At 30.5% G+C, this 230,686-nt stretch carries 203 protein-coding genes (2 of these 203 running past the window's edge); 93 read left to right on the top strand and 110 right to left on the bottom strand.

Translation table 11 applies throughout. From position 1 onward, the window contains the following. Both AQ1685_RS18985 and tsaB read left to right on the top strand, forming a co-directional pair. Positions 1–45, top strand: the end of a protein-coding gene (locus tag AQ1685_RS18985; RefSeq protein WP_095074683.1) for a TolC family protein. The gene continues 1,290 nt to the left of window position 1, outside the view; the window shows 45 of its 1,335 coding nt (coding positions 1,291–1,335); its start codon lies beyond the left edge, outside the window; it ends in the stop codon at positions 43–45. A 90-nt stretch (positions 46–135) separates the two neighbouring features. Further along, positions 136–807 (top strand): tRNA (adenosine(37)-N6)-threonylcarbamoyltransferase complex dimerization subunit type 1 TsaB, encoded by a 672-nt coding sequence (tsaB, locus tag AQ1685_RS18980; protein WP_095074681.1) that lies wholly within the window; start codon positions 136–138, stop codon positions 805–807. On the opposite strand, the gene AQ1685_RS18975 is transcribed toward tsaB, so the two are convergent. From AQ1685_RS18975 to AQ1685_RS18965, 3 genes are all read right to left on the bottom strand, one after another. Continuing rightward, positions 808–1,488 carry a hypothetical protein gene (locus tag AQ1685_RS18975; RefSeq protein WP_095074679.1) on the bottom strand — a complete coding sequence of 227 codons (681 nt, stop codon included), beginning with the start codon at positions 1,486–1,488 and terminating at the stop codon, positions 808–810. Between the two features lie 17 nt (positions 1,489–1,505). Continuing rightward, positions 1,506–2,306, bottom strand: a complete 801-nt coding sequence (locus AQ1685_RS18970) for a mechanosensitive ion channel family protein (RefSeq protein WP_095074677.1) — start codon at positions 2,304–2,306, stop codon at positions 1,506–1,508. Between the two features lie 233 nt (positions 2,307–2,539). Continuing rightward, positions 2,540–2,740 carry a dodecin family protein gene (locus AQ1685_RS18965; RefSeq protein WP_095074675.1) on the bottom strand — a complete coding sequence of 67 codons (201 nt, stop codon included), beginning with the start codon at positions 2,738–2,740 and terminating at the stop codon, positions 2,540–2,542. 160 nt (positions 2,741–2,900) lie between these two features. On the opposite strand from AQ1685_RS18965, the gene AQ1685_RS18960 reads away from it, so the two are divergent. Further along, positions 2,901–3,251, top strand: a complete 351-nt coding sequence (locus tag AQ1685_RS18960) for a toxin-antitoxin system YwqK family antitoxin (RefSeq protein WP_095074673.1) — start codon at positions 2,901–2,903, stop codon at positions 3,249–3,251. Between the two features lie 93 nt (positions 3,252–3,344). On the opposite strand, the gene AQ1685_RS20425 is transcribed toward AQ1685_RS18960, so the two are convergent. From AQ1685_RS20425 to AQ1685_RS18940, 4 genes are all read right to left on the bottom strand, one after another. Next, a complete protein-coding gene (locus AQ1685_RS20425; protein ID WP_175577904.1) occupies positions 3,345–5,561 on the bottom strand; it encodes a hypothetical protein in 2,217 nt (738 codons plus the stop codon). A 123-nt stretch (positions 5,562–5,684) separates the two neighbouring features. Continuing rightward, positions 5,685–8,471, bottom strand: coding sequence for a TonB-dependent receptor (locus AQ1685_RS18950; RefSeq protein ID WP_095074671.1), 2,787 nt, complete (start codon positions 8,469–8,471; stop codon positions 5,685–5,687). 374 nt (positions 8,472–8,845) lie between these two features. Beyond that, positions 8,846–9,364, bottom strand: coding sequence for a thioredoxin family protein (locus tag AQ1685_RS18945; RefSeq protein WP_231970214.1), 519 nt, complete (start codon positions 9,362–9,364; stop codon positions 8,846–8,848). A gap of 118 nt (positions 9,365–9,482) precedes the next feature. Further along, positions 9,483–11,834, bottom strand: coding sequence for a TonB-dependent receptor (locus AQ1685_RS18940; RefSeq protein WP_095074667.1), 2,352 nt, complete (start codon positions 11,832–11,834; stop codon positions 9,483–9,485). A gap of 112 nt (positions 11,835–11,946) precedes the next feature. Here AQ1685_RS18940 and AQ1685_RS18935 point away from each other — a divergent pair, with 112 nt between their 5' ends. Both AQ1685_RS18935 and AQ1685_RS18930 read left to right on the top strand, forming a co-directional pair. Further along, positions 11,947–12,603: a metal-dependent transcriptional regulator gene (locus AQ1685_RS18935; protein WP_095075124.1), complete on the top strand. Its 657-nt coding sequence runs from the start codon at positions 11,947–11,949 to the stop codon at positions 12,601–12,603. Further along, positions 12,600–13,436 (top strand): ZIP family metal transporter, encoded by an 837-nt coding sequence (locus tag AQ1685_RS18930; protein ID WP_095074666.1) that lies wholly within the window; start codon positions 12,600–12,602, stop codon positions 13,434–13,436. The genes AQ1685_RS18935 and AQ1685_RS18930 overlap by 4 nt, the downstream gene beginning before the upstream one ends. A 245-nt stretch (positions 13,437–13,681) precedes the next feature. Here AQ1685_RS18930 and AQ1685_RS18925 read toward each other — a convergent pair whose 3' ends face one another. Further along, the gene (locus AQ1685_RS18925; protein ID WP_095074664.1) at positions 13,682–14,248 is read right to left on the bottom strand and encodes a cysteine hydrolase family protein; all 567 of its coding nucleotides are present in this window, start codon (positions 14,246–14,248) and stop codon (positions 13,682–13,684) included. A 6-nt stretch (positions 14,249–14,254) separates the two neighbouring features. Continuing rightward, the gene (locus tag AQ1685_RS18920) at positions 14,255–15,205 is read right to left on the bottom strand and encodes a carbon-nitrogen hydrolase family protein (RefSeq protein WP_095074662.1); all 951 of its coding nucleotides are present in this window, start codon (positions 15,203–15,205) and stop codon (positions 14,255–14,257) included. Positions 15,206–15,414: 209 nt separating this feature from the next. Between AQ1685_RS18920 and AQ1685_RS18915 the strand changes: the two genes are divergently transcribed. The 8 genes from AQ1685_RS18915 to AQ1685_RS18880 all read left to right on the top strand — a co-directional run bounded on the left by AQ1685_RS18915 (position 15,415) and on the right by AQ1685_RS18880 (position 25,998). Continuing rightward, the gene (locus AQ1685_RS18915) at positions 15,415–16,104 is read left to right on the top strand and encodes a hypothetical protein (protein ID WP_157730288.1); all 690 of its coding nucleotides are present in this window, start codon (positions 15,415–15,417) and stop codon (positions 16,102–16,104) included. A gap of 124 nt (positions 16,105–16,228) precedes the next feature. Then, on the top strand, positions 16,229–17,227 hold the full coding sequence (locus AQ1685_RS18910) for an AraC family transcriptional regulator (RefSeq protein ID WP_231970213.1): 999 nt from the start codon (positions 16,229–16,231) through the stop codon (positions 17,225–17,227). Positions 17,228–17,230: 3 nt separating this feature from the next. Beyond that, complete coding sequence (locus AQ1685_RS18905; protein ID WP_095074658.1) at positions 17,231–18,058, top strand: DUF2911 domain-containing protein; 828 nt, start codon at positions 17,231–17,233, stop codon at positions 18,056–18,058. Positions 18,059–18,124: 66 nt separating this feature from the next. Next, positions 18,125–21,250: a UvrD-helicase domain-containing protein gene (locus AQ1685_RS18900; protein WP_095074656.1), complete on the top strand. Its 3,126-nt coding sequence runs from the start codon at positions 18,125–18,127 to the stop codon at positions 21,248–21,250. Positions 21,251–21,274: 24 nt separating this feature from the next. After that, on the top strand, positions 21,275–22,471 hold the full coding sequence (gene kbl, locus AQ1685_RS18895; RefSeq protein ID WP_095074654.1) for a glycine C-acetyltransferase: 1,197 nt from the start codon (positions 21,275–21,277) through the stop codon (positions 22,469–22,471). A gap of 117 nt (positions 22,472–22,588) precedes the next feature. Then, entirely contained in the window at positions 22,589–23,986 is a 1,398-nt protein-coding gene (locus tag AQ1685_RS18890; protein ID WP_095074652.1) for an OmpA family protein, read from the top strand. Between the two features lie 184 nt (positions 23,987–24,170). Then, the gene (gene atpD, locus AQ1685_RS18885) at positions 24,171–25,682 is read left to right on the top strand and encodes a F0F1 ATP synthase subunit beta (protein WP_095074651.1); all 1,512 of its coding nucleotides are present in this window, start codon (positions 24,171–24,173) and stop codon (positions 25,680–25,682) included. 22 nt (positions 25,683–25,704) lie between these two features. Continuing rightward, a complete protein-coding gene (locus AQ1685_RS18880) occupies positions 25,705–25,998 on the top strand; it encodes a FoF1 ATP synthase subunit delta/epsilon (RefSeq protein ID WP_095074649.1) in 294 nt (97 codons plus the stop codon). 76 nt (positions 25,999–26,074) lie between these two features. Here the strand turns inward: AQ1685_RS18880 and pyk are convergent, their stop codons facing one another. From pyk to AQ1685_RS18855, 5 genes are all read right to left on the bottom strand, one after another. Further along, the gene (gene pyk, locus AQ1685_RS18875; protein WP_095074648.1) at positions 26,075–27,502 is read right to left on the bottom strand and encodes a pyruvate kinase; all 1,428 of its coding nucleotides are present in this window, start codon (positions 27,500–27,502) and stop codon (positions 26,075–26,077) included. Between the two features lie 3 nt (positions 27,503–27,505). Continuing rightward, entirely contained in the window at positions 27,506–27,976 is a 471-nt protein-coding gene (locus AQ1685_RS18870) for an IPExxxVDY family protein (RefSeq protein WP_095074646.1), read from the bottom strand. 77 nt (positions 27,977–28,053) lie between these two features. Beyond that, positions 28,054–28,791, bottom strand: a complete 738-nt coding sequence (gene rnc / locus AQ1685_RS18865) for a ribonuclease III (RefSeq protein WP_095074644.1) — start codon at positions 28,789–28,791, stop codon at positions 28,054–28,056. A 16-nt stretch (positions 28,792–28,807) separates the two neighbouring features. Continuing rightward, positions 28,808–30,061: a beta-ketoacyl-ACP synthase II gene (gene fabF, locus AQ1685_RS18860; protein WP_095074643.1), complete on the bottom strand. Its 1,254-nt coding sequence runs from the start codon at positions 30,059–30,061 to the stop codon at positions 28,808–28,810. A gap of 11 nt (positions 30,062–30,072) precedes the next feature. Then, complete coding sequence (locus tag AQ1685_RS18855) at positions 30,073–30,309, bottom strand: acyl carrier protein (RefSeq protein WP_075340350.1); 237 nt, start codon at positions 30,307–30,309, stop codon at positions 30,073–30,075. 171 nt (positions 30,310–30,480) lie between these two features. Here AQ1685_RS18855 and purN point away from each other — a divergent pair, with 171 nt between their 5' ends. Then, entirely contained in the window at positions 30,481–31,047 is a 567-nt protein-coding gene (gene purN / locus AQ1685_RS18850; protein ID WP_095074641.1) for a phosphoribosylglycinamide formyltransferase, read from the top strand. Further along, positions 31,047–31,685, top strand: a complete 639-nt coding sequence (locus AQ1685_RS18845; RefSeq protein WP_095074640.1) for a ribonuclease H1 domain-containing protein — start codon at positions 31,047–31,049, stop codon at positions 31,683–31,685. The genes purN and AQ1685_RS18845 overlap by 1 nt, the downstream gene beginning before the upstream one ends. 6 nt (positions 31,686–31,691) lie before the next feature. Here AQ1685_RS18845 and AQ1685_RS18840 read toward each other — a convergent pair whose 3' ends face one another. Both AQ1685_RS18840 and AQ1685_RS18835 read right to left on the bottom strand, forming a co-directional pair. After that, on the bottom strand, positions 31,692–32,108 hold the full coding sequence (locus AQ1685_RS18840; RefSeq protein WP_095074638.1) for a hypothetical protein: 417 nt from the start codon (positions 32,106–32,108) through the stop codon (positions 31,692–31,694). Between the two features lie 55 nt (positions 32,109–32,163). Further along, positions 32,164–33,375: an aminotransferase class V-fold PLP-dependent enzyme gene (locus AQ1685_RS18835; protein WP_095074636.1), complete on the bottom strand. Its 1,212-nt coding sequence runs from the start codon at positions 33,373–33,375 to the stop codon at positions 32,164–32,166. A gap of 88 nt (positions 33,376–33,463) precedes the next feature. On the opposite strand from AQ1685_RS18835, the gene AQ1685_RS18830 reads away from it, so the two are divergent. Then, positions 33,464–34,786, top strand: a complete 1,323-nt coding sequence (locus tag AQ1685_RS18830) for a serine hydrolase domain-containing protein (RefSeq protein ID WP_095074634.1) — start codon at positions 33,464–33,466, stop codon at positions 34,784–34,786. A gap of 54 nt (positions 34,787–34,840) precedes the next feature. Here the strand turns inward: AQ1685_RS18830 and AQ1685_RS18825 are convergent, their stop codons facing one another. The 4 genes from AQ1685_RS18825 to AQ1685_RS18810 form a co-directional block, all read right to left on the bottom strand. Then, positions 34,841–37,099, bottom strand: coding sequence for an inorganic phosphate transporter (locus tag AQ1685_RS18825; RefSeq protein WP_095074632.1), 2,259 nt, complete (start codon positions 37,097–37,099; stop codon positions 34,841–34,843). Positions 37,100–37,156: 57 nt separating this feature from the next. Next, positions 37,157–38,068, bottom strand: a complete 912-nt coding sequence (locus AQ1685_RS18820) for a metallophosphoesterase (RefSeq protein ID WP_095074631.1) — start codon at positions 38,066–38,068, stop codon at positions 37,157–37,159. Between the two features lie 84 nt (positions 38,069–38,152). Then, the gene (locus tag AQ1685_RS18815) at positions 38,153–39,553 is read right to left on the bottom strand and encodes a DUF5689 domain-containing protein (RefSeq protein ID WP_095074629.1); all 1,401 of its coding nucleotides are present in this window, start codon (positions 39,551–39,553) and stop codon (positions 38,153–38,155) included. Between the two features lie 24 nt (positions 39,554–39,577). Then, entirely contained in the window at positions 39,578–42,346 is a 2,769-nt protein-coding gene (locus AQ1685_RS18810; RefSeq protein WP_095074628.1) for a carboxypeptidase-like regulatory domain-containing protein, read from the bottom strand. 153 nt (positions 42,347–42,499) lie between these two features. Between AQ1685_RS18810 and AQ1685_RS18805 the strand changes: the two genes are divergently transcribed. The 3 genes from AQ1685_RS18805 to AQ1685_RS18795 all read left to right on the top strand — a co-directional run bounded on the left by AQ1685_RS18805 (position 42,500) and on the right by AQ1685_RS18795 (position 45,498). Further along, positions 42,500–43,543, top strand: a complete 1,044-nt coding sequence (locus tag AQ1685_RS18805) for an endonuclease/exonuclease/phosphatase family protein (RefSeq protein WP_095075122.1) — start codon at positions 42,500–42,502, stop codon at positions 43,541–43,543. Positions 43,544–43,837: 294 nt separating this feature from the next. Beyond that, positions 43,838–44,953: a M23 family metallopeptidase gene (locus tag AQ1685_RS18800; RefSeq protein WP_157730287.1), complete on the top strand. Its 1,116-nt coding sequence runs from the start codon at positions 43,838–43,840 to the stop codon at positions 44,951–44,953. Positions 44,954–44,970: 17 nt separating this feature from the next. Next, positions 44,971–45,498: a hypothetical protein gene (locus AQ1685_RS18795; protein WP_157730286.1), complete on the top strand. Its 528-nt coding sequence runs from the start codon at positions 44,971–44,973 to the stop codon at positions 45,496–45,498. Between the two features lie 63 nt (positions 45,499–45,561). On the opposite strand, the gene AQ1685_RS18790 is transcribed toward AQ1685_RS18795, so the two are convergent. Genes AQ1685_RS18790 through AQ1685_RS18780 form a run of 3 tightly spaced genes read right to left on the bottom strand, consistent with a single transcriptional unit; the run spans position 45,562 to position 48,085 of the window. After that, on the bottom strand, positions 45,562–45,906 hold the full coding sequence (locus AQ1685_RS18790) for a hypothetical protein (RefSeq protein ID WP_095074625.1): 345 nt from the start codon (positions 45,904–45,906) through the stop codon (positions 45,562–45,564). Between the two features lie 52 nt (positions 45,907–45,958). Further along, entirely contained in the window at positions 45,959–47,644 is a 1,686-nt protein-coding gene (gene recJ / locus AQ1685_RS18785; protein ID WP_095074624.1) for a single-stranded-DNA-specific exonuclease RecJ, read from the bottom strand. Positions 47,645–47,662: 18 nt separating this feature from the next. Continuing rightward, positions 47,663–48,085, bottom strand: coding sequence for an OsmC family protein (locus tag AQ1685_RS18780; protein WP_095074623.1), 423 nt, complete (start codon positions 48,083–48,085; stop codon positions 47,663–47,665). Positions 48,086–48,144: 59 nt separating this feature from the next. Between AQ1685_RS18780 and AQ1685_RS18775 the strand changes: the two genes are divergently transcribed. Then, positions 48,145–48,735 (top strand): carboxymuconolactone decarboxylase family protein, encoded by a 591-nt coding sequence (locus AQ1685_RS18775; RefSeq protein WP_095074622.1) that lies wholly within the window; start codon positions 48,145–48,147, stop codon positions 48,733–48,735. Positions 48,736–48,988: 253 nt separating this feature from the next. Continuing rightward, a complete protein-coding gene (locus tag AQ1685_RS18770; protein WP_231970212.1) occupies positions 48,989–52,759 on the top strand; it encodes an Ig-like domain-containing protein in 3,771 nt (1,256 codons plus the stop codon). Positions 52,760–52,833: 74 nt separating this feature from the next. Here the strand turns inward: AQ1685_RS18770 and AQ1685_RS18765 are convergent, their stop codons facing one another. Continuing rightward, entirely contained in the window at positions 52,834–54,510 is a 1,677-nt protein-coding gene (locus tag AQ1685_RS18765; protein WP_095074620.1) for a tetratricopeptide repeat protein, read from the bottom strand. Between the two features lie 359 nt (positions 54,511–54,869). On the opposite strand from AQ1685_RS18765, the gene AQ1685_RS18760 reads away from it, so the two are divergent. The 3 genes from AQ1685_RS18760 (at position 54,870) to AQ1685_RS18750 (ending at position 64,224) form a co-directional block, all read left to right on the top strand. Continuing rightward, positions 54,870–56,729, top strand: a complete 1,860-nt coding sequence (locus tag AQ1685_RS18760) for an RICIN domain-containing protein (protein WP_157730285.1) — start codon at positions 54,870–54,872, stop codon at positions 56,727–56,729. Positions 56,730–56,766: 37 nt separating this feature from the next. Next, positions 56,767–59,943: a T9SS type A sorting domain-containing protein gene (locus AQ1685_RS18755; RefSeq protein ID WP_095074618.1), complete on the top strand. Its 3,177-nt coding sequence runs from the start codon at positions 56,767–56,769 to the stop codon at positions 59,941–59,943. Positions 59,944–60,339: 396 nt separating this feature from the next. Next, a complete protein-coding gene (locus tag AQ1685_RS18750; protein ID WP_095074617.1) occupies positions 60,340–64,224 on the top strand; it encodes a carbohydrate-binding protein in 3,885 nt (1,294 codons plus the stop codon). A 57-nt stretch (positions 64,225–64,281) separates the two neighbouring features. Here the strand turns inward: AQ1685_RS18750 and mscL are convergent, their stop codons facing one another. Genes mscL through AQ1685_RS18735 form a run of 3 tightly spaced genes read right to left on the bottom strand, consistent with a single transcriptional unit; the run spans position 64,282 to position 66,453 of the window. Beyond that, complete coding sequence (mscL, locus tag AQ1685_RS18745) at positions 64,282–64,692, bottom strand: large-conductance mechanosensitive channel protein MscL (RefSeq protein ID WP_197697488.1); 411 nt, start codon at positions 64,690–64,692, stop codon at positions 64,282–64,284. A gap of 55 nt (positions 64,693–64,747) precedes the next feature. Further along, a complete protein-coding gene (gene alr / locus AQ1685_RS18740; protein WP_095074616.1) occupies positions 64,748–65,848 on the bottom strand; it encodes an alanine racemase in 1,101 nt (366 codons plus the stop codon). Then, a complete protein-coding gene (locus tag AQ1685_RS18735) occupies positions 65,845–66,453 on the bottom strand; it encodes a thymidine kinase (protein ID WP_095074615.1) in 609 nt (202 codons plus the stop codon). The genes alr and AQ1685_RS18735 overlap by 4 nt, the downstream gene beginning before the upstream one ends. A 102-nt stretch (positions 66,454–66,555) precedes the next feature. On the opposite strand from AQ1685_RS18735, the gene AQ1685_RS18730 reads away from it, so the two are divergent. From AQ1685_RS18730 to AQ1685_RS18710, 5 genes are all read left to right on the top strand, one after another. After that, positions 66,556–67,686: a hypothetical protein gene (locus tag AQ1685_RS18730; RefSeq protein ID WP_095074614.1), complete on the top strand. Its 1,131-nt coding sequence runs from the start codon at positions 66,556–66,558 to the stop codon at positions 67,684–67,686. 21 nt (positions 67,687–67,707) lie between these two features. Further along, complete coding sequence (locus AQ1685_RS18725) at positions 67,708–68,100, top strand: DUF6165 family protein (protein WP_095074613.1); 393 nt, start codon at positions 67,708–67,710, stop codon at positions 68,098–68,100. 13 nt (positions 68,101–68,113) lie between these two features. Next, positions 68,114–68,956, top strand: coding sequence for a tetratricopeptide repeat protein (locus tag AQ1685_RS18720; protein WP_157730284.1), 843 nt, complete (start codon positions 68,114–68,116; stop codon positions 68,954–68,956). A gap of 1 nt (position 68,957) precedes the next feature. Then, entirely contained in the window at positions 68,958–69,977 is a 1,020-nt protein-coding gene (locus tag AQ1685_RS18715; RefSeq protein WP_095074612.1) for a DUF3089 domain-containing protein, read from the top strand. 62 nt (positions 69,978–70,039) lie between these two features. Continuing rightward, positions 70,040–70,507 carry a DUF4252 domain-containing protein gene (locus AQ1685_RS18710; protein ID WP_095074611.1) on the top strand — a complete coding sequence of 156 codons (468 nt, stop codon included), beginning with the start codon at positions 70,040–70,042 and terminating at the stop codon, positions 70,505–70,507. A 117-nt stretch (positions 70,508–70,624) separates the two neighbouring features. On the opposite strand, the gene AQ1685_RS18705 is transcribed toward AQ1685_RS18710, so the two are convergent. Then, entirely contained in the window at positions 70,625–70,972 is a 348-nt protein-coding gene (locus AQ1685_RS18705) for an arsenate reductase family protein (protein ID WP_095074610.1), read from the bottom strand. A gap of 42 nt (positions 70,973–71,014) precedes the next feature. Between AQ1685_RS18705 and AQ1685_RS18700 the strand changes: the two genes are divergently transcribed. From AQ1685_RS18700 to AQ1685_RS18690, 3 genes are all read left to right on the top strand, one after another. After that, the gene (locus tag AQ1685_RS18700; RefSeq protein WP_095074609.1) at positions 71,015–71,470 is read left to right on the top strand and encodes a DinB family protein; all 456 of its coding nucleotides are present in this window, start codon (positions 71,015–71,017) and stop codon (positions 71,468–71,470) included. 15 nt (positions 71,471–71,485) lie between these two features. Beyond that, entirely contained in the window at positions 71,486–72,634 is a 1,149-nt protein-coding gene (locus AQ1685_RS18695; protein ID WP_095074608.1) for a cystathionine gamma-synthase, read from the top strand. Positions 72,635–72,711: 77 nt separating this feature from the next. Next, positions 72,712–73,305 (top strand): TetR/AcrR family transcriptional regulator, encoded by a 594-nt coding sequence (locus tag AQ1685_RS18690; protein ID WP_095074607.1) that lies wholly within the window; start codon positions 72,712–72,714, stop codon positions 73,303–73,305. A gap of 313 nt (positions 73,306–73,618) precedes the next feature. On the opposite strand, the gene AQ1685_RS18685 is transcribed toward AQ1685_RS18690, so the two are convergent. Further along, positions 73,619–74,227 (bottom strand): superoxide dismutase, encoded by a 609-nt coding sequence (locus AQ1685_RS18685; RefSeq protein WP_095074606.1) that lies wholly within the window; start codon positions 74,225–74,227, stop codon positions 73,619–73,621. Positions 74,228–74,354: 127 nt separating this feature from the next. Then, on the bottom strand, positions 74,355–75,365 hold the full coding sequence (gene fbp / locus AQ1685_RS18680; protein WP_095074605.1) for a class 1 fructose-bisphosphatase: 1,011 nt from the start codon (positions 75,363–75,365) through the stop codon (positions 74,355–74,357). 183 nt (positions 75,366–75,548) lie between these two features. Between fbp and AQ1685_RS18675 the strand changes: the two genes are divergently transcribed. From AQ1685_RS18675 to AQ1685_RS18660, 4 genes are all read left to right on the top strand, one after another. Further along, positions 75,549–76,034, top strand: a complete 486-nt coding sequence (locus tag AQ1685_RS18675) for a GNAT family N-acetyltransferase (RefSeq protein ID WP_095074604.1) — start codon at positions 75,549–75,551, stop codon at positions 76,032–76,034. Then, entirely contained in the window at positions 76,021–77,274 is a 1,254-nt protein-coding gene (locus AQ1685_RS18670) for an aspartate kinase (protein ID WP_095074603.1), read from the top strand. Before AQ1685_RS18675 ends, AQ1685_RS18670 begins: the two co-directional genes overlap by 14 nt. A 49-nt stretch (positions 77,275–77,323) precedes the next feature. After that, a complete protein-coding gene (locus AQ1685_RS18665; protein WP_095074602.1) occupies positions 77,324–79,129 on the top strand; it encodes a GNAT family N-acyltransferase in 1,806 nt (601 codons plus the stop codon). A gap of 124 nt (positions 79,130–79,253) precedes the next feature. Next, positions 79,254–79,784 (top strand): LytR/AlgR family response regulator transcription factor, encoded by a 531-nt coding sequence (locus AQ1685_RS18660; RefSeq protein ID WP_157730283.1) that lies wholly within the window; start codon positions 79,254–79,256, stop codon positions 79,782–79,784. A 3-nt stretch (positions 79,785–79,787) separates the two neighbouring features. Here the strand turns inward: AQ1685_RS18660 and AQ1685_RS18655 are convergent, their stop codons facing one another. Further along, positions 79,788–81,659 (bottom strand): tetratricopeptide repeat-containing sensor histidine kinase, encoded by a 1,872-nt coding sequence (locus AQ1685_RS18655; protein WP_157730282.1) that lies wholly within the window; start codon positions 81,657–81,659, stop codon positions 79,788–79,790. Positions 81,660–81,708: 49 nt separating this feature from the next. Between AQ1685_RS18655 and AQ1685_RS18650 the strand changes: the two genes are divergently transcribed. The 3 genes from AQ1685_RS18650 to AQ1685_RS18640 all read left to right on the top strand — a co-directional run bounded on the left by AQ1685_RS18650 (position 81,709) and on the right by AQ1685_RS18640 (position 83,996). Beyond that, the gene (locus AQ1685_RS18650; RefSeq protein ID WP_095074599.1) at positions 81,709–82,452 is read left to right on the top strand and encodes a LytR/AlgR family response regulator transcription factor; all 744 of its coding nucleotides are present in this window, start codon (positions 81,709–81,711) and stop codon (positions 82,450–82,452) included. A 211-nt stretch (positions 82,453–82,663) separates the two neighbouring features. Beyond that, positions 82,664–83,014, top strand: a complete 351-nt coding sequence (locus tag AQ1685_RS18645) for a hypothetical protein (protein ID WP_157730281.1) — start codon at positions 82,664–82,666, stop codon at positions 83,012–83,014. 112 nt (positions 83,015–83,126) lie between these two features. Next, complete coding sequence (locus tag AQ1685_RS18640) at positions 83,127–83,996, top strand: OmpA/MotB family protein (protein WP_095074597.1); 870 nt, start codon at positions 83,127–83,129, stop codon at positions 83,994–83,996. 71 nt (positions 83,997–84,067) lie between these two features. Here the strand turns inward: AQ1685_RS18640 and AQ1685_RS18635 are convergent, their stop codons facing one another. Both AQ1685_RS18635 and yiaA read right to left on the bottom strand, forming a co-directional pair. Continuing rightward, positions 84,068–84,565 carry a hypothetical protein gene (locus AQ1685_RS18635; RefSeq protein ID WP_095074596.1) on the bottom strand — a complete coding sequence of 166 codons (498 nt, stop codon included), beginning with the start codon at positions 84,563–84,565 and terminating at the stop codon, positions 84,068–84,070. A gap of 109 nt (positions 84,566–84,674) precedes the next feature. Then, on the bottom strand, positions 84,675–85,169 hold the full coding sequence (gene yiaA, locus AQ1685_RS18630; RefSeq protein ID WP_095074595.1) for an inner membrane protein YiaA: 495 nt from the start codon (positions 85,167–85,169) through the stop codon (positions 84,675–84,677). A 154-nt stretch (positions 85,170–85,323) separates the two neighbouring features. Here yiaA and AQ1685_RS18625 point away from each other — a divergent pair, with 154 nt between their 5' ends. Next, entirely contained in the window at positions 85,324–86,829 is a 1,506-nt protein-coding gene (locus tag AQ1685_RS18625; protein ID WP_095074594.1) for a hypothetical protein, read from the top strand. Here AQ1685_RS18625 and AQ1685_RS18620 read toward each other — a convergent pair. The 7 genes from AQ1685_RS18620 to panB form a co-directional block, all read right to left on the bottom strand. Beyond that, the gene (locus tag AQ1685_RS18620; protein ID WP_095074593.1) at positions 86,824–87,213 is read right to left on the bottom strand and encodes a VOC family protein; all 390 of its coding nucleotides are present in this window, start codon (positions 87,211–87,213) and stop codon (positions 86,824–86,826) included. The genes AQ1685_RS18625 and AQ1685_RS18620 overlap by 6 nt on opposite strands. Then, positions 87,210–87,665, bottom strand: coding sequence for a DUF1801 domain-containing protein (locus AQ1685_RS18615; RefSeq protein WP_095074592.1), 456 nt, complete (start codon positions 87,663–87,665; stop codon positions 87,210–87,212). The genes AQ1685_RS18620 and AQ1685_RS18615 overlap by 4 nt, the downstream gene beginning before the upstream one ends. 59 nt (positions 87,666–87,724) lie before the next feature. Beyond that, positions 87,725–89,110 (bottom strand): right-handed parallel beta-helix repeat-containing protein, encoded by a 1,386-nt coding sequence (locus AQ1685_RS18610; protein WP_095074591.1) that lies wholly within the window; start codon positions 89,108–89,110, stop codon positions 87,725–87,727. Between the two features lie 60 nt (positions 89,111–89,170). After that, entirely contained in the window at positions 89,171–91,060 is a 1,890-nt protein-coding gene (locus tag AQ1685_RS18605; protein WP_095074590.1) for an RICIN domain-containing protein, read from the bottom strand. A gap of 210 nt (positions 91,061–91,270) precedes the next feature. Then, complete coding sequence (locus tag AQ1685_RS18600) at positions 91,271–92,209, bottom strand: 2-hydroxyacid dehydrogenase (RefSeq protein ID WP_095074589.1); 939 nt, start codon at positions 92,207–92,209, stop codon at positions 91,271–91,273. Next, positions 92,209–92,430: a hypothetical protein gene (locus AQ1685_RS18595; RefSeq protein WP_157730280.1), complete on the bottom strand. Its 222-nt coding sequence runs from the start codon at positions 92,428–92,430 to the stop codon at positions 92,209–92,211. The genes AQ1685_RS18600 and AQ1685_RS18595 overlap by 1 nt, the downstream gene beginning before the upstream one ends. Before the next feature lie 9 nt (positions 92,431–92,439). Continuing rightward, on the bottom strand, positions 92,440–93,258 hold the full coding sequence (panB, locus tag AQ1685_RS18590; protein WP_095074588.1) for a 3-methyl-2-oxobutanoate hydroxymethyltransferase: 819 nt from the start codon (positions 93,256–93,258) through the stop codon (positions 92,440–92,442). A 115-nt stretch (positions 93,259–93,373) separates the two neighbouring features. Between panB and AQ1685_RS18585 the strand changes: the two genes are divergently transcribed. The 4 genes from AQ1685_RS18585 to AQ1685_RS18570 all read left to right on the top strand — a co-directional run bounded on the left by AQ1685_RS18585 (position 93,374) and on the right by AQ1685_RS18570 (position 95,455). Further along, a complete protein-coding gene (locus tag AQ1685_RS18585) occupies positions 93,374–93,853 on the top strand; it encodes a nuclear transport factor 2 family protein (RefSeq protein WP_095074587.1) in 480 nt (159 codons plus the stop codon). A gap of 33 nt (positions 93,854–93,886) precedes the next feature. Beyond that, positions 93,887–94,441 carry a sigma-70 family RNA polymerase sigma factor gene (locus AQ1685_RS18580; RefSeq protein WP_095074586.1) on the top strand — a complete coding sequence of 185 codons (555 nt, stop codon included), beginning with the start codon at positions 93,887–93,889 and terminating at the stop codon, positions 94,439–94,441. A 4-nt stretch (positions 94,442–94,445) separates the two neighbouring features. Further along, complete coding sequence (locus AQ1685_RS18575) at positions 94,446–94,712, top strand: hypothetical protein (RefSeq protein WP_095074585.1); 267 nt, start codon at positions 94,446–94,448, stop codon at positions 94,710–94,712. Positions 94,713–94,813: 101 nt separating this feature from the next. Then, complete coding sequence (locus AQ1685_RS18570; RefSeq protein ID WP_095075120.1) at positions 94,814–95,455, top strand: O-methyltransferase; 642 nt, start codon at positions 94,814–94,816, stop codon at positions 95,453–95,455. Here the strand turns inward: AQ1685_RS18570 and AQ1685_RS18565 are convergent, their stop codons facing one another. Then, a complete protein-coding gene (locus AQ1685_RS18565; protein ID WP_173862383.1) occupies positions 95,456–95,737 on the bottom strand; it encodes a Sec-independent protein translocase subunit TatA/TatB in 282 nt (93 codons plus the stop codon). A gap of 219 nt (positions 95,738–95,956) precedes the next feature. Between AQ1685_RS18565 and AQ1685_RS18560 the strand changes: the two genes are divergently transcribed. Beyond that, complete coding sequence (locus AQ1685_RS18560) at positions 95,957–96,424, top strand: CBS domain-containing protein (RefSeq protein WP_095074584.1); 468 nt, start codon at positions 95,957–95,959, stop codon at positions 96,422–96,424. A 6-nt stretch (positions 96,425–96,430) separates the two neighbouring features. On the opposite strand, the gene AQ1685_RS18555 is transcribed toward AQ1685_RS18560, so the two are convergent. Then, on the bottom strand, positions 96,431–97,105 hold the full coding sequence (locus tag AQ1685_RS18555) for a hypothetical protein (RefSeq protein WP_095074583.1): 675 nt from the start codon (positions 97,103–97,105) through the stop codon (positions 96,431–96,433). Positions 97,106–97,206: 101 nt separating this feature from the next. On the opposite strand from AQ1685_RS18555, the gene AQ1685_RS18550 reads away from it, so the two are divergent. Then, on the top strand, positions 97,207–99,594 hold the full coding sequence (locus AQ1685_RS18550) for a hypothetical protein (protein ID WP_095074582.1): 2,388 nt from the start codon (positions 97,207–97,209) through the stop codon (positions 99,592–99,594). Here AQ1685_RS18550 and AQ1685_RS18545 read toward each other — a convergent pair whose 3' ends face one another. Next, positions 99,595–99,948, bottom strand: coding sequence for a hypothetical protein (locus AQ1685_RS18545; protein ID WP_095074581.1), 354 nt, complete (start codon positions 99,946–99,948; stop codon positions 99,595–99,597). 169 nt (positions 99,949–100,117) lie between these two features. On the opposite strand from AQ1685_RS18545, the gene AQ1685_RS18540 reads away from it, so the two are divergent. The 3 genes from AQ1685_RS18540 (at position 100,118) to AQ1685_RS18530 (ending at position 101,397) form a co-directional block, all read left to right on the top strand. After that, on the top strand, positions 100,118–100,453 hold the full coding sequence (locus AQ1685_RS18540) for a single-stranded DNA-binding protein (RefSeq protein WP_095074580.1): 336 nt from the start codon (positions 100,118–100,120) through the stop codon (positions 100,451–100,453). A gap of 75 nt (positions 100,454–100,528) precedes the next feature. After that, the gene (locus tag AQ1685_RS18535; RefSeq protein WP_317042148.1) at positions 100,529–101,095 is read left to right on the top strand and encodes an endonuclease V; all 567 of its coding nucleotides are present in this window, start codon (positions 100,529–100,531) and stop codon (positions 101,093–101,095) included. A 77-nt stretch (positions 101,096–101,172) separates the two neighbouring features. Next, on the top strand, positions 101,173–101,397 hold the full coding sequence (locus tag AQ1685_RS18530) for a hypothetical protein (RefSeq protein WP_095074578.1): 225 nt from the start codon (positions 101,173–101,175) through the stop codon (positions 101,395–101,397). A gap of 141 nt (positions 101,398–101,538) precedes the next feature. Here the strand turns inward: AQ1685_RS18530 and AQ1685_RS18525 are convergent, their stop codons facing one another. Genes AQ1685_RS18525 through AQ1685_RS18515 form a run of 3 tightly spaced genes read right to left on the bottom strand, consistent with a single transcriptional unit; the run spans position 101,539 to position 106,559 of the window. Beyond that, a complete protein-coding gene (locus tag AQ1685_RS18525; protein WP_095074577.1) occupies positions 101,539–102,795 on the bottom strand; it encodes an HlyD family efflux transporter periplasmic adaptor subunit in 1,257 nt (418 codons plus the stop codon). Beyond that, complete coding sequence (locus AQ1685_RS18520; protein ID WP_095074576.1) at positions 102,788–104,983, bottom strand: peptidase domain-containing ABC transporter; 2,196 nt, start codon at positions 104,981–104,983, stop codon at positions 102,788–102,790. Before AQ1685_RS18520 ends, AQ1685_RS18525 begins: the two co-directional genes overlap by 8 nt. Next, positions 104,976–106,559: a nucleotidyltransferase domain-containing protein gene (locus AQ1685_RS18515; protein WP_095074575.1), complete on the bottom strand. Its 1,584-nt coding sequence runs from the start codon at positions 106,557–106,559 to the stop codon at positions 104,976–104,978. Before AQ1685_RS18515 ends, AQ1685_RS18520 begins: the two co-directional genes overlap by 8 nt. A 128-nt stretch (positions 106,560–106,687) precedes the next feature. Here AQ1685_RS18515 and AQ1685_RS18510 point away from each other — a divergent pair, with 128 nt between their 5' ends. Further along, positions 106,688–106,978 carry a hypothetical protein gene (locus tag AQ1685_RS18510; RefSeq protein WP_095074574.1) on the top strand — a complete coding sequence of 97 codons (291 nt, stop codon included), beginning with the start codon at positions 106,688–106,690 and terminating at the stop codon, positions 106,976–106,978. A 79-nt stretch (positions 106,979–107,057) separates the two neighbouring features. Here the strand turns inward: AQ1685_RS18510 and AQ1685_RS18505 are convergent, their stop codons facing one another. The 8 genes from AQ1685_RS18505 to AQ1685_RS18470 form a co-directional block, all read right to left on the bottom strand. Next, positions 107,058–108,080, bottom strand: a complete 1,023-nt coding sequence (locus AQ1685_RS18505) for a cytochrome d ubiquinol oxidase subunit II (protein WP_095074573.1) — start codon at positions 108,078–108,080, stop codon at positions 107,058–107,060. Continuing rightward, positions 108,077–109,390 carry a cytochrome ubiquinol oxidase subunit I gene (locus tag AQ1685_RS18500; RefSeq protein WP_095074572.1) on the bottom strand — a complete coding sequence of 438 codons (1,314 nt, stop codon included), beginning with the start codon at positions 109,388–109,390 and terminating at the stop codon, positions 108,077–108,079. The genes AQ1685_RS18505 and AQ1685_RS18500 overlap by 4 nt, the downstream gene beginning before the upstream one ends. A gap of 126 nt (positions 109,391–109,516) precedes the next feature. Further along, complete coding sequence (locus AQ1685_RS18495) at positions 109,517–110,539, bottom strand: serine hydrolase domain-containing protein (protein WP_095074571.1); 1,023 nt, start codon at positions 110,537–110,539, stop codon at positions 109,517–109,519. 61 nt (positions 110,540–110,600) lie between these two features. Next, positions 110,601–111,188, bottom strand: coding sequence for a hypothetical protein (locus AQ1685_RS18490; protein ID WP_095074570.1), 588 nt, complete (start codon positions 111,186–111,188; stop codon positions 110,601–110,603). A gap of 151 nt (positions 111,189–111,339) precedes the next feature. Then, positions 111,340–112,764 carry a zinc ribbon domain-containing protein gene (locus tag AQ1685_RS18485; RefSeq protein ID WP_095074569.1) on the bottom strand — a complete coding sequence of 475 codons (1,425 nt, stop codon included), beginning with the start codon at positions 112,762–112,764 and terminating at the stop codon, positions 111,340–111,342. A 15-nt stretch (positions 112,765–112,779) separates the two neighbouring features. Beyond that, the gene (locus AQ1685_RS18480) at positions 112,780–114,903 is read right to left on the bottom strand and encodes a Tex family protein (RefSeq protein WP_095074568.1); all 2,124 of its coding nucleotides are present in this window, start codon (positions 114,901–114,903) and stop codon (positions 112,780–112,782) included. Positions 114,904–114,946: 43 nt separating this feature from the next. Beyond that, positions 114,947–115,849: a histone deacetylase family protein gene (locus AQ1685_RS18475; protein ID WP_095074567.1), complete on the bottom strand. Its 903-nt coding sequence runs from the start codon at positions 115,847–115,849 to the stop codon at positions 114,947–114,949. Further along, positions 115,850–117,316 carry a hypothetical protein gene (locus tag AQ1685_RS18470; protein WP_095074566.1) on the bottom strand — a complete coding sequence of 489 codons (1,467 nt, stop codon included), beginning with the start codon at positions 117,314–117,316 and terminating at the stop codon, positions 115,850–115,852. Between the two features lie 106 nt (positions 117,317–117,422). Between AQ1685_RS18470 and AQ1685_RS18465 the strand changes: the two genes are divergently transcribed. From AQ1685_RS18465 to AQ1685_RS18455, 3 genes are all read left to right on the top strand, one after another. Beyond that, complete coding sequence (locus AQ1685_RS18465) at positions 117,423–118,610, top strand: helix-turn-helix domain-containing protein (protein ID WP_095074565.1); 1,188 nt, start codon at positions 117,423–117,425, stop codon at positions 118,608–118,610. A 227-nt stretch (positions 118,611–118,837) separates the two neighbouring features. Then, positions 118,838–119,323, top strand: a complete 486-nt coding sequence (locus tag AQ1685_RS18460; RefSeq protein WP_095074564.1) for a DoxX family protein — start codon at positions 118,838–118,840, stop codon at positions 119,321–119,323. Continuing rightward, entirely contained in the window at positions 119,323–119,700 is a 378-nt protein-coding gene (locus AQ1685_RS18455; protein WP_095074563.1) for a hypothetical protein, read from the top strand. The genes AQ1685_RS18460 and AQ1685_RS18455 overlap by 1 nt, the downstream gene beginning before the upstream one ends. A gap of 106 nt (positions 119,701–119,806) precedes the next feature. Here the strand turns inward: AQ1685_RS18455 and metG are convergent, their stop codons facing one another. Further along, entirely contained in the window at positions 119,807–121,867 is a 2,061-nt protein-coding gene (gene metG / locus AQ1685_RS18450) for a methionine--tRNA ligase (RefSeq protein WP_095074562.1), read from the bottom strand. Between the two features lie 158 nt (positions 121,868–122,025). Here metG and AQ1685_RS18445 point away from each other — a divergent pair, with 158 nt between their 5' ends. The 6 genes from AQ1685_RS18445 (at position 122,026) to AQ1685_RS18420 (ending at position 128,887) form a co-directional block, all read left to right on the top strand. After that, on the top strand, positions 122,026–123,519 hold the full coding sequence (locus AQ1685_RS18445; protein WP_095074561.1) for an ankyrin repeat domain-containing protein: 1,494 nt from the start codon (positions 122,026–122,028) through the stop codon (positions 123,517–123,519). Between the two features lie 7 nt (positions 123,520–123,526). Continuing rightward, on the top strand, positions 123,527–124,012 hold the full coding sequence (locus AQ1685_RS18440) for a DUF2271 domain-containing protein (protein ID WP_095074560.1): 486 nt from the start codon (positions 123,527–123,529) through the stop codon (positions 124,010–124,012). A 50-nt stretch (positions 124,013–124,062) separates the two neighbouring features. Continuing rightward, entirely contained in the window at positions 124,063–126,237 is a 2,175-nt protein-coding gene (locus tag AQ1685_RS18435) for a PepSY domain-containing protein (RefSeq protein WP_095074558.1), read from the top strand. Between the two features lie 18 nt (positions 126,238–126,255). Continuing rightward, positions 126,256–127,179, top strand: a complete 924-nt coding sequence (locus AQ1685_RS18430; RefSeq protein WP_095074557.1) for a S66 peptidase family protein — start codon at positions 126,256–126,258, stop codon at positions 127,177–127,179. Between the two features lie 38 nt (positions 127,180–127,217). Then, the gene (locus AQ1685_RS18425) at positions 127,218–127,577 is read left to right on the top strand and encodes a YraN family protein (RefSeq protein WP_095074555.1); all 360 of its coding nucleotides are present in this window, start codon (positions 127,218–127,220) and stop codon (positions 127,575–127,577) included. A gap of 149 nt (positions 127,578–127,726) precedes the next feature. Then, the gene (locus AQ1685_RS18420; RefSeq protein ID WP_095074553.1) at positions 127,727–128,887 is read left to right on the top strand and encodes an iron-containing alcohol dehydrogenase; all 1,161 of its coding nucleotides are present in this window, start codon (positions 127,727–127,729) and stop codon (positions 128,885–128,887) included. Between the two features lie 77 nt (positions 128,888–128,964). Here AQ1685_RS18420 and AQ1685_RS18415 read toward each other — a convergent pair whose 3' ends face one another. After that, the gene (locus tag AQ1685_RS18415; protein WP_095074552.1) at positions 128,965–130,359 is read right to left on the bottom strand and encodes a TlpA family protein disulfide reductase; all 1,395 of its coding nucleotides are present in this window, start codon (positions 130,357–130,359) and stop codon (positions 128,965–128,967) included. A gap of 119 nt (positions 130,360–130,478) precedes the next feature. Between AQ1685_RS18415 and AQ1685_RS18410 the strand changes: the two genes are divergently transcribed. Then, positions 130,479–131,273 (top strand): SDR family oxidoreductase, encoded by a 795-nt coding sequence (locus tag AQ1685_RS18410; protein ID WP_095074551.1) that lies wholly within the window; start codon positions 130,479–130,481, stop codon positions 131,271–131,273. Here the strand turns inward: AQ1685_RS18410 and AQ1685_RS18405 are convergent, their stop codons facing one another. Continuing rightward, entirely contained in the window at positions 131,274–132,482 is a 1,209-nt protein-coding gene (locus AQ1685_RS18405) for an NADase-type glycan-binding domain-containing protein (protein ID WP_095074549.1), read from the bottom strand. Between the two features lie 9 nt (positions 132,483–132,491). Further along, positions 132,492–132,848, bottom strand: coding sequence for a hypothetical protein (locus AQ1685_RS18400; RefSeq protein ID WP_095074548.1), 357 nt, complete (start codon positions 132,846–132,848; stop codon positions 132,492–132,494). A 66-nt stretch (positions 132,849–132,914) separates the two neighbouring features. Between AQ1685_RS18400 and AQ1685_RS18395 the strand changes: the two genes are divergently transcribed. After that, on the top strand, positions 132,915–133,436 hold the full coding sequence (locus tag AQ1685_RS18395; RefSeq protein WP_095074547.1) for a CvpA family protein: 522 nt from the start codon (positions 132,915–132,917) through the stop codon (positions 133,434–133,436). On the opposite strand, the gene AQ1685_RS18390 is transcribed toward AQ1685_RS18395, so the two are convergent. From AQ1685_RS18390 to AQ1685_RS18315, 16 genes are all read right to left on the bottom strand, one after another. Continuing rightward, the gene (locus tag AQ1685_RS18390) at positions 133,426–133,866 is read right to left on the bottom strand and encodes a hypothetical protein (RefSeq protein WP_095074546.1); all 441 of its coding nucleotides are present in this window, start codon (positions 133,864–133,866) and stop codon (positions 133,426–133,428) included. The two genes, AQ1685_RS18395 and AQ1685_RS18390, sit on opposite strands and share 11 nt — an antisense overlap. A gap of 57 nt (positions 133,867–133,923) precedes the next feature. After that, on the bottom strand, positions 133,924–137,583 hold the full coding sequence (locus tag AQ1685_RS18385) for a T9SS type A sorting domain-containing protein (protein ID WP_095074544.1): 3,660 nt from the start codon (positions 137,581–137,583) through the stop codon (positions 133,924–133,926). 221 nt (positions 137,584–137,804) lie between these two features. After that, a complete protein-coding gene (locus tag AQ1685_RS18380) occupies positions 137,805–138,434 on the bottom strand; it encodes a carbonic anhydrase family protein (RefSeq protein ID WP_095074541.1) in 630 nt (209 codons plus the stop codon). Between the two features lie 19 nt (positions 138,435–138,453). Further along, positions 138,454–140,310: a SulP family inorganic anion transporter gene (locus tag AQ1685_RS18375; RefSeq protein WP_095074539.1), complete on the bottom strand. Its 1,857-nt coding sequence runs from the start codon at positions 140,308–140,310 to the stop codon at positions 138,454–138,456. Between the two features lie 68 nt (positions 140,311–140,378). Then, complete coding sequence (locus AQ1685_RS18370) at positions 140,379–141,950, bottom strand: SulP family inorganic anion transporter (protein ID WP_095074537.1); 1,572 nt, start codon at positions 141,948–141,950, stop codon at positions 140,379–140,381. A 201-nt stretch (positions 141,951–142,151) separates the two neighbouring features. Then, positions 142,152–142,448 (bottom strand): hypothetical protein, encoded by a 297-nt coding sequence (locus AQ1685_RS18365; RefSeq protein WP_157730279.1) that lies wholly within the window; start codon positions 142,446–142,448, stop codon positions 142,152–142,154. A gap of 54 nt (positions 142,449–142,502) precedes the next feature. After that, complete coding sequence (locus AQ1685_RS18360) at positions 142,503–143,270, bottom strand: SH3 domain-containing protein (protein WP_231970211.1); 768 nt, start codon at positions 143,268–143,270, stop codon at positions 142,503–142,505. Then, entirely contained in the window at positions 143,267–145,024 is a 1,758-nt protein-coding gene (locus tag AQ1685_RS18355; RefSeq protein ID WP_095074530.1) for a BatD family protein, read from the bottom strand. The genes AQ1685_RS18360 and AQ1685_RS18355 overlap by 4 nt, the downstream gene beginning before the upstream one ends. Positions 145,025–145,115: 91 nt before the next feature. Beyond that, positions 145,116–145,919: a tetratricopeptide repeat protein gene (locus AQ1685_RS18350; protein ID WP_095074529.1), complete on the bottom strand. Its 804-nt coding sequence runs from the start codon at positions 145,917–145,919 to the stop codon at positions 145,116–145,118. Positions 145,920–145,921: 2 nt separating this feature from the next. Then, positions 145,922–146,962 carry a VWA domain-containing protein gene (locus tag AQ1685_RS18345; protein WP_173862374.1) on the bottom strand — a complete coding sequence of 347 codons (1,041 nt, stop codon included), beginning with the start codon at positions 146,960–146,962 and terminating at the stop codon, positions 145,922–145,924. Between the two features lies 1 nt (position 146,963). Further along, positions 146,964–147,968: a vWA domain-containing protein gene (locus tag AQ1685_RS18340; protein WP_095074526.1), complete on the bottom strand. Its 1,005-nt coding sequence runs from the start codon at positions 147,966–147,968 to the stop codon at positions 146,964–146,966. Beyond that, entirely contained in the window at positions 147,958–149,040 is a 1,083-nt protein-coding gene (locus tag AQ1685_RS18335) for a hypothetical protein (RefSeq protein ID WP_175577903.1), read from the bottom strand. The genes AQ1685_RS18340 and AQ1685_RS18335 overlap by 11 nt, the downstream gene beginning before the upstream one ends. A 1-nt stretch (position 149,041) precedes the next feature. Continuing rightward, positions 149,042–149,908 (bottom strand): DUF58 domain-containing protein, encoded by an 867-nt coding sequence (locus tag AQ1685_RS18330; RefSeq protein ID WP_095074524.1) that lies wholly within the window; start codon positions 149,906–149,908, stop codon positions 149,042–149,044. 1 nt (position 149,909) lies between these two features. Continuing rightward, positions 149,910–150,239 (bottom strand): hypothetical protein, encoded by a 330-nt coding sequence (locus AQ1685_RS18325; RefSeq protein WP_095074523.1) that lies wholly within the window; start codon positions 150,237–150,239, stop codon positions 149,910–149,912. A 70-nt stretch (positions 150,240–150,309) separates the two neighbouring features. Next, entirely contained in the window at positions 150,310–151,299 is a 990-nt protein-coding gene (locus tag AQ1685_RS18320) for an AAA family ATPase (protein ID WP_095074521.1), read from the bottom strand. 226 nt (positions 151,300–151,525) lie between these two features. Then, the gene (locus tag AQ1685_RS18315) at positions 151,526–152,293 is read right to left on the bottom strand and encodes a UDP-2,3-diacylglucosamine diphosphatase (RefSeq protein ID WP_162288586.1); all 768 of its coding nucleotides are present in this window, start codon (positions 152,291–152,293) and stop codon (positions 151,526–151,528) included. A 60-nt stretch (positions 152,294–152,353) separates the two neighbouring features. Between AQ1685_RS18315 and AQ1685_RS18310 the strand changes: the two genes are divergently transcribed. Genes AQ1685_RS18310 through AQ1685_RS18300 form a run of 3 tightly spaced genes read left to right on the top strand, consistent with a single transcriptional unit; the run spans position 152,354 to position 153,914 of the window. Continuing rightward, positions 152,354–152,911 (top strand): MOSC domain-containing protein, encoded by a 558-nt coding sequence (locus AQ1685_RS18310; RefSeq protein WP_095074519.1) that lies wholly within the window; start codon positions 152,354–152,356, stop codon positions 152,909–152,911. Continuing rightward, positions 152,908–153,354 (top strand): nucleoside deaminase, encoded by a 447-nt coding sequence (locus tag AQ1685_RS18305; RefSeq protein WP_095074517.1) that lies wholly within the window; start codon positions 152,908–152,910, stop codon positions 153,352–153,354. Before AQ1685_RS18310 ends, AQ1685_RS18305 begins: the two co-directional genes overlap by 4 nt. Before the next feature lie 11 nt (positions 153,355–153,365). Further along, the gene (locus AQ1685_RS18300) at positions 153,366–153,914 is read left to right on the top strand and encodes a GNAT family N-acetyltransferase (protein ID WP_095074515.1); all 549 of its coding nucleotides are present in this window, start codon (positions 153,366–153,368) and stop codon (positions 153,912–153,914) included. Between the two features lie 15 nt (positions 153,915–153,929). On the opposite strand, the gene AQ1685_RS18295 is transcribed toward AQ1685_RS18300, so the two are convergent. The 3 genes from AQ1685_RS18295 to AQ1685_RS18285 are packed head-to-tail and all read right to left on the bottom strand — an operon-like array spanning position 153,930 to position 155,586. Next, positions 153,930–154,412 (bottom strand): methylated-DNA--[protein]-cysteine S-methyltransferase, encoded by a 483-nt coding sequence (locus tag AQ1685_RS18295; protein ID WP_394341868.1) that lies wholly within the window; start codon positions 154,410–154,412, stop codon positions 153,930–153,932. 9 nt (positions 154,413–154,421) lie between these two features. Further along, positions 154,422–154,820, bottom strand: a complete 399-nt coding sequence (locus AQ1685_RS18290; protein WP_095074514.1) for an NUDIX hydrolase — start codon at positions 154,818–154,820, stop codon at positions 154,422–154,424. A gap of 1 nt (position 154,821) precedes the next feature. After that, positions 154,822–155,586, bottom strand: coding sequence for a TatD family hydrolase (locus tag AQ1685_RS18285; protein ID WP_095074512.1), 765 nt, complete (start codon positions 155,584–155,586; stop codon positions 154,822–154,824). A 41-nt stretch (positions 155,587–155,627) separates the two neighbouring features. Between AQ1685_RS18285 and AQ1685_RS18280 the strand changes: the two genes are divergently transcribed. Further along, on the top strand, positions 155,628–156,107 hold the full coding sequence (locus tag AQ1685_RS18280) for a retropepsin-like aspartic protease (protein WP_095074510.1): 480 nt from the start codon (positions 155,628–155,630) through the stop codon (positions 156,105–156,107). 4 nt (positions 156,108–156,111) lie between these two features. Here the strand turns inward: AQ1685_RS18280 and AQ1685_RS18275 are convergent, their stop codons facing one another. Genes AQ1685_RS18275 through AQ1685_RS18265 form a run of 3 tightly spaced genes read right to left on the bottom strand, consistent with a single transcriptional unit; the run spans position 156,112 to position 158,907 of the window. Next, positions 156,112–156,576, bottom strand: a complete 465-nt coding sequence (locus AQ1685_RS18275) for a hypothetical protein (RefSeq protein ID WP_157730278.1) — start codon at positions 156,574–156,576, stop codon at positions 156,112–156,114. A gap of 39 nt (positions 156,577–156,615) precedes the next feature. After that, the gene (locus AQ1685_RS18270) at positions 156,616–157,803 is read right to left on the bottom strand and encodes a pyridoxal phosphate-dependent aminotransferase (RefSeq protein ID WP_173862373.1); all 1,188 of its coding nucleotides are present in this window, start codon (positions 157,801–157,803) and stop codon (positions 156,616–156,618) included. Positions 157,804–157,815: 12 nt separating this feature from the next. Continuing rightward, positions 157,816–158,907 carry a fatty acid desaturase family protein gene (locus AQ1685_RS18265; protein ID WP_095074506.1) on the bottom strand — a complete coding sequence of 364 codons (1,092 nt, stop codon included), beginning with the start codon at positions 158,905–158,907 and terminating at the stop codon, positions 157,816–157,818. Positions 158,908–159,048: 141 nt separating this feature from the next. Between AQ1685_RS18265 and rsmG the strand changes: the two genes are divergently transcribed. Beyond that, positions 159,049–159,678, top strand: a complete 630-nt coding sequence (rsmG, locus tag AQ1685_RS18260; RefSeq protein WP_095074505.1) for a 16S rRNA (guanine(527)-N(7))-methyltransferase RsmG — start codon at positions 159,049–159,051, stop codon at positions 159,676–159,678. Between the two features lie 21 nt (positions 159,679–159,699). Here the strand turns inward: rsmG and AQ1685_RS18255 are convergent, their stop codons facing one another. The 5 genes from AQ1685_RS18255 to pruA form a co-directional block, all read right to left on the bottom strand. Then, positions 159,700–160,413, bottom strand: coding sequence for a LytR/AlgR family response regulator transcription factor (locus tag AQ1685_RS18255; RefSeq protein ID WP_095074503.1), 714 nt, complete (start codon positions 160,411–160,413; stop codon positions 159,700–159,702). A gap of 186 nt (positions 160,414–160,599) precedes the next feature. Then, positions 160,600–163,824, bottom strand: coding sequence for a S41 family peptidase (locus tag AQ1685_RS18250; RefSeq protein ID WP_095074501.1), 3,225 nt, complete (start codon positions 163,822–163,824; stop codon positions 160,600–160,602). Between the two features lie 165 nt (positions 163,825–163,989). Beyond that, positions 163,990–165,633, bottom strand: a complete 1,644-nt coding sequence (locus AQ1685_RS18245) for a DUF1501 domain-containing protein (protein ID WP_095074500.1) — start codon at positions 165,631–165,633, stop codon at positions 163,990–163,992. 24 nt (positions 165,634–165,657) lie between these two features. Beyond that, complete coding sequence (locus AQ1685_RS18240; RefSeq protein ID WP_095074498.1) at positions 165,658–167,292, bottom strand: DUF1800 family protein; 1,635 nt, start codon at positions 167,290–167,292, stop codon at positions 165,658–165,660. A gap of 137 nt (positions 167,293–167,429) precedes the next feature. After that, the gene (gene pruA / locus AQ1685_RS18235; RefSeq protein WP_095074497.1) at positions 167,430–169,055 is read right to left on the bottom strand and encodes an L-glutamate gamma-semialdehyde dehydrogenase; all 1,626 of its coding nucleotides are present in this window, start codon (positions 169,053–169,055) and stop codon (positions 167,430–167,432) included. Between the two features lie 131 nt (positions 169,056–169,186). On the opposite strand from pruA, the gene AQ1685_RS18230 reads away from it, so the two are divergent. After that, positions 169,187–169,891, top strand: coding sequence for an NRDE family protein (locus tag AQ1685_RS18230; protein WP_095074495.1), 705 nt, complete (start codon positions 169,187–169,189; stop codon positions 169,889–169,891). On the opposite strand, the gene AQ1685_RS18225 is transcribed toward AQ1685_RS18230, so the two are convergent. Genes AQ1685_RS18225 through AQ1685_RS18215 form a run of 3 tightly spaced genes read right to left on the bottom strand, consistent with a single transcriptional unit; the run spans position 169,883 to position 172,643 of the window. Further along, positions 169,883–170,998 carry a DUF3667 domain-containing protein gene (locus tag AQ1685_RS18225; RefSeq protein WP_095074493.1) on the bottom strand — a complete coding sequence of 372 codons (1,116 nt, stop codon included), beginning with the start codon at positions 170,996–170,998 and terminating at the stop codon, positions 169,883–169,885. The genes AQ1685_RS18230 and AQ1685_RS18225 overlap by 9 nt on opposite strands. Beyond that, on the bottom strand, positions 170,998–171,384 hold the full coding sequence (apaG, locus tag AQ1685_RS18220) for a Co2+/Mg2+ efflux protein ApaG (RefSeq protein ID WP_095074491.1): 387 nt from the start codon (positions 171,382–171,384) through the stop codon (positions 170,998–171,000). Before apaG ends, AQ1685_RS18225 begins: the two co-directional genes overlap by 1 nt. A gap of 47 nt (positions 171,385–171,431) precedes the next feature. After that, positions 171,432–172,643, bottom strand: coding sequence for a type IX secretion system plug protein (locus tag AQ1685_RS18215; RefSeq protein ID WP_095074489.1), 1,212 nt, complete (start codon positions 172,641–172,643; stop codon positions 171,432–171,434). A 161-nt stretch (positions 172,644–172,804) separates the two neighbouring features. Here AQ1685_RS18215 and AQ1685_RS18210 point away from each other — a divergent pair, with 161 nt between their 5' ends. From AQ1685_RS18210 to dnaG, 13 genes are all read left to right on the top strand, one after another. Continuing rightward, on the top strand, positions 172,805–174,151 hold the full coding sequence (locus AQ1685_RS18210; protein ID WP_095074488.1) for a Na(+)-translocating NADH-quinone reductase subunit A: 1,347 nt from the start codon (positions 172,805–172,807) through the stop codon (positions 174,149–174,151). 4 nt (positions 174,152–174,155) lie between these two features. Then, entirely contained in the window at positions 174,156–175,361 is a 1,206-nt protein-coding gene (locus AQ1685_RS18205) for an NADH:ubiquinone reductase (Na(+)-transporting) subunit B (protein WP_095074486.1), read from the top strand. Positions 175,362–175,363: 2 nt separating this feature from the next. After that, a complete protein-coding gene (locus tag AQ1685_RS18200) occupies positions 175,364–176,104 on the top strand; it encodes a Na(+)-translocating NADH-quinone reductase subunit C (protein ID WP_095074485.1) in 741 nt (246 codons plus the stop codon). Positions 176,105–176,106: 2 nt separating this feature from the next. After that, complete coding sequence (locus AQ1685_RS18195) at positions 176,107–176,751, top strand: NADH:ubiquinone reductase (Na(+)-transporting) subunit D (protein ID WP_095074484.1); 645 nt, start codon at positions 176,107–176,109, stop codon at positions 176,749–176,751. Positions 176,752–176,778: 27 nt separating this feature from the next. Beyond that, positions 176,779–177,519, top strand: coding sequence for an NADH:ubiquinone reductase (Na(+)-transporting) subunit E (gene nqrE / locus AQ1685_RS18190; protein ID WP_095074482.1), 741 nt, complete (start codon positions 176,779–176,781; stop codon positions 177,517–177,519). 2 nt (positions 177,520–177,521) lie between these two features. Further along, positions 177,522–178,835 carry an NADH:ubiquinone reductase (Na(+)-transporting) subunit F gene (gene nqrF, locus AQ1685_RS18185; protein ID WP_095075115.1) on the top strand — a complete coding sequence of 438 codons (1,314 nt, stop codon included), beginning with the start codon at positions 177,522–177,524 and terminating at the stop codon, positions 178,833–178,835. A 277-nt stretch (positions 178,836–179,112) separates the two neighbouring features. Beyond that, a complete protein-coding gene (locus AQ1685_RS18180) occupies positions 179,113–180,750 on the top strand; it encodes a tetratricopeptide repeat protein (RefSeq protein WP_095074481.1) in 1,638 nt (545 codons plus the stop codon). Between the two features lie 334 nt (positions 180,751–181,084). Then, positions 181,085–182,578, top strand: coding sequence for a tetratricopeptide repeat protein (locus AQ1685_RS18175; protein WP_157730277.1), 1,494 nt, complete (start codon positions 181,085–181,087; stop codon positions 182,576–182,578). A 283-nt stretch (positions 182,579–182,861) separates the two neighbouring features. Further along, complete coding sequence (locus AQ1685_RS18170) at positions 182,862–183,503, top strand: response regulator transcription factor (RefSeq protein ID WP_095074478.1); 642 nt, start codon at positions 182,862–182,864, stop codon at positions 183,501–183,503. Between the two features lie 422 nt (positions 183,504–183,925). Beyond that, positions 183,926–185,872: a tetratricopeptide repeat-containing sensor histidine kinase gene (locus AQ1685_RS18165; RefSeq protein ID WP_095074476.1), complete on the top strand. Its 1,947-nt coding sequence runs from the start codon at positions 183,926–183,928 to the stop codon at positions 185,870–185,872. Positions 185,873–185,975: 103 nt separating this feature from the next. Then, positions 185,976–186,635, top strand: coding sequence for an ATP-dependent Clp endopeptidase proteolytic subunit ClpP (gene clpP, locus AQ1685_RS18160; RefSeq protein WP_095074475.1), 660 nt, complete (start codon positions 185,976–185,978; stop codon positions 186,633–186,635). Positions 186,636–186,660: 25 nt separating this feature from the next. After that, the gene (gene clpX, locus AQ1685_RS18155; RefSeq protein WP_095074473.1) at positions 186,661–187,899 is read left to right on the top strand and encodes an ATP-dependent Clp protease ATP-binding subunit ClpX; all 1,239 of its coding nucleotides are present in this window, start codon (positions 186,661–186,663) and stop codon (positions 187,897–187,899) included. A gap of 191 nt (positions 187,900–188,090) precedes the next feature. Continuing rightward, entirely contained in the window at positions 188,091–190,115 is a 2,025-nt protein-coding gene (gene dnaG, locus AQ1685_RS18150) for a DNA primase (RefSeq protein WP_095074472.1), read from the top strand. Between the two features lie 316 nt (positions 190,116–190,431). On the opposite strand, the gene nadE is transcribed toward dnaG, so the two are convergent. Beyond that, positions 190,432–191,220, bottom strand: a complete 789-nt coding sequence (gene nadE / locus AQ1685_RS18145) for an NAD(+) synthase (RefSeq protein WP_095074471.1) — start codon at positions 191,218–191,220, stop codon at positions 190,432–190,434. A 58-nt stretch (positions 191,221–191,278) separates the two neighbouring features. Here nadE and gldB point away from each other — a divergent pair, with 58 nt between their 5' ends. The 4 genes from gldB (at position 191,279) to AQ1685_RS18125 (ending at position 193,731) form a co-directional block, all read left to right on the top strand. Next, the gene (gldB, locus tag AQ1685_RS18140; RefSeq protein WP_095074469.1) at positions 191,279–192,238 is read left to right on the top strand and encodes a gliding motility lipoprotein GldB; all 960 of its coding nucleotides are present in this window, start codon (positions 191,279–191,281) and stop codon (positions 192,236–192,238) included. Next, entirely contained in the window at positions 192,239–192,577 is a 339-nt protein-coding gene (gene gldC, locus AQ1685_RS18135; protein ID WP_095074468.1) for a gliding motility protein GldC, read from the top strand. 332 nt (positions 192,578–192,909) lie between these two features. Beyond that, positions 192,910–193,371 carry a hypothetical protein gene (locus AQ1685_RS18130; RefSeq protein ID WP_095074466.1) on the top strand — a complete coding sequence of 154 codons (462 nt, stop codon included), beginning with the start codon at positions 192,910–192,912 and terminating at the stop codon, positions 193,369–193,371. Positions 193,372–193,383: 12 nt separating this feature from the next. Beyond that, positions 193,384–193,731, top strand: coding sequence for a hypothetical protein (locus AQ1685_RS18125; protein WP_095074465.1), 348 nt, complete (start codon positions 193,384–193,386; stop codon positions 193,729–193,731). Positions 193,732–193,741: 10 nt separating this feature from the next. Here AQ1685_RS18125 and folK read toward each other — a convergent pair whose 3' ends face one another. Beyond that, a complete protein-coding gene (gene folK, locus AQ1685_RS18120) occupies positions 193,742–194,872 on the bottom strand; it encodes a 2-amino-4-hydroxy-6-hydroxymethyldihydropteridine diphosphokinase (protein WP_095075114.1) in 1,131 nt (376 codons plus the stop codon). A gap of 129 nt (positions 194,873–195,001) precedes the next feature. Between folK and AQ1685_RS18115 the strand changes: the two genes are divergently transcribed. Beyond that, complete coding sequence (locus AQ1685_RS18115; protein ID WP_095074463.1) at positions 195,002–197,140, top strand: T9SS type A sorting domain-containing protein; 2,139 nt, start codon at positions 195,002–195,004, stop codon at positions 197,138–197,140. Between the two features lie 57 nt (positions 197,141–197,197). Here AQ1685_RS18115 and AQ1685_RS18110 read toward each other — a convergent pair whose 3' ends face one another. Both AQ1685_RS18110 and rpsO read right to left on the bottom strand, forming a co-directional pair. Then, positions 197,198–199,426: a polyribonucleotide nucleotidyltransferase gene (locus AQ1685_RS18110; protein WP_095074462.1), complete on the bottom strand. Its 2,229-nt coding sequence runs from the start codon at positions 199,424–199,426 to the stop codon at positions 197,198–197,200. Positions 199,427–199,584: 158 nt separating this feature from the next. Beyond that, positions 199,585–199,854, bottom strand: a complete 270-nt coding sequence (rpsO, locus tag AQ1685_RS18105) for a 30S ribosomal protein S15 (protein WP_095074460.1) — start codon at positions 199,852–199,854, stop codon at positions 199,585–199,587. Between the two features lie 152 nt (positions 199,855–200,006). Between rpsO and AQ1685_RS18100 the strand changes: the two genes are divergently transcribed. Continuing rightward, positions 200,007–200,852: a hypothetical protein gene (locus tag AQ1685_RS18100; RefSeq protein ID WP_095074459.1), complete on the top strand. Its 846-nt coding sequence runs from the start codon at positions 200,007–200,009 to the stop codon at positions 200,850–200,852. Between the two features lie 55 nt (positions 200,853–200,907). Here AQ1685_RS18100 and accD read toward each other — a convergent pair whose 3' ends face one another. The 3 genes from accD to tamL all read right to left on the bottom strand — a co-directional run bounded on the left by accD (position 200,908) and on the right by tamL (position 205,633). Then, positions 200,908–201,765 (bottom strand): acetyl-CoA carboxylase, carboxyltransferase subunit beta, encoded by an 858-nt coding sequence (gene accD, locus AQ1685_RS18095; RefSeq protein ID WP_095074458.1) that lies wholly within the window; start codon positions 201,763–201,765, stop codon positions 200,908–200,910. A 212-nt stretch (positions 201,766–201,977) separates the two neighbouring features. Continuing rightward, a complete protein-coding gene (gene fbaA / locus AQ1685_RS18090) occupies positions 201,978–203,036 on the bottom strand; it encodes a class II fructose-bisphosphate aldolase (RefSeq protein WP_095074457.1) in 1,059 nt (352 codons plus the stop codon). 116 nt (positions 203,037–203,152) lie between these two features. After that, positions 203,153–205,633 (bottom strand): translocation and assembly module lipoprotein TamL, encoded by a 2,481-nt coding sequence (gene tamL / locus AQ1685_RS18085; RefSeq protein WP_095075113.1) that lies wholly within the window; start codon positions 205,631–205,633, stop codon positions 203,153–203,155. Between the two features lie 70 nt (positions 205,634–205,703). Between tamL and AQ1685_RS18080 the strand changes: the two genes are divergently transcribed. Continuing rightward, the gene (locus tag AQ1685_RS18080; protein WP_095074455.1) at positions 205,704–206,441 is read left to right on the top strand and encodes a TrmH family RNA methyltransferase; all 738 of its coding nucleotides are present in this window, start codon (positions 205,704–205,706) and stop codon (positions 206,439–206,441) included. Here AQ1685_RS18080 and AQ1685_RS18075 read toward each other — a convergent pair. Genes AQ1685_RS18075 through AQ1685_RS18065 form a run of 3 tightly spaced genes read right to left on the bottom strand, consistent with a single transcriptional unit; the run spans position 206,433 to position 209,389 of the window. Next, on the bottom strand, positions 206,433–207,047 hold the full coding sequence (locus tag AQ1685_RS18075) for a deoxynucleoside kinase (RefSeq protein ID WP_095074454.1): 615 nt from the start codon (positions 207,045–207,047) through the stop codon (positions 206,433–206,435). The two genes, AQ1685_RS18080 and AQ1685_RS18075, sit on opposite strands and share 9 nt — an antisense overlap. A 58-nt stretch (positions 207,048–207,105) precedes the next feature. After that, positions 207,106–207,786 (bottom strand): response regulator transcription factor, encoded by a 681-nt coding sequence (locus AQ1685_RS18070; RefSeq protein WP_095074452.1) that lies wholly within the window; start codon positions 207,784–207,786, stop codon positions 207,106–207,108. Next, complete coding sequence (locus AQ1685_RS18065; protein WP_095074451.1) at positions 207,779–209,389, bottom strand: sensor histidine kinase; 1,611 nt, start codon at positions 209,387–209,389, stop codon at positions 207,779–207,781. The genes AQ1685_RS18070 and AQ1685_RS18065 overlap by 8 nt, the downstream gene beginning before the upstream one ends. 125 nt (positions 209,390–209,514) lie before the next feature. On the opposite strand from AQ1685_RS18065, the gene AQ1685_RS18060 reads away from it, so the two are divergent. The 4 genes from AQ1685_RS18060 to AQ1685_RS18045 all read left to right on the top strand — a co-directional run bounded on the left by AQ1685_RS18060 (position 209,515) and on the right by AQ1685_RS18045 (position 214,716). After that, the gene (locus tag AQ1685_RS18060; RefSeq protein ID WP_095074449.1) at positions 209,515–210,093 is read left to right on the top strand and encodes a hypothetical protein; all 579 of its coding nucleotides are present in this window, start codon (positions 209,515–209,517) and stop codon (positions 210,091–210,093) included. A gap of 34 nt (positions 210,094–210,127) precedes the next feature. Further along, the gene (locus AQ1685_RS18055) at positions 210,128–210,955 is read left to right on the top strand and encodes a GLPGLI family protein (RefSeq protein ID WP_095074448.1); all 828 of its coding nucleotides are present in this window, start codon (positions 210,128–210,130) and stop codon (positions 210,953–210,955) included. A gap of 101 nt (positions 210,956–211,056) precedes the next feature. Continuing rightward, positions 211,057–211,914 carry a GLPGLI family protein gene (locus AQ1685_RS18050; RefSeq protein WP_095074447.1) on the top strand — a complete coding sequence of 286 codons (858 nt, stop codon included), beginning with the start codon at positions 211,057–211,059 and terminating at the stop codon, positions 211,912–211,914. Positions 211,915–211,944: 30 nt separating this feature from the next. Beyond that, entirely contained in the window at positions 211,945–214,716 is a 2,772-nt protein-coding gene (locus AQ1685_RS18045) for a TonB-dependent receptor (RefSeq protein WP_173862372.1), read from the top strand. Positions 214,717–214,787: 71 nt separating this feature from the next. On the opposite strand, the gene AQ1685_RS18040 is transcribed toward AQ1685_RS18045, so the two are convergent. Together AQ1685_RS18040 and AQ1685_RS18035 are read right to left on the bottom strand one after the other, a co-directional pair. Then, a complete protein-coding gene (locus tag AQ1685_RS18040) occupies positions 214,788–217,031 on the bottom strand; it encodes a reprolysin-like metallopeptidase (protein ID WP_095074444.1) in 2,244 nt (747 codons plus the stop codon). Between the two features lie 172 nt (positions 217,032–217,203). Beyond that, a complete protein-coding gene (locus AQ1685_RS18035; protein ID WP_095074443.1) occupies positions 217,204–219,444 on the bottom strand; it encodes a reprolysin-like metallopeptidase in 2,241 nt (746 codons plus the stop codon). Positions 219,445–219,719: 275 nt separating this feature from the next. Between AQ1685_RS18035 and lipB the strand changes: the two genes are divergently transcribed. Next, a complete protein-coding gene (gene lipB, locus AQ1685_RS18030; protein ID WP_095074441.1) occupies positions 219,720–220,433 on the top strand; it encodes a lipoyl(octanoyl) transferase LipB in 714 nt (237 codons plus the stop codon). 33 nt (positions 220,434–220,466) lie between these two features. Here lipB and AQ1685_RS18025 read toward each other — a convergent pair whose 3' ends face one another. From AQ1685_RS18025 to AQ1685_RS17980, 10 genes are all read right to left on the bottom strand, one after another. Next, a complete protein-coding gene (locus AQ1685_RS18025; RefSeq protein ID WP_095074439.1) occupies positions 220,467–221,108 on the bottom strand; it encodes a YceI family protein in 642 nt (213 codons plus the stop codon). 73 nt (positions 221,109–221,181) lie between these two features. Beyond that, entirely contained in the window at positions 221,182–221,634 is a 453-nt protein-coding gene (dtd, locus tag AQ1685_RS18020; protein ID WP_095074437.1) for a D-aminoacyl-tRNA deacylase, read from the bottom strand. 7 nt (positions 221,635–221,641) lie between these two features. Then, positions 221,642–222,592 (bottom strand): ribosome small subunit-dependent GTPase A, encoded by a 951-nt coding sequence (rsgA, locus tag AQ1685_RS18015; protein ID WP_095074435.1) that lies wholly within the window; start codon positions 222,590–222,592, stop codon positions 221,642–221,644. A gap of 42 nt (positions 222,593–222,634) precedes the next feature. Then, a complete protein-coding gene (locus AQ1685_RS18010; RefSeq protein WP_095074434.1) occupies positions 222,635–223,387 on the bottom strand; it encodes a DUF5995 family protein in 753 nt (250 codons plus the stop codon). A 64-nt stretch (positions 223,388–223,451) separates the two neighbouring features. Beyond that, the gene (locus tag AQ1685_RS18005; RefSeq protein ID WP_157730276.1) at positions 223,452–225,101 is read right to left on the bottom strand and encodes a hypothetical protein; all 1,650 of its coding nucleotides are present in this window, start codon (positions 225,099–225,101) and stop codon (positions 223,452–223,454) included. A gap of 38 nt (positions 225,102–225,139) precedes the next feature. Then, entirely contained in the window at positions 225,140–226,222 is a 1,083-nt protein-coding gene (locus AQ1685_RS18000; RefSeq protein ID WP_095074431.1) for a bifunctional 3-deoxy-7-phosphoheptulonate synthase/chorismate mutase type II, read from the bottom strand. 12 nt (positions 226,223–226,234) lie between these two features. Further along, complete coding sequence (locus tag AQ1685_RS17995; RefSeq protein WP_173862371.1) at positions 226,235–227,098, bottom strand: prephenate dehydrogenase; 864 nt, start codon at positions 227,096–227,098, stop codon at positions 226,235–226,237. 7 nt (positions 227,099–227,105) lie between these two features. Beyond that, on the bottom strand, positions 227,106–228,263 hold the full coding sequence (locus AQ1685_RS17990) for a pyridoxal phosphate-dependent aminotransferase (protein ID WP_095074428.1): 1,158 nt from the start codon (positions 228,261–228,263) through the stop codon (positions 227,106–227,108). Then, positions 228,260–229,084 carry a prephenate dehydratase gene (locus tag AQ1685_RS17985; RefSeq protein WP_095074427.1) on the bottom strand — a complete coding sequence of 275 codons (825 nt, stop codon included), beginning with the start codon at positions 229,082–229,084 and terminating at the stop codon, positions 228,260–228,262. The genes AQ1685_RS17990 and AQ1685_RS17985 overlap by 4 nt, the downstream gene beginning before the upstream one ends. Before the next feature lie 482 nt (positions 229,085–229,566). Further along, complete coding sequence (locus AQ1685_RS17980) at positions 229,567–230,247, bottom strand: hypothetical protein (RefSeq protein ID WP_095074426.1); 681 nt, start codon at positions 230,245–230,247, stop codon at positions 229,567–229,569. A 161-nt stretch (positions 230,248–230,408) separates the two neighbouring features. Between AQ1685_RS17980 and AQ1685_RS17975 the strand changes: the two genes are divergently transcribed. Then, a protein-coding gene (locus tag AQ1685_RS17975; RefSeq protein ID WP_095074424.1) for a response regulator transcription factor crosses the window boundary here: on the top strand, positions 230,409–230,686 show its 5' portion. The gene runs 481 nt beyond the window's last position; 278 of the gene's 759 nt are visible here — the first part of the coding sequence; its start codon is at positions 230,409–230,411; its stop codon lies beyond the right edge, outside the window.

Genomic DNA, 230,686 nt, shown 5'->3' with positions numbered 1-230,686 from the left:
ACAAAAGTCTTAAAATTCTATTACGGTGAAAATATTTTAGATTAAAAGTAACTAACTATACTTAATCTCAGACCTCGCAAATTAATTTGCGGGGTTTTGTTTTATCTGTAATATATTTGCATACAAATTATATTTATGGCTTTAATTTTAAATATAGAAACATCAACTAAGAATTGTTCAGTATGTATTGCTAATCAAGGAAAAGTAATTTATCATAAAGAACTTCATGATATCAACTATTCTCACGCAGAAAAACTGCATCCATTTATTTTAGATGTTGTAGAAAAGTCTGGCGTTTCTATAAATGATTTAGATGCTGTAGCCGTAAGCAAAGGTCCTGGTTCTTATACTGGTTTGCGAATTGGAGTTTCAGCAGCTAAAGGACTTTGTTTTGCTTTAAATAAGCCATTAATAAGTATTGGAACTTTAAATGCCTTGGCACATTCTATAGATGTAAAAGAAGACGCTCATATCATTCCAATGCTAGATGCTAGACGTATGGAAGTATATTCTGCTGTTTATACCAATGAAAATTTAGAAATTAGAGAAGTAAAGGCTGAAATTATAGATGAAAACTCTTTTGAAGAGTATACAGACAAAAAAGTTTATTTGATAGGAGACGGAAGTGAAAAGTGTAAAGAGGTGTTAAAACACGCTAATTTTATCTTTATTGAGGATAAGCATCCGTCATCTATACAAATGGCAGAATTAAGTTACATAAAGTATAAAAAAAACGACATCGAAGATGTCGCTTATTTTGAGCCTTTTTATTTAAAAGATTTTATGGTAACACCACAAAAGAAATAATTATAATGAACTATAATATCTTAAGATTCTAAATAAATCTTCTTTTCTTTTATGTTTTAATCCATTTTCTTTAGCAAACTTTTTAACCTGATCTTTCTTATCTCCCATTAATTTAAAGAAAGCTTTCTTTTTCTTAGGTAACTCTTTAAATTTTCCATCTTTATAACGTAAATAGTATACGTCTTTTAACCTTTTAAATCTTGCAGGTTTAGCTATATCGTAACTAGAAACGGCTTGTTTTGCTTTTAAGAACTTAACTTTTTGCTTAGATAATAAAGTAAAGTTATCTAAAACTAATTCTTCTTTGTAATAACCAATCGTTTCAGTTTTTGGATTTTTTAATACAGTATACGCTAATTTTAAGCTGCTGTTATAAACTTTATTACCTTCTTTTCTTGGTAATTCATAAGTTTTAGAATTAGCTTTAATTTCTACTACATCTCTATAAGCATTATATCTAAAAAGTACTTCGTTTGGGTATTCATTAATTTTCCCTTGGAAAAATTCTTTAACAATGTATGGTGATCCATCTACCCCAGTGTAATCTACACTTTTTCCTTCTTTGTTAATTAGGTCACTAAAGAATCTCCCCCTAGATCCTACATTAGATGAACCTATGCTTTGTGCAAAAGTGCTAGTAGTGATTAAAAATACTAAAAGCTTAAGAACGTTTTTTTTCATGATTTTTATATTTAACTCTATTTTTGAATTTCGACCGAATGTGGATAAGGTATTTCGATCCCCGCCTTATCTAATTCAATCTTTGTGTTTTCTATAATGTGAAAATGTGCATTCCAATAATCTGAAGATTTCACCCAAGTTCTAGTGATAAAATTCACCGAACTATCTGCTAATTCTCCAACCAATACTACAGGAGCTGGATCTTTTAGTGTGAATGGAGTGTTTTCAGTAACAGATAAAAGTACTTCTTTTGTTTGCTTTATATCAGCATCATAAGAAACACCAAAAGTTAAATCAACACGTCTTTTTTCCTCAGATGAGTAATTAATTATATTTCCATTAGATAATACACCATTAGGAATAATTACTTCTTTATTGTCTACAGTATTTAATTTAGTAGTGAAAATTTGAATGTCCTTTACAACTCCTTGTTCACCTTGAGCCTCAATATAATCACCAACTTTAAAAGGTCTAAAAATCATGATAAGTGCACCACCAGCAAAATTTGATAATGAACCCTGTAGAGCCATACCTATTGCTAAACCTGCTGCAGCAATTATAGCAGCAAAAGATGTAGTTTCCACACCAAGTTGTCCTGCAACAGTAACTAATAAAAAGATTTTCAATGTCCAGTTTACTAGACTTCCTAAAAATCCTCTCAAAGAAGTATCAATACCTCTTTTTTCCATTAGTTTACGAACTGCCTTAGTAACAATGCTTATTATCCATAATCCAATAATTAATAATAATAAAGCTGCAACTACTTTTGGGGCATATTCTACAAGTATACCCTTTAACTTGTCTATGTTTTTTTCCATGTTTAAATTGATTGTTAACTGAGGTTTTCAAATTAACAGTCTACATAATCTAAAAAGATTGAATACTTGATCTATCTTAATAAAGATTACGTAGTATAACAGTTAAAAATAAATAACCCCTACCTGTTTAATAAATTTTTTGAATGTTTTGTGTTATAATTAACATTTTGTCAATTAAATAAATAAAAAAAGCGGCATTTTATACCGCATTTTATAATAGTAGTAGTTTTTTCTTAGTTTACTTCAAAGGTTACCTTTAAGTTTACTCTAAATTCAGATACTTCGTCATCTTTAACAACAACACTTTGTGATTGTACAAATGCCGATCTGATGTTTTTTACAGATTTTGATGCTTGACTCACTGCTTTTTTAGTCGCATCTTCCCAGCTTTTTTCTGAATTAGCTAGAATTTCAATTACTTTCATTACTGCCATAATAGATTTTTTTAATTAATTATTAGTTACAAATATAAAACTATTTGATATTCAAATAGGAAAAACACTCAATGTTAATTTAATGTAAACAAAAGTTTGTTTAAAAGTAAACTTATTGTTATATTTGTAATGCAAATGTTAATGATTAAATGTTTTAGATATGAAAAAATTAGTAGTTTTAATTTGTTTCTTAGTTGTAGGAAGCATGTATGCGCAAAATGAAACAAAACCTTTATACGAAAAAGAAGGTGATTTAATAAAAGTAACTCACTTCCATGATAATGGTAATATCAAAGAACAAGGTTTTTATAAAGATAAATTACTCCATGGAAAATGGGTCATTTATGATGCGCAAGGAGATAAAAAAGTTATGGCATTTTATAACCAAGGAAAAAAAGTAGGTAAATGGTTTATCTGGGAAAAAGATGAATTGAAAGAGATAAACTACGAAAACAATGCTGTTGCAAGCATACAATCTTGGAAAGAAAGCACTAAGATTGCAGTTAAATAAAAAAGGCTACTACAAAATATAACAAAACCCAGTGAACACTTTCACCGGGTTTTATTTTTTTTAGCAAAAATTATGCTTGCTTAATCGAAATTACTATAAACCTCTGGTCCAACCAGCTGTCCATGAAGGAGCGTCAGCTCCATTACCTGCACCAGTAGCAGTTCCTTCAGTTAGGAAAGAAGAACCAGCAGCACCAGTGTAATCAGTAATTTGGAAACTAGTAGCGTTGTTAGCAAACTGAACATTAGTCATAACTAAATCTCCATTTTCAATTCTAACAGCAGCTTCAGCATCAGTTGACTTAACTTTAACTCCTAAGTCAACTGCAGAGATATAGAAGTTATCAATAGTAAAGTTTCCACCACCTTCTTTGTAGAATAATGCACCTTCAGTTACAGTTCCCACAACAGTGATGTTTCTTAATGTTAGGTTTGTTACAGGCATAACATCACCGTTATCTCCATTATTTGAAGCCTCAACACCAGCTTTAGCACTTCCTGAAATGTATACGTTTTCAATTGTACCGTTATATCCGTCAGCAACGTCTAATGAATCATCACCAGAATTTGTACAAACTAAGTAGCTTCCGTTAACAGTACCTCCAAAAAACTCGATACCATCATCTCCACCTTCAAAAGACTGAACGTATTCTACAGTAGTTCCGTTACCAACACCGAATAAAGAAAGTCCGTTGAACTCTTTTGAAGAGTTAAAAGTAGCACCCGTATATTCAATTCTTAAATAACGAATAGATCCTGAATTATCTGTAGTTTCAGTACCACCATATGTTAAACCAGCAACTTCAGAAGTAGCAACAGCACCTACGTTAGTTGGAGCTTTACCACAAACTACTAATCCACCCCAATCTTTAGGACCTGGAGTTGCAGCACCCGAAGTCATGATTACTGGATCATTAGCAGTTCCTTCTACAAATATTTGACCTCCTTGAGCTACAGCAATATAAGAAGAAGTACCTCCAGTTGCTTTTATAGTAGTTCCTGCAGGAATAGTTAATTTACCACCGTCTTTTACTACAAATGCACTAGTTAATAAATATTCAACATCAGCATTTAAAGTAATATTTCCAGTTATTTCACCAGCTAAGTTTTCAGAAGTAACTCCACTGTTACTTAAACCTCTTGTCCAGCCAGCAGCCCATTGTGGAGCAGCAGCACCACTACCGGCACCAGAAGTTACACCTTGAGAAATGAATGATTGGTTTGTACCAGCATAATCAGTCATATTAAATCCTGAAGCGTTAGAAGCAAACTGAACATTAGTCATTACTAAGTCTCCGTTTTCGATTCTTGTAGCAGCTTCAGCATCTGTATCTTTTACTTTAACACCTAAATCAACCCCTGAAATGAAAAAGTTGTCGATAGTAAAGTTTCCTCCACCTTCTTTGTAGAATAAAGCACCTTCAGTAACAGGGCCTACAACAGAAATATTTTTTAACGTAGCGTTAGTTACAGGAGTAACATCACCATTATCACCATTATTAGAACCTTCAATACCAGCTTTAGCACTTCCAGAAATATACCAGTATTCACCAGTACCAGCCCATCCGTCAGCGAAGTCAATTGAATCATCACCAGAATTTGTAGCAATTAAATATTTACCATTAACAGTACCTCCGAAAAATTCAATACCGTCATCACCACCTTCATAAGATTGTACGTACTCTACAGTAGTTCCGTTACCAACACCAAATAAAGAAAGTCCGTTAAATTCTTTAGAAGAATTAAAAGTAGCACCAGTATATTCAATTCTTAAGTAACGGATAGATCCTGAATTATCTGCAGCATCTGTACCACCATAAGTTAAACCAGCAACTTCAGAAGTAGCTGTAGATCCTACGTTAGTTGGAGCTTTACCACAAACAACTAATCCACCCCAATCTTTTGGAGCTGGGTTAGCAGCACCTGAAGTCATAACAACTGGATTGTCTTGGTTACCATTAATAAATATTTTACCACCTTGAGCTACTGCAATGTAAGCAGAAGTTCCACCTGTAGCTTCAATTTTTGTTCCAGCAGGAATGTTTAAAGTTCCTCCGTCTTGTACAACGTAAGCTCCAGTTAACTTATAAGTTACATCTGCTTCTAATGTAACTTCTGTAGTTACATCACCAGATAAATTAGCACTAGTACAAGGTTGGCATGAAGACCCCCCACAGTCTACTCCAGTTTCATCTCCGTTTTGAATTCCATCAGAACAAGAAGAAGTTCTAACTGGATCGTCGTCTCCACATGATACAACGAAAGCTAGCGTAGCAACCATGACTATCAAGCTAAAAATTTGTTTTTTCATTTTAATAAAAATTTGTGTTCTTATATATTTTCAATGCTACAAAAGAAACAACCCAAGATTAATTCAATGTTTTATGAAAATTAATCTTGGGTTATTGGATTGTAAATAAAATGTTACGTGTATCTAGAATTTATATGATAAAGAGAAATTAAGATTAACACCTCTTCTAAAAGATAAAATAGTAACATCTTGGTTGTCTTGAAATCTTTCGATACTAGGATTTAATAAGTTTTTAGCAGAAAGACCAACACTAATATTTTCGTTTATGTTAGACTTTAAAATTAAATCTAAAGTTCCATATCCTTTGTCTACTAAATTCCCTTTACCTTCAGTTCCTAAAGCAAAAATTCTATCTGAAAAATAGTTGAAAACTATAGTAGATTGGATATTCATACCATTTCTAAAATCTTTTAAATATGTGAAATCTGTATTTAATAAGAAGTCAGAAGCTCCAGCAAAACCATCTTCTTCATTAGAAAAATCTACACTAGTTCCAGGGTTTTCTCTAATGATTTTTTCTTTATTTAACTCTTGGTTATGCATCATGTACGATCCATTAAATCCAAAAGTTAATTTGTTGTTTAATGTTTTGTCTTCTGTTTCAGTTTCAAAATTGAAAAGATTTTTTCTTAGTTCTAATTCAATTCCATAAGCAATACCCCAATCACCAGTATTGGCATAGCTAATATCATTAGAAGCAGAATTGATTTGCACTTCATTAATAGGGTTTTCAATATACTTACCAAATAAACCTGCTGAAATAATTTCTTCTTTTTCTGGGTAAAATTCCCATTTGAAATCAACATTATAGTTGTCTGAAGAATATAAGTTAGGGTTACCTAAAGAGTTGTTTACAATATCTTCGAATAAGAAAGGAGCTCTTTCTTTAAATTGAGGTAAAGTATATGTTTTACTAGCTGCAAACTTTAAATTGTTCTTGTCATTTAAAGTATATTTTAAAGAAGCTGAAGGTAAGATTTGAGTTTCGTCTAATTCACTTTCTCCAGTTAAGATAGAGGTATTGTAGAATAAAGATTGATTGATTTTTTCTCCTCTTACACCAAAAATACCAGTGAATTTATCTGAAAACTTATATTCAAGTTGTGCATAGGCAGCATTAATGTTTTGTGTACCTCCATAAGTTTGTGGTAAAAGAACATCTATCGTGCTACTTAGTCCTCCTCTAAATGTTCTAATTGCAAATAGGCCGGCATTAAAATTTTCTTGATTGAAATAGCTATCTAAATTATAAACATCATCAACAATAGGTTGAGTTACGGTTCTTAAAGTAATGGCAAAGTTAAATTGAGTAGCATCAAACTCTACATCTTTAAACCTTCCGCTGTAACCTAATTTTAATTTAGCTCTATTAATATCGTCTGCATCTTTAGCAAATTTGTATGTGATACTAGAATTCGCAGCAATTTCTTCTTCTTCTAGATCAGAGAAAAATCTATGATTATCAGAGTCATTACTAATTAATAAAAAAGACTTAGGTCCATTTGGCTCGTCATTTCTATTTGGTAAAACAGTACTTTGCTTTCTATCTGGAACGTTATTTTTATTAAAGTTATATGAAGCTCCCCAGTCGAATTCAATATTTTCACCAAATTTATGATCTCCTAATAATTGGTGAACAAACAATGTGTTTTGAATATAAGTTTGTCTTTGAATAACAGCACCACCTTCTGGAGCATTATCAAAAATATCATAAATACCTTGATAATCGTCATGAGTATCGCTAGAATTGTTAACCATTAAACCATTATACTTAAATTCATGAGATTTATATTTTAAACGTAAATTACCCATTGCAGTAGTATTCGTATTATACGTGTAAGATTCTCTTACTAAATCTCTTCGAGCAACTGCTGAAACGTTTACGTCTGCTCTTGTAACTCCTTGTTGATACGTGTAATCATTGTTAAAAGAACCAACAGCAAAGAAACTTAATCTAGTATTTTCAGATAAATTAAAAGAATCTCCACCTTTAATGGCAATTGAAGTATTTACTGGAGCATTACCTTCTTGTCTGTCCCAGCTAGTTGTAAAATTATAATTGTTTAATGGAAATGCAGGATAATTAGTTTTGTAAAAACCAAAACTATTAGGTCCATCTGAACCGTAAAAAGTTTTATTATTCGCTACTGTATTAAGTCCTGTACCCAAGCTAATCTCAGCAAATCCTTTTCCTTTATAAACTTTTGAAGAAATATCAACATTAGCACCTGCAAAGTCCCCATAGTTATTAAGTGCATAAGTTTTGTCAATTCCAATGTACTCAACGATATCAGTAGAAAAAATACTTAAATCGATATTTTTCTTAGAAGGATCGTTAGATGGTAAAGGTAATCCATTAAGAGTAGTTACATTGTATCGATCTCCTAGACCTCTTACAAATACAGAACCAGAACCTTCCTCTTTTGATACTCCAGTTGTTTTTGTAACTGCTGTAGCAACATCTCCAACACCTTTTCTAGCAAGTTCTTGATTTCCTATTTTTTGTTGTATTACAACAGCCTTTTTTTGCTCTAATAAAAGAGCACTTTCTTTCTCTCTATTGACAGTAGTATTAATCTGAACTTCTTCTAATTGTTCACCACCACTAGCACCAAGTTCTTGGTTTATAACTAAAGTCTTACCAGCTACAACTGTAATTGGCTTTTCTATAGTTTGGTACCCCACAAAACTAAAAACTAAAGTGTGATTTCCTGCAGGAACAGAAATGGTATACTTTCCATCTAAATCTGTATTACCACCGATAGAAGTACCTTTGATAAATACATTAGCAAATGGTAAGCTATCACCATTCATTTCTTTATCAGTAACAGTCCCCGTAACTGTACCTTTGTCTTGTGCACCGACCATTTGACACAGACAAACTAAAGCAATCAATAAAATTTTTTTCATTTTTACGTATTCTAAAATCAATTGCAAAAGTCAACTGATTGTGTAAACAAAAGGTTACTTTTAAATTATGCTTAGTTTATTAGAATGTTTATTTTATGTTAAGTAAAAGGGTTTTAAAAGTTAAGCCAAATAAAATAGCTACTTCAGTCTAGATAAAGTAGCTATTTGTTTATTAGTTGATTATGTGTATTAATTAGCAAGTCATTAATGAATTTTCTTTTCTAAAGAGTGTTTTTGGCCTTTATAATCTGTAGATCTAATTTTAATCTCGATCAGAATTTTTGTTTAATCTTAATGGTAACTATCAAAAAATGTTTTTGAGTTCCATTATTGATTTCTATTTTAGTTCTGAAAGAGCTAGTGGTTTATTTATTTTAATCTATGGCTTTTAACATTTTCTTACTGTCTAAATATTCAAAGTATCGTGCTGAAATTTTAAACTTCTCATCTAAAATTATTATTGCAGGGAGTGAGAAGTCTTTATTGTTTCTTGAAGCTAACAGTAAAGGAATATCATGAGTAGGATTTCTTTTTTTTCCAATTTGTTTATTAATAAAAGTATCACCTCCAAAGAAAATGGTATCGGTACTTTCAGCATTCATTTTAACAGCATAATAACTAGTGTTTAATTTTGAAATAACTTTAGGGTTTTTAAAAGCTACCTTTTCCATTTTTTTACAATAAATACACCAGTCTGCATAAAAGTCAATAAATACTTTTTTAGGCTTTACAGAAAGAGAGTCTTCTAGTTGCTCAAATGTAATCCAGTTAATGCTACTATCTTTTTGAGCTATTATAGAATGAGATAAGAAGTAAAATAATAGTATGTATGTTACCTTTTTTATATGCATAATTGTATAAAATAGAGATTGTAACCAGTTGCGCTTTTGCATTAAAATTATGTCAATTCGAGTGATTTTTAAGAGTAAGAATTTTAACTTTTAAACAGTTCTCGATACATCCCGATTTCACATCGAGTTACTCGAACTGACATCTTTTAGCTATATTATATTAATGAAATTTCCCAAATTTTATACCTACAAAAAATGTTCTTGGTAGATTAGGACCATAAACATAGTCTGAATCACGACCCGCACCTGTATCAAAATCATCTTGATAACTATTAAATAGATTATTAATTCCACCCGATAAGGTAATCATAAAGTTGTCGTTAAAATCTATGTGTTTTTCAAGTTTTAAGTTTAAATCAAAAAAAGGATCCACTTCGTTTAAAGCTAAAAAACCTGTGTCACTTATAACTAACGGTACTATCATTTTGCCAGTATATGTACCTGTAAGGTCTATATTGAATTTTTTACTAGGTAGCCAAGTAGCATTAAGATACCCATAAAAATTAGGAACTCTAACAAATTCTTCGATAATAATATCGTTTTCTCCAGGAGTTCCATCGCTTTCAAAAAGTATTTGTGGTTCATCATACTCAGTACGTTGTAAAGTTCCACCCAATTGAAAACGCCATTTAGAATTTGGCGAAATTCCTAACTCAAAATTAGAACCAAACACACTAGCATCAGAACCATTACGAACTTCTTCAAGTATAGAGCCGTTTGCTAAAGTAGCACCTGTACTTACTAAAGTAAAAGGATCTTGTAAACCAGTAAAAAATGTTTCTAAGAGTAAATCGACTTGTAGTAAATTAATCGTTTTTGAATAATTAAAAGACCATGTAAATGCATTGGAAAATTCAGCATTTAAATCATCTGATAAAATAACAAACTGTTGTTCGCCTCCTACACTAGAAATATGTAAATCTTCATTAAATGCTTGAGGTGCTCTAAAGCCACGTGCATATCCGCCTCGCAGTTTTATTTCTTTAGAAAGTTGGTAAGATAGTGTCAACCTAGGAGAGATTGCTGTTTGATTAATATCAGCTTCCCTAGATATTCCACCGATAGTATATTTACCATCAACAGCTATATGATCTAATCGAGTGCCAAATAAAGCCGTAAACTTTTCAGAAGGTTTCCATTCGTATTGTGCATAAACACCTAATGAATTTACACTTTGATCAATCAATCTATTATAACCAGGAATTATATCTTCTGTATTACTAATGTTATACTCAGCACCAGCTGTAAACACATCATTATTTTTCAGGTATTTCGTGAACTGAGCACCATTAATCCAAGCTAAATCTTTAGTAGTTCCAAACGCATTATTAGCTGTGATACTATCTTGTCTTGTACGAGCACCACCTAAACCACCATAATAACTATCTCTATTAGTATATGAAGCGGATGTGTATAATTGAAACTTGTTCGTGTTATCTTTGCTACTTATTTCATAGTCTGCTCCACCGATAAAAGTATCGTGATCAAGTTCTTCTGTAATATCTGTAAATTGAGGAGCTAATTCTAAGCGATCACCACCACGTCTGTATTCACGTATAGCGTTTAGATTTACTGAAATTCTACTACGATCATTAGGTTTTATAAAAGCTTTTGCTCCTACAGTTGTATTGCGTAATTCTACAATTTCAGTAAAACCGTCATTATTTGCATCATAAGATTCTCTGTTACGATAAGTTCCATATAAAGTAACACCACTGTTCAAATCATCTGCAACATTAGAAGTGTTGAAAGTAACATTTTTGTCCCAAGCATCTCCGTCAATAATAGCTAGATTGCTACCAACTTCCCATGTGTTTAAAACAGGGTCTTTCGTGATGATATTTATTGTACCTGCAATAGCATTAGAACCAAATAATGCAGAACCACCACTACGAACCACTTCAACGCGATCTATAATATTTGTAGGAATTTGCTCTAAACCATATACGCCTAATAATGAGCTGAAAACAGGACGACTATTTAAAAGTATCTGTGTATATCCGCCATCTAAACCGTTAAGTCTAACTTGTGTAAATCCACAGTTTTGACAATTGGTTTCCACTCTTACACCAGGTGCATAATTTAATCCGTCTGCTACAGTAAGAGATTGAGTAGCGTTTAATAAGCGTGGTTTTATAGAAGAAACTATAACAGGAGTATTTTTTCGTTCAACACGATTTCTGGTTGCGCTTACAACCACTTCATCTAGTCCTAATACATCTTCTATTAGTTTAAAGTTTACTTTCTTGCTCTCCCCTTTTGTTATCGTAATTTCCCTTTCTACACTACGAAACCCTTGTGAACTTACAACTAAAATGATTGTTCCTGTTGGTGTTTCAAAGCTGTAGTTTCCATATTTATCTGTTGTGGTGTTTAAGTTACTATTCTTAATTAAAACAGTGGCAAATGGTATAGGTTCTTCTTCCGATGTTATGGTACCACTTACTGTAGCAGTTTGTGCTTGAATTGTAATTCCAAACAATAAGAATATGATTGAATAAATGGGTTTCATTTTGTTTTTCTAAAATTTATTTCAGTACAAATATAAACTAATTTTTAGACTTATCTAAAAATTGAATTTCACTAATGTAAATTTTTGTATGTTTGCACAAGAAAAATCAGTTATGTTTTCACAATCTGAAGAAAATTATATTAAAACAATTTATCATCTAAGTATAGATTTTGATGGAGGTATAAGTACAAATGCTATAGCCAAACAGTTAAGTACTAAAGCTTCTTCTGTTACAGATATGGTTAAGAAATTATCTGAAAAAGAAGTTGTGGTATATAAAAAATATCAAGGTGTTACTTTAACTGATTTGGGAAAGAAAGTAGCAGCAAGCATTATTAGGAAGCATAGATTGTGGGAAGTTTTTCTAGTAGAGAAGCTCAATTTTTCTTGGGATGAAGTTCATGAAGTTGCAGAACAGTTAGAACATATAAAGTCTCCAAAGCTTATTTCTGAATTAGATGCATTTCTTGGGCATCCAAAGCAAGATCCGCATGGAGATCCCATTCCAGATGCAGATGGAAATATTCACCAAATAGAAAAAAAACTATTATCGTTGTTAACAGTAGATGAAGAAGGTGTTTGTGTTGGTGTTGACGACACTTCATCTGAGTTTTTAAAATTTCTAGATAAGCAAGGAATAGGTTTAGGAAATCGTATTAAAATAGTAGAAATTGAACCTTTTGATGGTTCTCTAGTAATAAAAGTAAATGAGAAGGTTCTTACCATCTCAAATAAAATAGCAAGTAATTTATACATACAAAAAAGATGAGTTTTTTTGATCAACTAGTTAATTTCGCCAAGGAACATCCAATTCAAGGAGCATTATATGCTTCGTTGTTTACTTGGGGATTAACAGCATTAGGTGCTGCGTTAGTTTTCTTTTTTAAGAAGTTGAATAGGGCAGTTTTAGATGGAATGTTAGGTTTTACAGGTGGGGTGATGGTAGCTGCAAGTTTTTGGAGTTTATTATCACCAGCTATTGATAACAGTCCGGGTGAAGGTTTTGTAAAAGTTATTCCTTCAGCAATTGGTTTCGCATTAGGAGCATTAGCTTTATTCGGAATGGATAAATGGCTACCACACTTACATATCAATTTTAAAGAAGATGAAGCGGAAGGTGTAAAAACGAATTGGCATAAAACAACATTATTAGTTTTAGCAATTACATTACATAACATACCTGAAGGTTTAGCAGTGGGAGTTTTATTTGGAGCTGCATCTACATTAGTAGGAGTAGAGCAAACGGAAATGATTATTGCTGCTATTTCTTTAGCAATTGGTATTGGTATTCAAAATTTTCCAGAAGGATTTGCAGTAGCAATGCCTTTAAGAAGACAAGGTGTAAGTCGTAGAAAAAGTTTTTGGTACGGACAGTTATCTGCCATAGTAGAACCTTTTGCAGCTGTATTAGGAGCATTAGCAGTTTCTTTCTTTACACCAATTTTACCTTATGCTTTAGCTTTTGCAGCAGGAGCGATGATTTTCGTTGTGGTAGAAGAAGTTATTCCAGAAACACAAAGAGATAAATACACAGATATAGCTACACTAGGTTTTATAGGTGGATTTATCGTAATGATGTCTTTAGATGTTGGTTTAGGGTAAAAAAGAATATACTTATCCATAATGTGCAATAATAAATAAACGTCAACCTGAACTTGTTTCAGGTTCTCATCATAAATCTTTGTTTCTTAATATTATGTGATTCCGAAATAAATTCGGAATGACGCTAAAACATCAAAAATGATTTTTAACGGATATTCAAAAAAAGAATAACACTTTATATAAAAAACGAAAAGAGACGCTAATTTTTTAGTGTCTCTTTTGATTTATACAGTAAGTTTTAAATGTTATAATCGTTTTAATAATTCCTCTGTAGAAATTACTTCAGCAAATTCTTCATTCAAATTCGCTAGTGTAGTTTGATGAATAGTTTCAGCAGAGAAAACTTCTCCGTTAATTCCTTTTCTATCAAATGTTGCTGTGGCATCAGAAATTAAAAAGGTGTTAAAACCTAAATTTCCAGACATTCTTGTCGTTGTAGAAATACAATGATTTGTAGTTAATCCAACAATTACAACGGTGTTGATATTTTTCTCTTCTAAAGTCTCTTTTAGATTTGTTCCTATAAAAGCACTATTTACATTTTTAACAATTACAGGTTCGTTTGGTAAAGGTTTAATTTCATCACAAAGTTCGAAACCAGGATGTGATTCATGTAATAAAGATTTCGGATCTTGAGAACTATGCATAATGTGATACACAGGTAATTCAGCAGCTCTCCATTTTGCTAAAATCTCTTCACATTTTTTTTCAGCATCTTTATTGTTTCTATTTCCACCCCAATAATCTTCGTCTTCAAATCCTTTTTGAATATCAACAAGTAATAAAGCGGTATTTAAATCTTTTAAGCTCATAAGTAATTAGTTAGAAAAATCAATAATAGATTGTCTTTCTGTATTTAAAGTAAGTTTTGTAATATCTGGTCGAGAATAATGTCCGACACAATCAAAATTATGACGTTCTTCTAATACTTTCTGAAAATCAATTTCTCCAGTAAAAAGTCCTTCTTTTCCTGTAGCTGGCGGAATTATCCATTCTCCATCTGGGCCAGCAATACAAGATCCTCCGTTTGCTAAAACTTCTGGAGCATTTTTTACAATAACATCGTAGTTAGGTGTGTCTTTAGGAAAATCTTTAATACTCATAAATCCGCTAACAGAAACTACAAACGATCTGCTTTCTTTAGCGATAAATTTCGTGATATCAAAAGTGTTTCTTTCTGCACCAGGCCAAACAGCAACATGTAAATTTTCACCTTGAGCATATAAAGCAGTTCTTGGTAATGGCATCCAATTTTCCCAACAATTTAAGCCGCCAACTGTAAAGTCTTTTAATGGGTGAACTTGTAGTCCATGTCCATCTCCAGGAGACCAAGTGAGTCGTTCTTCGTATGTAGGTTGTAATTTTCTGTGAACAGATTTAATTTCTCCTAATTCATTAATGTAAACTAGTGAGCAATATAAACTATGATTTCCTCTGTTAGCTGCTCTTTCAATAATACCTAAATAAATAGCGATTGATTTTTCTTTAGCGATTTTGCAGATATCATCTAAATCGCCTTTTTCAATCTGAACAGAATTCTTGATATAATGAGCATGTATCTCTTTTTGGATTTGTGAATTGAATTCAGAACCATTAGTTATCGATAACCAAAACGGATATCCAGGTAATAATCCTTCACCAAATATCACAAGATCACAATTTTCATCTGCTGCCTGAAGAATATAAGATTTCACTTTATCAATGGTCTTTTCTTTGTTCAGCCAAACAGGAGAGATTTGCGCCATTCCAATTTTTAAGATACTGCTCATTATAGTTATTTAGGTTTGTTTGTTACACGAATATATTCAAAAATGAGATGAGAATTTTAAAATGAAAACGGATTTAACAAATTGTTATAAAATGTAGAGTTTGCAACAAAACTCGTGTGTTATAAGTACATATACCGTATGCGTACATCAAAAAATTGTTTTTAAAAGCAGCTTGTTTTTGTTTTGATGAAAATTTTAAAACAGAAAAAATGAAATTAAAATTGATGGTTGTATTGTTGTTGCTTTTGACTAGTAATTTCTATGCGCAAAAAAGTGTTCAACAATACGAATTTAAAAAAGGAGAGGTATTAGATATACTTTTAATTAGTAATACCAAGAAAGATTTTAACAAACTGTTCGATCGCTATAAGAAAACTATTTTTCCTGTGGGAGTTAAATATTCCTTCACTCCGCAGAAAGGATTTAAAACAGGTGAACTAATTTTAGGAAGTTATCTTCCGAAGAGTTTGATCTTTGGAAAGTGGGAAAATATTGTGAAGAGAGAGCAGTTTTTAAATGTTATTGAAAAAGAAGTTCCAGATTTTCATGAACAAAGAAGAAGGTTGTTTACACATTTTGAATTAGCATATTATGAAATACAAAGTGATATAAAATTTGAGATTAATCGAAATAAATATAATGTAGTCACCTCATTTTGGAAGAATAATAAGAAGAGTGAAAAATTTATAAAAGATTGGATTCAAGAAGTTGAAAAATCAGGAGGAAAGATTATTATAAAACTAGCAAACGGAAAATCTCCTTTAGGCTATTATTATAATCCAACTTTAGTTACGATTGTAACTTGGGAAACTAAGCAAGCGTTTCAGTCTTTTTTAAAGCGACATCCATTATCAACGTATAAAGATTTAAAACATGTACATCAATTTGTAATTGATTAAATTCACCACAAAAAATATGCAGACAATACTTAATCAACTTATTTATTTTGGCTTTTTCCAAAGCCTGTTTATCATTAGTATTTATTTTATTTCTTTAAAAAAGAGGGAGTATATTAATAGTTTCATGTTGATTTTAATTGCTGTTCTCTCTGTAGGTTTTCTAGGTAAAGTTTTGCATAGTGGTGGTTTTTTCAATAAGAATTTTAGACTAATTGCTATGTCGGAGTTTTCTGCCTTGCTATTTGGTCCAACTATTTTCCTTTTTGTAAGATCTGTATTGCATAAACAAAAGTTTGTGAAGAAAGATATAGTGCATTATGTGCCTGGTTTCTTCTATTCAATATTCATTTTAAGTTATTTTATTTTACCATCTAGAGAAACCCAATTGGCTAGAAATAAAGTTGTTCCGTTAATGCATGTAATTTATATGTGTCATGCTGTGGGATTAATCGTAAACATTTGGTATTGGTTTTTGGGTGTTAAAGTTTTTCGATCTTTTTCTGAAGTATATCGAAAAGAGATTTCTTATGTTCCGCATACAAAGTTCTTAAAGAATTTTCTTTTAATAACAGGATTGTGTTTGCTGGTTTGGTTGATTTTATTTTTAACCAGTTTCTTAGGTTTCCCAATGTTAGAAAGAAATGCAAGACCATACATCTGGCTGATTTTCACATTCATCATTTTCTTTATTACCTACTACTTAATGTTGAATCCAAAAGTGTTACAATCAATTCCAGAGTTAAAAGAGAAAAAGTATCAGCAATCAAAATTAGATGTTCAAGATTTAGAACGATTAAAAGTAGATTTAGAACAATTAATGCTAGAGAAGAAACCGTATTTAAATAATAAACTTTTAAAAAAGGAATTAGCTGAAATGTTAGGAGTTCATAGTCCAGAGTTATCAAGATTATTGAATGAAAACATAGGAATGAATTTCTTTGAATATGTCAACTACTATCGAATAAAAGAATTTGTACAATTAGCAGAATCAGAAAAAGGAAAACAACTCACATTTTTTGGATTAGCCCAAGAAGCTGGATTCAATTCAAAAACAACATTTAATAAATCATTTAAAAATTTGATGGGAGTATCCCCATCAGCATATTTCAATAAAAATCAGTAAAAAATGAAACATAAAATTATCATTCTATTTCTTTTAGTCAATGCAGTAGTGTTTGGACAAATAAAAACTCCAAGTCTAAGTCCAAAATCTGTAAGTACACAAAGTGTCGGACTTTCAGAAATTACTATTGAATATTCAAGGCCAAGTAAAAGAGAGAGAAAAATCTTTGGCGAATTATTGCCGTTTTCTCAAGTATGGAGAACAGGAGCAAATGCAGCTACCAAAATATCGTTTTCAAAACCAGTAAAAGTAAACGGTCAATTATTAAAAAAGGGAAGTTATACGTTGTTGAGTTATCCAAATAAAAACAATTGGGAAATTAAATGGTTTAACTATTCGAGTTCTAGATGGACAAATTATGTAAAGGAACAGCCATTGATTACGATACAAGTTCCGGTAAATAAAATGGTATCTAATGTAGAAACTTTAGATATCCGTTTACAAGATATTACGTTAAACAGCGCTAAGCTTTTTATTGAATGGGAAACGACAAGAGTTGTAATTCCTCTAGAATTAGATGAGCAGAAAGAAATATTAAAATCAATAGATAAGACCTTATCTGGTCCTAGTAACAACGATTATTTTAGAGCGGCAGTTTATTTGCACGAAACAAAAACAGATTTAGACAAAGCTTTAAATTATGTTCAAAAAGTTACGAGTTCGAATAAAGCTTTGTTCTTTCAAGTAACAAGAGAAGCTTTAATACTTAAAGATTTAAATAGAAAATCAGAAGCTTTAGATTCAGCAAAACGAGCTTTAGCGTTATCAGAAAAAGCGAAAAACGACGATTTTATAAGAATCAATGCTAAACTTATTAAAGAGTTACAGTAACTCAAATATTAAAATTACCCTATTTATTTAGGGTAATTTTTATTTACCTTGCATAAAATTTAGTACGTGCAAGATACATCTGTTTTTCAAATATATAATGCTTCAGCAGGTAGCGGAAAAACGTTTACACTTGTTAAAGAATATCTTAAGATTTTGCTACAGTCGAAAGATATCTTTTACTTTCAAAAAGTTTTAGCAGTTACATTTACCAACAAGGCAGCAGGAGAAATGAAAGAAAGAGTGTTAAAAAACTTAAACGCTTTTTCTAATGGAGAGTCTACAGATATGCTAGAATTGATCTTGCAGGAAACTCCAATAGATGTAACTATAATTAAAGAAAGAAGTCAGAAAGTTTTAAATGCGATTCTTCAAAACTATTCTGCATTTTCAATTACAACTATCGATAGTTTTACGCATAAGATTATTAAGAATTTCGCTTATGATCTTGGACTAACTTTAAATTTTGAAGTTGAAATGGATGCGGTTTCATTACTGAATGAAGCTGTTGATATTTTAGTCTCTAAAATTGGTATTCGAAACGATATTACTAAGCTTTTAATTGAATATTCTGCATCTAAAATAGATGAAGATAAATCTTGGGATGTTTCTTTTGAATTGAAAGAGTTTTCTAAGGTTTTACTGAGAGAAGATGATGTAAAACATTTCAGGAAATTAAGTCAGAAAACCGTTGGAGATTTTAATGCTTTACAGGATAAGCTGAAGAAAAGTAAAAAGGAAGCAGTAAAAAGATTAAAAGAAATTGGGGCAAGAGGATTAGAAGTAATAGCAACTATGAATCTCGATCATAAAGATTTCTATTATTCTTTAATTCCTAAACATTTTATTGCCTTACAAAAAGATCCTTTACAAGCTAAGTTTTTTGATCAAAGTAAACTGAAAGAAAGAATAGAAGAAAATATGTTCTATTCGAAATCAAAGTCTGAAGATATTAAATCTGCAATCGATGGAATTCTTCCAGAACTTTTGAATCTCTATTTTGAATCAGAAAAGATTTTTCAAGATGTATTATTGCAACAGTTAGCTTTAAAAAGTTTGGTTCCATTAGCGGTGTTAAATAATGTCAATAAGGAATTAAATACCATTAAAGAAGAAAATAATATTCGATTAAATGCCGAATTTAATCAACTGATTTCAGATCATATTAAAGATCAACCTACACCATATATATATGAAAGAATTGGTCAGCGTTTCATGCATTATTTTATTGATGAAATGCAAGATACTTCAATCTTACAATGGCAAAATTTAATTCCTTTAATAGATAATGCGTTAGCACAAGAAAGTAGTAGTTTGTTGTTAGTAGGAGATGCAAAGCAAGCGATTTATAGATGGCGTGGAGGAAAAGCAGAACAGTTAATTAATTTGAGTTCTTCTGAAAATGTAACTTTCAATATTGAAAAAGAGTTAAAACTTTTAGGAAGAAACTTTAGAAGTTATTCTGAAGTTATCAATTTCAATAATGATTTTTTCCAGCATGTAGCCACCTTATTTTCTAATCCGAATTATAAAGAGTTATTCATAGAAGGAAATCAGCAACAAGAAAACAGTAAAACAGGAGGTTGTGTTAGTATTTCGTTTTTAGAAAAGAAAGAAGATAAAGAAGAAGAGAAAAATAAATATCCAGAAAAAGTTTATCATCAAATTGTAGAGTTGCAGAAGGAATACGCTTTAAGTGAAATTTCTGTTTTAGTTCGCAAAAAAAAAGAAGGAATTGCTGTTGCGAATTATTTATCGGAAAAAGGAATTCCGATAGTTTCTTCAGAAACATTATTGTTAGCAAATAGTAATAAGGTATTATTCATCATTAATTTTTTGAAATTAATTTTATATCCTAATGACGAGCAAAACCGATTCGAGTTACTATGTTTTCTTCATAAGCATTTACAAACAAAAAGTGATCTACATACATTTCTAACAGATAAGGTAAAGTGTAGTTTGCCAACTTTCATAGAGTTGTTAAATGGTTTAGGAACGAATTTTAAATTAGAGCTTTTTAATACGTTGCCTTTCTACGAAAAGATAGAATATATCATCCGTGGATTTTCGCTATTAGAAACATCAGATGCATACGTGCAGTTTTTTCTTGATTTGGTTTTAGATCAACAGGGAAGAGGTGTTACGATTCAAGATTTCTTAGACTTTTGGAGTTCTAAAAAAGATAATTTAAGTATAGCAACACCAGATGAATCTGAAGCGGTTAAAATAATGACGATTCATAAGTCTAAAGGTTTAGAGTTTCCTGTGGTTATTTTTCCTTTCGATTTAGATATTTATCGACAAGTAAAACCTAAAGTTTGGTTTCATAATTTGTCAAACGACTTTTTAGGTTTTGAAGAGTTGCTTATCGATTACAGTAAAAGTCTCGAATATATTAATGATTTAGGGAAGGAAATTTATCATCAACAACGACAAGAATTAGAATTAGATAATTTCAACCTATTATATGTTGCATTAACAAGATCGGTAGAGCAATTACATATTATCACGGAGAAAAGATTGACTAAATCTGGTGAAAATATGAATTATTATTCCGGAGCTTTTATTTCTTATTTGAAAAAAGTAGGAAGATGGGAAGAAGATGTAAATGAATACGTTTTTGGAGAATCAAAAAGAAATAGTGAGAAAGTTGTTGTTGATACTAATAAACTGAAATTACAAGATCAATTTATTTCTACTTCTTGGCAAGATCACAATATTGTTTTGTTGTCAAGTGCATCGAAAGTTTGGAATACCGATGCAGAAGAAGCTGTTGCTTATGGAAATATTACGCACGATATTTTGTCTAAGATAAAAACGAACGAAGATGTAGATGAAATTTTAAATTTTTATAAGAGTAAAGGAGATTTAGATGTAGAGGTTTTAGATAATCTTGCTGTTCGAATTCGAAATATTATAAATCACCCTAAGCTTACTTACTTTTATTCCAATCAGGTAACGGTTGTTAACGAAAGAGAAATACGAAACGGTATGGATGAAATTATTATTCCAGATCGTTTAGTGTTCTATAATAATATGGTAACTGTTATCGATTATAAAACAGGAAAACCAGACCGTTCACATATACATCAAATTAATAAATACGCCAACGATTTAGGTCTGTTGAATTTTAAGGTAGATAAAAAAATATTGATATATATAAATGATGAAATTTTAGTGGAAGAAATTGCATAATTTTACCACACAAACAAACAAGCCATGTACGGAAAAATAAAAGAACATTTACAAAAAGAAATTCAGGATATTAAAGATGCTGGATTATATAAAACAGAGCGTATCATTACATCTTCACAAGATGCTGTAATTAAGATTTCTACAGGTGAAGAAGTAATTAACTTTTGTGCAAATAACTATTTAGGTTTATCAAATCACCCAGAAGTAATTCAGGCGGCTAAAGATACTATGGATACGCATGGTTTTGGAATGTCTTCTGTGCGTTTCATTTGTGGAACTCAAGATATTCATAAAGCTTTAGAAGCTAAAATTGCTGAGTTTTATCAAACTGAAGATACCATTTTATATGCAGCAGCTTTTGACGCAAACGGGGGTGTTTTTGAACCATTATTAACAAAAGAAGACGCTATTATTTCTGATAGTTTAAATCATGCTTCTATCATCGATGGTGTTCGTTTATGTAAAGCGGCACGTTATCGTTATAATAATAATGATATGGCTTCATTAGAAGAGCAATTAATTGAAGCAAATAAACAAAACCATAGATTTAAAATCATTGTTACTGATGGAGTATTCTCTATGGATGGTATCGTTGCTGAATTAGACAAGATCTGTGATTTAGCTGATAAATACGATGCTATGGTTATGATAGATGAATGCCATGCTGCAGGTTTTATTGGTGAAACTGGTAGAGGTACCTTAGAGTTAAAGAGAGTAATGGGTAGAATAGATATCATTACGGGAACTTTAGGGAAAGCTTTAGGTGGAGCAATGGGAGGTTACACTACTGGTAAAAAAGAAATTATAGAAATTTTACGTCAAAGGTCAAGACCATATTTGTTCTCTAACTCACTTGCACCAGCAATTGTTGGAGCTTCATTAAAGGTTTTTGATCTGCTATCTAATGATACTTCTTTAAGAGATAAATTGGAATGGAATACAAATTACTTCAGGTCAGAAATGGAAAAAGCTGGTTTTGATTTGGTGGGTGCAGATGCAGCTATAGTACCAGTTATGTTGTACGATGCAAAGCTTTCTCAAGTAATGGCAAATGAACTTTTAAAAGAAGGAATTTATGTAATAGGATTCTTTTATCCAGTAGTTCCAAAAGAGCAAGCAAGAATAAGAGTGCAATTGTCTGCTGCACACGAAAAAGAACATTTAGATAAGGCAATAAATGCATTTGTAAAAGTAGGAAAAGCGTTAAGCGTTATTTCGTAAAAGACGAACAAAAACTTGTTTTTTTTATAAGTTTTTGTAGATTTGCTTTTGTAAATAAGTTTTTTGAACTTACATTTGCGTTATATATAAACGAACTTTTAATTTAAATTTTTGATAATGAAACAATTAAATTTAGCTATGATTTTTATAGCTGTGTTAACATTACTTCCTTTTAGTAAAGTTAATGCGCAAGATGAAAACAATCCTTGGGTTGTTGGTTTCGGTGTTAATGTTGTAGACGTTAGAATTCCTAGTGAATTTGGAGACTATTTACAAGACTACGTTGGAACTTCAGAATGGTCTGATAACTTATTACCATCTATTTCAAGAGTAAGCGTTGAAAAGTATTTAGCTGACGGATTTACTTTACAGTTAGCTGGGTCTATCAATAAAGTTAAGACTTACGCAACAGAAAGAGATATTAATGAATTATATTGGGCTATTGACTTAAACGCTAAGTGGGATGTAAATCACTTAATCGGAGATACAGCTTGGTGGGATCCTTACGTATACGTAGGGGGTGGATACACTGATTTTGGTAGAGTTGTAAACGGAGTTTTCGTTGACGGTGGAGAAGGTACTTTAAATGTAGGTGCTGGTTTCAACGTTTGGTTTAACGAAAATATTGGTTTAAACTTCCAAACTGGAGCAAAGAAAGAATTTGCTGATAAAATACAAGATCATTTCCAACATACTTTAGGTGTAGTTTTCCGTTTCGGAGGAAAAGATACTGATGGTGATGGTGTTTACGATAAAGATGATGCTTGTCCAGAAGTTGCAGGTTTAAAAGAATTTAACGGATGTCCAGATGCTGATGGTGATGGTATCAAAGATTCTGATGATGCTTGTCCAAACGAAGCTGGTAAAGCTGAGTTAAACGGATGTCCAGATGCTGATAACGATGGTATCGCTGATAAAGATGACGCATGTCCAACTGAAGCTGGTACAAAAGCAATGAACGGTTGTCCTGATTCTGATGGTGACGGTATTGCTGATAAGAATGATAAGTGTCCAAACGAGGCTGGTCCTGCTGAAAACAAAGGATGTCCTTGGGGAGATAAAGATAAAGATGGAGTTAAAGATAATGTAGACAAGTGTCCAGATGTACCTGGTGTAGCTTCAAGACAAGGATGTCCAGAGCCTAAGCCAGTTATCGAGGAAGTGAAGTTAAAAGAATTACAAAACTTCGCAAGAGCTATCTACTTTAACTCAGGAAGATCTACTTTTAGACCAGGTGTAACTGGAAAATTAGATTTAATCGCTGCTATCATGAAGGAGTATCCTAAAGCTAACTTCAACATTGAAGGTCACACTGATAGCCAAGGAGCAAATGCAGCTAACCAAAGATTATCTGAAAGAAGAGCTAAAGCTGTATTAGATTACTTAGCTTCTCACGGAATCGATGGTGCTAGATTATCATCTGTAGGTTTAGGTGAAGATTATCCAATCGCATCTAACAAAACTAGAGCTGGTAGAGCGCAAAACAGACGTGTAGAAATTAACTTAAAGAAATAATTTATTTCTAAATTAAGTTGAAATAATATAAAGCCTCGCATTTGCGAGGCTTTTTTTATTAAATAACCATAAGTAAAATTTATCTATAAAGGTTTTTTATATTGTTATAAAAAAATTACCTTTGCGCACTGAAAAGTGACATAAGAAACACTTAATAAATACAATAACTTAATTACAGAAAGTAATGTCTACAATAAAAGGTAAAGTTTCTCAGATTATTGGTCCGGTTATCGATGTTGAGTTTAACACTGAAAATTCAGAGTTACCAAAAATTTATGATTCATTAGAAATTAAAAAAACTGATGGTACTACATTAGTTTTAGAAGTTCAACAACACATAGGTGAGGATACTGTCCGTACAATATCAATGGATGCTACAGATGGTTTACAAAGAGGTCAAGAAGTAGTAGCTACTGGAAATCCAATCCAAATGCCAATAGGGGATGATATCTATGGACGTTTATTTAATGTAACTGGAGAAGCTATCGATGGATTAGGTGATTTAGCTAAAACTGGTAAAAATGGTTTGCCAATTCACCGTCAAGCACCTAAGTTTGAAGAGTTATCGACTTCTACAGAAGTTTTATTTACTGGTATTAAAGTTATCGATTTAATTGAGCCTTATGCTAAAGGAGGTAAAATTGGATTATTTGGAGGTGCAGGTGTAGGTAAAACTGTATTGATTCAAGAATTAATTAATAATATTGCTAAAGGTCACGGTGGTTTATCAGTATTCGCAGGTGTAGGTGAAAGAACACGTGAAGGAAACGATTTATTAAGAGAGATGTTAGAGTCTGGAATTATCAAATATGGTGATGATTTTATGCATTCTATGGAAGAAGGTGGATGGGATTTATCTAAAGTAGATAAAGCTACAATGAGAGATTCTAAAGCTACTTTCGTATTTGGACAAATGAATGAGCCACCAGGTGCACGTGCACGTGTTGCATTATCTGGATTAACTATAGCTGAATATTTCCGTGATGGAGCAGGAGAAGATCAAGGAAAAGACGTATTATTTTTCGTAGATAATATCTTCCGTTTTACACAAGCAGGATCTGAGGTATCAGCATTATTAGGACGTATGCCTTCTGCCGTAGGTTACCAACCAACATTAGCTACAGAGATGGGAGCTATGCAAGAACGTATTACTTCTACAAAGAAAGGATCGATTACTTCTGTACAGGCAGTATATGTACCAGCAGATGATTTAACGGATCCGGCACCAGCAACTACTTTTGCTCACTTAGATGCTACTACTGTATTATCTCGTAAGATTGCTGAGTTAGGTATTTATCCAGCGGTAGACCCATTAGATTCTACTTCGAGAATTTTAACTCCTGAAATCTTAGGAGATGAGCACTATGGTTGTGCACAAAGAGTTAAAGAGTTATTACAACGTTATAAAGAGTTACAAGATATTATTGCGATCTTAGGTATGGAAGAATTATCTGAAGAAGATAAGTTAGTAGTACACAGAGCTCGTCGTGTTCAACGTTTCTTATCTCAACCATTCCACGTAGCAGAGCAATTTACTGGTATTCCTGGAGTATTAGTAGATATTAAGGATACTATCAAAGGTTTCAACATGATTATGGATGGAGAGTTAGATAAATATCCTGAAGCAGCATTCAACTTAAGAGGTTCAATTGATGATGCAATTGAAGCTGGTGAGAAAATGTTAGCTGAAGCTTAATATTAATATATAGAAGTTAATTATGTTTTTAGAAATTGTTACTCCAGAAGCAGTAGTATTCTCATCAGAAATAGATTCTGTTGTTGTGCCAGGTGTTAACGGAGAGTTCCAAGTTTTAAACAATCACGCACCTATTGTGTCTGTTTTAAATGGAGGGGTAGTTAAAGTACATGTTCATAGTCAGAATCATTTAGTTTTTGATGATTTACACGGTAGCATTGAGAAATTACCAGCTGATGATAAAGTACTAACTTTAGCGATCAATTCTGGAACAATAGAGATTAAAGATAATAAAGCAATTATACTAGCAGACTAGTTCTTGTTTTACTATAATATTAAAAACCCCGTAATTTATTTTACGGGGTTTTATATTTATAAAAATTCTATCTTATTTAATCTATTTGCGAAACACGAAGTGTGTTTACCATACCTCTTTCTTCAACAGGCATAGAAGTTAAGTTAATCACGAAATCACCTGTTTTTACAAAGTTTTTCTCTTTAATAATTTCATTAATATCTTTTACGGTGTCATCGGTATTTAAATCTCTGTCATAATAATAAGCTCTAACTCCCCACAAGAGATTTAGTTTCCCTAATATTCTCTTTTCTGAAGAAAATGCGATTACGTGAGATTTTGGCCTCCATGCAGAAATTTGAAAAGCAGTATACCCACTATTAGTTAATGTAGAGATAGCAGAAGCTTTTATATCGTCAGCCATTAAAGCAGCATGATGACATACAGATTTTGTTATAAACCTGTTTGTTCTCACATGTGGTGGTTCAACAGGTACTTTGATTAAAGGAGAAAATTCAACACTACCAATAATTTCGGTCATCTTTTGAATAACCTTTACAGGATGTTTTCCTACAGATGTTTCTCCAGATAACATTACCGCATCAGCACCGTCCATAATAGAGTTGGCTACATCATTAACTTCAGCACGAGTTGGAACACTATTCTCAATCATAGTCTCCATCATTTGAGTTGCTATAATTACTGGAATTCTAGCTTTTTTAGCTCTTCGCACTAAGCTTTTTTGTATCAATGGAACATCTTGCATTGGAACTTCTACACCTAAGTCACCTCTTGCTACCATTAAACCATCACAATATGGAATTAAGGCATCTATATTTTCAACAGCTTCTGGTTTTTCAATTTTTGCAATTACTGGTACACGATATCTTGATTTTTGCTTTATTAAATCACGAAGCATTCTTAAATCCTCAGGATTTCTAACAAAAGATAGAGCAATCCAGTCTACTTCTTGTTCTAGTGCAAAAACAACATCTTTCTTGTCTTTTTCTGTAAGTGCAGGTAAAGAAATATCTGTATTAGGTAAGTTTACACCTTTTTTTGATTTTAAAGATCCTCCGTTAATTACTTCAGTAACAACTTCTTTTTCTTTATCTGTAGAAATTACCTTAAAAAGTAACTTTCCATCATCTACAAGAATATTTTCACCAGGTTTAACATCTTTAGGAAAACGCTGATATGTCATAAAAGCTTTTTCTTTTGTACCAGTACATTTTTCAGTGGTAAAAATAAAACGATCTCCAGCCTTAACTTCTACACCTTCCTCCATTACTCCAACTCTAAGCTTTGGACCTTGTAAATCGGCTAATATGGCTACATTATATCCGTTTTCTTCGTTTATCTCACGTATCTGACTTACTCGTTCTTTCACAATATCATAATCTGCATGAGAAAAGTTTATTCTGAAAACATTAACTCCAGCTTCAGCCATTTTTGTAAGAACTTCTTTTGTACTCGTTGCAGGTCCTAGTGTGGCAACAATTTTTGTTTTTTTGTTGTGTGGCATAGGTTAAAAAATTAAAGACTCTTTAGATTTTAGTTTGTTTGTATCTATGGAATAAGAAGTGATTACCTGAGAAATTTTATTTATTTTTTCTATAGTTTGGTTAATAATTACAGAATTAAAATCCCCTTCTAATTTTAAAAAGTAATCAACTTTTTTCCTTTCAGGAAGCAAATATGTTACTGTTTGACTTTCTGAAAATAAACTTAAATTATTTCCTACAACCTTATTTTTATGATAATTTGAAATTAGATACCATGAATTTTCTGTTGTATTGTGAGTAAATTCATAAAGTGAGAAAAAAGCATCTATGCCTTTTCTTTTTAGATCTATATCTAACTTTGATCGTTTTAAATTTAGTTGCAAGTGTAAATTCAAAAAATACGCTAAACGGTAATCTTCAACTGTGCTATGAATACCTATTAAGCTATAATTAGAAGATGAAAAATCATCTAACGTAAGTGAATGAATTTGCATAAAATAATTTATGCTAATTTACAGAATGTAATGTGAAAATAATATGAAATTAACGAAAACGATTTCTTGTAAGCTTATTATGAATTAGTTATTTGATTCTGAAAAGCATAGTAAACTCTTTTAGCAGCCATCTCTTCTGCTTTCTTTTTTGAAGTAGCTCTTCCTTTAGCAATTTTCTGTCCGTCAATAATTACTCGAACACTAAAATGTTTTTGATTTTGATTGCCTGAATCTTCATAGCTTTCAAAAGCATATTTTCTTTTTGTTTTTTGACACCATTCGATAATAAAACCTTTATAACTTGTGATTTTATTTTCTAATTGTTGAAGATCGATGTAAGGAAAAATAACTTGATCATATATAAATTGATGACAATAATTATAACCTCTATCTAAATAAATAGCACCAATTAAAGCTTCAAAAATGTTACCGTGAATATTTTCTCCTACTTGATTTTGATTGATGTTGCTTTTTACAAATCGAATCAAGTCAAGCTCTTTTCCTAGTTTATTAAGATTTTCCCTACTAACAACTTTTGAACGCATTTGAGTTAAATAACCTTCATTTCCTCTGGGAGCTTCTTTATATAAAAATGAAGCTATTACAGAGCCTAAAATAGCATCTCCTAAGAATTCTAAGCGTTCGTAGTTTATAGGTTTCCCTTTATTATCGGTCATTTTTAAAGACCTATGTATAAAAGCTTTTTTGTAGTGATTAAGAACAATCGGTTTAAAGTTAAGCAATGTTTTCAGTTCATAATAAAATTCTTCGTCCTCTTTAGTTTTAGGTCTAACTATTTTGCGAAGAAAATTCATATATGTAACTAATTAATTATTGCTTGTATTTTTTAAAAGCGATACACGCATTATGACCACCAAACCCAAACGTATTACTTAACGCAACATTTATATCTTTTTCTTGTGCTTTATTAAGTGTAAGATTCAAGTCTGGATTAATATTATCATCTACAGTACTATGATTAATAGTAGGAGGAACAATTCCATGCTTCATAGCTAATAATGAAGCAATAGCTTCAATAGCACCCGCAGCACCAAGTAAATGTCCTGTCATAGATTTTGTAGAATTAATATTGATATTTTTTGCATGATCTCCAAAAACTTCTGAAATAGCTTTAAGCTCAGCTACATCACCAAGAGGTGTAGAAGTTCCATGTGTATTGATATGATCAACGTCTTCTGGATTTATACCAGCATTTTCAAGACAGTTTTTCATAACTGCGATAACACCTAATCCTTCTGGATGTGGTGCTGTCATGTGATGTGCATCTGAAGACATTCCACCACCAACTACTTCGGCATAAATTTTAGCCCCACGAGCTTTTGCGTGCTCATATTCCTCTAGAATTAATGCTCCAGCTCCTTCACCTAAAACAAATCCATCTCTTTCTGCATCAAAAGGTCTAGATGCAGTTTCAGGGCTTTCATTTCTTTTAGATAAAGCGTGCATTGCATTAAAACCACCCATACCAGCTATAGTAACGGCAGCTTCGCTACCTCCAGTAACAATAACATCACAGTGTCCTAAGCGAATATAGTTTAATGCATCAATCATTGCATTAGCAGATGACGCACAAGCAGATACTGTAGTATAGTTTGGTCCCATAAATCCATTTTTAATGGAAATGTTTCCAGGAGCTATATCAGCAATCATTTTAGGAATAAAGAAAGGATTAAATTTAGGAGTACCATCACCAGCAGCAAAATTGATAACTTCATTTTGAAAAGTTTCTAATCCACCGATACCAGCTCCCCAAATTACACCTACTTTATATTTGTTAAGTTGATCTAAATTTAATTCAGCATCTTTAATAGCTTCATCGGAAGCAATCATTGCGTACTGAGTAAATCGATCCATTCTTCGAGCTTCTTTTCTGTCAATGTAGTCTTTGACATCGAAGTTTTTCAGCTCGCATGCGAAACGAGTTTTGAACTTGGCAGCATCAAAATATGTAATAGGTGCAGCACCGCTAACTCCGTTAACTAAGCCATTCCAGTATTCTTCAATATTGTTTCCTATTGGCGTTAATGCGCCAAGTCCAGTTACGACAACTCGTTTTAATTGCATATGTAATTAATTTACTTCTTTGCTTCTTCTATATAGCTAATTGCTTGACCAACTGTGGCAATGTTCTCAGCTTGATCGTCTGGGATTTGAATATCAAATTCCTTTTCAAACTCCATGATTAACTCAACAGTATCTAACGAATCAGCTCCTAAGTCGTTAGTAAAACTTGCTTCGTTAGTTACTTCGTTATCGTCTACTCCTAATTTATCAACGATAATTGCCTTTACTCTAGATGCAATGTCTGACATAATTTTTTAATTTTTAAATTTAAAATCGAGGCAAAAATACGAATCCTGTGATTTTATTCTAATTTTTGCTCAAAAATGTGGGGTCTAAAATAAAAAATCTTTTGTTTAGGACCACATTCATATTAATAATTATTGTTTTTTTGCAGTAACAACACAGCTATATTTAAGATTATGAAACGAATAGTAATTTTTGCTTCGGGGTCCGGAAGTAATGCCGAGAATATTATAGGGTTTTTTCAAACTAAAGAGACTGCTAAGGTTACTCATGTGCTAACTAACAACGAACGTGCCAAAGTTTTGGAAAGGTGTAAAAGACTGGAAGTTAATAGTTTGGTTTTTGATAGAGAAACTTTCTTTAAGACAGATGAGATACTTAATTTCTTGAAAAAAGAAGCAGATTTAATTATTCTTGCAGGCTTTTTATGGAAAGTTCCAGAAAATATTGTGGCTAATTTTCCAAATAAAATAGTAAATATTCATCCTGCATTATTACCAAAATATGGTGGAAAAGGAATGTATGGAAATCATGTTCATAAAGCAGTAAAAAATAATAATGAAGTTGAAACAGGTATAACAATTCACTATGTAAATGAGCATTATGATGAAGGAGCAATCGTTTTTCAGGCAAAAACAACCTTAAATGAAGAAGATTCTGTTGAAGATATTGCAAAAAAAGTACATGAATTGGAATATAAGCATTACCCAAAAGTGATTGAGGATATCATTTTATCTGAATAATGAGTAAAAAAAAGAAATTCTACGTTGTCTGGAAAGGGAAAAAAACAGGCGTTTTTAATAAATGGGAGACTTGTAAAAAACAAATATCAGGCTTCGAAGGAGCACAATACAAAGCTTTTTTAAGTGAAGAAGAAGCAAAAGTTGCTTTTACTAAGAGTTATAATGATTATAAAGGTAAAGACACAAGCAAGAAAAAATTATCTGCATCTGAAAGGGCACAATATGGTACTCCTATTTTAGAAAGTTTATCTGTAGATGCAGCGTGTTCAGGAAATCCTGGTATACTTGAATATAGAGGTGTAGATACTAAAACAAAAAAACAAATTTTTATTCAGGGGCCTTTTAAAGAAGGAACAAATAATATTGGAGAGTTTTTAGCTTTAGTTCACGGTTTAGCGTTACTTAAAAAACAAAAACTACCTAATTATCCTTTGTATTCTGATTCAAAGATTGCGATATCTTGGGTGAAGAAAAAGCAGTGTAGAACAAATGTTGTTTTTTCAGAAGTTAATCAAGATTTACTCGATCTTATAAAAAGAGCAGAAAAATGGCTTAAAGAGAATCAAGTAACTAATCCTATTTTAAAATGGGAAACAAAAGCTTGGGGAGAAATACCTGCCGATTTCGGAAGAAAATAAAAGATTTTATTTTACAAAATCATGTAATAAATCTACAATAGATTTTAGTTCATCAGGTGGATTGTCATGATCAAATTCACTTGAGGTAAAAACTTCATTAGTAGTTTTTATAATCAAAGATGCATGCAATGCTGCGTCTGATGCTCTATTATTTGATGGAGCTTGCAATTCAGAAATAAATTTCAAATCTAATTTTTGAATTAAATTTAAGAGGTGTTCTTTTTGATTTTGTTCTAATGTGAATGTTTTAGTGGTGCTGTAATTTTTGTACGTTACAGCATTGTCAATAACAGAAATATTTTCTATCGCTCCTCTTGTATGTGCATCAAAAACAACTTCTAATATTTCAGAAGTTTGGTTTTCTTTCTGAGAAACACAACTGAAGGAAGTTATAATAATAATTAACAGTATGACTTTTTTCATGATATAAAAATAGCAAAGATGTTTGTTTAGAACATCTTTGCTGGATATTTTAGTTTTAACTAAGCATCATTTTAGCTTTTTGAACAGCTTCTATCATGATATCAATTTCTTCTTTGGTATTATAAAAACTCAAAGAAGCTCTCACGGTTCCAGGAATTCTATAAAAATCCATTATGGGTTGGGCGCAATGATGACCTGTTCTTACTGCTATTCCCAATTTATCTAAAATAGAACCAATATCATAAGGATGTATTCCTTCTATATTGAATGAAATCACTGAGGTCTTAGTAGAAGTACCATATATCTTTAAACCATCAATAGTTAAAAGTTTTTCGGTAGCATAATTCAAAAGTTCATGTTCTGTCTTTTGAATATTTTCAAACCCTATAGAATTCATATAATCTACAGCTACTCCAAAAGCAATTCCTCCACAGATGTTTGGAGTTCCTGCTTCAAATTTATGAGGCAAACCAGCATAAGTAGTTTTCTCAAAAGTTACGGTGTCTATCATCTCTCCTCCACCTTGGTAAGGAGGTAGTTTTTCTAATAGTTCTTGTTTTCCATATAAAATTCCAACACCAGTAGGTCCGCACATTTTATGAGCAGAAACCACATAAAAATCAACATCTAATGCTTGTACATCTGGTTTAATGTGAGGACAAGCTTGTGCTCCATCTATTAAAACGTAAGCACCAAATTTATGAGCTTTGTCAATAATAGTTTCAATAGGATTTATTGTACCTAAAGCATTCGATACATGATTACAGAAGACCAATTTGGTTTTGTTACTTAACATTTCATCATAAAGGTCGATTCGTAAAGAACCGTCTTCATCCATGGGTATTACTCGTAAAATTGCACCAGCTTTTTCACACATCATTTGCCAAGGAACAATATTAGAATGATGTTCTAATGCTGAAACAATTACTTCATCACCTTCTTGTAATAGTGAAGAAAATCCTGAAGCTACAATGTTTACACTTTCTGTAGTTCCAGCTGTTAAAATGATTTCGTAAGCATGTTTAGCATTAAAATGTTTTTGAATTTTAATTCTAGCTTCTTCATATTTATCAGTGGCTTCTTGACTTAAAGTATGAACACCACGGTGAATGTTTGCGTTGTAATTAGAGTAGTAATCAATAATAGCATCAATTACTACAGTTGGAGTTTGTGATGTAGCTCCGTTATCGAAATATATTAATGGTTTTCCATGCACTTTTCTTTTAAGAATAGGAAAATCTGCACGGATTTTTTTGATATCTAGCATGAAATTAATTTTATACAAAAATACGGCTATGTTATTAAAAGAACAATCAAACAGATAAATTCTTACATTTGTGAAAACGACCCAAATTATGAGAATTTTTAAAAGAGTATTGCTGCTCTTAATAGCTATTCTGCTAGTAGCTGTCTTCTATAATTATCCGAAATTAAATATTATTGCTGGTTACACCGCTAAAAATACAGCTTCGTCAGTTTTTTTAGCGAAGCGAACTTTGCAATTTACAGATAGCACAGATACTAATTTCTCACCAATTGATCTGGCTTCTAATAGCGTTAATGAAAATGAAAAAGAAGCTTATGCTTCTGCTTTCGGTTTGTTAACTAGAAAAGCGATTTATAGAGAAGGTTTAGGAAGTGTTTTGGTTGTTGATGGTGTAGATTTAGAAGAGAAACCTTTGATTCCTAAAAGAGCAACTTCAGATAATAATACTCCTTTTCCATATGGGAATTTAGATCCGATAGATTCTGTTTTTACTGAAGTTAATTATGATAAATTAAACAAAGCTGTAGGGGATATGTTTAATGATGACTATAAAACTAGAGCGTTTTTAGTCGTGTATAAGGATAAGATTATTGCTGAAAAATATGCTGATGGTTTTGATAAAAACTCATTATTGTTAGGTTGGTCTATGACTAAAAGTCTTACGAGTACGGTAATGGGAATTTTGCAATGTGATGGTAGGTTAAATGTATATGATAAAGCTCCTTTTTCGGAGTGGGCTAACGATGAAAGGAAGAATATTACAATTCATAATTTATTACAAATGAATAGTGGTTTAGAGTGGGTTGAAGATTACAATTCAATTTCTGATGTAACTAAAATGCTGTTCTTAGCAGAAGATGTAACAGAATTGCAGATTAATAAGCCTTTAGTAGGAAAACCAAATGAAGCTTGGAATTATTCTTCAGGGACCACAAATGTATTATCTGCAATTATTAGAAAACAGTTCGATTCTCACCAAGCCTATTTAGATTTTTGGTACGAAGAGTTGATAGATAAGATTGGAATGAATTCGATGGTTGTTGAAACAGATATGAAAGGAAATTATGTAGGATCTTCATATTCTTGGGCTACAGCTAGAGATTGGGCGAAATTTGGTTTGTTGTATTTAAAAAATGGACAATGGAATGGTGAATCTCTTTTTGATAAAGATTGGGTAGAATATGCAACAACACCAACTCCTACTTCAAATGGTTGGTATGGAGCACAGATTTGGTTAAATGCAGGAGGGAGATATCCAGATGTACCTAAAAATATGTATTCTTTTAATGGTTATCAGGGGCAGAATGTATTTGTTTTACCAGATCAAGAAATGGTAATTGTTCGTTTAGGATTAACCAAAAATGCAGATGTTAACCATTTTCTTAGTGAGATATTAAACTCTTTTAAATAAATAAGAAAGCCTTCAAAATACTTGAAGGCTTTCTTGTTTATTATATGTGTTTCTTTACATTCTCACAGAAGTAGATTTTGTTGAGATGTAAAATTCATTACAGTTTTCTAAAAGGCTAACTAAAGCTCCAACTAAATCTTGAGTTTCTAATAAAATACTAAAGTATAATGTAGTGTTTTTAGGACTCGTTTCATCTGTACGAATTCGATCTACTTGATTTTCGATTGAGTTGTATAAGTCTGAAGTTAAATCCTTCTGATCATCTAGGATATAAGTAAGGTTGTCAAATGTTTTTCGATCAAACGTAGCACTTACCTTTGTTAGTAACTCTCCTAATTTATTGTCAATATTTTTAAGGTCTTTTAATTGAGATTTCTTAAGGTTTTTATGATTATTGTTTACATGATTAAATGTAATCTTTGAAATGTAGCTAATCGATTGAGTAACGTCTTGTAAATAACTTAAAATTAATATATAAAACTTACTAGCTTTTACAGAAGTATCATCTAGCGATTTAATAAAATAAAACACACCGTTTTTTAAATTCTCTATTTCCTCATTTAATTTTAAAACGTGTTTTTCTGTTTTTCTTAATTTATTTAAATCATGAGTAGCAAGATCATTAACAACGTTCGAATATAGTTTATTCACACGTTGAGCTACGTTTGCAATGTGTTCAGAACTTTCATCAATAATTTCATTGATAGATAATAATTCTGCACGCTCTACAAACTGTTGTTGTTTTTCTTCTTTATTCTTTTTAGAATATTGGATAGTTGTTCTAACTAACATTGCAATTACAACTAATAATAATACAGGGATCATAGCTTGGTGCCATGAAATTAAAGAAGCAACTATAGCAGCTGCTGTAAAAGCTATGATAGCTGTTAAAAACCATCCGCCTATAACATTTAATACTCCAGCAACTCTGTATACAGCACTTTCTCGTCCCCAAGCTCTATCTGCTAAAGATGTTCCCATGGCAACCATAAATGTAACATAAGTAGTAGAAAGAGGTAATTTCATAGACGTAGCAATAGAAATTAAAATACTGGCCATAATTAAATTTACAGCTGCTCTTACTAAATCGAAAGCTGGTAATTCGTAAGTTTTATCTTTTGGTAACTTTATTACAGGTTTTTCAAATTTTGAATTGATGTAATTTCTTGTTTTTTCAGGTATAATAGCGTTAAGACCTAAGTTAGCAAACATGGCAGCTCTAACAACTATTCTAGATAAATTGTTTGGTCTAAATTTTTCGTGTCCATCACCTTGTCTAGATAAATTAATTCCAGTTTCAATAACAGCTCTAGCTTTTTTAGATGTCCATAAAGTAATGACCATAATAGCTCCGGCTACTAATAATAAAGCAACATTAGAAGGAACTTTCTTAGCTAAAATACCCATTGAAAATTCATTAGCAGCTTCACCAGAAAGTTGCCAAGCATCATAAGAATTTAAAGCGGCAATTGGTACTCCAATAAAGTTTACTAAATCATTTCCAGCAAAAGCCATTGCTAAAGAAAAAGTACCAATAGCTATAATTGCTGTTAGGATATTAATTTTTAAGAATTTAATTAAAGCAAGTGAAATAGCAGACCATAAAATAAAGCTTCCGGCTATAATAGCAACTGAATTTCCTTCAATTAAGCCTTTCATACTTCCGTAAAAAGGAGTTCCTTTTAAACCTTTAATGATAATAAAATATGTAATCGCAGTGATTGCAAATCCTCCAAATAAGGCGTTGATATATAGAGGTCTCTTTTCAAAATCAAAAGAATAAATAATTCTAGAGAAGTACTGTACGATGGCCCCAACACTAAAAGCAACAACAACAGATAAAATAATTCCAAGAATGATTCTACTTGCTGTTTCATAATTAATATAGTTCCAGATTTCTGTAATAGATTGATCTGTTCCGGATATTTTAATCAAAGCTATGGCTACAGCAGCTCCTAGTAATTCAAATACGATAGATACTGTAGTTGATGTGGGCATTCCTAAAGAGTTAAAAATATCAAGCAGTAATATATCTGTAATCATAACTGCCATAAAGATGTACATGATTTCTTCAAACATGAACATATTTGGGTTAAAAATACCCTTCCTTGCAACCTCCATCATTCCGCTAGAAGACACAGCACCAAAAAATACGCCGACACTAGCGATGATCATTATGGTTTTAATAGGAATAGCTTTAGAACCTATAGCCGAGTTTAAAAAGTTAACAGCATCGTTACTTACACCTACAACTAAATCTAAAATTGCTAGTGCTCCCAGTGCAACTAGCATTAAAATAAAAGGATCTCCCATCTCTTATATTAAGATAATTAAACTCGACAAAAGTAAACACCTACGATTTGCGGTATGTTACGTAATTGTTATGAAATGCTGCAAATCTACATAATTACTTAAGTTTTCAGGTCCTTCTAGGATAGTTTTAACAATTTGCATTGTACCATTTTCGTGGGTAATTATATGCCACTTTATCAGGGTGATTTGATAGTCTTCTATTTCGATGCCCGTAATGCATCTAGGATGAACACAGCTTCCGTCATTAAAGTACGGTAATTCATTAGGTTGAGGGAATCTAGGTCGATGTGTATGACCAGTAACAACAACTTGATTATTGTTGTTTCTAATCCATTTTTCTATATGTTTCTCTACTTTAATTAATTCTTTAAAGTTTTGAGCAGGACTTGTAGGATCTTTAATTCCAACGATTTGTAAAGGTTTCCATAAGTATTTGACTAAAAATCGACTGAATTTCCAAAAAGAGTAATTAAACCAATCTGCTTGATGTCCGTGAAGTAAAAAGATAGATTTTCCGTTGTCGTTTTCTAGTTTTATTGCTTCACAGAAAGAAGCATTGGGCATTAATTCTATATGTTCTTCTGTAGCAGATTCATAATAATGACTTAGGTTTTTTTTAATGTGTTTCGGATTTTTATAATCCATGTCGTGATTTCCCCAGATAAAATGAATCCTATTTTTATCGTAGAACTTTTTTAATAGTAGAAAAGTGTCTTTGTTAGCATTAAAAATAGCATCAAACTTATTTTCCCAGAGTTCATCACCATCTCCAAGTTCTATATAAGTAAATCCGTTATTGAAATATTGAGAAATAGCATAGTTGTATACTTTTCTATTATGAGAAAAATCGTCTGCAAAACTATTATCACCACGATGACAATCTGAGAAAAGTATATATTTTGAATCTTGATTAAGCGGAAGTTTTTTTGCGTTTTTAAAAGCTCTCGATAATCGACTATTAGCAGACATGGTTTGTTTTTGATAAATTTCAATAAAAAAACCGAGTTTTCAAAACTCGGTTTTTTAGCTTAAGTATAAACTGTAAGACTTTTATTAGTTACCAACAATAGTTAAATTGTCAATTTGAAAAGTAGTAGTAACATCACCGTCACCTCCTAAATATTTGAAAGCGATATAAACATCTCCACTAAAACTTGATAAATCGATTGCTCCAGATTCTGTAAAATCAAACTGGAAACCACTACTTGGTCCGTTAGCTAAAGTAGCATTTAACGTTTGCCAAGTTGCAGTAGTTACATCGCCTGTAAAATCTGTAGAAATTAAAACTGATAAAGCTGCTCCATTATTAAATCCTGTTTTAGTGCCAAAAGATAATTCCTCATCAGTATTGCTATCTAAATTGATTGCTGGAGATACAAACCACATTTCTAATGGATTTTCACCAGTTCTAAAAGCTGATGCTTGCATGAATTGATTTCCTCCAAAATTTCTTAAAGTAAAAGTTGTAGATCCTCCGTTAACATTTACATTAGTCCATCCAGCAGCTTCAACATCTGAAGTAGAACCAAATGATTCAAAATCTTGACTGTAAAAAGGAGTTAAAGGTTGGCATAATGTATCTTCAAATTTAATGTCTTCTATATCGTTAATTACTAAAACGAAATTATCACCTCTAAAATCTTTTGTAACTACAGCATCAATAAAACCACCTGTTTGAGATTGCATTTTAACAGAACTAAAGTTTGCAAACGAGCTTGTTTCTAAAATAAAATTAGAAAAACCAGCACCGCTACAAGAAGATAATGTTCTTTGAGTGTCAAAATCTTCGTTTGGATCAACAATAGGTTCACCATCTAAAGCTGGAGGGAAAAATGCATTTTCAATTCTTACAAAAGTACCCACAGCATTATCATTGATTTCTCCTACACTGATAGTTTTTGGAACTATAGTTTCTGTAACTGCAGAACGGAAAATATGATCTTTTAATTGGTTTTCACTAATAACATCAACTTCATTATTATCTGCTGCATCTATTTTTCCTCCTATAGTAATAATACCATCTCTAGAATTTGTTTCTCCTAAGTATAAACCATTTAAATAAATATAAACCTCTCTACCTACATTGTATTTAGTATAATTGTTTCTTAAGTTTAAAACTACTTTAATACCTGTAGTTGGGTTTTCGGCAGCATCTTGAATATAAATCTCTTGAAAGAAGTTTCCGTTACGATCAGAAGAAACAACATAACCCTTCACAACGTCATTTTCGTTAATTAATAGTGGAGCGTCTCCAGAGTTAAATCTTGCTTTAAGATCAGCAATTGTTACTAAATTCCAGTCAGCTTCACTCGCGATATTACCTAATATAATGCTTAACTCACTGTTTTCCTCGTTGCCAGATGGCGTTGGTACTTCAAAGTTATCATCAACACAAGATGATAGTAATAATGTAATTAAGATTACAGTTATTAATTTAATTGAATTAATTTTCATAATTGAAATGTATTTTTTTATGTTTTAGAATCTGTAATAAACGTTAAAGAAGTAATTTGTACCTCTACCAAACCAATATCTTGGACCAAATAATCGCTTAGATCTGTTGAAATCTTCACTTAATTGATTGAAACCACCAGTTCTTGCTTGTTCAAAACCACCAGTTCTGAACTGTTGATTAAAGATATTGCTAATTCCTAAAGTAAAACCAATGTATTTGTTGTCTTTACTTACTTTCCATGATTTTCCACCAATAGCATTTGCTATAAAATATCCACCAAATTCTTCTTGTTCTAATAATCTTTTAGCTTCGATTGGATCGTAATTATTAATAGGTAAACCATCGTTATCAGTAAAGAAAGCACTACTTCTTAATACTGGACTTACACCAATGTAAGTATCGTCGAAATAGTTACCAGTTAAACTAACCCACCAATAATCTGGGTCACGATACTCGATACCTAACGAGTATGCTTTTTGTGGACCAGAGTTTAATCTATAATTCTTTAAGTATGTTGTTCCAAAACTTTGTACTCCATTAACAAAACCTTGAGCTCTAGCTGTTTCTGTGTCTTCAGCAGAAAACTGAACATTATCAGGGTTATTGCTATAATAGTACTCTCCAATATTAGCGGCACCTTTTAAGTTTAATGTAGAAGTTAATTTGTATTCAAAACCTAATTCAACTCCCATGTGTCTTTTGTCTGCTCCAGTAACAGTTTCTTGTACGAAACTATCAAATAAATCAGATTGGAAAAAGAAGAAGTTAGAGTCGATATCATCAGTAATTTGAGAAAAATATCCAGTAACTCTAGATGTAAATCTTGGAGATCTGATGATGTAACTAGCATCAAATGATAAAATCTTTTCAGTATCTAATCCTTCTGTAATTAAGTTACTTTCTCTAATTTGAGTAAATGTATTTCTTATGGTTGGTGCTTTTTCTAAATATCCAGCATTGAAATCTAAGATATGTCTACCAGATAATTTATAAGTAATACCTCCTTTTACACCAAAAGTTGTGAATTCTTGTTTTTCAGATTTTCCAAATGAATTATTTTCAAAACGTCCACTTTGGTACAATCCTTCTCTTTGGTGAGAAGTTCTAGTAATATCCCCAGCGATATAAAAATCTACTTTGTTGTATTTAAACTGTGCTTGTAAGAAACCATTCATCACTTCAGAGTTGATGATGTAGTTATACTTAAAACGGTCTCCTTCTTGTACAATTCTATTTGGGTTTAATAAGTCACTTTGTCTTTCAGGATCTCCAATAGAACCAAATCTATTAATATCCAAATAACCAGTAGTACTTCCTAAAAGATCTAAAACATTAGCAAAACGTTCAGACTCTAATTTTGTATACTGTAATTTACCATTAAGTGTAATGTTATCTGTAAGATCTGCGTTTAAAATCGTGTTTACATTAAAAATATCATCATCGACTCTATCTTCGTTTAAAACATATGCTGCATCTATACCTTGCTGAGAGTTGTTAATATTAGCACTGTAAATTTCTTCCCAATCGATTTGCCCATCATTTAAAAAACGTTGTTCAGCTTCAAAAGCTTCTGCTAAATCACCCTCATCTATCCAAAAGCTTGGTAAGTTTCTAAAGTCAGTTGGGTTAGGATTTTGACCTCCGTTAAAATCAATTCTACTTCTACCTATCTTTCCAAATTGATAAGAAACGTTCGTATTTAAGTTTACTCTGTCGTTTATTTTCCAGTAATGACTTAACATTGTAAAAGGTTCTTCAACGTCTTTAATTCTAGAATTTCTGATTTCTCCATTTTGGAATCCCCAGTTTGAATTATAACGAATACCTCTTAAATCTGTAACTTCTTGAGTGTTTGGAGAACCAACTCCTCTTTTATTAGAAGCAAAAATCGAAGTCAAGTTTAAGCTATGACTATCATTAAAAACTTTTTCTACAGATGCAAATAATGAAGTAGCATCGTAAGAAGTTCCATCAACAAAACCTTCGCTTCCAGCTCTTCTGGTACCAGAAACAGAAAAAGCCCATCCGTCTTTCAATAATCCAGATGAATATGTTCCCATTACTCTATGTCTGTAACTTCTGTTAGAAGAAGCATAAGAAATTCTCGCTCCTTTTCTATATTGAGAAGCTCTAGTGCTAATATGTGTAGAACCTAAAATACCACCAAATGTATAATTTGATGGAGCTAAACCATTTGTGAATTCTTGATTTCTTAAAACATCATTTAATCCACCCCAGTTAGCCCACTCAGGACGACCAGTTTCTAATTTGTTCATTTCGATTCCGTTAATCAATAACTTTGCATTATCAGAATCTAAACCACGAATTCTAAAGAAAGCCGCACTAAATTCGAAAGCTGCAGCACGTAAGTATACATCTCTAGATGATTGTAATAAACTAGAAATATTGTCTGCAGCACTACTATCATCGTTTAATTCATCATCGGCAATAATAATAGTACTTAAATCTTGGTTGTCAGAAAACTCGTCTACGTACATAAAAATGTCTCCTAGATTAATTACACTGCCTGATAATGTAACAGGGTAATTCTGAGTTTCATAACCTACTTTTTTTAAGGTAACAATAAATTTTCCGTCAGGTAAATTTTGTAAAGCAAATGTCCCATCAATGTTAGTAACCTGACTTTCATCTCTGCCCTCAATACTGACTGAAACACCTTGTAGTACCTTTTCTGAGTCGCTATCTTTAACAACTCCTTTTACAGTATTTTGTGCTAGTGCTCCATAAGATATTGTAAAGCAAAACAATACTGTTAAGATAATTTGTTTCATAAAAGTTTATATTTTTTAAAAAAAATGCCTGCAAACTTAGTTTTTTTTAAAAGTGTTAATGTTAAGTTAATATTAACAAATAAGAATATTATACACAATCAGGGAATTGGCTTGAAATTTGTTTTTACTTTTGTGCCGTTAAAAAATAATTTCATGAGAAAATTAATAGTACTATTAGTTTCTGTATTGAGTGTGTTTTCTGTAAGCGCTCAAAAAGAGTACAAGATTAGAACTGTAGCATTTTATAATGTTGAAAATTTATTTGACACTATTAATGATACAACTAAAAATGATGAGTTTAGTCCAATGATGGAACTAAAAGCAGGAAGATCTAAAGTATACTGGGACAAGATTGATAAATTAGGTAAGGTAATTAGTGAGTTAGGAGCAGAGAAAGCTAAAACTAGTCCAGCTATTTTAGGAGTAGCAGAGATTGAAAATAAACAAGTTTTAGAGGACTTAGTGAAAAACAAACACTTAAAAAAGAAGCGTTATGGAATTATTCATTTCGACTCTCCCGATAAAAGAGGAATTGATGTAGCTTTATTGTATCAACAAAGGTATTTTAAACCTGTACATTTTGAAGCAGTAAATCCTAATATCTATTCAAATAATAAGAAAATATACACAAGAGACATTCTTTGGGTATCTGGATATTTAGATGACGAGTTAGTACATATTCTTGTTAATCACTGGCCTTCAAGAAGAGGAGGAGAAGCTAAAAGTAGTCCATTAAGAGAAAAAGCAGCTTATAAAGTGACTCAAATTATGGAAAAGATCAGAGAGAATGATAAAGATGCGAAAATCATTATCATGGGAGATTTTAATGATGATCCTATGAATAAGTCTTTCAAAGAGGTTATAAAGACAAAATCTGACAAAGAAGATGTTACTAAAAATGATGTATTTAATCCTTACGAAAACATGTTTGAGAAGGGATTAAATACAACTGCATATAGAGATAATTTAAGCCTTTTTGATCAGATTATGTTTACAGCTCCATTATTAAATAAGAAAGGGAGAAAAGATTTTTCAACTTATAAAATGTTTAAGTCAGGTATTTTTAATAAGCGTTTTTTAATGCAAAAGCAAGGTAGATATAAAGGGTATCCTTTTAGAAGTTTTTCTAACGGACAGTACTCTGGGGGTTATAGTGATCACTACCCAGTCTACTTATATTTGATAAAAGAGAAATAAAAAGTTCGGTTTTCCCACACCAAAAGTGTGGGTAACCCGAACTCATGTTTTTTTTAGCATAACTATTTTTGTCTTGAAAAAGTAAAAAATAAAAAAATGCTAAAAGAAAAGTTAAATTATATAAAACTGTTCCTTTGTTTTTTAGGAACAGTTTTATTTTTTTCGAGCTGTAATGAAGAAGAGCTCGAGTTGGAATCAATCAATGAACTCAATTTCAAAACAGTCTCCATTTCAAGGGCTAAACAAATTTTTGATCTAAATTCTGATCAAAACAATAAAACGGACCATTTGTTTTTGAGAAAAGGAGAAAAACGATTTACTATTACACCTAATTGGAGTACTTTAAGTCAATTAGATGTAGACTTTACAGATGCTTTGTTAACCAATGTACAAGTAGCATTAAATGTCAATATTCCTTTTAAAAGTCGATTGATTTTTATTGAAGTAAATGGTAAAGAAATTTCATTAATAGAAACTACAGAAGAGCATAGTAGTAATAATGGAAATTTAAATGACGGAAACATTTATTATCATACTTATGATGGGACATTTTTTGATGCTTATAAAATTAGTGACGGTAAGGTATCTCATAGATTAATAGTACAAGAGAAAATTCAAAAAGCAAGTTTATTTTCTTTCATTAGTTTTTTTCAGGATGACGATGATGATTGTGATGAAAAGCTAAATCCTAACTCTAAGTTTTGTAACAATCATTTAGAAGAAGTTGTGATTGGCGGTCATTCTAGTTCGTCTAGCCCAATACCAATATTATCACTTTTTGGTCATGGAGCTTCTATTACAGACGTAACTTCTAACGCAAGTGGAGGTGGAGGAGGGAATAATTCAGCTTTTACTCCTTGCGTGAATGGAAAAGTTAAAGATAAGTCTGGAAATTGTGTGGAAAAACCTTGTGATGGTGATCCTGTTGTAAATCCTGAAATTGCGCCACAGAAAAATTCTGGAACAAAAGGAGGGATGTATGGAAATACTAGGAAAAAGAAAAACCCTAATGGAAGAGGGTTGTTACCTAAATTTCATGGCGGAGTAGATTTAAAGAATAATTACGGAAGTCCGGTTTTTGCACTTTACGACGGAACAGTTACACAACATTGGTTTCCTAAGGCTGGATATATAGTGGCAATTTCATCTGTAGTTGATGGTAAAGAAGTACTGGTTCAATATTTTCATTTGCAAGAAAAGAATAGAGCTTTAGGTAAAGTTAAAAAAGGAGCGATAGTAGGTTATCAAGGAGATTCAGGTAATTTAAAAGGAGCGATACAAAGTGGATTTGCAGTATCTCATGTACACTTAAAAATCAAAGAAAATGGAAAAATAGTTGATCCTTTAAACCATTTAAAAACAAAGATTAATAAAAATACAGGAAAAGTAGAAGAACCGTGTTCAAATTAAATATAAAGAGAGAAAATATGAAAGCTATAAAAATTTTAATAACCGTTTTGGTACTTAGTTGTTTAGGTGATGTTCATGCTCAAATAACTAGTAGTGTGAAGAATAATATAGAAATTCAAGATTATGAATCTATTCTGATTAAAGGTAATAAGTTTAATGAAGTATTAAAAACAAATGGAAGTAAAGAAAAGATAGAAGATCTTTTAAATGAGGAATTTAATGTTGAACAGTCTAGTTTAGGATATGGTCTTAAAAGATTTGAAAATGATTTTTATAAGTTTTATTTCAGTGATGAGGATGAAGATGGTGAATATGACTTAGAATCTTTTGAGATAAAAAAATCAAGTATAGTTTTTAAGTCAATTGTTTTTAACATTGGTGATAGTTTAACAAGCTCAAAATTTGAAGGTTTTATTGTAACGAAAGAAAATGACGGAAGTAAGGTAATTGTACTAAAAGATCATGAAGTTGGGGCAACTATTTTTGTAAAATTTGATGCTTTAACTAATAGAATTAAAACAATTTCCTACAGTTCTAATAACTAAAGGAAGTGTTTTTTGTTTTTATATCGTGAATAGGCTAGCTAATGAATAGTTAGCCTATTTTATTCAATTTTTACAAATTTCTTCGATATAATCATTGAATTTTAATTGAAATAACGTTCCTTTTAGTAAATCTTCGATTTGACCTAAATCAACCATAGAAACTGCTAAACTTACTTTGTTAGATGGAGTTCGAAGTAATAAAGATCTACAGTTTCTACTTTCCATACATTCACTACATTTCTTTTGTCTTTTAGCATCAATAGTTTGCTCTAAAAAAAGCTCAATTTCATTTGTTGTTAAGTGAAACCCAGTATCTCTAAATATAACTTGTGTTAATTGTTTACATGAATTTACCCATTGGAATGAAATACCAATATCATTCGTGTATACAGTTTTTATTTGTTCCATAGTGTTTGTTTTTTATAGAACAAATATATTATTTTTATTTAATCTAAATAAGTTATTTTAAATCTTTCAATTGAAGTTGTATGAATGTATTTCCATTCCATGTATTTTCATCAAGTTGATAAACAATATCAAACTCTTGTTGTACATGTGCTATTTTATTTCCTAAACTAAAGCCGATTGCTCCAATACAGTTTTTAGGATTTCCTTGAAAAACAGTAAGTTTTAGATGAGTTTTATCTTGTCCAACTTGTTTCCCATAACCATTATCTCTAACTGAGTTAGACTGAAAAATAGGTCTCCTATTTAATGGGCCGAAAGGAGCCATCTGATTTATAATTCTGTAAAATTTAGGAGAAATATTACTAAGATGTAATTCTGCGTCAATTTCAATTTCAGGTTCTAATAATTCTTTTTGAATCGTATTTTTTACAACTTCTTCAAATTTTGCTTTAAAAGCATTATAATTTTCTGGTTTTATAGATAATCCAGCAGCATATTTATGCCCACCAAACTGTTCAATATATTCTGAACAAGCATCTAAAGCATTATAAACATCAAAACCTTTAACAGATCTTGCAGAAGCAGCTAAAAATTCACAGCTTTTAGTAAAAACTACTGTAGGGCGATAGTATGTTTCAGTTAGTCTAGAAGCAACAATTCCAATAACACCTTTATGCCAATTTTCATCGTAAACAGTTGTGGTGTAATTATGTTCTTCATTATTTGTTTCTATTTGAAGTAAAGCTTCTTTTGTAATTTCCTTATCTAACTCTTTTCTATGTGCATTAAATTCCTCAATTTCTTTTGCAATATTTTTTGCTAAATCCAGATCTTCAGAGATTAACAAATCAACAGCGTAGCTAGCGTGTTTAATTCTTCCAGCAGCATTAATTCTAGGAGCTATAATAAAAACAACATCAGTTATAGAAAGTTCTTTTTTATTTATGTGTTGCGTTAAAGCTTGTATACCAATACGAGGAGTGGTATTTATCACTTTTAAACCATAATATGCTAAAACTCTATTTTCACCAGTCATAGGAACAATATCCGCTCCAATAGCAGTAACAACTAGATCTAAAAAGGGAAGTAAATCGTTTATAGTTTGCTTTTTGTTTTGTGCTATTGCCTGAATTAATTTAAATCCAACACCACATCCACAAAGTTCTTTGTAAGGATATTCACAATCTATTCGTTTCGGATTTAATACAGCAACGGCATCAGGTATTTTTTCTCCTGGTTTGTGATGATCACAAATAATAAAATCTATTCCTTTCTCTTCAGCATAAGCTACTTTTTCAATAGCTTTAATTCCACAATCGAGAGCAATGATTAAAGAAAATTCATTATCATGAGCAAAATCTATTCCTGCAAATGAAACACCATAACCTTCTTTATATCTATCAGGAATATAAGTTGCTAAATACGGATGAATATTCTTCAAATACGAATACATTAATGAAACAGATGTAGTTCCATCAACATCATAATCACCGTAAATTAAAACCTTCTCCCCATTTTCTATTGCTTTTTCAACTCTAGAAACAGCCTCATGCATGTCTTTCATCAAAAAGGGATCATGAAGATCTTCTAATGAAGGTCTAAAAAAATGTTTAGCTTCATTAAAAGTTTTAATTCCTCTTTGGACTAAGATTTCAGCCAGTTTTATATCTACATTTAATTCGTTAGCTAAAGTATTTACAGTATTTAAATCAGGTTTGGGCTTTAAAGTCCATTTCATAGCGAAAAAATCACGTTGTTAGTCATTGAAGACGATTTCTGTAGTTACTTTTGAAAATTGACGAAACATTTCCATAACTCCGCAATATTTATCAATAGATAGGTTTACTACTTTAGTTAGTTTCTCAGAATCTAAATTGTTACCCTCAAAAATATACTTTACATGAACTTTATCATAGTATTTAGGATGTTCGTCGGTCAAGTTAGCTTCAACAATAATTTTTAAATCTTCAAAAGGAGCACGCATTTTCTCAGCAATCATAACTACGTCTAATCCAGAGCATCCGGCCAAAGAAGATAACATTAAAGCTTTAGGAGAAGCTCCAACCGCATTTCCACCGTTAGCATATGAAGTGTCCATCAAAACTTGAGCGCCATTTGGATTATCACTTTTGAATAATAAATTTTTCTTCCACTCTGTTGTTATAATATTAGATGCCATATGAGATTTTTTTTGTTACTTGTATTAAATTACAAAATTACTTAAATAAAAAATAAATTATGCCATTAGTAAGCCCCTTAGATCCTAATCACGACGAGGAGACAAAAAGGTTATCAGATTTCTATAATGAAACGTTAGGATTTTGTCCTAATTCGATACTTACAATGCAAAGAAGACCAGAGATTTCTAAAGCATTTATTAACTTAAACAAAGCAGTGATGGCTAATCACGGTCGCGTAACTTCTGCCTTAAAAAGAATGATCGCATGGGTTAGCAGTAATGCTACAGGTTGTAGATATTGCCAAGCACATGCAATTAGAGCAGCTGAGCGTTACGGAGCAGAACAAGAAAAGTTAGATAATATTTGGGAATATAAAACGCATCCTGCATTTTCTGATGCAGAAAGAGCAGCATTAGACTTTTCTTTAGCAGCTTCTGGAGTACCAAATAATGTGGATGAAGCCGTAAAAACAGAATTATATAAATATTGGGATGAAGGAGAAATTGTAGAGATGTTAGGTGTGATTTCTTTATTCGGATATTTAAATAGATGGAATGATTCAATGGGAACAAGTATTGAAGATGGAGCTGTAGAAAGTGGAGAACAATACTTAGGTAAGCATGGATGGAATAAAGGGAAGCATGTTTAAGATTACATTTTAAACTAAAATACTTAAGTTCTAAAAACCTTTGTTTATTTACAATAAACAAAGGTTTTTTTATGGTAAAAGAATTCCCTGAAAACAGGGTAGTACACTAGTTGGTAATACTTTATTCTTGTACCATTAAAATTATAAAATAATTGTAGCTATAAGTTTACTAATGAAATAAGAAACAGTAGTTTACATGTTAATAATAATCCCTATGAAACTTTTATCGAAAATTAGCTATTTAATACTATTTATGAATAGCTTTCATCTTTTTTCACAAACTATAGACAGTAATGGTTGGACAAAATTAAATGCCGAGAACGCTTCTAAAATTATATATGTTAGTAGCGAAGAAGGAGACGATGATACCGCCGAAGTATATGCTCATACAGATGGAGCAGTGGGTGCTGATCCTTTTTTGCCTAGCGGATCAATAAAAGCGTTTAAAACAATAAAAGAAGCGCTAACCAATGTTACTGACGGAGAAGCAGCGTGGATTCTTTTAAAGAGAGGAGATACTTTTACAGAAACATTAGAACCTAAAAGTGGAGCATCAGCAACTGCACCTTTTGTATATGCAACCTACGGAACTTCAAAAGAATTGCCTTTAATTTTATTAGATGGAAAAATAGGATTTAGAAGTTTAGGTGAATTGAATCACTTTTATGTAATAGGAATTGAATTTTATGCAAAGAAAAGTGATCCGAACGATGTTGAGTTTACTTCGTTTAAAGGAAATATACCAGGATTTTTTATTTACGCAGCTTCTGCAGGAACTGTAAATGATGTGTTGGTAGAAGGTTGTGCTTTTCGTTTTACCGAAGGATGTAATATTTCTTCAAAAGAATTAGGTGGAGTAACCAATATTAGATTAAGAAGAAATTTGTTTTTTGATAGTTATGCTGCTGATAGTCATTCATCGGGGATTTTTACAGAGCAGGTGAACGATATAACATTAGAAGAAAATATCTTTGACCATAACGGATGGTATCAAAAATCGTTAGCTGGTAATAACGATCAAAATGGAGGTCAGGCTACTATTTTTAATCACAATTTATACTTTAGTTCCGTAAAAAATACGGTGTTTGACGGTAACTCTTTTTACAGACCAAGTAGTATTGGAGCAAAATTTACAGCGAATAAAGGAGAAGGAAGTAGTACAGATATTACCATTACAAACAACTTTTATTACGATTGTGAAATAGGAATTTCGTTAGGAGGTAATGTGCGTACAGGTGCTTATCGATTTAAAAACTTATTGGTAAATGACAACGTATTTAATTCGTTAGGAGAATCTAAACAAACAAATAGAACTTTAGGTTGGGCTATTGAAATTGATGATTGGGAAAATGGAATTTTTAAATACAACTTTATTGTACACCAAAATGTAAATGAAGCTTCTCATTTTGGAATTGGAATGTATTTAAGAGGAGAGAATAAAGATGTGCAAATTGAAAACAACATACTTTACAATTTAAAATCGACCAATTATATTTATTTAGATAGAAGTGAATTTACAAACAGTACTTTAAGCAATAACATTGTGCACAATACCCACGATGGTTCGAAGCATGTTTTTGTAAATAGAACTTTTGCATCCGAAGATTTAGTTTTTTCAGAAAACACTTATTCTGGACAAGGAACAACTCCATCTTTATATATTCAAAGAGATTTACAAAGTATTGCTGATTGGAAAGACAAGACATCAGAAGAGATAACGAATACAACATTACCAAATTATGTAGATCCTGATAGATCTTTTGAACGATACATTACTGAAGTGTTAGGATTGGATTCTTTAGAAACTTTTTATAAGAATCTTCGTAAGTTAAATATGCATAACTGGAAAAATGAATATACAGCTATTGAAATTAATAGATGGATTAAAGAAGGATTTGAAATTAATACTGGTGCAACTGTAGCTGTGACTTCGGTAGCTTTTAATGAAGATCAAGAGAATATATCCATAGAAAAAAATAAAGAGTTACAATTATTTCCAATTATTCAACCAACAAACGCAACCAATACAAATGTTACTTGGACTTCTAGTGATGAAGCAGTAGCAACAGTAGATGCAACGGGGAAGTTAACTTTTTTAACCACAGGAAATGTTACGATTAAAGCAATTACTGAAGATGGAGGATTTGAAGCTGAAAGTAATATTGTTGTGTTAGCAGAAGCAGATAATACAGTAGCGGTAACGGGTGTTTTTGTTGCTGAAGAACAAAAGTTTTTAACTATAGATCAAGGAAATGAATTATTGTTATTGCCACCAATTATCAGACCGTACAATGCTACTAATACAAATTATACATGGGCATCTAGTGATGAAAGTATCGCTACTATTGATGCTAGCGGATTGGTAAAAGCATTGAATGTAGGCGAAGTGATACTTAGTGCAACTACTGAAGATGGTGGTTTTACGGCAACAGTTAAAATGATTATAACGCCTACAGTGAACGATGCTACTTATCAGGAGTTTGTGTATAAGCAAACGGGTGGTGAAGATGTAAGTTTACGAGTATATTATCCTGAATCGTGGACAAATGCTGACAATAGAAAAGCAATTGTTATGTTTCATGGAGGTAGTTGGGTGTCTGGATCGTATTTTCAAATGTTTCCGTGGTGTAATTATTTAGCGTCTCAAGGAATGGTTGCAATATCTGTTTCTTATACCTACGGAAGTGTGGAGAGTTGTGTTTTAGATGCTAGAAGTGCTATGCGTTGGGTACGATCTAATAGTGCTATGTTAGGAATTAATCCGAATGAAATTTCAGCGGCAGGTGCCTCGGCAGGTTCGCATATTGCAATGTCTACTTTTTTATCTGAAGGTTTAGATGATACTAACGATGATTTAAGTGTATCTCCTAAACCAAATGCTTTCTTTTTAATAGATCCGGCTATAAAAATACCAACAGATGATTATAACGAGATAAAAGAAGATTGGGGAGAAGAGATTGCTAAGTTAACAGATCCTATTACTCACAAAGTGTATGGGGCAGATTTTCCTCCAGTAATATGCTTTTCAGGAACCAATGATGGAAGAGTGTCAGAAGCACACCAAATGGTACAATATTTACATTACAAAGGTGTACCAGCCAGTTTATGGTTAGGTAGTGAGCAAGTTCATGGTTTTGCGGATAAGTCTGAGTGGTTTGCGAGTATTATGAATAGAATTCATGACTTTTTTAACGATCAAGGTATTTTACCAAATGCATATCCGATAGAAATTAAAAATCCGAAGTTAACATTCCATGATTTTGCAGGAGATAAAGAAGGTTTATTTTCACCTGCTTCAATAGTAAGTTTCCCAACAGAAAGAAATCCATCTGTAGCAGAGAATTTAATTAATGATTCTGGTTTTTCAGAAGGAGTTATAACACCAGGAACTGTGCACGATGAAGATGAAAGTAGTATGTGGTTTACAGAAAGAGGTTATACTTCTGGTGAAATTATTTTTGATTTAGGCGAAGCTAAAGACATTGATCAAGTTCATTTATGGAATTGGAATAGCGCTACACAATCGGTTAAAACAGGATTAAGGGATATAGAAATTTATACAGCTACAACAGATGATATTGATGACTTAACCTACGCAACCAAAATAGCTATCTATCCTGGAGGGAACTTTGCTCAAAACTTCAATGTTAAAAAGGAAGGAGTAAAATTGGTAAAGTTTACTATTTTAAATCCTTTCAACAGTGCTTTTCAATCTATGGGCTTAGCAGAAGTTAAATTTTCTGGAACAACAAGTACATTAAGCGTAGCTGAAGAAACGTTGGAAGAAGGTGATGTTACTATTTTAAAATACAACATTGGTAATGGTAGATTTGCAGTAAACAATACTCATCTTTTAAAACTACATTTTGTTGATGTTATCAACTTAAGCGGAGCTTTAATTCGTACAATTAAATTGGTAGATGGTTATGGTAGTATTGAAGGTTTATCAAACGGAATGTATTATTTAAAGTTTAAAAACGACGCTAAAGAAACAGTAGCGGTAGAAAAATATATTAAAAAATAAAGTATTGTAATTCAGTAAATTGAACCCATATTTTAGGCTGAGTTTTAACAAGTGTTGTATTTGAGAGAGGTTATTTAGAATTGAGAAATAAAACCAACTAAATTAACCTCTCTTGATAATTTAAGCTTTTTTCTAACTCTGTACCTTCCCATTTTTACACTATCATAAGAGATTCCCATTAAATTGGAAATATCTTTTGTGCTTAAATTTAGTTTTAATAAAGAACAAAGTTTTAATTCCGATGGAGTTAAATCTGGATAGCTTTCTTTTAGTTTAGAATAAAAATTTTGATTTACTTGTTCGAATGTAGCTTTAAATTCCTTCCATTTACACTTTGAGTTATTTTGAATAGTAAAGTTTAATTTTTCTAGTATCGAATGGTATTTTTTAGGTATTTCAGTTTTAATTTGAACTAGATTTGTGTTGATTTTTTTTACAAATTCTTCATTTTCTAGAGCTTGAAGTAGTAATGTGGTAAGTTCTTTATTTTTTAATTCTAAAACATCTTTAGTTTCAGATAGCTTTAATTTCATGTCTTCTTCTCTATTTTCTATGCGCTTTTTTTCTAATTTATGTTTAGATTTTTGCTTATTGAAATACAGAAGTACAATACCTAATACCAATACAGATGAGATATAATATATCCAGTTAAGAATTGAAGTAATCTTTAATTCTTTTTCATTAATAACAAGTTGTTTTTGGTTTAATTTCGTCTTAAAATTACTATTAAGCTGAGAAATTTCCCAAGAGTTTTTAGTGCCAAAAATACTGTCTTTAAGTTTTATGCCTTTTTTAAAATATTTGAAAGCCATACCACTTTCTTGATTGCTTTCACATAATTCAGCTAAATTCAATAAAATTTTAGATTTTAATCTTATATCCTTAATTTGATCGGATAATTCTATGGCTTTTATGAAGTATGATTTCGATTTATCATATTCGTGTAGAGCTTGGTATAATAATCCCACGAAATAATACGCTTCACAAGTGATAAATGAATCATCATATTCCTCAATAAAAATGAGATTATCTAAAAGTAGTTTTTTTGCTGTTTTTAACTTGTTAATACCTAAATAAATAGCTCCTTCCTGAATAGAAATGAGGCTTTCTACAAAGATTTTCTCTCGTTGATTAATACTAGATTTTCTTAAAAAAGTAAGTGCTTTTTTTAAGTATTGAAAAGCCTTTTTATCATCTTCATTTTTATATGTAATTGCTAAATTTATATATCTAAGACTTAATTTATGATATCTGGCATTTATAGATTGAGGATATTGATCTAAAATATCAATAGATTTTAAATAAAAACTTCGAGCAATTTTAGGTTTATCAAAATAAGAATATATAGCAGCAATGTTATTATAAATGTTAAGTGTAGCTTTTGGGTCATTCTTGTTCTTCAGTAAATTAAGTGCTTTTTGATATGTGTCTAACGAATTCACATAATCTGATTTAATCGTATAATTTATTCCGAGAGCATTCAGTTCTTTTGCAGTTCTCTTATAATCATTTATTGAGGTACTAATTTTTATAGCTTCCTTAAAAAGATGTATAGAAGAGTCTATATTAGTTTTCCGTAGAGCCTTTGCCTTAAAGTCAATTGAATCTATAACAATAGTATCAGAAAGTTTCGAAGTACTAATGCGATTAATCTGTGAAAAAAGGCGTATTGAACCACAGAAAAAAAGGGTGAGAAAAGATGTAAATACAATAACTACTTTAATACTAAAGTAGTAGTTTGGGGAATTCATGGTTTTTCATTTTAAAGGGGTATGATCATCAACGTATTAAAGTTTAAAAAAGTGTAAAGGCAATTGTGTATTTAATCCGGAAACATCTAAACACCTGAAAATTAGTTATTTATTTTTTGTATGTATACCTTTTATTTGCTTTTTTTGATGATCAATTGTTTAGAAATATACTTTATTACAGTTTTTTATAAGACTGTAAAAAGAGGAAAAATGATTTTGCCACTTTTTATCACCTAGTATTTACTTTAGGTAGTATGTGTTTTTACTTTATGTAATCTTGTATTTTTCTGTGACACAGATGTTCACTATTAATTTTGAGCTGGAAAAAATTAAACATAAACCCCTAATTGAAATTAGTAATGAAAAAAATAATACTATTTTTTGTGTGTACAATTTTACCCGCAGTATTATTGTCGCAAACCCCAACTGCACCTTCAGGTAAAAGGTGGCAAAAAGTTAATATACTTTCTGATGAGTTTAACGGAGATAAATTAGATGAAACAAAATGGGATGATTATCATCCACATTGGTCAGGAAGACCTCCAAGTGCATTCAAGAAAGGGAATGCTTTTGTAGAAGGAGGTTACTTGAAATTAAGATCTACACTCAAAAGAGATCCGTCTACCGTTAATAATCCTTTAAAGAATGTCTGGGTGAATTCTGCAGCTTGTGTTTCAAAAGGTTGGGACGCAAAGCCTGGGTATTACTATGAAGCTAAGTTTAAAGCATCGTCGCTGTCAATGACGTCTTCATTTTGGTTTAGAGTAGGAGATTTTTCTGAAATAGATGTAATTGAGCATATTGGAAATCCTTCAATAGAAAAGAGACAAAAGGATTTACCATTTGAATATGCTGCTAATACTCATTATTACGGTAAGCATAAAGGATTAAAAAATAAAAAAGCAAAATGGAAAATGCCAACAAGAGGTCGTGATGGTTTTCATACCTATGGTTTCTGGTGGAAAAGTGCTAACGAATTATTGTTCTATTATGACGGTAAAGAAGTAATGAAAATAGTACCTCGTGTACCTTTCAATGAAAATTTAAAAATGATTTTTGATACTGAAGTCTTTCCTTTTGCTCAAGCTGGAGTTCCTAGTATCGGTTTGCCTAAAGTAGAAAATCTTAATGATAATTCTAAAAATACCATGATGGTTGATTGGGTAAGAGTATATGAACTAAAAGATGAAGAAAAAGTCAACGATAAAATTTCTTTTAAAAATACTCCTACAGACTTAAGTCAAGAAACAGAATATACTTTCGATATTGAGTATACGGCTGCTACAGATAGAGAGATTGTAGTAGGATTTTATAAAGATGATAATTGGGTAGCATCTGGAAAGGTAAATGTAGGAAAAGGCAGAGGTGTAGCATCTGTAAAGGTAATATTACCAGAGTTACCTGTAGCTGGAAATGGTTATAGTCTTAAATCTCATATTCGTCCTTTAGATACAACATGGAGAAATGCGATAGACAATGATGAGATAAATAATGTTAGTATCTCTAAGAAATTTTCACAGATAATACCTAATGGAACTTACTATATAACTTCAGCTTCAAATAGTCAACGTTTATTATCAAGAGCTTTAGAAAACCATAGTGCTAGAATGCATGATTCAGGTAATTTTAATGATCAAAGATGGATTTTTACTCACATAAACAATAACGTTTATACTATTCAAAATAAATTAACGCTAAGATATTTAGAAGTTCCTTTTGCAAAGTGTGAAAACGGTACTGATGTTGCAACTTGGAAGCAAGCTATAGCTAGTCATCAACAATGGCAAATTGTAGAAAATTCTAAAGGATCTTATTCATTTAAACCAATGCATTGTCCAGATTTAGCTTTAGATAGAGCGGCAGGAGTCTTAAATGCTAATGTTCAAATTTGGAATTATAATAAAACCAATGCAAATCAACAATGGAAAATAATAGAAGACACGAATATTAATAATAGAAACTTGTTAAGTCCATCTATATTATCAAAAAAAATAGAAACTGATAAATTTCTAGTATATCCTAATCCATCTAAAGAGGTTTTATACATGTCAGGGTTAAATGTTGGGGATGAAATTGCCATACTAAACATACAAGGTCAAGAAATCTTAACATTTACAACAAAAAACAAAAAAGAAGTAGTTTCTATAGGTGGACTTTCTAAAGGGATTTATTTAATTAGAAAAAACAATAAATCACTTTACAGATTTATTAAAGAATAGAACTTCATAAAAATCAACCCTTCAAAAAACTTCCAAAATGAATTTTAAAAAAATAATACTACTTATTTGTATATGTCTTGTGCAGCAAATATGTGCAAAAGATTACTATGTAGCAAAGAACGGAAAAGACACCAATAACGGTTCTTACAATCAACCCTTCAAAACTTTTAGTAAGGCTGTTTCTGTTATGAAAGCAGGTGATGTTTGCATCATTAGAGGCGGAGTATACACCGAGCCTTTAATTGTTAATAAAAAAGGAACAAAAGCTAATTATTTAACTTTTAAAGCTGCTGATGGAGAAAATGTAAAAATTAAAGCAACAAAGTTTATCAATGGATGGCAATTACATTCAGGTAACATCTACAAAACTTCTGTTGATATGGCTATTGAAGAAAGATTTAGAAATGTGTACCACAATCAAAAACACATGGACTTGGCAAGGTGGCCAAATAATACCGACAATAATAGGTTTACAGTAGACTGTAAGTTTATTGACAATGGAGGTAGTAACTTTTTCAGTCTATCTGGTGTGCCAAACTTTGATTGGAAAGGTGGATTAGTATATTACATAGGAGGTCATTCTGGTACCAGCTGGACAAGAAGGATTACTAAAAGTACCGCTAATAGAATTGAGCATGCCGGAGTAAACATTAATAAATGGCCTTTTAATCCGCACAATCCAACTATTTTAAGAAATGGACACAGAGGTCAATTGTATTTATTTAACAAGTTACAAGCGTTAGATTATGCAAGAGAATGGTATTATGATAAATCTAGCAAAACACTTTATTTTCAGCCTGCGAATGGTAAAAAACCTGCCAATAATACTGTAGAATATGCAACTCGTAAGTTTATTGCAGAATTAAAAGGTGATTTTATAAAAGTTCAAGGAATTGAGTTTTTTGGAGGTAGTGTAAAAATTAACGGTCGTGCTACTATTTTTGAAAATAATAAAGTAATTCATGGTAGTGAAGGTTTTGATAATATTAGAAGTGTAAGTGCAGGTGTTGGAGAATCATCTATTGAGGTACTTGCGCCAGATGTTGTAATTAGAGGTTGTGTAATTAATCACAGTTCAGCAAACGGAATTTCAGTGCAAAACTGGGCTGGAGCTCACAATGCCATTATCGAAAAGAACACAATTTCAAATATAGATTACCTAGGTATTCATGCAACGCCTATTAGAACTAGAGCAAATAATGTAAAAGTTTTTAAGAATAAAATTACAAACTCTGGTAGAGATGGAATGTATGTAAGTGGTGATAATTGCGAAGTTGCTTATAACGACGTGTCTAGAGCTCAGTTAATTAATGCTGATTCAGGAGTGTTTTACACTGTTGGTGATGATAGAAGAAAAGGAACTGAAATTCACCATAACTGGTTTCACGATTCTAAACCACCAGCTTATGCAGGTAATAAAGCAGCAGGAATTTATTTAGATAACAATAGTAAAGGTTATGTAGTACATCATAATGTGGTATGGAATGTGTCATGGACTGGTTATCAGGTAAACTGGAATAACGAGCATTTAGATTTTTTCCATAATACAATTTGGAATGCAGGTGAAGCTATGGACTCTTGGGTAAACGGATATCCACAGAGTGATAACAGAGTGTACAACAACTATTCAAATAACCCAGGTTGGCATATTGCTCCAGGTTTTGAGTATAAAAATAACATCATTAATAGTACTTCTCCTTTTGAAGATGCAAATGGGTTAAATTTTATGCCTTTAGCAAATGGATCTGTTGTAGATGCTGGTATTGTAATAGCTGGATTCGATAAGAAATTTAATGGAAATAAACCAGATATAGGAGCTTATGAACTTGGAGGAACTAGATGGACGGCAGGAGTAAATGCTGTTGAAGATACAGGTGAAGGAGATGCTACAGTAGATACAATTCAATTGAGTAATGTTCCAACAGTATTAAGTCCTTCTGATACTTATACTTTTGAAATTGTGTATAGTGCATCAACTAATAGAGAAGTTGTAGTTAGTTTTTGGAATAACGGAACTTGGATTGCAGCAGAAGTTGCTCAAGTACGAGCAGGTGAAGCTAAAAAGCAAAGTGTTACCGTAACATTACCTTCTATTGCAGCAGCAGGAAATGGATATATGGTAAAATCACATATAAGACCAATTGGAACAGATCATCAATCAGCTATAGCTAATGATCAAGTTGATGGTATTGCAGTAGTAGCTATTAAAGATGAAATAAAACTTGCAAATGTTACTACTACATTAAGTCCTGCAGATAGTTATACTTTTGAAGTTGTGTATAGTGCATCAACCAATAGAGAAGTTGTAGTTAGTTTTTGGAACAACGGAACTTGGGTAGCAGCACAAGTAGAGGAAGTTACTTCAGGAGAAAACAAAAGCAAAAGTGTTACTATATCACTTCCTTCGGTTACAACTTCAGGAAATGGTTACAGTTTAAAAGCTCATATAAGACCAGTTGGAACAAATCATCAGTCTGCATTAGCTACTGATGAAGTAACAGACATCAATGTATTTAATCAGTTAATTTCTAATGGAACTTATTTTATCAAGTCACCGTTTGGTACTCAGCGATTGTTAGCAAGAGGATTAGAAAATCATAGTGCAAGAATGCATGATGCAGGGAATTTTGATGATCAAAAGTGGATTTTCACACATTTAGGAGATAATGTATACTCTATTCAAAACAAAGGAACTCAAAGATATTTAGAGGTACCTAATGCAGATTGTAGTAACGGTGTAAATGTAGCTACATGGACAAAGGCAATTGCGAATCACCAAAAGTGGAAAGTAGTAGCTAACGGAAGTGTAGTGTATGGTTTAAAGCCTATGCATTGTCAAGATTTAGGACTAGATAGAGCGCAAGGAGCTGTAGATGCAAATGCTATTATTTGGAATTATAATGCAAATAATAATAACCAAAAATGGGAAATTATTCATGAATCTAAAAAAGAGAAGGAAACTGTCTTATCTAGATCAGTCAATAACAAAATACATAACAAGTTTATGTTCTTTCCAAACCCAACGAAAGACGTATTATTTATTTCAGGAACAAAAATAGGAGATCGTATTTCAATATTAAATCTTCAAGGTCAAAAAATTAATGAGATTCAAGCGGAAAATATTCAGCAAAAAATTTCAGTATCAAGTTTGTCTAAAGGAATGTATCTAGTTAAAATAAATGATACATTCATTTACAAGTTAGTAAAAGAATAACGAGTCAAATTCTAAAGGAGTATTGGTATATACCAATACTCCTTTATATAAATAAACATAAATGACTTTTTAATATATATAAATGATAAAATCATCTTATCTAAAGTATATAAATAGTGTTAAATTACTGTTTGTTAGTTGTTTATGATTGTCTAATAAACTTTGTAATAATTTAATCTTTCTGCCTATGTAAAACTAAAGAATAACCCCTATAACCAAATTATTTATTGTAAAAAGATCCCCTAAAATATGATAAACGATTAGCTGTTGATGTTACGCTAAACATTCAACATATAACTACATAAAGCTATTCGTATTCACTTCATTTTTTTGATACCCCCTATTTATTGTAGGTTACTAAAAACCAAATGAATTCATAAAAAAAAATAGAATATTATGAAATTAAATCAATTAAAAAACATATTGTTTTTTATGTTTTGTTATGCCATAACTTATGGTCAAACCACTTCTGGTGAACTTAAAAGATGGCATAAAATATCACTAACATTTAACGGACCCAATACTTCTGAAACCGCAAATCCTAATCCGTTTTCAGATTATAGATTAGAAGTAACTTTTACTCACAATTCTAGTAATAGATCTTATACTATTCCTGGCTTTTTTGCTGCATGTGGAAATGCTGAAAATAACAGTTGCGCTTCTGGAAATAAATGGAGAGTTCACTTTGCACCTGATCAAACAGGACAGTGGAGTTGGAAAGCTTCCTTTAAAAAAGGTGCAGACGTAGCTATTAATGGTGGAGGAACTAGTGCAGGGTTTATGGATGGAACTTCAGGAAACTTAACTATTACTGAATCTAATAAAAGCGGAAGAGATTTTCGAAATAAAAATTTAGGAAGGTTACAATATATTGGTGAACATTACTTGAAGCATACAGGAACAAATCCTCAAAATCCAAACGGAAAATGGTTTGTAAAGGCAGGTGCAGATTCACCAGAAAATGCTTTCAATTATGTCGATTTTGATGCTACACCTAGTTATAAAAATAACTTAAATAAAATCGGAAGTAAAACTTGGCAGCCACACCAGCAAGATTATGTAGCTACTGATGCAAGTAGTTATACATGGGCTAATGGTAAAGGATCTGAAATTTTAGGAATGGTAAACTATTTGCATAACCAAGGAGCAAACGTAATGTCGTTTTTAACTTGGAATACTAGTGGAGATTGTGGTGCAGTTTTTCCTCATATTTTAAAAGTATCATTACAAGAGTACGGTAATACAGCTAGAGGTCAGCAGTGGAATAAAGTACACAAAGATCGTTTTGATGTTTCTAAAATGGCACAATGGGAAAAAGTGATGGAATATGCCGATAAGAAAGGAATTTATCTTCACTTTAAAACCATGGAAACTGAGAATGATAATAAAATGGATGGAAATACTTTTGGTAAGCAAAGAAAGTTGTATTACAGAGAGTTAATTGCTAGATTTTCTCATCACTTAGCTTTAAACTGGAATATCACTGAAGAAACTACATTACCAAATAATGTGGTAAAAGCTACATCTACGTATATAAAGCAGTTAGATCCATATAATCATAATATTGTTATTCATACGTATCCAGGTGAAAAAGATCAGCGTTATACACCACTTTTAGGAAATGCATCAGATTTAACAGGAGCATCTTTACAGTCAAACCAAAATTCTATACACAAAGATGTAATCAATTGGTTAACAAAGTCTAGAAACTCAGGTAAAAAATGGGTAGTTGCTAATGATGAACAAGGTTCTGCTTCACAAGGGATTCGAGTATCGGATAAAGATGTAAGAAAGAAAGTACTTTGGGGTACTTTATTAGCTGGTGGAGCTGGAGTTGAATACTACAGTGGTTATTTAAATGATGATGGAGATATTAATGGTAACGATCATAGAAAAAGAGGTAAAAAATATAAAGAAGGTAGTTATGCGCTAGATTTCTTTAATAAGAATTTACAACCTCATCTTATTGATATGATTAGTGCAGATGGTGTCACTAATGATAATGGAGATTTTGTATTTGCAAAAGCAGGTGAAGTTTATGCAGTTTATAGACCTAACGGAGGTTCAACAGGTTTAAGTTTACCAAATGGTAATGGTAAGTACAATGTGCAATGGTTTAATCCTAGGACTGGAGGAAACTTGTCAGGAAAAAATACTTTAGGTGGAAGTTTAGTAGCTCCTGATAATAATGATTGGGTAGCATTAATTACAAAGAAAGACAGCACAGGTGGAGGTAATCCAGGCGGTGGTGATGGAGACGGAGATTGCGCCGCTTTAGAGCAAAATGGAATAGTAGCTGTTGAGGCAGAACATTTTGTGAGCCAGTCAAAAACTGGAAAAAGACAATGGTATAAGAATACAGATAGTAATTTACCAGGACCAGATCCAGATGCTTTACATACAAACGGAGCAAGTAAGAGTGGATATTTAGAAATTTTACCTGATACTAGAGTGACACACGGAGATCCTTTGATTAACGGAGAAAGTTTTTCAAATACACCAGGGCAAGTTGCAATTATCAATTATAGAGTAAAGTTTACGACTCCAGGTAAATATTTTGTTTGGGTTAGAGCTCATTCGACAGGGTCAGAAGATAATGGTGTTCATGTAGGTATTAACGGAACATGGCCAGCATCAGGACAAAGAATGCAGTGGTGTACTGGTAAAAACGCGTGGACTTGGGAAAGCAAACAGAGAACTGGTGCAAACCATTGTGGTGAACCACAAAAGATTTTTGTAAATGTTCCTTCTGCTGGTGTACATACAATTTCATTTTCAATGAGAGAAGATGGTTTCGAAATGGATAAATTTGTATTATCAAAAACATACACAAAACCAACAGGTGTTGGTCCTGCTGAGGTATTAGTTGATTGTGGAGGAAATAATCAAGCACCACAAGTATCAATTACTTCTCCAGCTAATGGCAATGAGTTTACTGTGAATGAACCAATACAATTAACAGCAAACGCATCTGATTCAGATGGAAATATTGCTAAAGTTGAATTCTTTTCAAATGGAAATTTAATAGCTACAGAAAATACAGCTCCTTACAATACTTCAGTAACAATTGCTCAAGCAGGAAATTATGAAATTACAGCAAAAGCAACTGATAATGATGGTGCTACAACTACGTCAAACTCTGTTTCAATAAAAGTGAAAGGAGTGAGTGCTGCTATTCAATTACCAGGAAATTTTGAAGCTGAAAATTACTCAAGTAAATCGGGTAGTGTGAAAATAGAAGACACACCAAATTCAACGGGTAAAAATCTAGGTTTTATTAAAAATGGAGATACTGTTTCTTACAATGTGAATGTTGGTAGTACAGGAGATTATCTGTTTGAATTCTATGCTTCAAGCAACGGCGTAGGAGGTGAAATTGAAGTTTTAGATGATGGTATTTCAGTAGGAAGTGTTGCCGTTCCAGTGAATAATACATGGCACGATTACCAGAAGTATAGTGTAAGTGTAAGATTAACTTCTGGAGAAAAAACTCTAAAGTTCTTATTTAACGGAGCTACAGGTTTCTTATTTAATTTAGATAAGGTAATTGTAAAAGCAGAGCAAATTGTTGATCAAGACTTAGAGTTAAGCCCAATTCACGATACATATTTACAAAATGGAAAGAACTTTAATTCTGATATGATTCGTATTGAGAGCGGAATGAGATTAGGATATTTATTATATGATCTTTCTGCTATTTCTGGTGTAGTGAAAAAAGCTTCATTAACTTTTACCGTATATTCAGATGCTGGTAGTGGTGCATTAACCGTTTATAAAGGGTCGAATTCAAACTGGACTGAAACATCACTTTCAAATACTAATAAACCAAATAATGATGGTGTTTTAGGTCAAGTTAATACGACGTTTGGAGTTTCTAAAGTAGTAACAATTCCTTTAGATGCTTCTAAAATTACAGCAGATCAATTAAGTTTAATTTTAAGCTTAAGTGGAGGTAATGATTTTGCTTTTGCTTCAAAAGAAAATGCTACTGTAGCTTCAGCTAAATTGAACATAACTTACGGAAGCGCAACAAATGCTGTATCTAATAATGATGTGCAAATTACTTTGTTCCCAAATCCGATGACAGATGTTTTACGAGTTTCAAATGTTGAGCAAGTTTCAAAGGTGAAATTGTTTAATCAATCTGGAGCTTTAATAAAGCAAGTAGAGAATGTAAATCAACCTGTAGATGTGTCAGAAATGCCTCGAGGATATTATATTATAAAAATATATGATAAAACTGGAAGAGTGATTTCTAAAAAGAAGTTGATTAAAAACTAATAAAAAAGAGGCTATTGATAATTCAATAGCCTCTTTAACTTTATAGTGATTTGAAGATTAGTTCTTCTTTAATAAATCTCTAATTTCAGCTAATAAGTCTTCTTGAGTTGGTCCAGCTGGAGCAGCAGGAGCTTCCTCTTCTTTTTTCTTCATAGCATTAACACCTTTTACAATCATAAACATTACAAATGCAACGATAATAAAATCGATAACATTAGTAATAAATTCACCATATAGTATGGCGACTTCACCAGATACTTTTCCAGAAGCATCAGCTACGCCTTCTTTAACTATATACTTTAAGTCTTTAAAGTCGGCATTAAAGATTAGACCAATTAATGGAGATACGATACCTCCAGTGAATGAAGAAACAACTTTGTTGAAAGCAGCACCCATTACAAAACCAACTGCAATGTCTACTAAATTACCTTTCATGGCAAAGTCTTTAAACTCTTTTAACATTCCCATTTGAATAGATTTTTTATGATTATTAATTAATTACTGGTTGTAATTTAATAAAATTTTAACGTTTTACAAATCTTTTTATACGCTGAGAAAGAGCTGTTAAGATTTCATAAGGAATAGTTTCACACTTATGAGCCATATATTCAATGTGTTGCTGATGATTAAAAACAATTACTTCATCACCTTCTTTACAGTCTATGGTTGTAACATCAACCATAAGCATATCCATACATACATTTCCAATGATTGGAGCAGGTTGATTATTAATAATTACGAATCCATCTTTATTTCCTAGTTTTCTAGAAATACCGTCAGCATGTCCTACAGGAATAGTTGCACTTCGAGTTGGTCTGCTAGCAACAAAAGCTCTGTTGTATCCAACTGTTTCTCCTGGCTGAACTATATGGATTTGAGAGATAATAGTTTTTAAACTATGTGTATTTTTTAGGTTTGCTGTTTCTTTAGGATCATTTCCAAAACCGTATAATCCAATTCCAATACGTACCATATCGAATTGAGCTTTCGGATAATTAATAACTCCTGATGTGTTCAAAATATGCAACATAGGTTCGTAACCTAAATGTTGATAAATTTGTTTTACAATATAGGCGAAGTTATTAATCTGATTAATTGTGAATTCTTGCTCATTAGGATCTTCACTAGCTGCTAAATGAGAGAAAATAGATTGTACAATAACATTGTTAGATTTCTTTAGTGTAGAAATAATGTTAGGAACATCAGAATGCCAAAAACCTAATCTATTTAAACCCGTATTAAATTTGATATGAATTGGATAATTCATTAAAGGAACATTGTTAGCATAATTTAAAAAAGCTTCAAAAATTTTGAAATTATATAAATTTGGCTCTAATCGATATTTAACAATAGCTTCAATATTTGGTATTTGCGGATGAAGTACTAGAATTGGAGTATCAATTCCTGCTTCTCTTAAAGCGATACCTTCTTGGCTGTAGGCAACTGCAAAATAATCTACATGATCTTTTACAATTTTAGCTATTTCTATAGCTTCACTTCCATAACCAAAAGCTTTAACAACAGCTAAAATTTTAGTAGTAGGCTGTAGTTTTTGTTTAAAATAACTAAGGTTATGCAAAACAGCGTTTGCATCAATTTCTAATACGGTAACATGGTTGTTCATTCTTCCTCTTCTTTAAGTTGAGCGTTTTGCTCTTGTATGGCTTTGTAGTAAGCAGCTCTACTAAGTGGTTCGTATTCTTGAGTTTCGCCTAAAAGTACAATATTATCACTTTCAGCTTTTCTGAAACTATAATGTGCTAAGTTACCGGTTCTTGTACAAACCGCATGAACTTTAGTTACATATTCTGCTGTTGCCATTAAAGCAGGCATTGGACCGAAAGGATTTCCTTTAAAATCCATATCTAATCCTGCTACAATAACTCGAATTCCTCTATTTGCTAAATCGTTACAAACAGCAACAATTTCATTGTCAAAAAATTGAGCTTCATCAATTCCTACAACGTCAACATTATTAGCAAGTAATCTAATGTTTGCAGAAGCTGGTACTGGTGTAGATCGAATTCTATTGTCATTATGAGAAACTACTTCCTCTTCATCATATCTTACATCAATAGCAGGTTTAAAAATTTCAACTCTTTGTTTGGCAAATTTTGCTCTTTTTAATCTACGAATTAATTCCTCAGTTTTCCCCGAAAACATTGAGCCGCAAATTACCTCTATCCACCCAAACTGTTCTGTATGATTTACTGTATTTTCAAGAAACATTTTGTAATTTTAATGCTCAAATAATTATTTTTGTCTTACATTTCGATAAGGGAACAAATTTATTAAAATTTAAGAGCAAAAAATAAAACCTACTCATAACTTATGCACAAAAAATTGGCTTCAGATCTAACTAGTTTAGCGCATAGCATTTTAAAGATGAAAAACAAAGAAGATGTTTTTGCATTAAAAGAAAAAGCATATGAAGTTTACGAAAAGTTAGCCGTATTGGCTTATATAGAAGAGTATATTAATACAACTCCTCAAGCAGAAGAAACTAAAGAAGAATTGATTGAGATAGTTACGCAAATTGAAACAGCAAGGAATACTAATGTTGTAAATCAAGAGGAGGAAGTCACCAATACAAATCATGAAGAAGAAATAGCTGAGGTAATAGAAGAAAGACCAATTGTTAATTCAATTGATGAAAAACTAGAAGTTGTTGAAGAAGTTCTAGATGTTGCAGAATCAAATGAGGTTGAGGTTGATACAGTAGAAAAAAATACTATTACTGAATCGACAAATGAAAAAGTAGAGCTTCTAGAAGAAATTCAAGTTATTACACAAGAAGTTGAAGAAGAAATAGAAATAATTGAAGAGGCTCCAATACATGTAGAATCAATAGAAGAGGAGGTTCAAGTTTTAGAGGAACAAATTACTGAAGAAACTAAAGAAGAAGAACTTCCTGAAGTTATTGAAGAGATTATTGAAGAACCAACTTTAATTCAAGTAAAAGAAGAAAAAGTTGAAGAGAAAGTTCAAGAAATAGAAGAGCAACCTTTTGACGAGCTTGAAAATTTATTGTTTGGAAATGATGATCCAACAATTTTTGACGAAGCCCAATTTATTGAAGAATTAAAAGCACCTCAAGAAGAGAAAAAAGAAGAAGTACCTACCGAACCAAAAACACCTACTTTAGAAGATGAATTAAAAGATACTTTGCCTGTAGACGTAATGGCAGATTTATTTCAAAAAGTAGAACCTAAAAAAACTGTAAATGATCATTTGCAGTCTACAATACAAATTGGACTTAACGATCGTATTGCTTTTGTAAAACATTTATTTGATGGAAATCAAACTGATTTTAATAGAGTTGTTTCGCAATTAAATACTTTTAAAACAGAAAGAGAAGCTAAAAACTTTATCAGTAAAATGGTAAAACCAGATTACGATTGGAGTACAAAAGAAGAATATGAAGTACGTTTTTTAGAAATAATAGAGCGTCGTTTCATTTAATACAAAAGATAAATTAAGATAATGAAGATTGAAGTTTCTAACGGAGAAATAATAGATAAGTATACCATTTTAGCAATTAAGTTAACTGAAATAAAAGATCAAAATAAGCTTAAAAACATTCAAAATGAATATGACGTGTTAACACCAGTTGTAAATCATATTTATAAAGAAGTCTCAAATCAAGATGAATTGAAAAAACTACACAATGATTTATTAGAAATTAATAAAAAATTGTGGAAAATTGAAGATGATATTAGAGAGTGTGAGCGTGCTAAAGATTTTGGAGAAACTTTTGTAAACCTAGCCCGTGCAGTATATTTTACTAACGATGATCGTTCCGTAGTTAAAAAAGATATTAATACGTTAACTGGTTCAGATTTAGTAGAAGAAAAATCGTACGAAGATTACAAATAAAAAGTAAGATGTTATGAAAAAGGCTTTATCAAAATTTTTAGCTTCTTTAGGTATTTCAGGATCTAAAGAAGTTAAAAAAACGGTTCAAGATAATTCTTATTCTCAAAGAATAAACGATATTAAATTTACAGATCAACAAGGAAATGAAATATCAAAAGAAGAATTATCACAAGCTACAGGCAGGTATAATTATGCCGTTTACAGCAAAAATAAATCTTCTGATAAAGCTAAAAAATTACATCAAAAAGCAAGAGAATATGGGCAGAAAGGAGATTATACTGAAGCGATCAGTCATCTTGAAGAAGCTATACACGACTCACCTGAATGGGCTTATCCGTATTATGATTTAGCTTACACATATTTGTTAAATGATGATTTTGAAAAAGCGTTAAAGTATTACGAGTTAACAGATAAAGTGGCTCCAAATGGTTTTTTTACCTCTAAAACAGCAGTAGATGTTTTAAGAAAAGAAAAAAAAGGAGTTTTTAGTGAGGGTTTGTATAAAAACTACATGACTTTAGAGTGGATCGATAACCCACAAGAAAAGGCTCAAATGTTAAAACTATTAGTTGATAATTATCCTTCTTTAGCTCCAGCTTGGAAAGATTACTCAAATTTTTTAGAAGGAGAAGAAAGACTTCAAGCTATAGAAAAGGGATTAAATGAGAATCCAGATATTGAAACTGAAGGAGTTCTTACTATTAATAAAGCTTTAGTTCTAAATTTAAACGGACAGTTTAATGAAGCCAAAGAATTATTAATGCAAGTTATATTCAACTCTAAATCTACTTTCGGAAACCAAGAACTAGCAAAATTAGTACTGAACAGTATTTCAGAAGAAAATAAGAAAAAATAAAATGTTTGTAAAAAAAGCGATATCAGTTTTATATGTAATTTTAATATCACTGTTGTGTTTCAGTTGTCGTTCAACCTATAAAACACAAGCTTTTTTACAAGAAAATATTCCTGTTAAACCAGATTATACGAAAGAAAGTTCTTGGGCAGTTCTGCCAACCAAATATCAAGAGAATTTTAAAACTCATGCGTCTAATCGTTTAGATACATTACAAGCTGATGTTTTTTATGTATACCCTACTTTAAATACAAGTAAAAAAGATATCCGTTGGAATGTTCCAATTACAGACAAAGAACAAAATAATACAGTTTTAAATAAAGCTGTGTTAATGCAAGCTTCAGCTTTTGCAACTTCAGGTAAAGTATATGTACCCTTTTATCGTCAGGCTCATATTCGTTCTTACCGATTATTCGATAAAGGAGGAAAAGAAGCTCAAGATTTAGCATATTCAGATGTCAAAAGCGCTTTTGAGGTGTATTTAAAGGAATACAATAAAGGAAGACCAATTATCATGGTTGGTCATAGCCAAGGAACAACGCATACAGTACGATTATTAAAAGATTTTTTTGATGGTAAAGAATTGCAAAAGCAACTAATTGCAGCTTATATTCCAGGGATTAGAGTAAAAGAAAATGAGTTTTCGTCAATAAAGCTAATGAAATCTCCCACCGAGATAGGAGGTTTTGTTTCTTGGAATACGTACAAGAAAAATCATTATCCTAAAAAAGATAAAGATTGGTATAAAGGTTCGGTAACTACAAATCCAATTACTTGGGATAATTCTATAGAAACTACACTTAAAGAACATAAAGGTTTTTTATATACAAACGGAAAGATTTATAATGAAGCATTAACTATTCAAATTACAGATGGATTAGTTTGGAGTACAAATCCGAAATTTCCATTGCGTTTCTTTATGTCATTTTTAAAAAATTATCATGCCGGAGATATTAATTTATTTTGGCAAGATATTAAAGAGAATGCTGAGTTGAGAACGAATACTTGGTTGAATATCAATTAAAAATAAAATTCTTGTGTAACAAAAAATTATAGGTGTCGTCTTCATTACAAAAACCAAGTATTATGAAACGATTAATAACCACTATTTTAATTTGTATCGCATTTGCGATTAATGCACAAAACACAGCTTATTCAGACTTTTATAAAGCGAATAAAGATGAAAGTCAATTTTCAATGAGCGTTCCTGTTTCTTTAGGAGGTTTCTTTTCTGATGAAGAAGAAACGGAAGAGTTCGAAGAATTAATGAAAAAAGCAGAACATTGTAAAATTGTTATTTTTAATAACGAAAACAATGCAACTGAGAATAACTTTAAAAAATTCACAAGAAAAAAAGGCTTAAAAACTTTAATGAAAGTTAGAGATGGTAAAGATAAAGCGGGAGTTTTCTTTATTGAAGAAAATGATCTAGTGAAAGAAATTATTATTAGAGCAAACAGTGATGAAGAAAAAATGGTAATGATTGGCTTAAAAATTACATTAACTAAAGATGAATTAGCTTCTGTTGTCTCTAAAGTTAAAAAAGATAATTAATGTTAGCTTTCCTTGAAAACTGAAACATAAAGTAAACCAAGTTTTTTAAAGGATATACTTTTTTAAGCAAGGGTTCAGTTTAAGAATACTAATATATAATTAGAAAAAAGCTTCTTGTTAAAGAAGCTTTTGCTTTAAACTTTCAACAGTTTTTTTACTGTTTCCAATAAAAATTTCATCGTTAACAATAAATACAGGACGCTTTAAAAAAGTATATTCATCAAGTATGTGTTGTTTGTAATCATCTTCAGTTAAATTCTGATTTTTTAAATCCTTTTCTTTATATAGTCTAGCTCTTTTATTAAAAAGAGCTTCATAACTTTTAGAGAAGCTATACATTTCTTCTAATTGAGAAAAAGTAACTGGATTCGATTTTATTTCTTGTTTTTCAAAACCGTCTAGATTTACTTCTTTTAAAATTCTTCTACAAGTATCACAAGTTTGTAAAAAATAAACTTTCTTCATGGTATTAAGTGTATCTTTATAAACGCTAAAATAGGCAGAAAAATGAACACACAATTTGATATTTTAAGAAAATCCAGAGAACTTGTTTTAAAAAGAATAGAGGGTTTAACTCACGAACAATTACATAAAATCCCTGAAGGATTTAATAATAATATAGCATGGAATGTTGCTCATTTAGTAGTAACTCAACAATTATTACATTATAAATTATCAGGATTACAATGTTTAATTCCAGATGATTTAATTGAAAAATATAGAAAAGGAACAGCTCCAACAGAAGAATTATCAGAAGAAGAGTTTGAAGAAGTTAAAGAATTATTAGCTGGTTTGCCAGATACTTTAGAAGAAGATTACAAAGAAGGAATTTTTAAAGAATATACAGAATATCCAACAAGTACAGGATATGTATTAAGTTCAATTGATAATGCAATTGCTTTTAATAATTTACATGAAGGAATTCATTTAGGAGCTATAATGGCATTATCTAAATTAGTATAAATGTAATTTTACTTGATGAAGTTTAATACGAAAACCATACATGGAGGTCAGCAACATGAAGAAGCTACAGGTTCAGTAATGACACCAATATTTCAAACTTCTACATATGCACAATCAAGTCCAGGTGTAAACAAAGGATATGTATATTCACGTTCAGCTAATCCAACAAGAACTGCTCTAGAAAATGCTTTTGCATCTTTAGAAAACGGAACACATGGTTATGCTTTTGCTTCAGGTTTAGCAGCTATAGATTGCGTTTTAAGATTATTAAAACCAGGTGATGAGGTAATAGCTGGAGACGATTTATATGGAGGTACGTACAGAATGTTTACAAGATTATTTGAAAAATACGGACTTAAATTTCAATATGTAAATATGAATGATTCTAGTAATGTTGTAAATGCCATTACAGAATTTACTAAGTTAATTTGGATTGAAACCCCAACAAATCCATTAATGAAAATTGCTGATATTGAAGAAATTTCGAACTCAGTGAAACAGACGAATAAAGATATTTTAATTGCTGTTGATAATACATTTGCAACGCCTTATCTGCAACAGCCGTTAGATTTAGGAGCAGACATTGTAATGCATTCTGCTACAAAATATTTAGGAGGTCATTCCGATTTAGTGATGGGAGCTTTAATAGTAAAAGATGCAGAGTTAGGTAAAGAGCTTAACTTCATTCAGTTTGCTGCAGGAGCAATTGCAGGTCCTATGGATTCTTTTCTCGCTTTACGAGGAATTAAAACATTACATGTTCGTATGCAACGACATTGTGAAAATGGAAGAAAGGTAGCTGAATTTTTACGTGATCATGAAAAAGTAGGAGCAATATATTATCCAGGATTTAAAAGTCATGAGAATTATGAGATTGCAAAAAAGCAGATGAAAGACTTTGGAGGTATGGTTTCTTTCCGATTAAAAGACGAAAGTAAGTCTGCTACTTTTAAATTTTTAGAGCATGTAAAAGTATTTACTTTGGCTGAATCACTAGGTGGAGTAGAAAGTTTAGTTAATCATCCTGTAAGTATGACACATGGTTCAATTCCTGAAGCAGAGCGGTTAAAAATGGGAATTACAGATTCTTTAATTCGCTTAAGTATAGGTATTGAAGATATTGATGATTTACTCTTAGATTTAGATCAAGCATTAAGAAAGTAAAAATAAGTTCCTCATTATGAGGAATTTTTTTTGTTAAAAAATATACCAATCGGTATATTTTTATATATTTGTCTCATATGTTGAAATCTGAGAAGACAAGATTACATATTATTGAAACAGTTGCTCCTATATTTAATAAAAAAGGATATTCAGCAATGAGTTTGTCAAAAATAACTCAAGCTGCTGGTTTAACTAAAGGAGCTATATACGGGCATTTTGAAAGTAAAGAAGAATTAGCAATTGAAGCTTTTCGATACTGTATTAGAACTGTTTTGAAAGATTTAAATGCACACGTTGCAAAGGGGAACACAGCGTTAAATAGATTAATTAATGTCTCTGGTTTTTACAGAAACTATTATAGTTATTGTAAAAAGTTTGGAGGTTGTCCAATATTAAATATTGGTGTGGATTCTGAATATCAACAAAACTCTATATCTAAGTTAGTTAGATCATATAATGAGCGAATTTTAGAAAAATTCACGAATTTAATTGAACTAGCAAAAGAAACTAAAGAAGTAAAAGAGGAAGTAGATAGTGCCATATATGCAAAACGATTTTCTTACATGATAGAAGGTGCAGTATATATGTCTCATATTATGAAAGATGAATCGTATTTATTTGATTTGGCTGATGTAATGAAGAATATGATAAATAACGAAATGAAAAACTAAAAATTTTTAAAATAAAATATACCGATTGGTATAATTTTAATTAATCCCACTTATGTTTATTGTTGAACATAAAAAAAATAGCTCTAAATGAGCAAAGTCATACTAAATTAGTTCTTTAGTGTATTTTAATTTGTTAACGTTGCCTTCGAGAACTAATGTAGAAGGCAGGCTTAAACTATTTGAAAAGATTGTACAACCATTTTTAAACAAACAAACTTCTAAAAGAATAAAAAAGTTTACGATTTTCGAAAAAAGGTATAAGCAAAAAAGCACCCGTTCTGGGTGCTTTTTTTATAATAAAGTTGTAGCTATTTTATTTAGCTTCAGCATATCTTCTTTCAACTTCGTTCCAGTTAATCACTTTAAAGAAAGCATCAATATAATCTGGTCTTCTGTTTTGATAATTTAAATAATATGCATGCTCCCATACGTCTAATCCTAAGATTGGAGTTCCTCCGCAAGCAACACCTGGCATTAATGGATTATCTTGGTTTGGTGTAGAACATACTTCTACTTTACCACCTTTGTGTACACATAACCAAGCCCATCCAGAACCGAATTGAGTAGCTGCAGCCTTAGAGAAAGCATCGATAAAAGCTTCTTTAGAACCAAATTCTGCTTCAATAGCATCTTTTAATTCTCCAGATAAATAACCTCTATCTTCTGGCTTCATAACAGTCCAGAATAAAGAGTGATTGTAAAAACCACCTCCGTTATTACGAACTCCAGCATTAGTCATATCTAAGTTCGTTAAAATATCTTCGATAGATTTTCCTTCTAAATCTGTTCCTTCAATTGCAGCATTTAATTTATTTGTATATCCATTGTGATGCTTAGAGTGGTGAATCTCCATAGTTCTTGCATCTATATTTGGTTCTAACGCGTCGTAAGCGTATCCTAATTCTGGTAATTCAAAAGCCATAATTTTTGTTTATTTGATTACTAATTAACAAATACGAAGTTACATAAAAAAAAAGGACTAACAACAGTTAGTCCTATTAGATTCTTATACTAGAATAAGATAATGTTATAGTTGAATAAAGTTCTTGTTATTCAGTATGTTTACTCATAAATTCCTCTGCTTTTATGACCATATTTTTACTTCCGCAGAAAAAAGGAATTCTTTGGTGTAATTCAGTGGGTTCTACATCAAGAATCCTATTATAACCGTCACTAGCTTTTCCTTTAGCTTGTTCCGCTATAAATGCCATAGGATTGCATTCGTACAATAAACGAAGTTTACCGTTAGAGTTTTTTGAACTTTTTGGATACATGTAAATTCCTCCTTTAATCATATTTCTATGGAAATCAGAAACTAAAGATCCGATATACCTACTTGTATAAGGTCTGTCACCTTCTTCTTCTTGGCAATATTTAATGTATTTTTTAACTCCAATTGGGAAATGAATATAATTTCCTTCATTAACAGAATATATTTTTCCATCTTCTGGAAATTCCATGTTTGGGTGTGATAAATAAAACGTTCCAATAGCAGGGTTTAAAGTAAAACCATTTACACCATCTCCGGTTGTATATACTAACATTGTTGAAGTTCCATACACTACATATCCGGCAGCTACTTGTTCACTACCTTTTTGCAAGAAATCCTCAAGTTTTACAGGAGTTCCTACTGGCGTTACTCTTCTGTATACAGAAAAAATTGTACCTACAGAAACATTAACATCTATGTTTGATGATCCATCTAAAGGATCAATCAATACAACATATTTGTTTTGATGATTTTCATCTTGACTATTAACAATAATAAAATCGTCTTCCTCTTCACTGGCAATACCACAAACAATATTCCTATTGGTTAATGTTTGGATGAATTTATCGTTTGCATAAACATCTAGTTTTTGCTGATCTTCTCCTTGAATATTAGTTTCACCAGCAGCACCAATAATATCTACTAAACCAGCTTTGTTAACTTCATGATTCACAACTTTTGCTGCTAAACGAATGGAATTGATTAAACGAGATAATTCCCCTGAAGTATATTTAAAAGAAGCTTGATTTTCAATGATAAATTCGCCGAGAGTCTGATTTTTTTTAGCCATAAAAAGTACACTGTTTTGTCTTTCTACAAAGATGATAACTTTTTTTACAACTACAACGTTTTAGTTTGGTATTTTACAGGAATAATTAATATGGAAAAATCAACAAAAGAGTTGTATATGTTGTAATTTGTTATTTTTTTTAACAAGGTGTTATAAAAACTATTTTTGCTAAAAATTTTAAACATGAATTTCAATATTCGTAAAGGAAAAAAGGAAGATGCTCAAGCCATTCACAATTTAATTGTTGAGTTAGCTGTTTTTGAAAAAGAGCCAGATGCAGTAGAAATTACTGTCGAAGATTTAATTGAAGATGGGTTCTCTGAGAATCCTAGATTCAACACTTTTGTAGCTGAAGAGTCTGATGGAACTATTATAGGAATGGCGCTATTCTATGAAAGATATTCTACATGGAAAGGAAAGGCAATCCATTTAGAAGATTTAATGGTAACAGCATCTAAAAGAGGAATAGGAGCAGGGAAAGAATTGTATAAATCAGTTATGAAATATGCTTCAGATAATGGATATGAACGCGTAGCATGGGAAGTATTAGACTGGAATACCAACGCAATTAATTTTTATGAAAAAAGTGGAGCAAAAGTTCTAAGAGATTGGGACGTAGCTCAAATGAATAAACAAAATTTAGAAAAATTTATAAATGAGAATTTTTAAGTTTGGAGGAGCATCAGTAAAAAATCCTGATGCAGTGAAGAATGTTGTTCGTGTATTGCAACATGAAGGAACAGAAAATACTTTAGTAGTAATTTCTGCGATGGGGAAAATGACAAATGCTTTTGAGCGTTTAATAAAAGCATATACAGAAAGTACAGACGATGTAAAACCTGCTTTGGAAGCCATAAAAGACTTTCATACAGAAATGTTAGATGGTCTTTTCGATAAAGGAGATGAAGTATATACTAAAGTAATGTACTTATTTGGTGAGTTGGCTGGTAGAATGGCCATAAACACATCTGCAGATTACAATTATATATATGATCAAATTGTTGGTTTTGGAGAAATATTATCAACAACAATTGTAAGTGCTTATTTAACAAAAATTGGTGTAGAAAATCAATGGTTAGATGTTCGTGAGTACATAAAAACAGATAATAATTATAGAGATGCTAAGGTGAATTGGGAACTTACAGAAACTATAATTAAAGAAAAAGTAGATACTACAAAGTTAAATATCACTCAAGGTTTCTTAGGAAATGATGGAGAATATACAACAACTTTAGGTAGAGAAGGCTCAGATTATACAGCTGGTATTTTTGCATATTGTTTAGAAGCAGACAGCGTAACTATATGGAAAGATGTACCTGGAGTATTAAATGCAGATCCAAGAGTATTTAGTGAAACAGAACTTTTAAGAAAAATCTCTTATACGGAAGCAATTGAAATGGCATTTTATGGAGCATCTGTGATTCATCCAAAAACAATTCAGCCATTAGAACAAAAACAAATTCCATTATACGTTCGTTCTTTTGATGATTTAGATAGAGAAGGAACAACAGTTTTAAAGACTGAAGGAATTACTCCAGAAGTTCCTTGTTACATAGTAAAGAAAAATCAAATACTAGTATCGATTTCTGCTAAAGATTTCTCTTTTATGGTAGAAGATAATATTAGTGATGTGTTTAAGAAATTACATGATTGTAAGTTAAAAGTAAACTTAATTCAAAATTCGGCAATAAGCTTTTCTGTTTGTATTGAAGACAAGTTTAATATGTTTGACACTTTTTATGATGAATTAAAATCTTTCTACACGATTAAATCTTATAGAGATGTTACGCTTTACACGATACGACATTTTGACGATGAAGCAATTAATAGTATAAGAGCGAAAGGAAAAGCGATTATCAGACAAATTAATACGGAAACGGCTCAGTTAGTAATTCAAGAAAAAGGCTAACCAAAGCATTTTTCTCCTATATTTGCGACATACGATTATATCAAACTTTATGAGTTTAGTTACACCTAAAGAATTCGCAAAGACTATTAAACTTGATAAATTAGGTTTTTTAGGAAATTTTTTTAGCTGGGTTTTAATGAAGATTTTGCGTATTACTACAGCAAACAAAATCTACGATAAGAATAAGCATTTGAACGATCTTCCTTTTTTAAAAGGAGTATTAGATACGCTTCATATTGAGTATGAGATTCCTGAAGAAGATTTAAAAAGAATTCCTAAAGACGGACCTTTTATTACTATATCTAATCATCCATTAGGTGGTGTTGATGGTGTATTGTTACTGCGTTTATTAGTAGAACATCGTGTAGATTATAAAATTATAGCAAATTTTTTATTGCATAGAGTAGAGCCATTAAAGCCTTACGTAATGCCAGTTAATCCTTTTGAGAATCATAAAGATGCTAAATCAAGTGTTTCAGGAATAAAAAATGCACTATTACATTTACGAGAAGGAAAACCTTTAGGTATTTTTCCTGCTGGAGAAGTTTCAACCTTTAAAGAAGGTAAGCTTATGGTTGATAAGGAGTGGGAAGAAGGAGCCATAAAACTAATAAAAAAAGCAAAGGTTCCTGTGATACCTATTTATTTTCATGCCAGAAACAGTCGATTATTCTATTTCCTATCTAAAATAAGTGGCACGTTAAGAACTGCAAAATTACCTTCAGAACTATTATCACAAAAAAATAGAGTAATTAAGGTAAGAATAGGAAAGCCAATATCAGTTAAAGATCAAGATACTTATAAAGACATTCCAGCTTTCTATGAATTCATAAGAAAGAAAACATATATGTTAGCGAATCCTTTTGAGAAAAATCAAAGATTGATTTCTACTCAGAAGCTAAAAATTCCTAAAAAGGCAAAAAAAATAAGTACTCAGAGGACTCCTGAATTATTTGCAAAAGAAATTGACGGATTGAGAGATCATGGCAAGCGATTATTAGCAAGTAAGAATTACGAGGTGTTTTTTGCAGAAACTAAAGAGATACCTAATATACTTCATGAAATTGGCCGTTTGCGAGAAATAACATTTAGAGAAGTAGGAGAAGGAACAAATACCCCTTTAGATTTAGATAAGTTCGATAAATATTATCATCATTTATTACTGTGGGATAATAATGCAAAAAAAGTTGTTGGAGCTTATAGAATGGGATTAGGAAAAGATATTTATAAGCGTTACGGAATAAACGGTTTTTATGTCCAAACTTTATTCAAAATAGAACCTGAACTTCACCCAATGATGGAAAATACCATCGAAATGGGAAGAGCGTTTATTACTAAAGAATATCAACAAAAACCTATGCCTTTATTCTTACTGTGGAAAGGTATTGTACACGTAACTTTACGTTATCCTAAATATAAATATTTAATGGGTGGCGTGAGTATTAGTAATCAGTTTTCAGATTTCTCAAAGTCACTAATGATTGAATTCATGAAATCTCATTATTACGATCCGTATGTAGCTCAATATATCCATCCAAAAAAAGAATTTAAGGTAAAATTAAAGGATGGAGATAAAGACTTCGTTTTTGATGCAACGCAATCTGACATGAATAAGTTTGATAAAATTATAGATGAAGTTGAACCAGGAGCATTGAGAATTCCTGTTTTAATTAAAAAGTATATCAAACAAAACGCTCGATTGGTTGCCTTTAATGTTGATCCAAAATTTAACAATGCGATAGATGGGTTAATGTACATTAAAGTAGCAGATTTACCTGAGAGCACTGTAAAACCTGTTCTTGAAGAATTTCAGGCTGAATTAGAACGCAAGGCTTTGGAAAATTCCAACAAGTAAATTGGAGTTGTTTTCAGTTTAATTTTTTGTGGTAATTATAGTTAATAGTAACATTATGTTATTGTTAGGAACGTTATATAAATAAGGATCTTCTATTATGAAGTAACGTTCAAACTATAAAATGATGAAAAAGCTAAGAGTTATTGTTGTAAATGAAGAGAATGGCTTAAAAAGAACTTATGCACCTTCACAAGGTTTTACTTCAAATGAAGTTCTATTAGATTTTGGCGTACTTAACTCTTCAGTAAAAATTACCTTAAATGAACTTTTGGAACAAATCTTATCTAAGTGTGGTTTTTCTTTAGTTTCCAACGTGCAAAAAAGCAATACAATTGATAAGCTTTTTATTCATGTTAACGAGTCGTATATAGCAATACAAGTAGATGATATTATAAAATGTGAAGCGAGTGGAAATTATACCATTTTTTATACAAAAGATAAAAAAGAATTTATAGTTTCTAAATTACTTAAGTATTATGAGAATTTACTTAAAAACCAAGGTTTTATAAGGGTGAACAGGTCGATATTAGTGAATATGAAATTAGTGAAACAGGTATACAAAAAGGAAGCTGTTATTCTAAATAACAATGAAAGGATAATAGTATCTGCAAGAAATAAAGCTAAACTCATGAGTTTTATAAATAAGCATACTTGAATTTTAAAAAATATAAGGTAGCGATAAGTTAACTAAGGTTCCTTCGTTTTCTTCACTAATAATCGAAAAACCTGATTTTTTATTTAAAGATTTAGAATAAATTTTAATTCTTTGTTTCAGAATGTCGCCAGATAGAGATTCGTGATTAATATCTTTAGTTGAGTTGTTTATTCCAATACCGTTATCTTTAATTTCAAAAAGTAATAATTTATTTTTTTCTTCCTTCAGAACTTTTATTTCAATAAAATCAGATGCTGAATTAGTAAATCCGTGAAGTATTGAGTTTTCAACAAATGGTTGAATAAACATTGGAGGGATATAAATATTATTTTGATCAATATCTTCACTAACTATTATTTTATAATTGAATTTTTTAGAAAAATTAGATTGTAATTCTAGATAATTTTCTATTGATTTTAGTTCGTCGTTCAATAAGACAAATTCTTCTTTGGAGTTTTTTATGGTAAGCCTTAATAAACTAGATAATCTATTGATATATGGTATAGAATTATCAGATTTTTTGAGAACTAAACTAGCCAAATTATTTAAAGAGTTAAATAAAAAGTGAGGACTTAATTGCGATCTTAATAAACGTTGTTCTAAGTTTACAGTCTCATATTTATTTTTTAATATTCTTTGCTTATAAATTAAAACACCAATCAAAATAAGTGCTAATAACGTAAGAATTAGTAATGCTAAGAGGTAGTTCTGTTGCTTTATTTTAGTTTTGTGATGAATGTTTTTTTGTGTTAAATCTAATATAGATGCATCCTTTTCTTTTGCTTCATATATAGCGTTTAGTTCATCTAGTTTCTCACCAATTAACTCATTGTGAAATTCTTCAAATAATTTTGTTTTATTTTGAGATATATCTAAGGCTTTCTCCAAGTTGTCAGTATTGCGGTAAGCTTTTATTAAATAGTCATAAGTTTTAAATTTTAACCCTTTTACTTCGTCATCAACTTTTATGTTTTTAATGCTATCTAAAACAGTATTCAAAAGTTGTATAGCTTTTTTATTTTTCCCTTTATGAATAAGTACGTATCCATAATTAGATAGGGTGAAACATTCTGAAAGAAGTCTAAAAGGACTAGGCTTATTTTTGTATTTATCTAAAATATCCTTAGATTTTGTATAATGATATATAGTAGAATCTATAAGGTCATTTTTTTGATAAAAATCACCTAAGTTACTATGTGAAGATAACTTGCCCCAGTCATATTCTTTCTTTATACTAATATCTAGTGATTTTTGGTAATAAAATAAGGCAGAGTCATTTGCATTTAAATCTTCATGTAAAATAGCTAAATGTGTGTAAGATGTACTAGCTCTTGAAGTGCTAGCCATATATGCCGAATCATTTTTAACAATTAGCCGATACTTCAAAGCCTTTTTCTTATCGCCAAGTTTTAAGTAATTGTTGGCTAAGTACACGTAAATATAAATATTAGATGCTTTATGGATTTTTTTATTCTTTTTAGATATTTCTAAAGTTTTAAAGAGATATTCAGTTGACTTTCTATATTTTTGAGTTTTGCTTAGAGCTATACCGGCATACAGATAAATATTTTTCATTTGTTTTTTTTCTGCAGCAGGAAGAGGATCTTGATGATATATATTTGATGCTTTTCTAGTATAAAAAAGAACAGAGTCGTATTGTTTTTTTGTTAAATGGTAGTGGCTTTTTTTTCTAAAATAATATAACCATCCTGTAAGTTTTTTATCCGATAACAGCATTTTTTTATACGTGTTTTGTTGTTCCGGAGTATTCGGGGTTATTTCATAATTATTGATTTCTCTTTGTGTAAATATTTTGTTTTGACTCGTTAAATTCAGAGAGAAAAGGAATATCACAAGTAAAAAAAGTTTTTTCAAACTCATAATTGTTAGTGTGTGAATTTTGCGTTAACAAAATAAATAAAATATGATTAATAAAATTTCAGTCATCATTATTGAAAATGAAAAAGAAGCTCAAGATTACTTAATTTCTTTAATAGAAAAGGTAGAGTTAGATGTAGAAGTTTTAGGTGTTTTCTCTAATGTTAAAGATAGTTTAAAAGGGCTTGAAACATACAAACCAGAGATTGTTTTTATGGATATCGAATTAGATGATGGAAATGCCTTTGACATTTTAAATGCTATTGAAAATTACGATTTTGAAGTGGTTTTTATCACAGCTTTCAATGATTATCTAGAAAAAGTTTTAGAATATTGTTCTTTTCAGTTTATAAAAAAACCATTTGATTTTGAAACGTTGAAATCTACACTTTTTAGATACTATAAAATTCAAAAACGATTCTTAACAAAATCAAAATTTAAATTATATAAAGAGTTTAACGAGTCATCTAAACTTTTACTTAATGTTGGAGTTTCCCATGTTTTAATTGATATTAATAAAGTAATAAAGTGTGAGGCAAATGGAAATTACACACTTTTTTTTATGAGCGATGGAGAGAAACATGTGGCTTCAAAAGCTTTAAAGTTTTATGACGAAATACTTTCTTATAAAAATTTTTTCAGAGCAAATAGATTTGTTCTTGTAAACGTAAATTATGTAAAGTCTATTTATAAAAGAGAAGCTTTAATTCTAAAAAATAAAGATAAAATTGTGGTCTCTGTTAGAAATAGAACTAACTTAAATAAAATGATCAAAAATTTATTAGATTAAGATAGTTGCTACACTTATCAGGGATGTATTTACACTAAGATTTTTTTAGCCTACACTTAAATTTTTTCTCTTTTTCTTTTTTCTCAAAAAAAATACTTTTGAATTCGTATTTGATCAAATATCAAACTATCTGAATAGGTAATTTGAAAAATAAAGTCGTAATCAATTGTAATGCTTCTTTATGAACACATGTAAATTTAAAATTTTAAAAATGGAGAAAATATTATTTTTTGTACTGTTTTGCTTAAGTGTTTCAGCTTTTGCTCAACAAGTACCAGGAGGACAAGTTCCTAATGATTATTACAAACAAGGATACAATACAGGTTGTAATTTAGGAAAATTAGATGATACAAAATTATTGAATGCTACTATGAGTGAACCAAATTTTCCAAGTGAATATAAAGTTGGTGTATTAGAAGGATTTAATAAATGCCACAAACCAAAAAAAGATACTGATTCAGGAGGAATAACAAAATTTGCTGACTGTCTTAACAGACCAGGAGGATCTATAGGTAAATGTAGTAAGTATAGATTCCCTAGTAATCCTGAAGTAAAACATTAAATTCGTGGGAAATTTGTGAGAATAAATGCTACTCTATTTGGAGTAGCATTTTTTATTTATATAATATTTAAAGAAAGCTTCCGTTAAAGTAACAACCAATTTAAATTTTAATATGAGAAAAGCTATAATCCTCCTAAGTGTTTCTACATTAGCATTAACATCATGTGTTTCTAAGAAGAAATATATAGAATTACAAAAACAGTATCAAGATACTAAGGGTAATCTTCAGAAGACAACTTTTGAGAAGAAAGAGCTGGAAGCAAAATTTGCAAAAATTGAAAAGAGAGTTGATAATTACAATGAAAAAATCAATTCACTTAAAAATTATAATTCTTCTTTAAAAGATGAAAATAATGTGAAATTAGATATGGTTGGTAAAACAGCAGTGATGTCTAATTCTATGAAAGAGAAAATGAGAGAGACTTTAGCTAAAGTAGATCCTGCAGAGTTATCAAATGCTAAAACTTTAAAAGACTCGATGGATGTTGCTATTGCTTATAATTTGAGGAAATCTATCAATACGTCTGAATTAGAAGGTTCAGAAGATATTAATGTAGATATCGATCAGACTGTTGTGATGATATCAGTTTCTGATGAGTTATTATTCAATACAGCAAGCTATAGAGTAAAGAAAAAAGCATATAGTTTAATTAAAAAGCTAGCAGACGTAATTAATTCAGAGCCAAGTATGGATGTTATGATTGAAGGACATACAGATTCTAGATCAATTAATAATGCAGTGATTCAAGATAACTGGGATTTAAGTGTGAAAAGAGCGACTTCTATAGTTCGTTTATTAGAGAAAAAATATAATGTAGATTCAAATAGATTAATTGCTGCTGGGAGAGGAAGTTCAGTGCCTTTAGTAGATAATTCTACAGCTAAAAATAGAGCAAGAAATCGTAGAACTAGAATTGTGATTTTACCGAATTTAGATAAATTCTTTGGATTATTAGCTCAAGAAGAAACAATTACTCCTTAGTAGTAATTTACTTGGATAATCCCTAAACTTTGTGAAAACTAATCCTTGAAAAAGGATTAGTTTTTTTTATCTTATTTTCCAAATAACCTCTGAAAGAAATTTTTTGCTTTTCCTTTTGCTTCCTTTAATTCCTCAACAGCATCTTCAGCTAAATCAGCAGCTTTTTCAGCAGCATCGTCAAAAGCTTCTTTTGCATCACCAGCCAATTCATTAGCTTTTGCTTTCATTTTTTGAACCTCTTCACTAGCTAACATTTCGTTCACTTTTTCTTTTGCACCATCAAAAGCTTCTTTAGCATCATCCGCTAAATCGGCAAGTTTTTCTCCCGCTTCTCCTGCAAATTCAGAAACTTTTTCTTCAGCAACTTTAGCGTATTCACCAGCTTTTTCAGCAGCATCTTTAAATGCTTCTTTTGCTTCTCCGGCTAATTCCGTAGCCTTATCTGTAGCTTTATTGAAGGCTTCTTTAGCAGATTCTTTAGTGTCATTAATGGTTTCTTCAGTTGTGTTTTCAGCGTTTTCTGCAGCTTCGTTTGCTTGATCTTCTAAATTCTTATTCTCTTCAGACATTTTTATTGATTTAAAGTGAGTTACTTATCAAATTTAAAAAAAATAAAAAGAAAACCCAGCAATATAATTTTGCCGGGCTTTTTGATCAGCTATGTAACTAATCGAACTATCAAAACAAATCTTTATGATTATTCTTTTGATTTCTTTCTATAAAAGCAATGTCTCTTGTGTTTTTTTGAACTGCAATTGCAGCATAAATACTTAACATAAATGATATGGCATAAAATCCTTTTTCACTTAACTCTAAATCTGCATTCCATAATCCTATAACTAAAAGAAGTATAGAAATAATAGTTGTTGCCCAACTTATACTATAATACATATTGGTAACTTCTATTCCTTCTAGTTTATCTCTTACTGCCTTTTGAACAGAGATTACAGAGAATAGTCCGAATAATAAAATAGTAAAGTAATATCCTTTTTCATTTAATAACATATCGGCATTCCATAAACCAATACAAAAAGCAATTGTTCCCACAAATAAAGACGCCCATGATGCACCAACGAAAGCACTTGTTGGTTTTTGATCGTACACTTTAATTTCTTTTCTTTTTTCTTTCTTATTTGTTGTTTCCTTATTAGTAATTGTTGTTTGATAATCCATAATAATTTATTTTAAATAATTACACTACAAAGATGAGAAGTAATCGAGAAGTGAAGAAAACTAAATTTCAATAAAACTGATGATATATAAGTTTACATACTTTAATTAATGGTTATATTTATTGAGTTTTTATGTTTAAAACTGACGATTAAAAATGAGTTTAAATGCAGTTATTTCTTCGTTTTCTACAGAAGATTATACACGGTTTATTAGTTTTTTAAGTAAGAAAAATAAAAGAACTGATGTGAAAAACATTCAGTTATTTAAATTGATTTATGCAAATGAACTTTCTTCAGAAGAGATGTGTGAGGCATTGTATTCAAACGGAAAGAAAGATGCATATCATGCACTTAGAAAACGGTTATATGAAGCTCTAATAGAATTTTTAGCGGCTTTAAATTTAGAGGAAGAGAATTCAGAGAAAGTAGCCGTGATAAAATACATTTTAGTTTCACGTTCTTTTTTACAGCAACAACAATATGCTTTAGGATTTAAATTATTGCAAAAGGCAACTAAAATCGCAGAAGAATATCAATTGTACCCTTACTTGAATGAAATTTATCATTTAAGAATTCAATTTTCACATGAGAATGAAAAAGAAAATTTAAACGAGTTAATTGAAGTATTTAGAAGAAATAAAAAACAAGCAGCATTAGAAGAAGAGCTTAATATCGTATATGCAAAAGTGAGAGCAATCTTACATCAGATTTCTGCAAAAGGAGAGGTAGTTGATTTTCAAAAAATTGTTTTAAAAATATTACATGATCAAAATATAGATATTAATAAAACACTTTCTTTTAAGTCGCTTTATCAATTATTAACTATAGCCAGTATTTCTGCATTTATAACTAAAGATTATTTAGAAGTAGAGTCTTTTATGTTGGATATGTATGAGTTTTTAAAGGAGAAACCAAATAAAGAAAAAGAACGGTTTTATCATATTCACGTATTGTATATGATCGCAAATACTTTGTTTAGAACAAAGCAATTTGAAAAATCTTTAAGTTTTTTGCAGCTTATGGATGCTGAGATTTTAAAGAATAAACGAAAGTATGAACGTACATTCAGATTAAAATATGAGTTGTTGTATACGCTGAATTTGAATTATATGAATAATCAGAATGAGGCTATTGAAAGATTAGAGTTTATTTTGAAAAAGAAACATTCAGATGTTGTTGGAACATTGGATCTTCATTTAAGTTTGGTGGTGTTTTATTTTCAGAAAGGAGCAATAAAAGAGTCGTATAAGTTATTGTCTAAATTATATCATACAGACAAATGGTATTTGGAAAAGGTTGGGAAAGAATGGGTAATTAAAAAGAGTTTAATTGAAATATTGCTGCTTGTTGAATTGGATAATTTTGATGTTTTTGAAAATCGATTGTCAAGATTTAAACGACAATATAGAACTTATATAAAGGAAGTAGGGCAGGAGCGTGTATTGATTTTCTTGAAATATGTAGCGCTTTATTATGATAATCCGAAAGAAATTACTTCAGACAAATTTTTTCAAACTGTAGAAAATTCTTTTGAGTGGATTGGTGCTAAACAAGAAGATATCTTTGTGATGAGTTTTTATGCTTGGTTAAAAAGTAAAATGGTAAATAAACCAATTTTCGAAGTTACTTTAGATTTAATAGCTCAGGCTCAAGAACTATAAAAAAGCTTCGTCAATTGGTTCCCAAAGCTCAATTTTATTGCCATCTAAATCAACAATCCAAGCAAATTTACCGTAGCTATATTCTTCAATTTCTCCAAGAACAGTAACACCTTCTTTTTTGAGTTGTTCCAATAAATCTTCTAAATATTCAACTCTGTAATTGATCATAAATCCTTTTTTTGAAGGTAGAAAATGATCGGTATCCTTTTTAAACGGACTCCATTGTGTCGATGCTTTGTTTCCATCATTATCTTTCCACCAAAATGTACATCCCCAATCATCAGTATTAAAACCTAAATGTTTTTTGTACCATTCTTTAGTTGAATTTACATCTTCAGTTTTAAAAAATACGCCACCAATTCCCGTTACTTTACCTTTTTTCATCTCTTTACATTTTTTTCATACGTTGCAATCCAATCCTCAACTGTTATTTTACTACATAATTCCCCAATTAATTCATACGGAATATCATCTAGCTTTTTAAAACGAATACAACTTTTACCCATATCGAGTTTTCGTTTACAATGCTTCGGGTATTCACTTACAAACCAATCATGTATTTCTGGATTGGCGTAAATTCCACTATGATATAAATTCACAGAGTTTTTCTGAGAAGCGATATTCATAAAAGGTAAAGGTAATTTTGGATCACAATGGTAACCATCTGGATACAAAGAATGCGGAACATAATATCCAATCATGTTGTAATTAATACCTTCTTCAAAACCTTCAGGAAGATGTTTTTTAATAACATCTCGTAATTGCTGAATAACAGATTGACGATCTTCCGGAAGTTGGTCTATATATTCTTGTGGAGTATTCGCTTCGTATTTCATTTCTAGTAAAATTGGAATTAAACTGAAACAATATACGAAAAGAGAAAATAGTACTACAATTAGTTAATCCAGCAACCGTCCCAAGGGCTACTTGTTAAAGGAATATCAAAATCTTCATTGTTTAATGTATTTCCAGAAGCTGTTCCCGAAACTTGTAAAAAACGATACGCCCAACATCTGTTATCGTGAGTTACTTTATTGTTGGTTAAAGTAAGATTGGTCATTTCTTTAAAAGCTAAATGTCCATGATCCATTAAATTGTTTTTAATCACTAAATCAGCTCCTTTATACATATACATTCCACAATTATTTAGAATGTTATTTTCTATAAAAGTTGTAGCCGGATTGGTTTTAGGATTATCATTAGAATACATAATAATTCCATTCCAGTTATTTACAGAAACAGTTCTCATGGTAATGCTATTATTTGTCACAATCATATCTGCATTTTTCCAGTACACTAAAGGTCCATCTATATATTGACTGTCTTCTCCTTGCGTAAGAATATTATTGTCAATTTTTATATTTTTTCCATCAGTATTAACAATATCTCCACCTCTGTTATTATGGAAGTAATTCTTTTTGATTGTTATATCTTCATTTAATCGACCTGCACCTTCTAAGTCTACTCCAAATTGAGGTGATGTTCCGTTAGTATGATGTATTTCATTATCTTCTATTAGAATATTTTTTCCTCCAACAATAGAAACACCTTGTCTTCTGTTATCTGTAAAATGATTTCTTTTAATATGAATGTTTTGTAATTCTTGAGGTTCGTTTCTTGGGCTTCCAACTAATAAAATTCCGTCGCCATTTGCTTTACCAAGTGTTACATTTTGTACCGTTACATTTTTACTGTTTCCTTCGATACAAATCAAATGTCCTTCATCATGAACTTGACTACCATCAGACGATCTTGGTGTATAAACATGATTATCACGATCACCAAGTATTGTTCCTCCAGAAATAACTACATTACTCTCATTACGAATAGCTATAGCACAGTAATTCCATTTATCATTTGGAGCCATTTCTATAATAGCATCTTTATCTAATAAAAAAGCAACATTGCTTTTCAATTCAATTCCTGCTTGGTAAATATCATTTCCAAATTTTCCAATTAAATAATGACCTTTAGGTAGTTTTATAGTTCCAAAGCCCTCATTTATAGCCCAGTCAATAGCTTCTTGAAGATTGTCTGTTGTTTTTTCAGGATTTGATCTATTGTTCTGAATATCCCATCGTTCTAATTCAATAACATAAGTATTGTCAGAAATATCAGTGTAAGGAATAGTACTAATTGGATCCATAGTACCATTAAACGGATTAGGATTATTAGGATCTGAAGGTGATAATTCTGTTATCGTTTGAATATTGATTGATGGCTCTTTTGAGCAAGAAAAAGCAATTGCTATGATCGAAAAAGTGAGGATTATTTTTTTCATGATATATTTTTTTCGGTTTAAATTTAAGAAAGACCGTTAATATAACGGCCTTTTTTATGATTATCTTTTAATAATTTGAGTTTTATATCTCTCAGATACAGAAATAAAGTATAAACCTTTCGCTAATTCTTTGGTGTTTAAAGTAGCTGTATTGCTACTTGCTTTTTTCTGAAGTAATTCTTTACCGTTTACATCATACAATCGTATAATATCGTTTTTTAGAATCCCATTCACTGTAATTTTATCAGTTGTTGGGTTTGGATATATTTTTATTTTAGAAGCCTCATTATTAGTTGAAATATCAATTTGAGTATTTCTGTTAGATACAGCTGGTGAAATTTTCCATTTCTGATTATTATTTGTCGATTTATATTCCCAAATCTGAACATTTGCATTTGTCGCTCCAGCTGCAATATCTAAAGCAGAGTTCAAACAATGATTAGGTTTCAAACTATACGAATTATCAGTGTTTTGAATAATGGTCCATCTTTGATGATCTAAGGAAGCTTGGTTTGTAGTACTTACATCTTTTCCGTTGAAACACCCGTTATTTGAAACTTCTAAATATCGATTATTTCCTTTATTTTTTATAGTGTATGTATTATTTCCAAGATGTTTAAATTCCCATTTTTGGTCATTCCAGTTTCCTGGGTTGTGCATACGCGCACTGTGATTTTCAAGATTTCTAGATAATAACCTCTGATTAGAAATTGTGGAAGTTAAAAAGTAAGTTCCGTTAGCAATAAGTTGTGCAGGTAAAACGGTTACATTGTTAATTTGCTTTCTGTCTAAAGCTTCTCTCCAAGTTGTTCCTACAGGTCTAATATGAGTTTTATAAATGTAACCATTTCCTGGTGTTGGAGCTTCTGGTAAAGTTATAGTGATGTTCGTTGTACCTTTTCCTTTAGCTACATTTTTCTTTTCACTACCTAACCATTTAGTTGCTGACCAAAATTCTACAACAACATCTCTTGAAGCATTTGCTTCATAATTAATATTAAAAGTATAGTTTTTCTGAGAAGTAATACTTGTTTTAGGGTTGTTAAAGCTAACTTTGTCAGTAATCGGACTATTGTCATCAACAAGCTCGTAAGATCTAACCCAGTCATAATATGTTGTTCTTTCAGATAAAGGTCTGTTCATTCCATCATTTCCAGATTTAGCCGGATTCCAGTCGTAAGTTTCTACAACAAAGCGTAAAAACATATTTAAATTAAAATCAGAAGGTAAGTTAATAGTTCCAACATCTTTTCCATCTAAATAAAAAGTAGCTTGATCTTTATTTCTATACCAAACACCATAAGTATGATAATCTTTCCAAGAAGGAGCGCCAATTTTAGCTTTATTACCTTTAGTTCCTCGTGTATAATTGCATCCAGCTGGCCACGGACAATTACTAATTTGTCCGCCTGGAGGATTCGGACACCAAGGTTGTCTACTGTGAGAATTCGAGTTCATAGTGTTTGGAAAACTTCCATTCGGATTTCTAGTATCGATTCCAACAACTTCAACAACGTCAAGTTCTGTAACTCTTCTGTCGCAAGTGCTAGTTGCTGAATTAGATTGGTTAATAAGCCAAAATGTAGAAGACATAAAAGTTTTGTTAGCCTTCATGCGAGTTTCGTAGTAACCATATGGCGCTTTATTTACACTTCTTACAGCAGCACCTTCGTGTGTCCATCCTGAAAAAGGATTGGCTTTGGTTTTAGCAACTAATTTCAAGTTTCCATCTGCAACAGAAACGTTAGCTGTTTCAAATCTTGCAGGTCTTCTTCCTTCCCATCCAGGGATATTTTTTGCCCATTTACTGGTATTAAATCCGTTGTTGAATTCATCGGATAAAGACTCGATTTTTTTCCATTTTTTTCCAGTTGGAGGAGCAGGTTGAGCGTAAGCGTTGTATGCAAACAGTACGATTGCCACAACTAAAATTAATTTAGGGGTTTTCATTTTAATAATTTGAAGGTTTTTAAATTTGATATATTGGTATACGAAGTCTAGAGCTAATTATTGTTTAGCTTTAGTAAATAATTAAGAATTAATAACCTAAGTTAATAATTGCTTTAATTTAGGGGATCCATAAGAGTAGCAAGTTTGTAAGTGAAACTGCTTTTTGTTATTTGTGAAATAACTGTATATCAATATATTAAAAAGTGAAGTTTAAGAATGATACTTTTTTATCTTATCTACAATAGTTTGCGCCAATTTTATCTTGCTTTCAACAGTCCAACCTGCAACATGTGGTGATAGCAATACTTTGTCGGAATCTATTAAATATTTAAAAGCTTCTGGTATTTCACTTTCAGTAAAAAGATTTTCAAAAGACTTTTTTTCATACTCTAAAACATCTAAACCTGCACCCAAAATTCTACCACTTTCTAAAGCAGAAACTAAATCTTTTGTAACTACAGATTTTCCTCTTGCTGTATTAATTAACCAGAACGGTTTTTTAAAGTTATTAATGAATTCTTCATTAACCATATTCATAGTTAATTCTGTTTGTGGTGTATGTAAACTCAATACATCAGCCTTTTCTTGAAGTTCTTGTAAAGAAACTTGTTTGCAATTTTCATTACCAACTCCATCTTTAATATCGTAACAAAGTACCTCAACATCAAAACCTCGAAGTTTTTTAGCAAAAGCTTTTCCCATGTTACCATAACCAATAAGTCCGATTGTTTTACCGTCGAGTTCTATTCCTCTATTTTCTTCACGAAGCCATTTTCCTGAACGCACTTCTTGATCGGCTTTATTTAGTTTGTTGAATAAAGATAAAAGCATTCCTAAAGCATGTTCGCCTACTGCATTTCGATTTCCTTCAGGAGCAGAAATAAGTTGAATACCTTTTGAAACAGCATAATCACAATCAATATTTTCCAATCCAGCTCCAACACGACCAATAAATTTTAGATTTGTTGCTTTATCTAAAAATTGTTTGTCAATAGTAAAACGACTTCGAATTATAAAACCATCGTAATTATGAATTTTAGCTTCGATTTCTTCTTTAGAAGAAGTATAATCTTCATGATTTTCGTAACCTAATTCGGTTAACTGTTGAATCATTAAATCGTGATTGGTATCTAGATGGAGTATTTTCATTAATTAGCAGCGAATTTTACAGTTATTGCTTTTTGTGTACTATAATAGATTACTTGATTTGTATAGTCTTGATTTTGTGATGCCTCTATTGAATATTCAAGTTTAGAGACTTTTAATTTTACAGTATCGCTCACTTCCACTTCTATAGATCCTGCCTGACAAAAAATACAGCTGTTGGATAGCAACAAGTAAACGACTAAAACAATTCTTTTTCTTTTCATAGCGTTATGTTAATACTGCTCATTTTCATTAGGAAAGTCTACACTTTTAACATCACTAATATATTGTTTAAAAGCATTGGTCATTTCCGTGTGTAGATCTAAATATCTACGTAAAAAACGAGGGTTAAATTCATGTGTCATCCCTAGCATATCGTGCATTACTAAAACTTGTCCGTCTACTCCGCTACCAGCACCAATTCCAATTACAGGAATAGTTAAACTTTCAGCAACTTCTTGAGCCAATTTAGCAGGAACTTTTTCTAAAACTAAAGCGAAACAACCTAATTCTTCTAATAATTTAGCGTCTTCTTTTAGTTTTTGAGCTTCAGCTTCTTCTTTAGCTCTTACAGTATATGTTCCGAATTTATAAATTGACTGTGGAGTTAAACCTAAGTGACCCATTACAGGAATTCCAGCAGTTAATATTCTAGATATTGATTGTTCTATTTCTGCACCACCTTCAAGTTTTACAGCATGACCTCCAGTTTCTTTCATAATACGAATGGCAGAATCTAAAGCTTGTTTAGAGTTTCCTTGGTATGTTCCAAAAGGTAAATCAACAACAACTAAACAACGATCTATAGCACGAATTACAGAACTTGCATGATAAATCATTTGATCTAAAGTAATAGGTAAAGTAGTTTCGTGACCAGCCATAACATTAGAGGCAGAATCTCCAACTAAAATAACATCTATTCCAGCACCATCAACTATTTTGGCCATGGTATAATCGTAAGCAGTAAGCATTGAAATTTTCTCGTTGTTGTTTTTCATTTCGATCAACGACTTTACCGTGACTCTCTTATATTGTTTTTTAGCTACAGACATGTATGAATTATTATAAATATCAGGTAAAAATATACAAAATACGGCAAACTCGTTAATATTGTGTTAATTTGATTCTGATACTTTCTTTTTTGTTAGATTTACATAAATTATTTACATGCGTAAGTTTTCATTTTTTGTCTTATTAATCTTTAACTTCTTTGTTGTTAACTCCCAAGAAACCAAAGTAGAGCAAGAAATTAAAAGTGTAATTAATGTGTTTTTTGATGGGTTACACAAAGGTGATTCCTCTTTAATAAAAAAGACATTACACAACGATATAAAAATTCAAACTACGTACACGAATAAAGAGGGGAACAGGGTTTTAGTTACAGAATCAAAAGAGAAATTATTGAAAACCATAGCTTCAAAAAAGCAATCTGATGTTTACTTTGAAAAACTATTATCCTATACCATAAAAATTGATGGAAACTTAGCTTCAGTATGGACACCGTACGAATTTTATTTAAACAATAAATTCAGTCATTGTGGAGCGAATTCATTTCAGTTGTTTAATAACAACGGTTCTTGGGAGATTATATATTTAGTTGATATGAGAAGAAGGAAAAACTGTGGTAAAAATCGAGAGAAAAATTAATGTATATTTGACCCCGTGGATAAAGTGAGTAAAATGCATACCTTAAGTCCTGATAAATGGATAGATAACTATTCTGACTACCTGTATAACTATGCAGTAGTTAGGGTGAATAATAGTGATACAGCTAAAGACCTAGTACAAGAAACTTTTTTTGCGGGTTTACGTTCTGCAAAAAATTTCGAAGGTAAGTCAACTGAAAGAACTTGGTTGATTTCTATTCTTAAAAGAAAAATCATCGATTATTATCGTAAAATAAATTCTAAAAAAGGACAAGCTGAAGTTAGAATGAGTTTTTATGAAGATGGAGAAAATGAAGGAAATTGGATAGAAGAACGCGTACCACAATCCTGGAATAGTGAGGCTGAAAAAAATATAGAAAACGAAGAGCTAAAAAATCAAATTGATATTTGTATTGACAATCTTCCAGAAAAATATGCTATGGTTTTTAGAATGAAAACTATACAAGAGTTTGAAACAGAAGAAATTTGTAAGGAACTAGATATTACTCCGTCTAACTTATGGGTAATAATCCATAGAGCAAGAACTCAGTTGAGAACTTGTATGGAGAAAAATTGGTTTAATAAATAAAAAGATGTTTAAATTTTTTAAAATTACATGTAAAGAAGCTAATGAGATTTGTAATAAATCTCAGTACAATGAGTCTACTTTCTTAGAAAGGATGAAGCTACAATTACATATTGCTTTTTGTCACAAATGTGCAAAATATACCAAGCAGAATTTAAAACTGACTGATATTTTTAAAGCTAAAGCGATGGACTGTAAAAGTGAAGTTCACTGCTTGACTGAAAGCGATAAAGAGTTACTAAAAGAAAAATTGAAGCAGGAAATGTCTTCATAAAGATTTCGGTTTTTATAAACCGTTTTTTTGATTTTTTGTTAGATTGAACGGAATTTACATCAATGTGGATTCCGTTTTTTATACTTTATAATACAACTAAAATGCACTTTTTACCTCAAAAAATAGATGATTATGTAGTTGAGCATTCTGAAAAAGAGCCTCAACTCTTACAAGAGTTAAGTAAAGAAACTTGGCAAAAAGTTTTAAATCCAAGAATGCTTAGTGGAGCCTTTCAAGGAAGAATTTTAAGTATGATTTCTAAATTGGTAACACCTCAGAAAATTTTAGAGATAGGAACTTATACTGGATATTCTGCTTTGTGTTTGGCTGAAGGATTAGCCAAAGATGGAATATTGTATACGATTGATAAAAATGAAGAGTTAGAGGAGTTACAACACAAATATTTTCAGAAATCTGAATTTAAAAATCAAATTCAACAATATATCGGAAATGCTATTGAAATTATACCGACCATAGATGAGAAGTTTGATTTAGTTTTTATTGATGCTGATAAGTCTAACTATCCTAATTATTTTGAATTAATCATTGATAAAATGAACAAAGGTGGAATAATTTTATCAGATAATGTTTTATGGAGTGGTAAAGTTGTAGAAGAGTTAAACCCTAAAGATATAGATACTAAAATGTTATTAGCTTACAATAAATTGTTAGTAACTGATACTAGAGTTGAAACTGTTTTATTACCGATTAGAGATGGATTAACAATTAGTAGAGTAAAATAATTACATCTTTCTTTTTATAGGACCAGTTAAATCATCAAGGTTATCTTTAACATCATTGATTTCTTTGTTGATGTCTGAAACAATTTCGGTGTCGATACCTTGTTTTTGAGCGCTTTCATTAATTTCACGCTTAATATCATTTGTAGCATCTTTTACCTGACGAATACCTTTACCTAATCCTCTAGCTATTTCAGGAATTTTATCAGCACCAAAAACAACCACAACGAATAGCATGATTATAAAAATCTCAGGTCCACCAATAAATAAATAAGATATTTTCATAGGCACAAAGATAACTAATTAACTGTTTCCTATTTTTTTATTTTTATCAGTTTTTGTTAAAAACTAAATTCATCAAATACCTTAATATTATTTTTTAAAAGTTGATGTTGACTTTATTTTTCTAGAGCTTTACTACCTTCAAGAATACGATTTATAATGCCCTTGTTTTTATAATTAGCTGAAAATCACTATATTTAATATCTTACAAATCAATTAATTATGGGAATAAAGAGTTTTCAAGGCAAGCGTACAGCAGTTTTAAAGAAAGAAACAGAGCCTATTTTAGTTTCTGATTACATGACAAAAAATTTAATTACTTTTTCTAAGAATCAATCACTAGAAGATGTTATAGCAACACTTGTAGCGAATAGAATTTCTGGGGGTCCAGTTGTTAATGAAAATAACGAGTTGATAGGTATAATTTCTGAAGGAGATTGTATCAAACACATTTCAGAAAGTAGATATTATAATTTACCGGTGGATAAAGATAATACTGTAGAAAGGGCAATGGCTACCGAAGTAGAAACAATAGATGGTAATATGAATATTTTTGATGCAGCAAATCAGTTTCTAAAATCAAAAAGAAGACGATTTCCAATTTTAGAAAATGGGAAATTAATCGGACAAATAAGTCAGAAAGATATTTTAAAAGCTGCGTTAAAAATGAAAGGTAATTCTTGGAAATAAATAATCTTACTTTTTATTTATCCGTTCTTTAGGCAAGTCAGTAATCAATAATTTTTGATTATCGTTACTTTCTAGAGTTGCTATTTTAGAGTACGTATATCCCTCTATAGGTTCGTTTAAATTTTTCCACTTACCAATTCCAGCAACTGTAATTTCTTCATTAATTTCTACGATAGCTTCTTTGTAACGTAAAGATTTATTAAAACCTAAGAAAGCTTTACTTTTAATATGATATCGATCTAATAATTTTTGAAATTCTGGAGATGCACCATTAAAAGTACTGGTTGAGTGTTTTTTATCTACAACTAAATGTGCTTTAAAATTTTTTAAGTCTTGAGAAGGTTGAACCATTACATATTCACCATTTTTCATTAGAAAGAAAGGCTGAATTTTCTCTTCTTTAGCTACAGTAACCCAAGTAGGAGTATTTCCATTATGTTTCTTTTGTTCTATCTTAATTCTATAAAATACACATTTACGTTTACTAAAAGGCGCGATTAGAGGTTCATTTATATGCAGTGCTTTACCTGTAATTTTAGTAAGCTGATTTGTTTTTAAGTTATTTACTGAAGCGTTAGGAATTTCTTTAAGTTTTCGAATTAAAACTTTTTTACTACTATAATAATTAGCCAAGAAAATAACTGAACCGAATGTGATAATTATAATGAAAACAATATACATAAAGACAATTTTTAACTATAAGTAGCGTAAATCCTCAAAACGTTACATGATTTTGTTTAACTTAGTGTCTATTAGATTAATTTCTAGTATTTAGTATTGCTATGAAGAAGTATATTACTTTTCTTTATTTATTTTTTAGTGTGTTGTATATAAATTCACAACATGTCGCTAAACCTATTCCGTTAGAATCTTTATACATTCAAACAAATAAAGATATTTTTACTTCTGGAGAAGAAATAAAATTTAAAGTAACCATTTTAAATTCAAGAACATTAAAGCCTTCTTATGCTAGTGAAATTTTGTATTTACAGATTTTAGATATTCATAAAAATGTAAAATTTAGCCATAAGTTTCCTATAGATAGAGGTGTCTGTAAAGGAAGATATAAATTGAGTGATGTAATGAAGAATGGATTATACTTTTTAAATGTATTTACGGTAAATTCCATAAATGAAAATTTCAATATTCGAGCTCAAAAACCATTTTACATAGAACAAAATTTTCATAAAAGATTACACATAACATACAATCTAGAACGCGATAGTATTTCTAGTCAATTATTTGCTAGTTTTAAAGTTAACGACAGAAAATATGCTCCTTATAAAAACGTAAAAACTCAATTAGTTTACAAGACAAAGTCTGGAAGAAGTAGAAAGCAAAAGATAAAAACAAACGATAAAGGAATAGTTACTTTTAAGTTAAAGGATATTTCTAAAATTGATTTTAGTAGGATAGTCTTTACAGTTTTCGATGATGCAGGAAAAAGAGAAGAGGTTATTAATTTAATTCCGCCTAAGTTTAAAAATCATTTTAATGTGCGTTTTTTTCCAGAAGGAGGACATTTATTTTCAGGAATTAAACAGAGAGTAGGAATTAAAGTTTTTAATGAATGGAATGAATCTATTCAGGGAAAAATCTTTTTGTATGAAGATGATCAAAAAATACAAGAATTAAAGCTAGAAGGAGGAGTAACATCAGTTACACATCATTTTAAAAACGAAAAAAAATATTCTATTAAAACTAATATAAACACAAAAGAATTTAGTGTTAGTTTTCCAGAATTTAAAAAGTCGGGAGTGTATCTAAAAGTTACAGATAAAGGAAAAACTCTAAAAGTAGATTTGAATCCAGTTAATTTTAAAAGCACTAAGACCTTTACTTTAAAGGCCTATTATAATGGAAAAGAAATTCATAATGAGTTTATTTCTTCTTTACAAAGTTTAGTGAGTTTTCCAGTACATGTGCAAGATCTTAATATGGGCATAGTGTATCTAGATTTGTTAGACACAAATCAAACTGTTTTAGCTTCTAGAGCAGTATTTGTGAATCAACATAAAAAATTACGTGTAAAACCGTTGAAAAGTATCAGAAAAAAATACCAGCCTAAAGAGAAGGTAAAGCTAAAATTTAAAATCCTAGATGATCAAAATCAAATAAAGAGAGCTGTAGCTTCTGTAAGAATAAGTAATGAAAAAAGTATTTTTAATGAAGAAGGTATTAATCTAAGTTCGTATTATCATTTAATTAAAAACTCAAAAGAAAGAATACCTTCATCAAAAAGATATTTTATAAAAAGCTATTCAAAGTCTTTAGATCATTTAATGTTAAATAACTATTTCAAAAAGAATGATTCAAATTATAAGAGGCAGTCTAAACTTTACAGTGAAGATATAATAGGTAAATTATATGGAAGAGGATTGCTAAATAATTTGGTTGTCGAAAAAAATAAAATGATTCCTGTTTTAGGAGGAAAAAAAGTAAACTCAGTAGCTGTTGATTCATTAGGGAATTTTAAAATAACACCTTCTCAATTACAAGAAATGGATAATGAGAATTTAACCCTCGCTTATGGTAATAATGAAACGCATTTATTTACAAATTTTGATTTTCTGATACAATCAGAAGAAATTCTAAAGAAACCTAATATCAATATTACAAATAATATAGACTTTTTAAGTAGAAAAAAAATATCGAAGAAGTATCTTGAAGATTTTAGTTTTGATTATTTAAATTCATTAGATGAAGTAGTGGTCACTAAAAAAGTGAGAAAACCTAAGCCATTTGGAGTAAGTAAGTTGTACAAAGGTTCTGTGTTTGATTATGTGTGTATTGAGTACAATATTTTAAATTGTACAAATCATAAATTTGGAGGTATAAAACCAATAGATGGACAAGAATATTTTATTAATGGAGGTGAAAGAGTAGTTTATAAGAAGCCAGAATCTAAAATAAAAAAAGAAAAAAGTGTAGTTAGCAATATGCTACACTTAAAAGGTTTTTATGATTACCCAAAAAAGGAAAAAATAGAAAACTTCTATGATTTAAGAACAAATTTATATTGGAATCCATATCTTCTTAATCAACAAAATGGAGAGTTTGAAATAGAATTTACAACAAGTGAGGTGAGGGGTTTATATCAAGCGAGCATTGAAGTGAATAGTCAAGATGGGTTATTAGGAACTTACTATTTCAGTTTTGAAGTGAAATAATTAATCATCTAATTTTACTAATAAATATAATTCATTTTCTAATTCTAAGTATCCTTGATTGTAAACGTAATAATAAATATTACCTGTTTTTGTCTGATAAAGTGAAGTAAATAGTTTAAAATCAAAACCTTTATCGTACAATTTTGTTCGAGATACTTTTGTTTTTCCTTTTGTATTTAAGTCAGAAAGAACTTTATAATTTTTTTTCAGCCTATTATTAATATTCCTAATTAAATTTTTGGTGTCTTTATCTACTCGATTATTATACGAGTTTCTACAGTAATCTGAACAAAACTTTTGATCAGCTCTACCTTTTAGAGGCGCGCCACATTCAAGACAATTTCTTTTTTCCATCATATGGTCCAAATATACAAATTTATCCGAATGTAATCGACTACAAACGTTTACAATCGAAAGTAACTATTTTGCAACCGACTCTAACTTCAAATAGGTTGCATCTTTGCAGTGTTAGTTCACAAGAACAACAATTTTAATCTTAACTGTTTAAACAATAATTAATATCATGAATGCACTAAAAAACAAAGTACAGTTAATTGGTCACTTAGGAAACAAACCAGAAATTATTAATCTAGACTCTGGAAAGAAGATAGCTAGATTTTCTATCGCTACCAATGAAACGTACAAAAATTCACAAGGAGAAAAAATAACAGATACACAATGGCACACGATAGTGGCATGGAACAAAACTGCTGAAATAATAGAAAATTATTTAGACAAAGGAAGTGAGATAATGGTTGAAGGAAAATTAACATCTCGAAGTTATGAAACTAATGAAGGTGAAAAACGCTATGTTACAGAAGTTGTATGTAATGAACTTTTAATGTTAGGTAATAAGTAGAGGGGAAATTTGCTAGAAACGTATTGAATTGAAAAAGAAGAAAAACCAGTAGTCTAACTACTGGTTTTTTTTCATTTGCTTCATCTTATTTTTTCTATTCTTTTTTTAATTTTACACAAAAATTTAAACCAACAAATAGCTATGATTCTTGCTTTTGATACATATTATTTTGATAATAAAGCTAAAACAGTTTGTGTTAGTTTTAATAAAATAACAGACGCTGAGCCAACAGAAATTAAAGATGAAATTATTAAAGATGTTCCAGAATATGAACCAGGGTCATTTTACAAGAGAGAATTACCTTGTATTCTAAGTCTTTTAAAAAAGTATAATTTAGAAGAAGTAGAACTTATTATTGTCGACGGTTATGCTATTCTTAATAATGAAGGAAAATTAGGTTTAGGTGGATATTTATACGAAGAGTTGAATAAAACTATTCCTGTAATTGGTGTTGCGAAGTCTCAGTTTAACGTAGAAAACAAATTTGCTAAAGAACTGTTTCGAGGGGAAAGTAAAAAGCCATTATATGTTTCTGCAATAGGTTTGGATTTAAAAGAAGCTTATAATGCTATTAAAGATATGGATGGTAATTACCGTATGCCTACACTATTAAAAGTTCTAGATACTAAGACGAGGGAATAAGTTAATAAATAGTTAATGAAGTTTTTTTAATATGATTTAAATTAAATTGTTTTATATTTTTTGAAAATTTAAAAACTATGATAACAAAAATTAAAAATCTTGGACTAGAATTAGAAAAATCAGAGCAAAAACAAATTGAAGGAGGTTTAGGAACTCCATATAGAGGTCCTGATTACGATCATGTACCAGAAGGTCCTTTTCCTGAACCTTGTATTGAAGAGTTATGTTATACAGATCCTGATATGATGTTTCACCCTTGCTGTAGTCATATAAAAAATGATGCTGATTTAATAATAACATAAGAAATAACAAAAAAGCTAACTATTAATAGTTAGCTTTTTTATTTAATTTTTTTTTCTAGAATTTTAATCAATTTAAATGATTTTAATAAATGAAATAATCCAGGAATAATAATTAATTCTAAAGCACAAAAAAGAATCTTATTACCTGTTGAACATTCTTTCAATTATACTTAGTTTTTTTGAATAAAATTCAAGTTGTCCAGACATATTATGGGAAAAAGGAATATTATGGTTTAAGCTCGTTTTTAATCCATTCGGAAGTTTTACATCGATATAATAAACAGAATCTAAATATACTCTAGATTTATTTTTAACTACTCCTTTCAAGTCGCCATACTCATTATATGGGTAATCGTTAAGTTTAATGAAAATAGTATCATGAATAGATAAATTTCCATAACCACTTGCATTTAAAACACCTTTAGCCATAATCGCATTAGCTTCAGGAAGTATAGTGAATAAAGGTGTGTTTTTTAAAACATGTTGATCTGTGTTAAAAAATGGTTGATTAAATTCAACTTTACCTGAAATTGGTGCTTTAATAAGATGATTATATTCCCAAAAATCAATGGCTGTTTTTAATTCGAAAAAATACTTTTTCACATTAAATTCAGCTTTTAAAAAAAGTTCTAATCTTTGTTTTTTGAGGAGTTTTATTTTATCTAATAATTCTTCATTGTTATAATTTAAATCTTTATTCAACTTTTCTATATCTAATCTTTTCTCATTTATGTTTAACATGTCAATTTTCGATTTATTAAACTTACTTTGAACAATAGTATTATATTTATAAAGTATTGAATCCGATTTAAGAATATTTTTTATGAGTTTAGATTTTTCAATAGTAATATGATATAAGTAGTTATTATCCTTTATTTTATTTTTATTTCGGTTGATAATATTTGATATATTATTAATTTCTATTTTATTTATATCTGTTTCTATCAGGGTAATATACTCGAATAAAGCTCCTAGGAAATTATTATAGTTATGCTCAACATTACCTAGCCTTAAATTCTGATTGTAATCATAGAGTTGGATAGATTTTTTTATACTATCTATATTAAATAAGCTCAATTGTTTTTTTAGAAATAAGATATCTTTATAGGATGTAGGAGTCTCTATTAGCGCCAGAATATCTGATTGTTTAACAGTGGAATTTTCGTTTATAAATAAAGTTATTTTACCCGTACTGGGAGACGAAATTTTATTAACCTGCTGTTTCGAAACAATAAATACGTTACCAATTATTTTTTCTGGATATTTAACTAAGAAACCTAAAGAGATAATAATAAACAAGAATATAAGTATGTATGCAATTACAACTTTATAATTGAAAATATTACTGCTCAAAGTTATTTCCCTTAGTTCTTCGGATTGGTACTTTTTGTTATACATCTTCAAAAGTATTTTTACTTATTTCTTTTTGGAACATTTTGAATAATAAGGAGTTCTTATCTTCTATTAAGCTTTTATAAGTGCCAGAGTTTATTAACTTTCCATTTTCCATAACTAAAATATTGTCTGCACAACGTATAGTAGAAAGTTTATGAGAGGCAATAATTATAGTTTGATTTTTAAGTCCTTTTAAAAATAAATTAGTGATATTTTCTGCGTTTTCAGAGTCCACTGCATTTGTAATTTCATCTAAAATCAGAAATTTTGGTCTTTTAAATAATGCACGAGCTAATAGTAATCTTTGTTTTTGACCTTGACTTAATCCTTTTCCTCCTTCATTTAGTTTTGTGTTTAATCCATCAGGAAAATTAGCAATTTCATCGCTTAAATTAACCCAACTTAAAACTTTATCTAATAGTTTCGGTGTATAATCATTTTCTTCTGATAGTACAATATTATTTAATATAGTGTCTTTGTATAAAGTGCTGTCTTGAAAGACAAAACCTGTTTTTTTTCGTAGAAAACTATTGTCAAAGTTTTTTAAATTAGTGTTACCAATAAAAATTTCGCCATTATAATCTGTGTAAACTTTAGAAATCAATTTCATTAAGGTTGTTTTTCCACTTCCACTTGTTCCAACTATAACAGTTGTTTTGTGTTCAGGAATGCTGAAAGTGAGATTCTTTAAAATTAGGTTTCTAGTTCCTTTGTATTTGAAAGACACATTTTCAAAGCGAATGTCATTATTGGTTTCCGAAAAGCTCCTTGTTAATGGTTGATCACTTTTTTGTTCTTCTTCCATACTATTAATTTCATTTAGTCTTAAAAAACTAATGAAAGCAGATTGTGATGACTTAATAAAATTAACCAATTCCATAACAGGACCATTAAGTTGACCAGCAATGAACTGAATAGAGATTAATGTTCCTATAGACATTTTTCCTTCTATAACAAGAAATGCGGCATAAAAAGTTAAGCATATGTCTTTAACCCCGTTAATAAAGTCTGCTCCAAGTTTTTGCAATCTATCTACATTCAATAATTTAATACCAACGCCATAAATTGAAACCTGAATTTTTTCCCATTTCCACCTTCTATTTGTAGCATAATTATTTAACTTAATATCTTCAAAGTTCTTTAATAATTCAATCCATGAACTCTGATTTTCCCCCATTAATTTATAATACTTTGTATCCATTTTTTTTCTAATATTAAAAAAAAGAGTTATCCAAGAAATATAAAAAACAGTTGATATTAAGAATATTAAGAATAAATTAAAGTTAAAAACGAATAAGATTATAGAATATATAAAAAGAATTAGTAGAGACATAAGAACAGAAATAGCAGAATTAGATATGAACTGTTGAATTCTTTCCTGATCTCTTGATCTTTGTATGATATCTCCAATCATCATATTTTCAACAAAATTGGCAGGCAATGAAAAAAGTTTGATAAAATAATCTGTAATTATAGATATTTTCATCCTACTAGCAATATGAAGTGATATAGACGATCTAATCCATTCACCTACACTCCTAAAAAAAAGTAAGCATATATTTGCTATTAAAATTATAATAATGAAATTGAAATCTTTACCCTCAACACCAATATCAATAATAGATCTAGTTAAAAAAGGTAGTATTGAGTAGACAAGAGATATAATTAGCATTACCCCAATTAAGTAAAGTAAATTTTTCTTGTAGGGATTTAAATGCCTAAATAAAAAATTGATTGCAGCTACATAAGTTGCTTTTTTTGATGTTATATTAACAAGACTTTCTGATGGAGTTAACGAAATTACCATACCATCTCCAAATTCTTTATTTAACCACAGTTTTAAAAAGTCAGTTTTATCATAAGTAATTAATCCTTTAGCTGGATCAGATATATATACAGTATCTTTTATAATTTTATATAATACTACAAAATGATTTTCATTTATATGAATAATTACGGGCTTAGTTATAGTAGTTAATTGCTCATACGATACTTTGTATGCGTTAGTTCTAAAGCCATTCGATTCCGCTATTCTACATAATGAATATATTGATAGTCCCTTTTCTTCTAGAATTTTAAGATATGGTGCTTCGTTGAAAAATCCAGAATAATATTTGGCTATTATTTTCAAGCAAAATAAACCACAACTGTTATTTCCTTTTTGCTTAAAAACAGGGAAATTTTTATTCATTTTCTTTGAGTTTAAGCATTACAAAAGGTATATATGATATAAAATAGTCATCAATTAAAATGATAGATAAAACCCTATATAAAATCTCTTTATACAGTGTCCATTTTTTTAATTCATGTTCAGGTAAATCAAATGTTATTAAGTGTGTTTTAAAGAGAGGTATTTCATCTATGTTTTCAATATTTTCTAGATCTTTGGTAATGTCATAATATGTAAATTCGTTATGGATAAGAATTTCTTTAAGACTTGTTTCCTGTTTAGAAAAAAGAGAGTTAAATTCAGATAATGTTTTTTCCCTTTTATATAATAATTCTTTAGTACTACTGCTAACTCCATCATCATAAGATGAAGGAAACCAATAGTTGAATAGATAGTTTAGAAAAGATTTGAACTTTGTGTCTTTGGAAAACCATTTTTTTTGTGTCTCTTTAAAAAATGAAATAGCAAAAACTAATTGAAAATTTTGATCTAAAGCAAAATGAGGTTTATCTATTAACAATTGTGAAGTCTTATAAAAAATAGGGGCTGTTTTTATATAAATCGAATCAGAAGAGAACCTATATCTAGGGTCAAATCTGAAAGGAAAAATAATTTTGAGTTTATTTTCCTTTTCTAGTAAAAATTTTAATCTATCTACTAAATAATCGTTAATAAAATTCTGTTCTGTGTCAATAACAAAATAAATATTTTGGTTTTCATCATTAAAACCTATAGAAGAAGAAATAAAGTAATAATAATTTAAAATTTTATACTCCTTTATTTTTTCCAGAACCTTTCTGATTTTTTCTATACAATGAATAATAGCATCTTTCTCACTCTTATCTTTAAGACTAATTTGTATTACTAGATAATTGGCAGAAACCTTTGAATAAGTAACATTGGAATAGTTATAATATGGTAACAAGCCTCCAAAATATTTTATTTCATTTTCAACAAGTTGTATAAGATGAGTTTTATCTTTTTCTATATAAAAGCTATTTATTGCCTTATTAATATTGTGGTATAGTGTTTCATCTAATTTTTTTATTTGTCTCATTCTGTGTTTATCATTACCACACCAATTACCATTAAATTTCAGTTTTAAAATTGTCAATGAGTCTATAAGATCCCAAATTGTGAGAAAAAGTTCTTCAAAATTGTTGTTTCCTTTAACATCATCCAATAAAGAAGTTATTTTTACTCTTAATTTAAATACTTCTTCATGTGATAATTTTCTTCCTCCGTTTTGTTGTAAATCAATACAATGCGTTTTAAAGTTTTTTAAAAATAATTTAGTGTCTTTAAGAATATAACCTTTAGATATCATATTAATGTAAGCACCTTTACAGGTAATATAATCAACCCATAAAAGTTCTTGAAGAATTTGAACAGGTATAATAATAGACTGAATTTTTAATTTATTGTAAGATATCATTTCACTGAAAAGCTTTTTTCTTTTCGTAGTGAAAATTAATACATCAATATCCGAAAATTCGTTATTGTTACCATCTACATAACTTCCTGATATTAAAACTGCATAAGGTTTAGGATAATATTCCCTTACAAAAGAATCAATTTTTTCTTTTTCAATTTTCATAGATTTAATTAATTTTGTTTAAAACAAAGTTGCGAAATTATATAAATTCTATGAGAAAATACATGTTACTTCTTTTAATTGATTTAATTTAATTTCCAGCATATTTCTAACTTATTAATTAAAATGATATGGAAAAATTACAGTTAAGTTTTCCTCAAGTTTCTGAGGAAGTTCAAAAGAAAATCTATGGAGGAACTGACTACTATGGTGAGTACATAGAAGACGAATGGGATTATTATGAAGATCTTTTTGATGGCTATGATGGTGAGGATGAGCATTATGAAGATTATGACGATTATCATAATAATAATAACAATGATAACAATAATAATGATTCTAGCTCTAATTCATCAGGCTCTAGCTCATCTGGATCTAGTAGTGGAGGTGGTCAGAATTATGATTACGATTACGGTTATTAATTAATCATTTTTTCATAAAAGGCAAGAAATATTAATATGTTTCTTGCCTTTTAAAATTTAATTTAAATCTAAAATATATTTAATTTTTTTCTAAAATTTTAATCAATTTAAATGATTTCAATAGATGAAATAATCCAGGAATAATAATTAATCCACCAACGATTAAAGAAATTCCGAGTACTCGAATTACTGAGTCAGGTGCAACATCTTCAAGAAGACTCATACTGTCGTTTTCAATTAAAAGTAAATGTGGGAAATGAGGAATTAAAGCTACAGCGATAATCAGTATCACTTGCAATCCTGCATAAATTCTGCTATTAATTCTATTTCCTTTTTTCACGGCAAACCATAGGGGAATTAATCCTAAAGCAGAAAGAAGAATCATTCCTACGCTAATAGGGTTTTTAATAATTCCATTTACAAAATAAGTATCAGTAATATATCCGTAAGCAATTGTAATGAAGCCAAGTAAAACTACAACAATTGTAGCAATTTTAGCTTTTCTAACATATACAGGATATCCTTCTTGATCAGCTTCACCAATTAATAATACAGCAGATAAGAAAGCACATAAACTAGCAAAAAATAGCCCGACTAAGAACGAAAACATATTAAACCAAGGTGTAATATAAGCTTCAGCAAAAGATGGTATAATAGTATCAGTTGGTAATATAATTTTACTAGAAATCATTCCGCCAAAAATCATCCCAAGGAAAATCGGCGTAACTAAACTAGAAACACGAAATAACCAATTGTAAATACGTTGAGATTTATCCACATAAGCATCATAATGTCTAAAAATAAAAGCAACACCACGTAAAGTAATTCCAATTAGCATTAAAGTAATAGGAATATGTAAAGAAGTAACCATTACTTTATAATATTGAGGAAAAGCAACCCAAAGAATTACAATTAAAATGATAATCCAAATATGGTTTGCTTCCCAAACGGGTCCCATCACTCTATAAATTGTCTTTTTAGTGATTTTCTGATTATCTTCAGAAGAAAATAATTCAATAATTCCAGCACCAAAATCGGCGCCACCCAACAAAACATATAATAAAAGAGAAAAGGCTAAAAAAAATAAAACAACAGCTATCATACACTTAATTTAGGTGAGTTATTTAATGATTTTATCTGTCTGCTTAACAACCAAGCTACGGTTACAGTTAAAATAGAATACAAGAAAACATACAAATAAAAACTATACTGAATTCCTGGCATGGGAGTTACAGCATCTTTAGTTCTCATAATTTTGTGAATAATCCAAGGTTGCCTTCCAACTTCAGTAACAATCCAACCAGCTTCTAAAGCAATGAATCCAGTAGGAGCTAAAAAAGCAAATAATTTCCAGAACAGTTTTTTATCTAACCATTGTTTTTTCTTGCTGTTTACAAAGAAAAAGAAAACTCCAGCCATGAGTAAAAGTCCGCCTAAACCAACCATGATTTGAAATGCATAATGTACAATAGCAACATTTGGAATTTCATCTTCAGGAAAGTCGTTTAAACCTTTTACTTCAGCATCAAAGTCACCAAAAGCTAAAAAAGACAAAGCTTTCGGAATTTCAATTTTGTATTTAACTTCTTTTTTCTCTTGATCTACAATTCCACCGATATATAAAGGAACACCTTTAGAAGTTTCGTAGTGTGCTTCCATAGCGGCTAATTTTACAGGTTGGCGTTGCGCAACATCTTTTGCAGAAATATCTCCGCTAATCGGTTGTAAAATTGCTGCAATTGCCCCAAATGTAATAGCTATTTTAAAAGCTTTCTTATGAATTTCAGTTTGTTTATTCTTTAAAATCTGAAAAGCATGAATACCGGCCACTGCAAATCCAGTTGCTGTAAAAGCAGCTAAAACCATATGTAAAGCTTGTGTAAACCACGCTGGATTAAGTAATGCTTTTACTGGATCAATATTTAAGAATTGTCCATCAACATAATCAAAGCCAGATGGAGCGTTCATCCAACCGTTAGCAGAAACTACTAAAATTCCAGACGCAACACCTGCAATTCCAACAATAACTCCTGTAAACCAATGAAATTTTGGAGAGATTTTATCCCATCCATATAAATAAAAACCAAGAGCAATTGCTTCAACAAAAAAAGCAGCTCCTTCAAGAGAAAAGGGCATACCGATTATAGGTCCGGCATGTTCCATAAATTCGGGCCATAAAAGTCCTAGTTCAAAGGAAAGTGCAGTACCCGAAACTGCACCAGTTACAAAGAAAATGGCAACACCTTTTTGCCATACTTTAGTTAATTTTAAATATACTGGATTTCCTGTATTCAACCACTTTTTGTGAGAGACAATCATAAAAAAAGGCATAACCATTCCGATACAGGCAAAAACAATATGAAAAATTAGCGTGAATGCCATTTGAAGTCTTGCAGCATCTATATTTTCCATAACGAAATGTTTAAAAGATAAGTCTTGTAAATTTACGAAATAATCAACTTTTAAACTAGTTATAAGACCTCAAAAAAGCAATGTTTTTAATGGTGATTTCACATTGTTTTTTATTTAATTAATTTGTTAATTATTGAGTATTTTATTAGTGATTTCGAATAAATTTCTATTCTTTTGATTGGTTAAAAGTATAACGAATATATTATTAGTTTTATCTCTAGTAACTAAACATTCAAAATTACCAGAAGATCCGTGATGATGATGAATATTAATATCATTATTCTTCCAAGAACAGCTTCCTAAAGGTGCTTGTGTATGTGTTTCTTTATTTGCTTTTTGAGATAAGAAGCGCATGGATTCTTTAGAGATGATTTCAAAATCATCTAACTTTTTCAGCCATAAATAAAGTCCATTCACATTAGAAGAGATTAGTTCATTTTTTATAGCAACTTTATAAGGATCGTCTTTAAAATCTTTATTGAAAGGCATAGCCATGTTTTCTTTATCTAAAAAAGGGAACTGATCTTTTATTTTAATTCCTTCTATTTGATAAGGATTTAACATGTTTTTAGTTAAGTACTCTTCAAAAGATAACTTCGTCACTTTTTCAATAATCTTTATTAGTAAAACCGGACTCATATTGGTGTATAAATAATCTGACCCAGGTGTAAACTTTAATTTGCTTACATTCTTAATATCCTCAAATAAACTTTTGTCTGTAGGAATAATTTGATTTGAAAAATAATGTTTCCAATTTACCTTTGGTAATCCACTTGAATATTGAAGTAAATGCTTGATAGTTATTTTAGCACTCCATTGAGGCAATTCTGGTAGGATTTTATGAATAGATTGATTAATTGTTAATTTATTATTTTCTACTAATTGCATTATAGCAACAGCTGGGAATTCTTTATAAATGGAACCCATAAGAAATTTAGAATGTATAGACAGTTGAGTTTGTTTATTACTAGTGGCATAGCCTAATGCTTTTTGATATATAATCTGATTATCTTTTATAACTAGTGCAGAACCGTTAAAAGTACCGTTAGTAAAATATGAGTTGAACAAACTATCAATAGCATGATCAGTTCTTTGGCTGAACCCTGTTATTGAAAAACAAAATATATATAGAAAGAATAATGGTCTCATTTCAAGTGTTTTTTAAGAAGACTTGAAACAAACTATAATGTTACTCTTTTTTTTAAATTATTTATTTGTGATAAGTCAGATGTGTAGTGCTTACAGGAATTAACTCATATAGACCATTGTATATAGCATATGCTTTTTGAGTAGTTGTTGCACAGGTTTTTCCTAGAGCATCATAATTAGATTCTACCATAAGAATCTCATTTTTTTGTCCGCCTTTTTGGTTAGGGAAAATATATTCTATCCAAGGTTCTGGTCCATCACAATGCGAATTTTCTAGTTGAGGTAGTTTTATAATATTTCCATCTTTTGTAATACACAGATAATGAGAAATTAAAGTAGAACAACATGCCGTATGAGAAGTAGTAATACGAACTACTTGTTTTATGTTATTGAAGTTATTAGTATTTAAAACATGAACTGAAGTTTCATCGTAAGACATTAAGTTTACAGATAATTCTAAGATGGTATTATTGTCTTTGTCTTTTAAAAAGATTGGTAAGTTTTGATTTTCATGAGGAAATTTGTCCCAGTATTCTCTTCGAGTTGTTGAATCGATTTCAGTGATGTAGAAATCATCAGTTTTTTCAAATTGTTGGCTAAAAGTATTTAATCCTAAAAACAAAGCGAATACGATTACTAAATTTTTCATTTTGTTGATTTTTTTAGTAAAAATATTAGCTGTTAGTTTAATATAAAATCAATATTGAGTAATCTTGATCTTTTAATGAGTGAACTTGATCGCGCAGTTATTTTACTAGTTTTATTGAATACGTTTTCTTGAAGTATCAATTTCTAGAACTTTATTTAACCCATCCGTAAAGGTCTACAGGAACTTTTTTTTCCTTGTAAAGAACCAAAAATGATTCAAGATTACTAGCAACAAAAGATACATTATCGTTATTATCAACCATAATTATTTGTTCCGTAAAACCATATTTATCGGGTAATAAGTCTATAAAATATCGATATTTATTGTCTTCATAAAACAAAACCCAAAAAGGACTTGCTTTTATAGGTATTACCTTTCGTTTATTTTTTAAAGTATCCTTAGTTTTTAAATTATCGTAATTATTATTGCTGAACTTGTCCATAATTTTCCATGAATTATTCATTATTTCATGATATTTAAGAAAAGGACCATTAGTGTTGTTGTGTAATAAAAGTAATTCTAGTGATTCGGGTATTAAATTGTTAGTTCTTTTAAGAAATTTATAGTTGTCTTTATAGGTAACTGGCCTGGCTTTTTCAATATATTCAAAATTATATTTTTTTAGGATTTGATTCCATAGTTTTTCAACTTTTTTCGGATCGTTTTTGACTTTCTTTCGTTTAAGTTTCTTGTAATTATTTAGAGTTTTTAATTTTGAGATGTAGTTATAGTCTTTATTTTCTTCAGGGGTTTGATTGTATAAAAAATCTAGATAAGGATAATTGTTATCTTCAGGATTAAAATAGAATTGTAAAAGTAAGTTCTCCTTATCTCTTTTCGTAAAGAATTTCAATGACTGATTATGAGACATTTTTAATTCTTCATTTTTATAGATTCCAATAAATATATCATTGATTCTGCTATGATAATTGTTAATTATAAAGTTTTCTAATTCTTTTATAATTAACATGTTTTTTATTGTTAAGTATATATCTGGCTCACTTTTTTCTTGAATATTTAGTAAAACTAAAAGCTTTTGTTTCTTTATCTTAGAAAATAAAGAAACTTGTTTGTTATCAAGTCCAAACTCTTTAAAATAAAAGTTTTCTTTAATGTTAGAACTAATGGAATCAATATTTTTTTCAGGTGAAAAGGACAATTTTTTTAAATCACTATAAAAGACATTTTTTAAGGAATCGTTTTTTTTATCTATGATTTTAAATTCCTCTTTAAAAGCTTTTTTTTCTTGTGAATAGTTATACATGTCAATATACGACAGTAGGCTATGAGCAATAATTAATAAACCGATTAAAAATAATCCAGAAAAATGCCATAAAGGCCTTTTTAAATTTTGAGTAACTCTGAGTTTAGTAGCATCTTTATTAATAGTAGTGCAAGAAGAGCAAATTATTTGTGTTCTTTTAGCAAGTGGAAAAAAAGGAATCCAAAAAATATGAAAATATTTAGCCATTCCAATTAATCTATGACGAGTTGTTTGATTACAAGCAGAACAATTTACTCGAATTTCTTTTTCTTTTAATTTTGAGGACCTTGTTCCAAATAAAATAAAAAACATAGCAATAATATAATGTTATTTTTCCAGCTTTAATTGAATACGTTTTCTTTTTATATCTACTTCTAAGACTTGAACTTGTACTTGCTGTTGTAAGCTTACTATTTTGTTAATATCATCAACGAAAGTATCAGATAAATTAGAAATATGAATTAGTCCGCTTTCTTTAATTCCTACATCTACAAAACAACCAAAATTAGTAATGTTATTTACTATTCCTGGTAAAACCATTCCTGTGCGTAAATCGTCTATAGTTTTTACATTATCATCAAAAGAAAATGCTTTTGCTTTTTCTCTGGGATCTAAACCAGGTTTTTCTAATTCTTTTACAATGTCTTTTAAAGTAGGTAAACCGAATTCGGCAGTAACATAATTATTCAATTTAATTTCTTTCAACTGTTTTGAGTTACCAATAAGATCTTCAGTTTTTAGTTTTAAATCTTTAGCTATGTTTTTAACTAAAGTATAACTCTCTGGGTGAACACTAGAATCATCTAATGGATTACTTCCTTGTTTAATACGTAAGAAACCCGCTGATTGTTCAAAAGCTTTTCCTCCCAAACGAGCTACTTTTTTAATATCATTTCTTGTTTTAAAAACGCCATGCTGATTTCTATGATTTACTATGTTTTCAGCAAGTTTAGGTCCAATTCCAGAAACGTAACTTAATAAAGAAGCACTAGCTGTATTTACATTTACACCAACTTTATTTACGCAAAGTTGTACTACAGTATCTAATGATTTTTTCAATTGATTTTGATCAACATCATGTTGGTATTGACCAACGCCAATTGATTTAGGATCAATTTTTACTAATTCTGCTAAAGGATCAGCTAATCTACGTCCAATAGAAACAGCTCCACGAACGGTTACATCTTCCTTAGGAAATTCATCCCTAGCAATTTTTGATGCAGAATAAATAGAAGCTCCAGCTTCATTTACAACAAATATTTCCAAAGTTTTAGCTGCTCCAATATTTTTAATAAAACGCTCAGTTTCTCTCGATGCAGTTCCATTACCAATAGAAATTGCTTCGATATTATATTTCTTAATTAAATGTTCAATTGTATATGCAGCTTCTGTAATTTTATTTTGAGGTGCATTTGGGTAAATAGCTGTATTATGTAATAATTCACCTTGTTCATTTAAACAAACTACTTTACAACCTGTTCTAAAACCGGGGTCTAAAGCTAAAATTCGTTTTTCACCTAATGGAGCTCCAAGTAATAATTGTTCAAGATTTTTCTTAAATACTGTAATCGCAGATTCATCTGCTTTTTCCTTAGCAATATTCATTGCTTCAGTAGTTAAAGAAGGTAGCAATAAACGTTTATAAGAATCATCAATAGCTAATTGAATCTCAGCACCACATTCATTATTATTTTTAATTAATTTTCGATCTATTTTTTCAAGAACTCTATCATCATCAATTGTAATTTTAACTCGAATAAAACCTTCTTTTTCTGCACGTAAAATAGCCAGTAAACGGTGAGATGGAATTCGACTTAAATTTTCAGACCAATCGAAATAATCTTTAAATTTTTGAGCATTTTCGTCATCTTTTTTCGTTTTTACAACTTTAGTTTCAATAGTAGAAAAACGTTCTAATTCTCTACGGATTAAATTACGGATATCACTACGTTCATTAATCCATTCTGCGATAATATGTCGAGCTCCTTCTAGTGCCTTATCTTCATTTTCTACACTGTCATTAATATACTTTGAAGCAATATAATCTAAGTTATCAGCACGTTGACTCATTATAATTTTAGCTAAAGGCTCTAGTCCATTTTTACGAGCAGTTTCAGCTTTAGTTTTTCGTTTCTTTTTATAAGGTAAATAAATGTCTTCTAGTGTAGTTAAGTCTTTTGCATGTAAGACTTTGTTTTTTAATTCTGAAGTTAATACCTCTTGTTCTTCTAGAGCTTTAAGAATAGTATTTTTTCTTTTTTCAAGAGCTTCAAAAGCTTCCTTTAAAGCAACAATTTCTCCAATTTCAACTTCGTCTAAATTTCCTGTTTTTTCTTTACGATAACGAGCAATAAACGGAATAGTACAATCTTCATTTAATAACTCAACTGTATTTTGAATACTTTTTTCTGAATATGAAGTTTGTGAGGATATATAGGATAAAAGTTGCATGATTGATTTCTTTTGCTGCAAAGAAACAAAAATGTGATTTGATTTAGAAAAATATCTCTTGAGCTAAACGAAATGTATTGGCATGGGCGTCTACGATGATTTTAATATCTTGAGAATATCCACCGCCCATACTACACATAACAGGTATTTTTAAATTTCTACAGGTTTGCAATACAAAACGATCACGTTCTTTACAACCTAATAAACTCACACTTAATTTACCAAGTTTATCACTTTCTAAAATATCAACACCACATAAGTAGAAAATAAAATCGGGTTGTTCTTGACTTATTAATTTGGGTAAGGTGCTTTTTAAAATGGAAAGATATTCTTCATCTTTAGTATCATTTTCTAAGGGAATATCTAGATCAGATTGTTCTTTGTGAAAAGGATAATTTGTCTTTCCATGCATAGAAAAAGTAAAAACAGAAGTATCATCTTTAAATATTTCAGCTGTTCCATTTCCTTGATGTACATCTAAATCTACAATTAAAATCTTTTTTGCCAATCCTTTTTTTTGAAGATAACGTGTAGCAATTGCTTGATCATTTAACATGCAGAAACCTTCACCACTATTAGTAAATGCATGATGTGTTCCACCTGCTATATTCATAGCAACTCCATATTCTAGAGCATATTCTGAAGCTTTCATTGTTCCATCGGCAATAATCATTTCTCGTGCAATAAGTTGTTCGCTTAATGGAAAACCGATTTTACGTTCTTCTTTTTTTGACAACGTAATATTTAATAAATCAAAAAAATATTCAGGAGTATGAACTGAAAAAAAATGCTTGTTGTTCGGAATTTCAGGTTCAAAGAAATTATCTTTTGTACAAGTTCCTTCATACAAAAGTTGTTGCGGAATTAGATCGTATTTCTCCATCGGAAAACGGTGCTTATCAGGTAACGGATGATTATAAATTTCGTGGTGTGCGATTTTTAACATTTAAAAAGCTAGAAATTTATACATGTTAGCAGATTGATCATAATAACTGTAAATCATTTTTCCATTCAATTCAAAAACATGGCTATTTTCTTGTTGCCTATTTTTTGTAACATAAGAATTTATAGTATCGTATACATTTTCTTTGATAGGAATGGAAACAAAGTTAAATTCATTATCTAAAACTCCTTTAAAATATGTAGATTTCTTATTCCTAAATGTATTTAAAATATAAGAATGCGGATCTAAAAAACCTCTGTAATTATTTACAGCATAAATAGAAACATTATCTCCCATTTTTAAACTCATCATAGGATTATGCAATGTAGCTGGCTTTTTTCCGCCAATGGTCACTATAAAATTATTATTTTGTTTCGCAACAGTAATTCCTATATCACTGTAGTATATTTTTCGAAAAAAAACTTTAGTCTGTTTTTTATTTACACTTTTGTACTCTTTGCCTTGAATTACAATTGGTACATCTTTAAAAGGTAATTTCTGTTGATAATTTAGCGTGAATTCTTTAAGTTTTTTTCCATTTTCTAGATCATATACAGCTACCCCAAGATTTTTTCTTGAGCAAGCTGTCATAAATAAGAAATTATTAAAAATGTAAGAATTTGAAGCTTTATTTCTTCCCGTAATTTCAGATAACGGTTTTTCTATTTTAATTAATGAGTGTGTACCCTTCTTTAAATTTAAAGTTAAAACTTGAGTGTAATATTTATTCTTATCGAAAACAATTTTGATGACATCATTTTCAGCATAAAGTTTTGTGTATTCAGCTGTAGTTTCAATTGAAACAGGTTGAATTTTGTTGCCTGTTTCACCATATTCAAAAGATTGAATTTTAGTTATGGTATAATCGTTATACAGGGTGTTGTATAAAAGTTTAGTTAAAGAAGTTTTTTTGTTTTTACCAATTAAAAAAGTATCTCCCTTTAAGTTGAATGTAGTATTTGTTGCTTTTTTATTATTTGTATAAGTTCTAACAACAAGTTCTGATGTTTTTTTTCTTAAAAAAACTAAGTGAGATTTATTTTGTTCATTAAAATTCTGAAGCAGGGTAAGTCCTTTTGTTTTAAAAGGATCTTTTGTGAAGACTACTGTATCTTTTTTAAAATCAAATTCTATAGTACCAAAAGTAGTAACATTAACATTAGAAACTACAAAAGAGAATTTATTATCTGGACTGTAAATTTTTCCAACAACTCCTCTGTATTTCGTGTTTTTTTTGAACTTGAGTTTCTTTTTAACTACGAATTTATCATCAGTTAAATATGCATAAATATGTTTTCGATCACTGATAAAAGTGGCAATATCATTGGTCATTTTATTTACAACAGAAAAAGAACCTTTAACAGTTTTGTTATCTGTTTGTAAAGAATGGCTAAACTCACCAATACTTTTCTGCCCAACTACAATAAAATTAAGGAATAAGAAAAAGGGGAAAATAAAAGCATTCTTCATATACACGTCTCTAAAAAAGCTAAATTACGTAATCTTTATGAAGGTTTCAAGTATCTGTGAACGAAAACAAAAATGATTTCTTATTGGTAATTTTCTATATTTGAGTATGATAATATTACCTGCGTTTACATTTCCTAACTTTAATTTATACAGTACACCTCTTTTAGTATTGGTTTTACAAGCATTGTTATTCTCAGTATTGTTAATCGTCAAATACTCAAAAAACAAAAATGTTTCGTATTTAATTTTATCAATCATTTTACTATTAGTTTCTTACCAGCAGATCTGTTATACAGTAGGTTTTATGGGATGGTATGATACCTACCGAACCACTAAAATCAACTACTGGTTAATGCCTGTTAGTTTAGTTGTAGCTCCAATGATTTATTTTTATGTGAGATCAATCACACAATCTAATTTTAAATTTAAAAAATCAGATATCAAACATTTTCTAATGATGTTGTCTTTGATTTTATTTCGAGTTTGTATTTACATTTATGATGCTTTTCAACCAGGTTTTCACGAAACTCAAAATGGAGTTTTAAAAGTAGCAATCGATGAAAAAATTATTCAGCCAATATTAGTTTTTTTAGATTTTGCAGTAATGCTGTTGTATTTGGCTTTTACGTTTCAATTATTTTACAATTACAGGAAAAAAATCAATCAATTTTTTTCTAATACTTATAAGCTAGAGTTAAACTGGGTATTGAGTTTTTTAATCGTATTTTCTATTTTGTTTTTATACGGAAGTATTCAAACTGTAATTGATGTTGCTTTTATATCGTTAAGTTATACCCAGCAATGGTGGTTAAATTTATTGATGGCAGTAAGTATGTTGTATATTGGAGTTCGTGGTTTTTTTACAGATACAGGAAAACTGAATACTGTAAAGTTTGATTTTAATGTAGAGGAAAAAGAAGTAAATCTACCTAATGAAAAAAAGAAGGTGTCTGAACAAGAAATTCAATTGATAGATGAGTACATGAAAGTAGAAAAACCATATTTAAATGCTGAGCTGAATTTATCAGATTTGGCATCAAATTTACACATGCATCGATCGCAATTATCACAAATTATTAATCAAGGTTTTGATAAAAACTTTAATGACTTTATCAACGAATTTCGAGTAAACGCTTTTAAAGAAGAGTTAAAAAAAGGATCACATAAAGAACTTTCTCTTCTAGGAATTGCCTTAGATTGTGGTTTTAATAGTAAGGCTACTTTTAATCGTGTTTTTAGAAAATTAACACAGACTTCACCAACAGAGTTTATCAAACAATTATCATTAGAGTAGTGAGTGAACAATAATTTGTTGACGAATTTATGAGGTTTGTTTTTTAACTTTTCTAGAAACTGAGAAATAAACTCAAATAAGGAATTTTTCACTCTCAACTAAAGCTTGTTACCATAGTTTAAGACGTCTCAAATCGTATTTGAGTCCTATAAATACAGGATAAGTCGTCAGTTTATGAATGTGTTTTCATCTTTGTGTCATCAAATTATAACACAAATTTTACAGATATGAAAACAATTTTCAAAACATTAATTACACCGGTTTTACAGAAACATTGGGGAATTGATTTACATTTTGCAATTATTCGTTTTATATGCGGAATGTTATTAACTATAGATTTTGGAGCAAGTAAGTTTGGAATGCCATGGACGCCTTCTGATCGAAATTTAGCTTTTTTTGAAGTTATAGCTTGGTTTCCAGAAGATGTAGAAGCTTACGGAGGAATATTCGCTTTGTTTCCTGTATTTTTTGCTTGGATGGGTGCTTTTAGTGAAGCAGTTGGAGGATTGTTTTTTGCTTTAGGTTTTAAGACTAGATTATCATCATTTTTAATTATTTGTACCATGTTAATTGCCATATTTATGCAAAAATGGAATAGCGGAACATGGGCAATGTTGCCAGCCATGGGATTTCTATGGGTAGCAACCTATAATTTATACTTAGGATCAGGAAGATTTGGAGTCGATTATTTAATTTCTAAAAAACTAAACTAATGAGAACGTTATTTATAATATCAATTTTATTCGGATTAACAAGCTGTGTACAAAAACAACACATTAAAGAAGTAACTATTAAAGTAGATACTAAAGGAATACAAGATGTTAAAACAATAGGTGTAAAAGGAAACTTTACCAGTCCAAGGTGGAAAGTAGAAATTCCGCTTACTGATGATGATAATGATGGTGTTTTTGAAGCTAAGTTAACTCAAGAAACAGCAGTAAGTTCTATTGAATTCAAATTGGTAAAGAACAATTCAATCTATGAGCTAAAAGGAAAACCAAATAGAGTTTTGAAGTTTGAATATAAACCAGAAACTATAGTTTACAAAGTGAAATATAATGATCCGGAATTTACGATTAAAAGAAATTAAAGGCCTATAAAGCTCGTCTTTCTAAACTTGTTTCAGAATCTCTACCTTTTTAAAAAGGATTAATAATGAGAAACTGAAACAAGTTCAGTTTGACTTAAATTTTATTTTAAGAAACCTGTTCTCCGTTTTTAGTATCTTTTTGAGGTTCCATAAAAGCTAAAGAACCATCTTCAGCATCTGTCATTAAAATCATTCCTTGACTTTCAACACCTCTAATTTTTCGTGGAGCTAAATTACAAAGTACAGTTACTTGTTGTCCAATAACATCTTCTGGTGAAAAACTTTCTGCAATTCCAGAAACGATCGTACGAACATCAATACCTACATCTATTTTAAGTTTTAAAAGCTTTTTAGTTTTAGCAATTTTTTCAGCTTCTAAAATAGTACCAATACGAATATCCATTTTAGTAAAGTCATCGAACTCTATAGTATCTTTTTGAGGTTCTACAGCTTTATTTGCAGCTTCATTTGCTTTTTTAGTAGCTTCTAATTTTTCTAATTGAGCTTCAATAGTTTTATCTTCAATTTTAGAGAATAATAACTCAGGCTTCCCTTCTTGAATCTTATGTCCTTCAGGTAATAAAGTATCTTTCTCAGTGATATCGTTCCAACCTAAATTTGGATCGGTTTTTAAAATGCCTTTTAGTTTTCCAGAAGTAAATGGTAAAAATGGCTCAGATAAAACAGATAATGCAGTTGCAATTTGTAAAGCAACATACATAATTGTTTTTACACGTTCTTCGTCAGTTTTAACTAATTTCCATGGCTCTTCATCTGCCAAATATTTATTTCCTAAACGAGCAAGATTCATAAACTCTTGAGAAGCTTCTCTAAATCTATAACGTTGAATCGATTTTTCAATAATATCAGGAAATTGTTGTAATTGTTCTAAAACCTCTTCATCTAATTCTGTGAACTCATTAGGTGCAGGAATAACTCCATCATAATATTTATTGGTAAGAACAGCCACACGGTTAATAAAGTTTCCGAATACAGCTACTAATTCATTATTGTTCTTTGCTTGAAAATCTTTCCAAGTAAAGTCATTATCTTTATTTTCAGGTGCATTAGCAGTTAATGTATAACGTAATACATCTTGCTGTCCAGGAAATTCTTCTAAATACTCATGTAACCAAACCGCCCAATTTTTAGAAGTGGATAATTTGTTTCCTTCTAAGTTTAAAAACTCATTTGCAGGAACGTTTTCTGGTAAAATATAATCTCCATGCGCTTTTAACATCGATGGGAAAATAATACAGTGGAATACAATATTATCTTTTCCAATAAAGTGCACTAATTTCGTGTCTTCGTTCTTCCAATAATCTTCCCAGTTTTTTCCTTCTCTTGCAGCCCATTCTTTTGTAGAAGAAATGTATCCGATAGGCGCATCAAACCAAACGTATAAAACTTTTCCTTCAGCGCCTTCAACAGGAACAGGAATTCCCCAATCTAAATCACGAGTTACAGCACGCGGACGTAATCCATCATCAATCCAAGATTTTACTTGTCCCAACACATTGGATTTCCAATCGTTTTTATGACCTTCTAAAATCCACTCACGTAAAAAAGGCTCGTGCTTATCTAAAGGTAAAAACCAATGTTTTGTTTGCTTTAACACAGGAACATTTCCAGTAATTGCAGATTTAGGATTAATTAAATCTGTTGCATTATGACTTGTTCCACATTTTTCACACTGATCACCATAACTTTCTTCATTCCCACATTTCGGACAAGTACCAATTACGAAACGATCGGCTAAAAACTGATCAGCTTCGGCATCGTATAATTGCTCAGAAACTTCTTCGATAAATTCACCATCAGCATACATCTTTTTGAAAAATTCAGAAGCTGTTTCATGATGAATTTTGTTTGAAGTTCTAGAGTAGTTATCAAAAGAAATTCCGAAGTCTTCAAAAGATTGTTTAATAATTGCATGATACTTATCAATAATCTCCGTTGGAGTTACGCCTTCTTTTTTAGCACGCATTGGTATAGCTACACCGTGCTCATCTGAACCACAGATGTAAGCAACATCATTACCTTTTAAACGTAAAAAACGCGAATAAATATCAGCAGGTACATAAACCCCAGCTAAATGTCCAATATGAATTGGTCCATTAGTATAAGGTAATGCAGCTGTAATCGTATATCTTTTAGAAGAACTCATGTTAAAATTATAATCTTATTTTGGGTTACAAATGTAGTTAATAATTCGTTTTTACTTCTTGTTTTTATAAACTATAACCGTTATAAAATCTACTTCAATATTTTTATTTAGATTTATTATAAATAAATTATCTTTGTCGAAGAAAAAATCACTAAATAATGAATTTTAAGAGTTTTATACTATGTGTTTTTGTAGTTGGAATGCTGCAAGAGCAAAAGAGTAAAAATATATTTTTAGATAGAGCTTTTTGGAAATCTAAACCAACATTAGAACTTGTAAAAACTAAAATTTCCGAAGGAAATGATCCTACAGCATTAAGCGGAAGTAGTTTTGATGCAATTTCTTATGCTTTATTGGAAACGTCCGACGTAGTTAGCAACGATATTATAAAGTATTTACTTACGATTAAAGGAAATGGAGTGAACAAATTAACTCACGATGGACGAACTTATGTTTTCTGGGCTGCCTACAAAAATCGTTTAGATTTGGTAAAATATTTAGTTGCTAAAGGAGCTAAATTAGATGTAATTGATAGTCATGGTTATACAGCGTTAAATTTTGCTGTGTCTACAGGAGTAAAGAATATAGCATTATTTGATTATCTAGTTTCTAAAGGAGTAGATGTAAAGAAAGATAAAGATTTACATGGAGCTAATGCATTATTATTAGCGATTCCTACTCAAAAAGATTTTGAACTGATTGATTATTTCGTGTCTAAAGGTTTGAGTTTAAACGATACTGATAACGATGGAAACGGAGCTATAAACTATGCTGCAAAAAAAGGAAATCAGAAAATTATTGATCAGTTAATAGCAAAAGGATTACCATACAAGAATAAAAATAAGATTGGAGGAAATGCCATGATTATGGCCACACAAGGTGGAAGAAGAGGTTATAATTCTTTAGCTTTTTTCAAATATTTAGAAGGTAAAGGAATTGCGCCAAATGTAACAACAACTAAAGGGTTAACTCCGCTTCACAACTTAGCGTATAGAAATCAAGATGTAGCTTCATTACAGTATTTCATAGACAAAGGTGTGAGTTTAGATCAACAAAATGAAGAAGGTAATACACCGTTAATGAATGCTAGTTATAGAAATTCTCTTGAAGTAGTTCAATTATTAGTAGAAAAAACAAAGAATATTAATGTTCAAAACAAGAAAGGACAATCTGCATTAACTAATTCATTAAGAAATAAAACAGCTGTAGTTAACTATTTGCTTGAGCAAAACGCAAATGTGTTTGTTGAAGATGCCAAAGGAAACAATTTAGCTTTTTATTTAGCTGCGTCTTATAATGCTAAAAAAGAAGACGAATTTGTATCGAAAATCAATTTGTTAAAAGCAAAAGGTTTTGACTTTACAAAAGCTCAGAAAGATGGAAATACATTATTCCATTTAGCTGCTGATAAAGGGAATTTACCATTATTAAAATTCTTACAGAAGTTTAAAATCGATGTGAATGCTAAGAATAAAGAAGGACAAACGGCTTTACAAAAAGCAGTAATGGTTGCTAAAAAACCTGAAATAGTAAAGTTTTTATTAGCTAATGGAGCAGATAAAACTGTGACGACAAGTTTTGATGAAACGATATACGATTTGGCACAAGAAAATGAACAATTATCAAAGTTCGATTTAAGTTTTTTAAAATAAGTAATACATGAAATTAATCACAAGAATAAGTTTAGTTCTCCTATTATCATTCACAGTTTTTGCTTTCACAATAAAGGAAACAGCAAAATACAAATGCATGATTCAGTTAAAGAATTATGATGGAGAAGGAGCATATATTGTAGTTTCTCTTTTAGATACAGAAGGAAAATATTTAGAAACACTTCAAGTATTGGGAGATGATGACGAATGGTATCATGAAATATCTGAATGGTGGGATTTTTATGGAAAAAGAAGACCAGATATTGATGCAGTTACAGGAGCAACAATTAGCGGAGGACAACGTGCAATTAAAGTGGTAGAAATTCCAACAGATAAAATTGATGCAGGTTATAAAATTCGATTTGAAACAGCTGTTGAAGATCAAGAGTATTATGCAGATGATGTTCAATTTGAATTAACTTCAGAAAACGTAAAAAGTAAGTTTGAAGGTAAAGGCTTCATTAGATATGTAAGAATGATGCCTCAAAAATAGAGGAGAAAATAATTATAAAAACTTTTTAAATTTTTGAAGTTTAATATAATATGACACTTTCAATTTGGAGATATAGTCATTTAACACTGGCTATATCTTCTTTCTTATTTATAATAGTAGCTGCAATTACAGGAGTTATTTTAGCTTTTGAACCTGTTTCTAATCAGTTAGAAACCTATTCGGTATCTCATCTTTCTGAGGTTTCAGTTGCAGAAATGATAACAGTATTACAAGAAGAATACGAAGAAGTTATTTCTGTTGAAATCGATAATAATAGTTTTGTAGTAGCGGATGTAATTACCAAAGAAGGTGAAAGTCAAACGTGTTATATTGATCCAAAAACAGGAAAAAAATTAGGAGATATTAAACCGAAAGCCTCAATTTATAAGTTTGCTACCACATTGCATCGTTCTTTATTTTTGAAAAGTATTGGTCGATTTTTTGTTGGCTTAGTTTCATTTTTATTGTTTTTAATTACAGTTTCTGGACTCGTTTTAATTCTGAAAAGACAAGGAAGTTTAAAGAAATTTTTTAATAAAGTTACTTGGGAAAATTTCTATCAGTACTTTCATGTAGTCTTAGGAAGGCTTTCTATAATTCCTTTAATCATTATAACAATATCTGGAGTATATCTTTCTCTAGAAAAGTTTAATCTTTTACCTAAAGAGAAAATCAGTCATGCTATAGATTTTGATCATTTAAAAGCTGAACCACAACAAAAGATTTCAAATTTTAAAATCTTTCAGCAAACAAAATTATCGGAACTCAGAAAAATAGATTTTCCATTTTCATCTGATGTAGAAGATTACTTTTTAGTACAAGTTACAGATAAAGAATTCACAGTAAATCAGATCACAGGAGAAGTATTAAGTGAAGTACATTATCCGTTTACAAAAGTAGTAGCTTACTACAGTTTACTTTTACATACTGGACAAGGAAGTATATTTTGGGCGATTATTTTAGCATTCTCAAGTATAGCCACTTTGTTTTTTGTGTATTCTGGATTTGCAATGACATTTCAACGCATAAAAGGAAAAACTCGAAATAAATTCAAGAAGGAAACATGTGAATATGTGATTTTGGTTGGTACAGAAAATGGAAGTACACAAACGTTTGCCAAAATGCTTTATAGAGCAATGATAAATGCTGGTAAAAAGGTTTTTATTACCGATTTAAATAAGTACACTACTTTTGAAAATATGCAACATTTAGTTGTATTAACAGCAACTTACGGAGAAGGTGAAGCTCCGTCTAATGCTTCTAAATTCTTGAAATTACTTCAAGATAAAACAATTCATAACCATCCGTTTTCTTTTTCAGTAGTTGCTTTTGGTTCGTTGGCTTATCCTAAGTTTTGTCAGTTCGGATTCGATGTTGATGCTGCTTTAACATCAAATGAAAATGCGACAATGCTATTACCAATTCATACAATAAATAATAAATCATTTGAAGCATTTTCACAATGGAAACAAGAATTCAGTAATACAAATCAAACTGAATTAAAACTCGATAAAACGATACTAACCAAAAGAAAAAAAACAGTTTTATTACCATTAGTTAGAAAAGTAACAAATGATTTCGCTAAAGAAACTTTTTTGTTAGAATTTGATTGTAATGTAAAGTTTACTTCTGGAGATTTATTAGGTATTTATCCGAATGATCAAGAACATGAACGTTTGTATTCTATCGCAAAAATTAATGATAAATTACTACTGAGTGTTAAGCGACATGAATTAGGTATTTGTTCTAACTATTTACACAATTTGGTAGCAGGAAATTCTATCAATGCGTTTGTGAAAAAGAATCCGACATTTCATTTTCCGGAGAAAGCTCCGAAAGTAATTATGATTGCTACAGGAACTGGTATCGCACCATTTTTAGGAATGATAAATGAAGCGAAATCAACAAAAGTAGATTTGTATTTTGGATTACCTAACAAAGCAAGTTTACAGATTTATGAATCTGTATTAAATGAAAAAAAATTATCGAAGATCAATTATGTGTTTTCAAGAGAAGGTGATAAAAAAGTATATGTTCAAGATGTAATTGCAGAGCAAATAGATCAAATTATTTCAGACTTACATAACGGAACAGTAATTATGATTTGTGGAGCCATAGCAATGCAAAACGCCATATTTTTAGTTTTGGAAACAGCACTTGAAAAAAACGGTAAAACTTTAAGTTATTATAAAAACAGAAACCAAATTTTGGTTGATTGCTACTAATTTTAGTTATTTGGTTGTATGAAGTTGACTACACCATCGTATCTTAAAAAAGGAGATACAGTTGCCATTATTGCTCCTGCAGGAATTTTAATAAATAGAGAAACTGTTATTAAAAAAGCAGTAGACTTACTAGAAAGTTGGGGTTTACAAGTAGTATTGGGTGATCATGTGTTTACGCAGTCAAATCATTTTGCAGGTTCAGATGAACAAAGAATCGAAGATTTTCAAAAAGCATTAGACAACCCAAATATTAAAGCGATTTGGTGTGCAAGAGGTGGTTATGGTTCTGTACGAATTATAGATCACTTAGATTTTAACCAATTTATGAAACAACCCAAATGGATCATTGGTTATTCTGATGTTACCGTTTTTCATAATCACATTCACAATTTAGGAGTTGAAACTTTACATGCGATTATGGGAACCAGTATGCAAGATGATATAGCCATAATTAACGAATCTGTAGAAACTTTACGAAAAGCTATTTTTGGTGAAGATTTAGAATATCAATTACCATCAAATCAAAATAATAGGGTAGGAGTAGTGACAGGACAATTAGTCGGTGGAAACTTAGCGATTTTAGCTTCACTATTAGGATCAAAGAGTCAGCTGAATACAACAGATAAAATTCTATTTGTTGAAGAAATCGGTGAGTATGAATATGCAATTGATCGCATGTTGTTTAGCTTAAAGCGAGCTAATTATTTCAAAAATGTTAAAGGTGTAATTATTGGAGATATTTCGAAAGTAAAAGAGAATTCAACAAAATGGGGAATGCCTATTGAAAATTTAATTTTAAATGTATTACCTGAAAATATTCCTGTGCTTTTTGATTTTCCTGCAGGACACGAACCCGACAATCGTGCGTTAGTAATGGGAAGAAGTATTGAGTTATCAGTAAAAAACAAACAAAAATCAAACATCAAGTTTATAAATGAATAAAGTAGAAGTCGAAATTTCTAATTTAGAGAAATATTAAAATGGCAAAACACAATGAACTAGGAAAAGAAGGAGAGTTACTAGCTTTAGAATTCTTAAAAGAAAAAGGCTATGAAATTCTTGAACAAAACTACAGATTAGGAAAAGCCGAAATAGATCTTATTATAACAAAAGAAAATTGGTTGATTGCTGTAGAGGTAAAAACTCGATCAACAAACTATTTTGGTAATCCTGAAGAATTTGTTAACGCAAAGAAGAAAAAAATGTTAGTTGAAGCTATGAATTCTTATGTAATTGAGCACGATTTAGATGTTGAAGTAAGATTCGATATCATCGCTGTTTTAAAGCAACAAAACGATTTCAAAATAGAACATATCGAAGACGCTTTTTTATTCTTTTAAGAAGACTTTAAGTTTTCTAATTTCATTTATTACCATAGATCAATTTTTAAGATATAAGCATAATGTAATTTTGAAAACTAGTATTAGAAGCTATAATTTATTCTAATTCTTAACCTCATATTTTCTTAAAAAACATAAAATAAATCACTATGCTTAATTTTAATTTTTACAATCCGACTCACATCGTTTTCGGTAAAGATCGATTGTCTGAACTAGCTACATTAGTTCCAAAAAATGCTAAAGTATTAATCACTTACGGAGGTGGAAGTATCAAGAAATTTGGAACTTTCGATAAAATCACCGAAGCTTTACAAGGTTTCGAAATATTTGAATTTGGTGGTATAGAGCCCAATCCACAATTAAATACATGTATCAAAGCTGCAGAGCTTATTAAAGAAAATAATATTGACTTTATTTTAGCTGTAGGTGGAGGTTCTGTGTTAGATGCAACCAAATATATTTCTATTGCGGCAAAATATGAAGGAGATGACTATACATCTTTAATTAAACATGGGTTTTCACCTATTCCTGTTGAAGAAGCTGTTCCTTTTGGATCGGTATTAACTTTACCAGCAACAGGTTCTGAAATGAATGCCTTTTCAGTGATCAGTCATGAAACTGGAAAATATGGTATTTATTCTCCTTTGTTCTATCCGAAGTTTTCATTTTTAGATCCAACATTAACATATACGCTGCCAAAGAAACAAGTTGCCAACGGAATTGTAGATACATTTATTCATGTAGTTGAACAATACATTACTTTTCCTGTAGATGCGAGATTTCAAGACAGAACTGCTGAAGGTATTTTACAGACTTTAGTTGAAATTGGAGAACAAACATTAAACAATCCAGAAGATTACGATACGAGAGCAAACTTTATGTGGTGTGCTACAATGGCGTTAAACGGATTAATCGGTTCTGGTGTTCCACAAGATTGGAGTACACACATGATCGGTCATGAATTTACAGCTAAGTTTAATATTGATCACGGAAGAACTTTAGCTATGGTTTTACCTTCACTTTTAAGAGAAAGAAAGGATAAAAAAGAAGCAAAGTTATTACAATACGCAGAAAGAGTTTGGAATATTACTGAAGGGACTTCAGATAAAAGAATTGAAGCTGCAATTCAAGAAACAGAAAAATTCTTTAATCGTTTAGGTGTAGCAACTAAGATTAGCGATTATGAAATTCAAAAAGAAGAATTGAAAGACATTGTTTCTCAATTAGAATCTAATGGAATGGTGGCTTTATCTGAAACAGGAGATTTAACTTTAGATGTTACTGAGCGTATTTTAGAGAATGCTTACTAGTTTTCTTAGAACTTATTTATAAAAAGAAAAACGACAATCATAGTTGATTGTCGTTTTTTTATATTGAGTTTCTGATATTATTCAGAAGCTGTTTTTTCTTTATTTAAGAACTCTTTAATGTCTTCTACAGCATTAGGAACAGCAATGATTTTTTTGTCCTTATCTAAAATGAAGTACGTTGGTGTAGCATCAATTCTATATTTTTGAACCACTTCATTATCGAACTTGTACGTAGGATGAGTACCTAAAACATTGTGCCAGTTGTATAATTTATTCTTAGCCCAAGAGTTGAAATCAAGATCATTTTCTTCTATAGCAAAAGCAATTACAGAAGTATTATCGTATTCTTTCATGAATTCATGAACTTCAGGAACTTCTTTAACACAGTGTCCACATTGAGTACTCCAGAAAATCATTAAGTAATACTCTCCGTCATCTAAAGTAGATAAAGAATAATCTTTACCGTCTTCTTTCCAAGAAAAATCAGGAGCAGTACGTCCTACAGATACACTTAATTCAGCTAATTTTCCTTCTTTAAATTTAGCATCTTGTAAGTTAGCCGGTAATTTATCATAGTATTTTTCAAATACTTCATCAACAATTTCAGAATTTCTCTGTATTGTAAAACGAGTAATTAAATATTCTAAAATTTCTTTCTTAGTGGCATCTTTTTTAATGATACCCATAATTTTTTCTATAGACTCTTTATATAGTTTTTGTTGTAACGATTGACTTTCAGCAATGTTTAAATAAAACACATAATTAGTAACTCTATCTATAATAAAAGGAGAGTTGTATAATGTTTTGTCAGAAAAATCAATGTTATCAAAGAAACTATTTAAGACATGATCTAAATATTCTTGAGTATCGTCAAAAATGTCATCAGAATTCGTAGCTTCAGAAGCCTTAATGAATGTATTTACTAACATTCCTTCAGATTTACCTTCATAAATTTCCTGAACTTCTTCTTGCTCTTTGTAAGCTTTCTTATAAGCTTTTTTAGTTTTCTTTTTATCAGATTTCAAGTATTCAACTTGAAGAGAGTCTATAGCACGTTGTGTTAACGACAATGCTTCTGTATATTCTCTATATACTTTATTCTCTCTTGATTTTGTAAATAAAACTGATTCTTCAGGAAACTGAGGATTAAATACAAATTCTACATTTTCTTTGTTAAAAAAGAAATCTACAAATCCTGCACCAGTATTTCTATAGCTAACTCTATAAGCTCCAGCTTTTGCATCTGCAGGAAGTGTTAATTCAAAACGACCAACCTTTTGTGTGCTTCCTCCTAAATCAACATCCTCAAATTTTATTGTTGAATTGCTAATAAATTTTTGCTTAGCTCCGTCGATTCTATATAACACAACCCAATCACTTTTTTCTGGGGGAGTCATCGTCCCTTTTACTGAAAATTGTGCATTAGCAACAGCAGCTACAAAAATTAGTAAAACAAAAAATCTTTTCATCATTAGTAAGGGATTTATATTAAAATATATTTAAAATTCTACTTCTTGTATTCCAATAAGCGTACCAAAATTACTATTTCTTATTTAATTTAAGTACTTTAGGTTTAAATTTATTAACCTAAATGACTGTAGAAAACAAAATAATATGGTTAACTGGAGCTTCTTCTGGTATAGGAAAATCTCTAGCTATCCTACTTTCCAGCCAAAATACAAAATTAATCTTATCTTCAAGAAATGAATCTGCTTTAAATGAAGTGAAAAATTTATGTGCTTTTCCTGAAAATATAAAAATACTACCTTTAGATCTAGAGGATTATGAATGTTTTTCTGAGAAAGTTGACAAAGCTATTGCATTTTTTGGAGGCGTTGATATTTTGGTAAACAATGGTGGGATTAGTCAACGATCCTTAGCAAAAGACACTAATATTTCTGTGGATAAAAGGTTAATGAATATTAATTATTTAGGAACTGTTGCACTCACCAAAGCTATCTTACCACATTTTCTCAATAAAAACTCTGGACATTTTGTGGTAACAACAAGTATTGTAGGAAAAATAGGTACTCCATTGCGATCTACATATGCAGCAACTAAACATGCTTTACATGGTTTTTTCGATAGTTTGCGCGCAGAAGTATTCAATGACAATATAAAAGTTACTTTAGTTTGCCCTGGTTTTGTGACTACGAATGTTTCTAAAAATGCACTAACTGGTGATGGATCTCCACAAGAGATTATGGATAAAGCCACCGCTAATGGAATTGATCCAGATCGTTTCGCAAAATTAATGTTGAAAGCAATAAAAGCAGAGAAAGAAGAAGTTTACATTGCAGGTTTTAAAGAAAAATCTGGAGTATATGCAAAACGTTTTTTTCCTAAGTTGTTATCTAAAATGATACGAAAGTTAAGCGTTACTTAACTAAGGATGACAGCTAAAAATGAATAGGCTCACAGCGGTATCATCAAACTTGTTTCCAGGATATATACCTGTAATTTCAAATTCAAAGGTTTCACCGATATTTGGAAAGTTTTGGTATCCAATTTCTCCAAAATTAATTTTTTGAGCTTTCGGGGTGTCGTTAAGGTTTATTTGAGCAATTAATATTCCATTACGATACATATTAAAACTTTTTACTCTATTATTGTTTTTCCAAGTATTTAAGTTTTTGGTATAACCATTAACAATTGTTGCATCTAAAGACATACGCCAAGACTCTGCATCCCCAAGTATATCAGTTACTTTATAAGTAATACGCTCTTTTATTCCTGAATCATTTTTACCTTCAACCCAAGCAGTATTTGTATCAAAATCAATTAAATTCTTTGTAGTGTAGCTATTTTTTGTTTTGGCAGAAAGTGTACTAGAAGCCGATACTTTGCAAGTATTGTTACACAAACCCCCCAATTCTCCTTCATCGTAAGGATAAAGCCAAGGAGGATTTTTAGCAATAATTTCCGCGTTAACAAGTACCGGTTTTTTAGGATAAAACCCATTATATTTTTTTAAAAAAGGAACTTGATTACTCCTGAAAAAAGTACAATTTTGAAAATCTAGATGAGGATACACTACTTTTTCTTTTTCACTTACATAAAAAGTACATGTTTTAAAAGCTATGTTTGTCTTACAATCATCATTGATTTTAGATGGAATATCTTTAAAAATTACATTTTCAAATGAAATATCTGATCTTTCTGATTTGATGAGATCATCAGCATCTAAATGACTACAATCTTTCCCACTACCTGAAATACTACAATTATTAAATGTTATGTTTTTACTTTCTAATAGTTGTATTGTATGTGCCCGACAGTAAGCTGTGTTGATTTTCATTTCTAAATTTATCTGAGATAATAAAATGTTTTTAGAATTGCGTATAGAAACTGCATTGAAATTACCATCAAAGAATAAAGTAGAAGCTTCTTTTTTAGATATTACAGATAAATTGGTAATGTGATTAAATTGTAAGGTTTGTTTAAAATTTAGTCTTTTTGAATTTACTTTAATTACCCTATTAGATTTTATAGCATGAATAAATTCTTTGGTTGTGGTAACAGTGACTGTGTCTCTTTGTTGACAAGAAGTTTGAAGTGTTATGAATAAAATCAGTAATAAAAAGATATATTTCATTACCCTAAATTAATGAAAAAAATCTAGGCTTTCGAAATAAGAAATAATAGCCTCTTTCATTAATACGGTTTGTTCACCGGGTTTTAAATTTGGTAGTTCAGTAAGTGTTTTATAATGTGGCCAGCCTTCATTGTCAAAGTAGTCAAATTCATAATAGCCATATGGTTCTAAAAGTTTACAAATAGCAATGTGCATCAGGTTAATTTTTTCATCCTTCTTAAATTTTCGTTGTCCCTGACCTAATTCTTGAACACCAATGAGATATATTATAGCATCTATAGTTAGTTCATCTCCTTCAGCAAATTGATGCGTAAGTTTATCTACTATAAAATCCCATTTTTCTTTTAAATTTATAACCTTCTCCATTTGTATCGTATATAACAAAGCAAAGATACGAACGAGATACTTATATTTGTTAAAATTCTTAGTACGATGAATACCTTAGATATTATTATTGCATCACTACTTCTTTTTGGTTTTGTTAGAGGCCTAATGAAGGGCTTATTTGTAGAAATAGCTTCTTTGGTTGCATTAGTTGCTGGAGTTTATGGAGCTATTCATTTTTCTTACTTTTTAGGAGATTGGTTAAAAGATAGTCTAGATTGGAGTGAAAAGTATATTACTTTAGTTGCTTTTGCAGGAACTTTCGTTATTATCATTTTAGTCATTGCTCTATTAGGTAAGATTTTAACTAAAATTGCAGATTTTGCTTCTCTGGGTATTTTAAATAAAATATTAGGAGGTGCCTTTGGAGCATTGAAAATAGGATTAATACTAAGTGTAATTTTTATTTTCTTTGGAAGAATGAATGACACAATTCCTTTTGTTAAAAAAGAAAGTTTAGATGAATCTATTTTATTTCATCCTGTAAAAAAAATCGCTCCAATGATCTTCCCATCGATTATTAAGGGAGATGATGAAATTAATGAAATAGAGGAAGATACTACAATTTAGTTTTAGGTATAAATCCTAAAATGGTAAAAGTACTCTGCTTTCCTTTTTTACAAATATCTTCTTTTATGTGTAGTTGAAGTGTAGTTCCTTTCATAATATGCAAAGCATCAAATGTTTCTGGAGTTTCTGTTTTAAAATATATTGATGTATTAACACGAGGAAGGTTAATTATACTACTACCTTGATTTGATACTTTTAATATTTTACATAATAATACATTAGCATTTTCATCATTACAATCTAATACTTGTTTATTTTTTCCTAAGATTTTAGCATCTATGTAGAGGTTGTTAGGAGAGGTTGTAACTTCTTGTTGAGCAACATCTCCAAACTTTGGTTTGGCTATTTTTTTCTTTTGACTGGTTAAAATTTGGCTTGAAAACAAAAGAGCTAAAAAAGTAATTGTAAAAGAAAAAGATTTGAATTTCATAGTTATAAGTTAAAAAAAATAGAGGCATTTAAGCCTCTATTTTAATATGATGAAAAATTATTTTTTAATAATTTTAAAACGTTTAGCAGTTTTTTCTCCTTCTATATTGATAAGATAGATTCCTGAAGAAACGTTTGATGCATCCCAAACATAATTAGATTTAGGAGAAACATTTTGTTCTTTATGAACCATTTTACCCGAAATATCAAAAACACTCAACGAAACTTTACTGTCTGTAGTAATTGTTTGTAAGTTAAAGTTAAAGATTCCTTCAGATGGATTTGGCCAAGCCAACGTTTTTAATTGTCCATTTATTGAAGTTAAAGAAGCTTCTTGTATTGGCTCTTCATTTTCTTCACCTAAACTAATGATATCTCCAAAAATCTGGAAAGTTTGATCTATTGGAGTTCTACCTAAAGCAACAGAAGTTGGAGTCCAATCTGTAGCTCCAGTTCCAAATAAATCAGCAACATCTCTAAATTGAGTAACTTGTCCTACTGAATTATCTTCAGAAGACCAGAACCATTGATTTCCTGTTGGTAAGAAAGCTAAGTTTACATAAATAGAGATCCAGTAGTTACCACTTTCTAATGTTAAAGGTTCAGGGAGTAATAAGTTTAAATTAGGATCATTAAGTTCAGAAATTGGTGTTAAGTTAGAGCTGTTGTAAACTTCTTCTCCAGGAGTTCCGTTATTGTCATCGTAAATAACAACATCTACACTAGAGAAATTAGGTACTCCATTATTTCCACCAAAAGCAAGTATTCTATTAATTACCCAAGTATTTCCAGCTGGTACAACAAAGTCATCTGCTGCTTGAGCGATTCCGTTAAAATCTGTAAAGTTTTGAGATGGAATAGATGTAACAAAAGGATTAGTTTGAGCATAAATTGGAGTTTCAGAAATAGATACATTGAATCCAGTAGAAACTTGTTCTTCGCCAGCTTTAGCTATTAATCCGATAGTTGCTACTCCAATAGCATCTGGAGTGTAAGATAATGTTAATGTATCTCCAGAAATAGAAGCGCTAACTAAACCAGGATTCGTATTTGTAATTTCAATACTTATTGGTAATCCTTGAGATTGTACAAATAACCCAGTGATATCAATTTGAGTATCAGGACTATTTTGAGGTAAACTTAAATCATCTAATAAAAATGCATTAGATAATGTAGATTCAGGTAAAGGATTTGCAGTTATAGGGAAACGTGCACTAAATAAACCGTTACCATGAGCAGCAACTGCAATAAAACCATCTTTTCTAGTTACTACTTCATCAGTAACTGCATTACCAATAGCATTGTTTTCTTTTCTCCAAACAGTATTTTGTCCGTTTAAATAATCTGTATAATATAATCCTGTACTTGTAGCAGCAAATATTTTCTGATTTCTTGAATTAGGATTTCCTTGACTACCTAAAAAAGCAGTACTTCTCACAGAAGGCCCGTTTCCAGAACCATCAGGTCTTTCTTCTAAATTACCACTAATATTTGTCCAAGTTTCTCCTGCATTCTCTGTAATAAATAAACTAAGAATACCGTAGTTAGAAAATGTAACTATTACTCTGTCTGAATTTGAAGGATCTACATTGATATCGTTTACATAACCAGCTGGTAAGCCTTTTCCTGATGCAATATCTACAGGTTGTTGATTATCGATATTAGCATTATCTAAACGATAAATACGACCGCTATTTGTTCCATAGTATAAAGTGTTTGCTACTGGGAATTTAGAAAGGTCTAAAGCAGTAACATTTGAGTTGTCGTCTGTTTGTGTAGCTGAAATATTAGACCAGTTCACTGTAGCATCACTATTAGAAAATAAAGGAATTTCGTCTAAGTCTTTATTTCTCCAGATAGAAGTTCCAATAGGCATGTACATAACATTATCATTATTTGGATCTAAGATATAAGGATTAATAAATGAAAATCCTGAAGCACCTGCTGGTCTAACCTTTGTAAATGATAAAAACTCTCCATTATCGTCAAAATTGAATCGGAATAAGTTTCCGTTTTGTGATGATACATAACGAGTTCTACCTCCGTCAGCAATAGCACTGTAAGTACCATCTCCACCGAAATCTTCTTCCCAAATAGCGTTAGAAGCTGTAGAGTTTGTATACCAAGTACCATTATCTTGGAAACCAGCAACTAAATCATCAGAATTTGCTTCTGGATCAAAAGCTACGTGATAAGGTTGTGTTGTGATATAACCATTGTTTAAAGATTCCCAAGCTACAGGCTCGATTCCTGCATTTGCACTTGTAATATCTTCTGTAATGAAAACTCCTCCATCATTTCCAGATAAAGCTCTGTTTGGATTAGAAGGATAAAATACTAATGCATGTTGGTCAGGATGTTGATTTGTATATAAACTAATATTGTTTAATGGAGAATAACCAGCAACCCAACTTTCTTGTGCAGCTAAAGTATTAAAAGCAGTTGTAGATCTGTAAAGGTTTGTACCACCAACAAAAACAATATTACTATCTGCAGGATGTACTTGAACTACCATGTTATAACCACCTTGTAAATTTAAATCTCCAATAGGTCCTCCGATAGAACTTGAAGGTAAATTAGCAGATAAATTTTCCCAAGCATTTTCAGTTCTATTATATCTGTATAAGGCTGCAGTATTTGCTGGATCTTGTGTAAAAAAGTAAACACTGTCTTCATTCGAAGGATCTATTCCCATTACAGTTCTTCCATAAGATGTTAAGAAACCTTCAGGAGTAATGTTTGTCCAGTTATCACCATCTGTAGAGGTGAAGAAACCAGCATTAGGATTTCCACCTGAGTCAATAGTTGCATAAATTCTTCCAGAAGGAGTAATGCTCACTTCTACAGTATTATCAAATCCTCCAGCTAAAACTTCAGAAAAAGAATTACCACCGTCTTGTGATCTAAAAAGCCCATCGAAAGTTGCAACATATAAATCACCATTTGTAGGATTCACTGCAATAGAGTTAATTAAATCGAATCCAGATTCAAAAGAACCTACATTTTGATTTCTTGTAGCTCTTAATAATTCCCAAGTTCTTCCTTGATCTTGAGATTTGTAAACTCCGCTTCCTTGGTAAAAAGCATTACCACCACGGGCAGAGTTACCTTGTCTTTCTCCTGAAGCAAAATACCAAATGTATCCTCTATTTGGTCTTGGATCTTGAACAATAGTAGTTATACTTGGGCTTTGGAACGAGCGAGTTACTTTTCTCCAAGTTTCTCCATTATTTTCAGAACGCCATAAACCACCAGAAACACCACCAGCAAGAATTACATTTTCATTGTTTCTATCTATAGCTAAAGCTCTAGTTCTTCCACCAACATTGAAAGGACCTCTGTTTACCCAGTTAGAAAAATTTCCATTATTTGCGCTTCTACCATATAATCTTCTTAAGTCGCTACTTGGACTTATTTTTTGAGAAAATTGAAGTTCTGCTTTACGAATATCTCTAGGAATATCGCCTGTTAAAGGATTTTTTAAACGTTCAAATTCGAATTTTGCTCTTTCGATTGCATTATCTGCTTGACGTTGTGGTGGAGTTTTCGCATTTGTAGCTCCTGTTTTACTATCAAACATTTTCTGGTTTTTGTAAACCTGATCTTTCTTAATCTTTTTTGGATTAAATGTCGTTTGAAGTTTTTGTGCATTTAAAGTTGTGCTAGCACCAAGCACGAGCAATGCTAGTGCACTGCCCTTGAGTAGTTTTAGATTCATGTGAGGTTAACTTTTAAAAAAGCTAAAGTTACTTGTAATTCTTGACACTTTTTTGTGAAAGAAATCTTAAAAAAGTTGATTGAAATGTTAATTTTTTTTTAACAAAGAAGTTTTAACCTTTAGAGGTCTGGTAAATAGCAGGTTGTTTTTAATCTATCAAAAAAACACTTAGATAAGTCTAAGTGTTTTTTGTTATTTTTTTTGAAAAGAATGTTGATTTACTATAACATCGTTACTTTTCCTGTATGTAAAGAGTAAACTCCACCTACTATAGAAATTTCACCATTGTCTTCCATTTCTTGTAAAATTTTACTTTTTTCTCTAATTCTCTCAATTGTTAACTTTACGTTATTCTCTACTGTTTTAGCTACGAACTCTGGATTTGAAGAGTCTGCTACACCATCTACTTGTTCTGAAGCCATTTTAGCAGCGGGAGTAATGTTTGCTAACATTTCAGTAATATTTCCAAGTTCAACACCATCACAAGCGGCTTTTACAGCACCACAACTTTCATGTCCTAAAACAAATACCAGTTTACTACCGGCTACAGCGCATGAGTATTCCATACTTCCTAAAATATCTACATTTTCAAAGTTTCCAGCGACACGAGCAACAAAAACATCTCCAATAGTTTGATCGAAAACTAATTCTACAGGCACACGAGAATCTATGCAAGATAAAATTACTGCTTTTGGAAATTGTCCATTAGTTGTTTGTTCTACTAATGAACTAACATCTGATGTGGTTAAGTTGTTTGCAATGTAACGTTTGTTACCTTCTAATAAATCTTCCAACACAGATTTGGGAGTTAAATGACCTTGTAATTCTTTTGTTAAGGCTGTGTTTCTCATTTTTAATTTCTTTTAATGGTTATTTTTTGATATCATCTTTAACCCAATCTAAACATTCAGAAAAGGTTTTAAATATATGTTCTTTTGATACTAGATCAGGAATTAATCCAATTTTCTCCATCATGTATCTTGGTTGTTCAAGTACATCAACAAATAATACCTGAACACCACCTTTTTCAAGATCTATAAGAATGTCTTCTAGAGCAAATAGTCCAGATTGATCTACATAAGGCATTCTGTCCATTCGAACAATTACTGTTTTTGCAGTATCTGGAATTTGTTTTGCTAATTGCTGGAAATTACTTGTAGATCCAAAAAATAAAGGTCCGTTTATATGCTTAATAAAAACTTCTTCAGAAAGTTGGTCTGGAAATTCAGTTTCGTCTTCCCAGGCTTCTTCTTGAAGAGATGAAACATCTGAACTTTTGGCTGTAACATCACCAATTTTTTTCATGAAAATTAGAGAAGCAATTACTAAACCAATTCCTACAGCATAAACTAAATCCCAGAAAGTTGATAATAATAATACAACCAACATTATAATAAATTCAGAACTTAATTTAATTGGTCCTAGCTTTACATCTTTAGGTAAGTTAGGAATAGCACGTAAACCTTTGTAATCCATTACGCCAATTCCAACTGTGATTAAAACTCCTGCTAATACCGCTGCTGGGATTTTAGAAGCTATTGGTCCTAAACCTAATAAGATAATTAATAGCATAACACCAGCTATCATACCAGAAAGTTTAGTCTTTCCTCCAGATTTAATATTTACAACAGTTCTAATCGTAGCGCCTGCTCCAGGAATTCCTCCAAAAATTGCTGCTATACTATTTCCTATACCTTGACCCACTAATTCTTTATTTGGTTTATGTTTGGTTTTAGTCATGTTGTCTGCAACCACAGAGGTTAATAAAGAATCTATGGCTCCCAACAGAGCTAATGTAAAAGCAGTAAAGATGTAAGGCTTTACACTACCGAGATTAAAGCCTGTAAAGATTTCTAGATTTGGTACTGGAAATCCACCCGGAATTTCTTCAATTGGTCTATACTCTAACTTGAAAATTAAAGCAATAACTGTCATAATAACTAGAGCGACTAATGTACTAGGTATTGCTGTAGTAATTTTTTTAAATCCGTAAATAATGATAATCGTACCTAAGGCTAAAAGTAGTTCTAAAAGATTTATACTTTTTAAGGCCCTAGGTAGCACTGTTAAAGCTCCTATTACTCCAGAAGACTCTTTACCAGCTAAAGTTTTGGCTTCTTTTAAAATAGCTTCTTGAGTAATTTCATTGGAACGTTTTATTGTTTCTTTAAAATTTTCTAATACTAATATTCCTTCACCAGCTTCATCTTTTAAGATATTTTGGAGAATAATTTCTTGCGCTTGAGGTTTAAATTTTTCTACAAATGAAACATCTTCTTTAGCATAATAACCAACAGAAGGTAAAATTTGAGTAAATAAAATTATAACACCAATAGCTGTCATAAAACCAGAAACCACAGGATAAGGTATATATCTAATGTATTTACCAAAGCCTAATAATCCGAGACCAATTTGTAAAAGACCAGCCAATAAAAAAACAGTAAGTATTGTAGGCAAAGCTTGGTTTACATTACCATCATTAGCAGCTATGATTGTACCAATAACAACCATACTTACCGCCGTCATAGGTGCAGTAGGTCCAGAAATTTGAGTATCTGTTCCTCCAAAAAGAGAGGCGAAAAAAGCAATAATTATAGCTCCATATAACCCAGCAGTTGGACCTAAACCAGAAGATACTCCGAAAGCAAGTGCTAAAGGTAAAGCAACTATTCCTGCTGTTATTCCTCCAAATAAATCACCTTTAATATTAGAAAATATATTTTTCATTTTCAGTTAAATTGAATTTTTGTTAAGATTTATTAATACTATAAAAATAGTATTTCATAATAAACTTACTAACTTAGATTAGGGTTAAGTTTAAAAAATTCAATGTAACTAGGAGGGTTTTCTACAGTTCCTCTTTCTGAAATTAATTTTATATTTATGTTTCTTTCTTTTGCTTTGTAGGCAAAATCTTCTAATATTTCAATAATGTCATTATCTAAATATCTAGTTTTAGTTACGTCTAATTCTAAAGAAGAATTTTCTGGTAAGCTATCTAACTCTTTTAAAATGGCACCTTTGTTAAAGAAAGTAACTTCTTCAGCTAATGTCATTTTGATCTTACCATCATCAATATCTTCACCTTCTTTGTGAAGGAAATGTGAGTTTTGATAACTTTTATATAAAATAACAAATATTCCAACAGAAAGCCCCAATGCGATACCTTTAAGTAAATCTAATCCAACAATACCAATTATTGTTACGATAAATGGCAGAAATTGTTTCCATCCTAATTTATACATAGTAATAAACGATTTTGGTTTTGCTAATTTATAACCAACTATTAATAAGATTGCAGCCAATACAGCTAACGGAATTTTATTTAATAAAGTAGGAATAGTTACAACAGATATTAATAATAAAAAACCATGTATTATTGCAGATAGTTTAGATTTTCCACCAGAGTTGATATTTGCAGAACTTCTTACAATTACTTGAGTAACTGGTAAACCTCCAATTAAACCTGATACAATATTACCTGTACCTTGTGCAAATAATTCTTTGTTAGTTGGAGTTACATTCTTTTCAGGATCTAATTTGTCTGTCGCTTCTACACATAATAAAGTCTCTAAACTTGCAACTAATCCAATGGTGAAAGCTGTTAATAACACTTTGGGATGAGTTATTTGACTAAAGTTAGGGAAAGGAAATTGAGCTAAAAATTCATCAGAATTTTTAGGTGTAGGAACATTTACCATATTAAAATCTGCAATACCTAAATTCCCTTGTTTTGTAAATATATAATAAAAAATACCTACAGCTACTGCTACAATTGGGCCTTGTATAATTTGAAAAATTTTCCCTTTTTTTGAAAGAACCAAATTCCAGAGTATTAAAATCAATAAACCTACAATACCTATTATAATAGAAGAAGTTTCTACTTTTTCTAAACTACCAAAAAAATCCAAAAGGTTGAATCCTTTTAATTTTGCATTTTCATGACCAAAGAAGAAAGGGATTTGTTTCATAAAGATTATTATTCCAATACCAGCTAGCATTCCTTTAATAACAGAGGAAGGGAAATAGTAGCCTATAACACCAGCCTTTAGAAACCCTAAAATTAATTGAAATACTCCAGCTAGCACGACTGTGGCTAGAAATACGTTAAAGCCTATTTCTTCACCAAATAACTCTTTAAAATCTTGTATAGCAAGTAATACAATTGCTGCTAAACCCGCAGCAGGACCACTAACTCCAATACTAGAGCCACTTAAAGCTCCTACTACAATTCCTCCTACAATTCCTGCTATTAAACCAGAAAATAATGGAGCACCACTCGCCAAAGCAATACCTAAACATAAAGGTAATGCTACAAAAAACACCACTATACTAGCGGGTAAATCATTTTTTATTGTTTTAAACATTTTAAGATATATATTGTTCAACTCAGTTGTTGATTAAGTTGAAGTTTACAGTTAATTTTTATTGTAAAAAATCCGTTTAGTTAAAATTTATCAATCTATCTTTAGTTCTAGTTGTTGTTATATGAAAACAACTAGACTATTGAGAATATATAAGTTGCTTAAGGCGTAACGGATTATTGTATTATTTAATACTCCATGTAGTTAACTATAAAACTCGGGAGGAGGTGAGTCTAATTTTTTAAATATAGAATTATAAGAAGTAGAAATGTAAATAATTGAATTTTGAATTCTTATCTTAGAGTAAGTACTTAAGTTTTGTGTAGTATGTGTAATTTTTGCTTCAGTATCTTTAGTTATTTCACTTTCTTCACTGTCTTCTTCCATATCGATTTCTAAAGAGATTTCACAGCTAAACTTAGTGATACTGATGTAAGTAGGTAATACAATAGACGTAACCAAAATTAACGAAAACAAATATGTATAAACTACCCTTATCATTATTATAAATATATCAAATATATAAAACTCTAGGGTATGAGTATTGTTAAAATGTTAAAAAAGGTCCAATATTTTAATGTTATCGTTTTTTAACCAGCCAATTTTTCCATCAACTAAACGTATTTTTTTCCAATCGTCAACTTCGTCTAATACAATAACTTTTGTGCCTTCATGAAGCAAAAATACTTCATCACCATTTTTTGTTGGTTCATTTTTTACAGAAGCTTCATCAGAAAAAATAATCGCTTCTACGGTATTTGAGAACTTACTATATTGATGATAAGTTATAGCTAATGAAATTATTAATATTAAAAATAATAATATGCTTGTGGTAAAAAATATTCTTTTTCTTGAAGGAATTAAAGAGAAATAGTATAAAATGAATAGTATAGAAGCTAAAAATGAAATGATTACGGAAACAACAGCCCAGCCATTGAAACTAATTTTGCTAATATAATTTTCATTGAATTTTTGTAGAACCGATTTAGGTAGTTCTTCAATTCGATCTAAAGTTAAACGTTTTGCAAATACAAGATTATTTTTTGCATCTTCATTCAAAGGATCTAATAATAAAGCTTTTTCATAATTATAAATCGATGGTCCTACTTTATTAAGTTTATAATAACAATTTCCAAGGTTATAAAACAATTCAGAAGAAACGGTTTTAGATGCAATTAAGCTTTCATAAATTTTTGCCGCTTCTTTGTATGAACCATTTTTGTACAAGTTGTTGGCATTATTAAAAAGTTCATCTGTATTTTGTGCATTAGCAAAACTTGCTGATACAAAAAGGGTAAGTAACCAAATTATTCTCTTCATCATAATTGTCTGTCTAATGAGGTTATTACTTGTTTAGCTCTATTATACTCTTCATTCATTTGAGTATTTGTTATTGGAGTATATCTTGCAAAATCACATTGCTTTAATACTTCAATAAAATCATCTATTGTAGAAATTTCAACTTGTTTATCGTCTAATAATTCAGTGATTTTTTCTCTGCTAATATCAGAAGTTTCAACATTCAATTTTGCTTTTAGGTAATTGTGTAGTGCTCGTTCTAAAGCTTCATAGAACTCCTCTTTATTACCTAATTGTTGACTAGCTTCTGATAAATATTTTTTTGCTAACCTATCTGCCTTACGTTGCTTGTTTCCAATAATATCAGCGTCTCTTTCACTTTTCTTTTTTCCAATGAAAATTGCTACAGGTATAGCTATTAATGGTAGAAGTAACAGTAAATAAAAAGGAATTGATTTAAAAAAGTTTGATGTGTCAATTACTCCTAAAGATGTAGAGGTTTGTATAAATCTAAAGTTATTTCCAGTTACTTGTACATCTTGTTTCTTTACTAGATTTTCAGTCGTTGATACTAATTCTTTTCCTTCAGTAACATTAACGAATAAGTCGTCTGTGCTAATCGTATGATATTTATTGTCTTTAGGATTGAAATATGAAAACTCTGTACTAGGAATTTTATATTTTCCTTTATACTCAGGTACGACAGTATACGTGTCGGTAACAGATCCTCTTAAGCCAGAAGTAGAAATTTTTACATTTTCTTTTCTTTCAGGCTGATATACTTCAAGTTCTTTTGGAGTTTCAACTTTAGGAAGTTCAAATAATTTTAAATTTCCTAAACCAGAAACTTTTACTTTTAATTCTGATGATTCATTAGCTTTTAACGTGTTTTTGTTAGAAGTTAATGTATATTCAAAATTACCTACCGCTCCAGTAAAACTATCAGGCTTTCCTTCTTCAGGTAAAGCTTTAGCCTTAATTATTTTTTTTGCAGATGCATATTGTTTTCTAACTCTTCTTGTGATTGGATTTCCAAAAAAATCGGCTCTTCCTGTAGGAACTGCAACTAAAATATCCATTTTCATAGGGTCAATAGTTAAGTTTCCTGACTTTGTTGGAATTAATAAAGCTTTATGTAAAACAGCGTATCTGTATTGTTCACCATTGTACATAGCGGTTTTAAAATCATAATTGTTGTTTTTTATTTCTTGATTCCAAAAACCAATATACTGTGGAGATTCTGTAATCGCATTATCATAAATACCAACATTATTACTAAAATACAGTCTGTATTCTACATAAATACCTTCTCCAACATAAGGTCTTCCTTTAGAAACTTCTGCAACTAAATGGATGTTTTGTTCAGCTATATAATCAGGATCGTTAGGGTTCTTAGGTATTTTTACTGCTGAAGTAACAATGATTTTTACAGGTTCAGATTTTAAGGTTTGTCCATTCAATTGAATACTTGCAGAAGGAAGATTAAATTCTCCTTTTCTTAAAGGCTGAATTATATAAGTGTAAGATTGAGAGAAAGTAGACTTTCCATTAACCCATGATTGACTAACTGATTGGCTTGGCCCGCCAACAATTTTAAAATTCTTAAAACTAGGCGGAGTAAAATTGTCTGCACCTTGCTTGTTTATAGCAAATTCAACTCGTAAACGTTGATTCACTCCAAGTTTATTCTTACTTACAGTTGCTGTTAATTTAGCATCTTGAGCAAAAATTGATAGCGATGCTAATACTAGTATAAATGTTATAAACTTCAATTTCATTTGTTATACAAAAACGCACAAAAATAATTATTTTTCCGAAGTATAAATTAATTGATTTTTAAGATTTTGATCCTTAAATTTTTCTTAATTCTTACCAGTCTTTTTCTTGTTTTATTTTTCTACCTTTTGATTTTTTAACGTTCATTTTCTTTTGAGTCTTCTTTTCCTCGTTATTTAAGCTTTCTAACAGCTGTTTCATTTGTTCAGGTGTCATTTTACCTGGACGAGGTTTAGGTTTTTGTTTGTTCTTATCTTGTTTGTCTTTCTTCGGATCATTCTGGTCTTTATTGTCTTTCTGATCTTTATTATCGTCTTTTTTATCTTGATCTTTCTTGTTCTGATCCTTTTGATCTTTCTTGTCCTTGTCCTTGTTCTGATCTTTATTATCCTTCTTGTCTTTTTTGTTCTTGTTCTTATCGTTTTTATTTTGCTGTTGTTGCTTTTTTACTTGCTTTTGAGCAGCAGCTAAATTATAACGAGTTTCATCATCATTAGGATTATTTCGTAACGCATTTTTATAAGCTTCTACAGCTTGTTCAAACTGTTTTTGTTCCATCATTGCATTTCCAATATTATGGAAAGCTTCAGCTTTTTCAGCTTTAGATTTAGATGTTTTGGTTGTAAGTTCGTATTGAGATACAGCTTCTTTAAAATTCTTTCCTTGATATAAAGAATTTCCATAGTTGTAACTCGCTTTATCATATTTACTGTTCTTTCCTAAAGCTTTTCTATATGCAATAGAAGCTTCATTGAATTTTTCTTTGTTATATAACTCATTACCATCACGTAATAAAGATCTGGCTTCACGTTGAAGTTTTAATGTGTCTTGTTGAGCACTTGTTAAAGTGCTTGTTAGTAATAAGAAAACAGTACAAAAATTAATAAACAATCTCATGGTTATGATTCCTTTTCGTTAAACAAGTCTACTTTTTTAATCCATTTTGTCTTTCTTTCAAAGAAGAACATATCTATTACTAAGAATAGTATTCCAATACCGATGAACCATTGAAATTGATCTTTATAATCAGAAAATTGCGTAGTTTCAAACTCACTTTTTTGAGCATTTGAAATAATTTTCTCGATCATTTTTACAGGTTGTTCGGTTTTGTTTCCGTCAATATATTTTCCATTGGCTACGTTTGCAATACTTTCCAAAACGTCTGCTTTACGTTTGGTAATTACAGTTTCACCTTGTCTGTTCTTTTTATAACCAATATGTCCGCCATTAAGTTCGATAGGAATCGGACCACCAGTTTCTGTTCCTACACCAATTGTGTACACTTTTACACCTTCATTGGCTATATCTTGAGCTTTTTGTTTCGTTTCTTCTTGATGATCTTCTCCATCAGAAATAATTACTAAAAACTTGTTAGTTTGCTCTTCGTTATTATAATAAGTTTTAGAAAGATCTAACGCTTCATTAATTGCTGTTCCTTGACTAGAAACCATATCAGGATTTGCGTTTTGTAAGAACATTTTAGCTGCTGCATGATCGGTTGTGATAGGAAGTAAAGGATATGCATTTCCGGCATAAATAATAATTCCTACACGATCGCTTCCTAGCTTATCTATAATTTTAGAGATGATTTGTTTTGATTTCTCTAAACGGTTTGGAGCTATATCTTTAGCCAGCATACTTTTAGAAACATCTAAAGCAAAAATAATATCTACTCCTTCGCGCTTTACAGTTTGAAGTTTTGTTCCCATTTTAGGATTTACCAAAGAAATGATCAAAAAACTTAATCCGACTAATAAAAAGATAAGTTTTAAAACAGATTTAAATGTAGAAGCATTAGGAGCTAATTTTGCCAACAGCTCTTTATTAGTAAACTTCTTTTGGGTATTTTTTTTCCACCATAAAACCAATAAAAAAATGACAGTCATTATTGGAATAATAATGAAAAGGGAAAAATATATTGGTTCTTCTATCTTATACATGTTATATAAAGCTTTTAAATAACGTGTTTCTTAATATGAATTCTAAAATCAAGAATATTCCTGCTAAAATCACTAGAAGACGATACTTTTCTGTGTAATTATAATATTTAAATTCTTCAATTTTAGTTTTCTCTAACTTGTCTATTTCATCGTAAATTTCTTTTAAAGAAGTATTGTCAGTTGCCCTGAAATATTCTCCTTCAGTTTCATCGGCGATAAATTGTAATAATTTTTCGTCAATTTCAACCTTCTGATTTCTAAAAGATAATTTACCTGTTCTTGGGTCTTTTGCCCAAGGGAACGGAGCCATACCATTGGTTCCTATACCGATAGTATATACTTTAATTCCTATTTCTTTTGCTAATTCAGTAGCAGTTTTAGGATCTACAAAACCAGCATTATTTACACCATCTGTAAGTAAAATAATTACTTTACTTTTTGCCTTACTTTCTTTTAGTCTATTCACTGCAGAACCAAGTCCCATACCAATAGCTGTTCCACCTTCTAATTGTCCCCATTTAATTTCTGAAATAGTTCTTTTTACGATAGATTTATCACTAGTTATTGGAGTTTGTGTGAAACTTTCTCCTGCATAAACTACAATACCTATTCTGTCGTTTGGTCTTCTGTTAACAAAATCGATAGCAACTCGTTTTAAAGCTTCAAGTCTGTTAGGTTTTAAATCTTTAGCTAACATACTGGCAGAAACATCTATTGCCATAACGATATCGATACCACGATTTGTTTTAGTTTTTTTACTAACAGAAACATTTCTTGGTCTAGCTAAAGCGACAATTAAAGCGGCTAATGCTAAAAGTCGAAAAACATGTAAAAATGGTTTCAATTTTGGGAGTAAAGAACTACTTGCATCAAAACCTTTAAGGTTAGGCATTGAAAGTAATGTGTTCTCTTTTTTTCTGTTGGAAAAAAGCCACAAAGCTAAAAGTGGTACAATAATTAATAACCACAAAAATTCTGGATTATGGAATTCAAAATTATTGAACATTTGTTACTTTAGGTTTTAATGAGTTTAATTCTGGAGCTGTTTTAGATACTGAGTAAATAATTGCAGTTACAATTAAAAGTAACACAGCAATAGTAATTATTTTAACGAGTATAGATGGTTTTTTAACTATTGGTTTTTCAACAATAATAACAGGTTCTAAATCTACTTCAGTAGTTTCAGTATCTACACTATTAGGCTTTAAATTATCAATTACATACTTAGCAATATTTCTATCAGCCTCTATTTCGTGAGCTAAAGGTTTAGATTTTGCGAACTTAACTAAGTCTGCTTGTTTTAGTAAACCGTTTAGTTTATCAATTGTTTCTTTTTCTGCTATAATTGAGTTTGAATCTTTGAAATCTGTTAAGCTTTCTATAAGTCCGTCAGAAGTCGTTTCTAAAGCAGGAACATGAAGTTCACGTTCAATAAAGTTTCTGATAATATGAGTTAACTCACTATAATGTTCTTTAATTTGATTGTTTTGCCACAATAACTTTCCATCAAGTACTTTTAAGTTCTTTAAAGCTTCTTGATAAGGCGATAAGAGTTGTTCAGAAGTTTGAATCTCATCATCATTTGTTCTCTTTAAAGCGAAATACAATATAGAACCTACTAAGAGAAGTATGGCTAGAATCCAAAATATAATATGTTTATAATCACTGAATCGAAGAGGTTCACTTTTAATTCCTTTAATAGCAAACATTTTTACTTGAGTTGTATCTACAGGAACCGTAGCTACATTTATTAATAAGCTATCTGTAAAAAAAGTTTGATTTCTAATAAATATTTGTTGTCTAGGAATGTAAAAAGATCCACTATCAAAACCAGTTAAAATATATTTCTGAACAAGTTTGTTTTTTAATGTATCTAGTTTCAGGCTATCTACCATTTCTAAACCATTTAACTCAAGTCTAGGAATGATTACATTTTCTGTGCCATCTATAGATAATTTGTATTGAAACTGTTCACCTATACGAATATTCGTAGTATCCACTTCAGCTTGAACAGGACCAGTTTGCGAAATAGCCTGAATAGAAAGTAATAATACAATGTATAGTAATAAATTTTTCAAATTATGCTTTGTTTTTAAAATAACTTAATAGTTTTTTGACGTAATTCTCGTCAACTCTTATGTTTATAGTTCCTAGTCCACTTTTCTTAAAAGAATTTTGAAACTCATCTTTTAAACGAAGTGCATTAGCTTTGTATTTATTTCGTAGAGATTTAGAACTGGTGTTAATTAATCGTACTTCTTTAGTTTCATTATCTAACATTGGCACCATTCCTAGATTTGGAATTTCTTCATCGAACTTATCATAAATACGAATTCCAGTTAAGTCATGTTTGTTTCCAACAATCTTTAAAGTCTTCATATAGTTTTCATCAATAAAATCAGAAAGCATAAAAACAATAGCTTTTTTCTTCATTACACTTGATAAGAATTTCAAAGCTTCGTCTATATTGGTCTTAGTGCTTTTAGGTGAAAACTCTATAAGTTCACGTATAATTCTAAGTACATGACTTTTTCCTTTTTTAGGAGGTATAAATAACTCCACTTGGTCAGAGAACAAGATTAATCCAACTTTATCATTATTTTGGATTGCTGAAAATGCTAGTGTAGCAGCAATTTCAGTTACGGTATCTCTTTTAAATTGAACTGATGTTCCAAAAGATTCTGATCCAGAAACATCTACCATGAGCATCATTGTAAGCTCGCGTTCTTCTTCAAAAACTTTAACGTAAGGTTCATTGTAACGCGCAGTTACGTTCCAATCTATAGCCCTTATATCGTCACCGAATTGATACTGACGAACTTCAGAGAAAGTCATACCACGACCTTTAAAGGTTGAGTGGTATTCTCCTCCAAAAATATGATTAGACAAACGTTTTGTCTTAATCTCTATCTTACGAACTTTTTTTAATAACTCTTTGGTATTCATATTAATTTAACCATTCTAGTGGTAAAGGTGGTAATTGAATGTCAGTATCAACAGAATCTGCTTTTACTGAAAATAAAGGAGCTTCTTGAATAGTAATATTTACGTTATTCTTTTTAGCGATCTCTTTAATTACCTCCTTCATACTTCTTTTTTGACACAATACTAAATAGTTCATTTGAACATTAGATTCTGTTTGTAAATCAAAACAATCTACCCAAAATGAAGGTTCGTCGTTTTGATAAACTATAGCTTGTGTATTTTTCTGTTGTTTAGTTTCTAAAATTTCTTTTTTTCCTTTTAGTGTTTTGTACGTTGTTAATTTGAAAGTCATTCTTAGCAAAAATTTTAAGGGATTAAATTAGTTTTTGAATGGCTAGTTGTGTTGATTTTAGTTTGGTGATTTATGGAACCTGAACTTCGTTAATAATTGCATTAATTATATCTAATGAAGTCATGTTTTCGGCTTCAGCTTCATATGTAATACCAATTCTATGACGTAATACATCTTTGGTCATGGCACGAACATCTTCAGGAATTACATATCCTCTTCTTTTAATAAAAGCATAACATTTAGCTGCTTTCGCTAATGCAATACTACCACGAGGAGAAGAACCAAAACTTATTAAAGGTTTTAATTTTTCTAGATTATAATTTTCTGGATAACGAGTAGCGAAAATGATATCTAAAATATATTTTTCGATCTTTTCATCCATGTAAACTTCATTAACTGTTTCTCTAGCTTTAATAATTTGTTCTAAAGAAATAACAGGATTTACTTTACCAAAGCTATTATTTAAACTTTGTCTCATAATTAGTTGCTCATCCTGTAGTTTAGGATAATCAATTACAGTTTTTAACATGAAACGGTCTACTTGAGCTTCTGGTAAAGGATATGTACCTTCTTGTTCAACAGGGTTTTGAGTTGCCATTACTAAGAAAGGTTCGTCTAGCTTAAAAGTTTCGTCTCCAATAGTAATCTGTCTTTCTTGCATTGCTTCTAACAAAGCAGATTGAACTTTAGCAGGAGCCCTGTTGATCTCATCTGCCAGTACAAAGTTCGCGAAAATAGGACCTTTTTTGATAGAAAAATCATTGTCCTTCATATTATAAATCATAGTACCAACAACATCAGCAGGTAGTAAATCTGGAGTAAACTGAACTCTACTAAAGCTTCCTTGTACAGCTTTAGATAATGTGTTGATAGCTAAAGTTTTTGCTAAACCAGGTACACCTTCAAGTAAGATGTGTCCGTTTCCTAGTAAACCAATTAAAAGTCTCTCAATCATTGTTTTCTGACCGACTATAACTTTATTCATTTCATTGGTTAAAAGGTCAACAAAAGCACTTTCTCTCTCTATTTTTTCGTTAATCGCTCTAACATCTACGTCCATGTGATAAGAAATTATTAGTTATGATTTTATGTGAACAAAGCTACAATATTAACATTTTTTTTCTTGTTAAAACGAGGTTAAAGGTATTTGAAGTTTTTTATAAATAAAATTGATGTTAATTATGTTTTTGATATGAATTTAACATTTTACTGTGTTTTAATTCATTAAACAAAGAGATTTGCCGTTAATCTTAGTGATAAGTGTAATAGAAAAAATATAGAATTCTTTATTTTTCATATTTATCTAATGTGAATTTAGATGATGAGAAAGTTCCATAAGTAAAGAATTGTACCCAGTCACCTAGGTTAAAATATTTACTTTTTTCTGAAAGTGTAATATCAAGAGGAAGGTGACGATGACCGAAAACAAAATAATCATAGTGTTTTGTTTCTAATTTTCGTTTACAATATTGAACCAGCCATTCTTTTTCTTCTCCCAGAAATTTAAAATCTTCATCACCAGAAATCATTTTGTTTTTTACAGACATATATTGTCCTAATCGAACACCTAAATCTGGATGCAACCATCTAAAGAGCCATTTAAACAAGGGAAATGTGAAAACTTTTTTCATTCTTTTGTAACCAAGATCATGCGGGCCTAAACCATCTCCATGTCCAATTAAAAAAAGTTTATCATCAATTTTAAACTCGGTAGGTTTATAGAAGACAGGAATATTTAGTTCTGTTTCAAAATAATCTTTCATCCATAAATCATGATTACCAACAAAAAAGTAAATAGGAATTCCTTTGTCTTTTAATTGTGCTAATTTGCCTAGAACACGCACAAATCCTTTAGGAACAACGGTTTTATATTCAAACCAAAAATCGAATAAATCGCCTAGTAAAAATATAGCTTCAGCATCTTTTTCTACTTCATTTAACCAGTGTAAGAACTTTTTCTCTCTAGGAAAGCTTTTTTCTTTTGTGGGAGCTCCTAAGTGTTGATCTGAAGCAAAATAAACTTTTTTATCTGTTGAGATATCGATTGAAATCAAACCTAAAATTTTGGTAAAAATAACTATTTTATTTAGCTAACTTTGTAAAAAAGCACTTATATGAAGATCTTAGCTACGAACATAGGCGAACGTAAAGAAATAGATTGGAAAGGGAAGAAGGTAACTACAGGGATTTTTAAATATCCTACAAATCAACCAATTTATTTAAATGTGGAAGAGGTAAAAGGCGATTCAATATGTGATAGAGAACATCATGGAGGAATAGATCAGGCGGTATATGCGTATTCTGTAAAACATTACGATTATTTTAAAGAGTTATATCCTGATTTAAAGTGGGAGTATGGTATTTTTGGAGAAAACTTAACTTTAGATGATATAGAAGAAACTAAAGTTCATGTTGGAGATACATACAAAGTTGGTGAAGTTATATTAGAAGTGACTAAGCCTAGATATCCTTGTATGAAGCTTGGAGTTCGTTTTAATGACATGAAAATTGTGAAACAGTTTTGGAATACAACTAAAAGTGGAGTGTATTTTAAGGTTTTAAAAACTGGTGAAGTGAAGAAAGGTGATCTTTTTGAATTAATTCAGACAGACACAACTAAGCCAACCATAGCTGATATTTATTTACAAAAAAAGAAAAGTAAGTTTTCATGAATCCTTTTGATGATGCATATTTTATGAGAAAAGCACTGCAAGAAGCAGAGCAAGCTTATGCTAAAGGAGAGGTTCCTGTTGGTGCAATTATTGTTTTTAAAAATCAAATTATAGCCAGAGCACATAATCTTACAGAACGTTTAAACGATGTAACAGCACATGCAGAAATGCAAGCTTTTACTTCTGCTGCAGATTTTTTAGGAGGAAAATACCTTAGAGATTGTACATTATACGTAACTCTTGAACCTTGTCAGATGTGCGCAGGAGCAAGTTATTGGACCCAGATAGGAAAAATCGTTTACGGAGCTGATGAACCTAAATCTGGTTTTACAGTTTTGGGAACAAAATTACATCCAAAAACAAAGGTTGTATCTGGAGTTTTAAAAGAAGAATGTGCTGAAATAATAAAAAGATTTTTTATTCAAAAAAGGAATCTGAATTAGTACCAAGTTTTATGAAATCTGAAAAAATTATAATTGAAACTGAACGATTAATAGTAAGAGAATTTGTTCTAGATGATTATAAAGATGTTTATGAATTTAACTCTAATGTAGAACTTCATCAATTTACAGGTGATGAAATTATAGCTTCGGAAGAAAGAGCCAAAGAAATAATTCAAGACATTTGGTTTCAAGATTATGAGAATTATGGATATGGAAGATGGGCAGTTTTATATAAGCCTAAAGATAAAGTAATAGGTTTTGCTGGATTAAAGTTTCTTCCTGAAATAAACGAAACTGACATAGGGTTTAGATTTTTACCAGAATATTGGGGTAAAGGTATAGCATCTGAAGTCGCTAAAGAAATTATAAAATTTGGATTCGAAAATTTGAATCTTAATAGAATAATTGGAATAGCAATGCCTCAAAATATTGGGTCTTGTAAAGTTTTAGAAAAAATAGGACTTACTTTTTTAAAATTAGATACTTATGATCATGGAAGCGAATTTTATAACTGGTATGCATTAGATAAAGTTACTTATGAAGATAAAAAAGGAAAATAAACAGCTTTTTTTGACTTAAAATAAGCTTTGTTGTTTTGTTCCATTTTCATGTTCTAACAACCATTTTTTTCTCCAAACACCACCAGCATACCCAGTTAAAGAACCGTCGGAACCTATAATTCTATGACAAGGAATAATGATTGAAATTGGGTTTTTGCCATTTGCAGAAGCAACAGCTCTAATAGCTTTGATATCACCTAATGCCTTAGATTGTTCTAAATAACTTCTAGTTTTTCCAAAAGGAACTCTTAATAATTCATTCCAAACTTTTCCTTGAAATTTGGTTCCTTTAGGAGCTAATGTTAATTCAAATTCTTTACGATTTCCGGAGAAATATTCCTCTAGTTGCAAAACACAGTTTTTAATTTCTCTTGATGAAATGTTTTCTGGAGTAGAATGTTCGTCATCTATAAAATAAATAGAGTGAATTGATTTTTCATCTCCAGTTATTTCTAGAGTTCCAATAGGAGAAGAATAATATGTTGTTTCTATGCTCACTTTTTTTAGTTATTTAATCTCTCCTTTTTCTTTCAAGAAAGCAAATATTTTTTTGTCAACTTCAGAGATAATGTCGATATGAGAAGAATCTAACCATTGTATTTCTTCAATTTCATTATCTGCTAGTAAAGTTCCTTTAAATTTTGCTTTGTAGCAAGTCATTTTAACTAAAATTCCCTTTTTAGCTCCATCTGATTGCGCTTTAAAAGTTCCAACATATTCTATGGTGTCTTTTATTATTGTAACGCTTAATTCTTCTTTTATTTCACGAATAAGCGTTGCTTCGTCAGATTCGTTACCTTCTCTCTTTCCTCCAGGTATATAAAACTTTTCTTTTCCTTTAGATCGAGTACTAAGAATTTTACCATTCTTAGTTTCTATCCACGCAATTTTATCAATTTCTTTCATGTTATATTTTGAAAACTTGTTTCGAGTTTTCTGTAGTAATTTCAGAAATTTCTTGATACGATTTCCCGTAAATATCCACCAATTTACCAACAACTTGAGTGATATAACTACTTTCATTTCTCTTTCCTCTGTATGGAGTAGGAGCTAAGTAAGGGGAATCGGTTTCTAAAACAATATGCTGAAGATCTATTTCATTTAAGAACTTATCAATTTTTCCGTTTTTAAAAGTTGCTACGCCACCAATTCCTAATTTCATATTGTATGAAATTGCTTGTTGTGCTTGCTCAAAAGTTCCCGTAAAACAGTGGAAAATACCATGTAAATTGTCTCCTTTTTCTTCTTCTAAAATTTCGAAAATTTCATCAAAAGCTTCTCTACAGTGAATTACAATCGGAAGTTGTTTTTCTTTTGCCCATTGTATTTGAGTTTTAAAAGCTTCTTGTTGTTGAGTTAAAAAGGTTTTATCCCAATATAAGTCAATTCCTATTTCTCCAATACCATAAAAATCACGTTTGTCAATCCACTCTCTTACGTGCGCTAACTCCTCCTTGTAATTTTCCTTAACAGAAGTCGGATGAACTCCCATCATTAAAAAAACATCATTTGGATAATTCTTTTCCAATTCGAACATGCTTTTTGTGTATGAACTATCAATTGCAGGAATAAAAAAACGAGAAACACCAGCATCTTTGGCTCTAGTCATCATTTCATCTCTATCGTCATTAAATTGCTCTGAATATAAGTGAGTGTGTGTATCTGTAATCATGTGATTTTAACTGTATCTTTGCAGCGACAAAAGTACAAGAAATGGCAAGTTTGAAAAAAGTATTACGTAAAAAGAAATACGTTCGAATAAAGTTGAAGAAAATGAAAACAAATCACCTTGAGTTAAAAGCTGAAATCAACGGTGTAAAAGGTGTTTTTATTTTAGATACTGGAGCTTCAAATTCTTGTGTTGGATTAAATTTAGTCGATCAATTCAAATTGGTTTCTGAAGTTAGCGAAGTCAAAGCAGCTGGAGCTGGAGCAACTGATATGGAAACTTATAAATCGGTTGAAAACAGATTAAGAATTGGCGATTGGAAGTTGAAAAATTGTGATTTAGTCCTTTTTGATTTAAAACATGTAAATGCTGCATTAACCATGCATAATGCTAAAGAAGTACACGGAATAATTGGTGCAGATGTTTTAGAAAAAGGAAAGGCTCTTATCGATTATGATAAGAAAGTGTTGTACTTAAGGAAAATTAAAAAGAAAAAGCAACGAAATTTATCGTTGCCTTTTTAGAGTTTTATTCTTCGTATTTCGGAAACTGTTTGATTTCCGACATTGAACTGCTTGCTGGATATTCAATTAAATAATTAATGTGCTCTAAATCTTGAAGACTAAAATCAAAACGTTTTAGAACTTCATAGTTATTTCTGATTTCATCCCAGGAATATTTATTTAAGCTATCATAATGAATTACAAAAATAGATAATGTATCAGATGGTACACTTACTCTAAATATGCTTTCCCAGTTAGCACTACCTCCAGCTATATATCTAGTTTCTTTCGAAAGTATTTGTTGACTTATTCGTTCACTAAAATTACTAATTATAGTATCGGGATAAATAGAAACAAAATTTTCGTTATCATTTAAATATAGGTTTATAGAATGATCTGAGTTATTTTTGACACTTAAAGGATAAGAATAATCCATGGCTACATGTTCACATCCTACAAGAATTATTAAAATCAAAACAAAATATCTCATTCTACATTAATAATTTAACTAGATAGTACACGCTGTTTTTTAACTCAATACTTCTTTAATACGCTTTACAGCTTCACGTAATTGTAATTCTGAAGCAGCATAAGACATACGGATACAGTTTGGCGCACCAAAAGCATCACCAGTCACTGTAGCTACATTTGCTTCTTCTAATAATAACATAGAGAAGTCTGAAGCATTGTTAATTTCTTTACCTTGTATTGTTTTTCCGAAGAAAGCAGAAATATCTGGGAAGATATAGAAAGCTCCTTCAGGAACGTTTAATTTAAAACCTTCGATTTTTTCTAATAAACCAAGAACAATATCTCTTCTCGATTTAAATTCATCTACCATGTATTGAACAGCGCTAGGATCAGCAGAAACAGCAGTAATTGCAGCTCTTTGTGCAATACAGTTAGTTCCAGAAGTAATCTGACCTTGCATTTTCGTACAAGCTTTAGCAATCCAAGCAGGTGCTCCGATATAACCAATTCTCCAACCTGTCATAGCAAAAGCTTTTGCTAATCCGTTTACAGTAATTGTTCTATCGTACATGCTTTCAATTGCAGCAAAACTGAAAGGTTTTGTTCCGTAGTTAATATGTTCGTAAATTTCATCAGACATCACGAAAATCTCTGGATACTTTTCTAATACTTTAGCTAAAGCTAAATACTCTTCTTTAGTATAGATTGTACCACTCGGATTGTTTGGTGAGTTGAATAAAATTAATTTCGTTTTTGGTGTAATTGCAGCTTCTAATTGCTCTGGAGTAATTTTAAAGTTGGTTTCAATAGTTGAAGGAATCTCAACAGAAACAGCTTCACATAATGTTGCAATTGCAGAGTAACTTACCCAGTATGGACAAGGTAATAAAACTTCATCTCCAGGATTTAACAATACTTGCATTACGTTAGCAATAGATTGTTTTGCGCCTGTAGAAACTACGATCTGATTTGGAGCATAATCTAAATCATTATCGCGCTTGAATTTTTTGCAAATAGCTTCTTTTAATTCACCATATCCATCTACTGGTGTGTATGAATTATAATTCTGATTTACTGCTTCAATTGCAGCATCTTTAATAAAGTCAGGTGTGTTAAAATCAGGCTCTCCTAAACTCAAGCTGATGATATCTTTTCCTTGACCTTTTAATTCTCTGGCTTTTGCAGCCATGGCTAATGTTTGCGATACAGGTAAACTGTTAATTCTGTTCGATAATGCTTCTGACATTGTTTTAGTTGATTATGCTAGTTGCGGTTTTTTTCCTAGTTCGGCAATATGTCTTAAGTGTTCTAAAATTGCCTTTCGTGTTGTTTTATATTCGTGATAAGGTAAATTAAATTCCTTAGCAGTCTCTTTTACTATTTTCGCTATTTTACTGTAATGTATGTGCGAAATGTGAGGGAAAATATGGTGTTCTACTTGATGATTTAAACCTCCAGTGTAGAAATTAATAAACCAATTTTTAGGAGCAAAGTTTGCTGTAGTATACAATTGGTGAATCGCCCAAGTATTTTTCATGTTACCATTTTCATCTGGTAAAGGAGTGTCTGTTGAAGGTACGATGTGTGCTAACTGGAATACAAAACTTAAAATGATTCCTGCCGTATAATGCATTACAAAGAAACCAATTAAAACTTTCCACCATGCAATGTCTAAAACCAATAATGGAAGAACTAACCACATTGCATAATAAATAATTTTAGTAACAATTAATTTAGTCCATTCTACTTTTGGATTAGGGAATTTTCCATAAGATAATTTTCTTTTTAAGTAGCTGTGCATTTGCTTGAAATCTGTAGTTATCGCCCAGTTAATAGTTAGTAAACCATATAAAACTGGCGAATAATACTTCTGAAATCTATGGAAAGGTCTCCATTGTGTATGTTTAGAAAAACGAATAATTCTACCAGCATCCATATCTTCATCATGGTCTTGAATATTCGTATATGTATGGTGTAAAACATTATGTTGCACTTTCCAGTTATACACATTTCCAGCTAAAATATACATACTACTTCCCATTAGGTTATTCACCCATTTTTTACTTGAGAAAGATTCATGGTTGCTATCGTGCATTACATTCATACCAACACCAGCCATACCAATTCCTATAACAATCGTTAATAAAAATCGAAGCCAGTTAGGCATATCAACAGTTAATATAACTGCAAAAGGAGCTAAGAAAAGTGTAAACATGATAATTGCTTTTAAATACAATTTCCAGTTACCTGTTCTCTTAATTTCGTTTTCTTTAAAGTAGTCGTTTACTCTTTTATTTAAAGTTCTAAAAAACTTGGTTTTATCTATTCTTGAAAATTTAATCGAATTCATATCGTAATTTAATGGGGTAAAAATAAGTGTTTTTCGCTGATGTTTATCTGATAACGAAAGTTTTTAACGATAATTATTGATTTGTAAAAATCTTAACTATATAAACAAATGTTATTACTTTTGTCACGCAAATATAATAGCATGGATATCATTTTAAAATACTTTCCTAATTTAACTGAAAATCAGTTACGCCAATTTACGCTTTTACAAGAACTATATGAAGATTGGAACCTAAAAATTAATGTAGTTTCTAGAAAAGATATTGATGAGCTGTATTTGCGTCATGTTTTACATTCTTTAGGTATAGCAAAAGTGATGGAGTTTCAACCAGGAACAAACGTTATGGATGTTGGAACCGGAGGAGGATTTCCTGGTGTACCATTAGCTATATTATTTCCTGAAACGAAATTTCATTTAGTAGACTCTATCGGAAAAAAGATTAAAGTTGTAAATGAAGTTGTAGAAGGTTTAGGATTAGAAAATGTAAAAACTACACATGGAAGAGTAGAAGAGGTTGATGAAATTTATGATTTTATTATAAGTAGAGCAGTTGCGCAAATGGAAACTTTTCATAGATGGGTGAAAAACAAAGTCCAAAAGAAGCAAAATCACGAATTGAAAAATGGAATTTTATACTTAAAAGGCGGTGATTTAACTGAGGAATTAGCAAAATTCCCAAAAGCGACTATTTATGATTTGCCAGACTTTTTTGATGAAGATTTCTTCGAGACTAAAAAAGTAGTGCATTTACCAATAAAGTTTAAAGGATAAAGATCGAATTTAAAGTAAATACTAAATAATATTTAATCTTTCTAAAATTTTAGACTTATAAGTTCGTCCTACTGGAATACTGAGATTGATATGTTTAAGATCTATACTTTGATCACTTTCTGAAAATGATTTAATGTAATTCCAATTAATCAAAAAAGAACGATGTGTTTGTATAAAATCATCGTTGTTTAAAGTTTTTAATAATCCAGATATAGAATTTCTTACAGAGAATTTCCTCTCGTCTTTAGTGATAATAGAACAATAATTTTTAGAATCGGTGTGGACATACAATATAGAGTTGATGTCAATTTTGAATAATTTATTTCCATGTCGAGCGAAGAATTCTCGATTGTTATCGTCTTTTATTTTGGATTCAATTTGCTGAGATGCTAATATTAAGGCTGCTTTTAAGTCGTTTTCTTTAATCGGTTTAGTTAAATAAGCTACTGGTTTTGTAACTGAAGCTTCGTTTATAGTTGCTTCATCATACGCTGAAGTAGTATAGATTAAAGGAGTTTTATAAAATCTCTTAATTTTTTCTGCTAACATTATACCTGATTTCCTTTTCTGTAAATGAATATCAATAAGAATAACATCAGGTTTAAGTTTTTCAATTTGATCTAATGTTTCCATAGGGTCATCTGATGCGCCAATACAATTGTGACCTAAAACTTCTAAAGAGATCTTTAAATCTTCTAATTGAAATATTTCGTCTTCGACAATATAAACATTCATAGTAGCACTTATTTTCTAAAGAAATTTAAAATAACAATTCAATGCAGATTTTGTAGAATTCTTTCTTCAACGATTATAAAAGTAAATAAATTATTTAATTGTTTTTAGGATTCTATTTAAGAAACGTGTTCATAAAAAAAAGTCAGAGAATTTTCTCTGACTTTGTTGATTCAATATTTATAATTTTTAATTTGATTTTGTTGGTGTTGGAAATTTAGGCACTGTAATTTTTAAATCTCCTTTTAATTGTTTTAAAGCCTCTTTAACTGCTCGTTCTAATTGAGGATCTTTACCTTGTGAAAGTGATAAAGCATCTTGGCGTACAAAAATATCTGGAGCCACACCTGTATTTTCAGCAATCCATTCATTCTTTACAGGATCAAAAACAGCATTGTCTGGGGCGGTAAGAGAACCACCATCTATTAATCGATAATGCGTAGAAGACTTTACTAAACCTCCCCAAGTTGTTGTACCAATTAATAATCCAGCTTTTTGTTGTCTAAAAACCCAAGGAAAATAATCTCCTCCAGAACCTGCAAGTTCATTTATTAATAAAACTTTCGGACCTAAAATTCCTGCTGGTAAACGCATCGGTTTTCCATTTGGAACTTCATTAGTAAGTGCGGCTCTAGGTTTTCTTGTCATTAAGTCAACCATGTAATCATCTAATAAACCACCACCGTTAAATCGTTCGTCGATAACAGCACCTTCTTTGTCTTGTTGGGCAAAGAAATATCTGTTAAAAGAAACAAAACCAGCACCACTTGTATTTGGTACCCAGATGTAGGCAAGTTTTCCGTCAGATAATTTATCAACTAAACGACGATTATCTTCTACCCAAGTTCTTTGTCTTAGAGAATTCTCACTTCTAATAGGTTTAACAATTTCTTTCCATGAGCCTTCAAAAGTAGGTTTAGAATTGATGTGAATTACGGTTTGTTTGTTAGCAGTTCCATCTAAAAACTGATAAATATTATCCTTTGAGGTAATTTCATTATTGTTTATTCCAACTAAATAGTAGTCTTCTTTAACATTCATTCCTGGTTGATCCAATGGTCCATTTAATCCTGGGTTCCAGCTTTCAGAAGTATATATTCTTTGAATTTGCCATTTGTTGTTGTTTATTTTAAAGTCTGCACCTAATAAACCTACAGATGAACGATCTGTTCTCGGATAATCTCCACCACGAACAAAACTATGACCAACAGATAATTCTCCATTAACCTGATCTAGAATATAATTTAAATCAGAACGATGTTTTATATGTTTTACTAAAGGTTGGTATCTTTTGTATACTGTATTCCAGTTTCTTCCATGTAAATTAGGATCATAAAAATAATCACGTTCGTATCGCCATGCTTCTTCAAACATTTGATTCCATTCACTAAGTCTATCTAACTTCATATTGAAGTCGATTTTTACAGTTTTAGCAGCTTTAGCATTGGGAGCAGTTGTTTTAATTACTTTCCATATTCTTCTAGAAGAAAGCAGCATATGTTTTCCGTTTGGAGAAATTGCTCTAATTCGAATTCTTTTTCCAAATTCTTTCGATTTTAGTTTTTTCAGGTCAAATTTATGAACGGTACTCCTGTCTGAAATAAAAGCAAATCCACTTGGTCCTGCATCAATAGCATAATAAGAACCATTTGGTATTGGTAATGGTAAAATTCTTCTTGCTATACCTTCAAAATCAATAATAACTTCTTTTTTAGTTTTTTTTGATTTTTTATCTTCTTTTTTCTTAGGTGTTTCTCCTTTTTTATTTTCTTTTTTTACAGCTTCTTCATCACTTTTTGCTTTAAAAGGAGATTCATCTTTTTTATTTAAATTAACAACATAAACGGCATAATTTGGTCTTGCAGTCATGGCGCTGGTATTTGCCCAGCCAGACTGTAAAGCTAAATCTGTACTGGCTAGAAAATAAAGATGTTTATGATCTAAATCCCACGCAGGTGAAAAAGAATCGGCAAAATTATTTGTAATTACATTAGTTTCCCCTGTTTTTACAGACCAAACTTTTATTTGTCGTAATGAATTATCTCCGGATTTTGCGTATGCTACCCAGTTAGAATCAGGAGACCATGTTACGCCTAAACGACCTCTCTCAAGGTTAGTTCCAGCGTTATCTATAGTTTGAATCTTTTTGGTTTCAAGATTTACTATTCTAACTCTAGTGTCATCGTCCGTAAAAGCGATATACTTTCCGTCTGGAGACCAAACTGGATTCCAAGCCATCTTAGATACTCCGATAGAAATAGTTTTACTTACGTTACTACCATCTTGATTTGTAATATGTAATGCATAGCCTTTACCGTCTTTATCAGTAAACCAAGCTATTTCATTTCCTTTTGGAGACCATATTGGAGCTCTATCTGCAGCTCCAGAAGATTGAGAAATATTTCTTGAATCACCAAACTCTACAGGAGCAGTGAAAATATCTCCTCTTGCACTCATTAAAACTCTTTTACCATTAGGAGAAATACTAGAAAAGTTTACTCTGGAGTTTACATTTTCCCATTTGGTTGCAGTCCAAGGAAAGTCTCCTTTTAATTCTATTTTAAGTTGAGTTGTTTTCTTAGAATCTAAATTTAGAAGGTGTAAGTATCCGTCTTGTTCATAAATTAACTGATTTTTATCTCCTCCTAACGATTTTATAGCAGTTCCTTTATATTTCGTGATTTGGTTTACAGCTTTTGTTTTTACATCATACGACCAAATATTAGAAGTATGAGTTCTGTCTGAAAGAAAATAGATTTTATCGTTAATCCAGATAGGTTGTTTATCAGTTGTTTTGTTGTTCGGGAGTAATATTTCTTGTTGAGTCTTAAGATCTAAGATGATTAGAGGTGTATTTTGTCCTCCACGATAATCTCTCCATTCAGTATCCCAGCGAGATACTCGATCTATAACTATTTTACTTTCATCTGAAGCATATGAACCTGAAAAAGCCCATTGATCTGCTACTTTTTGAGCTGGTCCTCCGTTTACTGAAATTGTATAGAGTTTGTTATAAGAACTAGGAGCAGTGTTCCTAGATGAAGCAAAAAGAATTCGTTTTCCATCATTAGACCAACCACGCACACTTGAACCAGAAGGATGCCAAGTTAATCTTTTAGCCTCTCCGCCACTTGTTGGAACTAAGAAAACATCGCCTCTTCCGAAACGATTTGAGCTAAAAGCAATCCATTTTCCATCAGGAGAAAGATGAGGGTTGCTTTCAACTGCGGGTGTAGATGTTAATCTAGTTGTTTTGTTGGTTGTTAGGTTTGTTGTCCAGATGTCACCACCGTAGCAGTACGTGATCTGATCTTTTACTATTGTTGGCTGTCTAAGTAATCTTGTTTCTTGTGCTATTGTAGTTAAAGTTGATAAAGACAATAGAAACAAGACTGCTTTTAAATGCTTTCTCATTAGAATTCGTTTGGTTATCAATAAAATTTGTTATAAAGTACACAATATAAGACGAGTAATGTGGGGTAAGGTTAGTTAAAAAAAAGTTAATGATAAAAAAAAAGACAACTCATACGAGTTGTCTTTTAGTGTGTGATTTTTCGTTTGATGTTGTAAATAAGATTGTTATAATCTAAATACTTTATGATTTTCTGTAACACCACTACTTTCTACTTGTAAAAAGTAAATTCCAGATGCTAAATCTGGCATGTCTATTAATACAGTGTTATTTATAGATTGTTTTGCTCCTTGAGTAATTAGTTTACCTCTGTAATTGTAAAGCTTGTAATTTACTCCAGGTAGTTCTTCTTGTAAAGTGTTAAGATTTAATCTGTCTGTAAAAGGATTTGGATAAACAAACCATTTTTTTTCATTACTATTTCCTTCAGGGATACTAGTGTCAACTATACATCCTGTAGCAATAGAATGAGAATCTTTGATCAGTTCTGGGATTTTCTGATTGATAAAACTTTGATTATTACTGTAATTGAAAAAAGTATTGTCTATAACTGTGTCAGAAGCACCTAGATAGTCTTGTAATAGTGTAGCTATTGTTTGTCTGTAGTCAAATTGTATAGTTTCTATTTGGTAGTTATTATCATCTGTTGCTTCAGATAAATCTACATTAACACCAGAAACACCGCCGTTAACTGGCTTTCCAAAAATAAACATAGGAGCTATTTCTCCGTGGTCAGTTCCTAAGTTTCCATTTTCTTTTGCCTTTCTACCAAATTCAGAATATGTTAATCCAACGATATCATCTCCTAAGTTTTGATCATTAACATCGTTTATAAATGTTTCAACTGCGTTCGAAACTTCTGTTAGTAATTCATGATGTTTACCTTTTATGTCTCCATTGGTTTCTATTTGACTGTCATGAGTATCAAATCCTCCAATACTTACCAAGTATACTTTAGATTGTAGTCCTCCACTAATTAAACGAGCTACCGTTTTTAATTGATTGGATAAATCATTGTCTTCATAGGTAGCTGTAACAGCATTTTTTCCTTTGTCAAATGCTTCAGAAATTGCTTTTGAGTATTTGTTTGAAGTTTTGTTTACATCGATAATATAATCTAATTCAGTTCCAAAGTCACTGTTTGGAATAGTAGAAGGAGGGTCGCCTCCTAAACTGCTAATTTCAGTAAAAAAACCAGCTGGATCTTGTCCAGTAATATTTATAGATAATCCGTGTTCTTCTGCTCCATGGAATCCTAATTCAGTTTTAGAAGATCCCATTTGTACACCTAAAGGATATGCTGCTTCTGTTTCTTCTGGATAAAATTTTTCCATAAATCTTCCAATCCAACCAGAATCATTTCCGTTGTTCCAGCTATTTCCATCGTTTCCAGTAGAGTAAATATCTTTAGAAGCAAAATGACTTTTATTTTGAGACGGGTACCCTACAGATTGTAAAATTCTAAGTTCACCAGCATCATATAAAGATTTAAATCCTGTAAGAGCTGGGTGTAAACCTAATTGTCTGTTTCCTGATAATGTAGCGTCTAAAGTGATAAAACTATTGGCACCCGAGTTAGGTATTTTTATAGTAGGTCTTAAATTGGCGTATTTATCGTACTCATTTATTGGTACAGTTGTATTTAAACCATCATTTCCTCCAACTAAGTTTACCAATACTAATTTTCTATTTGATATATCTCCACAATCTATTGGCAAATCTACTGTTTTTAGTAATGCATTAATTTCTAAAGGCATTAATCCAAGTGCAGAAGTCGCAGTGGCTAATTTTATGAAATTTCTTCTTTTCATGATGTAAGTTTTGGGGATGGAATATTACATTAATTGAAATTCTGGTGCATTTATCATTTGTATAATTAATGCATGTAATCTTGTTTTAACAATTGTATCGTCGCCTGAACTTTTATATTGAATCCAAGCGTCTGTCCAATAGTAATCAGGGAAACCTTCAAGTAAGTTTTGGGCAAAATATGTTACTCTTTCATCACTAATGTCTTCAGGATATAAAAAGCTTGCTAATTCAGTTATTAATTCTCTAGCTAATAAAGGTTCGGTAATGTTATTATCAATAAAGTCAACAATATTTAATTCAACTCTAATATTATTGTTAAATCGAATCTTATTTCGCCCAGTTAAAAGACTTTCAATTAGTTTGTATCTAGCTAAAACGGTATTAGAAGAGAACCAATGGCGATCGAAATCTGGGCTTTGATAATGTGCTGGATATCCAGCAACAGAGTCTGGAGACCATAGTAACATTCCTCCTGCAGCTAAATAGATATTATGAACAAAGTTGAAAAACTGATAAAAGTCTTCAACTTCTGTTGCGGGATCCGGGATTTTCATTTTAAAGAATGAAATAACTTCGTTAATTAGTTGCAAAGGACTTTTTATAATACTACCAATAATATTATCATCAGCATTTGTGTCATCTAAATCATAAAAATGATTAGATGTTAAAAGTTTTTTTAAGATTGGAAGAATTTCATAATCACCATCTTTTAATTCTGTCGCTAATGGTTTAATTACATTTTCTTCTACAGTGTCATTCCATTCGCTTTTAACAAAATATCTGTAAAGCTTTCTAATGAATGAAATAGCAGTAGCTTCTTTGCTAAATACCATTTCTACAAAATCGCTAAGTTCTTGTACAATACCAATTTCTGTATCACTACCTATAATTGTAGTATTATCAAAAGCATGGCTAAATGTTTTGTTATCTTGATCATGTCTATTAACATCTATTCTTCCTTTAGGTATGTTTGTTTCAGCATCAATTATGCTTCTATCAGTTTGAATTTTTATACCAGAAAAAACTTTTGCAGCTTGTTGAACATCTAATTCTGTGTAATTTGTATAATCCCCATTTCCAATTTGTTCTGCTTTTAAAATAGTAAAAAGCTCTAAAAATTCTCTAGCATAATTTTCATTTGGATTATTAGCATTATTCTGAGTGTTATCTAAAAAATCTAACATAGAATTATCAAAAGTGATTTTTTTTGATAATGTTTTAAGATTTCCCAGTGCGTATTTCTCTAGAAGTAAAAGATGATCGTAAAAGTTAGTAGAAAAACCAGCTCCGTCATCTTTAGAAACAGTAAATGAGGTATGTAAAAAGAAAGTCATTTTCTGAATCAAAGAATTCTGATTCATTCCGTTGTACCACCACCAAGAAGTTATAATTCTTCTTTTCCTGAAATGCCCATCAAATGTATTTGGGTGTTCAGTAGAAGATGTCCAGTTACCATCTGGCGCCGTTTCTGGTCTAGGGTCGTAAGGTTCAGACCAAAGGTTGTTTTGATTGGTAATTAATTGGTTAAATGCTGCTTCTGGTGTTAATGTAGCAAACTGTTGTAGTGTTTCTTTACTGTAGTTAAAAGACGTTCTACGCAACAAATGTTTAGCTTTTCTTAAACCTAAAGGTCCAGAATATTGATCTAGATAATTCATGTTATGGGGATTAAGTGTTGATACGTAATATGTTAAGTATTAAATATCAGTTATAAAATTAATAACATTTTTGTTATTAACGAAAAAAGACCAGAAATATTTCTGGTCTTTTTGAATTTATAAGTTCTGGTTGAGATTTAACCTAAGAACGGATATCTATAATCAGTTGGAGAAACAAAAGTTTCTTTGATTAATCTTGGAGACACCCAACGTAATAAGTTTTGTGCAGAACCAGCTTTATCATTTGTTCCAGATGCTCTAGCTCCTCCAAATGGTTGTTGTCCTACAACAGCTCCTGTTGGTTTATCATTAATATAGAAGTTACCAGCACAGTTCTCTAAAGCTTTAGTAGCTTCAGCAATTGCATATCTGTCTGTAGAGAAAATAGCCCCAGTTAAAGCATATTCAGAAGTTCCATCAACTAATTCTAGTGTTTTAGCCCAATCAGCATCTTCATAAATATAAATAGTAACTACAGGTCCGAATAATTCAGTAGCCATAGTCGTATATTTTGGATCTTTAGCTAAAATTACTGTTGGCTCGATAAAGTATCCTTTAGATTTATCGTAATTACCACCAGCAAAAATTTCAGCATCATTATCAGCTTTAGCTTGATCAATATATTTAGCTAACTTGTCGAAAGAACCTTCATGAATTACAGCAGTTATAAAGTTGCTCATATCTTCAGGAGATCCCATTTTAAAAGAAGCAATATCTTCTTTTACATAACCTAACACTTCATCAGCAATAGATTTTGGTAAATATACTCTTGAAGCAGCAGAACATTTTTGTCCTTGGAATTCAAATGCTCCACGAGAAATACCTGTTGCAACTTGTTTTGGATTTGCAGAAGGGTGTGCAACGATAAAATCTTTACCACCAGTTTCTCCTACAATTCTTGGATACGTTTTGTATGTGTGAATATTTTCTCCAATTTTCTTCCATAATTCTTTGAAAACAAAAGTAGATCCTGTAAAGTGTAAACCAGCAAAATCAGGAGAAGATAATACAACTTCAGTAATTTCAACTGGATCACCGTAAATTACATTAATAACTCCATCTGGAACACCAGCTTCTTTAAAAATATCTACAATTACTTTAGCAGAAAAAATTTGACTGTCAGAAGGTTTCCAAACTACTGTGTTCCCCATCATAGCAGCTGAAGCAGGTAAATTAGCTGCAATTGCTGTAAAGTTAAATGGTGTAATTGCGTAAACAAATCCTTCTAAAGGTCTGTATTCAACTCTATTCCAAATTCCATCATCAGAATTAGGTTGTTCATTGTAAATATCAGACATGTATTCTACGTTAAAACGTAAAAAGTCAATTAATTCACATGCTGCATCAATTTCAGCTTGGTGAATAGTTTTAGATTGAGCAATCATTGTCGCTGCATTAATCTTTGCACGGTAAGGACCTGCAATTAATTCAGCCGCACGTAAAAATATTGCTGCTCTTTGTTCCCATGGCATTTGAGCCCAGTCTTTACGAGCTTCTAAAGCAGTGTCTATAGCTTTTTGCGCATGTGATTTGTCTCCTACGTGATACTGACCAACAACGTGTTGGTGATCGTGTGGAGGAGTCATGTTTTGAGTATTTCCTGTTCTGATTTCTTCACTTCCAATATACATTGGTACATCAACAGATCCGTTAAAATATGCTTTATATTGTGCAGAAACGCTTTCTCTTTCTGGAGAACCAGGAGCATAAGCTTTTACAGGTTCATTTACAGCTATAGGTACATTGAAAAATCCTTTTCCCATGGTTGTTTGTGTATTGAATTTATATATGATAATTTTGGTGTAACAAAGTTACAATTTTTAGATCTTTTTGTAATGATAGTTTTTATAATGCTACTACAAAAGGGGATAATCTATTTTTAAAGGAAAATTAAATGTGTACAGTTACATACTTGCCATTAGGAAATAATGATTTTATTTTAACATCTAATAGAGATGAAGATCCGAAGAGAAATACCATAGAGCCTCAAAAATACATTGAAGATAATGTGGAGTTATTTTATCCAAAAGATAGTTTAGCTGGTGGTACTTGGATCGGAATAAGTGGAAAAGATCGTTTAGTTTGTTTGCTGAATGGAGGTTTAAAAAATCATATTAAAAAGAGTAAGTATAAGCATAGTAGAGGAATTATAGTGAAGCAATTATTAACTTCTGACGATGCAGTGAGATATGTGGAGAATTTAGATTTAACCAACATAGAGCCATTTACGATTGTTTTAGTTGATTGGAATAATGGATTAGAAGCTTATGAATTGGTTTGGACAGGAGAAGAAAAAGTATTTGAAAAATTATCTCACGAACCACATATTTGGTCAAGTTCGACATTGTATGATGCTGAAATGAAGCAACAAAGAAAACGTTGGTTTGCTGATTGGTTAAAAGAAAGAGAAGTTTTTGAGCAGTCTGATATTTTAAATTTCCATCAAAATGAGAATTTAGGATGTAGAGCAACTTCAATTAAAATGAAACGAGAACGTGTAGAGACCGTTTCTACTACTTCCGTACTAAAAAATAAAGAAGAGGTTTCTTTAAAATACATCGATTATGTAGCTGAAGAAGTGTCTCGTTTATTAGTTTAACATAAAGGTTACTACAGAAAGTACAGATATTCCTATGCTTGCAAGTAACATAAAGGTGAAATTTACAAAACAGTATTTTATAAATGTTTTGAAAAAGCCTTGCTTGTAAAATCTTTTCATGGCTATAAAAAGATAAATCATAAAGGAAAAAATAAGTATTGAAATTACTGTAGAGCCTTTGGTTTCCATTTGTTCATGAAGTCCTATGTCGAATAAAACAAACAAGATGAAAACAATGAAAAATACTGTCTGGATATGAAATATAAAGACTAGGTGTTCTACATAAGTGAATTTTCTTCGAATATAAATTAGCTTGAAAAATAATGCGAAAATTGGTAGTAAAATGAATAAGGCAACAGATGTTTTAGAGACTAAATTATCTATAAAAGATTTAACACCGTCTCCGTCATTAATAAGTGATGCAAAAGTTTTTGCTTTAGAATATTTTAGCCTGTTATTCAAATTTTTTTCGACACCTAAACTATCCAAAGCTTCATCTGTCGATAATCTAGGGTGATCAGAGTTAAATTTTATGAAGCTGTCAAAACTATCAGGTTCTTTTATACTGTCTATAGTATAAGTAGCTCCTTTTATTCCGTCTTGCATACCTTTTTTCATACCTTCTTGTAAACCTCTTTTGAATCCTCCAATTCCAGCGTTTGTAAGTTGTTTTTTATTGGTGTTAATCTCTTTTTTTATTGAATCAGAAACCTGTTTTACTGTAACTTTTTTCTCATTTTTTGTGTCTGTAGATGATAGCTCTCTATATTCTTTTATAGTGTTGTTTAAACCGATAAGAAGAAAGAATAAAACTGATGTGGTTAAATAAAAACGAAAAGGGTTACTGTATTTAACACGTTTGCCCTCTATATAATCCTTTGATACCTTACCTGGGTTGAATAAAAGCGGTCTTAGAGTTCTCCAAAATTTAGCGTCCCAAGAAAAGAAACCTGCAAAAACTTCTTTTACAAAACTTCCAAAAGTTACTCTTTTGTCCTTGTTTTTTTGTCCACAAGCTGGGCAAAATAATTCATGGCCTTCAAAAGTATAACCACAATTCAAACAGTTAGGCTCGTTGCTTTTAATCGATTTATTTTTTTTCGCCATTAATTTAGCGTCGGTGTAGTAGTTAGTTGAAAAGTAGGTATGTTTACTAAAAACTCTTCAAGAGTTTCTGTATTTTTCATTTTATATTTTCCTGTCATTGATCCTATCGAAGAAAGTAGAAAACAGTTAGATCTGTAATTGTATTCTTCATTAGGTTTTATTATTGGCATTTGTCCTACAACACCTTCTCCCTCCACATATTCAGTATTATTTAAAGCATCATAGATTGTCCAAAAACGTTCAAGTAACTGTACGGTTTCATTAGACGTATTTTTTATAGTAACAAAATAACTGAAGGCATAATGTTGCATATATCCTCTGTATATTGTACCGTTATATGTGGTTTTAACTGATATTTTAATTCCTTTTGTGATCTGTTGAAACATATACTAAATATACTGCTTTTTATTTAGAATTACAATTTGGTCGAAATTTACCTGTTTTGATCAAAGTATCCAAGTCCTACTCCAACAACACGATCAAACAAGCCACCAAAAGGTCTGTAGTAAATAATAGCATTATAAACATTTTCAGTTTGAAAGAAAGAGCCATTAATTTCAGTAGGGTCTATTTTTCCATTAGCATCAACAGTTACATATGTGTAATTATAGAAACCTTGTTTTAGTAAAATAGAGGCTTCGTAAATACTTTCATCATCATTATAGGTCATTTTATTTTCTTCATTTAGCTGGAAATTATTGAATGCTCCATAGACATAAACATCTTTATCATAAGGAGAGTATGCTTCTAAAGAAAAGTGCATCATAGCATAATCTGCTTCTGTAGCTTCATCTTCAGCATCTAAAGTTCTAATTGTGAATTGACCATTAATATCAGGAAAATAAGTGTAAGGTTTACCGTTTCTTTCAACATTTGTATAAAGATAATTGTGAAAAAGATCTCTTCTTTCAGTTTTAGCAATATTTACGTTTGTATTCCTAATATATTTATTGTCAAAATTAAAATATTCATTTCCTCCCCAGAAGTTTGTCTTAAGAGTGTGGTTGTATACGAGTTGATTATTTCTGATAAATAAAGGCGTTAAATTTGTTACAGCGGTTTCCCAAATGCTGTTTTGTAACAATTGTATTTTGATTTCTTGACTTGGATTATTTATGAATAAATTCTCATGATTCACAATAAATTGAACAGTTTGCTGAGTTTCTATTGTCTTGATGTCTCTGCTTCGAATAACATTTACACCAACCGTAGTAATATCCTCATATAAAACAAACCTTCTTGTAAATACAACTTCGTCATATTCATCTAAAATTGAAAGCAAATAATTACCACTTTTAGTTATTGTAGTGTTTTGATTAGGTATTCTCAGTTTGTAATGAGAATAACTTTGAAGTGTATTGAATGAGTTAGATATGTCGATAATATAGTTTTGCTCAAAACCATTAATGTATTGATTAGACTGTAAATTGCTAGGTTTCCAGTCGTAAGTCATATGCTCAATTTTGTATTGATATTCTTTATTGTCAGCATCTAAATCATCAAATGTTAATTCTAAAGCTGAGCCCAATCTTGCTATAGGTACTGCTGTTTTACTTCCAACAGGAATAAGTTGTATGGTTTTGATGTTTTGTGCGTTAATAAGTGCACAAAAAAAAGCAAGAAATAAAAAAAGAAAGTTTTTCATAGGAACAAAAATACCAAAATGTAGGCCAAAGCGCAATCTTTTATTTAGAACTAATATAAATAAGAGGGTGATTGTAAGATATAGTGATGATTCGCTACTGGGTCGATTTTAAAATAATTAAATTTGCGTGTTTTTTAAGAAAATCAAATACATTAGTTACTATGTCAAAAGACATCCGTATAAAAAAAGGGCTTGATATAAAGCTCGTTGGCGAAGCAAAGCAGGTAACTACCGAACTTCCATTAGGTAGTGTTTTTGCTGTAAAGCCAGATGATTTTCACGGCGTTATCCCTAAAATTTTAGCAAAAGAAGGAACTGAAGTAAAGGCAGGTGAGGCACTTTTTTACGATAAAAGTGACGAGCGTATTTTATTTCCAAGTCCTGTAAGTGGTAAAGTAACAGAGATTGTTCGTGGAGCTCGTAGAAAAGTTTTAGAGATAAAAATTACAACTAACGGAACGCAAGATCATAAAGACTTTGGTAAGGTAGATGTAGATGCAATGTCTGGTGAAGAAATTAAAAATCACCTATTTGCTTCTGGATGCTGGCCTTTCATTAAGCAGCGTCCGTATGATGTTGTTGCTAATCCAAATCAAGCACCAAAAGCAATCTTTGTATCAGGATATAATAGTGCGCCTTTAGCTGCAGATTACGATTATGTTTTAGAAGGTAAAGAAGCAGAGTTAAATGCCGCTTTAACTGCATTAACAAAATTAACTGAAGGTAAAGTTCATGTTTCTGTAGGATCTGCTAAGTCACCTTTAGCATCTGCAAAAGGAGTAGAGTTACACAATGTTAAAGGACCTCACCCAGTAGGAAATGTAAGTACTCAAATAGCACAAGTAAATCCAATTAACAAAGGTGAAGTTGTATGGGTAGTTACTCCGCAAGATTTAATCGTAATAGGCGAACTACTTTTAACGGGTAAATTTAATATCACGAGAAAAGTTGCATTAACAGGTTCTAAAATTAATGAACCTAAATATGTTTCTGTGATTGCTGGAGCTCAAATTTCTGATGTAGTAAAAGGAAACTTAAATAACGACAATACTAGAGTTATTAGCGGTAATGTTTTATCTGGTTTACAAGTTGATGAAAACGGATTTTTAGGTTTTTATGACAACCAAGTTACTGCTATCCCGGAAGGAGATGATTATGAATTCTTTGGGTGGAATAAACCAGTTTTCAACAAAATATCTACTTCAAGAGCTTTAACTTTTTCTTGGTTAAGTCCAAAGAAAAAGTATGATTTAAATACAAATACCAATGGAGAACATAGAGCCTTTGTAGTAACTGGTTCTTTCGAAGAGGTTTTTCCATTAGACATTTATCCGATGCAACTATTAAAAGCTTGTATGTATAAAGACCTTGATGAAATGGAAGGTTTAGGGGCTTACGAAGTTGCACCTGAGGATTTTGCTTTAACAGAATTTATCTGTGTTTCAAAACAACCACATCAGAAAATTATTCGTGAAGGTTTAGATTTAATGATGAAAGAATTAGGATAGTATTATGAGCTTAAAACAAAATTTACACAATTTAAAAGAAAAATATAAAGGGACTAAAATGGCTCCTGCATTCAATGCAATCCATACCTTTTTATATTTACCGAACGAAACCACTCATGGTGGTACGCACATTAAAGCTGCAGATGATCTGAAGCGTACAATGAATACGGTAATTATGGCATTAATTCCATGTTTAATTTTTGGAATGCTTAATGCAGGTTATCAGCATCATTTAGCTGCAGGAGAAGTAGAGAGAGTAACAGGTTTTTTTAGCGGAAGTTTTTGGAGTTTATCAAACTTATGGATTGGAGCTATTAAAATATTACCTCTTGTAATTGTATCTTATGGAGTTGGTTTAGCTATAGAATTCGTGTTTGCTGTAATAAAAGGGCACGAAGTAGAAGAAGGATATTTAGTAACAGGAATGTTAGTTCCATTAATTGTACCAGTAGATTTACCATTATGGATGCTTGCAGTAGCAGTTGCCTTTGGAGTTGTTATTGGTAAAGAAGTTTTTGGAGGAACAGGAATGAATATTTTGAATCCGGCTTTAACAATTCGTGCATTCTTATTTTTTGCTTATCCGACATGGATGTCTGGAGATAAGGTATGGGTACACGATGCTGTGAATAGAGCTGGTTCTGCTGATGCTATTTCTGGAGAAACTATTTTAGGTAGTTATGCACAAAATCAAGAAGTAACATATACAATGTTTGAAAAATTCTTTGGATTTATACCTGGTTCTGTTGGAGAAACATCTACATTCTTAATCTTGTTAGGAGCTGCTTTCTTAATCTTTACAAAGATTGGAAGTTGGAGAATTATTGTTTCTACATTCATAGGAGCTGCTGTAATGGGATTAATCTTTAACGCTGTAGCAAGCAATGGCATCATTGCTGATACAAGTAAGTTTTACGGATTAATGAGTGCTTCTTGGTATGAGCATTTAATGATTGGTGGTTTAGCATTTGGAGCTGTCTATATGGCTACAGATCCGGTTACTGCTTCTCAAACAAATAAAGGAAAATGGATTTATGGTTTCTTAATTGGTTTTATTTCAATTATGATTCGTGTATTCAACCCAGCATATCCAGAGGGAGTATTTTTAGCAATTCTATTAATGAACGTATTTGCTCCAACAATCGATCATTACGTTGTACAAGGTAATGTGAAAAGAAGACTTAAACGAGTAAAAGTAAAAACGGCCTAATAATGAGCAATAAAACAGATAGTAATTCATATACAGTGCTATTCGCCATTGGAATGGTGTTAGTAGTAGGTGCGTTGTTAGCTTTTACAGCGTCATCGTTGCGTCCAATGATTTCTGCAAATCAAAAAATTGAGAAGCAACAAAATATTTTATATGCAATGGGTATAAATGAGAATGAAGGTGGTAGTTTCGCATTTGTATCTAAAGATAAAGTAGAAGGTGAGTTTGGAAAGTATATCAAAAAACAGCTAGTTATTGAGAATAATGTTCCAGCAGAAGATGATAAGGCATATTTAATTGATATTAAAAAGCAACAAACTTTAGCTAAAAGTGGTAAGGCAAGAAAATTACCATTATTTGTTGGAGAAAAAGATGGTAAAACATTCTATATAGCTCCAATTAGAGGTAAAGGACTTTGGGATGCAATTTGGGGTTATATCGCAATGGACAAAGATATGGTTGTTCAAGGTGTTTTTTTCGATCATAAAGGAGAAACTCCAGGTTTAGGAGCTAATATCAAGCAACGTTATTTTATGGATGACTTCGAAGGAGAAGATTTGATGAATAACGGACAATTCAAAGGAATTGCAGTTTCAAAATCAAATAACGATCCTAAGAACGAAGATAAAACAGATAATGAGGTAGACGCAATTGCTGGAGCTACAATTACTGGAGATGGTGTTGCAGCGATGATCAAGTCTGAGTTAAAATTGTATGTACCTTACTTTAAAACATTAAAATAATTATGGGACTTTTATCAAAGAAAGACGCAAAACTAATCACTGATCCGTTAGCGGATAATAACCCGATTACAATTCAGGTATTAGGTATTTGTTCTGCTTTAGCAATTACAGCAGAATTACAAGCTTCAATAGTAATGTCTATTTCTGTATTATTTGTATTAGGAGTAGGTAATGTGGTAATCTCATTAATGAGAAATATTATACCATCAAAAATTAGAATTATTGTACAGTTAATCGTAGTTGCTGCATTAGTAATTATTGTAGATCAAGTACTAAAAGCTTTTGCTTATGAACTAAGTAAAACCCTATCGGTATTCGTTGGATTAATTATTACAAACTGTATCATTATGGGACGTTTTGAAGCTTTTGCCTTAGGAAATGGACCATGGAGATCATTCTTAGATGGTATTGGAAATGCTTTAGGATATGCAGTAATTTTAATTATTGTAGGATTCTTTAGAGAATTATTAGGTTCTGGAACTTTATTAGGATTTAAAGTTTTAGGTGATCCAATTGAAAAAACTGGTTTATATGCGATAGGTTACGAGAATAACGGATTTATGTTATTATCGCCAATGGCTTTAATCGTAGTTGGAATTATTATTTGGGTACAACGTAGTAGAAATAAAGCATTAATCGAAGATTAGTCTAACTCATATTAAAAGAAAAAAATTATGTTAGAGTACATAGAATTATTTTTTAAGTCGATATTTATAGATAACATGGTATTTGCTACGTTCTTAGGAATGTGTTCATACTTAGCAATATCTAAAAAAGTATCTACTTCTGTAGGTATGGGAGCGGCAGTTATTTTCGTATTAGCTGTAACAGTTCCTGTGAACTGGTTATTAGATCAATATTTATTACAACCAGGAGCTTTATCTTGGTTAGGTGAAGAATATGCAGGTTACGATTTAAGTTTCTTATCATTCATTATGTTTATTGCTACAATTGCAACTATGGTACAATTAGTAGAGATCATTGTTGAGAAATTTGCACCTGCTTTATATAACTCTTTAGGTATTTTCTTACCGTTAATCGCTGTAAACTGTGCCATTTTAGGAGGTTCTTTATTCATGCAGTCTCGTGAGATTCCTACTTTAGGATTATCTTTTGTTTACGGAATTGGTTCAGGAATCGGATGGTTCTTAGCAATTTTAGCAATTGCTGCTATTCGTGAGAAAATTAGATATTCTCAAGTTCCAGGTCCATTAAGAGGATTAGGAATTACATTCATTATTACTGGTTTAATGGCTATCGGATTCATGAGTTTCGGTGGTATGTTAACAGGTGGAGATGATGCAGCTAAAAAAGAAGGAGCTACTACTAAAGCAGAAGTGAAAGTAGAGGTTAAAGAGGATGTAGATAAGAAAGCTGAAAAATTAGCAAATAACACTAAAGAAATTACAAAGTAATGATGTTTTTAGAAGTAAATACAGGAGGAACAGTCGCAATAACGGTAGTAGCTTTTTTAACAGTTACTTTGTTATTAGTAGCACTGTTATTATTTGTAAAACAAAAATTAGCACCATCTGGTCCAGTTAAAATTACGATCAATGGTGAAAAGACAATTGAAGTACCATCAGGAGGAACTTTATTATCTACTTTAGGTAATCAAAAGATTTTCTTGCCATCTGCTTGTGGTGGTGGTGGTTCTTGTGTGCAATGTGAGTGTCACGTAAATTCTGGTGGAGGTGAAGCTTTACCAACAGAAACACCTCACTTTACAAGAAAAGAATTACAACATGGTATCCGTTTAGCTTGTCAGGTTAAGGTAAAGCAAGACATGGATATCTCTATTCCAGAAGAAATTTTTGGAATTAAGAAATGGGAAGCTGTTGTTGTAAGAAACTATAACGTAGCAACTTTTATTAAAGAATTTGTAGTTGAAATTCCTGAAGAAATGGACTACAAAGCTGGTGGATATATTCAGATAGAAATACCTCAATGTGAAGTAAAATATGAAGATATGGATATTACTGCTCACCCAGATGATCATCCAGGTGAACCAGATAAATTCAAAGCAGATTGGGATAAATTTGGATTATGGCCATTAGTAATGAAGAATGATGAGACTGTAGAAAGAGCATATTCTATGGCTTCTTACCCTGCAGAGGGAAGAGAAATCATGTTAAATGTACGTATTGCAACTCCACCATGGGATAGAGCTAAAAATGCATGGATGGATGTAAATCCTGGTGTAGCATCTTCTTACATTTTTAATCAAAAACCAGGTGATAAAGTAACGATTTCTGGACCTTATGGAGAATTCTTTATCAACGAGTCTGATGCTGAAATGTTATATGTTGGTGGTGGGGCTGGTATGGCACCAATGCGTTCACATATCTATCATTTATTCAGAACATTAAAAACTGGTAGAAAAGTAACATATTGGTATGGAGGTCGTTCTAAAGCAGAATTATTCTATATTCACTACTTTAGAGCATTAGAGAAAGATTTTCCAAACTTCAAATTCTATTTGGCATTATCAGAGCCGTTAGAGCAAGATAACTGGAAAGTTAAAAAAGATATTAATGATGAATCAGGTGATGGTTTTGTTGGTTTTATTCACCAAGTTGTAATAGACCAATATTTATCTAAACATGAAAGTCCTGAAGATTTAGAATTATATTTCTGTGGACCACCATTAATGAACAAAGCAGTACAAAAAATGGGTGAAGATTTTGGTCTTGATGACGAAAACATCCGTTTTGATGACTTTGGAGGATAAGAAATATCACAATAAATTAAAAACCAGCATTCGTGCTGGTTTTTTTTTGCCTAATTAATAGTATTATGGACGATTATGTTATTCTAAATCGGTATGATATGTTATTGTTATAAAGATTAACAGGGTTGTAAGTATATAAAAACTACTACATTTATAATTTCATAATTTTTACATCAGAGACAATTCTAATTATTTAAATTCAAAATATTCTAATCTAAATTGTTCAAATAAATAGCACTGGTCATCACCAATTACTGTTTTTTTATATATTTAGTAAATGAATTCTAGGAAAACTATACTGCTATTATTACTCTCTTTTTTTACAATTTTACTACACGCACAAAAATTAGATTCTACTTACTTCAATTTTAGAAATAAAATTGACAAAATTGTAAACTATGATGAAAAGATAAAATCTATTATAGATAAAGCTGATGATTTATCTGAAAGAGACAATGCTAGATCAGAGGAATATTATCTTTATGCAGAGCGTATTTTAAACGAAGATGATTTATCTAATAGAGCACATATTTTGAAACGATTGGGGCTAATTTATAGAGATAGAGGAGAGTTTGATGTAAGTATGAAATATGGAATGGAATCTAAAAAATTATACTACGAACTTTCTGATACATTAAAAATGGCCGATGCAAATATTCATATTGGAGTGTTGCATAAAATAGTAGCAGAGTACAGAGCTTCAATTAATGCATTTAACGAAGCTATACGGTTAGTTTCTAATAAAAAAGATAGTACTATAATCGCCAGATCTTATAATATGTTAGGTGGTTCATATAGGGCATTAAAAAAAATTGATTCTTCTTTTATATCCTACCGAAAAGCCATTGAAATTTTTACAGCACTAAAAGACGAAGAAAGACTTAATAGTGTGAATAGTAATATGGCGATTCTTTATGGTAAGCAGAAACAATATGATAAAGCATTAAAAATTCATTTAAACAGTTTAGCGTACTTAAAGAATACAGACGATAAGTCTAATACTGTAATTGCATATTCTATAGTTGCTTCTGAATATTATATTTTAAAAGATTACGATAAATCTTTAAAGTACACCGATTCTTCAATAGCGTTAGCAAAAAAAGAGAAATTCAAACAAAAATTAGTTGGTGCTTACAGAAGAAGAAGTCATATTTTTAGAAAGAAAAAAGATTTCAAAAAAGCTTACGAAAATCATGTGCTCTATAAAAAATATTCTGACTCTGTTTATTCTGTCAAGAAAAGAAAAGAAATAAAAGAGCTTGAGTTAAAAAATGAATTTGAAATTGAAAAAAAGGAACTAGAAACGAAATCAAAAAGAAAAGAGTTAAAACTTCGATTATACGTACTACTCATCGTTTTAATTCTATTTTTTACAATTATTATCGGTTTTTTAGTTTGGAGAGATCATAAAGCTAGAGCAAAAAGGATAAAAGATAAATTTGAAAAAGAGAAACTTAAAAAGGAAATATTAGCCCAAAAAATTAAAGTTTCAGAGTCTGAATTGAAGGGGTTGATTGCTGACAATACAATGCGATTAGAATTCATAAAACAGTTATCAAAGCAAATAAAAGAAGATAAAGATGAAACAAATTCAGATTTAGTTAAAGCTTATGCAAATAGCTTATTATTAAAACTACAAAATCAAATAAGCACAGAAAATAAATTGTCTTCACTACAGGATAAAATAAATGAAGTGAATCAAGGTTTTGATCAAATAATTATAGAAAAGTTTCCAAACTTGACTAAAACAGAACGTGAAGTTTGTTCTTTTTTACGTTTAAATTTGTCAATTAAAGAGATTGCTTCTATCAGAAATGCAAGTATAGACTCAATTAAGGCATTAAGGTATAGAATTCGTAAAAAGATGCAAGTACCTAAAAACCAAGAGTTAGAGCGCTTTATACAGAGTTTGTAAGTCTGTTGTCACTTTTTGTTACCGGCTATTTTTTTGTTTTTTAATCACTTCTTATACATTTGTCGTATAAATAGTTTTAAAGCTACAAGGGTAATTTCCCTATTTTAATAATCCCTAATTTAATTTGAATTAAATTACCCAATTTTTAGTAGATGCACCAGCAATAATATTGCTGGTTTTTTTTTTAATTTAATGCATGATTAAACAATACCTCATAATAGCTTTTCTTATTGGAAGTATTACTTCTTTAGCTCAAAAAAAAGATTCTGTACGGCAAAAAATTTTAAAAAGCTTAGATTCTTTAAATAGTTATGACAAAAAGTTGAATTTTTTGATGAAAAAAGGAGACTATTTCCTAGAAAAAGATGTATTACAATCCAAATTATATTTTAAAGAAGCAGAAGATTTAGTATTAAAAGACGATAAAGTAAATTATGCTAAAGTTTTACGTTACCTAGGAAGTGTTACGTATAGAACAGGCGACTACACTGAAAGTTTAATGTACTATATGGATGCTAAAAAAGTCTTTGAAGCATTAAAAGATACAGCTAGTGTTGCAGATTTATATCTAAGAGAGGGAAGAGTTTATAAATATTTGAATGAGAATAAACGTGCTATTGAAAATTACAGATTTGCAGTTGATTTAGCCTTAAAGATCAATGATTCTACACTAACAGGAAGATGTTATACAAGTATGGCTGGGTCTTTCAGAAGACTAAGAAAAATAGATTCTTCACTTTTTTATTACGACAAGGCACTAAAAATTTTTCGTAGAACAAAAAATGAATTAAGACTAAGTAACGTGAATAACGATAGGGCTATTTTGTACGCTTTTCAGAATCGTTACGATAAATCTTTAGAAGTTCACTTGAATAATATAGATTTTATAAAAAAAAATCACAGTAAAAGAAATGTAGGTATTACATATTTTAATATTGGCTATTCTTATTATAAACTCAAAGAATATAAGAAGTCTTTGGCATATTTAGATTCTTCAGAGGTAATAGCAAAAGATGAAGGTTTTAAATACAGATTATCTAAAGTTTCAGATATTAAAAGTAAGATTCTTTATAAATTAAAGAATTACGAAGAAGCATACCAATACCAAGTATATTATAAAAAATATTCAGATTCAATTTTCAATTTAAAAAAACAAAGACAGATTAAAGAACTTGAGTTAAAGCGAGATTTCGAAGTTAAAAAACGAGATTTGGAAATTTTAGCGAATAAAAAAGAAATAAAATTAAGATCATACGTAGTAACTACAGTTTTAATTCTTTTCTTCTTCATAATTATTGGTTTCTTGTTATGGAGAGATCACAAGGCTAGATCTAAAAGAATTGAAGATAAATTTGAAAAAGAAAAATTAAAAAAGGAAATATTAGCGCAAAAAATAAAAGTATCAGAATCTGAATTAAGAGGATTAATAGCAGATAACACAATGCGTCTTGAGTTTATAAAACATTTGTCGAAACAAATAAAAGGAGATAAAGACGATTCGAGTTCAGATGAAGTTAAGAATTATGCGAATGTATTATTGTTAAAATTGCAGAATCAAATCAATACAGAAAATAAATTATCATCACTACAGGAGAAAATTAATGAAGTGAATCAAGGTTTTGATCAATTTATTATTAATAAATATCCTGAACTCACAAAAACAGAGCGAGAGGTGTGTACTTTTTTACGATTAAACCTGTCGATTAAAGAAATTGCATCCATAAGAAATTCAAGTATCGACTCAATAAAGTCTTTGAGATATAGAATCAGAAAAAAAATGAAAGTACCTAAAAATCAAGAGTTAGAGTGGTTTATTCAGAACCTTTAACATATATGTCACTTTTTATCACTCTTTTTTTTGGGTGTTTTTTGGGTACTTGATTTACTTTTGAACTGTGAAGAGTTTTCAAACACTACGCGGGGGTGGTTTTCCACCATTTTAATAATCCCTAATTTAATTTGAATAAATTACCCTAATTAAGTAGTTAGTAAAAACCAGCATTTAAATGCTGGTTTTTTTTGTTTAAAATGATACATTAAAAATTAGTTCTTAAAAAAAATATAATACTTTTAGAGTCTCTTTTGTTAAATAACTCCCTATAATAAACCTAATGAGAAAATTTAATTTAATAATTGTAGATGATCATTCTATGTTCAGAGAAGGCCTTCAAGGGATGCTAGAAACTGAAGAAGAATTTAATGTTGTATTTGGAGTGAAAAATGGGAATGAGATTCTTAAATATTTAGAAATTAACTCTGAAAAAGACATTGATTTAATTATTTCAGATATTTCAATGCCAGAAATTACAGGAATTGAACTTACCAAACTAGTCAAAGATAAATTTCCTAAAATAAAAGTATTAATAGTAAGTATGCATACTAATGCTGAAATGATTGAAGAATTAATACAATATAATGTTGATGGTTATCTTTCTAAAAGTGCGACTAAAAGAGAGTTAATAGAAGCTCTAAATTCCATTTTATCTGGAAAGAAGTTTTTTTCTAGAACCATTAAAGATGTTTATTTTAAGAAAAAACAAGAAGAAGAAAAAAATAAAATACAATTAACAAAAAGAGAAATAGATGTAATTACTCTTATAGCTAAAGAACACACAACTCAAGAAATAGCAGATCAACTTTTTTTAAGTAAACATACCATAGAAAGCTATAGAAAAACATTAATTTCAAAGCTAGGAGTAAGAAATTTAGCAGGTTTAACACGTTATGCTATTAAAATGAAATACATAGAGTAAAAGTATTTGACTTTATTTTTTCCTCTTAATTAATACGATTACCATCATTTGTATGGACATTTATTATTGCCCATACAATTTCATGTAATTTTCATACAATCTGTACTTCTCCATTTACACCACAACGATTTTATTTGTTCCCGTTATTCCCCTCGTTATATTGTATTTCATGCTTAGAATGTATCTCTTTTTAAGAATAAAAAGCTTTTTGTTTACTGGAGGATTACTCTTAACGAGAATAAAATTACAGAGGAATAAAAAACTTTACATCCCTGAAAACAGTGAAATTTGATAAAGAAGAATATTTTTTAGTGGTAAAAATCAATTTTTGTCGAAAAAATATCTTTTAATAACATAATAATACATGTTAAATAAAGTTTTTTTACGTTTTTTATCTGCGCTAGAGCTGTTAATGAATAATTATGAAAAAAATATCCCTAATAATAACTTTTTTAAGTGTTTGGACTAGTTTCTCTCAAAATACAGATTTGAAACTTCTAGAAGAAAAAGATAGAAAGTCTATGAATGAGATAAGTAATCTTTTTTTTAAAGAAAGTAAAGAAAAAGAAGCGTATACAAAAGCTTTAAAATTGATGAAAGAAGGAAATTCTGATTCAGGAAAATCTTTGGCTACAAGTTTAATTTCTTCTTATTTTTCTAAAATGCGTAGTCTAGATTCAGCAATTTATTATGCAGAAAAAACATTAACATACAAGAATTTCTCTACTGATTCAATTAAGAGAAAGCGATACATTATGGGAAGTATGAATTTAGCAACAGGCTACTTTGCTAAAGGAATAATAGATAAAGCTAAAAAACTCTATATAGATGGAATTCAAAAAGCAGAGGAATGGGGCGACATGAATAATTATTACGGTTTTATAGTAAACTTAGGGAATTTATACTATATGAATCGAGAACATGAAAAAGCTTTAGAATTCTATGAAAAAGGATCAAAAAGTCCGCAAGATAGAGTGAAAATGATGTGTAATTCTTCTATAGGGAATATATATGCAACAGCTTTTAAAGATTATAAAAAGTCCAACGAATATTATCATAAAGCTTTATCACAGTTAAAAGGTAATTTATATTTTGAATTAACTTTAAAACTTAATATAGCACACAACTTACTGAAAATTGGGAAAGAGACAGAAGGTATAAATGAATTAAAAAATATTATTAGTGAAAGTAAAAAATTAGGGTATTACAATCAAGAAAGACAAGCTAACGAATATTTAATTGAAGTTTATGTTAAAAATGGAAATTATAAAAAAGCTGAAAGTCTATTGATTCCTCTCTTAGAAGATTATAAAAAGAAAGGTAATTTAAAAGATGAATTAGATTCTTATGGTTTTCTACGAAAAATAAAAGAGGGAGAAAAGTTATACCAAGAAGCGTTTCAGTATTCTGAAAAATATATCACTCTTAAAGATTCAATAAATAAGTTACAGCGAGAAAAAGAGATAAATGAATTAGAAGTTAAATTCGAAACTTTAGAAAAGGAAAAAGAAATAGTTTTACTGAGAAAAGAGCAAGAATTTAAGGATCAAGAAATAGCTCAACAAGCTATGATTAGAAACATTATTTTAGGAACTTCGATTTTGATTATAATAGCAATTTTAATGCTCTTAAGATTTTATTTTCAACGTTTAAAAACTCAGAAGATTCTAAATGAAACTCAAGAAGCTTTTAATTATCAGAAAGTAAAAAACTTAATGAAAAAGCAAGAATTAGAATTGGTTAAAGCAGCTATTGAAGGTCAAGATGCAGAGCGAAAAAGATTAGCAAAAGGTTTACATGATTCCATAGGAAATAATATGGCAGCAATAAAATTGCAGTTTGAAGACTTGTCTGAAGATTCAAAAAAACTTCAAAAAATTAAAAATGATCTTAGTGATACTTATGAGCAAGTAAGAGAATTGTCACACAATCTGTTGCCTAGAAAAATAAGACAGAATGATTATTCAGAAGTATTGAATGAATATATTAGTAATATTGATAAAATTTCTGATTTAAATATCAATTTTACAGCGTCAGATACAGAGATTATAAATAACATAGATAAATACCTGCAAAGTGAAATTTTTGCGATACTTCAAGAATTGATTTCCAATACAATTAAGCATGCAAATGCAACTTCAATAGATATCAATTTAGAAATTGTAGAAGATAAAATTTATTTAACTTACGAAGACGACGGAAAAGGATTTGATGTTAATACAGTAGAAAAAGGAATTGGGTTAAAAAACATTAAGGATAGAGTAGAGCAATTGTCTGGAAATCAGATTATAGATTCGCATCCAAAAAGAGGTAGTTTATTTAGAATTACATTCGATAAAGACATTTATATTGTACAAGAAGTAGTATAATTTTCTGTTTTTCATTTCATTGTTTAATAAAGAGATAAACTGTTTTTTAACAAAAAAATCTTTGTATCTTTAACGTTTGTAACTTTAAAACAAATCTTATATAATGGATTACGGAAAAGAATTTGAAAAGTATGCTACTAAACACCACGGTATCAGTAGTGCCTATTACAATAAAATCACAAGTAGTTTAACTCCATATATCATTGAAGAGCGTCAATTAAATGTTGCACAAATGGACGTTTTTTCACGTTTAATGATGGATCGTATTATTTTCTTAGGAACAGGAATAAATGATCAAATTGCAAATGTGATTCAAGCACAGTTATTATTCTTAGAAAGTGTAGATTCAAACAAAGATATTTCAATATACATAAATTCTCCAGGAGGAGGAGTTTATGCTGGTTTAGGAATTTATGATACAATGCAATTTATTAAGCCAGATGTAGCTACAATTTGTACCGGTATGGCAGCTTCTATGGGAGCAGTTTTAATGTGTGCAGGAGAGAAAGGTAAACGTTCTGCGTTACCTCATTCAAGAATAATGATTCACCAACCTTTAGGAGGAGCTCAAGGTCAAGCTTCTGATATGGAGATTACAGTAAAAGAAATAGGAAAGTTAAAAACAGAACTTTACAATATTATTTCTAACCATTCAGGCCAACCTTTTGATAAAGTTCATGAAGATTCTGATCGTGATTATTGGATGAAAGCAGACGAAGCGAAAGAATACGGAATGATAGATGAAGTACTTAGCAGAAAATAAGCTAAGCTAAAATAGAAAATAAAATATGTCACAAGATCAAAATTTAGAATGTTCGTTTTGTGGACGCAAGAAAGCAGAAACAGATTTATTAATAGCAGGTATGGATGCTCATATCTGTGATAGATGTATTGTACAAGCTTACGGTATAGTGCAGGAGGAGATTGCAGAAGCAAAAACAACAAGTCTCTCTAATGATCTAATCTTAAAAAAACCTATAGAAATAAAATCTTTTTTAGACGAGTATATTGTTGGACAAGAGCAAACAAAAAAAGCGATGTCTGTAGCAGTATACAATCATTATAAAAGATTACTACAGTCTAAGTCTCCAAACGATGGAGTAGAAATCGAAAAATCTAATATAGTATTAGTTGGAGAAACAGGAACAGGAAAAACATTGGTAGCTAGAACAATTGCTAGAATGTTAAATGTTCCTTTTGCAATAGTAGATGCAACGGTATTAACACAAGCTGGATATGTAGGTGAAGATGTAGAAAGTATCTTAAGTAGATTATTACAAGCTGCTGATTATGATGTAGAGAAAGCAGAAAGAGGAATTGTTTTTATTGATGAAATTGATAAGATTGCTCGTAAAGGAGATAATCCATCAATTACTAGAGACGTTTCTGGTGAAGGAGTGCAGCAAGCCTTGTTAAAGCTACTTGAAGGAGCAATTGTAAATGTAGCTCCAAAAGGAGGAAGAAAACATCCAGAACAAAAATTTATACAAGTAAATACAAAAGATATTTTATTTGTAGCTGGAGGTGCTTTTTCAGGAATAGACAGAATTATTAGTAAGCGATTAAACATGCAAGCTGTTGGATATAGCGCTTCAATTGATGAAGATAAAATTGATGAGGATAATTTATTACAATACATTATTCCAGCAGATTTAAAATCGTTTGGATTGATTCCAGAAATCATTGGTCGTTTACCTGTTTTAAGCTATATGAATCCTTTAGATGCTAAAACATTAAGAGCTATACTTACAGAGCCTAAAAACTCAATTATTAAGCAATACACGAAATTATTTGCAATGGATGATGTAGAGTTTTCTATGACAGAAGATGCATTACAGTATATCGTAGATATGGCAGTAGAGTATAAGCTAGGAGCTAGAGGTTTAAGATCTTTATGTGAAGCAATTCTTACAGATGCTATGTTTGAATTACCTGGTTCAGAAACTAGTGAATTTGAAGTTACTAGAGATTATGCTGAAGAAAAGCTAACTAAAAAGGCGCTACAGAAATTAAAAGCTGCGTCTTAGAAAAATATTTTCTATTCTATAAAGTAAAAAAAGCATTGAGTTAAACTCAATGCTTTTTTTGTTAAAAGTCTTTAAATCTGATTTTTAAACTGTTTAAAAAGTTTGTTAAATAAGGTTTTATTAAATTTGAATAGTATAAATATTAGTTTTCATTGAAGAACAGAACTATATTTGCGCTTCAATTTTTATAAATGATTACCCAACAAACCATAGAAAAAGTTTTTGAATCCGCTCGAGTAGAGGAGGTGATAGGTGAGTTTGTACAATTAAAAAAAGCAGGAAGTAATTTCAAAGGACTAAGTCCATTTACAGATGAAAGAACACCTTCTTTTATGGTATCACCTGTAAAACAAATATGGAAAGATTTTAGTACTGGAAAAGGAGGGAATTCAATTTCATTTTTAATGGAACACGAACACTTTACTTATCCTGAAGCAATTCGTTGGTTAGCGAAAAAGTACAATATAGAAATTGAAGAAACTGAACAGAGTGATGAACAAAAAGAGCAAATGAATGAACGGGAAAGCATGTTTCTGGTTTCAAAATTTGCCAAAGATTATTTTCACGATGTTTTAATGAATACCCAAAAAGGTCGGGCAATTGGACTTTCGTACTTTAAAGAACGTGGTTTCAGAGAAGATACCATTCAAAAGTTTGATTTAGGTTATTGTAAAGATGAATGGGATAATTTCACAAAAGCAGCTTTAGCTAAAGGCTATGATTTAAAGTATTTAAAATCTACCGGGTTAACCATTGTAAAGGATGGTGGAGAAAAAGTAAGAACTTTCGATAGATTTAAAGGAAGAGTTATGTTTCCAATCCATAGTATGTCTGGGAGAATACTTGGTTTTGGAGGAAGAATTTTAACTAACGATAAAAAAGCTGCTAAATATTTAAACTCTCCAGAGAGTGATATTTACCATAAGAGTAAAATTCTATATGGTATTTATCATGCTAAGAAAGAAATCGCGAAACAAGACAATTGTTTTCTTGTAGAAGGATATACCGATGTAATTTCTTTTCATCAGTCTGGAATAGAAAATGTTGTGGCTTCTTCTGGTACAGCATTAACTCCAGAACAAATTCGATTGGTTAATCGATTAACAAACAATATTACAGTACTTTTCGATGGAGATGCTGCTGGTATTAGAGCTTCTTTACGTGGTATCGATCTTATTCTTGAGCAAGGAATGAATGTAAAAGTAGTTACTTTTCCTGAAGGTGAAGATCCAGACAGTTTTGCAAAATCACATTCCGATGCAGAGTTAAAAAAATACCTAGAAGAAAGTGCACAAGATTTTATTGACTTCAAGGTATCTTTATTAATTAAAGACGCTCAGAATGATCCTGTAAAAAAAGCAGGTTTAATACGAGATATTGTTACGAGTATTTCTAAAATTCCAGATGGAATTCAAAGAGAAGTGTATGTGCAAGAATGTGCTCGTATTATGGATATTTCCGAGCAAGTACTATTTAGTGAATTAGCACAATTAATAAATAAAGGCGCAAGTGTTGGTGGAGCCAGAACAGAAAGAAATAGAAATCAAACTTCTGTTAAACCACAAATGCAACCTGTAAGGGAAAGCTCTAAAAAATCTAAAATAGATAGTCTTTTAATTTATGAAAAAGAGATCATAAAGATTTTACTTTTACATGGAAATAAAGAGGTAGAGTTTATAAACTGGGTAAATGCTCATGATAAATATGGGCGACCTATATTAGAAAAAGAAGAATACATCAATACGGTTTCTAACGAACTATATTTAAACTTACAAGAAGACGAAATAGAGTTCTCTAATGAGATTTTTAGAAAGGTTTATTATGAAATTATACATCAGCTCAATCAAGACGAAAAAATCATCATAGACAAGCTTATTGTTAGTGAAAACTCAGATGTTTCTACGTTGGTTACCAATATCCTTATGGATGAAGAGAAATACCAGCTAAGCGACTGGGCTAGAAAAGATATAATTCTTAAAGATGAAGATGAAAAGTTGCCTAAATTAGTAACTGATGTTATTTTAAATTTAAGGAGATCTCTAGTAGAGAATAAATTAAAAGATATTATGAAACAGGTTTCTGAAATATCGAATGCACACCAAGAAGAAGAGGATAATGATTCTAGTTTGAAAAATTTAAATGAACTTAAAGAAGAGGTTGTAAATTATATTGAGCTTAAAAAATTACTGTATGAAAAGCTCAGTAGAGTGATATAACTTTTTGATTTTTAACATTTTTTTATATATTCGTAGTCCGAAAGAAAAGAAACAGAAACAAAAAGAATCAGAAATAAATCTATAAAACTATGAGAAAATTGCTCCAAATTGGTCAATTGATCGTGTTGTTCATTGAACTACCATTTCAAATTTCAAATGGACACAAGAAAAAAGCGTATAAAAAAATTAAACAATTAATGATTTCAGCTAACTTATTGTAGTTTGGTAATCAGTAAAAAACAAAAAAACCATATATTTTTATATGGTTTTTTATTTTTATGTGTTTTAAAACAGTTAGTTGTACAGAAATGAATTTCTATTTTAATTCATTTGGAATTTCACAAACTGGAATTGGAATCATTTTATGTTGATTAATTGTATTTAATCGAATGTAAATACTGAATACTTCTTTTTCTCTACCAGAAAAATCATCGGCTTTTTTACCTGCATCTTGCATTTTCATTGCCCATTCTAATTCATCATAAGAAGCTCCTATTTGATCTTCATCTGTTCTGCTATCACCAAAAAGTCCGTCTGTAGGTTGTGCTTTTTGAATAGATTCTGGTACTTTTAAATATTCACCTAAAGCATATACTTCAGATTTTACTAAATCAGCAATCGGACTTAAATCTACGCCTCCATCACCATATTTTGTGTAGAAACCAACACCAAAATCCTCTACTTTATTACCAGTTCCAGCTACTAATAATCCATGTAAACCAGCAAAATAGTATAAAGTAGTCATACGTAAACGTGCTCGTGTATTTGCCAAAGCTAAATCTAATTGAGCAGATTGTTCAACTTCTGGAGTTACGGTTTTAAAATCTTCAAAAGTAGATGTTAAATTAACTCTAGCTTCAGAAACATTAGAAAAACGTTCTTTTAATTGTGCAATATGCTCTTGTGCACGATTTACTTGACTTTGTGCTTGGTGAATTGGCATTTCTACACATAAAGTTGGTAATCCGGTACTGGCACATAAAGATGATGTTACAGCAGAGTCGATTCCTCCAGAAACACCAACTACAAATCCTTTTACTTTCGCATTTTCAGCATAATCTTTTAACCAGCTAGTAATATGTTCAGCAACTTTAGGTGTATTCATGTTATACGATTTTAGTAAATTCGAAGTTTAATATTTTAAACGTAAAGATAGCGATTTCATGCGTAAAATTATATGCCTTTTTATTGTAGGATTCATAATATTATCTTGTAAAAAAGAAGAAAAATTTAAAGTAGATGTGTCTAAAATTACAGTAGATTCTAAGCTGTATCGATTTGATATCGATTTTTACACAGCTACTGAAAAAACCTTGTCAAAGGTGAAAGAAAAGTATCCATTACTTTTTCCTCATAATAACGATTCTGTTTGGGTAAATAAAATTCAAAATAAAGATGAACAAGAGCTTTTTGCAGAAGTTCAAAAGAAATATGCAGATTTTACATCACAGGTTCAAAGATTAAAATCATTATTTCAGCATGTTACATATTACAACAAAAAGTTTGTAGCACCAGTTGTAATTACGATGCTAACAAATATAGATTATGATAATAGAGTTGTTTATAATGGTGATTTTATGTTGATTTCTTTAGATTGTTATTTAGGAGCATCGCATGAGTTTTATAATGATTATCCGCAGTATGTAAAACAAAATAATACAGAAGATCATATTATAGTAGATGCAGCAAATGCAATAGTCAATGTGCAATTACCACCAAATACCGAGCGAAGTTTTATTAATAAAATGATTTACGAGGGTAAAAAGTTGTATTTGCTCGATAGATATTTGCCTAACATTTCAGATAAAGAAAAAATAGGTTACGCATCTGAAAAGTTTGACTGGGCAGTAAATAGCGAAGAAGATATTTGGAAGTATTTTATAGAGCGAGATTTATTATATAGTACTGATAGTAAATTGAACAAACGCTTTTTAGATATTGCTCCTTTTTCTAAATTTTATTTAGGAGAAGATAATTTATCTCCAGGTAGAATTGGAGCTTGGGTAGGATGGCAAATAGTTCGTTCTTACATGCAAAATAATGACGTATCTTTGCAGGAACTTTTATCAAAAAGAGGAGACGAAATTTTTAAAAAATCAAAGTACAAACCTAAGCGTAAATAAATGGCAATAGCACATACTTCTGAAATAAAATTTAAAATAGCATTAGACGAAAATAGAGTTCCTGAAGAGATTACATGGAACGCTGAAGATGGAGGCATAAAAGAAGCAGAATCTAAAGCTGTTATGTTGTCTGTATGGGATCATAAGAAAAAAGATACATTGCGTATGGATTTATGGACAAAAGATATGCCTGTAGATGAAATGAAGCAGTTTTTTCATCAAACTTTAGTTTCTATGGCAGATACTTTTGAACGTGCTACAGACGATACTAAAATGGGCGCAACTATGCGTGATTTCTGTGATTATTTCGCAGAAAAATTAGAGCTGATTAAAAAGTAAGTCTCAGACTTAATTTTAAAGTATATAAAGTGCGGATAAACCACATTAAAAGTGTGGTTTACCCGCACTTTTGTTTTGTAATAAATCTATATTTTAGTTGTTATTAAAAAAAGATGAGAATAAAATCGTTTTTATACATAACCTTTTTAATTGGTTTTTATAAAATTAATGCTCAGAAAACTTAAGAAGGAGTTTATCTCAGAGATATTTTATTTAGTTATGAGAAGTATGAATTTTTTAAAGGTGGAGTTTTTACCTTTCAAAAAGGTGGTGATTTAGGAGTTTCATCAAAAGGAAAAGGAAATTATAAAATAAAAAATGATAGTCTCTTTTTGAACTATAATTTAACATCACTTAAAGAGAATAGTTATTTTAAATCGAAAAGCTATTTTAATGAAAAAGATTCAATTACTTTAGAGTTTAATGTGTATAATCTTGAAGAAGAACCATTAAAAAATGTAATGATTTATTATTTAAATGAGCAAAAAGAGTTCGTAGATGCAAATGAAGATAAAGATGGAAATAGAACATTAGTTTTAAAAAAAGGACATTACAAAGACAAAGTTGAGGTTTTTATAGATGGTGAATTTTTAGATAAACAAATATTAGTATTAAGAGCTGATAGAAATTATATTTTAGAAATTTACATGAGCAACAGCGAATCACAAGGATTTTATCACCCGAAGGCAATTAAGGGAGATATTCAAGCGTATAAAATTTTAAATTTTGAGGATAATTTTATAGAATTAAAAAATACTGAAGTCAATTTTAAACTAATAAAGAATAAGAATTAAAGAATTACAGCTATGAAAAGTATAAAATATTATTTATTGATTATTTTAATTGGGTTTTGTTTCTCTTGTAAAAACGGTACAACAATACATGTTATTAATGAAAGTGGAAAAACTTTAGAAAATATTAGTATTGAAACAGGTTTTAGTTCAGAGTTATTGGAGAAAATTAACGAAGGAGAATCACAAAGTTTTTTCATCGATTTTAATGAGCTTAAAACTAAAACTGATGGAATAATGATGTTAAAAACTGATGAAACTTATTCTAATCAAATATATTCGTTTGGTTATTATTCCAAAGGAATTCCTCCAAATAAAGATATTACAGTGATTCTTAAAAAAGATACAGTTGAGATTAAATAACTTAATATAATCAAGGACGGTATTCCTTGATTTTTTTTATGATAGTTTTATAGTCTTCTTTATTTTGTACAAAGTCTAACTCAGAAACATCTATCACTAAAATATTTAAATTTTGCTGTGTTTTTATAAAGTTACTGTAACCATCATGAATTTTCTCTAAATAAGAAGCTTCAATATTTTGCTCGTATTCACGCCCACGTTTCTCTATATTCTGCAATAATCGATCTGTATTCTGATACAAATACACATACAAATCTGGCTTTACAATTTCCTTATACATAAGATCAAACATTTTTCGATATAATTTATACTCATCATTTTGTAAAGTAACTTGAGCAAAAATCAATGATTTGAAAATGTAATAATCAGAAATTACAAAGTTTTTAAACAAATCAAATTGAGCTAAATCATCAGAAAGTTGTTGATAGCGATCAGCCAAAAAACTCATTTCTAAAGGAAAAGCATAACGCTCCTGATCTTCGTAAAATTTTGGTAAAAACGGATTATCAGCAAAACGTTCTAAAACAATTTTAGCATTAAAATCATTAGAAATCATAGTAGCTAAAGTCGTTTTTCCTGCACCAATATTTCCCTCAATAGCAATGTAATTGTATTGTTCAGAAATAGGAATTGGTCTTTCTAAAACAATATCTAACTGTTTAATTTCAGAAGTATCTGAACATTCTTTTAAACAGTTCACTATTTGTTTTTTAGCTATAGGATGAATTACATTTTTAGCGATTTCAGCAAGTGGAGCTAAGGCAAATTTACGATCCAACATTCTAGGATGTGGAACAATTAATTCTGGAGTAAAAATAATTTCATCCTCAAATAATAATACATCCAAATCAATTAATCGATCAGCATAAGAATCAGAAGTTTTTCTAACTCTTCCCAATTCCTTTTCTATCCATAAAAGTTTCTGAATAAGTTGTTCAGGTGGTAAATACGTAGAAACTTTAATACACGTGTTATAAAAATCGTTGCTATCAAAACCCCAAGAAGCAGTTTCATAAATAGAAGCAATTTTTAAAATAGAACCGACTTCTTCAGCAATTAAATCAATTGCATTTTGAAGATTTTCAGTCTTATTTCCTTGATTAGTACCTAATGATAAATATGTAATACGTTGTATTCTCAATGCCTTTATTTCGTTAGGCAAAGAAACAAAACCTTATAGGATTAATTTAAATTTTTAAGTTGTTTTTTTAAACAGTGTACACTAAAAAAATTGTGACGACGTTTGCTAGTATAATCAATCCCTAAAATCATGAAAATCAACAAAACTAAACTAGTTTTTGTATTACTTTTTACCATTCCTAACTTATTGTTATTTGCTCAAAATACATATTATGTAGCAACAAATGGAGATGACAGTAATACAGGAACAGAAAGTAATCCTTTTAAAACATTTAATAAAGCTGTATCGGTAATGTCTCCTGGTAGCACTTGTATTATTCGCGGAGGTGTTTATGAAGAACAATTATCTGTGAATAAAAATGGAGCAGCAGGAAATTATTTGACATTTAAAGCTGCAGACGGAGAAAATGTAACTATAAAAGCAACTACTTTTATCAATGGTTGGCAATTACATTCAGGAAATATTTATAAGACATCTGTAGATATGTTTATTGAAGAAAGATTTAGAAATGTATATCATAACCAAGCTCATATGGATTTGGCAAGATGGCCAAATAATGAAGACAATAATAGATTTACAGTAGATTGTAAGTTTATAGAAAGTGGAGGAAACAACTTTTTTACGTTAACCGAAGTTCCAGATTTTGATTGGACTGGTGGTTTAGTGTATTACATTGGAGGACATTCTGGAACGAGTTGGACAAGAAGAATTACAAGTAGTACAACAACGAGAGTTGAACATGGAGGTGTAGATATTACCAAATGGCCTTTTGATCCACACAATCCAACTATTTTAAGAAACGGACATAGAGGTCAATTATATTTATTTAATAAGCTAGAGGCTTTAGATTATGCTAGAGAATGGTATTATGATGAAAGTGCTAAAACATTATATTTTCAAACAGCAGATGGTTCAAAACCTAATGATGATACTGTAGAATATGCTACACATAAATTTACTGCAGAATTAAGAGGTAATTACATTAAAATTGAAGGAATTAAGTTTTTCGGAGGAAGTGTAAAAATTAGAGGAGACTTTAATGTTTTCGAAAATAATGAAGTAATCCATGGAAGTGAAGGTTTCGATAATTTAGCAAGTACTTCCGCTGGAGTAGGTGAGTCTGCTATTGAAGTTTTAGGTCCGAGTACAATTGTGAGAAATTGTAGAATAAATCACAGTTCGGCTAACGGAATTTCAATTCAGAATTGGGCGGGAGCACATAATTCTATTATTGAAAAGAATACGATTTCTAATATTGATTATCTAGGAATTCATGCTACTCCAATTAGATCTACTGCCAATAACGTGAAAATATTAAAAAACAGAGTTTTCAATTCTGGAAGAGATGGGATTTATGTTAGTGGAAATACTTGTGAAGTCGCATATAACGATGTTTCTAAATCACAACTAATTAATGCAGATTCTGGTGTGTTTTACACAGTAGGAAATAATGATTTAAAAGGAACTGAAGTACATCATAATTGGTTTCACGATTCTAAACCACCAACTTATGCAGGAACAAAAGCTGCAGGAATTTATTTAGATAATAATAGTAAAGGATATGTAGTACATCATAATGTAGTGTGGAATGTGTCATGGTCTGGTTATCAAGTAAATTGGGCAAATTGGAATTTAGATTTTTTTCATAATACATTATGGAATTGTGGTCAAGCTATGGCTTCTTGGGTTAACGGTTATGAACAAAAGAATAACAGAGTTTATAATAACTACTCTAACGTAGGCGATTGGTTTGATGAAACTGGTTTTGATGTAAAAGATAATTTAATTAGTGCTGCTTCTCCTTTTGTAGATGCTGATGCACAAAATTTTCTTCCTACTGAAACTGGTTTAGTAGTAGATAAAGGTGTGGTGGTTTCTGGTTTTGCAAAATCATTTAACGGAACAGCTCCAGATTTGGGAGCTTACGAGTATAATGGTACTGCTTGGACAGCTGGAGTATATGCTATTGAAGATACAGGAAGTACTTTAAGTTCAGAAGATATAGTTAAAGATGATGCTATTGAAATTATGTATCCGAATCCTGCTCATGATATATTAAATGTGAGTTTTAAGAATTCTCTAGACTTCAGCAATTCATCAATTGAGATATATTCAATGTTAGGAAATAAAGTTGAATCGTTTGATATTGAAGAAAAAGTGATTGATGGAAAAGTGACGATACCAATTTCAACTTTAACCACAGGAAATTATCTAGTAAAAGTGATTCTACCAGATGGAATCAGTAATAAGATATTAGTAAAGAAATAAGAGCAAAAAAAAATCGTCAATTTATTGACGATTTTTTTTATTTGTAAGAATAGAAAATTAACTTTCTTTCTTTTCTGTTCTAGGTTTTCTATCGTCTCTGCGATTATCACGGTTACGATTATCTCTACCTTTGTTGTCGTTATTTCTTGGTTTAGAAACATATCCTTCAGGCTTTGGTAATAAAGCTTTTCTAGATACTTTCTCTTTACGAGTTTTAGGATCTACACCAAAGTACTTCACATCAATAATGTCACCGATTTTTACTACATCGTTAACATCTTTAGTGCGTTCCCAAGCTAATTCAGAAATGTGTAATAAAACTTCATTACCAGGAGCTTCTGTATATTCAACTACAGCACCAAATTCTAAAATCTTAATCACTTTAGTTTCGTAAACACTTCCTTTTTCAGGTTTAAAAGTAATCGCTTTAACTCGCTCTAAAACTTTATCAATACCTTCTTGGCTTGTACCTAAAATTTCTACAATTCCTTCTTCAGTAACTTCATCTTCATTAATTACAATAGTAGTTTCTGTTTCCTTTTGTAATTCTTGAATATGTTTACCACCAGGTCCAATCATAGCACCAATATAATCTCCTGCAATACGAACAGTAACCATTTTTGGAGCGTGAGCTTTTACTGAAGTATTTGGAGTTGCAATTGTATCTGTTAATTTTTCTAAGATATGTAAACGACCATCACGAGCTTGTTTTAATGCATTTACTAAGATTTCATACGATAAACCTTTAATCTTAATATCCATCTGACAAGCAGTAATTCCATCAGCAGTTCCTGTTACCTTAAAATCCATATCACCTAAATGATCTTCATCACCTAAGATATCAGATAAAACGGCATAACGATCACCATCAGAGATTAATCCCATAGCAATACCAGAAACTGGTTTTTTAAGCTGAACTCCAGCATCCATTAATGCCATTGTACCAGAACAAACTGTTGCCATAGAAGACGATCCGTTACTTTCTAAAACTTCAGAAACCACACGAACAGTATATGGACAATCTTCAGGAACCATACCTTTTAAAGCTCTTTGTGCTAAGTTTCCGTGTCCTATTTCACGACGAGAAGTTCCACGAATTGGACGAGCTTCTCCAGTTGAAAATGGAGGGAAGTTATAGTGTAAATAAAAACGCTCTTCATCTTGAATTGTTGGAGAATCAATCATATTAGCATCTCTAGAAGTACCTAAAGTGACTGTTGCTAATGCTTGAGTTTCTCCACGTGTAAAGATAGATGAACCATGAGTTCTTGGTAAATAATCTACTTCACACCAAATCGGTCTTATATCTGTAGTTGTACGTCCATCTAAACGTAAACCTTCATTTAATGTTAAATCACGAACTGCTGCTTTGTGAGCTTTACTGAAATACTTAGAGATTAAATCTCCTTTTTCTTCTAATTCCTCTTCAGAAAATAAAGCTAAAACTTCGTCTTTTACTTCAGAAAAAGCTTGACCTCTTTCTTTTTTAGAAGTTCCTTTTTTAGCAATTTCGTAACATTTATCGTAAGCTGCAGCTTTAATTTTTTCTTCTAACTCTTCATCAGTAACAGCAGCCTCGTATTCACGAGTTTCTTTTTTACCTACCTGACTTACTAATGCTTCTTGTGCTTCACATTGTAACTTGATAGCTTCATGTGCTACACGAATAGCATCTGCCATTTCTTCTTCTGAAACTTCATCCATTTCACCTTCTACCATCGCAACGAAGTCTTTAGAAGCACCAACCATTAAGTCGATATCAGCTTCTTTTAATTGAGCAGGACTAGGGTTAATAATAAATTCTCCGTTTACTCTTACAACTCTTACTTCAGAAATAGGAGCTTCAAAAGGAATATCAGATAATTGAATTGCAGTTGATGCAGCTAAACCAGCTAAAGCATCTGGCATAACTTCTGGATCATGAGACATTAATTGCATCATCACCTGAGTTTCTGCATGATAATCTTTTGGGAATAATGGACGTAATACCCTGTCTACTAAACGCATTGTAAGAATTTCTTCGTTGCTTGGTCTAGCTTCACGTTTCATAAAACCACCTGGGTATCTACCCGCTGCGGCAAATTTCTCTCTATAGTCTACGGTAAGTGGTAAAAAGTCAATTCCAGGATTAGCTTCTCTTGCCGAAACTACAGTAGCTAAAATCATGGTATCTCCCATACTTACAACAACAGAACCATCTGCTTGTTTTGCTAACTTTCCTGTCTCTAAGGTAATGGTTCTTCCATCTCCAAGTTCAATAACTTGGCTAAATACTTTTGGAATCATAAAGTGTTTTTTTCAAATAAATTACGTTGTTAGTTGTAGTTGTGTTGTGTGTGTGTTGTTGTTATTTCAATGGAAGTTTTAAGTTTAAAAAGTTAAAACAACTTTCGCTAAGATAATAAAAAAAGAGGCTGAAAATTCCAGCCTCTTTTAGATAGGTATTATTTTCTAATTCCTAATTCCTTGATGATTGCACGATATCTGTTGATATCTTTCTTCTTTAAATAGTCAAGTAAACTTCTACGCTTACCTACCATTTTCACTAGAGAGCGCTCTGTGTTAAAATCTTTACGATTTTTCTTTAAGTGCTCAGTTAAGTGGTTAATTCTGTGAGTAAATAACGCGATCTGTCCCTCAGCTGTTCCAGTATCTTTTCCGTCTTTACCGTGCTTTGCAAAAATTTGCTCCTTTACTTCTTTAGTTAAATACATACCAATATTGTTTAAATGATTTTAATGTATCAAAATTTTCATTGAAGTGGCAAAAGTACAACTAATTTTCCTAAAAAAATAATTAAAGTTTATTAAACCTTTTCCTTAATGTTAAGTCCAAGAATCAGATTAACTTTTAAATACTATTAATTATGACAGCGAAAGTTTTAAAATTCGGATTAATGATGTTGCTAGGAGCTATGGTTTTTATGTCATGTTCTGATGAAGAGGGAGTTACCATGAATGATTCTGCAGAATTAAGTACAGAAGATATTCAAGATGTAGTGGTAGCAGATGATATTACTTCTGATATCGATAATATTTTAGAAGACGATGATATCGATTTTAATTTATTAGGTAGAAGCACAGATAGTTCAAGTAGTAGTGTAGCTGATTGTGTAACTAGAACAGTTGAAGCTGATCCAACATCAGAAACATTAACAATTACACTAGATTTTGGAGATAATTGCACAGGACCAAGAGGTAAAGAATTATCAGGTAAAATAGTTATTGTATATCAAAAAACAGATATAGGTTATTCTAAAGAAGTTAGTTTCGATAATTTCTCTGTAGATGGTAATGCGATTGAAGGATCTAAGTCTGTAGTAAAAGTAAAAGATAATGGTAATGGAAATAAAGAAGCAACGCATGCGGTAAATATTTCTGTAACATTAGCTACTGGAGAAACTGTAAGTTTAGAAGGAACCAGAGTAAGAGAAAAGATAGCAGGTGACGATACATTAACTAGAAGAGATGATGTGTATTTAATTTCAGGTAGTTGGAAGTTTGTAAATAAACTAGGGAATGAGTTTACTGGAAATATTACAGAAAAATTAAGAAGAGAGTACGCTTGTAAATTCATAGTAAGTGGGGTTACAGAAATTACAAAAAATGGAGTTGCTTATACTTTAGATTTTGGAGATGGTACTTGTGACAATATAGCTACAGTAACTAATAGTGCTGGAGAATCAAGAGAAATAATGCTAAGAAGAAGATAATTAGGATTTATTTGGGATAAAAAAAGACCAGCATTATGCTGGTCTTTTTATTTTATTAAGCTCTTACAGGCTGATTTTGTATTAAATCTAAGTATAAGTTTACTTGCTTCTTTAAATCTTTACGTTCGTAAATACCATCTAAGAAACCGTGTTCTAAAACAAATTCAGAACGTTGGAAACCTTCTGGTAATTCTTTACCAGTAGTATCTTTTACAACACGAGGACCAGCGAATGCAATTAACGCATTAGGTTCTGCAATATTTATATCTCCTAACATTGCAAAAGAAGCAGTTGTTCCTCCGGTAGTTGGATCTGTACATAAAGATACATATGGAATTTTAGCATCTGCTAATTGAGCCAACTTCGCCGATGTTTTTACCAATTGCATTAACGATAATGAAGCTTCCATCATACGAGCTCCACCAGATTTAGATACCATTAAGAAAGGAATATTGTTTTGAATAGAATAATCGATAGCACGAGCTATTTTTTCTCCTACTACACTTCCCATAGAACCTCCAATAAAAGCGAAATCCATACAAGCGATAACTAAATCTTTTCCTTGAGATTTACCAACTGCAGTTCTAACAGCATCTTTTAATCCTGTTTTTTCTTGAGCATTTTTTAATCTGTCTGGATATTTTTTAGTGTCTTCAAACTTTAAAGGATCTTTGGCAACTAACTTTTCATTAAGTTCTGTGAATTCATTGTTGTCAAAGAATAATTCAAAGTATTCTCTACTTCCAACTCTCACATGATATCCATCTTCTGGACTTACATATAAGTTTCTTCTTAATTCTTCAGTATCAATAATTTTACCGCTAGGCGTCTTATACCACAAGCCTTTTGGTGTGTCTTTCTTTTCTTCGGTTGGGGTATGAATCCCTTTATCTTTTCGTTTAAACCAAGCCATAATCTAGTTTTGTTTGTTTAGTGTCAGTTTAAAAAACTTACCCTTATTTAGGGATAGGTTAGTCTACAAATGTAAAAGTTTTTTAATTACTGAGTATTCTTTTTAAATTAAAATTAATAATGGTTTGGTTTTGAGTTTTTTATATAGTAAAAAAGCCTCTTAAAATTTAAGAGACTCTTTTGTGTAAAGTTGGTTATAACTTGTAAAAGCTACTATAAAGTATTTATGCTATTTAAATCTTCGAAAGCTTGTTTTAAGCGAGTTTTGAATGTTAATTCTCCTTCTCTAAGCCATTTACGAGGATCGTAGTATTTTTTGTTAGGAATATCATCTCCATCAGGATTACCAATTTGTGTTGCTAAATAGTCAGCATTTTTCTTCATGTAATCACGAATCCCTTCATTAAAAGCATATTGTAAATCTGTGTCAATATTCATTTTAATTACACCGTAACCAATTGCTTCACGAATTTCTTCTAAAGTAGAACCAGAACCTCCATGGAATACAAAATCAATTGTATTTGCAGGGACATTATATTTTTCAGAAATATATTCTTGAGAATTCTTTAAGATTTTTGGAGTTAATTTTACATTACCTGGTTTGTAAACTCCGTGTACATTTCCAAATGCAGCAGCAATTGTAAATTGATCACTTACTTTTAATAACTCTTCGTAAGCATAAGCTACTTCTTCAGGTTGTGTATATAATTTAGAGCTATCAACATCAGTATTATCTACACCATCTTCTTCACCACCAGTAATTCCTAATTCTATTTCTAAGGTCATACCCATTTTACTCATACGAGCTAAGTATTCTTTACAAATTTCGATGTTTTCTTCTAATGGTTCTTCAGATAAATCGATCATATGAGAACTGAATAAAGATTTTCCAGTCTCTTCAAAATGCTTTTCACTAGCGTCTAATAATCCATCAATCCAAGGTAATAATTTCTTAGCTGCGTGATCTGTATGTAAAATTACAGGAACACCATAAGCTTCAGCCATTAAATGAATGTGTTTTGCTCCAGCTACAGCTCCAGCTATTGCTGATTTTTGATCTTCATTAGACAATCCTTTTCCTGCGTTGAATTGCGCTCCTCCATTTGAGAATTGAATAATTACAGGAGAATTAACTTCTTTTGCAGTTTCTAAAACAGTGTTAATAGAGTTAGATCCTACTACATTTACAGCTGGTAAAGCGAAAGCCTTCTCTTTTGCTAATTTAAAAATCTCTTGAACTTCGCGTCCAGTAGCAACTCCAGGTTTTATCATTTTTTTGTCTTTTTAGTTTGTGTTGTAATTTCAATGGAAACAAAACTACATAATTTTTGTTTTAAAAGTTGGAAAACAAAAGTTAGATTACGATTACGTTTTAGTTGGTTTGCTTTTTAGAAAGGATAATTAATTCCAATATTAAATACAGAATTTGCAAAATTGGTGTTTTGAAACCATCTTTTATCTGTTAAATAAGGTTCTCTAACTTTAAAACCAAGATCTAAACGAGCAACTAAGAATTTAAAATCATAGCGAACTCCAAATCCAGTTCCTACGGCCATATCAGTAAATGATTTTAATCCTTGAAATCTAGATTCTGCGTCAACTAATGAAGAGTTTGTGATATCCCAAATATTACCAACGTCTAAAAATATAGCACTTTTTAAACTACCTGCAATATCAAAACGATATTCAAGAGAGGATAAGAACTTTAAACTACCAATATTGTACTCTAATCCAGGAGCTCTTCTACCAGGTCCAAGATCATAAGTTTGCCAAGCTCTAATATCATTTGATCCTCCTGCAAAATAACTTCTTGAAAATGGAATACTAGAGTCATTATAAGTAACTATAGCTCCTAAGAAAGTACGATGAGCTAAAACATTGTTCTCTCCTAAGTTCCAGTATTTTTTGTATTCAATATCCGTTTTAAAATATTCTGCAATAGGAATTTTAAAAACAGTAGTTTGTCCGTTACTATTGGTTTGATTAGATAGTAATCCCATTACATTTCCAGAATTAGCGAATCTAATTCGGAAATATGAGAAGTTAGAATCTTTAATACTTTCTTGATTATTATAGGTGAAAGTATAGGCTATTTCAGGAATCAAGAAATCAGATGTAATGATGTTGTAGCGGTTTAAAATATTTAAATTATCTTTAAATGCTTCAGGGTTTGCCGTCCTAAAGTTATCATCCAAAGATATTTCTCTCATCTTATCAACTATAGCGTCATTATTTTCTGGAGCAGGTTCAGGTAAATCGAAATTTGAATCGAAAATTTCAACTACTTCTTCAAGTTTAGCATATTCAGAACCATATATATTGAAATAATTTCCAACATTTAAGTTTCTAATATATTGAGCATTTAAAAGCTCTAATTGAATCGATTTCTTTTTATTGAATTGCCATCTGTAATCTATACCTACAGATATATTTTGCTTATCTAAAGCAATATTTTTTTGAATACTTAAACCGGTATTAAAAATAGTTCTGGGTTGCATTCGTTTAGGAACAAGTCTATGAAAACCAAAAGGAGCCATAAAACGAGGTACTTCTAATGATAAATTTCCACCAACTTCCCAACCTGGACCATTCGTTGAGTTAAAAAAACCTCCTTGAAAAGAAAGTTGAAAAATTTCTGCTCCTTTGAAAGTATTTCTATTGGTTATTGAAAATTTACCTGAGATATCAAAGTTTCGAATATTAGATCTAGATAATTCTAAATCGGCTCCAATAGAATATTTTTCTTTTGGTGTTAAAAAAATATTAGCTTCAAGTTCTTCATCATTTAAAGATTTGTATCGGATAGATGTGGTTTTAAAGTTTTTTAAACCTCTTAAGTGTAATTGTGTTAATTGTCTTAAAGAGTCAGTATAAACTTGATTTGGTTTGATGAAGATTGACTGAGATAAATGTTTAGGGTTGTATTTTAATTTATCGTGAGATAAGAAATTAATCCCTTTAAATTGAGCCTGATTATAATAAGGTTCATTTCGTTTGGCATACGAATAATCAGTAACAATATTTATATTTTTGATTTTCTGTATTTTAAAAGGTTTAGAAATGTATTTTCCATTTTTTTCAATCAGTTCGTCTTCAATTTCAATTTTTACATCAGCTTTTTGATAGTTTTTTAAAGTGTCTGCTTCAAATGATAAAGAGTTTTCATTAAAATTGTATACTCCACTATTTCTAAAAAGTTTTACAATTCGGTCGGCTTCTTTAATGAAATTTTCGTCTTTGTACTGCTCTCCTTTTTTTAAAAAGTTTTTTTTCGAATGTTGTTGGTATATTGAATCTAAAACTGGAGATTTTATATCTGTTGAAATAGAATTTAAAAATGAAGGTTTTCCTTTATCTATGTAATATGTTAATGTTCCTTTTTTCCTTCCAACGGTATCTTTTCTAAAAGAAACTTTAGCTCTAAAATATCCTTCAGTAGTATAATATGCTAAAAGTTTTTCAGCAGTTTTTCTAGTTTTTTTATCATTAATAATAATAGGAGCTTGCCCATTATTTAAATACCAATTATTTAATCCAATAAATGTATTTGCTACAGCTATACTTTGTTTTTCGGAAAAAATATCTTTGAACAGATGGTACCATTTAGGGTGATTTTTCTCCCATTCTTCAACATCTCTAGAGCCTTTAGGGTTTCCTAAATTATAAAAGTAAAGTGACAGTGGTAATCCAATAGCTCTGGCATTTCTTTGTTGTAGTAATAAACTGTTTAAACGTTCGTCTTTTTGCTTAACACTATCTACAAATATGGTGTTTTTAGTAAGTAATAATTCGTTTTCGGGAACGTGTTTAATTGTGCTACAAGCACTAAAAAATAAGAGTAATAAAAAATAAAAACTGTGTTTTTTCATTAACTTTACACGTCGAATTGAATTGTCAAAAATACCATTTTTACAATTAAGAGCTGTTAAAAAACTGCCAATGAGCTTATCAAAAAACCAAATTAAGTTAATCAATAGTTTAAGACAAAAAAAATATAGAAAAATTAATCAACTTTTTATAGCAGAAGGTGTAAAAGTGGTTAATGAACTGTTGTCATCTAATTTAAAAGTAAATTCAATTTTTGCTACTGAAGATTATGTGTTAGATGAGCAATATACGAAGATAAGAACGCTTATTTCTGAAACTGAACTAAAGAAAATAACTGCGTTAAAAACACCAAATAAGGTTTTAGGTGTTTTTCATATTCCTGAAGTAAATGAAGTCGAAGATGAAGGTTTGATCGTTGCTTTAGATGCAATTAACGATCCTGGTAATTTGGGAACAATAATCCGTTTATGTGATTGGTTTGGAATTCAAAAATTAGTTTGTTCCACAGATACAGTAGATTGTTATAATCAGAAAGTAATTCAATCTACAATGGGATCTATTAGTAGAGTGCATATTTCTTACGAAGATTTAGAAGAATATTTAACTTCAACAGATTTGCCTTCGTTTGTAGCAGATATGGAAGGCGAAAATGTTTACACTACTAAATTGCCACAAAATGCTGTTTTAGTTATGGGGAATGAAGCAAATGGTATCTCCAAATCAATTAGAGAAATCATACAAAATAAACTAACAATACCGCGTTTTGGAAAAATTAACCAAACGGAAAGTTTAAATGTAGCTACAGCTACAGCAATATTAATTAGTGAGTTTAAAAGGAATTTAGAATAAACCGTTAATTTGAGCATCAATTCTGTCGATAATATATCCTAAATCTTCAGGATTATCGACAAAATCTAATTTATCTACTTCAATCACTAGTAATTTCCCCTTATTGTAAGTACTAATCCAAGCTTCATATCTTTCATTTAATCTACTTAAATAATCGATACTGATAGAACTTTCATAATCACGTCCTCTTTTGTGAATTTGTCCTACTAAAGTAGAAATATCTGCACGTAAATAAATTAATAAATCAGGTGGGTTTACCAAGTTTTCCATTAATTCGAATAGAGATGAATAATTACTAAAATCTCTATTTGTCATTAATCCCATTGCATGTAAGTTTGGAGCAAAAATGTGTGCATCTTCGTAGATGGTTCTATCTTGGATTACATTTTTTCCTGATTGTCTTAAATCTAAAATTTGACGAAATCTGCTGTTCAGGAAGTATACTTGCAAATTGAACGACCAACGTTCCATTTCTCCATAAAAATCATCAAGATAAGGGTTCTCATCTACCGATTCAAAATGTGGTTGCCAATTGTAATGTTTTGCTAATAATTTAGTAAGTGTAGTTTTACCAGCCCCTATATTTCCTGCTATAGCTACATGCATTCGATCCTAGTTTTTAGATGGGATCAAAATTACATATTATTCTTCGATTATTTTAACATTAGTAGGTTAATTTATATCCATAACCTCGAACATTAATAATTTCAACTTTAGGATCTTTTTTTAGTCTTTTTCTTAATTTAGAGATAAATACATCCATACTTCGTGCATTAAAAAAATCATCGTCTCCCCATAATTTTTTCAATATAAATGAACGATCTAAAATTTCATTTTTCTTTTCAGTTAGGTAAAATAGCAATTCACTTTCTCTATGCGTTAACAATTCAGCTTCATCATTAAAGTATAATTTTTGTTTCTCATAATTAAAGGTGTAATCTCCAATAATTATTTTCTCTAAATTCTTTTTTAAATTAATTCGATCTAATAAACTATGCACTCTCACAATTAATTCTTCCATAGAAAATGGCTTTTTCAAGTAATCGTTCCCACCATGTTGAAAACCATCGATAACGTCTTTAGTTTGAGATTTAGCAGTTAGAAATATAATTGGAATACTATTGTTTTCTTCCCTAATTTCTTTGGCTAAAGTGAAACCATCTTTTTTTGGCATCATCACGTCAAGAACTAAAATTTCAGGAGATTCTTTGGAATATAATTCATACGCTTCTTCACCATTCATTGCATGAAAAACTTCAAAATTTCTAGTTTCTAAACTTTCTTTAACGATTTGACCTAAGCTAGGTTCATCTTCAGCCAATAATAGTTTTATCTTTTTACTCATAAGACATAGTTATTTTAAAAGTTGTTTGTCCAGGAATTGAATGTAATTGAATAGTACCATTGTGTTTTTCAATGATTTTTTTAGTATAATATAAACCAATTCCAAAACCTTTTACGTCGTGTGTATTTCCTTTAGGAACTCTATAAAATTTATCAAAAATTTTATCTTGTTGGTTTTTGTCTATTCCTTTTCCGTTGTCGGTTACAGTAATCTGAAGATCTTTTGATGTAGATTTAAACTCAAACTGAATTTTGTCACCGCCGTATTTTATAGCATTATCGATTAAATTAGAAATAGCATTTTCTAAATGGAATTCATCTACTTTAATAACTAAATCTTCAATGTTAGAAATGAAATCTATTTTTTTATTAGTGGTAAATAATTGATGTTTTCTACTTAGTTTTTCAAGTAAACTCACAATTTCAACAGCCTCTTCTTTTAGTAGTAACTTTTCACTATCAAGAGTTGCTGTTTCTAAAAGTTTTTCAACCATCACATGCAGTTTCTTTATTTGACTTTCTGATATAGAAACATATTTTTTAGTTTTCTCTTTGTCTTCTATAGCATTAAAGTTATTGATTGCTTCTAATGCTGTAGATACCGTTGTAATAGGGGTTTTAAATTCGTGAGTAATATTACTAATTAAATCATTTTTTATTTCAGCTAATTCTTTTTGATCGTTAATGATTTTTAGTAAATAAAATAAACTAAATACTACAGCTAATGATAATAATAAAGAAAGTAATATTCCTGTAAAACTTCTTTTTAAAGCTTCAGCAGAAGGATTAGAATATTTCATTTTGAATCGTTTGTCAGGACCCAAAAATGTTGATTTAGATTCGATGGTTGCAAATGTTTGTACTGGTTTGGTTGCAAACGAAGTATGAATGGTGTCTTGTTTATAATATTCAAAGGAATAATCTACACTAATTTGCTTTTTCTCAAGTTCTTTTTTTAAAATAGTATCAATTTTACTATGATTCATAGTATCATTTTGAATGGCTATAAAAAGAGTTTGTATTCCTTTAATTAATTTTAAACTGTCAGCTGCTTTTTTTCCTTTAAATACTTTAATCTTGTCTCCCACTGAAGAAAGTCCAGTTGTTTGAATACAATTAACACTATCGGCACAATAAATACTATCTGTATGAACATGACTTAAAATATTTTTCTTCTTCTTACTAAAGAAACTATCTACAACAAAAGCTGTGTTTTTATATTCATTTGAATTATCTGTAGTGATAACTAACGATTGAAAAGTTAAACTTGTACTATCTTTTGCTTCTTCTTTCGTTTTTGCTTTTTTCTCTTTTTTTGGATATCTCGTATTATCTATCGATAAAAAGATATCTTTCATAACATTCCCAACTTTTACAGAGCTCTTTGAGTCGTTTTTTGGAGTAATAATTGAAAAGTGATTCGCCTTAGATAAATCTGTAAAATACTTCTCGATAGCATTATCTAAACTTATTTGAATTTCATTCATTACTCTCAGTTTATTTTGTTGGTAATTTTTATAATTCCAATAAAACTGAACTGCTATTGTAGTAAAAATTGTTACTACAATAAAGTAAAGAATCCAATTGTGTTTTTTCGTATTCATAGGTCAAAGGTACATTTCTAATTCTATAAAAATAAGTCGGTTAACACTAGTTAACACTAGTTAACTTAGAAAGATGAATAATGCGAGCATCTTTGTAGTGTAGAACAAAAAAAAATCAACTCAACATGACAAAAATAATGATCACAGCATTGTTGCTAGTAATAACAAATACGTTTTCACAATCTTTTGATGAGATAAAAACAACTTCATTGATTTATTCAGTAGATAATATTGAAGAATTAGAAACAATTGATTGGAAAGGAACTAAAGAGTTTTTTGAAGGTAATAAAGAAGATGAAGAAGTGACTTTAGGTATTAAAATTAAAGAATTGAGTAACAATGAATCTAAAGTTAAAACAAAACAAAGTTTTGAAATAAAAGGAAAAGTTAAAGACTTAGATAAGTTGATAACTATGATGAAAAAGTATCAAATAAGAACCATAACAAAAGTTAAACCGAAATCGCTCATTTATACTGTGGATACTGTAGAAGAATTAAAAAATATTGATTGGACTAAAGCGAAAACTTTTTTTAAAAGTCATGACGAAAACCAAGAAATTACACTAGGCTGTAAAGTGAAACAAGCAAAAAAAGAGAATTCAAAATTAGATGTAAAGCAAAGTTTTATCATATCAGCAAAAGCTAAAGAGTTAGATAAATTAATTAAAATAATGATGAATTATACTTCATCTCAAAAAAAATAGTAGTAAACAAAAGAGTAATATAAAAAGACAAAAAATGAAAATTCAATTTTTATTCTTAGCTATGTTGTGTTCATTAACAACTATAGCTCAAGATTTTCAAGGGAAAGCAACATATAAGACACATAGCAATATGGATCTTAAAATAAGTACTGGTGACAAAGCTCCAAATTCAGATCTTCAGAAACAAATTCAAGAGAGAATGAAGAAAATGTTTCAAAAAACATATACTTTAAATTTTACAAAATCAACATCAACTTATACTCAAAATAAAGAATTAGAGCCAGCGGCACAATCGGGAGGAGTTCAAGTTATGGTGTTTGGAAATGGTGGTGGAAATGATATTCTTTATAAAAATACTACGGAAAAGAAATATGTAAATAAAACAGAAGTGTTTAGTAAAGAGTTTTTAATAAAAGATAAGTTGTCTGATGCAGCTTGGGAGATGAGTGGAGAAACGAAAAAAATTGGTAAGTACACTTGTTATAAAGCCACTAGAACCAGAGAAGAAGAACAAATAAGCCATATTATGACTGATGGTGAAACAGAAGAAAAAAAACAAATGGTAACGGTAAATACTGTGGCTTGGTATACCCCAGAAATACCAGTAAATAACGGTCCAGATATGTTTTGGGGATTACCAGGTTTAATTTTAGAAGTACACGAAGGAAAAAGAACTATAGTTTGTACTGAGATTGTTTTAAATCCAGCTGAAAAAGTAAAAATTAAAGAACCAAAAGGAGGAAAAAAAGTAAATCAAGAAGAATATGAAAAAATAGTAAAAGAGAAGGTAGCCGAAATGAATGAACGATTTAGAAATAACCGTGGAAAAGGGGAGTCTATAAATATTCAAATAGGAGGATAAAATAAAAAAAGCGATTTTAAACCTTTACATTGTTTTGAAGTCTTAGTAAAGATAACCTTAGTTATCTTTAACAAGAAAAGAACAAAATTAATCACGTAATTATGAAATCGCTTTTTACCTACCTCTTATTGTTGTCATTCGCATTTGGTTATGCTCAAAAAAACTTTCACGGAAAAGCTGTGTATAAATCGAAAACTTCTTTTGATATGAATCAATGGGGAAATCGTCAGTTATCCGAACAACAAAAGAAAAGAATCATGGAAAGAATGAAGAATATGTTAGAAAAAACATATACGCTTCATTTTAACAGAACTTCATCATTGTATGAAGAAGAAGAAAAATTAGAAGCGCCAGGTGGAGGAAGAGGAAGTTTTCGTTTTGGAGGTTTTTCAAGTGGTGTTCAATATAAAAATACACAAGACAAAAAGTTTTTAGAAGAGAGAGAATTTTTTGGGAAGAAGTTTTTAATAGAAGATCCGTCTGAAATGCCAAAATGGGAAATGAGTGGAGAGCAAAAACAAATAGGAAACTATTTATGTTATAAAGCGACTATGATGAAGAAAACAGATGAGTTCGATTGGCAAAACATGAGAAGAAGAGGAAGAGGTAGAAATAGAGATAAAGACAATAAGAAACCTGATAGTACTAAAGTTAGAAAAGTTACTGAAGATATAGAAATGCCAAAAGAAATACTAGTTACGGCATGGTATACACCACAAATTCCAGTAAGTAATGGTCCTGGAGAATACTGGGGATTACCTGGTCTAATTTTAGAAATAAATTCAGGAAAAACTACAATTTTATGTACAGAAGTAACTTTAAATCCTAAGGAGAAAAAAGAAATAGAACCTTTAAAAAAAGGTGATAAAGTTACAAGAAAAGAGTACAATGCTACAGTAAAAAAGAAGATGGAAGAGATGAGAGAAATGTGGAGAGGTAGAAGAAGAGGAAGATCTTAGTAAGTTTTATGAATTAATCAAACTTTAATAATGAAAAAAATATTTTTTCTGGCGATCGTAATGATTGCCTGTTATACTAGTGCCCAAATTAAACTAACTGGGATAGTAAAAGACAGCATTGGAAACCCGCTAGAAATGGCAAATATGTTGGCTATAAATCAAAAAGATAACAAAGTAGATTCTTACGGTTTTACCGATGCTTTTGGTAATTATAAACTAAACTTAAAGAAGAACGCTAATTATATTATAAAAGCGAGTTACGTTGGTATGAAAACAGGACAACTTAAACTAAGTACCAAAGAAGCTAATATTAAAAAAGATATTGTTTTACTTTTTGATAATACTTTGGATGAAGTGGAGATTATTTCTAAAATGCCAGTAACTGTCAAAGGAGATACGATTGTATACAATGCAGATTCCTTTAAAAGTGGAACAGAAAAAAAGTTAGGTGATGTACTAAAAAAACTTCCTGGAGTAGAGGTTAACGATGAAGGAGAAATTCAAGTTGAAGGGAAAACAGTAAGTAAAGTGATGGTAGAAGGAAAAGATTTTTTTGATGGAGATTCTAAACTTGCCACTAAAAATATTCCTGCTAATGCGATTGATAAAGTTGAGGTCTTAAAAAATCATAGTGAAGTTCGTCAGATGAGTCGTGTTACTGATAATGAAGATAATATTGTAATAAATCTAAAACTAAAAGAAGGAAAGAAGAATTTTTGGTTTGGAGAGGTTTCTGCAGGAGTAGGAATGGCAACAGAAGATAGCAGATATATCGTACACCCCAAATTATTTTATTACAGTCCGAAATATAGCTTAAACTTAATTACAGATTTTAACAATATCGGAGAAGTTCCTTTTACACGTAGAGATTACTTTAAGTTTACTGGTGGATTCCGAGGAGCTGGAGGAAGAGGTACAGGTTTTGATGTAGCGTCATCTGATATAGGTTTCTTAACACTTCGAAATAACAGAGCTAAAGAAATAGAATCAAGATTTGGAGCTGTAAACTTTAGTTATTCTCCAAAAAAGAATTGGGATTTAAGTGGATTTGGAATTTATTCTGGATCAGAAGTAGATATGGAAGAAAATACCATAAGAAATTATATCAATGAAAATGTTGATGCTTCTATTTTACCACCATTCGATGCAACAAATCCAAATTCAGTTAGATTTATTAATACCGAAGAAATAAATAGTGTTTCTAAACAAAGGAGTGATTTGGGTTTATTAAAGTTAAGCTCTAGTTATCGTCCGAATAACGATAATCAATTTGATTATGATGTTTTTGCTAAAATTTCAAATCAAGAAGAAATACAAAGTTTAAACTCTACACGTACATACTTAAATGATGCAGATGAGTCAATTCCAATTCATCAATTATCAAGTCAGAATCCGTATTCAATTAGTCAAAATTTAAATTACTATTATACATTAAATGAGAGTAACATATTTGCTCTAGAAGCTCAATATTTATGGCAAAATGAAGATCCTTTTTATAATGCTGAGCTAGAAAATTTATCTTTTTTCAATGTTTTAGGTTTAGTTGATGAAAGTCCTGTTCCTTTTGATGTTTCTCAGAATAAAAGAGTCAAAACAAATAAATTAGATGCCAAGTTAGATTACTTTTATGTAATTAATCCGAAGAGTAATTTAAATATAACTTTAGGAACTACTGTGAGTGATCAGCAATTCAACTCTAATATTTTTCAAGTTTTAGAAAATGGAACAACGAATTCTATAAGTAATATCAATTCAAATAACGATGTAAATTATACTTTCGATGATTATTATGCGGGTTTACATTATAAGTTTATTACTGGGATATTTACTTTCAATCAAGGATTTACAGTGCATCAGTATTCAGCAAAAAATACACAATTAGGAAGTGTTTTTGATAACAGTTTTACAAAATTATTACCAGATGCTTCTATAAAAGTAGCGCTTAAAAAGTCGGAAACTTTACGATTAAATTATAGTCAACAAGTAAGTTTTACAGATATAAATAGAGTTGCTGAAGGTTTTGTATTTAACAATTACAATAGATTATACTCAGGAAACAGAGAATTAGAAAGTTCTTTATCGCACAATGTAAACTTGAGTTATTTCAGTTTTAATATGTTTAATTACACAAATATTTTTGCTAGCGTAAATTATAGTAATCTAATAGATGCGGTAAAAGGATTAACTACGTTTAATGGAGTAGATCAGGTATCAACATCAATTAATTCTATATTTCCAGATGAAACAATTTCAGCGAATGCTAATTTTCAAAAGAGTTATCGAAAATTTAAAGTTACAGTAGGAGGAAATGTAGGTTATTCAGTTTCAAACAATCTATTTTTTAATCGCTTTACAAATGAAAATGAGAATAGAAAATCAAATTCATTTACTCAAGCTTACAGAACAAGATTTAGTACAAACTTTAGAGAGTTTCCAAATTTTGATGTAGGTTATAATGTAAGTATTAACAGGTACGATCAAGGCGGAATTATAAATACATTTACTACACATAGTCCTTTTGTTAATTTTGATGCTTTTATTACTAGAGATTTAATATTTAACACGAAATACACTTATAATAACTATAGAAATCAATCTGAAACACTGAATGATTTTAGTTTTTGGGATGCAGATTTAACCTACCAAAAGAAAGATAGCAATTGGGAATACAAGATGATGGTGACAAATATTTTAGATACTAAATCGTTAAATCAAGATAGTTCCAATACAATTTTTAACAGTTCTTCAGCCTATATTATACAACCAAGATATATTACTTTTTCAGTAAAATATAATTTATAATCACTGTTTGAATCAATCAAAAAGGCGAGGAATAAAATCCTCGTCTTTTTAATATTTTTATATGTAAGTTGTTATTTAATAATAACTTTTCTTACTTCTCGTTTATCATTTTTTATGATCTGTAATAAATATAAACCAGAAGTAACATTTTCATAACTAAGTTGTTCTGCAAATTTATTAGTAGCGTTATTAAATTCCTTAGTGCCTACTAATCTTCCTCCTAAGTCAAATAATTCAACTTTCACAGTACTTAAAACTTCAATATCAAAAATTAAATTAAAAGTTTTATTATCTGTAGGATTAGGGAAAAGACTAAAGTTTGCAAAATCAATTACATCACCAGTAGCAGCATCAGGATTGTTAATAATTGTAAAATTAGTTGAATTAACATTGTAAAAAATATTATCAATAGCTTCAATCATAATTCTAGCCTCTGTAGTAGCCATGTTAGGAATAATAACTGTTTCTATTCCATCATTAGGTGTACTATCAACAATTACCGTCGGAAAAGTAAGCCCTCCATCTGTTGATAATTTAATACGTACATTTTTACAATTAATAGGAGCTTGATCTGTAGTAGATTTATCCCAAACTATAGTTTGTGCAGTTGCACCATCCCAGCTAACTTCTGTTCCTGGAGTAGTAACAGTAAAAGGTTTTACATCTATTACAGTAACTTTCATATCATCAAAAGCAACAGCTCCACCGCCAGATTGATTATCTCTTACTGTTAATGTAAAGTTCATTTCTCTAGCTACTTCAGGTATAACTTCCCAAAATGTAAAGAATTCACCAGAAACAATAGTTTCTAGTTTAGGTAAATATCTGTTTGGAGAAGTGGAAGGTGCAAAAGAACGAAAAGAAGCTCCTTCTGTACTTGTAGATGAAGGAGGAGAGATTACAATTTCATTATCTACTTGTTCCCAGCAATAGGTTAAACTAGCTGATGGGTCATTATCAGATCCATTACCTTTCAAAACTAAAGGGGTTCTTTTGGGTACTGTAAAATCAGAACCAGCATTTGCTGTTGGTGCAGTATTCCCTGTGTTAGAGTTGGTACTACAAGATGTATTGTTTTGAATAAAACCTAACATTTCTTGTAGGCTAATGGTATGAAAGTAATCATCACTATTATTCTGTACATTATTTGGAGAACAAATACCTGCATATGCCATAATAGTTGAACCACTACCAGGTTCTATAGCAGTATTATCATTTCTGTTCGTACCTACACAACTACCAGTATCACCATTAAAAGTATGATTTCCACCAAACTGATGTCCTAATTCATGAGATACAAAATCAATATCAAATGGATCACCTAGTGGATTGTCTAAGCCTGTCATACCTAATGCTTTTTCTCCTTCACTACAAACAGAACGAAAAAGAGCTATACCTCCGAATCCTAAAGCAAAAATATGTCCAACATCATAGTTAGCAGTACCAATTACATTATCGCATAATGTTTGATTTTGATTAATCAATGTGAAAGAGTTATCGTTATCTAGATTATCATTTACAGGATCTAGATTGATTAAAGGATTTTCGCCCCCAACTAGAACAATATTCATATGCACTGATAAATCCCTTTCATAAACAGAGTTTACTCTGGTAATCGTTGTATTCATAGCAGACAACACAGCAGCTCTTTGTTCTGCTTCTGTTCCAGATCTCACTCCTTGATTATTTATATGAAATTGAGCATATTCTCCAGTACAAGCTAAAGCTAATCTATAGGTCCTTAAGGTACCATCGTTAATTAATTTTGTTCCAAATTTTTGAGCTACGTTTGGATTATTTTTCTCGTTTAAAAGAGTACATGAAGGATGGGAATCCTGATTTAAACTAGATCTACTATACAACATATATGTAGAGTTGTCCTTTGTGTAAGGGTCCAAGTAATATGTTGGAGTATTTAATTTATGTAATGTTATATGTACACCATCGCTACCTATACTTAGTTTTCCAGTAGTTTCTTTATCATATTTACTTCTAAGAGAATAAGATTTTATAAGACCAAATTCTGGTGATAAAGGTTCACTAAAGTTAGAAGATTCCTCAAGAATAAATTCAGAAATATTATTATCAGTATCAGGAAGTAATATAGATTTTTCTATGCCTCTACTTTTTGTGGTTAACTGATTTTTAAAATTATTAAGGTTTAATGAAAATAAACTGTATTCTTTCGGAATTTGATCTGTTATTGTACCCTTTTTGGCCAATAAACTATAATTATCAGTATTTATTTTCTGCCATGTATTTTGTGAGTTTACAACATAAATACTAATAAATAGAAGTAATACTGTTTTTCTCATGGAGTTTTAATTTGAGTGTTTTAATGATTTTAACTAATTATCGCTTAGCGAATAAGTATGGGGCTTAAGCAAATGTATAAATAAAAAACGCTGTATTAATAAAAATATTCTGAAAAGGATAACGTTGATTATTGATAGAATAAAAAAGAGCGCTAAAAGCGCCCTCCTTAGATTATTTTTTAATTATTTTTTTTGTTGTTTGCTTTGATCCATTTTCGACTTGAAGTAGGTAAATTCCAGAGTTTAATTTTTTAAGATTTAATTCTGAAGAAAAATTACTAGAAACATTTTTATATACCAGATTTTCAACTAAACGACCACTAAAATCAAAAACTCTAAGTTTAACTTCTTCCGTATCCAAAACTTTAAAAGAAACATTAAACCTTCCATTAGAAGGATTAGGGAATAAGTTAAAGTTATTGAAGTTAAAATCTTCCACAGAAGCTGTAGGATTGTCAACAATAGTAAAATTTGTAGTGTTTACGTTAAAAAATATATTGTCAACAGCTTCAACCATAATTCTTGCTTCAGTTGTAGGTAAGTTAGGGATGACAACATCTTGAGAACCATCATTTGGTGTACTATCTATTAGAATAGTATCAAAAGTTAATCCACCATCAGTAGAAAGTTTAATTCTTACATTTTGACAGTTGATAGGAGCTTGATCAGTTGTAGACTTATCCCAAGTAATATTTTGTGTAGTAGCTCCATCCCAGCTTACAGCAGTATTAGGAGCTGTTACTTTAAAAGGTAAAGCATTTGTTACGGTTATTACCATTTCATCACTATCAGTAGCGCCTCCACCTGATTGGTTGTCTCTTACTGTTAAAGTAAAGTTCATTTCTCTTGCAAAGAAAGGTAATACTTCCCATTTGTTTTGTGTTCTATTAGATATCACTGTTGGAAGATCTGGTAGGTAACGAATATTAGAAGTCGATGGAGGTTGAGATCTAAATGAAGCTCCAGCTGTACTAACATCAGAAGGGGGTGATACAACTATTTCGTTGTCAGTCTGTTCCCAACAGTAGGTTAAGTTATTATTACTATCAATGTCACTTCCTGAACCTCTTAGCACTAAAGGTGTTAATTTAGGAACTGTGAAGTCTGCACCTGCATTAGCTACAGGAGCAGTATTACCTGTATTAGTTTCTGTAGCGCATGTAGCTGTATTTTGTATAGTATTCCATATTTCCTCAATACTTACTGTATGAAAATAGTCATCACTATTATTTTGCACGTTTTTAGGTGGACAAATACCAGCATAGCCCATAATAGTTGTACCACTTCCTGGCTCTACTGCTGTAGCGTCATTTCTATTTGGTGGTTCGCAATTACTTGTATCTCCATTGAAGGTATGATTACCACCGAATTGATGTCCAAATTCATGTGTTACATAATCAACGTCAAAAGAGTCTCCAGTAGGAGAAGGTAGTCCTGTAATTCCTCTACCTTTAATGCCGTTTCTACAAACTGAACCTAAAGATGCAAGACCTCCAGCACCAGTTGAGAAGTTATGTCCAACATCATAACCATTTCTTCCTATAACATTATCACAAAGTGTTTGATTTTGTATAATTAATGAACTAGAACTATTATTGTCTAAATTATCAGTGTCTGGATCTAGATTGATTAAAAGATTTGAGCCTGCAGTTAGAATTATATTCATATGTACAGATAAATCTCTTTCAAATAAACCATTTACTCTTGCCATTGTTGTGTTCATAGCTGAAAGTACAGCTGCTCTTTGTTGTGTTGGGGTTCCAGATGTTAATCCTTGACGATTTATATGGAATTGAGCGTATTCACCTGTACAAGATAAAGCTAATCTATAAGATCTAAGCATGCCGTCATTAGCATTTCTTTTTTTTATATTTTTTGATTCAGTATGGTTAATATCTTTCAAAACATTACATTGAAAGTTTGATGTTGCATGGCCAATGTTAGCTCTGCTGTAAGATATGTAGGTTTGATTGTTTTTGGTGTAAGGATCTATATAATGAGTAGGTTTTTTTGTAGAGTACAAGGTGATATGCACACCATCATATCCAATTGTTAATTTTCCAGTTTCATTTTCATCTTTTGTACTTATTATGTTGTATGAAGTAATCAATCCATATTCTTTGGCTACTGGTTCTGTAAAGTTAGTGGACTCAACAATTTTATAATTAATAATATTACCTTTATAATCAGGTAGTTCAATTGTCTTGTTTAGTCCTCTTGATTTAAGTGTTAATTCCTGTTTAAAATTTTCAAGATCTAAGTTAAATAAATCAAATTTCAAAGGGCTAGTATCTCTCTCTAATAATTGGTCTCCTCTAAATGATAAGTTTTTAGAATCTAGTTTTTTCCAAGAACTTTGAGCATTGGTTATGTTGAGGGTTACAAAAAGTAAAATAAACGTAATTTTTCTCATGGGGTAAATTTTTTAAAAAACAATAAACTTAGTAGTTAAGTTTTTGTCTGGTAATGGTTTAAGTTAAGTTGGGAGGCCAATAATAATATTAAAAATGGTAAAACTGTGTTTTTTTAACACTTTATATTTGTTTTTTTGATTATTCTCGAGAATTTTATTAACTAGGGATATAAACTGAATTTTACAAATTAATTTTTTTCCACGAAATTTGTCCAAACTACACCACTCTAAAATAATTATAAAATGTTAAATATTTAATAACAGATTACAAAAATATGAATAAAAACGTCTGTTTAATAGATTTATCTCAAAAAGATTTTAAAGATACTTGGGATTTACAAACGAAAACTCTTCAAAGTATTGTTGATTCAAAAATAAAAAATAGAAGAGAGGAGTTAAATATCCCTACTTCAAATTATTTCTTATTTGTTGAACATCCTCATGTTTATACTCTTGGTAAAAGTGGAGATATGAAACATCTTCTCTTAAATGAAAAACAATTGAAAGAGAAAGAAATTTCTTTTTATAAAATTAATAGGGGTGGTGATATTACTTATCATGGACCCGGACAAATAGTTGGATACCCTATTTTAGATCTTGAAAATTTTTTCACCGATATTCATAAGTATTTAAGATTGCTAGAAGAAGTAATTATTAAGGTTATTGGAGAATATGGGTTAAAAGGTGAGCGAAGCAATGGTGAAACGGGAGTTTGGCTTGATGTAGGTACTCCGTTTGCAAGAAAGATTTGTGCCATGGGAATTCGTACAAGTAGATGGGTAACGATGCACGGTTTTGCTTTAAATGTGAATACAAACCTTGGTTATTTTGATCACATTATTCCTTGTGGAATTAACGATAAATCAGTTACTTCTATGGAAGTCGAACTTGGTACAAAGTTAAATGTAGACGAGGTTAAAGAAAAAATACTTTTTCACTTTAAAGAGTTATTTGAAGTAAATGAATTCATAAAAAAAGCGAGCTTGTAAGCTCGCTTTTTTTATGAATGTTATATAATGTGATTATTTTCTCGCTTTGATATCAAAAGAGAATTCTATCACATCATTAATAGCTTTGTTTTTTAAGTTATCGAAGAATTTTCCTGAACCATATTTTACTCCGAAATCAGTTCTATCTACACCGAAAACTTCACTTTTTAAAGTAACATCATTTCCATTTTCAGTTAATGTTGCAGGAATAGTAATACTTTTTGTTACGTCTTTAATCGTTAAGTTTCCAGTTATGTGTAATTTTCCGTCTTTAACCTCAGAACTTGCAACTACAAATTTAGAACTAGGAAATTTTTCAACATTAAAGAAATCTTCATTTTTTAAATGTCCTTCTAAACCAGCTTTTTTCTTACCTTCTAAATCAGAACAAGAAATAGTTTTCATGTCTAAAGTAAATTCTCCAGCTTTTAAAACGCCTCCTTCTACATCAAATAAACCTTTTTCTATGGTGATTGTACCATTGTGACCTTCTCCTACAGGATGAGCTCCTTTCCAAGTTACAGTTGATTCAGCCACATTTACATTGTAAGAGTCGATAGGATTAGTTACTTTTTGCTCAACCTTTACTTCTTCTTTAGCTTCTACTTTCTTTTCACTTTTACAAGATGTTAAAGCTATAGCTATTACTGCTAATGATAAGATTAGTTTTTTCATTTTTAGATTGTTTTATATGAATTTAAAATTTATATTCCATGGCAAATATATTTATTATTTATTGCCTAATGAATTATTTTTTGTCTTTTGTATCTATTACGATGGTTACTGGACCATCATTTAATAAATCTACTTTCATATCTGCTCCAAATATTCCTGTTTGAACTTGTTTTCCTAATTGATTTTCGAATTCTTTTACGAATTTCTCATACATCGGAATTGCAAAATCTGGTTTTGAAGCTTTTATATAACTAGGTCTATTTCCTTTTTTTGTTGATGCATGTAATGTAAATTGACTTACAATAATTGCTTCGCCATTAGTTTGTAATAACGAAGAGTTCATTACATTATTTTCATCATTAAAAATTCTAAGATTTACTATTTTTTTAGTTAACCAAAGTATATCTTCATCTGTGTCTTCATCTTCTATACCCACTAAAATCAGCAATCCATTTTTTATACTTGAAATAACTTTATTGTCAACAGTAACGGAAGCTCTAGAAACTCTTTGAATTACAGTTTTCATAATTTATTTATTGTCTTCCAGATAATATATCGGTTCTGTAATTTTCATCTTCACCTTCTAAAATTTGTAAATAACTCTTATATCTAGACCAAGAAATTTCTTCTCTTTCTAAAGCGTCTTTCACGGCACAATTAGGTTCATTAAGATGTATACAGTTATTAAATTTACAATCTTGTTTTAAAGCAAAAAATTCAGGGAAATAATCTCCCAGTTCATCTTTTTCCATATCAACTACCCCAAAACCTTTAATACCAGGAGTATCAATGATAGAGGCATCAAAACTTAAATCAAACATTTCAGCAAAAGTAGTAGTGTGTTGTCCTTGTTTATGCTGATCAGAAATTTCTTTAGTCCTTAAATTTAATGAAGGTTCTATATAATTAACTAAAGTAGTTTTCCCTACTCCAGAATGACCAGAAAACATACTTACTTTACCGACCATCATTTCTTTAATCTGTTGTACATTCTTTCCAGTAGTAGCAGAGGTTTCAATACACTTGTAACCAATAGGTTCGTAAATATCTTTCAAATATAAAATTTCAGCTTTTTGTTCAATAGTATATGTATCAATCTTATTGAATATCAATACAACATCAATAGAATAGGCTTCAGCAGTAACAAGAAAACGGTCGATAAACGTAGTAAATGTAGGCGGATTATCAATAGTTATGATTAGGAAAACTTGATCTATATTCGACGCAATGATGTGGGTTTGTTTGGATAAGTTTACAGATTTTCTAACAATATAATTTTGTCGCTCTAAAATGTCTGTAATAATTCCAGTTTCTTCGTCGTTTGTAGTTTCTATATTAAATTCAACTTTATCTCCAACCGCAATCGGATTTGTACTTTTGATACCTTTTATTCGAAATTTTCCTTTAATTCTACATTTATAAAAAGTTTCTTCATGTTTCACCCAATACCAACTTCCTGTAGATTTATAAACAGTTCCTATCATAATGCAAAGATGAGAATAAATTAGAGAATCTTAATCATGACTTTATTTTGTTAAATCGTTAATTTTTTGAGCAGTGCTTCCTTTTTCACTAAGTCTTACAATACTAAAAATAATGTTTGCAATAATTCCTGGATTTGTAATTAATAAAGCAGTTTCTGTCACATTTTTGTCTCTCGTGTTTATTAATTCTTGAATATCGTTTTGATTTGAATTTGCAAGTCTTACAGCAAAGTCCCAAGCACCATCTCTTGCTATTTCCATACTAAAATCAACTAAAAAGTTGTCAAACTTACTCGTTAGTTTAAGAATTTTTTTGAGAAATGGATATATCGTAGACAAATCGTTTTCTACATCAGTGACCAATGACGAAAGTATAGAGTTAATTTTATTAAAATCGTTTTTTAAATTTAGAATGTTACTGCCTTTAGTTACTTCGTAAGCTGCTATTCCTAAATCTAGATTAATATGAGCATTCATACCGATTAGTAAATGTTGAAGAACAATAGGCCAAAATTTTTCTGATAAATTAAAGGCTTTTTTCCAAGCATCTGTAATCTCTTTTTGTGCTTGAAAATCATAATAAGCGTTTATATATCTCTTTGCAAAAATGATGTCTAATTTTTCCATTCTAAGGCCATCATCAAAGAAATCTTCTGCAATACCTTGTTTTACTTTTAGTGTTACTTTTAAATATAGAGCTGCAAAATATCCTAAAGTAGAAGTTTTTAATTTAGACTCTTTAACAATGTTTTGTAAAGTTTGAATTACATCATCAATAGTTTTAATCTCTGGCATTTTAGAAGGTTTTCTTAAAGATATAGATTTAAATAAAAAAAGGAAGCTTCAAGCTTCCTTTTTATTAATCGATTATTAATCGACCTAGTTTATCTTTAGATCTTCTGGAAGAATAAATGATATATTCTTTAGGAGATTTTCTGTAGTATACACCTGGGCGTAAAATTAATCGTTCTTCTTGTAATTCTTGCGGATCTAACCTAGTTATCTTCCCATTATCGTCGAAAGTGAAAGCTGTAGGAATAGATTTGTTATAATTACCTAAAGACCTTATTTCCTCAATGTCAGTTACACCAGTGTTTTTTTTATGATCGTTAAATACAACAGTTAATTTTCCATTTTCAAAAATTGGAATAGCTCCTAAATATTCTGGACCTTTACCTAACTGTGATACTGGAATAGCGATACCTACACCAACTGAAAAATTACTAGAACCAGCAAAACCAAAGAAACCAATAGATAAAGTAGAATATGCAGCTCTTTGTTTTTTAGCTATTACATTAGACCATTCTACGGTTCCGTCTGGATTTAAAGAAGTAACAATAATTTCATTTTTAGTAAATTGAATAGGAGTGATACCTAAAGGACCAATACCACCAGTTCTTCCAACATAAACTAATTGGTATTCTGATAATAAAATAAGTCCACCATTAGGTTTTTCTATCAAACTATGAGTTTGGTAATAAGGTTTTACATCTTTCCCTTTTTTAGCTCTTCGTTCTCCAATTAATTTTACTTTAGTTTCATAATCGAACTCATTGAATTTTAAATTCAAAACTTCATTAGAATTAATATCAACAGTACCAGAATAAATACCTTTTAGTTTCCAGTTTGCTTTTCCTCTTTTGTTTACACTCGAATAGAAACCAACAAATTGTAATAATCCATCTTGAGTAGCTAACATGGCACAGTTAATTACTTCTTTATTTTCAAAATCTAATTTGATAACTTCTTTCTCGTAATTTTTGTCTTTTTTGAAAGCATGAATTTCGAATTTCTCAATATTTTTTTTCTGTTTTCTATCTCTATAACTTTCGTTAATGATCAAGAATATATCATCCTTAAAACTGATATCAAAATCTGATATAGAAAATTCCAAATCTCTTCTATCTTCAAATGGAACTTTTTCTAAATGAGAAGTAATTTCATTTAAATCTTCGTCAAATAATTTGATTTCATATTGAATAGCCTCTTCTTTATCGAAAAGCGTGGCGTGCATTACTAAAAGCTTATTCTCTACAGGAGATTTTTTGAAATAGAAAGCTCCTCTTTCTTTCTTCTTAGTAACAGGAGTTTTAAAAATTACTTTTTGAGCATCATTTAATGTTCCATCTGCGTTAATTTCGATAGCAGCCAAGTCGAATTCCTTATTTTTTCGATCATACATACTACCAAAAACATAAATTTTATTTCCAATTACCTTTAGGCTTTCAAAATCTAAATCTTTGTTTTTTAATTCTGGAAATTCAATTAAGTTCGTAGAAATTAATTTCATTTCAGCAGAGTCAAATACCTTTACATAGTATTTTTTTCCTTTGTTGGCAAGCGTATAAATCTTACCATTAATTTCACCCGAAATTTGGACTATTTTCTGTTTGTTGTCTTCAATTTCTTGCCCGTAACTAAGTGTTATTGGCCCGAATTTATCCTGAGATAAAACTGATAAAGAGAAAAAAGAAAATAGACTTAAAGCAATTAAGTACTTTTTAATCATAGTTTTCATTTAAAATTTCGGGCGAAAATATTAAATTTTTAACTATTAATAATTTTTTTCTGGTGATTAATACTTTCTTGGTGAATTGCCTTGAATATCTTTAAAACAAATTCTTCACTTAAATTGTTTTCTTCACCTTCTAAAATCATTTTACCTAAGATTTCGTTCCAACGTTTTGTTTGTAAAATAGCAACATTCTTTTCTTTCTTTAAAGAACCTATTTTATCAGAAATCTTCATTCTTTTCCCCATCATTTCGATTAATTGGTGATCTACCACATCGATTTGAGTTCTTAAAGTGTTTAACGCATTTTTAAAATCAACTTCAGTATCCGTTTCTTTTCTGATTTTTAAATCTTCCATCATTTGGATAAGAGTAGTTGGTGTAATTTGCTGTTTAGCATCACTCCAAGCGTTATCTGGATCGTAGTGTGTTTCTACCATTAATCCATCAAAGTTTAAATCTAAAGCAGTTTGACAAATATCAAAAATGATATCTCTTCTACCTGCAATATGAGAAGGATCACAGATTAATGGTAAATCTGGGTAACGATTTTGTAATTCGATAGGAATTTGCCAGTTTGGATTGTTTCTATATCTCGTTTTCTCATAAGTTGAGAAACCTCTATGAATAGCACCTAATTTAGTAATTCCAGCAGTATAGAAACGCTCAAAAGCTCCTAACCATAATGGTAAATCTGGATTTACAGGGTTTTTAATTAACACAATCTTATCTGTTCCTTCTAAAGCATCTGCAATTTCTTGAACGATAAAAGGACTTACCGTAGTTCTTGCTCCAATCCAAAGAATATCAACATCATGTTTTAATGCTAATTCTACATGGTTTTTGTTCGCAACCTCAGTAGTTGTTAACATTCCAGTTTCCTTTTTCGCAGTTTCTAACCATTTTAAACCTAAAGCACCAACACCTTCAAAATTTCCAGGTCTAGTTCTTGGTTTCCAAATTCCAGCTCTTAAAACTGTAGCATCACTGTCTTTTAATTCGTGAGCGATTTTTAATACTTGATCTTCAGTTTCAGCACTACAAGGTCCTGCTATTACTAATGGATGATTTAATTTGAAATCATCTAACCATGTTCTTAATTCTTGTTTGTTTTCCATTGTGAGTCTCGTTTAATGAAGTTTTACTTCTTGTATTCCGTTTAAAATTTGTTTAATATGATTGGTGTTTTCCATCTCAGTGTAAATGGCTGAGAAATTATTTTCTTCTAATAATGTCTTAAAATGTTCTAAATTTTGAATGTATTCTGTTAAGGTTTCTATGACATTGTCTTTGTTTTGCTCGAAAATTGGTGTCCACATTGCAGGTGAACTTTTAGCTAAACGAACTGTAGAAGCAAATCCACTGCCTGCCATATCGAAAATATCTCGTTCGTTTTTTTCTTTATCAATTACAGTTTTACCTAGCATAAATGAGCTGATATGCGATAAATGCGAAACGTAAGCTATGTGTTTGTCGTGTGAAACAGGATCCATATATCGGATTCTCATTCCTAAGTTTGAAAAGATTTCTAAGGCTTTTTCTTGAAGTTTAAAAGCTGTTTTTTCAACCTCGCAAATAATATTTGTTTTACCTCTATATAAATTGTTTAAAGCTGCTGAAGGACCAGAAAATTCAGTTCCCGCAATTGGGTGCGTTGCTAAGAAATTTCTTCTTTTTGGATGTTCTTTAATTACTTCACAAACTTGTTCTTTGGTAGATCCTACATCAAAAACCAAACAGTTTTCAGAAATAATATCTAAAACTTTAGGAATTAAAGTCAAAGAAACATCTACAGGAACAGAAACAATAACAATATCTGCATTCTTTAATTCTTCAAAAGAAGCACCTTTATCAACAATACCTTTTTCAATTGCTTCATTAATATGCGCTTCATTATTGTCTACTCCAAATAGTACTGCTTCATTATATTTCTCTCGAATATCTTTAGCCAAACTACCACCAATTAATCCAATTCCTATTACAAAAACATTCATAATTTTCTTAATTGTTATGATTTTCCAATCGGTTAATAGCTTCTTTAATTTGATCTTTATTTACACATAAAGAGAAACGAATGTATCCTTCTCCTTGAGAGCCAAAAATAGTTCCTGGTGCGGCGAAAATGTGATACTTATATAACAATTCATCAATAAATTCTTCTGATGTTTTTCCTGAAGGAAGCTTTGCCCAAACAAAAAGCCCGCTTGTGTTTTTATTAAAAGTACAGCCTATTTTTTCTGCTAATTGAAAAACAAGTGCTTTTCGTTCTTTATACAATTCGTTTTGTTGTTGAATCCAACTTTTAGAAGTTTTTAAAGCTTCTATAGCCCCTTTTTGTACTCCATAAAACATTCCTGAGTCCATTTGTGTTTTTACTTTGAGTACTTGGTTGAGAAAATTAGCGTTTCCTAACAACATTCCTACACGCCAACCAGCCATATTAAATGTTTTACTTAAAGAATTTAATTCTAAAGTCACATCTTTTGCTCCGTCCAACTCTAAAATACTAGTTGGTTTTTCATTTAAAATGAAACTGTACGGGTTGTCATTTACAATAAGAATACTATGTTTTTTAGCAAACTGAATTAGTTTTTCGTAAGTGTCTTTTTTTGCATTTTCACCAGTTGGCATATGCGGATAGTTAATCCACATTAATTTTACTTTTGACAGCTCTAAACTTTCTAATTCATCAAAATTAGGTTGGTATCCGTTTTCTTCTGAAAGATTATAGTATACAGCTTCTGCACCAATAAGATTTGTAACAGAAGTATACGTAGGATATCCTGGATTCGGAATTAAAACTTGATCACCTTCGTTTAATAAAGCTAAAGATATATGCATAATTCCTTCTTTACTCCCCATTAAGGGAAGCACTTCATTTGAAGGGTTTACAGTTGTGTTGTAGTGTGTTTTGTAAAATAATGAAATAGCTTCTCTTAATTCGGGAATTCCTTGGTAACTCTGGTATTTGTGAGCACCATTTTCGTTAATTCCATCTGTAATGGCTTTAATAACTTCTGAAGGAGGTTGTAAATCTGGACTTCCAATTCCAATATTAATAATTGGTTTTCCTTCAGCCATTAATTCTCTAACTTCTCTAAGTTTTCTTGAGAAGTAGTATTCTTGTACGGTATGTAAACGATCTGCAAATTGTATCATGATCTTCCGTTTTTATATTCTCCTAATATTTTAAAATCTGTAGCCATTATTTCTATAATTGCTTTGGCTTTAGCGTAATCTTCATACGTATCGAAAGTAACATCAACGAAAAAAGCATATTTCCAAGGTGTTTCGATTTTCGGTAACGACTGAATTTTAGTTAAATTCAGTTTACAATCGCTCATTACATTTAATATCGCAGCTAAACTTCCTCGTTTATGATCTAATTCAAACTTTAACGAAGCTTTGTTGATGTTTTCTTTTCCGTTTTCTGGATTAGATGTCTGTAGAATTACAAAACGAGTAGCATTATTTTTAATCGTTTGAATTTCATCTTCTAAAACTTCTAAATTGAAAATATCTGCAGCCATTTTTGGAGCAATTGCAGCTACACCTTTTAACTGTTTGTCTGCAATTCGTTTTGCTATTGCAGAAGTATCTACATCTTCAACTAATTTTATATGACGATGTTGTTTAAAGAATTCTTTACACTGTAATAATGCCATCGGATGAGAACAAACTTCTTTAATTTCCTCAATAGATTGATTTGGTAATGCCATTAAATGATGGTGAATTGGTAAGTAGTATTCACCTGAAATATGTAAGTTATATTTATCTATTAATGCGTAGTTAGGTATAATTGAACCAGCAATAGTGTTCTCGATAGCCATTACAGCTTGCTCAGATTTTTTACTAGTTAAACTTTCTACAAGAGCATCAAAAGACAAGCATTTTTCTAAGCTTATATCTTCTTGATAAAACTTGTCGGCAACAATATGGTGGTTGCTTCCTTCTATTCCTTGGATGGCTATTTTTTTCATTTTAATCCATAAAAAAAGCCTCGAAATATCGAGGCTTTATAATTTATATAATTTAATGTTATCTTAAATCTATGATACAAAGCCTCTCCTCTTACTATAATAGTAAAAGTAAAAATAAAAACCTTGCCATACATTTTGTAACATAATTCTTTAACTTAAATGTTTTAAACAAATCTATATATTAAAATCATAAAAACAAATATTTGATTTACGAAAATTGAATTTTTATGATTTTAATAAAAAAAGCTATTTAATTTTTAAGAACTCAGAAAACTAATTAGATATTTATAAGTTTTAAAACAGTTTAGATAAAAAATATATACTACTACAAAGTTAATAGCTTAAGTTTTCGGTTGAAAACCATTGTTTTTTTTCAAAATAAGCCGGTGCATAAGGATATTAAGTAATTTTGAACAATTTTTATTTAAATTAAGATTGTCGATTAGGTTAGGTTTTGAATTGTAACAACAGATTTTTATTTATTACATGAAAGGGTGATTCGTTTCTAATGTAGTGGAGATTGATTTTTTATATAGTGGTTGGGAGATCGATGATAAAGTACTGTTTGTTATAATAGTCTTGTTCTTGTGGTAGAAATCTATTAAGCTTTCATAAGGTAAAGCTATAGGGATAGTTTCAGATCCTAAATAGTATTTTGATTTTCCTATTACTTCTGCTTTTATTCCTATTAAATGTAAAACCCGTAAAAGTTTACTGTCACATTCTGCAAATGCAATATTATTTTTATGTTGACAAATAGGTGTTATTGCACAAATCATTAATTTCTTGAATAGATTAATGTTTCTGGTATTTTTCTTTATAGCAAAACGACCTATATGGAAAATATGATTAATACAGTCTTTTTTAATAGCTAATAATGGATATATTCCAAAAATCTTTTGAATCGGTAGTTTATCTTTAAAGTTCCATTTTAAAATACGAATTGCACCATTAATAGTACCTGTAATATCTTTTGAAACAAAGACAAGGGAATCTTTAAAATAGTTTAATTCTTCATGGAAGATATCGTTTATTTTTTCTTTATGGTTTTTAGGTATTGTTTCATTGCTATGGTGATTGTAGTTTTCATGAACAATAAATTCTGCTAAATTAATTATTTGATGCTTTTCTAGTTTTTGTAGATAGTTTTTAGTTGATAACATGGTAAGTGATTTTATTCTAAAGCTATCTACAGATCAATAGAAATGTATTACACTTGAGTGTAGTAATGTTTTGATATGTAGCAAACTACACAAAAGTGTAGTTCTGAAAATTTGCCAAATAAAAAAGAATTATATTTGAGATAACCAACCAAACTCCTATTATGGCTAATGTTAATGATTTTTTCTATAGCAAAAATACCGTTAACGATGTTTCTGATGATGATCAAAGGCAAACAGTTGATTATCTAGAACCGGTAAAGGCTTTTGCTAGAACCACTTATAAAAGTATTTATATTATAGATTATGAGAAGAAAGGATTTGAATATGTTTCAGATAATCCGCTTTTCTTATGTGGACATACTGCAAAAGAAGTAGAACGAATGGGCTACGCTTTTTACTTTAAGTATGTAACAAAACCCGACTTAGATTTACTGTTAAA

The organism is Tenacibaculum jejuense, from assembly GCF_900198195.1.
Classification (GTDB): Bacteria; Bacteroidota; Bacteroidia; order Flavobacteriales; family Flavobacteriaceae; genus Polaribacter; species Polaribacter jejuensis.
The sequence above is the reverse complement of the archived record's forward strand: the minus strand, read 5'-3'. Positions and strand labels throughout refer to the sequence as shown.

Coding starts and splice junctions, on each gene's coding strand:
- AQ1685_RS18620 (WP_095074593.1), bottom strand. CDS start 87,213: ATGAAAAAAGGTAAAGTAACGGGAATTGGTGGCGTATTTTTTAAAACT.
- AQ1685_RS18915 (WP_157730288.1), top strand. CDS start 15,415: ATGAAATTAAAATTGATGGTTGTATTGTTGTTGCTTTTGACTAGTAAT.
- AQ1685_RS18005 (WP_157730276.1), bottom strand. CDS start 225,101: ATGATTAAAAAGTACTTAATTGCTTTAAGTCTATTTTCTTTTTTCTCT.
- AQ1685_RS18070 (WP_095074452.1), bottom strand. CDS start 207,786: ATGAGTAAAAAGATAAAACTATTATTGGCTGAAGATGAACCTAGCTTA.
- AQ1685_RS18780 (WP_095074623.1), bottom strand. CDS start 48,085: ATGGCATCTAATATTATAACAACAGAGTGGAAGAAAAATTTATTATTC.
- clpP (WP_095074475.1), top strand. CDS start 185,976: ATGGATTACGGAAAAGAATTTGAAAAGTATGCTACTAAACACCACGGT.
- accD (WP_095074458.1), bottom strand. CDS start 201,765: ATGGCTTGGTTTAAACGAAAAGATAAAGGGATTCATACCCCAACCGAA.
- AQ1685_RS18570 (WP_095075120.1), top strand. CDS start 94,814: ATGCACTTTTTACCTCAAAAAATAGATGATTATGTAGTTGAGCATTCT.
- AQ1685_RS18305 (WP_095074517.1), top strand. CDS start 152,908: ATGAATCCTTTTGATGATGCATATTTTATGAGAAAAGCACTGCAAGAA.
- AQ1685_RS18065 (WP_095074451.1), bottom strand. CDS start 209,389: ATGAATACGAAAAAACACAATTGGATTCTTTACTTTATTGTAGTAACA.
- AQ1685_RS18025 (WP_095074439.1), bottom strand. CDS start 221,108: ATGAAAAAACTAATCTTATCATTAGCAGTAATAGCTATAGCTTTAACA.
- AQ1685_RS18940 (WP_095074667.1), bottom strand. CDS start 11,834: ATGAAACCCATTTATTCAATCATATTCTTATTGTTTGGAATTACAATT.
- AQ1685_RS18110 (WP_095074462.1), bottom strand. CDS start 199,426: ATGATTCCAAAAGTATTTAGCCAAGTTATTGAACTTGGAGATGGAAGA.
- AQ1685_RS18345 (WP_173862374.1), bottom strand. CDS start 146,962: ATGTATAAGATAGAAGAACCAATATATTTTTCCCTTTTCATTATTATT.
- AQ1685_RS18425 (WP_095074555.1), top strand. CDS start 127,218: ATGGCAAAACACAATGAACTAGGAAAAGAAGGAGAGTTACTAGCTTTA.
- AQ1685_RS18750 (WP_095074617.1), top strand. CDS start 60,340: ATGAAATTAAATCAATTAAAAAACATATTGTTTTTTATGTTTTGTTAT.
- yiaA (WP_095074595.1), bottom strand. CDS start 85,169: ATGGATTATCAAACAACAATTACTAATAAGGAAACAACAAATAAGAAA.
- AQ1685_RS18670 (WP_095074603.1), top strand. CDS start 76,021: ATGAGAATTTTTAAGTTTGGAGGAGCATCAGTAAAAAATCCTGATGCA.
- gldC (WP_095074468.1), top strand. CDS start 192,239: ATGGCAATAGCACATACTTCTGAAATAAAATTTAAAATAGCATTAGAC.
- AQ1685_RS18040 (WP_095074444.1), bottom strand. CDS start 217,031: ATGAGAAAAACAGTATTACTTCTATTTATTAGTATTTATGTTGTAAAC.
- AQ1685_RS18560 (WP_095074584.1), top strand. CDS start 95,957: ATGGGAATAAAGAGTTTTCAAGGCAAGCGTACAGCAGTTTTAAAGAAA.
- recJ (WP_095074624.1), bottom strand. CDS start 47,644: ATGAAATGGACTTTAAAGCCCAAACCTGATTTAAATACTGTAAATACT.
- AQ1685_RS18075 (WP_095074454.1), bottom strand. CDS start 207,047: ATGCATGTAGCTATAGCAGGAAATATAGGGGCTGGTAAAACTACACTT.
- lipB (WP_095074441.1), top strand. CDS start 219,720: ATGAATAAAAACGTCTGTTTAATAGATTTATCTCAAAAAGATTTTAAA.
- AQ1685_RS18720 (WP_157730284.1), top strand. CDS start 68,114: ATGAAAAAGGCTTTATCAAAATTTTTAGCTTCTTTAGGTATTTCAGGA.
- AQ1685_RS18210 (WP_095074488.1), top strand. CDS start 172,805: ATGTCAAAAGACATCCGTATAAAAAAAGGGCTTGATATAAAGCTCGTT.
- AQ1685_RS18710 (WP_095074611.1), top strand. CDS start 70,040: ATGAAACGATTAATAACCACTATTTTAATTTGTATCGCATTTGCGATT.
- AQ1685_RS18625 (WP_095074594.1), top strand. CDS start 85,324: ATGAGTTTAAATGCAGTTATTTCTTCGTTTTCTACAGAAGATTATACA.
- AQ1685_RS18365 (WP_157730279.1), bottom strand. CDS start 142,448: ATGATAAGGGTAGTTTATACATATTTGTTTTCGTTAATTTTGGTTACG.
- AQ1685_RS18530 (WP_095074578.1), top strand. CDS start 101,173: ATGATAACAAAAATTAAAAATCTTGGACTAGAATTAGAAAAATCAGAG.
- AQ1685_RS18360 (WP_231970211.1), bottom strand. CDS start 143,270: ATGATGAAGAGAATAATTTGGTTACTTACCCTTTTTGTATCAGCAAGT.
- AQ1685_RS18840 (WP_095074638.1), bottom strand. CDS start 32,108: ATGAAAAAAGTCATACTGTTAATTATTATTATAACTTCCTTCAGTTGT.
- apaG (WP_095074491.1), bottom strand. CDS start 171,384: ATGTTTCAACAGATCACAAAAGGAATTAAAATATCAGTTAAAACCACA.
- AQ1685_RS18725 (WP_095074613.1), top strand. CDS start 67,708: ATGAAGATTGAAGTTTCTAACGGAGAAATAATAGATAAGTATACCATT.
- AQ1685_RS17985 (WP_095074427.1), bottom strand. CDS start 229,084: ATGAAAAAAATAGCCATCCAAGGAATAGAAGGAAGCAACCACCATATT.
- AQ1685_RS18510 (WP_095074574.1), top strand. CDS start 106,688: ATGGAAAAATTACAGTTAAGTTTTCCTCAAGTTTCTGAGGAAGTTCAA.
- AQ1685_RS18280 (WP_095074510.1), top strand. CDS start 155,628: ATGGCAAGTTTGAAAAAAGTATTACGTAAAAAGAAATACGTTCGAATA.
- AQ1685_RS18410 (WP_095074551.1), top strand. CDS start 130,479: ATGACTGTAGAAAACAAAATAATATGGTTAACTGGAGCTTCTTCTGGT.
- AQ1685_RS18520 (WP_095074576.1), bottom strand. CDS start 104,983: ATGAATAAAAATTTCCCTGTTTTTAAGCAAAAAGGAAATAACAGTTGT.
- AQ1685_RS18580 (WP_095074586.1), top strand. CDS start 93,887: ATGCATACCTTAAGTCCTGATAAATGGATAGATAACTATTCTGACTAC.
- alr (WP_095074616.1), bottom strand. CDS start 65,848: ATGAACAACCATGTTACCGTATTAGAAATTGATGCAAACGCTGTTTTG.
- AQ1685_RS18415 (WP_095074552.1), bottom strand. CDS start 130,359: ATGATGAAAAGATTTTTTGTTTTACTAATTTTTGTAGCTGCTGTTGCT.
- AQ1685_RS18675 (WP_095074604.1), top strand. CDS start 75,549: ATGAATTTCAATATTCGTAAAGGAAAAAAGGAAGATGCTCAAGCCATT.
- AQ1685_RS18480 (WP_095074568.1), bottom strand. CDS start 114,903: ATGCAACTTTTATCCTATATATCCTCACAAACTTCATATTCAGAAAAA.
- AQ1685_RS18960 (WP_095074673.1), top strand. CDS start 2,901: ATGAAAAAATTAGTAGTTTTAATTTGTTTCTTAGTTGTAGGAAGCATG.
- AQ1685_RS18180 (WP_095074481.1), top strand. CDS start 179,113: ATGAATTCTAGGAAAACTATACTGCTATTATTACTCTCTTTTTTTACA.
- AQ1685_RS18035 (WP_095074443.1), bottom strand. CDS start 219,444: ATGAGAAAAATTACGTTTATTTTACTTTTTGTAACCCTCAACATAACC.
- AQ1685_RS18540 (WP_095074580.1), top strand. CDS start 100,118: ATGAATGCACTAAAAAACAAAGTACAGTTAATTGGTCACTTAGGAAAC.
- AQ1685_RS18550 (WP_095074582.1), top strand. CDS start 97,207: ATGAAGAAGTATATTACTTTTCTTTATTTATTTTTTAGTGTGTTGTAT.
- AQ1685_RS18585 (WP_095074587.1), top strand. CDS start 93,374: ATGCGTAAGTTTTCATTTTTTGTCTTATTAATCTTTAACTTCTTTGTT.
- AQ1685_RS18465 (WP_095074565.1), top strand. CDS start 117,423: ATGATAATATTACCTGCGTTTACATTTCCTAACTTTAATTTATACAGT.
- AQ1685_RS18290 (WP_095074514.1), bottom strand. CDS start 154,820: ATGAAAGAAATTGATAAAATTGCGTGGATAGAAACTAAGAATGGTAAA.
- AQ1685_RS18275 (WP_157730278.1), bottom strand. CDS start 156,576: ATGAGATATTTTGTTTTGATTTTAATAATTCTTGTAGGATGTGAACAT.
- AQ1685_RS18775 (WP_095074622.1), top strand. CDS start 48,145: ATGCCATTAGTAAGCCCCTTAGATCCTAATCACGACGAGGAGACAAAA.
- pruA (WP_095074497.1), bottom strand. CDS start 169,055: ATGGGAAAAGGATTTTTCAATGTACCTATAGCTGTAAATGAACCTGTA.
- AQ1685_RS18685 (WP_095074606.1), bottom strand. CDS start 74,227: ATGGCTTTTGAATTACCAGAATTAGGATACGCTTACGACGCGTTAGAA.
- AQ1685_RS18010 (WP_095074434.1), bottom strand. CDS start 223,387: ATGCCAGAGATTAAAACTATTGATGATGTAATTCAAACTTTACAAAAC.
- AQ1685_RS18805 (WP_095075122.1), top strand. CDS start 42,500: ATGAGAAAATTAATAGTACTATTAGTTTCTGTATTGAGTGTGTTTTCT.
- AQ1685_RS18945 (WP_231970214.1), bottom strand. CDS start 9,364: ATGCAAAAGCGCAACTGGTTACAATCTCTATTTTATACAATTATGCAT.
- fbaA (WP_095074457.1), bottom strand. CDS start 203,036: ATGATAAAACCTGGAGTTGCTACTGGACGCGAAGTTCAAGAGATTTTT.
- AQ1685_RS18060 (WP_095074449.1), top strand. CDS start 209,515: ATGACAAAAATAATGATCACAGCATTGTTGCTAGTAATAACAAATACG.
- AQ1685_RS18165 (WP_095074476.1), top strand. CDS start 183,926: ATGAAAAAAATATCCCTAATAATAACTTTTTTAAGTGTTTGGACTAGT.
- pyk (WP_095074648.1), bottom strand. CDS start 27,502: ATGCCACACAACAAAAAAACAAAAATTGTTGCCACACTAGGACCTGCA.
- AQ1685_RS18400 (WP_095074548.1), bottom strand. CDS start 132,848: ATGGAGAAGGTTATAAATTTAAAAGAAAAATGGGATTTTATAGTAGAT.
- AQ1685_RS18080 (WP_095074455.1), top strand. CDS start 205,704: ATGAGCTTATCAAAAAACCAAATTAAGTTAATCAATAGTTTAAGACAA.
- AQ1685_RS17980 (WP_095074426.1), bottom strand. CDS start 230,247: ATGTTATCAACTAAAAACTATCTACAAAAACTAGAAAAGCATCAAATA.
- AQ1685_RS18935 (WP_095075124.1), top strand. CDS start 11,947: ATGTTTTCACAATCTGAAGAAAATTATATTAAAACAATTTATCATCTA.
- AQ1685_RS18605 (WP_095074590.1), bottom strand. CDS start 91,060: ATGAAAACCCCTAAATTAATTTTAGTTGTGGCAATCGTACTGTTTGCA.
- AQ1685_RS18910 (WP_231970213.1), top strand. CDS start 16,229: ATGTTGATTTTAATTGCTGTTCTCTCTGTAGGTTTTCTAGGTAAAGTT.
- AQ1685_RS18890 (WP_095074652.1), top strand. CDS start 22,589: ATGAAACAATTAAATTTAGCTATGATTTTTATAGCTGTGTTAACATTA.
- AQ1685_RS18050 (WP_095074447.1), top strand. CDS start 211,057: ATGAAATCGCTTTTTACCTACCTCTTATTGTTGTCATTCGCATTTGGT.
- AQ1685_RS18215 (WP_095074489.1), bottom strand. CDS start 172,643: ATGAAAAACTTTCTTTTTTTATTTCTTGCTTTTTTTTGTGCACTTATT.
- AQ1685_RS18515 (WP_095074575.1), bottom strand. CDS start 106,559: ATGAAAATTGAAAAAGAAAAAATTGATTCTTTTGTAAGGGAATATTAT.
- AQ1685_RS18475 (WP_095074567.1), bottom strand. CDS start 115,849: ATGTTAAAAATCGCACACCACGAAATTTATAATCATCCGTTACCTGAT.
- AQ1685_RS18880 (WP_095074649.1), top strand. CDS start 25,705: ATGTTTTTAGAAATTGTTACTCCAGAAGCAGTAGTATTCTCATCAGAA.
- AQ1685_RS18460 (WP_095074564.1), top strand. CDS start 118,838: ATGAAAACAATTTTCAAAACATTAATTACACCGGTTTTACAGAAACAT.
- AQ1685_RS18610 (WP_095074591.1), bottom strand. CDS start 89,110: ATGAAAAAAATAATCCTCACTTTTTCGATCATAGCAATTGCTTTTTCT.
- AQ1685_RS18200 (WP_095074485.1), top strand. CDS start 175,364: ATGAGCAATAAAACAGATAGTAATTCATATACAGTGCTATTCGCCATT.
- rpsO (WP_095074460.1), bottom strand. CDS start 199,854: ATGTATTTAACTAAAGAAGTAAAGGAGCAAATTTTTGCAAAGCACGGT.
- AQ1685_RS18845 (WP_095074640.1), top strand. CDS start 31,047: ATGAGTAAAAAAAAGAAATTCTACGTTGTCTGGAAAGGGAAAAAAACA.
- AQ1685_RS18340 (WP_095074526.1), bottom strand. CDS start 147,968: ATGTTCAATAATTTTGAATTCCATAATCCAGAATTTTTGTGGTTATTA.
- AQ1685_RS18920 (WP_095074662.1), bottom strand. CDS start 15,205: ATGAGCAGTATCTTAAAAATTGGAATGGCGCAAATCTCTCCTGTTTGG.
- AQ1685_RS18495 (WP_095074571.1), bottom strand. CDS start 110,539: ATGAGACCATTATTCTTTCTATATATATTTTGTTTTTCAATAACAGGG.
- AQ1685_RS17995 (WP_173862371.1), bottom strand. CDS start 227,098: ATGAATGTTTTTGTAATAGGAATTGGATTAATTGGTGGTAGTTTGGCT.
- AQ1685_RS18790 (WP_095074625.1), bottom strand. CDS start 45,906: ATGGAACAAATAAAAACTGTATACACGAATGATATTGGTATTTCATTC.
- AQ1685_RS18925 (WP_095074664.1), bottom strand. CDS start 14,248: ATGAGCTTAAAAGATTTAAATACCGCTTTATTACTTGTTGATATTCAA.
- AQ1685_RS18810 (WP_095074628.1), bottom strand. CDS start 42,346: ATGAAACAAATTATCTTAACAGTATTGTTTTGCTTTACAATATCTTAT.
- AQ1685_RS18330 (WP_095074524.1), bottom strand. CDS start 149,908: ATGAATACCAAAGAGTTATTAAAAAAAGTTCGTAAGATAGAGATTAAG.
- nqrE (WP_095074482.1), top strand. CDS start 176,779: ATGTTAGAGTACATAGAATTATTTTTTAAGTCGATATTTATAGATAAC.
- AQ1685_RS18470 (WP_095074566.1), bottom strand. CDS start 117,316: ATGAAGAATGCTTTTATTTTCCCCTTTTTCTTATTCCTTAATTTTATT.
- gldB (WP_095074469.1), top strand. CDS start 191,279: ATGCGTAAAATTATATGCCTTTTTATTGTAGGATTCATAATATTATCT.
- AQ1685_RS18735 (WP_095074615.1), bottom strand. CDS start 66,453: ATGTTTCTTGAAAATACAGTAAATCATACAGAACAGTTTGGGTGGATA.
- AQ1685_RS18100 (WP_095074459.1), top strand. CDS start 200,007: ATGACAGCGAAAGTTTTAAAATTCGGATTAATGATGTTGCTAGGAGCT.
- AQ1685_RS18600 (WP_095074589.1), bottom strand. CDS start 92,209: ATGAAAATACTCCATCTAGATACCAATCACGATTTAATGATTCAACAG.
- AQ1685_RS18115 (WP_095074463.1), top strand. CDS start 195,002: ATGAAAATCAACAAAACTAAACTAGTTTTTGTATTACTTTTTACCATT.
- AQ1685_RS18420 (WP_095074553.1), top strand. CDS start 127,727: ATGCTTAATTTTAATTTTTACAATCCGACTCACATCGTTTTCGGTAAA.
- fabF (WP_095074643.1), bottom strand. CDS start 30,061: ATGCAATTAAAACGAGTTGTCGTAACTGGACTTGGCGCATTAACGCCA.
- AQ1685_RS18970 (WP_095074677.1), bottom strand. CDS start 2,306: ATGGAAAAAAACATAGACAAGTTAAAGGGTATACTTGTAGAATATGCC.
- AQ1685_RS18695 (WP_095074608.1), top strand. CDS start 71,486: ATGAAGTTTAATACGAAAACCATACATGGAGGTCAGCAACATGAAGAA.
- metG (WP_095074562.1), bottom strand. CDS start 121,867: ATGAGTTCTTCTAAAAGATATACGATTACAGCTGCATTACCTTATACT.
- AQ1685_RS18255 (WP_095074503.1), bottom strand. CDS start 160,413: ATGAATGTTTATATTGTCGAAGACGAAATATTTCAATTAGAAGATTTA.
- AQ1685_RS18055 (WP_095074448.1), top strand. CDS start 210,128: ATGAAAATTCAATTTTTATTCTTAGCTATGTTGTGTTCATTAACAACT.
- AQ1685_RS20425 (WP_175577904.1), bottom strand. CDS start 5,561: ATGAAAAAACAAATTTTTAGCTTGATAGTCATGGTTGCTACGCTAGCT.
- dnaG (WP_095074472.1), top strand. CDS start 188,091: ATGATTACCCAACAAACCATAGAAAAAGTTTTTGAATCCGCTCGAGTA.
- AQ1685_RS17990 (WP_095074428.1), bottom strand. CDS start 228,263: ATGATACAATTTGCAGATCGTTTACATACCGTACAAGAATACTACTTC.
- AQ1685_RS18240 (WP_095074498.1), bottom strand. CDS start 167,292: ATGAATTATCTAGATCAATATTCTGGACCTTTAGGTTTAAGAAAAGCT.
- AQ1685_RS18705 (WP_095074610.1), bottom strand. CDS start 70,972: ATGAAGAAAGTTTATTTTTTACAAACTTGTGATACTTGTAGAAGAATT.
- AQ1685_RS18490 (WP_095074570.1), bottom strand. CDS start 111,188: ATGAAAAATTTAGTAATCGTATTCGCTTTGTTTTTAGGATTAAATACT.
- AQ1685_RS18645 (WP_157730281.1), top strand. CDS start 82,664: ATGGAGAAAATATTATTTTTTGTACTGTTTTGCTTAAGTGTTTCAGCT.
- rsmG (WP_095074505.1), top strand. CDS start 159,049: ATGGATATCATTTTAAAATACTTTCCTAATTTAACTGAAAATCAGTTA.
- AQ1685_RS18455 (WP_095074563.1), top strand. CDS start 119,323: ATGAGAACGTTATTTATAATATCAATTTTATTCGGATTAACAAGCTGT.
- AQ1685_RS18825 (WP_095074632.1), bottom strand. CDS start 37,099: ATGGGAGATCCTTTTATTTTAATGCTAGTTGCACTGGGAGCACTAGCA.
- AQ1685_RS18690 (WP_095074607.1), top strand. CDS start 72,712: ATGTTGAAATCTGAGAAGACAAGATTACATATTATTGAAACAGTTGCT.
- fbp (WP_095074605.1), bottom strand. CDS start 75,365: ATGGCTAAAAAAAATCAGACTCTCGGCGAATTTATCATTGAAAATCAA.
- AQ1685_RS18870 (WP_095074646.1), bottom strand. CDS start 27,976: ATGCAAATTCATTCACTTACGTTAGATGATTTTTCATCTTCTAATTAT.
- AQ1685_RS18230 (WP_095074495.1), top strand. CDS start 169,187: ATGTGTACAGTTACATACTTGCCATTAGGAAATAATGATTTTATTTTA.
- AQ1685_RS18310 (WP_095074519.1), top strand. CDS start 152,354: ATGAAGATCTTAGCTACGAACATAGGCGAACGTAAAGAAATAGATTGG.
- AQ1685_RS18370 (WP_095074537.1), bottom strand. CDS start 141,950: ATGTTTAAAACAATAAAAAATGATTTACCCGCTAGTATAGTGGTGTTT.
- purN (WP_095074641.1), top strand. CDS start 30,481: ATGAAACGAATAGTAATTTTTGCTTCGGGGTCCGGAAGTAATGCCGAG.
- AQ1685_RS18905 (WP_095074658.1), top strand. CDS start 17,231: ATGAAACATAAAATTATCATTCTATTTCTTTTAGTCAATGCAGTAGTG.
- AQ1685_RS18715 (WP_095074612.1), top strand. CDS start 68,958: ATGTTTGTAAAAAAAGCGATATCAGTTTTATATGTAATTTTAATATCA.
- AQ1685_RS18595 (WP_157730280.1), bottom strand. CDS start 92,430: ATGAAAAGAAAAAGAATTGTTTTAGTCGTTTACTTGTTGCTATCCAAC.
- AQ1685_RS18650 (WP_095074599.1), top strand. CDS start 81,709: ATGATTAATAAAATTTCAGTCATCATTATTGAAAATGAAAAAGAAGCT.
- AQ1685_RS18300 (WP_095074515.1), top strand. CDS start 153,366: ATGAAATCTGAAAAAATTATAATTGAAACTGAACGATTAATAGTAAGA.
- AQ1685_RS18445 (WP_095074561.1), top strand. CDS start 122,026: ATGAATTTTAAGAGTTTTATACTATGTGTTTTTGTAGTTGGAATGCTG.
- AQ1685_RS18965 (WP_095074675.1), bottom strand. CDS start 2,740: ATGGCAGTAATGAAAGTAATTGAAATTCTAGCTAATTCAGAAAAAAGC.
- dtd (WP_095074437.1), bottom strand. CDS start 221,634: ATGAAAACTGTAATTCAAAGAGTTTCTAGAGCTTCCGTTACTGTTGAC.
- AQ1685_RS18245 (WP_095074500.1), bottom strand. CDS start 165,633: ATGAAAAGAAGAAATTTCATAAAATTAGCCACTGCGACTTCTGCACTT.
- AQ1685_RS18760 (WP_157730285.1), top strand. CDS start 54,870: ATGAAAAAAATAATACTATTTTTTGTGTGTACAATTTTACCCGCAGTA.
- AQ1685_RS18265 (WP_095074506.1), bottom strand. CDS start 158,907: ATGAATTCGATTAAATTTTCAAGAATAGATAAAACCAAGTTTTTTAGA.
- AQ1685_RS18045 (WP_173862372.1), top strand. CDS start 211,945: ATGAAAAAAATATTTTTTCTGGCGATCGTAATGATTGCCTGTTATACT.
- AQ1685_RS18575 (WP_095074585.1), top strand. CDS start 94,446: ATGTTTAAATTTTTTAAAATTACATGTAAAGAAGCTAATGAGATTTGT.
- AQ1685_RS18440 (WP_095074560.1), top strand. CDS start 123,527: ATGAAATTAATCACAAGAATAAGTTTAGTTCTCCTATTATCATTCACA.
- AQ1685_RS18285 (WP_095074512.1), bottom strand. CDS start 155,586: ATGATTACAGATACACACACTCACTTATATTCAGAGCAATTTAATGAC.
- AQ1685_RS18820 (WP_095074631.1), bottom strand. CDS start 38,068: ATGTCTGCTAATAGTCGATTATCGAGAGCTTTTAAAAACGCAAAAAAA.
- AQ1685_RS18795 (WP_157730286.1), top strand. CDS start 44,971: ATGAAAGCTATAAAAATTTTAATAACCGTTTTGGTACTTAGTTGTTTA.
- AQ1685_RS18830 (WP_095074634.1), top strand. CDS start 33,464: ATGAGAATTTTTAAAAGAGTATTGCTGCTCTTAATAGCTATTCTGCTA.
- AQ1685_RS18125 (WP_095074465.1), top strand. CDS start 193,384: ATGAAAAGTATAAAATATTATTTATTGATTATTTTAATTGGGTTTTGT.
- AQ1685_RS18500 (WP_095074572.1), bottom strand. CDS start 109,390: ATGGAAAATATAGATGCTGCAAGACTTCAAATGGCATTCACGCTAATT.
- AQ1685_RS18770 (WP_231970212.1), top strand. CDS start 48,989: ATGAATAGCTTTCATCTTTTTTCACAAACTATAGACAGTAATGGTTGG.
- AQ1685_RS18325 (WP_095074523.1), bottom strand. CDS start 150,239: ATGACTTTCAAATTAACAACGTACAAAACACTAAAAGGAAAAAAAGAA.
- AQ1685_RS18170 (WP_095074478.1), top strand. CDS start 182,862: ATGAGAAAATTTAATTTAATAATTGTAGATGATCATTCTATGTTCAGA.
- AQ1685_RS18525 (WP_095074577.1), bottom strand. CDS start 102,795: ATGTATAACAAAAAGTACCAATCCGAAGAACTAAGGGAAATAACTTTG.
- atpD (WP_095074651.1), top strand. CDS start 24,171: ATGTCTACAATAAAAGGTAAAGTTTCTCAGATTATTGGTCCGGTTATC.
- AQ1685_RS18505 (WP_095074573.1), bottom strand. CDS start 108,080: ATGATAGCTGTTGTTTTATTTTTTTTAGCCTTTTCTCTTTTATTATAT.
- AQ1685_RS18950 (WP_095074671.1), bottom strand. CDS start 8,471: ATGAAAAAAATTTTATTGATTGCTTTAGTTTGTCTGTGTCAAATGGTC.
- AQ1685_RS18565 (WP_173862383.1), bottom strand. CDS start 95,737: ATGAAAATATCTTATTTATTTATTGGTGGACCTGAGATTTTTATAATC.
- tsaB (WP_095074681.1), top strand. CDS start 136: ATGGCTTTAATTTTAAATATAGAAACATCAACTAAGAATTGTTCAGTA.
- AQ1685_RS18405 (WP_095074549.1), bottom strand. CDS start 132,482: ATGAAATATATCTTTTTATTACTGATTTTATTCATAACACTTCAAACT.
- mscL (WP_197697488.1), bottom strand. CDS start 64,692: ATGGGAATGTTAAAAGAGTTTAAAGACTTTGCCATGAAAGGTAATTTA.
- clpX (WP_095074473.1), top strand. CDS start 186,661: ATGTCACAAGATCAAAATTTAGAATGTTCGTTTTGTGGACGCAAGAAA.
- AQ1685_RS18355 (WP_095074530.1), bottom strand. CDS start 145,024: ATGAAATTGAAGTTTATAACATTTATACTAGTATTAGCATCGCTATCA.
- AQ1685_RS18320 (WP_095074521.1), bottom strand. CDS start 151,299: ATGGACGTAGATGTTAGAGCGATTAACGAAAAAATAGAGAGAGAAAGT.
- AQ1685_RS18835 (WP_095074636.1), bottom strand. CDS start 33,375: ATGCTAGATATCAAAAAAATCCGTGCAGATTTTCCTATTCTTAAAAGA.
- nadE (WP_095074471.1), bottom strand. CDS start 191,220: ATGAATACACCTAAAGTTGCTGAACATATTACTAGCTGGTTAAAAGAT.
- AQ1685_RS18485 (WP_095074569.1), bottom strand. CDS start 112,764: ATGTTTTTTATTTTATTTGGAACAAGGTCCTCAAAATTAAAAGAAAAA.
- AQ1685_RS18270 (WP_173862373.1), bottom strand. CDS start 157,803: ATGTCAGAAGCATTATCGAACAGAATTAACAGTTTACCTGTATCGCAA.
- AQ1685_RS18375 (WP_095074539.1), bottom strand. CDS start 140,310: ATGAAAAATATATTTTCTAATATTAAAGGTGATTTATTTGGAGGAATA.
- AQ1685_RS18385 (WP_095074544.1), bottom strand. CDS start 137,583: ATGAATCTAAAACTACTCAAGGGCAGTGCACTAGCATTGCTCGTGCTT.
- AQ1685_RS18855 (WP_075340350.1), bottom strand. CDS start 30,309: ATGTCAGACATTGCATCTAGAGTAAAGGCAATTATCGTTGATAAATTA.
- AQ1685_RS18430 (WP_095074557.1), top strand. CDS start 126,256: ATGAAGTTGACTACACCATCGTATCTTAAAAAAGGAGATACAGTTGCC.
- AQ1685_RS18730 (WP_095074614.1), top strand. CDS start 66,556: ATGCACAAAAAATTGGCTTCAGATCTAACTAGTTTAGCGCATAGCATT.
- AQ1685_RS18975 (WP_095074679.1), bottom strand. CDS start 1,488: ATGAAAAAAAACGTTCTTAAGCTTTTAGTATTTTTAATCACTACTAGC.
- rnc (WP_095074644.1), bottom strand. CDS start 28,791: ATGAATTTTCTTCGCAAAATAGTTAGACCTAAAACTAAAGAGGACGAA.
- AQ1685_RS18640 (WP_095074597.1), top strand. CDS start 83,127: ATGAGAAAAGCTATAATCCTCCTAAGTGTTTCTACATTAGCATTAACA.
- AQ1685_RS18350 (WP_095074529.1), bottom strand. CDS start 145,919: ATGAGATTGTTTATTAATTTTTGTACTGTTTTCTTATTACTAACAAGC.
- AQ1685_RS18225 (WP_095074493.1), bottom strand. CDS start 170,998: ATGGCGAAAAAAAATAAATCGATTAAAAGCAACGAGCCTAACTGTTTG.
- AQ1685_RS18555 (WP_095074583.1), bottom strand. CDS start 97,105: ATGTATATTGTTTTCATTATAATTATCACATTCGGTTCAGTTATTTTC.
- AQ1685_RS18765 (WP_095074620.1), bottom strand. CDS start 54,510: ATGAATTCCCCAAACTACTACTTTAGTATTAAAGTAGTTATTGTATTT.
- panB (WP_095074588.1), bottom strand. CDS start 93,258: ATGTCTGTAGCTAAAAAACAATATAAGAGAGTCACGGTAAAGTCGTTG.
- AQ1685_RS18435 (WP_095074558.1), top strand. CDS start 124,063: ATGACACTTTCAATTTGGAGATATAGTCATTTAACACTGGCTATATCT.
- tamL (WP_095075113.1), bottom strand. CDS start 205,633: ATGAAAAAACACAGTTTTTATTTTTTATTACTCTTATTTTTTAGTGCT.
- AQ1685_RS18195 (WP_095074484.1), top strand. CDS start 176,107: ATGGGACTTTTATCAAAGAAAGACGCAAAACTAATCACTGATCCGTTA.
- AQ1685_RS18815 (WP_095074629.1), bottom strand. CDS start 39,553: ATGAAAATTAATTCAATTAAATTAATAACTGTAATCTTAATTACATTA.
- kbl (WP_095074654.1), top strand. CDS start 21,275: ATGTACGGAAAAATAAAAGAACATTTACAAAAAGAAATTCAGGATATT.
- AQ1685_RS18665 (WP_095074602.1), top strand. CDS start 77,324: ATGAGTTTAGTTACACCTAAAGAATTCGCAAAGACTATTAAACTTGAT.
- AQ1685_RS18700 (WP_095074609.1), top strand. CDS start 71,015: ATGAACACACAATTTGATATTTTAAGAAAATCCAGAGAACTTGTTTTA.
- AQ1685_RS18395 (WP_095074547.1), top strand. CDS start 132,915: ATGAATACCTTAGATATTATTATTGCATCACTACTTCTTTTTGGTTTT.
- AQ1685_RS18175 (WP_157730277.1), top strand. CDS start 181,085: ATGAAAAAAGGAGACTATTTCCTAGAAAAAGATGTATTACAATCCAAA.
- AQ1685_RS18930 (WP_095074666.1), top strand. CDS start 12,600: ATGAGTTTTTTTGATCAACTAGTTAATTTCGCCAAGGAACATCCAATT.
- rsgA (WP_095074435.1), bottom strand. CDS start 222,592: ATGATAGGAACTGTTTATAAATCTACAGGAAGTTGGTATTGGGTGAAA.
- AQ1685_RS18250 (WP_095074501.1), bottom strand. CDS start 163,824: ATGAGAAAGCATTTAAAAGCAGTCTTGTTTCTATTGTCTTTATCAACT.
- AQ1685_RS18615 (WP_095074592.1), bottom strand. CDS start 87,665: ATGAAATACGAAGCGAATACTCCACAAGAATATATAGACCAACTTCCG.
- AQ1685_RS18660 (WP_157730283.1), top strand. CDS start 79,254: ATGAAAAAGCTAAGAGTTATTGTTGTAAATGAAGAGAATGGCTTAAAA.
- AQ1685_RS18380 (WP_095074541.1), bottom strand. CDS start 138,434: ATGAGAAACACAGCCTTAACAAAAGAATTACAAGGTCATTTAACTCCC.
- AQ1685_RS18635 (WP_095074596.1), bottom strand. CDS start 84,565: ATGTCTGAAGAGAATAAGAATTTAGAAGATCAAGCAAACGAAGCTGCA.
- AQ1685_RS18545 (WP_095074581.1), bottom strand. CDS start 99,948: ATGGAAAAAAGAAATTGTCTTGAATGTGGCGCGCCTCTAAAAGGTAGA.
- AQ1685_RS18000 (WP_095074431.1), bottom strand. CDS start 226,222: ATGGAAAACAAACAAGAATTAAGAACATGGTTAGATGATTTCAAATTA.
- AQ1685_RS18205 (WP_095074486.1), top strand. CDS start 174,156: ATGAGCTTAAAACAAAATTTACACAATTTAAAAGAAAAATATAAAGGG.
- AQ1685_RS18755 (WP_095074618.1), top strand. CDS start 56,767: ATGAATTTTAAAAAAATAATACTACTTATTTGTATATGTCTTGTGCAG.
- nqrF (WP_095075115.1), top strand. CDS start 177,522: ATGTTTTTAGAAGTAAATACAGGAGGAACAGTCGCAATAACGGTAGTA.
- AQ1685_RS18390 (WP_095074546.1), bottom strand. CDS start 133,866: ATGAAATTCAAATCTTTTTCTTTTACAATTACTTTTTTAGCTCTTTTG.